Source organism: Arenimonas sp. MALMAid1274 (assembly GCF_049195245.1).
Lineage (GTDB): Bacteria > Pseudomonadota > Gammaproteobacteria > Xanthomonadales > Xanthomonadaceae > Arenimonas.
In genome coordinates this window covers 1-226,942 of the sequence record NZ_JBMIRR010000026.1, presented here as the reverse complement: position 1 = coordinate 226,942, position 226,942 = coordinate 1, and the positions used below count along the sequence as shown (strand labels likewise).

199 protein-coding genes, 1 tRNA gene and 5 pseudogenes (1 of these 205 cut by a window edge) are annotated in these 226,942 nt (G+C 69.9%); 118 read left to right on the top strand and 87 right to left on the bottom strand.

Features of this window, described 5'->3' with window-relative positions:
• Window positions 1–818, bottom strand: partial view of a DcaP family trimeric outer membrane transporter gene (locus tag ACOQFR_RS07405; protein ID WP_421380218.1) — the 5' portion only. The gene continues 523 nt to the left of window position 1, outside the view; 818 of the gene's 1,341 nt are visible here — the first part of the coding sequence; the start codon lies at window positions 816–818; its stop codon lies off the left edge, out of view.
• Window positions 819–1,008: 190 nt separating this feature from the next.
• On the opposite strand from ACOQFR_RS07405, the gene acs reads away from it, so the two are divergent.
• Both acs and ACOQFR_RS07395 read left to right on the top strand, forming a co-directional pair.
• A complete protein-coding gene (gene acs, locus ACOQFR_RS07400; RefSeq protein WP_421380216.1) occupies window positions 1,009–2,970 on the top strand; it encodes an acetate--CoA ligase in 1,962 nt (653 codons plus the stop codon).
• A gap of 2 nt (window positions 2,971–2,972) precedes the next feature.
• The gene (locus tag ACOQFR_RS07395; RefSeq protein ID WP_421380214.1) at window positions 2,973–3,641 is read left to right on the top strand and encodes a response regulator transcription factor; all 669 of its coding nucleotides are present in this window, start codon (window positions 2,973–2,975) and stop codon (window positions 3,639–3,641) included.
• Between the two features lie 31 nt (window positions 3,642–3,672).
• Here ACOQFR_RS07395 and ACOQFR_RS07390 read toward each other — a convergent pair whose 3' ends face one another.
• The 4 genes from ACOQFR_RS07390 to ACOQFR_RS07375 form a co-directional block, all read right to left on the bottom strand.
• The gene (locus tag ACOQFR_RS07390; RefSeq protein ID WP_421380212.1) at window positions 3,673–4,332 is read right to left on the bottom strand and encodes a glutathione S-transferase family protein; all 660 of its coding nucleotides are present in this window, start codon (window positions 4,330–4,332) and stop codon (window positions 3,673–3,675) included.
• A gap of 98 nt (window positions 4,333–4,430) precedes the next feature.
• Window positions 4,431–7,886, bottom strand: a complete 3,456-nt coding sequence (locus ACOQFR_RS07385; protein ID WP_421380210.1) for a NahK/ErcS family hybrid sensor histidine kinase/response regulator — start codon at window positions 7,884–7,886, stop codon at window positions 4,431–4,433.
• Window positions 7,887–7,970: 84 nt separating this feature from the next.
• Window positions 7,971–9,041, bottom strand: coding sequence for a DNA topoisomerase IB (locus ACOQFR_RS07380; RefSeq protein ID WP_421380208.1), 1,071 nt, complete (start codon window positions 9,039–9,041; stop codon window positions 7,971–7,973).
• A 101-nt stretch (window positions 9,042–9,142) separates the two neighbouring features.
• Window positions 9,143–9,601 (bottom strand): hemerythrin domain-containing protein, encoded by a 459-nt coding sequence (locus tag ACOQFR_RS07375; protein WP_421380205.1) that lies wholly within the window; start codon window positions 9,599–9,601, stop codon window positions 9,143–9,145.
• Window positions 9,602–9,797: 196 nt separating this feature from the next.
• On the opposite strand from ACOQFR_RS07375, the gene ACOQFR_RS07370 reads away from it, so the two are divergent.
• Both ACOQFR_RS07370 and ACOQFR_RS07365 read left to right on the top strand, forming a co-directional pair.
• Window positions 9,798–12,581, top strand: coding sequence for a hypothetical protein (locus ACOQFR_RS07370; RefSeq protein ID WP_421380203.1), 2,784 nt, complete (start codon window positions 9,798–9,800; stop codon window positions 12,579–12,581).
• Window positions 12,582–12,591: 10 nt separating this feature from the next.
• Window positions 12,592–14,349 carry a hypothetical protein gene (locus tag ACOQFR_RS07365; RefSeq protein WP_421380201.1) on the top strand — a complete coding sequence of 586 codons (1,758 nt, stop codon included), beginning with the start codon at window positions 12,592–12,594 and terminating at the stop codon, window positions 14,347–14,349.
• Here ACOQFR_RS07365 and ACOQFR_RS07360 read toward each other — a convergent pair.
• Window positions 14,346–15,167, bottom strand: coding sequence for a lytic transglycosylase domain-containing protein (locus ACOQFR_RS07360; RefSeq protein WP_421380199.1), 822 nt, complete (start codon window positions 15,165–15,167; stop codon window positions 14,346–14,348). The genes ACOQFR_RS07365 and ACOQFR_RS07360 overlap by 4 nt on opposite strands.
• Before the next feature lie 71 nt (window positions 15,168–15,238).
• Here ACOQFR_RS07360 and ACOQFR_RS07355 point away from each other — a divergent pair, with 71 nt between their 5' ends.
• From ACOQFR_RS07355 to ACOQFR_RS07340, 4 genes are all read left to right on the top strand, one after another.
• On the top strand, window positions 15,239–15,712 hold the full coding sequence (locus ACOQFR_RS07355) for an SRPBCC family protein (protein ID WP_421380197.1): 474 nt from the start codon (window positions 15,239–15,241) through the stop codon (window positions 15,710–15,712).
• Window positions 15,712–16,584: a sterol desaturase family protein gene (locus tag ACOQFR_RS07350; RefSeq protein WP_421380195.1), complete on the top strand. Its 873-nt coding sequence runs from the start codon at window positions 15,712–15,714 to the stop codon at window positions 16,582–16,584. Before ACOQFR_RS07355 ends, ACOQFR_RS07350 begins: the two co-directional genes overlap by 1 nt.
• Before the next feature lie 55 nt (window positions 16,585–16,639).
• Window positions 16,640–17,539 carry a hypothetical protein gene (locus tag ACOQFR_RS07345; protein WP_421380192.1) on the top strand — a complete coding sequence of 300 codons (900 nt, stop codon included), beginning with the start codon at window positions 16,640–16,642 and terminating at the stop codon, window positions 17,537–17,539.
• A gap of 188 nt (window positions 17,540–17,727) precedes the next feature.
• Window positions 17,728–18,984, top strand: coding sequence for a phospholipase D-like domain-containing protein (locus tag ACOQFR_RS07340; RefSeq protein ID WP_421380190.1), 1,257 nt, complete (start codon window positions 17,728–17,730; stop codon window positions 18,982–18,984).
• Between the two features lie 66 nt (window positions 18,985–19,050).
• On the opposite strand, the gene rpmG is transcribed toward ACOQFR_RS07340, so the two are convergent.
• From rpmG to ACOQFR_RS07295, 9 genes are all read right to left on the bottom strand, one after another.
• Complete coding sequence (gene rpmG, locus ACOQFR_RS07335) at window positions 19,051–19,215, bottom strand: 50S ribosomal protein L33 (RefSeq protein ID WP_290779721.1); 165 nt, start codon at window positions 19,213–19,215, stop codon at window positions 19,051–19,053.
• A gap of 13 nt (window positions 19,216–19,228) precedes the next feature.
• Window positions 19,229–19,465: a 50S ribosomal protein L28 gene (rpmB, locus tag ACOQFR_RS07330; protein WP_421380187.1), complete on the bottom strand. Its 237-nt coding sequence runs from the start codon at window positions 19,463–19,465 to the stop codon at window positions 19,229–19,231.
• Between the two features lie 324 nt (window positions 19,466–19,789).
• Window positions 19,790–20,116, bottom strand: coding sequence for a lipid-A-disaccharide synthase N-terminal domain-containing protein (locus ACOQFR_RS07325; protein ID WP_421380184.1), 327 nt, complete (start codon window positions 20,114–20,116; stop codon window positions 19,790–19,792).
• Window positions 20,117–20,120: 4 nt separating this feature from the next.
• Window positions 20,121–20,846, bottom strand: coding sequence for a glycosyltransferase family 2 protein (locus ACOQFR_RS07320; RefSeq protein ID WP_421380182.1), 726 nt, complete (start codon window positions 20,844–20,846; stop codon window positions 20,121–20,123).
• A 4-nt stretch (window positions 20,847–20,850) separates the two neighbouring features.
• Window positions 20,851–21,759, bottom strand: coding sequence for a ParB/RepB/Spo0J family partition protein (locus tag ACOQFR_RS07315; protein WP_421380180.1), 909 nt, complete (start codon window positions 21,757–21,759; stop codon window positions 20,851–20,853).
• A complete protein-coding gene (locus tag ACOQFR_RS07310) occupies window positions 21,756–22,535 on the bottom strand; it encodes a ParA family protein (protein ID WP_421380178.1) in 780 nt (259 codons plus the stop codon). The genes ACOQFR_RS07315 and ACOQFR_RS07310 overlap by 4 nt, the downstream gene beginning before the upstream one ends.
• Window positions 22,536–22,615: 80 nt before the next feature.
• Window positions 22,616–23,263, bottom strand: coding sequence for a 16S rRNA (guanine(527)-N(7))-methyltransferase RsmG (rsmG, locus tag ACOQFR_RS07305; RefSeq protein WP_421380176.1), 648 nt, complete (start codon window positions 23,261–23,263; stop codon window positions 22,616–22,618).
• A 139-nt stretch (window positions 23,264–23,402) separates the two neighbouring features.
• Complete coding sequence (locus ACOQFR_RS07300; RefSeq protein ID WP_421380174.1) at window positions 23,403–23,852, bottom strand: hypothetical protein; 450 nt, start codon at window positions 23,850–23,852, stop codon at window positions 23,403–23,405.
• A gap of 85 nt (window positions 23,853–23,937) precedes the next feature.
• Window positions 23,938–26,430 (bottom strand): glycoside hydrolase family 3 N-terminal domain-containing protein, encoded by a 2,493-nt coding sequence (locus ACOQFR_RS07295; protein ID WP_421380172.1) that lies wholly within the window; start codon window positions 26,428–26,430, stop codon window positions 23,938–23,940.
• A 380-nt stretch (window positions 26,431–26,810) separates the two neighbouring features.
• Between ACOQFR_RS07295 and ACOQFR_RS07290 the strand changes: the two genes are divergently transcribed.
• From ACOQFR_RS07290 to ACOQFR_RS07270, 5 genes are all read left to right on the top strand, one after another.
• Window positions 26,811–29,777 carry a TonB-dependent receptor gene (locus tag ACOQFR_RS07290; RefSeq protein WP_421380170.1) on the top strand — a complete coding sequence of 989 codons (2,967 nt, stop codon included), beginning with the start codon at window positions 26,811–26,813 and terminating at the stop codon, window positions 29,775–29,777.
• 71 nt (window positions 29,778–29,848) lie between these two features.
• Entirely contained in the window at window positions 29,849–31,429 is a 1,581-nt protein-coding gene (locus tag ACOQFR_RS07285) for a tryptophan halogenase family protein (protein WP_421380168.1), read from the top strand.
• Between the two features lie 31 nt (window positions 31,430–31,460).
• Entirely contained in the window at window positions 31,461–32,876 is a 1,416-nt protein-coding gene (locus ACOQFR_RS07280) for a tryptophan 7-halogenase (RefSeq protein ID WP_421380166.1), read from the top strand.
• Entirely contained in the window at window positions 32,873–34,384 is a 1,512-nt protein-coding gene (locus ACOQFR_RS07275; RefSeq protein WP_421380164.1) for a tryptophan halogenase family protein, read from the top strand. The genes ACOQFR_RS07280 and ACOQFR_RS07275 overlap by 4 nt, the downstream gene beginning before the upstream one ends.
• 73 nt (window positions 34,385–34,457) lie before the next feature.
• Entirely contained in the window at window positions 34,458–35,576 is a 1,119-nt protein-coding gene (locus ACOQFR_RS07270; RefSeq protein WP_421380162.1) for a glycoside hydrolase family 5 protein, read from the top strand.
• A 101-nt stretch (window positions 35,577–35,677) separates the two neighbouring features.
• Here ACOQFR_RS07270 and ACOQFR_RS07265 read toward each other — a convergent pair whose 3' ends face one another.
• Entirely contained in the window at window positions 35,678–36,979 is a 1,302-nt protein-coding gene (locus ACOQFR_RS07265; protein ID WP_421380160.1) for a sugar MFS transporter, read from the bottom strand.
• Between the two features lie 140 nt (window positions 36,980–37,119).
• Between ACOQFR_RS07265 and ACOQFR_RS07260 the strand changes: the two genes are divergently transcribed.
• Genes ACOQFR_RS07260 through ACOQFR_RS07250 form a run of 3 tightly spaced genes read left to right on the top strand, consistent with a single transcriptional unit; the run spans window position 37,120 to window position 40,229 of the window.
• Window positions 37,120–38,127, top strand: a complete 1,008-nt coding sequence (locus tag ACOQFR_RS07260; protein WP_421380158.1) for a LacI family DNA-binding transcriptional regulator — start codon at window positions 37,120–37,122, stop codon at window positions 38,125–38,127.
• Window positions 38,124–39,233, top strand: a complete 1,110-nt coding sequence (locus ACOQFR_RS07255) for a LacI family DNA-binding transcriptional regulator (RefSeq protein WP_421380156.1) — start codon at window positions 38,124–38,126, stop codon at window positions 39,231–39,233. The genes ACOQFR_RS07260 and ACOQFR_RS07255 overlap by 4 nt, the downstream gene beginning before the upstream one ends.
• Before the next feature lie 3 nt (window positions 39,234–39,236).
• Window positions 39,237–40,229, top strand: coding sequence for an NAD-dependent epimerase/dehydratase family protein (locus ACOQFR_RS07250; protein ID WP_421380153.1), 993 nt, complete (start codon window positions 39,237–39,239; stop codon window positions 40,227–40,229).
• Here the strand turns inward: ACOQFR_RS07250 and ACOQFR_RS07245 are convergent.
• From ACOQFR_RS07245 to ACOQFR_RS07235, 3 genes are read right to left on the bottom strand one after another with little or no spacing between them, the layout of a single operon-like run.
• Complete coding sequence (locus tag ACOQFR_RS07245; RefSeq protein WP_421380151.1) at window positions 40,208–42,826, bottom strand: EAL domain-containing protein; 2,619 nt, start codon at window positions 42,824–42,826, stop codon at window positions 40,208–40,210. The genes ACOQFR_RS07250 and ACOQFR_RS07245 overlap by 22 nt on opposite strands.
• 43 nt (window positions 42,827–42,869) lie before the next feature.
• On the bottom strand, window positions 42,870–44,384 hold the full coding sequence (locus tag ACOQFR_RS07240; protein WP_421380149.1) for an ATP-binding cassette domain-containing protein: 1,515 nt from the start codon (window positions 44,382–44,384) through the stop codon (window positions 42,870–42,872).
• Window positions 44,381–45,208 (bottom strand): ABC transporter permease, encoded by an 828-nt coding sequence (locus ACOQFR_RS07235; protein ID WP_421380147.1) that lies wholly within the window; start codon window positions 45,206–45,208, stop codon window positions 44,381–44,383. Before ACOQFR_RS07235 ends, ACOQFR_RS07240 begins: the two co-directional genes overlap by 4 nt.
• An 81-nt stretch (window positions 45,209–45,289) precedes the next feature.
• On the opposite strand from ACOQFR_RS07235, the gene hemB reads away from it, so the two are divergent.
• The 5 genes from hemB to ACOQFR_RS07210 are packed head-to-tail and all read left to right on the top strand — an operon-like array spanning window position 45,290 to window position 48,443.
• The gene (hemB, locus tag ACOQFR_RS07230; RefSeq protein WP_421380145.1) at window positions 45,290–46,279 is read left to right on the top strand and encodes a porphobilinogen synthase; all 990 of its coding nucleotides are present in this window, start codon (window positions 45,290–45,292) and stop codon (window positions 46,277–46,279) included.
• 1 nt (window position 46,280) lies between these two features.
• Entirely contained in the window at window positions 46,281–47,123 is an 843-nt protein-coding gene (gene aroE, locus ACOQFR_RS07225; protein WP_421380143.1) for a shikimate dehydrogenase, read from the top strand.
• Window positions 47,123–47,404, top strand: a complete 282-nt coding sequence (locus ACOQFR_RS07220; protein WP_421380141.1) for a YkgJ family cysteine cluster protein — start codon at window positions 47,123–47,125, stop codon at window positions 47,402–47,404. The genes aroE and ACOQFR_RS07220 overlap by 1 nt, the downstream gene beginning before the upstream one ends.
• Window positions 47,401–47,631 (top strand): hypothetical protein, encoded by a 231-nt coding sequence (locus tag ACOQFR_RS07215; RefSeq protein ID WP_421380139.1) that lies wholly within the window; start codon window positions 47,401–47,403, stop codon window positions 47,629–47,631. Before ACOQFR_RS07220 ends, ACOQFR_RS07215 begins: the two co-directional genes overlap by 4 nt.
• A complete protein-coding gene (locus tag ACOQFR_RS07210) occupies window positions 47,628–48,443 on the top strand; it encodes a hypothetical protein (RefSeq protein ID WP_421380137.1) in 816 nt (271 codons plus the stop codon). The genes ACOQFR_RS07215 and ACOQFR_RS07210 overlap by 4 nt, the downstream gene beginning before the upstream one ends.
• Before the next feature lie 6 nt (window positions 48,444–48,449).
• On the opposite strand, the gene ACOQFR_RS07205 is transcribed toward ACOQFR_RS07210, so the two are convergent.
• Window positions 48,450–48,983, bottom strand: a complete 534-nt coding sequence (locus tag ACOQFR_RS07205) for a gamma carbonic anhydrase family protein (protein ID WP_421380135.1) — start codon at window positions 48,981–48,983, stop codon at window positions 48,450–48,452.
• Window positions 48,984–49,032: 49 nt separating this feature from the next.
• Between ACOQFR_RS07205 and ACOQFR_RS07200 the strand changes: the two genes are divergently transcribed.
• The 3 genes from ACOQFR_RS07200 to ACOQFR_RS07190 all read left to right on the top strand — a co-directional run bounded on the left by ACOQFR_RS07200 (window position 49,033) and on the right by ACOQFR_RS07190 (window position 54,237).
• Window positions 49,033–50,451 (top strand): coniferyl aldehyde dehydrogenase, encoded by a 1,419-nt coding sequence (locus ACOQFR_RS07200; protein ID WP_421380133.1) that lies wholly within the window; start codon window positions 49,033–49,035, stop codon window positions 50,449–50,451.
• Window positions 50,452–50,572: 121 nt separating this feature from the next.
• Window positions 50,573–52,618, top strand: a complete 2,046-nt coding sequence (locus ACOQFR_RS07195; RefSeq protein WP_421380131.1) for a M3 family metallopeptidase — start codon at window positions 50,573–50,575, stop codon at window positions 52,616–52,618.
• A gap of 188 nt (window positions 52,619–52,806) precedes the next feature.
• Entirely contained in the window at window positions 52,807–54,237 is a 1,431-nt protein-coding gene (locus ACOQFR_RS07190; protein WP_421380129.1) for a DHA2 family efflux MFS transporter permease subunit, read from the top strand.
• 102 nt (window positions 54,238–54,339) lie between these two features.
• Here the strand turns inward: ACOQFR_RS07190 and ltaE are convergent, their stop codons facing one another.
• Both ltaE and ACOQFR_RS07180 read right to left on the bottom strand, forming a co-directional pair.
• Window positions 54,340–55,356 (bottom strand): low-specificity L-threonine aldolase, encoded by a 1,017-nt coding sequence (gene ltaE / locus ACOQFR_RS07185; RefSeq protein WP_421380127.1) that lies wholly within the window; start codon window positions 55,354–55,356, stop codon window positions 54,340–54,342.
• A complete protein-coding gene (locus ACOQFR_RS07180; RefSeq protein ID WP_421380125.1) occupies window positions 55,353–57,086 on the bottom strand; it encodes a hypothetical protein in 1,734 nt (577 codons plus the stop codon). The genes ltaE and ACOQFR_RS07180 overlap by 4 nt, the downstream gene beginning before the upstream one ends.
• Before the next feature lie 291 nt (window positions 57,087–57,377).
• On the opposite strand from ACOQFR_RS07180, the gene ACOQFR_RS07175 reads away from it, so the two are divergent.
• Genes ACOQFR_RS07175 through iadA form a run of 3 tightly spaced genes read left to right on the top strand, consistent with a single transcriptional unit; the run spans window position 57,378 to window position 62,746 of the window.
• Window positions 57,378–60,164 carry a TonB-dependent receptor gene (locus tag ACOQFR_RS07175; protein ID WP_421380123.1) on the top strand — a complete coding sequence of 929 codons (2,787 nt, stop codon included), beginning with the start codon at window positions 57,378–57,380 and terminating at the stop codon, window positions 60,162–60,164.
• A 4-nt stretch (window positions 60,165–60,168) separates the two neighbouring features.
• Window positions 60,169–61,605 carry a putative basic amino acid antiporter YfcC gene (yfcC, locus tag ACOQFR_RS07170; RefSeq protein ID WP_421380121.1) on the top strand — a complete coding sequence of 479 codons (1,437 nt, stop codon included), beginning with the start codon at window positions 60,169–60,171 and terminating at the stop codon, window positions 61,603–61,605.
• Window positions 61,598–62,746 carry a beta-aspartyl-peptidase gene (iadA, locus tag ACOQFR_RS07165; RefSeq protein WP_421380119.1) on the top strand — a complete coding sequence of 383 codons (1,149 nt, stop codon included), beginning with the start codon at window positions 61,598–61,600 and terminating at the stop codon, window positions 62,744–62,746. The genes yfcC and iadA overlap by 8 nt, the downstream gene beginning before the upstream one ends.
• 4 nt (window positions 62,747–62,750) lie before the next feature.
• On the opposite strand, the gene ACOQFR_RS07160 is transcribed toward iadA, so the two are convergent.
• Entirely contained in the window at window positions 62,751–63,293 is a 543-nt protein-coding gene (locus ACOQFR_RS07160) for a cytochrome b (protein ID WP_421380117.1), read from the bottom strand.
• 126 nt (window positions 63,294–63,419) lie between these two features.
• On the opposite strand from ACOQFR_RS07160, the gene xth reads away from it, so the two are divergent.
• Window positions 63,420–64,208 (top strand): exodeoxyribonuclease III, encoded by a 789-nt coding sequence (gene xth / locus ACOQFR_RS07155; protein WP_421380115.1) that lies wholly within the window; start codon window positions 63,420–63,422, stop codon window positions 64,206–64,208.
• A 100-nt stretch (window positions 64,209–64,308) separates the two neighbouring features.
• Here the strand turns inward: xth and ACOQFR_RS07150 are convergent, their stop codons facing one another.
• Both ACOQFR_RS07150 and ACOQFR_RS07145 read right to left on the bottom strand, forming a co-directional pair.
• Window positions 64,309–66,528, bottom strand: a complete 2,220-nt coding sequence (locus ACOQFR_RS07150; protein ID WP_421380113.1) for a DPP IV N-terminal domain-containing protein — start codon at window positions 66,526–66,528, stop codon at window positions 64,309–64,311.
• Between the two features lie 10 nt (window positions 66,529–66,538).
• Window positions 66,539–67,300, bottom strand: a complete 762-nt coding sequence (locus ACOQFR_RS07145; protein ID WP_421380111.1) for a glucose 1-dehydrogenase — start codon at window positions 67,298–67,300, stop codon at window positions 66,539–66,541.
• A gap of 113 nt (window positions 67,301–67,413) precedes the next feature.
• Here ACOQFR_RS07145 and ACOQFR_RS07140 point away from each other — a divergent pair, with 113 nt between their 5' ends.
• From ACOQFR_RS07140 to ACOQFR_RS07105, 8 genes are all read left to right on the top strand, one after another.
• The gene (locus ACOQFR_RS07140) at window positions 67,414–68,211 is read left to right on the top strand and encodes an SDR family NAD(P)-dependent oxidoreductase (RefSeq protein WP_421380109.1); all 798 of its coding nucleotides are present in this window, start codon (window positions 67,414–67,416) and stop codon (window positions 68,209–68,211) included.
• The gene (locus ACOQFR_RS07135; RefSeq protein WP_421380106.1) at window positions 68,211–69,266 is read left to right on the top strand and encodes a saccharopine dehydrogenase family protein; all 1,056 of its coding nucleotides are present in this window, start codon (window positions 68,211–68,213) and stop codon (window positions 69,264–69,266) included. Before ACOQFR_RS07140 ends, ACOQFR_RS07135 begins: the two co-directional genes overlap by 1 nt.
• A gap of 86 nt (window positions 69,267–69,352) precedes the next feature.
• Entirely contained in the window at window positions 69,353–69,571 is a 219-nt protein-coding gene (locus tag ACOQFR_RS07130; RefSeq protein WP_421380104.1) for a hypothetical protein, read from the top strand.
• Window positions 69,572–69,655: 84 nt separating this feature from the next.
• Window positions 69,656–70,282, top strand: coding sequence for a TIGR00645 family protein (locus tag ACOQFR_RS07125; protein WP_421380652.1), 627 nt, complete (start codon window positions 69,656–69,658; stop codon window positions 70,280–70,282).
• Window positions 70,283–70,503: 221 nt separating this feature from the next.
• A complete protein-coding gene (locus ACOQFR_RS07120; protein ID WP_421380102.1) occupies window positions 70,504–73,518 on the top strand; it encodes a bifunctional diguanylate cyclase/phosphodiesterase in 3,015 nt (1,004 codons plus the stop codon).
• 28 nt (window positions 73,519–73,546) lie between these two features.
• Window positions 73,547–75,721 (top strand): DNA helicase II, encoded by a 2,175-nt coding sequence (gene uvrD / locus ACOQFR_RS07115; protein ID WP_421380099.1) that lies wholly within the window; start codon window positions 73,547–73,549, stop codon window positions 75,719–75,721.
• A 41-nt stretch (window positions 75,722–75,762) separates the two neighbouring features.
• Window positions 75,763–76,860, top strand: coding sequence for a TRAP transporter substrate-binding protein (locus tag ACOQFR_RS07110; RefSeq protein WP_421380097.1), 1,098 nt, complete (start codon window positions 75,763–75,765; stop codon window positions 76,858–76,860).
• A 123-nt stretch (window positions 76,861–76,983) separates the two neighbouring features.
• A complete protein-coding gene (locus ACOQFR_RS07105) occupies window positions 76,984–77,886 on the top strand; it encodes a c-type cytochrome (RefSeq protein ID WP_421380095.1) in 903 nt (300 codons plus the stop codon).
• Between the two features lie 9 nt (window positions 77,887–77,895).
• Here the strand turns inward: ACOQFR_RS07105 and ACOQFR_RS07100 are convergent, their stop codons facing one another.
• Both ACOQFR_RS07100 and ACOQFR_RS07095 read right to left on the bottom strand, forming a co-directional pair.
• Entirely contained in the window at window positions 77,896–78,327 is a 432-nt protein-coding gene (locus ACOQFR_RS07100; protein ID WP_421380093.1) for a GNAT family N-acetyltransferase, read from the bottom strand.
• Complete coding sequence (locus tag ACOQFR_RS07095; protein WP_421380090.1) at window positions 78,318–78,641, bottom strand: DUF2782 domain-containing protein; 324 nt, start codon at window positions 78,639–78,641, stop codon at window positions 78,318–78,320. Before ACOQFR_RS07095 ends, ACOQFR_RS07100 begins: the two co-directional genes overlap by 10 nt.
• Before the next feature lie 101 nt (window positions 78,642–78,742).
• Here ACOQFR_RS07095 and polA point away from each other — a divergent pair, with 101 nt between their 5' ends.
• The gene (gene polA / locus ACOQFR_RS07090; RefSeq protein WP_421380088.1) at window positions 78,743–81,478 is read left to right on the top strand and encodes a DNA polymerase I; all 2,736 of its coding nucleotides are present in this window, start codon (window positions 78,743–78,745) and stop codon (window positions 81,476–81,478) included.
• A 375-nt stretch (window positions 81,479–81,853) separates the two neighbouring features.
• On the opposite strand, the gene hemF is transcribed toward polA, so the two are convergent.
• Window positions 81,854–82,789 carry an oxygen-dependent coproporphyrinogen oxidase gene (gene hemF, locus ACOQFR_RS07085; protein ID WP_421380085.1) on the bottom strand — a complete coding sequence of 312 codons (936 nt, stop codon included), beginning with the start codon at window positions 82,787–82,789 and terminating at the stop codon, window positions 81,854–81,856.
• A 68-nt stretch (window positions 82,790–82,857) separates the two neighbouring features.
• Between hemF and ACOQFR_RS07080 the strand changes: the two genes are divergently transcribed.
• Entirely contained in the window at window positions 82,858–83,811 is a 954-nt protein-coding gene (locus ACOQFR_RS07080) for a pteridine-dependent deoxygenase (RefSeq protein WP_421380083.1), read from the top strand.
• Between the two features lie 23 nt (window positions 83,812–83,834).
• On the opposite strand, the gene ACOQFR_RS07075 is transcribed toward ACOQFR_RS07080, so the two are convergent.
• Window positions 83,835–86,183 carry a prolyl oligopeptidase family serine peptidase gene (locus ACOQFR_RS07075; protein ID WP_421380081.1) on the bottom strand — a complete coding sequence of 783 codons (2,349 nt, stop codon included), beginning with the start codon at window positions 86,181–86,183 and terminating at the stop codon, window positions 83,835–83,837.
• 121 nt (window positions 86,184–86,304) lie between these two features.
• On the opposite strand from ACOQFR_RS07075, the gene ACOQFR_RS07070 reads away from it, so the two are divergent.
• Together ACOQFR_RS07070 and ACOQFR_RS07065 are read left to right on the top strand one after the other, a co-directional pair.
• A complete protein-coding gene (locus ACOQFR_RS07070) occupies window positions 86,305–86,559 on the top strand; it encodes a YcgL domain-containing protein (protein ID WP_421380079.1) in 255 nt (84 codons plus the stop codon).
• On the top strand, window positions 86,552–89,851 hold the full coding sequence (locus ACOQFR_RS07065) for an ankyrin repeat domain-containing protein (protein ID WP_421380077.1): 3,300 nt from the start codon (window positions 86,552–86,554) through the stop codon (window positions 89,849–89,851). Before ACOQFR_RS07070 ends, ACOQFR_RS07065 begins: the two co-directional genes overlap by 8 nt.
• A gap of 95 nt (window positions 89,852–89,946) precedes the next feature.
• On the opposite strand, the gene ACOQFR_RS07060 is transcribed toward ACOQFR_RS07065, so the two are convergent.
• The gene (locus ACOQFR_RS07060) at window positions 89,947–91,800 is read right to left on the bottom strand and encodes a monovalent cation:proton antiporter-2 (CPA2) family protein (RefSeq protein ID WP_421380649.1); all 1,854 of its coding nucleotides are present in this window, start codon (window positions 91,798–91,800) and stop codon (window positions 89,947–89,949) included.
• Between the two features lie 82 nt (window positions 91,801–91,882).
• On the opposite strand from ACOQFR_RS07060, the gene ACOQFR_RS07055 reads away from it, so the two are divergent.
• Window positions 91,883–92,710: a hypothetical protein gene (locus ACOQFR_RS07055; protein ID WP_421380074.1), complete on the top strand. Its 828-nt coding sequence runs from the start codon at window positions 91,883–91,885 to the stop codon at window positions 92,708–92,710.
• Between the two features lie 73 nt (window positions 92,711–92,783).
• Here the strand turns inward: ACOQFR_RS07055 and rho are convergent, their stop codons facing one another.
• Both rho and trxA read right to left on the bottom strand, forming a co-directional pair.
• The gene (rho, locus tag ACOQFR_RS07050) at window positions 92,784–94,559 is read right to left on the bottom strand and encodes a transcription termination factor Rho (RefSeq protein ID WP_421380072.1); all 1,776 of its coding nucleotides are present in this window, start codon (window positions 94,557–94,559) and stop codon (window positions 92,784–92,786) included.
• 158 nt (window positions 94,560–94,717) lie between these two features.
• Window positions 94,718–95,044: a thioredoxin TrxA gene (trxA, locus tag ACOQFR_RS07045; protein ID WP_421380069.1), complete on the bottom strand. Its 327-nt coding sequence runs from the start codon at window positions 95,042–95,044 to the stop codon at window positions 94,718–94,720.
• A 27-nt stretch (window positions 95,045–95,071) separates the two neighbouring features.
• Here trxA and rhlB point away from each other — a divergent pair, with 27 nt between their 5' ends.
• The 6 genes from rhlB to rpoH all read left to right on the top strand — a co-directional run bounded on the left by rhlB (window position 95,072) and on the right by rpoH (window position 101,335).
• Window positions 95,072–96,928 (top strand): ATP-dependent RNA helicase RhlB, encoded by a 1,857-nt coding sequence (rhlB, locus tag ACOQFR_RS07040; RefSeq protein WP_421380066.1) that lies wholly within the window; start codon window positions 95,072–95,074, stop codon window positions 96,926–96,928.
• Between the two features lie 87 nt (window positions 96,929–97,015).
• Window positions 97,016–97,702, top strand: a complete 687-nt coding sequence (gene ftsE, locus ACOQFR_RS07035) for a cell division ATP-binding protein FtsE (protein ID WP_421380064.1) — start codon at window positions 97,016–97,018, stop codon at window positions 97,700–97,702.
• Window positions 97,699–98,676, top strand: coding sequence for a permease-like cell division protein FtsX (gene ftsX, locus ACOQFR_RS07030; RefSeq protein WP_421380061.1), 978 nt, complete (start codon window positions 97,699–97,701; stop codon window positions 98,674–98,676). The genes ftsE and ftsX overlap by 4 nt, the downstream gene beginning before the upstream one ends.
• A gap of 1 nt (window position 98,677) precedes the next feature.
• A complete protein-coding gene (locus tag ACOQFR_RS07025) occupies window positions 98,678–99,526 on the top strand; it encodes a response regulator (protein ID WP_421380058.1) in 849 nt (282 codons plus the stop codon).
• Window positions 99,527–99,529: 3 nt separating this feature from the next.
• A complete protein-coding gene (gene ung / locus ACOQFR_RS07020; RefSeq protein WP_421380055.1) occupies window positions 99,530–100,291 on the top strand; it encodes a uracil-DNA glycosylase in 762 nt (253 codons plus the stop codon).
• Window positions 100,292–100,462: 171 nt separating this feature from the next.
• Window positions 100,463–101,335 (top strand): RNA polymerase sigma factor RpoH, encoded by an 873-nt coding sequence (rpoH, locus tag ACOQFR_RS07015; RefSeq protein ID WP_421380052.1) that lies wholly within the window; start codon window positions 100,463–100,465, stop codon window positions 101,333–101,335.
• Between the two features lie 58 nt (window positions 101,336–101,393).
• On the opposite strand, the gene ACOQFR_RS07010 is transcribed toward rpoH, so the two are convergent.
• Window positions 101,394–102,659 carry an NAD(P)/FAD-dependent oxidoreductase gene (locus ACOQFR_RS07010; RefSeq protein ID WP_421380050.1) on the bottom strand — a complete coding sequence of 422 codons (1,266 nt, stop codon included), beginning with the start codon at window positions 102,657–102,659 and terminating at the stop codon, window positions 101,394–101,396.
• A gap of 22 nt (window positions 102,660–102,681) precedes the next feature.
• On the bottom strand, window positions 102,682–104,874 hold the full coding sequence (locus tag ACOQFR_RS07005; protein WP_421380048.1) for a primosomal protein N': 2,193 nt from the start codon (window positions 104,872–104,874) through the stop codon (window positions 102,682–102,684).
• A gap of 434 nt (window positions 104,875–105,308) precedes the next feature.
• On the opposite strand from ACOQFR_RS07005, the gene ACOQFR_RS07000 reads away from it, so the two are divergent.
• Both ACOQFR_RS07000 and ACOQFR_RS06995 read left to right on the top strand, forming a co-directional pair.
• Window positions 105,309–106,271: a sigma factor-like helix-turn-helix DNA-binding protein gene (locus ACOQFR_RS07000; protein WP_421380045.1), complete on the top strand. Its 963-nt coding sequence runs from the start codon at window positions 105,309–105,311 to the stop codon at window positions 106,269–106,271.
• Entirely contained in the window at window positions 106,261–106,920 is a 660-nt protein-coding gene (locus tag ACOQFR_RS06995) for a DUF3106 domain-containing protein (protein ID WP_421380042.1), read from the top strand. The genes ACOQFR_RS07000 and ACOQFR_RS06995 overlap by 11 nt, the downstream gene beginning before the upstream one ends.
• 43 nt (window positions 106,921–106,963) lie before the next feature.
• Here the strand turns inward: ACOQFR_RS06995 and ACOQFR_RS06990 are convergent, their stop codons facing one another.
• Window positions 106,964–107,275, bottom strand: a complete 312-nt coding sequence (locus ACOQFR_RS06990; RefSeq protein ID WP_421380040.1) for a DUF4286 family protein — start codon at window positions 107,273–107,275, stop codon at window positions 106,964–106,966.
• Window positions 107,272–108,471, bottom strand: a complete 1,200-nt coding sequence (locus ACOQFR_RS06985) for a DUF3667 domain-containing protein (RefSeq protein ID WP_421380037.1) — start codon at window positions 108,469–108,471, stop codon at window positions 107,272–107,274. The genes ACOQFR_RS06990 and ACOQFR_RS06985 overlap by 4 nt, the downstream gene beginning before the upstream one ends.
• A 58-nt stretch (window positions 108,472–108,529) precedes the next feature.
• On the opposite strand from ACOQFR_RS06985, the gene ACOQFR_RS06980 reads away from it, so the two are divergent.
• Complete coding sequence (locus ACOQFR_RS06980) at window positions 108,530–109,888, top strand: MATE family efflux transporter (RefSeq protein WP_421380035.1); 1,359 nt, start codon at window positions 108,530–108,532, stop codon at window positions 109,886–109,888.
• 69 nt (window positions 109,889–109,957) lie between these two features.
• Complete coding sequence (sppA, locus tag ACOQFR_RS06975) at window positions 109,958–111,820, top strand: signal peptide peptidase SppA (RefSeq protein ID WP_421380032.1); 1,863 nt, start codon at window positions 109,958–109,960, stop codon at window positions 111,818–111,820.
• Window positions 111,821–111,827: 7 nt separating this feature from the next.
• On the opposite strand, the gene ACOQFR_RS06970 is transcribed toward sppA, so the two are convergent.
• Window positions 111,828–112,052 (bottom strand): hypothetical protein, encoded by a 225-nt coding sequence (locus tag ACOQFR_RS06970; RefSeq protein WP_421380030.1) that lies wholly within the window; start codon window positions 112,050–112,052, stop codon window positions 111,828–111,830.
• A gap of 60 nt (window positions 112,053–112,112) precedes the next feature.
• On the opposite strand from ACOQFR_RS06970, the gene ACOQFR_RS06965 reads away from it, so the two are divergent.
• Complete coding sequence (locus ACOQFR_RS06965) at window positions 112,113–112,889, top strand: SDR family oxidoreductase (protein ID WP_421380028.1); 777 nt, start codon at window positions 112,113–112,115, stop codon at window positions 112,887–112,889.
• Window positions 112,890–112,896: 7 nt separating this feature from the next.
• Here the strand turns inward: ACOQFR_RS06965 and ACOQFR_RS06960 are convergent, their stop codons facing one another.
• Entirely contained in the window at window positions 112,897–113,556 is a 660-nt protein-coding gene (locus tag ACOQFR_RS06960) for a DUF4124 domain-containing protein (protein WP_421380026.1), read from the bottom strand.
• Here ACOQFR_RS06960 and ACOQFR_RS06955 point away from each other — a divergent pair.
• Window positions 113,537–115,114 (top strand): amidohydrolase family protein, encoded by a 1,578-nt coding sequence (locus ACOQFR_RS06955; protein ID WP_421380023.1) that lies wholly within the window; start codon window positions 113,537–113,539, stop codon window positions 115,112–115,114. The genes ACOQFR_RS06960 and ACOQFR_RS06955 overlap by 20 nt on opposite strands.
• Before the next feature lie 33 nt (window positions 115,115–115,147).
• Here the strand turns inward: ACOQFR_RS06955 and ACOQFR_RS06950 are convergent, their stop codons facing one another.
• The 6 genes from ACOQFR_RS06950 to ACOQFR_RS06925 form a co-directional block, all read right to left on the bottom strand.
• Window positions 115,148–116,881, bottom strand: a complete 1,734-nt coding sequence (locus ACOQFR_RS06950) for a trypsin-like serine peptidase (RefSeq protein WP_421380021.1) — start codon at window positions 116,879–116,881, stop codon at window positions 115,148–115,150.
• Window positions 116,882–116,960: 79 nt separating this feature from the next.
• Entirely contained in the window at window positions 116,961–119,492 is a 2,532-nt protein-coding gene (locus ACOQFR_RS06945; protein WP_421380019.1) for a DNA topoisomerase I, read from the bottom strand.
• A 172-nt stretch (window positions 119,493–119,664) separates the two neighbouring features.
• Window positions 119,665–120,345 carry a pilin gene (locus ACOQFR_RS06940; protein ID WP_421380016.1) on the bottom strand — a complete coding sequence of 227 codons (681 nt, stop codon included), beginning with the start codon at window positions 120,343–120,345 and terminating at the stop codon, window positions 119,665–119,667.
• Between the two features lie 86 nt (window positions 120,346–120,431).
• Entirely contained in the window at window positions 120,432–120,905 is a 474-nt protein-coding gene (locus ACOQFR_RS06935; RefSeq protein WP_421380013.1) for a DUF494 family protein, read from the bottom strand.
• A 35-nt stretch (window positions 120,906–120,940) separates the two neighbouring features.
• The gene (dprA, locus tag ACOQFR_RS06930; RefSeq protein WP_421380010.1) at window positions 120,941–122,065 is read right to left on the bottom strand and encodes a DNA-processing protein DprA; all 1,125 of its coding nucleotides are present in this window, start codon (window positions 122,063–122,065) and stop codon (window positions 120,941–120,943) included.
• 40 nt (window positions 122,066–122,105) lie between these two features.
• Entirely contained in the window at window positions 122,106–123,212 is a 1,107-nt protein-coding gene (locus ACOQFR_RS06925; protein ID WP_421380008.1) for a LysM peptidoglycan-binding domain-containing protein, read from the bottom strand.
• 138 nt (window positions 123,213–123,350) lie between these two features.
• On the opposite strand from ACOQFR_RS06925, the gene def reads away from it, so the two are divergent.
• From def to ACOQFR_RS06890, 7 genes are all read left to right on the top strand, one after another.
• The gene (gene def, locus ACOQFR_RS06920; protein ID WP_421380006.1) at window positions 123,351–123,863 is read left to right on the top strand and encodes a peptide deformylase; all 513 of its coding nucleotides are present in this window, start codon (window positions 123,351–123,353) and stop codon (window positions 123,861–123,863) included.
• Window positions 123,864–123,870: 7 nt separating this feature from the next.
• Window positions 123,871–124,791, top strand: coding sequence for a methionyl-tRNA formyltransferase (gene fmt / locus ACOQFR_RS06915; protein WP_421380646.1), 921 nt, complete (start codon window positions 123,871–123,873; stop codon window positions 124,789–124,791).
• Complete coding sequence (gene rsmB, locus ACOQFR_RS06910) at window positions 124,788–126,101, top strand: 16S rRNA (cytosine(967)-C(5))-methyltransferase RsmB (protein ID WP_421380004.1); 1,314 nt, start codon at window positions 124,788–124,790, stop codon at window positions 126,099–126,101. Before fmt ends, rsmB begins: the two co-directional genes overlap by 4 nt.
• A 126-nt stretch (window positions 126,102–126,227) precedes the next feature.
• On the top strand, window positions 126,228–127,907 hold the full coding sequence (locus ACOQFR_RS06905) for an ArnT family glycosyltransferase (protein ID WP_421380002.1): 1,680 nt from the start codon (window positions 126,228–126,230) through the stop codon (window positions 127,905–127,907).
• Window positions 127,908–127,992: 85 nt separating this feature from the next.
• Window positions 127,993–129,753, top strand: coding sequence for an ArnT family glycosyltransferase (locus tag ACOQFR_RS06900; RefSeq protein WP_421380000.1), 1,761 nt, complete (start codon window positions 127,993–127,995; stop codon window positions 129,751–129,753).
• A gap of 92 nt (window positions 129,754–129,845) precedes the next feature.
• A complete protein-coding gene (trkA, locus tag ACOQFR_RS06895; RefSeq protein WP_421379997.1) occupies window positions 129,846–131,225 on the top strand; it encodes a Trk system potassium transporter TrkA in 1,380 nt (459 codons plus the stop codon).
• Complete coding sequence (locus tag ACOQFR_RS06890; RefSeq protein ID WP_421379995.1) at window positions 131,222–132,679, top strand: potassium transporter TrkG; 1,458 nt, start codon at window positions 131,222–131,224, stop codon at window positions 132,677–132,679. Before trkA ends, ACOQFR_RS06890 begins: the two co-directional genes overlap by 4 nt.
• Here ACOQFR_RS06890 and ACOQFR_RS06885 read toward each other — a convergent pair.
• The 3 genes from ACOQFR_RS06885 to ACOQFR_RS06875 are packed head-to-tail and all read right to left on the bottom strand — an operon-like array spanning window position 132,654 to window position 135,598.
• Complete coding sequence (locus ACOQFR_RS06885; RefSeq protein ID WP_421379992.1) at window positions 132,654–134,162, bottom strand: PH domain-containing protein; 1,509 nt, start codon at window positions 134,160–134,162, stop codon at window positions 132,654–132,656. The genes ACOQFR_RS06890 and ACOQFR_RS06885 overlap by 26 nt on opposite strands.
• Window positions 134,146–134,676, bottom strand: coding sequence for a PH domain-containing protein (locus ACOQFR_RS06880; protein WP_421379990.1), 531 nt, complete (start codon window positions 134,674–134,676; stop codon window positions 134,146–134,148). Before ACOQFR_RS06880 ends, ACOQFR_RS06885 begins: the two co-directional genes overlap by 17 nt.
• 10 nt (window positions 134,677–134,686) lie before the next feature.
• A complete protein-coding gene (locus tag ACOQFR_RS06875) occupies window positions 134,687–135,598 on the bottom strand; it encodes a lipid A biosynthesis lauroyl acyltransferase (protein WP_421379988.1) in 912 nt (303 codons plus the stop codon).
• A gap of 51 nt (window positions 135,599–135,649) precedes the next feature.
• On the opposite strand from ACOQFR_RS06875, the gene dtd reads away from it, so the two are divergent.
• The 5 genes from dtd to ACOQFR_RS06850 all read left to right on the top strand — a co-directional run bounded on the left by dtd (window position 135,650) and on the right by ACOQFR_RS06850 (window position 141,769).
• Window positions 135,650–136,087 (top strand): D-aminoacyl-tRNA deacylase, encoded by a 438-nt coding sequence (gene dtd / locus ACOQFR_RS06870; protein ID WP_421379987.1) that lies wholly within the window; start codon window positions 135,650–135,652, stop codon window positions 136,085–136,087.
• A 110-nt stretch (window positions 136,088–136,197) separates the two neighbouring features.
• Complete coding sequence (rpoD, locus tag ACOQFR_RS06865) at window positions 136,198–138,042, top strand: RNA polymerase sigma factor RpoD (protein WP_421379985.1); 1,845 nt, start codon at window positions 136,198–136,200, stop codon at window positions 138,040–138,042.
• 151 nt (window positions 138,043–138,193) lie between these two features.
• Window positions 138,194–139,681, top strand: a complete 1,488-nt coding sequence (locus ACOQFR_RS06860) for a glucan biosynthesis protein (protein ID WP_421379983.1) — start codon at window positions 138,194–138,196, stop codon at window positions 139,679–139,681.
• Window positions 139,678–141,636: a glucans biosynthesis glucosyltransferase MdoH gene (mdoH, locus tag ACOQFR_RS06855; RefSeq protein ID WP_421379981.1), complete on the top strand. Its 1,959-nt coding sequence runs from the start codon at window positions 139,678–139,680 to the stop codon at window positions 141,634–141,636. The genes ACOQFR_RS06860 and mdoH overlap by 4 nt, the downstream gene beginning before the upstream one ends.
• A 57-nt stretch (window positions 141,637–141,693) precedes the next feature.
• Window positions 141,694–141,769: transfer RNA gene (locus tag ACOQFR_RS06850), tRNA-Ile, on the top strand.
• 92 nt (window positions 141,770–141,861) lie between these two features.
• Here the strand turns inward: ACOQFR_RS06850 and ACOQFR_RS06845 are convergent.
• A complete protein-coding gene (locus ACOQFR_RS06845; protein ID WP_421380643.1) occupies window positions 141,862–142,134 on the bottom strand; it encodes a Rap1a/Tai family immunity protein in 273 nt (90 codons plus the stop codon).
• Window positions 142,135–142,165: 31 nt separating this feature from the next.
• Here ACOQFR_RS06845 and ACOQFR_RS06840 point away from each other — a divergent pair, with 31 nt between their 5' ends.
• The 10 genes from ACOQFR_RS06840 to hemC all read left to right on the top strand — a co-directional run bounded on the left by ACOQFR_RS06840 (window position 142,166) and on the right by hemC (window position 152,000).
• Entirely contained in the window at window positions 142,166–144,070 is a 1,905-nt protein-coding gene (locus ACOQFR_RS06840; protein WP_421379979.1) for an RHS repeat domain-containing protein, read from the top strand.
• Window positions 144,071–145,339: 1,269 nt separating this feature from the next.
• Window positions 145,340–146,350 carry an energy transducer TonB gene (locus tag ACOQFR_RS06835; RefSeq protein WP_421379977.1) on the top strand — a complete coding sequence of 337 codons (1,011 nt, stop codon included), beginning with the start codon at window positions 145,340–145,342 and terminating at the stop codon, window positions 146,348–146,350.
• Window positions 146,351–146,467: 117 nt separating this feature from the next.
• On the top strand, window positions 146,468–146,677 hold the full coding sequence (gene hemP / locus ACOQFR_RS06830) for a hemin uptake protein HemP (RefSeq protein ID WP_421379975.1): 210 nt from the start codon (window positions 146,468–146,470) through the stop codon (window positions 146,675–146,677).
• Window positions 146,678–146,750: 73 nt separating this feature from the next.
• Entirely contained in the window at window positions 146,751–147,251 is a 501-nt protein-coding gene (locus ACOQFR_RS06825; RefSeq protein ID WP_421379973.1) for a Hemin transport protein, read from the top strand.
• Between the two features lie 30 nt (window positions 147,252–147,281).
• Window positions 147,282–148,148 (top strand): ATP-binding cassette domain-containing protein, encoded by an 867-nt coding sequence (locus ACOQFR_RS06820; protein WP_421379971.1) that lies wholly within the window; start codon window positions 147,282–147,284, stop codon window positions 148,146–148,148.
• Window positions 148,141–148,944 (top strand): hypothetical protein, encoded by an 804-nt coding sequence (locus tag ACOQFR_RS06815; RefSeq protein WP_421379969.1) that lies wholly within the window; start codon window positions 148,141–148,143, stop codon window positions 148,942–148,944. The genes ACOQFR_RS06820 and ACOQFR_RS06815 overlap by 8 nt, the downstream gene beginning before the upstream one ends.
• The gene (locus ACOQFR_RS06810; protein ID WP_421379967.1) at window positions 148,944–149,648 is read left to right on the top strand and encodes a hypothetical protein; all 705 of its coding nucleotides are present in this window, start codon (window positions 148,944–148,946) and stop codon (window positions 149,646–149,648) included. The genes ACOQFR_RS06815 and ACOQFR_RS06810 overlap by 1 nt, the downstream gene beginning before the upstream one ends.
• Window positions 149,645–150,316: an alpha/beta hydrolase gene (locus ACOQFR_RS06805; protein WP_421379965.1), complete on the top strand. Its 672-nt coding sequence runs from the start codon at window positions 149,645–149,647 to the stop codon at window positions 150,314–150,316. The genes ACOQFR_RS06810 and ACOQFR_RS06805 overlap by 4 nt, the downstream gene beginning before the upstream one ends.
• A gap of 27 nt (window positions 150,317–150,343) precedes the next feature.
• Window positions 150,344–151,078 carry a LytR/AlgR family response regulator transcription factor gene (locus ACOQFR_RS06800; protein ID WP_421379963.1) on the top strand — a complete coding sequence of 245 codons (735 nt, stop codon included), beginning with the start codon at window positions 150,344–150,346 and terminating at the stop codon, window positions 151,076–151,078.
• Between the two features lie 13 nt (window positions 151,079–151,091).
• Window positions 151,092–152,000 carry a hydroxymethylbilane synthase gene (gene hemC / locus ACOQFR_RS06795; RefSeq protein ID WP_421379961.1) on the top strand — a complete coding sequence of 303 codons (909 nt, stop codon included), beginning with the start codon at window positions 151,092–151,094 and terminating at the stop codon, window positions 151,998–152,000.
• A 6-nt stretch (window positions 152,001–152,006) separates the two neighbouring features.
• On the opposite strand, the gene ACOQFR_RS06790 is transcribed toward hemC, so the two are convergent.
• Genes ACOQFR_RS06790 through ACOQFR_RS06775 form a run of 4 tightly spaced genes read right to left on the bottom strand, consistent with a single transcriptional unit; the run spans window position 152,007 to window position 157,211 of the window.
• Window positions 152,007–152,939, bottom strand: coding sequence for a dimethyl sulfoxide reductase anchor subunit family protein (locus tag ACOQFR_RS06790; protein ID WP_421379959.1), 933 nt, complete (start codon window positions 152,937–152,939; stop codon window positions 152,007–152,009).
• A 1-nt stretch (window position 152,940) separates the two neighbouring features.
• Window positions 152,941–153,699, bottom strand: coding sequence for a 4Fe-4S dicluster domain-containing protein (locus ACOQFR_RS06785; protein WP_421379957.1), 759 nt, complete (start codon window positions 153,697–153,699; stop codon window positions 152,941–152,943).
• A 16-nt stretch (window positions 153,700–153,715) separates the two neighbouring features.
• Complete coding sequence (locus ACOQFR_RS06780) at window positions 153,716–156,586, bottom strand: molybdopterin oxidoreductase family protein (RefSeq protein WP_421379955.1); 2,871 nt, start codon at window positions 156,584–156,586, stop codon at window positions 153,716–153,718.
• A gap of 43 nt (window positions 156,587–156,629) precedes the next feature.
• Window positions 156,630–157,211 carry a hypothetical protein gene (locus ACOQFR_RS06775; RefSeq protein WP_421379953.1) on the bottom strand — a complete coding sequence of 194 codons (582 nt, stop codon included), beginning with the start codon at window positions 157,209–157,211 and terminating at the stop codon, window positions 156,630–156,632.
• Between the two features lie 81 nt (window positions 157,212–157,292).
• Between ACOQFR_RS06775 and ACOQFR_RS06770 the strand changes: the two genes are divergently transcribed.
• Entirely contained in the window at window positions 157,293–158,261 is a 969-nt protein-coding gene (locus ACOQFR_RS06770) for a helix-turn-helix transcriptional regulator (RefSeq protein ID WP_421379951.1), read from the top strand.
• A gap of 9 nt (window positions 158,262–158,270) precedes the next feature.
• Here the strand turns inward: ACOQFR_RS06770 and ACOQFR_RS06765 are convergent, their stop codons facing one another.
• Window positions 158,271–158,837, bottom strand: a complete 567-nt coding sequence (locus tag ACOQFR_RS06765; RefSeq protein WP_421379949.1) for a lipocalin family protein — start codon at window positions 158,835–158,837, stop codon at window positions 158,271–158,273.
• Window positions 158,838–158,967: 130 nt separating this feature from the next.
• Window positions 158,968–159,165, bottom strand: coding sequence for a hypothetical protein (locus ACOQFR_RS06760; RefSeq protein ID WP_421379948.1), 198 nt, complete (start codon window positions 159,163–159,165; stop codon window positions 158,968–158,970).
• Between the two features lie 206 nt (window positions 159,166–159,371).
• Between ACOQFR_RS06760 and ACOQFR_RS06755 the strand changes: the two genes are divergently transcribed.
• From ACOQFR_RS06755 to ACOQFR_RS06745, 3 genes are all read left to right on the top strand, one after another.
• Window positions 159,372–159,719, top strand: coding sequence for a hypothetical protein (locus ACOQFR_RS06755; RefSeq protein WP_421379945.1), 348 nt, complete (start codon window positions 159,372–159,374; stop codon window positions 159,717–159,719).
• An 89-nt stretch (window positions 159,720–159,808) separates the two neighbouring features.
• Window positions 159,809–161,932, top strand: coding sequence for a prolyl oligopeptidase family serine peptidase (locus ACOQFR_RS06750; protein ID WP_421379943.1), 2,124 nt, complete (start codon window positions 159,809–159,811; stop codon window positions 161,930–161,932).
• Window positions 161,933–162,048: 116 nt separating this feature from the next.
• Window positions 162,049–164,088, top strand: coding sequence for a S9 family peptidase (locus tag ACOQFR_RS06745; RefSeq protein ID WP_421380640.1), 2,040 nt, complete (start codon window positions 162,049–162,051; stop codon window positions 164,086–164,088).
• Between the two features lie 102 nt (window positions 164,089–164,190).
• Here ACOQFR_RS06745 and ACOQFR_RS06740 read toward each other — a convergent pair whose 3' ends face one another.
• Complete coding sequence (locus ACOQFR_RS06740; protein WP_421379941.1) at window positions 164,191–164,814, bottom strand: hypothetical protein; 624 nt, start codon at window positions 164,812–164,814, stop codon at window positions 164,191–164,193.
• A gap of 68 nt (window positions 164,815–164,882) precedes the next feature.
• On the opposite strand from ACOQFR_RS06740, the gene lptM reads away from it, so the two are divergent.
• The 18 genes from lptM to ACOQFR_RS06650 all read left to right on the top strand — a co-directional run bounded on the left by lptM (window position 164,883) and on the right by ACOQFR_RS06650 (window position 181,462).
• Window positions 164,883–165,005, top strand: coding sequence for an LPS translocon maturation chaperone LptM (gene lptM, locus ACOQFR_RS06735; protein ID WP_421379939.1), 123 nt, complete (start codon window positions 164,883–164,885; stop codon window positions 165,003–165,005).
• A complete protein-coding gene (dapF, locus tag ACOQFR_RS06730) occupies window positions 165,002–165,841 on the top strand; it encodes a diaminopimelate epimerase (protein WP_421379937.1) in 840 nt (279 codons plus the stop codon). Before lptM ends, dapF begins: the two co-directional genes overlap by 4 nt.
• Window positions 165,842–165,890: 49 nt before the next feature.
• Entirely contained in the window at window positions 165,891–166,568 is a 678-nt protein-coding gene (locus ACOQFR_RS06725; RefSeq protein WP_421379935.1) for a DUF484 family protein, read from the top strand.
• A 4-nt stretch (window positions 166,569–166,572) separates the two neighbouring features.
• The gene (xerC, locus tag ACOQFR_RS06720) at window positions 166,573–167,526 is read left to right on the top strand and encodes a tyrosine recombinase XerC (RefSeq protein ID WP_421379933.1); all 954 of its coding nucleotides are present in this window, start codon (window positions 166,573–166,575) and stop codon (window positions 167,524–167,526) included.
• A 62-nt stretch (window positions 167,527–167,588) separates the two neighbouring features.
• Window positions 167,589–168,869 carry an amidohydrolase family protein gene (locus ACOQFR_RS06715; protein WP_421379931.1) on the top strand — a complete coding sequence of 427 codons (1,281 nt, stop codon included), beginning with the start codon at window positions 167,589–167,591 and terminating at the stop codon, window positions 168,867–168,869.
• A gap of 92 nt (window positions 168,870–168,961) precedes the next feature.
• A complete protein-coding gene (gene hslV / locus ACOQFR_RS06710; protein ID WP_421379929.1) occupies window positions 168,962–169,501 on the top strand; it encodes an ATP-dependent protease subunit HslV in 540 nt (179 codons plus the stop codon).
• Entirely contained in the window at window positions 169,501–170,835 is a 1,335-nt protein-coding gene (gene hslU, locus ACOQFR_RS06705) for an ATP-dependent protease ATPase subunit HslU (protein WP_421379927.1), read from the top strand. The genes hslV and hslU overlap by 1 nt, the downstream gene beginning before the upstream one ends.
• Window positions 170,836–170,976: 141 nt before the next feature.
• Complete coding sequence (locus ACOQFR_RS06700; protein ID WP_421379925.1) at window positions 170,977–171,495, top strand: RNA polymerase sigma factor; 519 nt, start codon at window positions 170,977–170,979, stop codon at window positions 171,493–171,495.
• On the top strand, window positions 171,492–172,082 hold the full coding sequence (locus ACOQFR_RS06695; protein ID WP_421379923.1) for a hypothetical protein: 591 nt from the start codon (window positions 171,492–171,494) through the stop codon (window positions 172,080–172,082). The genes ACOQFR_RS06700 and ACOQFR_RS06695 overlap by 4 nt, the downstream gene beginning before the upstream one ends.
• A gap of 9 nt (window positions 172,083–172,091) precedes the next feature.
• The gene (locus tag ACOQFR_RS06690; RefSeq protein ID WP_421379921.1) at window positions 172,092–172,445 is read left to right on the top strand and encodes a gamma-butyrobetaine hydroxylase-like domain-containing protein; all 354 of its coding nucleotides are present in this window, start codon (window positions 172,092–172,094) and stop codon (window positions 172,443–172,445) included.
• Between the two features lie 134 nt (window positions 172,446–172,579).
• Entirely contained in the window at window positions 172,580–173,338 is a 759-nt protein-coding gene (gene ubiE, locus ACOQFR_RS06685; RefSeq protein ID WP_421379919.1) for a bifunctional demethylmenaquinone methyltransferase/2-methoxy-6-polyprenyl-1,4-benzoquinol methylase UbiE, read from the top strand.
• A gap of 67 nt (window positions 173,339–173,405) precedes the next feature.
• Window positions 173,406–175,277, top strand: a complete 1,872-nt coding sequence (locus ACOQFR_RS06680; RefSeq protein WP_421379917.1) for a M1 family metallopeptidase — start codon at window positions 173,406–173,408, stop codon at window positions 175,275–175,277.
• A 1-nt stretch (window position 175,278) separates the two neighbouring features.
• On the top strand, window positions 175,279–176,244 hold the full coding sequence (locus tag ACOQFR_RS06675; RefSeq protein ID WP_421379915.1) for an alpha/beta fold hydrolase: 966 nt from the start codon (window positions 175,279–175,281) through the stop codon (window positions 176,242–176,244).
• Between the two features lie 97 nt (window positions 176,245–176,341).
• Window positions 176,342–176,851: a DUF1993 domain-containing protein gene (locus ACOQFR_RS06670; RefSeq protein ID WP_421379913.1), complete on the top strand. Its 510-nt coding sequence runs from the start codon at window positions 176,342–176,344 to the stop codon at window positions 176,849–176,851.
• Between the two features lie 4 nt (window positions 176,852–176,855).
• Window positions 176,856–177,455, top strand: a complete 600-nt coding sequence (locus ACOQFR_RS06665) for an aspartyl/asparaginyl beta-hydroxylase domain-containing protein (protein WP_421379911.1) — start codon at window positions 176,856–176,858, stop codon at window positions 177,453–177,455.
• Between the two features lie 3 nt (window positions 177,456–177,458).
• On the top strand, window positions 177,459–178,616 hold the full coding sequence (locus ACOQFR_RS06660; protein ID WP_421379909.1) for a hypothetical protein: 1,158 nt from the start codon (window positions 177,459–177,461) through the stop codon (window positions 178,614–178,616).
• A gap of 7 nt (window positions 178,617–178,623) precedes the next feature.
• Window positions 178,624–179,838: an MFS transporter gene (locus ACOQFR_RS06655; protein WP_421379908.1), complete on the top strand. Its 1,215-nt coding sequence runs from the start codon at window positions 178,624–178,626 to the stop codon at window positions 179,836–179,838.
• A 109-nt stretch (window positions 179,839–179,947) separates the two neighbouring features.
• Window positions 179,948–181,462 (top strand): alpha/beta hydrolase, encoded by a 1,515-nt coding sequence (locus tag ACOQFR_RS06650; RefSeq protein ID WP_421379906.1) that lies wholly within the window; start codon window positions 179,948–179,950, stop codon window positions 181,460–181,462.
• Between the two features lie 42 nt (window positions 181,463–181,504).
• Here ACOQFR_RS06650 and ACOQFR_RS06645 read toward each other — a convergent pair whose 3' ends face one another.
• Together ACOQFR_RS06645 and ACOQFR_RS06640 are read right to left on the bottom strand one after the other, a co-directional pair.
• Entirely contained in the window at window positions 181,505–183,226 is a 1,722-nt protein-coding gene (locus tag ACOQFR_RS06645) for a M28 family metallopeptidase (protein WP_421379904.1), read from the bottom strand.
• Window positions 183,227–183,337: 111 nt separating this feature from the next.
• Window positions 183,338–184,057 (bottom strand): hypothetical protein, encoded by a 720-nt coding sequence (locus ACOQFR_RS06640; RefSeq protein ID WP_421379902.1) that lies wholly within the window; start codon window positions 184,055–184,057, stop codon window positions 183,338–183,340.
• Between the two features lie 133 nt (window positions 184,058–184,190).
• Between ACOQFR_RS06640 and gpmI the strand changes: the two genes are divergently transcribed.
• From gpmI to ACOQFR_RS06625, 3 genes and pseudogenes are all read left to right on the top strand, one after another.
• Window positions 184,191–185,726 (top strand): 2,3-bisphosphoglycerate-independent phosphoglycerate mutase, encoded by a 1,536-nt coding sequence (gpmI, locus tag ACOQFR_RS06635; protein ID WP_421379900.1) that lies wholly within the window; start codon window positions 184,191–184,193, stop codon window positions 185,724–185,726.
• Complete coding sequence (locus ACOQFR_RS06630) at window positions 185,723–186,883, top strand: murein hydrolase activator EnvC family protein (RefSeq protein WP_421379898.1); 1,161 nt, start codon at window positions 185,723–185,725, stop codon at window positions 186,881–186,883. The genes gpmI and ACOQFR_RS06630 overlap by 4 nt, the downstream gene beginning before the upstream one ends.
• 39 nt (window positions 186,884–186,922) lie before the next feature.
• Window positions 186,923–188,388 (top strand): annotated as a pseudogene (locus ACOQFR_RS06625) (S41 family peptidase); the annotation flags it as partial.
• Here the strand turns inward: ACOQFR_RS06625 and ACOQFR_RS06620 are convergent.
• The 16 genes and pseudogenes from ACOQFR_RS06620 to ACOQFR_RS06545 form a co-directional block, all read right to left on the bottom strand.
• Window positions 188,315–188,665 (bottom strand): annotated as a pseudogene (locus ACOQFR_RS06620) (DUF4262 domain-containing protein); the annotation flags it as partial. The pseudogenes ACOQFR_RS06625 and ACOQFR_RS06620 sit on opposite strands and share 74 nt — an antisense overlap.
• 9 nt (window positions 188,666–188,674) lie before the next feature.
• Complete coding sequence (locus ACOQFR_RS06615; protein ID WP_421379896.1) at window positions 188,675–189,004, bottom strand: hypothetical protein; 330 nt, start codon at window positions 189,002–189,004, stop codon at window positions 188,675–188,677.
• A complete protein-coding gene (locus ACOQFR_RS06610; protein ID WP_421379893.1) occupies window positions 189,004–189,396 on the bottom strand; it encodes a nuclear transport factor 2 family protein in 393 nt (130 codons plus the stop codon). The genes ACOQFR_RS06615 and ACOQFR_RS06610 overlap by 1 nt, the downstream gene beginning before the upstream one ends.
• 24 nt (window positions 189,397–189,420) lie before the next feature.
• Window positions 189,421–189,975 carry a DUF4256 domain-containing protein gene (locus tag ACOQFR_RS06605; protein ID WP_421379891.1) on the bottom strand — a complete coding sequence of 185 codons (555 nt, stop codon included), beginning with the start codon at window positions 189,973–189,975 and terminating at the stop codon, window positions 189,421–189,423.
• A 1-nt stretch (window position 189,976) separates the two neighbouring features.
• Window positions 189,977–190,180, bottom strand: coding sequence for a zinc ribbon domain-containing protein (locus ACOQFR_RS06600; protein WP_421379889.1), 204 nt, complete (start codon window positions 190,178–190,180; stop codon window positions 189,977–189,979).
• A gap of 47 nt (window positions 190,181–190,227) precedes the next feature.
• Entirely contained in the window at window positions 190,228–190,632 is a 405-nt protein-coding gene (locus tag ACOQFR_RS06595) for a hypothetical protein (RefSeq protein ID WP_421379887.1), read from the bottom strand.
• Between the two features lie 19 nt (window positions 190,633–190,651).
• Window positions 190,652–191,038, bottom strand: a complete 387-nt coding sequence (locus ACOQFR_RS06590; RefSeq protein ID WP_421379885.1) for a hypothetical protein — start codon at window positions 191,036–191,038, stop codon at window positions 190,652–190,654.
• A gap of 163 nt (window positions 191,039–191,201) precedes the next feature.
• Window positions 191,202–191,612, bottom strand: coding sequence for a low affinity iron permease family protein (locus tag ACOQFR_RS06585; RefSeq protein WP_421379883.1), 411 nt, complete (start codon window positions 191,610–191,612; stop codon window positions 191,202–191,204).
• Window positions 191,613–191,773: 161 nt separating this feature from the next.
• Window positions 191,774–192,289: a hypothetical protein gene (locus ACOQFR_RS06580; protein WP_421379881.1), complete on the bottom strand. Its 516-nt coding sequence runs from the start codon at window positions 192,287–192,289 to the stop codon at window positions 191,774–191,776.
• Between the two features lie 45 nt (window positions 192,290–192,334).
• Window positions 192,335–192,660: pseudogene (locus ACOQFR_RS06575) on the bottom strand (DUF6404 family protein).
• A 155-nt stretch (window positions 192,661–192,815) separates the two neighbouring features.
• Window positions 192,816–193,232, bottom strand: a complete 417-nt coding sequence (locus ACOQFR_RS06570) for a hypothetical protein (protein WP_421379879.1) — start codon at window positions 193,230–193,232, stop codon at window positions 192,816–192,818.
• Between the two features lie 145 nt (window positions 193,233–193,377).
• Window positions 193,378–193,809: a hypothetical protein gene (locus ACOQFR_RS06565; protein ID WP_421379877.1), complete on the bottom strand. Its 432-nt coding sequence runs from the start codon at window positions 193,807–193,809 to the stop codon at window positions 193,378–193,380.
• Between the two features lie 56 nt (window positions 193,810–193,865).
• A pseudogene (locus ACOQFR_RS06560) lies at window positions 193,866–194,249 on the bottom strand (PH domain-containing protein).
• Window positions 194,250–194,353: 104 nt separating this feature from the next.
• On the bottom strand, window positions 194,354–194,689 hold the full coding sequence (locus ACOQFR_RS06555) for a low molecular weight protein tyrosine phosphatase family protein (RefSeq protein WP_421379875.1): 336 nt from the start codon (window positions 194,687–194,689) through the stop codon (window positions 194,354–194,356).
• A gap of 34 nt (window positions 194,690–194,723) precedes the next feature.
• Entirely contained in the window at window positions 194,724–195,119 is a 396-nt protein-coding gene (locus tag ACOQFR_RS06550) for a hypothetical protein (RefSeq protein ID WP_421379873.1), read from the bottom strand.
• A 519-nt stretch (window positions 195,120–195,638) separates the two neighbouring features.
• A complete protein-coding gene (locus tag ACOQFR_RS06545; RefSeq protein ID WP_421379871.1) occupies window positions 195,639–195,998 on the bottom strand; it encodes a hypothetical protein in 360 nt (119 codons plus the stop codon).
• A gap of 185 nt (window positions 195,999–196,183) precedes the next feature.
• On the opposite strand from ACOQFR_RS06545, the pseudogene ACOQFR_RS06540 reads away from it, so the two are divergent.
• A pseudogene (locus ACOQFR_RS06540) lies at window positions 196,184–196,489 on the top strand (tyrosine-type recombinase/integrase); the annotation flags it as partial.
• Between the two features lie 42 nt (window positions 196,490–196,531).
• On the top strand, window positions 196,532–196,978 hold the full coding sequence (locus ACOQFR_RS06535; RefSeq protein ID WP_421379869.1) for a hypothetical protein: 447 nt from the start codon (window positions 196,532–196,534) through the stop codon (window positions 196,976–196,978).
• Here the strand turns inward: ACOQFR_RS06535 and ACOQFR_RS06530 are convergent.
• The 5 genes from ACOQFR_RS06530 to ACOQFR_RS06510 form a co-directional block, all read right to left on the bottom strand.
• On the bottom strand, window positions 196,975–198,804 hold the full coding sequence (locus ACOQFR_RS06530) for a tetratricopeptide repeat protein (protein ID WP_421379867.1): 1,830 nt from the start codon (window positions 198,802–198,804) through the stop codon (window positions 196,975–196,977). The two genes, ACOQFR_RS06535 and ACOQFR_RS06530, sit on opposite strands and share 4 nt — an antisense overlap.
• Window positions 198,805–198,816: 12 nt before the next feature.
• Complete coding sequence (locus ACOQFR_RS06525) at window positions 198,817–199,140, bottom strand: DUF1820 family protein (RefSeq protein ID WP_421379864.1); 324 nt, start codon at window positions 199,138–199,140, stop codon at window positions 198,817–198,819.
• A gap of 111 nt (window positions 199,141–199,251) precedes the next feature.
• Window positions 199,252–199,929, bottom strand: coding sequence for a rhomboid family intramembrane serine protease (locus ACOQFR_RS06520; RefSeq protein WP_421379861.1), 678 nt, complete (start codon window positions 199,927–199,929; stop codon window positions 199,252–199,254).
• An 8-nt stretch (window positions 199,930–199,937) separates the two neighbouring features.
• Complete coding sequence (locus ACOQFR_RS06515; protein WP_421379859.1) at window positions 199,938–200,198, bottom strand: general secretion pathway protein GspB; 261 nt, start codon at window positions 200,196–200,198, stop codon at window positions 199,938–199,940.
• Between the two features lie 530 nt (window positions 200,199–200,728).
• Window positions 200,729–202,333 carry an AAA family ATPase gene (locus tag ACOQFR_RS06510; protein ID WP_421379857.1) on the bottom strand — a complete coding sequence of 535 codons (1,605 nt, stop codon included), beginning with the start codon at window positions 202,331–202,333 and terminating at the stop codon, window positions 200,729–200,731.
• A 153-nt stretch (window positions 202,334–202,486) separates the two neighbouring features.
• Here ACOQFR_RS06510 and ACOQFR_RS06505 point away from each other — a divergent pair, with 153 nt between their 5' ends.
• A complete protein-coding gene (locus tag ACOQFR_RS06505) occupies window positions 202,487–203,377 on the top strand; it encodes a hypothetical protein (protein ID WP_421379855.1) in 891 nt (296 codons plus the stop codon).
• A gap of 24 nt (window positions 203,378–203,401) precedes the next feature.
• On the opposite strand, the gene ACOQFR_RS06500 is transcribed toward ACOQFR_RS06505, so the two are convergent.
• Both ACOQFR_RS06500 and putA read right to left on the bottom strand, forming a co-directional pair.
• Entirely contained in the window at window positions 203,402–204,091 is a 690-nt protein-coding gene (locus tag ACOQFR_RS06500; protein WP_421379853.1) for a transposase, read from the bottom strand.
• 176 nt (window positions 204,092–204,267) lie between these two features.
• Window positions 204,268–207,423 (bottom strand): bifunctional proline dehydrogenase/L-glutamate gamma-semialdehyde dehydrogenase PutA, encoded by a 3,156-nt coding sequence (gene putA, locus ACOQFR_RS06495; protein WP_421379851.1) that lies wholly within the window; start codon window positions 207,421–207,423, stop codon window positions 204,268–204,270.
• 346 nt (window positions 207,424–207,769) lie between these two features.
• On the opposite strand from putA, the gene coxB reads away from it, so the two are divergent.
• The 5 genes from coxB to ACOQFR_RS06470 are packed head-to-tail and all read left to right on the top strand — an operon-like array spanning window position 207,770 to window position 211,994.
• Window positions 207,770–208,651 (top strand): cytochrome c oxidase subunit II, encoded by an 882-nt coding sequence (coxB, locus tag ACOQFR_RS06490; RefSeq protein WP_421379849.1) that lies wholly within the window; start codon window positions 207,770–207,772, stop codon window positions 208,649–208,651.
• A gap of 23 nt (window positions 208,652–208,674) precedes the next feature.
• Window positions 208,675–210,330 (top strand): cytochrome c oxidase subunit I, encoded by a 1,656-nt coding sequence (ctaD, locus tag ACOQFR_RS06485; protein ID WP_421379847.1) that lies wholly within the window; start codon window positions 208,675–208,677, stop codon window positions 210,328–210,330.
• A gap of 37 nt (window positions 210,331–210,367) precedes the next feature.
• On the top strand, window positions 210,368–210,499 hold the full coding sequence (locus tag ACOQFR_RS06480) for a hypothetical protein (RefSeq protein WP_421379844.1): 132 nt from the start codon (window positions 210,368–210,370) through the stop codon (window positions 210,497–210,499).
• Window positions 210,496–211,086, top strand: coding sequence for a cytochrome c oxidase assembly protein (locus ACOQFR_RS06475; protein WP_421379841.1), 591 nt, complete (start codon window positions 210,496–210,498; stop codon window positions 211,084–211,086). The genes ACOQFR_RS06480 and ACOQFR_RS06475 overlap by 4 nt, the downstream gene beginning before the upstream one ends.
• 32 nt (window positions 211,087–211,118) lie before the next feature.
• Window positions 211,119–211,994: a cytochrome c oxidase subunit 3 gene (locus ACOQFR_RS06470; protein WP_421379839.1), complete on the top strand. Its 876-nt coding sequence runs from the start codon at window positions 211,119–211,121 to the stop codon at window positions 211,992–211,994.
• Between the two features lie 53 nt (window positions 211,995–212,047).
• Here the strand turns inward: ACOQFR_RS06470 and ACOQFR_RS06465 are convergent, their stop codons facing one another.
• The gene (locus ACOQFR_RS06465; protein WP_421379837.1) at window positions 212,048–212,254 is read right to left on the bottom strand and encodes a twin transmembrane helix small protein; all 207 of its coding nucleotides are present in this window, start codon (window positions 212,252–212,254) and stop codon (window positions 212,048–212,050) included.
• Between the two features lie 57 nt (window positions 212,255–212,311).
• Between ACOQFR_RS06465 and ACOQFR_RS06460 the strand changes: the two genes are divergently transcribed.
• The 6 genes from ACOQFR_RS06460 to ACOQFR_RS06435 all read left to right on the top strand — a co-directional run bounded on the left by ACOQFR_RS06460 (window position 212,312) and on the right by ACOQFR_RS06435 (window position 217,867).
• Window positions 212,312–213,022, top strand: coding sequence for an SURF1 family protein (locus tag ACOQFR_RS06460; protein ID WP_421379835.1), 711 nt, complete (start codon window positions 212,312–212,314; stop codon window positions 213,020–213,022).
• A complete protein-coding gene (locus ACOQFR_RS06455) occupies window positions 213,019–213,570 on the top strand; it encodes a hypothetical protein (RefSeq protein ID WP_421379833.1) in 552 nt (183 codons plus the stop codon). The genes ACOQFR_RS06460 and ACOQFR_RS06455 overlap by 4 nt, the downstream gene beginning before the upstream one ends.
• Before the next feature lie 7 nt (window positions 213,571–213,577).
• The gene (locus tag ACOQFR_RS06450; RefSeq protein WP_421379830.1) at window positions 213,578–214,741 is read left to right on the top strand and encodes a COX15/CtaA family protein; all 1,164 of its coding nucleotides are present in this window, start codon (window positions 213,578–213,580) and stop codon (window positions 214,739–214,741) included.
• Complete coding sequence (gene cyoE / locus ACOQFR_RS06445; protein WP_421379828.1) at window positions 214,738–215,694, top strand: heme o synthase; 957 nt, start codon at window positions 214,738–214,740, stop codon at window positions 215,692–215,694. The genes ACOQFR_RS06450 and cyoE overlap by 4 nt, the downstream gene beginning before the upstream one ends.
• An 84-nt stretch (window positions 215,695–215,778) precedes the next feature.
• Window positions 215,779–216,156: a BlaI/MecI/CopY family transcriptional regulator gene (locus ACOQFR_RS06440; RefSeq protein ID WP_421379826.1), complete on the top strand. Its 378-nt coding sequence runs from the start codon at window positions 215,779–215,781 to the stop codon at window positions 216,154–216,156.
• Window positions 216,146–217,867, top strand: coding sequence for a TonB family protein (locus ACOQFR_RS06435; protein ID WP_421379824.1), 1,722 nt, complete (start codon window positions 216,146–216,148; stop codon window positions 217,865–217,867). Before ACOQFR_RS06440 ends, ACOQFR_RS06435 begins: the two co-directional genes overlap by 11 nt.
• Window positions 217,868–217,909: 42 nt before the next feature.
• Here the strand turns inward: ACOQFR_RS06435 and ACOQFR_RS06430 are convergent, their stop codons facing one another.
• From ACOQFR_RS06430 to rpsU, 5 genes are all read right to left on the bottom strand, one after another.
• Window positions 217,910–219,862, bottom strand: coding sequence for a prolyl oligopeptidase family serine peptidase (locus ACOQFR_RS06430; protein WP_421379822.1), 1,953 nt, complete (start codon window positions 219,860–219,862; stop codon window positions 217,910–217,912).
• 136 nt (window positions 219,863–219,998) lie between these two features.
• Window positions 219,999–221,732 (bottom strand): DNA primase, encoded by a 1,734-nt coding sequence (dnaG, locus tag ACOQFR_RS06425; RefSeq protein WP_421379820.1) that lies wholly within the window; start codon window positions 221,730–221,732, stop codon window positions 219,999–220,001.
• Window positions 221,733–221,734: 2 nt separating this feature from the next.
• Window positions 221,735–222,499 carry a class I SAM-dependent DNA methyltransferase gene (locus ACOQFR_RS06420; RefSeq protein WP_421379818.1) on the bottom strand — a complete coding sequence of 255 codons (765 nt, stop codon included), beginning with the start codon at window positions 222,497–222,499 and terminating at the stop codon, window positions 221,735–221,737.
• A 65-nt stretch (window positions 222,500–222,564) separates the two neighbouring features.
• A complete protein-coding gene (locus tag ACOQFR_RS06415) occupies window positions 222,565–223,011 on the bottom strand; it encodes a GatB/YqeY domain-containing protein (protein ID WP_421379816.1) in 447 nt (148 codons plus the stop codon).
• Window positions 223,012–223,157: 146 nt separating this feature from the next.
• Window positions 223,158–223,373: a 30S ribosomal protein S21 gene (gene rpsU / locus ACOQFR_RS06410; RefSeq protein ID WP_002808376.1), complete on the bottom strand. Its 216-nt coding sequence runs from the start codon at window positions 223,371–223,373 to the stop codon at window positions 223,158–223,160.
• A gap of 137 nt (window positions 223,374–223,510) precedes the next feature.
• Between rpsU and tsaD the strand changes: the two genes are divergently transcribed.
• From tsaD to ACOQFR_RS06390, 4 genes are all read left to right on the top strand, one after another.
• A complete protein-coding gene (gene tsaD, locus ACOQFR_RS06405; RefSeq protein ID WP_421379813.1) occupies window positions 223,511–224,524 on the top strand; it encodes a tRNA (adenosine(37)-N6)-threonylcarbamoyltransferase complex transferase subunit TsaD in 1,014 nt (337 codons plus the stop codon).
• A gap of 12 nt (window positions 224,525–224,536) precedes the next feature.
• A complete protein-coding gene (gene folB, locus ACOQFR_RS06400) occupies window positions 224,537–224,893 on the top strand; it encodes a dihydroneopterin aldolase (RefSeq protein WP_421379811.1) in 357 nt (118 codons plus the stop codon).
• The gene (folK, locus tag ACOQFR_RS06395; RefSeq protein WP_421379810.1) at window positions 224,890–225,381 is read left to right on the top strand and encodes a 2-amino-4-hydroxy-6-hydroxymethyldihydropteridine diphosphokinase; all 492 of its coding nucleotides are present in this window, start codon (window positions 224,890–224,892) and stop codon (window positions 225,379–225,381) included. The genes folB and folK overlap by 4 nt, the downstream gene beginning before the upstream one ends.
• Before the next feature lie 65 nt (window positions 225,382–225,446).
• On the top strand, window positions 225,447–226,280 hold the full coding sequence (locus ACOQFR_RS06390; protein ID WP_421379808.1) for a DUF6159 family protein: 834 nt from the start codon (window positions 225,447–225,449) through the stop codon (window positions 226,278–226,280).
• Window positions 226,281–226,302: 22 nt separating this feature from the next.
• On the opposite strand, the gene ACOQFR_RS06385 is transcribed toward ACOQFR_RS06390, so the two are convergent.
• On the bottom strand, window positions 226,303–226,942 hold a 640-nt coding region (locus tag ACOQFR_RS06385), incomplete at its 5' end, for a L,D-transpeptidase family protein (protein ID WP_421379806.1).

The following is a 226,942-nucleotide window of genomic DNA, read 5'->3' as shown; positions in this document are numbered from 1 at the left end:
AGGGTGGCGTCGGGCACGCTGTTGTCGTCGCTGCTGATGCGCGCGCCCGCCAGGAAGGGCGACACGGTGGTCTCGGGGTTCTCCAGCGACACCGACCACGGACCGTTCGTGTAGCGCAGCTGGGCCTGGCGCACGAAGATGGTGCCTTCGGTCGGGCCCACGAAGTCCACCGCATCGGGCAGCGCGGCCACGTCCTGGAAGTTGGACCAGGTCTGGCCGGCCAGCCACTTGTCCCAGCTCACGTAGGCATGCCGGATGGTCAGGCCGTAGGTGTTGGTGGACTGCTCGTTGCCGTTGGCGTTGCCGAACAGGTCGGCCTCGATATAGCCCTTCACCTTCTTGCCATTGACCTCGGTGTCGGCGCTGAACCAGAAGCGCGAGAACTGCGCGTGCATGTCCAGGTCCGCACTGTCCTCGTCGGCGCCGCCGACCGGCGTGGCGCTGGGCAGGTAGAACAGGCGGCCCGCGCTGCCGTCGGCGATCTCGCCGTCGCTGGTGTCGGTGACCATGGCGTCGAGCTTGATGAAGCCGCCGTAGCTGAACTTCGTGCCCGGGTTCGCCGCCGGACTGATCGTGCTGGCCTGGATCGGCTGGGTGCCGGCCGGCAGCGGTGCCGGCGCCGGCGGCTGCGCGGCCATCGCCGCCTTCTGCGCCTCCAGTTCCGACTTCAGGCCCTGCACCAGCTGCTCGAGCTGGGCGATGCGGGCTTCCATGGATTGCGGGCTGGCGTCCTGCGCCAGGGCGAGCCCGGGCGCCGCAAGGGCAATCACCAGGGCCAAGCTCAGCCGTTTGCGGGCTGTGTGCGTCTGTCGGTTCATCCTTCCCCTCCCGGAATTCGGAACGTTGCCACGATGGCCGCTGGAGTCTGTGGCGCGACGACGGCGTCCACCATTCGCCATTGGTCGTTAGACGATGGTCTAAGCCGCGCAGGCCGCCGCCGGCGCCAGCCGCACGCGCAATCCGGTTACTCTTGCGGCAGGCGCGTGAACCATGCCCGCAGGAGCTCCCATGTCCGAACGTATCCTTCCCGTCCCCGCCGATTTCGAGGCCGCCGCCGCGATCCGGCGCGCCGACTACGATCGCCTGTACGCCGCGGCGCTGGCCGATCCAGAGCGCTTCTGGGGCGACGTGGGACGACGCCTGGCGTGGTCGCGGCCCTACACCCAGGTCAAGGACACCTGCTTCGACGCCGATGACTTCCGTGTGCGCTGGTACGCCGACGGCCAGCTCAACGTCAGCGTGAACTGTCTTGATCGTCACCTCGCCGAGCGCGGCGACAAGACCGCCATCGTCTGGGAAGCCGACGATCCGGCCACGCCCTCGCGGCGCATCAGCTACCGCGAGCTGCACGCCATGGTCTGCCGCCTGGCCAACGCCCTCACCGCGCTGGGCGTGGTCAAGGGCGACCGCATCACGCTGTACCTGCCGATGATTCCGGAGGCCGCGGTGGCGATGCTGGCCTGTGCGCGCATCGGCGCGATCCACTCGGTGGTGTTCGGCGGCTTCTCGCCCGACTCCATCGCCAACCGCATCGCCGACTGCGCCAGCAAGCTGGTCATCACCGCCGATGAAGGCCTGCGCGGCGGCAAGACCATCCCGCTGAAGGCCAATGTGGACGAAGCCCTGCGCCGGCCCGGCACGAATTCGGTTGAAACCGTGCTGGTGGTGCGCCACACCGGTGCCGGCGTGCCGATGCAGATGCCGCGCGACCGCTGGTACGACGCCGTGGTGGATCCGCAGCCGGCCACGCACGAAGCGGCCGCCATGGACGCCGAAGACCCGCTGTTCATCCTCTACACCTCCGGCAGCACCGGCAAGCCCAAGGGCGTGCTGCACACCAGCGGCGGCTACCTCACCTGGGCTTCGTACACGCACGAGTGCGTGTTCGACCTCAAGCCCGACGACGTGTTCTGGTGCACCGCCGACGTGGGCTGGGTCACGGGGCACAGCTACGTGGTGTACGGGCCGCTGGCCAACGGCGCCACCACGGTGATGTTCGAGGGCATCCCCAGCTACCCTGACACCGGGCGCTTCTGGGACGCCGTGGACAAGCATCAGGTCACCATCTTCTACACCGCGCCCACCGCCATCCGCGCGCTGATGCGCGAGGGCGACGCGCCGGTGCAGCGCAGCGCGCGCAAGAGCCTGCGCCTGCTGGGCACGGTCGGCGAGCCGATCAACCCAGAGGCCTGGGAGTGGTACCACCGCGTGGTCGGCGACGGCCGCGTGCCGATCGTGGATACCTGGTGGCAGACCGAAACCGGCGGCATCCTGATCTCGCCGCTGCCCGGTGCCATCCCGATGAAGCCGGGCTCGGCCTCGGTGCCCTTCTTCGGCGTGCAGCCGGCGCTGGTGGATGCGGAAGGCCGCACGCTCGAAGGCGCCACCGAAGGCAACCTGGTGCTGCTCGACTCCTGGCCGGGCCAGATGCGCACCGTCTACGGCGACCACCAGCGCTTCATCGACACCTATTTCAGGACCTATCCGGGCAAGTACTTCACCGGCGACGGCTGCCGCCGCGATGCCGACGGCTACTACTGGATCACCGGCCGCGTGGACGACGTCATCAACGTCTCGGGCCACCGCATGGGCACGGCCGAAGTGGAGAGCGCGCTGGTCGGGCACCCGGCGGTGGCCGAGGCCGCCGTGGTTGGCGCGCCGCACGACATCAAGGGACAGGGCATCTACGCCTACGTGACGCTCAAGGCCGGCATCGAGCCCACCGAGCAGCTACGCAAGGACCTGGTGGCGCACGTGCGCAAGGACATCGGCCCGATCGCCGCGCCCGACTGGCTGCAGTGGGCACCGGGCCTGCCCAAGACCCGCAGCGGCAAGATCATGCGCCGCATCCTGCGCAAGATCGCCGAAGCGGGCCCCGAAGGCGTGGACCGCGCCGGTCTCGGCGATACCTCGACCCTGGCCGACCCGGGCGTGGTGGACAGCCTGGTGCGCGAGCGGCAGGCGCGCTGAGCATGAACGCCGGGGCGCCGACCATCCTGGTGGCCGACGACCACCCGCTGTTCCGCGAAGCGCTGAAGGGGGCGGTGGAGAAGCTGCTGCCGCAGGCGCGGCTGGTCGAATCCGAAAACGCCGACTCGCTGTTCGCCAGCGCCGAGGCGCACCCGGAAGCCGACCTGCTGTTGCTCGACCTCAACATGCCCGGCGCGCACGGCTTCAGCGCGCTGGTGCACCTGCGCGCCGCGCAGCCGCAGCTGCCCGTCATCGTGGTGTCGGCGCGCGAAGAAGCGGGCGTGGTCCGGCGCGCCCTGGAGCATGGTGCCGCCGGCTTCATTCCCAAGTCCTCCGACCCCGCCACCATCCGCGCCGCCATCGCGGCGGTGCTGGACGGCGGCCACTGGTCGCCGCCGCAGGCCGAGCACGGCGAAGGGCTGGCCCCCGAGGAAGCGCACATCGCCGCGCGCATCCGCGAACTCACCCCGCAGCAGTTCCGCGTGCTGGGCATGCTGGGCAGCGGCCTGCTCAACAAGCAGATCGCGCACGCGCTGGGCGTGTCCGAGGCCACGGTGAAAGCGCACATGACCGCGATCCTGCGCAAGCTGGGCGCCAACAACCGCACCCAGGCCGTGCTGCTGGCGGGCCGGCTGGCGCTGGATCCCGACGCCGCGATCGCGGCCGACTGATCCGCCCGGCCGGCGCAGCAGGCCGCTGCCCTCAATCCCGGTCCGGCGCACCCAGCGGGAAGTAGGGCCGGAAGTAGCGCGCATCGTCCACCGCTTTCGCGAACGAGGGCCGCGCCAGCAGGCGGGCCCGATACGCGCGCAGCGCCGGGTACTGGTCCGGGATGCGATGCACCCAGTCGGCGTAGAACAGGGAGGGCGAGGCCGCGCAGTCGGCCAGCGTGTAGTCCTCGCCCGCGGCCCAGGTACGGCCGGCCAGCGCGGTTTCCAGCCCGGCGTAGGCGCGGTCGAGTTTTTCCACCGACTTCGCCAGGCCGTCGCGCTGCTTCACGGGGTCACCGGTCAGCGCGCCGTCCACCGCATGCTGCGCCGCATCCATCACGTGCAGGTCGAAGAACCGGTCGAGGAAGCGGACCTCGAGCGCCGCCATGGGATCCGGGGGAATCAGCCGCACCGGCCCGGGGTGCGCGAGCTGCAGGTACTCGATGATGATCGTGGTCTCGACCACCTGGCGGTCGCCGTCGACCAGCAGCGGGAACTTGCGCAGGGGCCAGCGGCGCAGCCACTCGTCCGTGATCCCGGGCGTGTCCGGGAAGACCGAATGGAACTGGAACGGCGTTGCGTTCTCATAGAGCGCGACCAGCACCTTCTGGGTGTAGGAGGAAAACAGATGGCCGTAGACGGTGAGCGGCATGGCGATCGGAGGGCAGTTGCGGGGGCCCCATCGTCCCACATTGCCGCCGACCCTGGCCGCGGGTCGTCGCCCTGTCCGGCGATGCGCGGACCCCGGGGCTAGGCGCCCACGCCCACCCGCCGCTGCTGTGCGGCCAGGAAGGCGCGCAGGCTGGCCGGCTTGACCGGCTTGGTCAGCACCGGGATGCCCAGGTCGCGGGCCACGCGCTTGAGCGTGTCGCTGCCATCGGCCGTCACCAGCACCGCCGGCGTATGCGCACCGCAGGCCTGGCGCAAGGCGACGAGCGCCTCCAGGCCGTTGAATTCATCGTGAAGGTGGTAGTCGGCCAGGATCACGTCGGGACGTTCGCGTTGCGCCAGGTCCAGCGCCGCGGCGACGGTTTCGGCGACGCGCACGGCCACGCCCCAGCGCGACAGCAGCGCGTCCATGCCGTCCAGGATCTCGCGGTCGTTGTCCAGGCAAAGCACCTTGAGCCCGTCGAGGGTGCGATGCGCCATCGGCGCCCGCGGGGGCTTGGCCAGCACCGGCGTGCTGGCGATCGGCACGCGGATGCTGAACACGCTGCCCTGGCCGGGCCACGAGCGCACGCCGATGGGATGTTCCAGCATGCGCGACACGCGCTGGCAGATGGACAGGCCCAGGCCCAGGCCGCGTTCACCCCAGGGCGAGGGCTGGTCGAAGCGGCGGAACTCTTCGAAGATCTGCGCCAGGTGGTGCGGCGGAATGCCGGGTCCGCTGTCCCAGACTTCGATCTCGACGGCGCCCTGGCGGCGGCGCGTGCCGACGATCACGCGCCCGTGCTTGGTGTAGCGCAGGGCGTTGGCAACGAAATTCTGCAGCGCGCGCCGCAGCAGCCGGCGGTCGCTGTGCACCGACAGCCGGCTGGCGTGCACGTGGAACTTCAGGCCGCGGCCTGCGGCCAGCGGCGCATACTGGGCCGCGACGCTGGCCAGCAGTTCATCCAGCCGGAACACCGACAGCTCGGGCTGCAGCGATCCGGCGTCGAGCCGCGAGATGTCCAGCAGCCCGTCCAGCAGTTCCTCGGCATCCCGCAGCGACGCGTCCACGCGCTCGGCCAGGCGGTGCTGCTCGGGGCCTTCCTCGCTGTCGCGCAGCGCCGACGTGAACAGGCGCGCGGCATTGATCGGCTGCAGCACGTCGTGGCTGATCGCCGCCAGGAAACGCGTCTTGGACTGGTTGGCCTCGGCGGCCTCGCGGGTGCGCAGCTCCACGCGCATCTCCAGGGTCTCGTTGGAATCGCGCAGTGCCTGCTCCACTTGCTTGTAGTCGGTGACGTCGCTGTAGGTGGTGACGTAGCCGCCGCCGGGCAGCGGCTGGCCGCGCATCTCTATCACCTGGCCGTTGGCGCGCACCCGCTCGAACACGTGCGGCGACCCCTGGCGCAGGTAGGACACCCGCTTGCCCACCTGGGCCTCGATGTCGCCCGCGCCCAGCTCGCCGCGCTCGGCGTTGTAGCGGATCAGGTCGGCCACGGGGCGCCCGACGTACAGCATGCCGTCGGGGTACTCGAACATTTCCTGATAGCGCCGGTTCCAGGCGACCAGGCGCAGGTCACGGTCCACCACGCTGACCGCCTGCGACAGGTTCTCCAGGGTGGCCGAGAGGATTTCGCGATTGAAGCGCAGCTCGTGGCTGGCCTCGTCCAGCAGCGACATCACTTCGCCCAGCTCCATGCCCGAGCCGCGCAGCGCCGTGGTGAGCGTGAGACGCGCCGAGGCCGCGCCGATCGATGCCGCCAGCAGGCGCTCGGTGAACTGGATCATCGCGCGGTCGGCCAGCGCGGTTGCGGCCAGCTCGCGGCCCTGCGCGGCCGAGTGTTCGGCGAAGGCGCGGCGCGCATGGCGCTCGCCGACGATGCGCGAGGCCAAGGCCAGCAGGTCGCCGGCGCTCAGGCTGCCCTGCCAGCCGCCGGTGGCCAGGCTGGGCCGCTGCGCATACGGATCCAGGAAGGGCGTGGCGCGCAGGCGTTCGTCCAGGCTGGGCCGGAAGCGCGCCGACACCACCAGCAGCGCGCCGATGTTGACCAGCAGCGACCAGAAGGTGCCGTGCGTGATCGCATCCCAGCCCTGCAGCCCGAATAGGCTTTCCGGCCGCAGCCAGGCGATGCCCAGCGGACCCATCGCCAGCCAGGCGGTGTCCAGCCAGCCCGCGCGGCTCAGCGTCGGCAGCAGCAGTGTGTAGGTCCACAGCGCGAAACCCGCCACCAGGCCGGCCATCACGCCGCGCCGGCTGGCGCCGCGCCAGTACAGTCCGCCGATCAGCGCGGGCGCGAACTGCCCCACCGCCGCGAAGGCCAGCAGGCCGAACGCCGCCAGGCTGCCGCCTTCGCCGGCGCCGCGGTAATACGCGTAGGCCAGCAGCGCGATTGCGACGATGGCGATGCGGCGCACCCACAGCACGCGCTTGCCCAGGTGATGGCGCTGGTCGGGGTCGGTGAGGCTGCCGCGCCAGATCAGCGGCATCACCAGGTCGTTGCTGACCATCGTGGCCAGGGCCACCGAGGCCACGATGACCATGCCGGTGGCGGCGGAGAAGCCGCCCACGTAGGCCGCCAGCGCCAGCGCCGTGTTGTCCATCGCCAGCGGCAGCGCCAGCACGTAGGCATCCGGCGAGGCACCGGTGCCCGCCAGCACGAACTGCCCGGCCGCAGTGATCGGCAGTACCAGCACGCAGATGATCACCAGGTAGCCGGTGAACAGCCAGCGCGCGCTGCGCACGTCGGCCACGTCGCCGCATTCGACCACCGCCACGTGGAACTGCCGCGGCAGGCAGACAATGGCCGCGAACGCCAGCAGCGTCTGCGCGACGAAACCCTGCGGGATACCGGGCGCGACGAAGTCGCTGGCCGCGGCGCGGAAGCGCGTCAGAAGGTCCTCGCTGCCGGGCAGGTGGCCCAGCGCGAACACGCCCACCGCCACGAAGGCCACCAGCTTCACCAGCGACTCCAGCGCCACCGCCAGGATCATGCCGTGGTGGTGTTCGGTGGCGTCGATCTCGCGGGTGCCGAACAGGATCGCGAACAGCGCCAGCAGCAGCGCCACGTACAGCGCCGGATCGGCCCAGGGCGCGCGCTGCAGGTCCAGCGGCACGCCCGACATCACGTCGATGCTCATCGCCACCGCCTTGAACTGCAGCGCGATGTAGGGGATGGCCGCGATCACCGCGATCAGCGTGACCATGGCCGCGATGTTCTGCGCGCGGCCGTAGCGCGCGGCCAGGAAGTCGGCGATGGAGACCGTGCTCTGCTCGCGCGCCACCAGCACCAGCCGCTCGAGGATGCGCCAGCCGAACAGGAACAGCAGGATCGGCCCGAGGTAGATCGGCAGGAAGCCCGGGCCGGACTTCGCCGCGGTGCCCACCGCGCCGTAGAAGGTCCACGACGAGCAGTAGACCGCCAGGGCCAGCGCATAGACCACGGGCCGCAGCCAGTCGCGCCCCGGATACAGCGGCTTGCGGTCGCCCAGCCAGGCCACGCCGAACAGCAGCCCGACGTAACCGACCGAAACCAGCAGCAGGATCCAGCCAGGTATCACGCATCCCGCCCCGGGCAATTACAGTGGAGGGCAGTGTAGCGCCGGCGCGCCGGGCCGCCCTTCGACCAAAGTCGTAGGTGCGGCTCAGCCCTTGCGTGTACGTGCGGGCCGGCCCAGCAGCTTCAGCAGGGCCTGTTCCCACTGGCGCGCGCCGCGGGCGCCGGCGGCGGCGCGCTGCAGCCGCCCGTCCTGCCAGGCCTCGAACACGCGCGGGTCGATGTAGGACTTGCGGCAGACGGCGGGCGTGTTGCCCAGCAGCTGGGCGACCTCGGCGACGACGCCATTGCGTGCGGTGGCCAGTGCGCGTTCCGATGGCTGTCCACTGCGGCCGGGCTCGGGCAGGGCGGTGTCCGAGAGCAGCCGGAACGCCAGCAGGGTGGCGCCCCAGGTGCGGAAGTCCTTGGCGGTGAAACCCTCGCCCATGACGGCGGCCAGGTACTCGTTGACGTCCTGCGAGTCCACCGGTCGCAGCGTGCCCGCGTCGTCGTGGTACTGGAACAGGGCCTGGCCCGGCAGTTCCTGGCAGCCGCGCACCAGCTTGGCCAGGCGTGTGTCGTCGAGTGCGATCTCGTGTTCCAGCCCGCCCTTGCCGCGGAAGCGCAGCCGCGCGCGGCCGCCGCGCAGGAAGTCCACGTGCCGGTTGCGCAGCGTGGTCAGGCCGTAGGATCGGTTGCTGCGCGCGTATTCGTCGTTGCCCACGCGCACCAGGGTCTGCGCCATCACCGCCACCACCAGGGCCATCACCTTGGCGCGCGGATAGCCCGGTGCGCGCAGGTCCTCGGCGAGCCGGCGGCGCAGCCGCGGCAGCGCGCGACCGAATTCCACCAGCCGCTCGAACTTGCCGTCGCCGCGCGTGGCCTGCCACTGCACGTGGTAGCGGTACTGCTTGCGCCGCCGCGCATCGCGGCCGGTGGCCTGCAGATGACCGAGCGCACTGCGGCAGATCCACACCTCGGTGTAGGCGGGCGGGATGGCCAGCTTGCGGATGCGCGCCAGCGTGGCCTCGTCGCGCACGGGCGCACCGGCCGGATCGCGATAGCTGAAGCCCTTGCCGGCGCGCCGGCGGGCGATGCCGGGCTCGCTGTCGAGCACGTAGCGCAAGCCGGCGAGGTTGGCGTCGGCTTGCGGGGTTCCTGGTTCGATCGGAGTGGCCATGGCGCGACAGTGGTGAGCCGTGCGTCAAGGCCGCGACAATTCCGGGTCGGGCAGCGACTCCGGTTCAGCCGGCGTTGCGTCGAAACGCCGGCGACCCGCGATCAGCCCTCGCGCAGCACCTTCTGCATGCGCGCGTAATCCTTGCGGTACTTCTTCGCGGCGCTGGCCTTCTCCCGCGTGCCCAGGATCTTGCCCGACACCTGGAAGAACTTCTTCTCCTCCTCGCGCAGGTGGTGGTGCACCTTGTGCGACAGCGCCTTGGCGGTGGCCATCCAGCCGCGGTCGCCGGGCTCGCCGTCCTGCAGCTTCTCCACCAGTTCGTCGAGCTGGTGGTGTTCGTGCAGCGCGTGCCGCGAAACATCCAGGCCGGCGTCGTCCATCAGGATCGGGGCGTACAGGAAACGTTCTTCGGCGGCGGCATGGGACGCCAGCTCGATCCGGAGTTCGCGGAACAGCTCCGCGCGACGGGGATCGCCGGCCTTGCTGCGCAGCAGCTTGCGGCACAGCGAACGCTGGGTTTCATGGCTTTCGCGCAGGGCGTCGTAGATGGTCTCGGTCATGCGGGGTCTCCGGTCAAGCGGCAGCGGGTGTAGTCCGATAGTGCGCCGCGTGAAGAGATTCGGCCAGAGGTCGCGTGGCCGGCGCGTGAGCCGAGCCGCGTTGATGGAAGTGAGCAAGGCGCAAACCGTGCCGGCTCCGACCCCTCCCCCCGACGCCGCGCGGTCAGCGGCGTAACCGCCGTGACCCGAGGCCCCCATGCCCTACCAGCTGTTCGATCCCTCGCAGGCGTGCAACGCCCTGCTGCCCCTCAACCCTGTCCAGAACAAGCTCAGCTTCTACAAGGTGCTGGTGTTCGAAGTGTCCCTGTCCGAGGTCGCCGACGCCGCCGAGCTGCCGATCTCGTTCGACCGCCACGCCCCGTCGGGCGGCGTCGGGTCCGCGCGCTTCCGCCTGGGCCTGCCGATCGTGAAGCTGTTCCCCGAGCTGCAGGTGAAGTACCAGGAAGTGCGCACGCCGGCGGTGCCGGGCAAGCGACTGTCGGTGCAGATGAGCACCGAAGGCAGCTTCCTGCCGCTCGATCCCGCCAGGCCGCGGGCGCCGCTGCTGGACGAGCACATCGTGTCCGCCGCCGACGTCGCCAAGGGTCGCGTGAAGATCGGCAAGCAGACCTTGAAACTGGATCCGCGCGACCAGCTCCGACTGGCCGGTCAGTCCAGTGCCCTGGTGAAGCTGGGCGCGCGCACGGTGCGCATCACGCTGGCGCCCGACCCGCCGCCGGTGGTGAAAACGCGCAAGGCGAAGGCCATCACGCTGTCGTCGTCGGGTCCTCGGGTGAGCCCGAGTGATCTGGTCGGCTACGCGCCGGCCGAATTCCCCGACGCGGTTTACGAAGACGTGGTGATGGCGCTGCTGGCCGACCGCCGCAACGCAAACCCCGCCTTCGAGGCCAGCGTGGACATGGCACGCGTCGTGGCTTCGCTGCCGGACCACATCTATCGCGGCGTGGTGAAGAGCTTCAGCGCCGACCCGCGGTTTGCCGCCCTGATGCTGCGCCTGCGCCGCCGCCCGGCCGGGCTGCAGCACTCGCGCCCCAAACTGCCGCGCTACGACATCGGCCTGTTCACCTCCTTCGAGCAGACCTGGACCCTGCAGGGCTACTCGCGCGGCTCGCTGCTCAACAGCCTCACCCTGGCGCCGGAAGAGGAGATGACCATCGAAGTCTTCACCTTCGACCGCCGCAAGGTGGAGGAAGAAAAGACGCAGGGCTCGGAGTTCGAGCGCAACACCGAGCTCAGCGTGATGGCCAGCGTCACCAGCACCATCGCCCGCGAGCTGTCCGAGTCCAGCCAGGTCAGCGGCGACATCGGCCTGGGACTGCCGCTGCCCGCCGGCGGGGTGCCGGTCAACATCGACGTCGGCGCCTCGGCCAGCAGCGAGGTCAAGGCCGACATCCAGGCTTCGCTGGACCAGGTGTCCGAGGTGACATCGCGGGTCTCGGAACGCGTCAAGTCGACCCGGCAGGTGAAGGTGGTGGAGTCGCGCGAAACCGGCCGCGAGGACCGCGTCACCCGCAAGCTGCGCAACGCCAACCAGGGCCATGCGCTTACGCTGAACTGCTACGAGGTGCTGGAGACCTTCCAGGTCGAAACCCAGCTCAAGGACGTCAAGCAGTTCTGCCTGCTGGTCGAACCGCCCGACCTGGGTGCGATCGACATTCCCTTCGTGCTGGCCTACCAGGACCGGCTGCAGCGCGCCCTGCTGAGCAAGACCTACCAGTCCGGGTTCGATGCGGCGCGCTCGCTGTACGCGCAGGGCTGGTTCGACCACGCCTCGATCCAGAAGGCGGAGCTGGAGGAAGCCGCGCAGCAGAGCGTGGCGGCCACGCCCGCACCGACGCCGCAGAAGCCGGTGGTGGTGGTGGCCAGGCAGCTGCGCGACGCGCTGGTGAAGATCTTCGACGCCGACCTGCTGGAGGCGGCCGGCGTGCTGGCCGAGTACTACAATCCCTTCGACGGCAAGGACGTCAGCGAGCGCGACCGCGCCGCGGCCGAGTCGGCGCTGGGCCTGTTCAACTACGCCTTCAAGCTCAAGACCGTGTCGCCGGGCGCCGAGGACCGCGCCCGCGTGTTCATCGATGCGATGCGCGAGGATGATTCCGAAGCGGCGGTGGTCGCCGCGCTGGGCGCGCTGCTGGCCGGCACCGACGACGAGTGGATGACCAACCTCAAGATGATCGCCGCGTCGCTGGTCTCGGCGCAGCTGGCCTCGCTGCTGCTGATTCCTTTCCCGGTGCTGGTGCCGGTGTTCATCTCGCTGGCGGTGATCGAAAACAACGCCGGCTATCCCGGCCTGTGCGGCAAGGCCAAGCAGGAGCTCAAGGCCTACGAGACCGCCGCCTCCGTGGTGCCGCCCGGCGCGGACGCCAGCACCTCGGCCGACCTCAAGACCCGCGAGCCGCCGCCGCAGCTGTTTTCGCTGCAGGACCTGGCGATGGCGCGCGCCGACTTCGATGCGCTGCGCCTGCACCTGGAGGCCAACCGCACCTACTACATGAACCAGGTCTGGAGTTCGGAGGATCCCAACGCACGCTACGAACGCTTCCGCGCGATGGGCATCGACGCCTACGTCGAGAACCGGCTGGTGGGATTCGTCGGCGCGCGGGCGATCCACCCGCTGCGGCTGTCGGCGCTGGATCCGCTGGTGCGGCGCACGCTGCTCGACAAGCTGACCGCCTTCGATCCGGTCGCCTCGGAAACGGTCGGCTCCGGCGCCTCGGCGCGCACGCTGGGCCCGATCCAGACCGCGGCGCAGACGGTGTCGCTGCCGACCTCGGCGGTGTTCATGGATGGCGGGCTGGGCCAGTGCGAACTGCTGGAGCCCTACCTCAAGCAGCGTCGCGAGATCGAGCGGCGCATCGCGCAGGCAGATGCCGACCTGGCCGAGCTGCGCGTGCAGGATGCGCGCAACCGCCTGGCGGCCACCACACCGGCGCCGCTGCCCGCCCCCGCGCCGACGCCGCTGCCGGCGCCGGGCCCCTGAGGCGCCCGTCATGTCCGGTTCGTTCCCTGGCGCGCTGTCGCGCCCCGCGCTGATCGCCGTGCCGCCTGCGCTGTCACCGGCGCGGCTGGGCCCCGACCTGCTGCCCGCGATCGCCGAGGCCACGCCCGAAGCCAGCTTCGAATCGATGCTCGACGGGCAGGCGGTGCTGGTTTCCGAGCTGGCCGCCCACAACGCCGCGCCGCTCGCCCCGTCGCCGGCATCGGTGGCCGCGCTGCTGTCGAAGCTGGACGCCACGCGCTCGCTGGCGCTGCTGCTGCGCAGGACCGATGTCCGCGACGGCCGCCTGTTCCAGCTGGATGCGACCGAACGGCCGCCGCGCGACGGGGTGTTCTTCACCCTGCGCGAGCGCATCCCGTTCGACCCGCGGCAGGAAGAGCGCGACGCCGAGGCCGCGCGCGCGGCGCAGGCGCAGGCCGAGGCCCGACAGCTGGCGACGATCCTGGCCGAAGGCGATGCCGAGGCCATCGACGAATTCCTCGAGTTCCTGGTGCTGGATCGCCAGAACGACCTCGACCGGCTGCGCCGGCTGGTGGACGTGCATCGCGACAGCGTCCAGAACGCGGTGGACATCGTGCAGACCAAGCGCATCGACTTCCTGGAATCGCCGCAGGAGATGGGCCTGGCCGGCTCGGCCATGGCCTTCGTGGTCACCAACCTGCTGGCCGGCGTGATCACCTCGGCCCTGGGCGGCGTGCTGCAGCTGATCCTCACCGGCGCCTTCGCGATCACCGGCGGCGGCTTCCAGCGCAAGCGGCAGGCCAGCCTGACGCAGTTCTTCGCCGAGCGGCGCAGTTCGCTGACCACGCTGGCCGGCCAGCTGAAGGGATCGCAGAAGCAGCTGGCGCGATTCGACCGGGGCCGGCGCAAGTCGGGCAAGGTGCTCAACGAGGGGCTGGCCAAGCGCGCCAAGGCCTTCCAGGATTTCAAGCCTCCGGTGCTGGAAAAGCAGCTGGCCCTGGGCAGCATCGGCGACGATGCCATCAGCCGCGCCGCGGCGCTGACCAAGCGTCTGTCCACCCTGAAGACCAATCCCGACGGCACGCCCGATCTGGTGAGCAAGGCCGGCAGCGTCGCCTTGGCCAAGCCCGTGGAATCGATTGCCCGCATGATGGACACCGCCGCCAAGTCCAAGCCCGACGCCGGCAACGCGCTGGCGGTGCCGGTGGACGTGGCGATGAAGATGGAAGTGCAGGATTACTTCGAGCCGTGGCTGCAGGCGGCCGAATCCTCGATCGCCTTCCTGCGGCTGACGCGGCAGGTGCTGCGCAGCACGGGCGACCTGCCCCAGCCTGTGCTGCAGGAGCTGTTCGAGTCGCTGGGCGGCAACGAGGCGCTGCAGGGCTTCAGCGACGAGGTGGAGTCCCTGACCCTGGACATGCCGGCGCTGCGCGCCAGCCTGACCTCGCATTACGAACTGCTGCTGTGGCTGACGCTGTATCACCAGACCATTGGCAAGGCGCGCAGGATCCAGGCGGCCACCGGCCCCGGCAGTTCGCGCGAGGTGATCGCCATCCCGGCCGCGCCGGCCACGCGCAACCTGCTGCGCTATCTCGCCTTCCGCCACTTCGACCTGGGCACCCTGAAGCCTTCCGGCGAAGTGGAGTTCACGGATGACGAACTGCGCGGCTGCCTGGTCGGGCTGGAGCAGATGTCGCAACCGCTGTTTGCCGCGTCCGCCACCACGGTCGCCTTGCCGCAGGGAGGCACGGTGCCGGCGGTGCAGGTGGTGTCCGTCCGCTACGACTAGTCGGCGCGCGAGCCCTTCGCCAGCGCCTCGAGGTAGCGCTGGTGCAGCGCCATCACATTGGCCACGTACTCCTGGGTCTCGGCCCACGGCGGAATGCCGCCGTATTTCTGCACGTTGCCGGCGCCGGCGTTGTAGGCTGCGGCCACCAGCGACAGGTCGCCGCGGTACGCATCCTGCAGCTGGCGCAGTTCGCGCGCGCCGGCCTGGATGGACTGGTTGGGATCGAAGGGATCGGTGACCTGCCAGGCCGCGGCGGTGTCCGGCATCAGCTGCATCAGGCCCTGCGCGCCCTTGGGCGAAACCGCCGCCGGGTCGAAGCCACTTTCGATGTGCGCGATCGCACGCAGCCAGGCCTCGTCCACGCGCCACTGGCGCGCGGCACTGCGGAAGGCCTCGCGGTAGACGTCCAGGCGGGGCGGGCCGAGCCGGCCCAGGCCGCGATGCGCAGGCGAGTCCGGCGGCGCCGGCACCGAGAACGCCAGCACACGGGTGGAGCCGGGCAGGTTGCGGGTGCTGTAGACCGTGCGGCCGTCCTGCTGGCGCTGGTAGAGCACGCCGCGCTGCGCGCCGGGCACCTGCCACAGGTCGGGCAGCTTGGGACTGTTGGCGTCGTAGGTGATGGCGGTGCATCGCGAGCCCGGCTCGGGCGCGGTGGCCAGGCTGATGCTGCCGTCGCGGCTGCAGCGATACACGGTGCGCGTGGCACCGGCCGTAACCGCGGTGTCGCCGGACGCGCGGGGCGTGGCCGGGGCCACCGCGGCAAAGGCGGGCAGGGCCATCGACAGCAGGCAGGCAAGCGGGACGGTACGCAGGCGCATGGCGGCAGTGTAGGCCCGGGGACGTTGCGCCGGCGTGGACAGCGGCCGGTGACAGCGGCCAAAATTCAGCCATGCACCTCACCGTCTCCGCCGAACGCAGCCTGCCCTGCACGCCCGACGTGGCCTTCGCGCTGTCCACGGATCCGGACCGATTTCCGGGTTTCTTCACCGGCTTTGGTCCCATTCCCGCGCTCAGCGGCATCCGCCTGCATGCGCCGCTGGCCGTAGGCAGCACGCGCCGCGTGCACAGCAAGGACGGCACCGTGCTCACCGAGCGCGTGACCGAGCTCGACCCGCCGGTGCGCCACGCCTACACGCTCACCGGCTTCCGCCCGCCGATGGCCTGGATGGTGAGCAAGGGCGAGGCGATCTGGACCTTCGCCGGCCATGAGTTCGGCTCGCGCGTGCGCTGGGACTACGAGTTCACGGTGGCCAAGCGCTGGCTGTCGCCGGTGGCGGCCGTGGTGCTGCACGTGTTCATGCGCCGGGCGATGCACCGCTGCCTCAAGAACATGTCGCGCGCGCTTTCGCACGGCGGGGCTTGATGGGCGAGTGGCTCCTGCTGGCGATGGCCCCGGTGTTCCTGGGCGTCGTGCTGTGGGAAGCGTGGTACTGGCGCCGCCGCAGCGCCACCGACGGCAACACCCACTACAGCCTGCGCGACACGGTGTCGAACGCCACCCTGGCCTTGATGCACCAGGCCGCGGATGCGCTGACCTGGCTGGTGGTGATCGGCGTGTACTGGTGGGTGTACCAGTACCGCCTGTTCGACATCCCCACCACCTGGTGGACCATCGCGCTGCTGTTCCTGGCGCAGGATTTCGTCTACTACTTCTTCCACCGCGCGCACCACCGCGTGCGCTGGATGTGGGCCTCGCACGTGGTGCACCACTCGTCCGAGCGGCTCAACTTCTCCACCGCGTTCCGGCAGTCGGTCACCTATCCGCTGTCGGGCATGTGGCTGTTCTGGCTGCCGCTGGCCTGGCTGGGCTTCTCGCCGCCGCACATCGTGGTGGTGGTGGCGATCAACCTGGGCTTCCAGTTCTTCGTGCATACGCAGGCCGTGGGTCGGCTGGGCTGGCTGGAGAAGGTGTTCAACACGCCCTCGCACCATCGCGTGCACCACGCGCGCAATGCGAAGTACATCGACCGCAACTACGGCGGCGTGCTGATCATCTGGGACAAGCTGTTCGGCAGCTTCGTCGAGGAAGATCCCGCGGTCCCCTGCGAGTACGGCATCGTCAAGCCGGTGCGCACGCACAATCCGATCACCCTGAGTTTCCACGAATGGGGCGACATGTTCCGCGATGCGGCCCGGCCGCAATCATGGCGGTCGCGGCTGGGGCAGCTGTTCGGCCCGCCGGAGCGGGCGCATTCGCAAATGGCGGCGGGTCGGACGGAGGTGGACCATGCATGAGGCAGGCAGGCAGGTGCGCGGCGGGTGGCGCCTTGGTCATGTACTGACTTTGGCGGTGATCTGGCTGGCCGGGTGCGCGCTGCCCCCGGTACCGCCGGACGAGCTGCGCGACACCTCGGTGCTGGAGGTGCCGGTGCTCGTGTCGGCACCCTCGGGCGAGCATCTGGTGCTGTTGGCCGAGCAGTCGCTGCAGCGCACCGAAGTCAGTCATCGCACCTCGATGGGATTCACCCGGCGACTGGAAAGCACGCACAGCGTGATTCGCGACGAACTGTGGTCCTTCGACCCTGTCACGCTGGAACTGCAGTGGCGGCGCACCCTGCGCGAATACCGGCCGACCGGCCGGACGCGGCCAGCGCGGCTGCTGGCGGCGCGCGACGGCGTGGTCTGGTGGCATGCGGCGGCCGCGGCCGCCGAGCCCGCGGCCGGCGTGGACGCGATGCCGGAGCGGGAGGGTGCGATTGCCGTTGGCGACGGGGCGGATGCCGCGGCCGCCGGCTTGCCGCCTTCCGGCCTGGCTTGGCCGCGCGCCGCAGGCGCGGTGTGGCAGCTCCACGATGGCCCGCCCAACGGCGAGGGCGGCGCGCTGCGTCTGCCCGGCAGCGAGGCCGTGCTCCGCGCGCAAGATCCCGCGGGTTATTTCCACCTGCACGTCACCGGCGGGGGCGACCAGGCCGGCGCGAGGCTGCGCGTGGAGCGGCGCGCCGACGATGGCCGCACGCCGTGGACGCGCGAACTGCCCTTCGCCCGACTGCATGCCCTGGCCGCCAATGCGACCACGCTCGTATTCCACGGAAGCACCGACGGCGGCAAGGTTCCCGGCACCGGGCACGACGCGCCCGGCCGGACGGCGCTCTACGCGATCGACCGGGCGACCGGTGAGGGTCGCGTGCGCTTTCTCGATGAGATCGGCCTGGCCCCGCCTGCATCGGTGGTCGGCGCCGACGCGGAGTAGCGGCCGGCCGCTGCGTCGCAGCCATGGCGCACGCCGCGCGGAATGCACGGCCCGGCCGGGTGATCTGCACGCTCGCTTCGTCGTGCAGGAAAAGGTAACGATACCTGGCTCGCCGCGTGGCACACTCGCCACCTGCAGCCCCCATCCGGTCGTTCGCCATGCCCATTCCCCGCAAACGCGCCTATTGGATGCTCGCCCTCACCGTGCTGGCCACGGTGGTCGTGGTGCTGTTCTCCTTCAATTTCACCCGATCCGAGAAGGCGCTGGACCGCAGCGTCGAGCACGAGTACGCGATCAACGACCCGCAGTTCCGGCGCGAGATGGGCGTGCTGCTGGGTCCCGGCATCACCGCCGGCAACACGGTGCAGGCCCTGGACAACGGCGACGAGATCTTCCCGTCCATGCTGGCCGCGATCCGGGCCGCCGAGCGCACGGTCAACTTCGAGACCTACATCTACTGGTCGGGCGACGTGGGCAAGCAGTTCTCGGAGGCCCTGGCCGAACGCGCGCGCGCCGGCGTCAAGGTCAACGTGGTGATCGACTGGGTGGGTGGCCTGAAGATGGAGTCGGCCCTGGTGACGCGCATGCGCGCCGCGGGCGTGCGCGTGGAGTACTACCGGCCGCTGCGCTGGTACAACTTCTCGCGCCTCAACAAGCGCACGCACCGCAAGCTGCTGATCGTGGACGGCCGCGTCGGCTACACCGGCGGCGTCGGCATCGCCGACCAGTGGTCGGGCCACGCCGAAGACCCCGACCACTGGCGCGACATGCACTTCCGGGTCGAGGGCCCGGTGGTGGCGCAGATGCAGGCGGCCTTCATCGACAACTGGATCAAGACCACGGGGCGCGTGCTCAACGGCGAGGAATATTTCCCGCCGCTGGCGCCGGCCGGCGACATGGACGCGCACCTGTTCATCAGTTCGCCCGAAGGCGGCAGCGAAAGCATGCACCTGATGTACCTGATGGCGATCGCGGCGTCCAAGCGCACGCTGGACGTGCACGCCTCGTATTTCGTGCCCGACGAGCTGGCGGTGCGGGCGCTGCGCATGGCACTCAAGCGCGGCGTGCGGGTGCGGGTGCTGGTGCCGGGCGAGCACATCGACTCGGAGACGGTGAAGGTGGCCTCGCGCGCGATCTGGGGCGACCTGCTGCAGGCCGGTGCGGAAATCCACGTCTACCAGCCGACGATGATGCACGTGAAGTCGCTGATCGCCGACGGCTTCCTGGTCTCGGTGGGCTCGACCAACTTCGACGTCCGCAGCTTCCAGCTCAACGACGAGGCCAGCCTCAACGTCTACGACGCCGCCTTCGCCGCGCACATGACCGCCGTGTTCGAGCGCGACCTGCAGCAGGCCAAGCCCTACACCTACGAGCAGTGGCAGGCCCGCCCCTGGCACGAGCGGCTGACCGAGACCCTGGTGCTGCCGTTCAAGTCCCAGCTCTGAGCGCGGCCAACAAAAAACCCGCCACGGGGGCGGGTTTTCCGGAAGCGAGGCAAGCAGCCGCGGGGCTTACTTGATCTTGCCTTCCTTGTACATCACGTGCTTGCGGACGACGGGATCGTACTTCTTAATCTCCATCTTGGCCGGGGTGGTCTTCTTGTTCTTGTCGGTCGTGTAGAAATGACCGGTGCCGGCAGAAGACGTCAGGCGGATCTTGTCGCGCTTGGATGCCATGGTGGAGTCCTCCTCAGATCTTTTCGCCGCGGGCGCGGAGATCGGCCAGCACGGCATCGATGCCGTTCTTGTCGATGGTGCGCATCGCGTTCGCGGAAACACGCAGCTTCACCCAACGGTTTTCCGAGGCTACCCAGAAGCGGCGCTCGTGCAGGTTGGGAAGGAAACGGCGGCGGGTCTTGTTGTTGGCGTGGGAGACGTTGTTACCCGTCATCACTTTCTTGCCGGTCACCTGGCAAACTCGACTCATGGTTCAACTCCTGGGTCAGGACTGGCCACCCATAGCCCGGGTGGCGACGGCCCCTCGCGGCTGGCCAAAAGGCCGGCAGGCGCATGCGATGCGGGATGGATCAGACGCTCCGCCAAGGGCCGGAATCGCACTTCCGGGGCCGGGGCCGGTGGGCAGGGTGCGGAGCGAGCCGGCAATTATGCCCACCTTCCCCTTTCCAGGCAATCACTTAGGGCGGTTTGGCCACGGATTTACGCGGATGCACACGGATAGGGCAAAAGCTAATCCAATGATTTCAATGCTTTATCCGCGTTCATCCGCGTAAATCCGTGGCCAAAGAGGCCCTTAGTGCCCCGCGCGGTCGCGGTGCCAGCCGCGGTGTTTGATGTCCAGGTACAGGCTGTAGGCCGCGGTGAAGCTGGGGAAGAGGTTCTGCAGCACGCCCACCGAGTCCTGCTTGGCGGAGAACAGGAAGTAGCTCAGGGTCATGAAGCTGCCGAGCAGGCTCATGTACCAGAACACCCGCGGGATCACCGGCTTGCCGGCGCGCTTGGAGGCGATGAACTGCACCAGCCAGCGGCCGCCGAACATCAGGGCGCCGGTGTAGCCGATCAGCTTCCACGCGGTGACGTGCAGGCCGGTCCAGGCCAGCCAGGCGATTTCTTCGTTCATCGGGTCACTCCAGTTCGCGGACGGCGGTGAGCTTGCTGCGCTTGATCAGCCAGGCCACGCCCATCAGGTCGCGCACGCCGACGAGGGCGCGGCCGAGGTTGGTGTATTTCGAGGCGCCGGCGCCGCGCGGCCGGTGGTTCACCGGCACGCTCACCGTCTGCCAGCCGGCGCGCTGCATCAGCGCGGGCAGGTAGCGGTGCATGTGGTCGAACCAGGGCAGGTCCAGGAAGGCCGCGCGCTCGAACAGCTTGGTGCCGCAGCCGGTGTCGGGGGTGGCGTCGCGCAGCAGGCGCGAGCGGATGCCGTTGGCCCACTTCGAGGCCCACTTCTTGCTGCCGGTGTCCTGGCGGTTCACGCGCCAGCCGGCGTAGAGCTTCACGTTGGCGGCGCCGGCGTCGCGCGCGGCCAGCAGCTTGGGCAGGTCGGCCGGGTCGTTCTGGCCGTCGCCGTCGAGCGTGGCGATCCAGGTGCCGCGCGCGGCCTTGACCCCGGTGCGGATCGCGGTGCTCTGGCCGCTCTGCGATTCATGCGTGAGCACGCGCAGCTCGGGCGTGGCGGCCTTGGCCGACTGCAGTGCGGCCAGGGTGCCGTCGCGGCTGCGGTCGTCCACGAAGACCACCTCGAAGGCGGTGACGCCGCGCAGGGCCGCCAGGATCTCGGCCAGCAGCGGCAACACGTTGCCTTCCTCGTTGAAGACCGGGACGACGACGGACAGGTGGGGCTGGTTCACGCGATCAGGCTCCGCGCAGGCGCTCGAGGATGCCGTCGAGCGTGTCCAGGCCGTGGTAGCTGATCACCAGCTTGCCGCGGCCGCCGCGGCCGTGCTGCACGGCCACCTTGGCGCTGAGCTTTTCCGACAGCTCGCGCTCGAGCGCGGCGATGTCGGCGTCCACCTTCTTGCCGTTGGGCTTGGCCGGCTTCTTGCCCGGGATCTGGCCCTTGCCCAGCAGCTGGGCGCGGCGCTCGACCTCGCGCACCGACCAGCCCTCGGCCACGGCTTCCTTCGCCAGCGCCAGCGCGGCGGCCGGGGCCAGCGTCAGCAGCGCGCGCGCGTGGCCCATTTCCAGGCCCTTGTCCTCAAGCAGCTTGCGGATGCCGTCGGGCAGCTCCAGCAGGCGCAGCAGGTTGGACACCGCGGCGCGCGAGCGGCCCACGGCCTCGGCGGCCTGCTGGTGGGTGAGCGAAAATTCGTCGATCAGGCGGCTCAGCGCCTGCGCTTCCTCCAGCGGGTTGAGGTCCTCGCGCTGGATGTTCTCGATCAGGGCCATCGCGATGACGGCGCGGTCATCCACCTCGCGCAGCACCACCGGCACGTCGCTCAGGCCGGCCTGGGTGGCGGCGCGCCAGCGGCGTTCGCCGGCGATGATCTCGTAGCGGGGCTGGCCGTCCTTGCCGCGGGCGATCTCGCGCACCACGATCGGCTGGATCAGGCCCTGGGCCTTGATGGACTCGGCCAGCTCGGTGAGCTTGGCCGGGTCCATGCCGGTGCGCGGCTGGTACTTGCCGGGCTGCATGGCGGTGATCGGCAGCGAGCGCATGCCCTCGCCGGCGTCGGCCGCTTCGGCCGGCGGCGCCGCGCCCTTGTTGCCCGTGCCCAGCAGGGCATCCAGGCCCCGGCCCAGGCCGCGTTTCTTGGTGCTCATGCCAGCTCCTTCAATTTCTTCTCGCGCCGCACGATCTCGCCGGCCAGTCCCAGGTAGGCGATGCCGCCACGCGACGCCCGGTCGTAGCCCACGATGCTCTGGCCGTGGCTGGGGGCCTCGGCCAGGCGAACGTTGCGCGGGATGATCGAGCGGAACACCTTGTCGCCGAAATGTTTGGTCAGTTCGCCCGAGACCGCGTTGGCCAGGTTGTTGCGCACGTCGAACATGGTGCGCACGATGCCGTCGATTTCCAGCGCGGGGTTGAGCTTGCCCTTGAGCGCGTTGATGGTGTCCACCAGCGAGCTCAGGCCCTCGAGTGCGAAATATTCACACTGCATCGGCACGATCACGCCGTCGGCCACCGCCAGCGCGTTGAGCGTCAGCAGCGACAGCGAGGGCGGGCAGTCGATGATGATGTAGTCGTAGTTGCCGCGGATGGGCTCGAGCGCGTTCTTCAGGCGCCGCTCGCGCTCGCTTTCGTCCATCAGGCGGATTTCGGCCGCGGTGAGGTCGATGTTGCCGGGCAGCAGGTCGTACTTCTCGGCCGTGGGCACGATGGCGGCGCTGGCGGGGCATTCGGCCAGCAGCACTTCGCAGGTCGAATTCTCCAGCTCGCGCTTGTCGATGCCCGAGGCCATGGTGGCGTTGCCCTGCGGGTCCATGTCCACCAGCAGCACGCGGCGCGGCACGGCGGCCAGCGCGGCGGCCAGGTTCACGGCCGTGGTGGTTTTGCCCACGCCGCCCTTCTGGTTGGCGATGGCGATGATGCGACCCATGCAGTCTCCTGGCGCCGGCCTGGCGAGGCCGGTGGTTGGTGTTGGATCGGGTGTCGGCGTAGCGTCGGCCCGGACGGGGATTATGCCGCCTGCGGCGGGTCGCGGGTGACGGTGACCAGATGGCGGTCGCCTTCCAGGCCGGGCACGGCCAGGTCCTGGATCGATTCGACCCGCCAGCCCGCAGGCAGGGCCGCGATCTCGGCGTCGGGACGCTGGCCCTTCATCGCCAGCAGCCGGCCGCCCGGGGCCAGCAGGTGGCCGCCGACGGCGAGGATGCCGGCCAGGGTGTCCATGGCGCGGGCGGTGACCTGGTCGTAGGCACCGGGCTCGTCCACCGCCTCGGCGCGCGAATCGAGCACGCGCACGTTGTCCAGGCCGAGCTGGCGCACCACTTCGCGCAGGAAGCGGGTCTTCTTGCTGATGCTCTCGACCAGGGTGACCTGCAGGCCCGGGATGGCCATCGCCAGCGGAATGCCGGGCAGGCCCGGGCCGGTGCCCAGGTCGGCCAGCTTGCCGGCGTGCACGTGCGGCCACATCGACAGCGAGTCGAGCAGGTGCTTGCCCAGCATCTCGCGCGGGTCGCGAACGGCGGTGAGGTTGTAGGTCCGGTTCCAGCGATCAAGCAGCGCCAGGTAGTCGAGCAGGCGCGCGCCCAGCGGCTGCGCCGGCAGCCCCAGCGCAACCAGGCCCGCCTCAAGCTCGGGCAACAATGGCGTCAACGGATTCATACCCCCATTGTCGCCAAAAATCCGGGGTCAGAGTCGCTTCAGGAAACCGCCGCAGAAAATCCGGGGTCAGAGTCGCTTCAGCAAGACGGCCAGAAGCGCGCCGTTTTGCTGAAGCGACTCTGACCCCGGAGTTCGGATTTCAGGCGGTGTGGAGGGAGCAGCGGATGACGCGCAGGCCAAGGCGGCCGACGCGGCGGTTGAGCTCTGTCTTGAGGGTGTCGGCGAGCGGGCGGGTGGCGTCGGCCAGGCTGGGCAGCGAGGCCAGGGCGTCGCGGGCCTGGTCGGTGACCAGGGCGTCGACGCGGTCCAGGGCTGCGCCGGCCTGGGCCGGATCCAGGATCTGGTAGTAGAGCTCGGCGTGGGCGCCGGTGGCGTCGGGCACGTCCAGGTGGTGGCCGATCAGGCAGACGGGTTGGCCGAGCCTGTCCAGGACCGGCAGGGTCCAGTGCCAGCCGGCACCCAGGGCGCGGATGTAGCGCCCGGAGCGGTTCACGGTGACCACGCAGTTGTCGGGCACCCGGCAGATGCCGGCCGCCCGGGCCAGGACGGCCAGCGGCGCGGGCAGGGGCAGTGCGTTCAGATTAGTCATTTGCACCAGACACTTATTCCCGGTTACTAAAGCATAATCTAGTAACGGGAACAAATTCTTAATGCGGCCAAACCACGGGCTTTGACTACTTCTGCGGGCAGGGCAACACCACCCGGGCCTCCTGCCCCAGCCCGATGCTGGCCACCCTAATCTTCGCGCCGCGGTGCCCGTGCAGCACGAAGGGCGCGTCGACCTGGCCCAGCATGGCGCCGTCCGCGCGGAAGCACTTGAGCATGGTCCCCACGTGCAACCACTGCTTGCGCGGCAGGCTGTCGAGCGGGACGCTGTGCGGGCATGCGGCGCCGCAGCCCAGGGCCAGTTCACCCGCGGCTTCCCCTTCGATGTTCAGCCAAAGCTCCAGCCGCACGTCGCCATTGGCCTCGCGCTCCAGGTTGAGCGGCGTGCCCGCGGTGAGTGCAATGGCGCCTGCTTCCGGAAAACTGAACTCGCGCGCATCTTCCTGGGCCAGGTGATCCACCGCCCGTGCCGCCGGGGCGACGCTGCCCGCCGGTGCCTGCCAGGAAAAGCCGTCGCTGGTCGCACCCTTGGAGAACCACATGCGCTGGGCGGCGGCCGCGACCACCCCGGGATCTTCCGGCAGCGGCTGCCAGGGCCGGGGCTGGGCGTAAGTCAGGCCGAAGCCCAGCGGGAACAGCGGTTCATAGTCCGGATGATGGCGATTCAGACGCGCCTGGTCGGCGCGCTTGGGCCACGAGAACGACAGCCTGCCCTTGAAGTCATGGGCCACGCTGCCGTCGTCGGCCGCCAGCAGCACGTCGGCCACGCCGCCGCCTTCGGAGCCGGGCAGCCACACGGCCACGAAGGCATCGGCCACGTTCAACTCGCGGTTCACCCACAGCGGCCGGCCCGAGATGAACACCGCGACCACGGGAATGCCCGCGTCCGCCAGGCGCTTCATCAGCGCAAGGTCGGCATCGTCGCCGGGGCTGTAGCGCAGGTCGGCAATGTCCCCCTGGAATTCGGCGTACGGGTCCTCGCCGAACACCACCACCGCCACATCGGGCTTGTCCGTGAACTCGCCTTCGGCCGACAGCGCCGCGCGCCCGCCGGCCGCCTGGATGCGCTCCACCAGCGCCCCGCCGATCGACTGCCCGTTCGGGAAGTCGGCATTGGTGGTGCCGGTGCCCTGCCAGCTCAGCGTCCAGCCGCCCGACTGCTTGGCGATGCTGTCGGCGCCGTCGCCGGCAATCAGCACATGCGCGGTCGGCCGGATCGGCAGCACGCCGTCGTTCTTCAGCAGCACCAGCGACTCGCGAACCGCCTGCCTCGCCACCGCGCGATGTTCGGCGCTGCCCAGCAGCGCGTAATCGCCGGCAAGTTCGCGCGAGGACGGCAGCGAAGCGTCCAGCACGCCGGCGCGCGCCTTCACCAGCAGGACCCGGCGCGCCGCGTCATCGATGGTCGCGATCGGCAGCTCGCCGCTGCGCGCGGCGGCCAGCAGCGAGGTGTAGATGCCCTTCCACGAATCGGGCGCCATGTACATGTCCAGGCCAGCCTCGACCGCGGCGGTGCATTTTTCGTTGGTGCAGCCGGGAATCTGCCCGTGTGCGTTCCAGTCGCCGACGATGAACCCGTCGAACTGCCAGCGCTGCTTGATCACGCCGGTCAGCAGGCTGCGGTTGCCGTGGTGCTTGACGCCGTTCCAGCCGGAGAACGAAGCCATCACGGTCTGCACGCCGGCCCGCATGGCCTCGACGTAACCGGGCGCGTGGATGTCGCGCAGCTCGGCCTCGCTGATCTGCGCGTCGCCCTGGTCGCGTCCTTCGAAGGTGCCGCCGTCGCCCACAAAATGTTTGGCCGAGGCCACGACGCGCCGGGGCCCTAGGAAGTCGGCCGCGCCCACCTTGCCCTGGATGCCTTCCACCACGGCCGCGGCGAAGGAGGCGACGATGGCGGGATCCTCGGAATAGCCCTCGTAGGTGCGACCCCAGCGGTCGTCCTGCGGAACGGCGAGCGTGGGCGCGAAGGTCCAGTCAAAGCCGGTCACGCGGGCTTCCACGGCCGTGACTTCGGCGATGCGCCGCACCAGGTCCGGATTGCGGGTAGCGCCCAGGCCGATGTTGTGCGGAAACACGGTGGCGCCGACCACGTTGTTCTGGCCATGCACCGCATCGATGCCGAACAGCACCGGCACGCCGGGACGGTTCTGGTGCGGCGCCAGCGAGGCGCGATGGTAGGCATCGGCCAGGGCCAGCCACTCTGCCGGGCTGGCGTTGTAGCGGCCGCCGGGATCGGAGTTGCCGCCGGCCAGGATGGATCCGAGCGGATAACGCTCCAGGTCGGCCGGCTGCATGCTGCCGATATCGCCCTGCACCAGCTGTCCCACCTTCTGCTCCAGCGACAGGCTGGCCAGCAGGGCGTCGACGCGGCGGATCAGCGCGGGATCGTCCTGCACCGGCGGGGTGATCGCGGGCCACTGCGAAGGGTCGGCCACGCCTTTCGACGACGGCGCCTCGGAGGCGGCGGCAATGCCGGCCCCCAGCAGGCTCGCGAACAGGAAAACACGGGCCATTTCGTGGCACAGGCCAGCGCGACTCGAGCGGGACGTGGCGGGCATCGGTCTCTCCGGTGGGCGGCAGCCCCATTGGGCTCCCCGGGCGGACATTTGCCCAGCCTGACAGCGTTGTCAAGCGCGTCCGGCCGGCTTCGCCCGGGACGGAAGTCCCCAAGCCCGGCAAGGCCTTCCGGCGGCGCTGGCTGAAAATGTCCTGCGCTGTCGGAAAGCTGTTGACAGCGTTGTCATGCAGGTTTACAAATGCCTGCACGAACCGTCGGAAGGGTCGTTCTCATCGACTTGCGGAGGGTCGTGGAGCCAATCGCACAGGGGCGTACTGACGGGGACGGGGAAGCGGGACCGCACTCACCGAACGGGCGGGTGGCCGGCAGAAGCCAGGAAAAAACACAACAACACGGTCTAACTCTGGGAGGGGTAACACCATGTCCATCGATTCGAAGCGTCGTCGTCAAGGCGGCCTTGCGGGACGCTCGCGCAGCCGTCGTGCCTTGCTTGCGCTGTGCATCAGCGCGGCCTTGCACGCCCCGGTGTGGGCGCAGGAGACCACGGCGGAGGCCGAGGCTGAAAAGGCCAAGGAAGCCGAGAGCGAGGAGGTCACCACCCTCGACGCGATCGAAGTCACCGGCATCCGCGCCTCGCTGATCCGCGCGCAGGACATGAAGCGCGACGCCGATACCCACATCGACGCGATCTCCGCCGTCGACATCAGCGCGCTGCCCGACGTGAGCGTGCTCGAGGCGCTGCAGCGCATCCCCGGCATCTCGATCGAACGCTTCGCGGCCAAGGACGACCCGGACCACTTCTCCACCGAAGGCAGCGGCGTGACCCTGCGCGGCCTGCCCAACACCCGTAGCGAATTCAACGGCCGGGACACCTTCTCCGCCAACAGCGGCCGCGGCCTGTCGTTCCAGGACGTGCCGCCGGAGCTGATCGGCAGCGTCGAGGTGTTCAAGAACCAGACCGCCGACATGGTGGAAGGTGGCATCTCCGGCACCATCAACCTCAATACCCGCAAGCCGCTGGACTCGGGCTCGCGGCTGCTGCAGTTCACCGGGCAAGCCAACTACGGCGACCTGGCCAGCGAAGTGACCCCGAGCTTCTCTGGACTTTTCAGCAACGTCTGGGACGTGGGCGGCGGCCGCTTCGGCCTGCTGGCCAGCCTGTCGCACTCGGACCTGGACTTCCGCTCCGACGGCGCGCAGTTCGGCGCGCACGTCGAGCAGGGGCAGGGCAGCGGACTGTACGCGCCCATCAACGCCGGTATCCGCACCACGTCGACCAACCGCAAGCGCGACGGCGCGTCGCTGGCACTGCAGTACCAGAATGCCGACCGCACCTTCGACATCACGGGCGAGTACGTTCGTTCGGACAGCGATTCGAAGTGGGTGGAATACGCCTTCTTCTCCGATGATGCCGGCGGTACGCCGGGGCCGGGCTCGGTGTACGACAGCCAGGGCCGGTTCGTAAGCGGCACGCTGCAGGGCGTCGCCTCGGGCCTGGGTCCGCAGACGCGCGGCTCGGACGGCAACACCCTGCTCGAGGACTACTCTGTCACGATGAACTTCCGGCCGACCGACCGGCTGACCCTCAAGGCCGAGTTGCAGTACGTCGAGTCCACCACCGACATCGTCGACCTGTCGGTGTTCGGCGCGCTGGCCAACCAGGCCGGCGGTCCCAGCGGCGTGAACATCGATCTTGTGCGCCGCGGCGGCGCACCGCGGATCGACTTCCGGGCGCCGACCGGCTCGTCGCAGACCGACGCCGCCTACTTCACCGATCCCAACAACTACTTCTGGCGCGCCGCGATGGACCACATCGAGGAGTCGGAGGGTGATGCACTGGCCTTCCGCTTCGATGCCGACTATGCGCTGGACGGTGACTTCTTCCGCGGCGTGGAGACCGGCTTCCGCACGTCCGAGCGCGACCAGACCACCCGCTGGTCCACCTACAACTGGGGCAACCTGTCGGAAGCCTGGACCGGCAACGGCCTGGCCAGCTTCGCCGGCGGGCCCACGTCCACCGGCTTCAGCCTCAACCAGGCCGGCCCCTTCGGCTTCCGCAGCTTCCACAACGGCAACGTGGGCGGCCTGCCCGGCGGTATCGGCCTGTTCCCGAACCCGGGGCTGGTGACCAACTACAACACCTTCCGCCAGAGCTTCGATGTTCCCGGCGTGCTGCGCGGTTCGCTCAGCGGCCGCCCCGGCGCCGACGGCTTCTACCTGCCCGCGGAAATCAACGGCACCAACGAGCAGAACGACGCGCTGTACGTGCGCCTGAACTTCGAGAACGACGCCGAGCGCCGCTTCGGCGGCAACATCGGCCTGCGCTACGTCCGGCTCGACACGCGGGTGGATGGCGGCATCACGTTCCCGACCCTGAACCTGCCTCCGAACGTGCTGGCCACCCTGCCTCCCGACGTGGTGGCCTTCGCCAATGGCGCCAGCAGCAGCGAAGCCGCACGGTCGAGCTACGACACCTTCCTGCCCAGCCTGAACCTGAAGTACGAGCTGGCGCCCGACATGCTGCTGCGCTTCGGCGCGTCCAAGGCGGTGGCGCTGCCCGACCTGGGCAACCTGCGCTACAACTACAACATCTCGGCCGACATCACCACGGTGAACGACGTCGCCACGCTCAACCGCTTCTTCCAGAGCAGCGGAAACCCGTTCCTGAAGCCGATGGAGTCGAACAACTTCGATCTGTCGCTCGAGTACTACTTCGACGAATCGGACTTCGTGGCGCTCGGCTTCTTCTACAAGGACATCAAGAACTTCTTCTCCAACAACACCGTGGAAACGCCGGTCACCAACAACGGCGTGACCCAGATTGTGGACATCGACCAGCCGATCAACATCGGCGAGGCCTCCATCAGCGGGTTCGAGTTCTCCTACCAGCAGTTCTTCGACGAGCTGCCGGGCATCTGGGGCGGGCTGGGCGTGCAGTTCAACTACACCTACCTCAACCCCAGCGACGTGCCGCAGCAGAACCTGCGTCCGGTGCAGTCGGGCAGCCAGGACGATGCGAACCGGGCCGCCATCCCGTTCGACAACCTGCCGCTGCAGGGCTTGTCCAAGAACCAGTTCAACCTGGTCGGCATCTTCCAGAACGACAAGTGGGAAGCCCGACTGGCCTACAACTGGCGCGACGACTACCTGCTCACCATCCGCGAGGTGAACATCGGCCTGCCCACGTTCGCGAAGGACTACGGCCAGCTGGATGGTTCGCTGTTCTACCGGATCAACGACACCTGGCAGCTCGGCCTGCAGGGCTCCAACCTGCTGCAGGATGAAGTGATCACCGAGAACCAGGTCAATCCGGACGGCCTGCGCGTGTTCCGCAGCTCCTTCATCTTCGACACGCGCTACACCTTCGTGATCCGCGGCACCTTCTAGCGGACATTGACCCGAGCCGCCGCCTCTGGGCAACCTGAGGCGGCTCTTCAAGGCAGGCAAGGCCGGGATGGATGGACGCGACGGAAGCGGGTGACGGCGGGCCGGTAACACACGTGGTGATTGCGGGCGGCGGCAGCGCCGGCTGGATGACCGCCGCCGCACTGTGCAGCGTGCTGGCCGGCCGGGGTGTGCGCGTCACCCTGATCGAATCCGAGCAGATCGGCACGGTCGGCGTGGGCGAGGCGACCTTGCCGCACCTGCGTTATTTCAACCAGCGCCTGGGCATAGACGAGCCGGAGTTCATGCGTGCCACCGGCGCGACCTACAAGCTGGGCATCGAGTTCGCGCACTGGGGCCGGCGCGGCGATGCGTACATCCACCCCTTCGGCGAGTTCGGCAGCGACGTGGACGGGGTAGGCTTCCACCACGCCTTCCTTCGCGCGCAGGCCGCCGGCAGTCCGCATGCGCTGGGCGAGTACTCGCTGCCGGTTTTCATGGCCGCCGCCGGCCGCTTCGCGTTCCCGGCGGCCGACCCGACGGATCTTGCCGCCACCTATTCCTATGCCTACCACGTCGACTCGGCGCTGTACGCGCGCTACCTGCGCGGCTTCTCCGAAGCGCGCGGGGTGCAGCGGCAGGAAGGCCGCATCGTTGGCGTCGATCAGGCGCCCGAGAGTGGTTTCATCCGGGCCGTCACGCTGGAGTCGGGACATCGCATCGAAGGTGACCTGTTCATCGATTGCTCCGGATTCCGCGGCCTGCTGATCGAGCAGACCCTGCACGCGGGCTATGAACACTGGAAACACTGGCTGCCCTGCGACCGGGCCATCGCCATCCCGTGCGAGGGCGTGCCGGATCCGCCGCCCTACACCCAGGCCCGCGCCGAGCGCGCCGGCTGGCGCTGGCGCATTCCGCTGCAGCACCGGATCGGCAACGGCCACGTCTACGCCAGTGATTTCTGCAGCGATGACGAGGCGCTGGACGTGCTGCGCGCGGCCCTGCCGGGACGGGCCATGGCCGAACCCAACCTGCTGCGTTTCCAGACCGGACGCCGGCGCCTGAGCTGGTCGCACAACTGCGTGGCGATCGGGCTGTCGGCGGGCTTCCTGGAACCGCTCGAATCCACCGGCCTGCACCTGATACAGCTGGCCATCATGAAGCTGGTGGAGCTGTTCCCCGGCCGCGCGATGGAGCCCCGCCTGCGCGACGAGTTCAACCGCGTGATGCAGATGGAAGTGGAGCGGGTGAAGGATTTCCTGATCACGCACTACCACGTCACCGAGCGCGACGACAGCCCGTTCTGGGACCACTGCCGCACGCTGGCCCTGCCCGATTCGCTGCAGCACAAGCTCGAGACCTTCCGCGAAACCGGGCACGTGGTGCGCTACCGCGAAGGGCTGTTCCTCGAGCCCAGCTGGATTGCCGTGTTGTTGGGACAGCGCTTGCTGCCGCGCCGCATCGACCCGCGCATCCAGCGTTATCCGCTGGCATCGCTGCAGGCGGGGCTGGAGGCGCTGCGGGTCCGCATCCGAGACTGTGCCGAGGCCATGCCGCGCCACCAGCAGGCGCTCGACCGCGTCGGCGATCCCGGCGACCAGGGTTGGCGCAGCGCGTCCATGAGCCTCTACGGCGTCCGCGAGGCCGTGCATTAACGCCGTCGAACCGCCGCTGCGCAGCCTGCTGGTGATCGGCGATGCCGTGCACGCCTGGATGGTCGCCGCGCGGCTCGCGCGAGACTTGCGCCGCCACGAGGTGCGCATCGTGCTGCTGGAGGACGCCCCCGGCCCGGGTCCTGGCATCCTGTGCCTGGATCCCGACATCCATGCGTTCCACCGCAGCCTGGGCGTCGGGCTGGAAGACCTGCTGCGCCACCTTCGCGCGGGGCTGCGTTACGGCACCCAGTTCGTGGACTGGGCTGGTGCAGGCCGGAGCGGCTTCGCACCCTTCGGCGATGCCGGGCAGATGATCGAGCGCGTGCCTTTCCAGCATTACGTCACCGCCCTGCGCGCAGTGCGCGGCGACGCCCGGCTGGCCGACTTCGCGCCCGCCGCGCTGGCGGCCCGGGCGGGCCGGTTCGGCACGGGTGGCCGTGGCCCGCTGGCCGGGCTGGAGGCCGGACTGAGCGTGGAGCGTTCGGACTACCTCGCCTTCCTGCGTGCGCTGGGCACCGATCTGGGCGTGCAGCACGTGCCCGGCGTCGTGCAGCAGGTCCAGTACGACGCCGACGGACACGCCCAGGCAGTGTTGCTGGAAGACGGGCAGACACTGTCGGCCGACGGTTTCTTCGACTGCAGCCAGAACGCGAGGCTGGCCAGCGTGGGAGGTTCGACCGCGCGCCATGCGTTTCCCGCGCGCGTCGGCGTGACGCGGCGCGAGTTCCGGCGCGCGCGGCTCGACGGCCCGGCGCCGCTGGTGGACCAGGTCGTCCGGCGCGACGACGGCTGGGAGCGGTTCCGCTGCGTGGCCGACAGCGTGGAGGCCGAGCGCGTGTGGACCGCCGGTCCTGACGACGACGCCAGCGCGCCAGGCGCACACGGATGGCTGCGCGCGCCGTGGCAGGGCCGCTGCGTGGCGTTGGGCCCGGCGCTGGGCGAACCGGAAGACCTGGTGGTCGACCGCTGGCGGCTGACGCGCCGGGCCATCGCCCATTGGCTGCGGCTGCTGCCGGGGCGGGAACCGTGTCCCAAGTTGCGTGACGAATTCAACCGGGTGGTGGTGGCCGAGGCACGGCGTCTGGCCGATGCCCAGGGCCTGCCCTTGCTGTGCGCGGCCGACCGCACGCCGGACGCGGCGGCCCGCGTGCGCATCGACGAGGCGGCGGCCGCCGATCTGCGCTACCGGATGATGCTTTACCGCGCCGGAGGCCGGCTGGCTTTCCACGAAGAGGACCCGCTCGACGCACCGCGCTGGATGATGCTGCTCGAGGCGATGCATGTCCTGGCCGGGGCGGCGGACCGGCTGCTGCCGGCCATGGCGCCCGAAGAGTTGGCGCGGCGCATGGAGCGGGTAGGCGCGTCGCTGGCGCAGGCAGTGGCCGGATTGCCGGCGCACGCGCAGGCGCTGGCCCGGCTTCGCCAAGCGGAAGGCGCGGTTCCATGAGCCGGGCGCTGCGCAGCATCGTCATCGTCGGCGGCGGCACCGCGGGCTGGATGACCGCCGCGGCGCTTTCCAAGGTGCTGGCGAAGTCGGACTGCCGCATCACCCTGGTCGAGTCCGAACAGATCGGCACGGTGGGCGTGGGCGAAGCCACGATTCCGCAAATCCTCACGTTCAACCGGCTGCTGGGCATCGACGAGGATGATTTCGTCCGCAGCACCCAGGCCACGTTCAAGCTCGGCATCCGCTTCGATGACTGGGCCGCGATCGGCGACCGCTACCTGCATCCCTTCGGCGTGTTCGGGCTGCCGATGGAGGCGATCCCGTTCCACCACTACTACCTCAAGCTGCGCGCACTCGGGCGCCTGGGGCGCATCGACGAGTTCTCGCTGGCGTGCATGGCGGCCGCGCAGAACCGCTTCACCCGGCCGCAGGACATTCCCAATTCGCCGCTGGCGCAGATTGCCTACGCCTTCCAGTTCGATGCCAGCCTGTATGCGCTCTACCTGCGCCGCTATGCCGAGGCGCGTCGCGTGCAGCGCGTCGAGGGCCGTATCAGCCAGGTGAAGCTGCGCTCGGAGGACGGCTTCGTGGAAGCCGTGCAGCTCGAGGATGGCCGGCTCATCGAAGGGGAGCTGTTCATCGACTGCTCCGGATTCCGCGGCCTGCTGATCGGCGACGCGCTGGGCGTTCCCTACCACGCCTGGAACCATTGGCTGCCCTGCGACCGCGCGCTGGCCGTGCCCTGCCAGCGCCCGGGCCCGCCCGAGCCCTACACCCGCGCGACCGCGCGCGCGGCCGGCTGGCAATGGCGCATCCCGCTGCAGCACCGCAACGGCAACGGCTATGTCTACAGCAGCGGCTTCATGGTGGAAGCCGAGGCCGAGGCCATCCTGCTGGGCAGCCTCGATGGACCCACCCTCGGCCCGGTCAACCGGCTGCGCTTCACGCCGGGACGCCGCGAGCGTTTCTGGGAGCGCAACGTGGTGGCCATCGGCCTGTCCAGCGGCTTCCTGGAGCCGCTGGAATCCACCAGCATCCACCTGATCCAGTCCGGCATCGCCAAGCTGATCGGCATGTTCCCCAGCCGCGACTTCCCGCGCGTGGACACCGACAAGTACAACCAGCAATCCATCAACGAGATCGAGCGGATCCGCGACTTCGTGATCCTGCATTACAAGGCCACCGAGCGCGACGACTCGCCGTTCTGGCGCTACTGCCGCACGATGTCCATCCCCGACAGCCTGGCCGAGAAGATTGCGATCTTCCGCGCCAACGGGCGGCTGTACCGGGAGCACGATGAACTTTTCTCCGAGACCAGCTGGCTGGCGGTGATGCTGGGCCAGCGCATCGTTCCGGACGGCTACCACCCGCTGGTGGACGGCTATCCGGTCGAGCCGCTGTTCAATTACCTCGACCATGCCCGGCAGGTGATCCGGCGCGCCGCGGGCGTGATGCCGAGCCACGAGGATTTCATCCGCCAGCATTGCCAGGCGCCCTCCCAACGCTAGGCAAGCTGACCCTGGCCGGTGCACGGCCCGCCTGGCACTCCCACCCGACGTCCCCCTGAAGGAAACCAGCGCAATGAACCGTCTGCTGCCCTCGCTCACGCACGGCCTGCTGGCCGTCCTGCTGCTCCTGGCCGCCCCGGCCGCATACGCGCAGGCGGAGGCCCCGGTGATCGCCGATCCGGCGGTCTATCCGAACATCGGCCGCTTCGATGCCCGCCAGCTCGCGCGCGAACAGGATGTCATCCGCATCCAGGGCAACCGCTTCATCGACGAGGCGGGCAAGACCTTCACCTTCCGCGGCGTGAGCATTGCCGACCCGGACAAGCTGGCGACGGAGGGCCAGTGGAAGCAGAGCCTGTTCCAGGAGGTCAAGGACTGGGGCGCCAACACCATCCGGCTGCCGGTTCACCCGCGCGCCTGGCGCAGCCGCGGCCAGGCGGAATACTTCCGTCTGCTCGACCAGGCCGTGGTCTGGGCCAACGCGCTGGACCTGTACCTGATCATCGACTGGCACTCCATCGGCGCCCTGGCCAGCGGCAACTACCAGCACCCCATGTATGTCACCGACCGGCAGGAGACCCTGCGGTTCTGGCACGACATCGCCTTCCGCTACCAGGACGTGCCCACCACGGCGCTGTATGAACTCTTCAACGAGCCGACCACACTGAAGGATCCGTGGGGCGAGCGCGAATGGGACCAGTGGAAGGCGCTCAACGAGCAGATCATCGACGTCATCCGCGCGGTGGACGATGACGCGATTGCCGTCGTCGCCGGCTTCGACTGGGCGTACGACCTGACGCCCTTGCGCCGTGCCCCGGTCGATCGCGCCGGGATCGCCTACGCCTGCCATCCCTACCCGCAGAAGGAGCAGCCGGACCCGGCGACCGAGGAACGGTACTTCGCGCTCTGGGAAGAAAAATGGGGCTTTGCCAGCAAGACCTATCCGCTGGTCTGCACCGAGCTGGGCTGGGTGCAGCCCGGCGGCTACGGCGCGCATGTGCCGGTGAAGGACGACGGCCGCTACGGCCCCCGCATCGTCGAGTTCATGGAAAGCCGCGGCATTTCCTGGACCGCCTGGGCGTTTGATCCGCAGTGGTCGCCCACGCTGATCAACAACTGGAACTTCGAGCCGTCCGAACAGGGCGCGTTCTTCAAGCGCGTGATGCAGCAGAAGGCGGCGGCCCCGGAGTGAGGACCCCGCGCGTGCGCGGGGCTGAGCCTTGGCGCGGCGGGCCTGGCACCGCCCCGCAGCGCAGCGCGCGCGGGGCGAGGCGGGGGAGGCAACCCGTCCGCTCAGGGCCGGGCCGGATCGCCCAGGAAAACGCGCGCGTAGCGCAGCCCGAAGTACAGGATGAAGCCGTAGCACAGCATCGGCACGACGAAGGAAGGCTGCAGGCCCACGTTGTCGGCCAGGTAGCCCTGCGCAAACGGCACCACGGCGCCGCCGACGATGGCCATGCACAGCACGCCGGACCCCTGGCCGGTGCGGGCCCCCAGCCCGTGCAGGGCGATGCTGAAGATGGTCGGGAACATGATCGAATTGAACAGGCCGACCGCCAGGATGGCCCACATCACCGCGCGCCCGCTGCCCAGCAGGGTGAACAGGATCAGCAGGATCGCGCCGCCCGCGCTTATCCCCAGCACCAGGCCGGGGCTGACCTTGCGCATCACCGCAAAGCCCAGGAAGCGGCCCACCATGGCCAGCCCCCAGTAGTAGGCGACGTAGTTGGCCGCGGTGGCGTGATCCAGGCCGGCCACGTCGGGTTCCGAGAGGAAGCTGACCAGGAAACTGCCGATGCTGACCTCGGCACCGACGTAGAGGAAGATCGCAACGGCGCCCAGCACCAGGTTGCGTCGGCTCAGCAGGGACGGGCCGCTGTCGGGTCCGCTCGCTGCGGCGGCGTGCTCGACGCGCGGCAGCCGGGCGAAGGCGAACACCACCGCCAGCAGCAACAGCGCACCGGCCAGCATCAGGTACGGGGTCTGGACGGTGGCAACTTCGGCCGCGCGATGGGCCGCGCGCTCGACCTCGGTCATGGCGGCCAGTTCGGCCTCGCTGACCAGGGCCACGCCGCCCAGGATCAGCAGGCCGCCGAACAGCGGCCCGACCGTGGTGCCCAGCGAGTTGAAGGCCTGGGTGAGGTTGAGGCGGCTGGAGGCCGTGCGCGGGTCCCCGATCAGGGTGACGAAAGGATTGGCCGCCACCTGCAGGATGGTGATGCCCGAGGCCAGCACGAACAGGGCCAGCAGGAACAGGCCATAGCCGCTGCTGGCCGCCGGATAGAACAGCGCGCAGCCGGTGGACGCGATCACCAGGCCGGCGACAGCGCCTCTCTGGTAGCCGATCCGGCGCACCAGTCCACCGGCCGGCAGCGAGACCACGAAGTAGGCGCCGAAGAAGCAGAACTGCACCAGCATCGCCTGCACGTAGGTCAGCGTGTAGACCGATTTCAGGTGCGGAATCAGCACGTCGTTGAGGGACGTCAGCATTCCCCACATGAAGAAAAGAATGGTAATGATCACCAGGGCGCGGACGTTCGACCCGCCTTGGGCCGTCGCCGTCGCCGGCATGCTGTGGACTGGACTGTGGCTCATGCGCGAACCCCTCCCCGGGCTCCGTCCGTTGCGGACGTGTCGCGGCATTGTGACCCCGTCCGGGGGCTGATGACAACGCTGTCAGCCGACCGGGTTTCGCTTATAGTTGAGCCTGGTTCCGAAGACCCGGAGAGGGGTGTATGGCGCGGGCGCGAATCGAGGACGTGGCCACGGCGGCGAGCGTTTCCATCAAGACGGTATCCCGGGTGCTTAACCGGGAAGCGAACGTGCGCCCGGAGACGCGCGAACGCGTGATGCAGGCGGTCAAGGCCCTGCGTTACACGCCGGACGCCTCCGCCCGGAGCCTGGCCGGCAACCGCTCGTTCAACATCGCGCTGCTCTACAACAACCCCTCCGACAACTACATGATGGGCGTGATCTCGGGCGTGCTCGAGGCCTGCGCCCAGGAGCAGTACCACCTGCTGCTGTGTCCGGCGGCGCTGGACGAAGCCGGCCTGCTCGAGGAAGTCGACAAGCTGGTCGCACGTTCGCGGCCCGACGGGCTGCTGCTCACGCCGCCGCTCACCGATTCCCCGGCCCTGCTCGCGCACCTCGCCGAACTGGCCATCCCGTTTGCCAGCATCTCCCCGCGCCGGCCGGAAGGCTGCGTGGGCGTGACCATGAACGAGCCGGCCGCCGCCGAGCAGATGGTCCGGCATCTGGTGTCGCTCGGACACCGCCGCATCGCGCACATCATCGGCCATCCGGCGCACGGCGCCAGCGGCTGGCGCCTGGACGGCTACCGCCGCGGCCTGGCCGCGGGCGGCTTGGCGATCGCCCCCGAACTGGAAGTGCCGGGCGAGTTCTCCTTCGAATCCGGCGTGGCCGCAGCCAGGCAGCTGCTCGATCTGCCCCAGCCTCCGACGGCGGTCTTCGCCGCGAACGACGACATGGCCGCCGGCGTCATCCACCTGGCGCACGAGCGCAACATCCGGATTCCGGCCGACCTCTCGGTCTGCGGCTTCGACGACACGCCGATCTCGCGCCAGCTCTTTCCCTCGCTCACCACCATCCATCAGCCCACCGACGAGATGGGGCGCATCGCCACGCATGCCCTGCTGGGTTTCGTCCGCAGCGGCGAACACACCGGGCTGCAGCACGTGACCCATACGCTGAAGGTCCGGAGCTCGACCGGACCGGCGCCGTGAGCCTGCCGGAGGCAAGCACCCGCACCGTCACGCCCCGCGACAGCGCGCGGCGGCAGGGCCTGCCGGGCAGTGGCGCGCAGTACACCTCGCTCGACATCGCGCTGCTGGCGGGCGTCTCGCAGTCGACCGTGTCGCGTGCGCTGAACGGCAACACCTGCGTCGGTGCCGCGACGCGACAGCGGATCAAGGAAATCGCCGCGGGCCTGGACTACCAGGTCGACCTGCGCGCCAGGCAGCTGCGCACGCGCAAGACCGGCGCCATGACCCTGCTGATGTTCGCCGGGCAGGACGCCGGCCATGCCGAACTCAACCCGTTCTATCTCGCGATGCTCGCGGGCCTCACGCTGGCGGCGCACCGCCGCGGCTACGACCTCATGGTGTCCCTGCAGCAACTGTCCGCGGACTGGCATGCGGATTACCTGCGCAGCCGGAAGTCGGACGGCCTCATCGTGCTCGGTTACGGCGACTTCCGGAGCCTGGAGCGGACGCTGCGGCACCTGGTGGCGCAGCAGACCCGCTTTGTCCGCTGGGGCAGCCTGCGCCGCGGACAGTGCGGGCTGTCGGTGGGCTGCGACAATGTCGCGGGCGCAGCCGCGGCGACGCGCCACCTGGTGGCCAACGGCCGGCGCGCCGTCGCCTTCCTCGGCGAGGTGTCCGCCAGCAGTCCCGAGTGCCGCGAACGACATCGCGGCTACACCCTGGCATTGCGCGAAGCGGGCCTGCCCGCCCACCCGGACCTGCGCGTCGACGCCGCGCTGGGCCACCCGCACGCGGGGGCCGAAGCCGTCAGCCAACTGCTCGCGCAGGGTCGGCGCTTCGATGCCATCGTCGGGGCCAGCGACCAGATCGCCATTTCCGCCGTCAGCGAACTGCACCGCCGCGGCCTGCGGGTTCCCGACGATGTCGCGGTGATCGGCTTCGACGACATTCCGCTGTCCGCACTCACCACGCCCGCCTTGAGCACCGTGCGCCAAGATCCGGTGCAGGCCGGCGAGCACCTGGTGGACCTGCTGGCGGCCACCATCGAAGGCCGCCCCGCCGAGAGCGTGGTGCTGGCGCCGCAGCTGGTGGTGCGCGAATCCTGCGGTGGTCTCCGGAGCTCCTGACCCATGCCCACCGTCCTGGTCACCGGCGCCACCGGCTTCCTCGGCCAGCACCTGCTGCGCGAACTGGTGGCCACCGGAGCCAGCGTGCGCGCGCTGTCGCGCTCGCCGGCGGGCGATGCGGCGGTGGCGGCGCTGGGCGCCTTGCCGGTGCGCGGCGACCTGGCCGACGCGGACGCACTGCGTACCGCCACGGCCGGCGTCGCCGCGGTGTTCCACACGGCCGCGGACACCAACAACTGGGGCCCGGGCGATGCGGCGCAGACGCGCACCAACGTGGGCGGCACGGCGCGGGTGCTGGAGGCGGCGCGCGCGGCCGGCGTGGCCACCTTCGTGCACACCTCCAGCGTCTCGGCCTATTCGCACCTGGTGCATGAAACCCTGCGCGAGGACGTCCCCCAGCGCGGCGCCGAATCCTGGATCAACTACGAGCGCACCAAGTACGCAGCCGAACGCCTGGTGCGCGAATCGGGCCTGCCCTTCCTGATCTTCCAGCCCTCGCACATCCTCGGCCCCGGCGATCGCAACAACTGGTCGCAGCTGATCCGCCTGGTCGATGCCGGCAGGCTGCCGGGCGTGCCGCCGGGCTCGGGCGCCTTTGCCGACGTGCGCGAGATCGCCCGCGCCCAGGTGCGCGCCTGGCAACAGCCGGCGCGCGACGAGGCCTGGCTGCTGGGCGGCGAACACGCCAGCTTCCTGGCCCTGATCGCCGAAGTGGGGCGCCAGCTGGGCAAGCCGGTACCGGCGCGGGCGATGCCCGCGGCCGCGCTGCGCGTCTACGCCCGCACGCTGGACCTGGTCTCGCGCCTCACGCGCCGCGCGCCCGCACTGACGCCGGTGGCGGCGACCTTCACCAGCCATCACCTGAAAGTGGATTCGTCGAAGGCCGAACGCGAACTGGGTTACCGCGGCACGCCGCTGCCCGGGCTGCTGGCCGACACCATTGCGTGGCTGCGCGAGGACGGCCTGCTGCCGCCTCAGGCTCCGTCCAGCCCGTAGCGCCGCAGGATCTCGGCGGCCGATGCGGGCCGCGAGAACAGATAGCCCTGGCCCAGGCTCAGGCCCAGCAGCCGCAGCTGGTAGCGCTGCTCTTCGGTCTCGATGCCTTCGGCGATCACTTCCAGCCCCAGCGAATCGGCCAGCAGCCGGATCGCGCGCACGATGGCCGTGCTGCCGCCGCTCTCGCCGCTGCGCAGCTCGGCCACGAAGCTCCGGTCGATCTTCAGCCCGTGCAGCGGGAAGCGGTGCAGGTAGGACAGCGACGAATAGCCCGTGCCGAAATCGTCCAGCAGGGTCAGCACGCCGGCGTCGCGCAGGCGGCCCAGGCAGGACTTCACTTCTTCGGGCTGCTCCAGCAGGGCGCCCTCGGTCACTTCCAGCCGCAGCGACGCCGGCAGCACGTCATTGCGCGCCATCATCTCCAGCAGGCGCTGGTCGAAGTCGGGCGCACGCAGGTGCCGCGGCGACACGTTGAGCGTGGTGTAGGCCTTGTTGGCCGACAGCCGCTTGATGTCGCGGCAGACCAGCTCGTAGATCTGCCAGTCCATCGGCTCCAGGCTGCCGGTTTCCTCGGCGATGCCGATGAAGTCGCCCGGCACGCTGAGCCCGCGCACCGGATGGTGCCAGCGCATCAGCGCCTCGAAGCCGACCAGGCCCCCGTCGGCCAGGCTGATGATGGGCTGGTAGTAGGGCTCGAACTCCTGGCGCTGCAGCGCGCGCCGAAGGTCGCCCTCCAGCTCCAGCAGCTTCAGCGCGGCCTCGTGCAGGTGTTCGTCGAACAGCGCATAACGCTGCCGGCCGGTGGCCTTGGCGCGGTACATGGCCACGTCGGCGTCGCGCAGCAGCTCTTCCGGGCTGCGGTAGCGGCCGTCCACCAGCGCGATGCCGATGCTGGCCGAGGTGTACAGCTCCTTTCCGGCGATGCGCATGGGCTCGGCCAGCGACTTGATCACGCGTTCGGCCACCGCCACCGCGTCCTCGGCGGTGTGGATGAAGTCGAGCACGATCGCGAACTCGTCGCCGCCCAGGCGCGCCACCATGTCCGGGTCGCGCACGCAGCGGCCGATGCGGCGCGCGGCTTCCTTCAGCAGCTCGTCGCCCACCAAGTGGCCGACCGAATCGTTGACCACCTTGAAGCGGTCCAGGTCCAGGAACAGCACCGCGAACAGCTGGGTGGGGTCGTAGCGGAAGCGCGACAGCGCCATGCCCATGCGCCCCAGCAGGTGGCTGCGGTTGGGCAGGCCGGTCAGCGTGTCGTGCATGGCCTCGTGCTTGAGCTTGTGCTCCATGCGCTCGCGCACCGAGATCTGGTCCAGCAGCTCGCGGTTGGCGTCGGCCAGCTCGCTGGTGCGCGAGGCCACGCGCTGCTCCAGTTCGGCATAGGCCTGGCGCAGGGAGTCGTGCGCCTGTCGGCGCTCCAGCGCCTGGCAGATGTGGAAGGACACGAAGCTGAGCAGCTCCTGGTCGCGTCGCGAGTACAGGTAATCGGGCGTGTAGCTCTGCACGGCCAGCACGCCGATCGAGCGCCCGCCCATCTGCAGCGGCACGCCCAGCCAGCACACCGAGGGCGTGCCGAAGCTCTGCACCACGCCCTGCGCCACCAGGTCGTGGATGCCGTCGCGGTCGGCCAGCAGCGGCTGGCCCGAGGCCAGCACGTATTCGGTCAGGCCCTTGGCCAGGCGGCGGCGCGGACGCTTCTGGTCGCGTTCGTCCACCGAGTAGGGGAACACCAGCTCCTGCCCGTCGTCGGTGAGCAGGGCGATGAAGAAATTGCGCGCGTCCAGCAGGTCGCTGACGATGCCGTGCACCTCGGCGTAGAACACCTCGATGCTCTCGCTGCGGCCGGCCTGCTCGGCGATGCGGAACAGCGCCGCCTGCAGGCGTTCGCTGCGCTCGCGCTCGGTCACCTGCTCGCGCAGTTCGCGCGTGCGCTCGTCCACGCGCCTCTCCAGTTCCTCCTGGGCGTCGCGGCGGGCCAGCGCGGTGAGGATGTGCTGGGCCACGTAGCCCAGCAGCACGCGGTCGTCCTCGGTGTAGCGCCATTCCGGGTCGTAGCTCTGCACCACCACGGCGCCGCGCACGATGCCCTCGTCCAGCATCGGCACGCCCATCCAGTCCTCGCTGTCCGGGCCCAGGGTTTCGTCGCGGGACACGCCCAGCTCGCGCCGCACCTGGTCGGACGGGCCCAGCACCGGCCGGCCGCGGCGGATCAGGGCCAGCGTGAGGCTGTTGCCCATCTCCGAGGCCGGCAGCTCCTCGCGCGGGTCGGGCGACACCGGGTCCAGGCTGTCGGCGAAATAGATGAAGCGCATCGTGTCGCTCTCGGGCGAGTAGCGCACGATGTAGAAGTTCTCGGCGTACATCAGCCGGCCCACGATCTCGTGCAGGCCGTGCAGCACGGTGGCGGTGTCCAGGTCGGAGCTGGCCAGGTCGGAGATCGCGAACAGCGCGCGCTGCAGGCGCTCGGCCTTGCCCAGCCGCTCCACGTCCACGCGCAGGCGCTGCACCTCGGCCGCCAGGCTGGCGGCATCGTCCGGGCGCGGCGCGGCGGGCCCGGTTGGCGATGGCTGTCCTGACGATAGCGTGCGTTGCGACATGGCGATTCCGAACTCCCCCTTCCCCGGGGACGGGCCGAGTGTATCAGCCGACCCGGGCCTCTCCGGGCAGCACCTCGCCGGTGGGGCCGCAGGCCACGATGCGGCCCCCGGCAATCACCGCGGTCCGTTCAGCCAGCGCGCGCGCCGCCGCGAAGTCGTGGGTGATGAACAGCAGGGCCAGCCCGCGCTCGCGCTTGAGCCGGGCCAGCAGGGCCAGGATGCCGGCGCGATGGTGCGCGTCCAGCGCCGACACCGCCTCATCGCAGACCAGCAGGTCGGGCTCGGTGGCCAGGGCGCGGGCGATGGCCACGCGCTGGCGCTGTCCGCCGGACAACTGGTGCGGGTTGCGCGCCACGAAGTCCGGGTCCAGGCCCACGGCTTCGAGCAGCGCGGCCGCGCGCGTGCGCCGCTGCGCCGCATCGCCCAGGCCGTGGATGCGCAGCGGCTCGCCCACCAGGTCGCCCACGCGCATGCGCGGATCCAGCGAGGCGTAGGGGTCCTGGAAAACCACGCCGATGCGTCGCCGCAGCTGGCGCAGGCGTCCGGGTCCGGCCTGCAGCAGGTCTTCGCCATCGAGCAGGATGCGTCCGCGTGCGCCACGCCCGGCCAGCCGCAGCAGTGCGCGGCCCAGCGTGCTCTTGCCGCTGCCGCTTTCGCCCACCAGGGCCAGGCATTCGCCGCGATGCAGTTCGAGCGAAGCCTCCTGCAGGGACGGCGCCGGCGCGCGCGGGTAGTGCACGCCCAGCGATTCGATCCGCAGCAGGCGCGGGCCCGGGGTCATCGGCGCGGGCGCGGGCAGGTGTTCGGCGGCCAGCAGCTCGCGCGTGTAGGCGTGGCGCGGCTGGGCGAAGACGGCGGCGGCTTCGCCATGCTCCACCAGGGCGCCGCGCTGAAGGATGGCCACGTGCTGCGCGTACGCCGCCACCAGCGGCAGGTCGTGGCTGACCAGCAGCACGGCCAGGCCCAGCTCGCGGCGCAGGCGGTCGATCATATCCAGCGACTCGCGCGCCAGCCGCGGATCCAGCGCCGAGGTGGGTTCATCGGCCAGCAGCAGCTTCGGTGCCCCGGCCAGGGCCAGGGCCAGCAGCACGCGCTGGCGCTGGCCGCCCGACAGCTGGTGCGGATGGCGATCGAGCAGCTGCGGCGGATCGGGCAGCTGCAGCGTTTCGAACAGCGCGATCGCTTCCCGGCGCGCGCCCGCGGCATCCAGCCCGCGCAGCGCGCGCAGGCTCTCGATCAGCTGGCCGCCGACGGTGCGCAGCGGATGCAGGCTGGCCTGCGGATCCTGCGGCATCCAGGCGATCGCGCGGCCGCGCAGCGCCCGGTGCTCGCGCGAGCCCAGCGCCATCGTGCGGCCGTCGAAATGCAGCTGGCCCTGCGCCCTCAGCCCGGGCGGCAGCAGGCCCAGCAGCGACAGCACCGTCAGGCTCTTGCCGCTGCCGCTTTCGCCCACCAGGCCCAGGCACTGGCCGGGCTGCAGGGAAAGGTCCAGTGGTCCCAGCAGCGGCTTGCCGGCGGCGTGAACCTGCAGGCCCTGCAGCTGCATCGGCGCGCTCATGCGCTGGCCCCGCGCACGTCCAGCCAGTCGCGCAGGCCATCGCCGAGGAACTGGAACGCGGCCAGCGTGGCCACCAGGAATCCGGCGGGGAACAGCAGGGTCCACGGCGCGGTGTCGAGTTCCTGGCTGCCCTCCTGCAGCAGGCTGCCCCAGCTGGCCGAGGGTTCGTCCACGCCCAGGCCCAGGAAGCCGAGGAAACTCTCGACCAGGATCGCCTGCGGCAGGATCAGGCCCAGGTACACCACCGCCAGCGGCATCAGGTTGGGCAGCAGGTGCCAGCGCAGCACCTGGTCGAAGCGTGCACCGGCCGCGCGCGCCGCCAGCACGAAGGGTGCTTCGCGCAGCCGTGCCGCTTCCGAGCGCACCACGCGCGCCAGGTCGATCCACACGTAGCCGCCGATCGCGGCCAGCAGCAGCCACAGCGAGCGGCCGAACAGGCTCAGCAGCAGGATCACGATCAGCAGGAAGGGCAGGGCCGACATCACGTCGAGCACGCGCACCATCGCGCGCTCGAGCCGACCGCCGGCGTAACCCGCCACCGCGCCGTAGACCAGGCCGATCACCAGCGCCACCAGCGTGGCCAGCGCGCCGATAGTCAGCGACAGGCGGCCGCCGGCCAGGGTGCGCGCCAGGATGTCGCGGCCGATCGCGTCGGTGCCGAACCAGTGGCCGCCGGCCAGGCTGGGCGCGGCCGACAGCGCGGTCCAGTCCGGCCGGTGCGGGTCGTGGCCAGGCAGCAGCAGGCCCAGCCAGCAGGCGGCCGCCAGCCCGGCAATCAGGGCCAGGCAGACGCGGGCGGAGCGGGGCAGCGGACGCGGGGACATGGCCGCATCTTAGCCGCCGCGTGCCGGCGCATCACGGCCACGGGCGTATCATGGCGGCTGGTCAACGATGGGCTTCCCGGCATGGCTTTTCCCTACACCCGCCCCCGGCGCATGCGGCGCGACGACTTCTCGCGGCGGCTGATGCGCGAGCATCGCCTGAGCGCCGACGACCTGATCCTGCCGGTGTTCATACATGAACTTTCCGGCCGCGCCGCCGTGGCCTCGATGCCGGGCGTGGAGCGCCTGTCCATCGACGAGCTGCTGCGCACGGCCGAGCAGGCGGTGTCGCTGAAGATCCCGGCGATCGTACTGTTCCCCGTCACCGCGCCCGAGGCGAAGTCGCTGGATGCGGCCGCGGCCTGGGACAGCGACGGCCTGGCGCAGCGGGCGATCCGCGCGCTCAAGCAGCGCTTCCCCGAGCTGGGCGTGATCACCGACGTCGCGCTCGATCCCTACACCACCCACGGCCAGGACGGCCTGGTGGACGACAGCGGCTACGTGGTGAACGACGAGACCGTGGACGCGCTGGTGCAGCAGGCGCTGTCGCATGCCGAGGCCGGCGCCGACGTGGTGGCGCCCAGCGACATGATGGACGGCCGCATCGGCGCGGTGCGCGAGGCGCTGGAGGAATCCGGCTTCCTCAACACCCGCATCCTGGCCTATTCGGCCAAGTACGCGTCCAGCTTCTACGGCCCGTTCCGCGACGCCGTCGGCAGCGCCGGCGCGCTGGGCAAGGGCAACAAGTACACCTACCAGATGGACCCGGCCAATTCCGACGAGGCCCTGCGCGAAGTGGGCCTGGACCTGGAGGAAGGCGCGGACATGGTGATGATCAAGCCGGGCCTGCCCTACCTGGACATCGTGCGGCGGGTGAAGGACCACTACGGCGCGCCCACGTTCGTTTACCAGGTCAGCGGCGAGTACGCGATGCTCAAGGCCGCCGCGCTCAACGGCTGGCTGGACGAGCGCGCCTGCGCGCTCGAGGCGCTGACCTCGATCAAGCGTGCCGGCGCCGACGGCGTGCTGACCTACTTCGCGCTCGACGCGGCGCGCTGGCTGAAGGAAGACTGACATGGGCGCCCGCTACGCCGTGTTCGGACACCCGGTGGCGCATTCGCTGTCGCCGCGCATCCACGCGGAGTTCGCGCGGCAGGTGGGCATTGCCATGGAGTACGTGGCCATCGATGCCACCGCCGAGGATTTCGCCGCGGCAATCAGCTCCTTCGCGGCCGTGGGTGGCCTGGGCGCCAACGTCACGCTGCCGCACAAGGAGCGCGCGCTGGCGCTGTGCGCGCACGCCAGCGAGCGCGCGCGCCGCGCCGGTGCCGCCAACACGCTGATCCGCGAAGGCAATGAATGGATCGGCGACAACACCGACGGCATCGGCCTGGTGCACGACCTGACCGAACGGCGACGGCTGGACCTGCGCGGCCGCCGCGTGCTGCTGCTCGGCGCCGGCGGCGCGGCGCGCGGCGTGGCGCCGGCGCTGCTGGATGCCGGCATCGCCGAGCTGTGGATCGTCAACCGCACGGCGGACAAGGCCGACGCGCTGTCGGATGCCCTGGGCGAGCCCGACCGCGTGCACACCCGCTACCCCGCCGACCTGCCCGACATCGGCGCCTTCGACATGATCATCAACGCCACGTCGGCGGGTCGCGACAGCGGCGGCCTGGCGCTGCCGTTTTCGCTGGCGGGCACGCGTTGCCTGGCGGTGGACCTGAGCTACGGCGAGGCGGCGATTTCCTTCCTGGCCTGGGCCGGCGCCGCGGGCTGCGAACACCGCTTCGATGGCCTGGGCATGCTGGTGGAGCAGGCCGCCGAAAGCTTCGCGCGCTGGCACGGCCAGCGGCCCGACACCGACCCGGTATTCGCGATGCTGAGCGCGAAGGCCGACGCGCTGCAGACCGCCGACTGATGGACTGCCGCGCCGGCTGCGGGGCCTGCTGCATCGCGCCCTCGATCAGCTCGCCGATTCCCGGCATGCCCTACGGCAAGCCGGCGGGCATGCCCTGCGTGCAGCTGGACGAACACTACGGCTGCCGGATCTTCGGCCAGCCCACGCGGCCGGCCGTTTGCGCCTCGCTGCGGCCTTCGGACACCATGTGCGGCACGCACCGCGACCACGCGATGGCCTACCTGGCGCGCCTGGAACACCTCACCAGCACGCCGGCGCCGCCGGCCCGGAGCCCCGCATGACCTCGGATTTCCTGATCGCCACCTTCTTCAACCTCGGCGTCAACATCGTGCAGACCCTGGTCGCGCTGGTGGTGGCGGTGCTGGGCCTGCAGTTCATCGACCGCAAGCTGCTCAAGCACATCGACATCGAGCAGGAGCTGCAGAAGGGCAACCTGGCCGTGTCCATCTTCGCCTCGACGATATTGCTGTTCGTCGCGGTGGTCACGGTGTTCGGCCTGCGCGGGTGAACCGCTCGCGCGGCATTTCGCCGCTGCTGTGGATGGGGCTGCTGGCCATGCTGTTCCTGGGCCTGCGCGCCTGCGGCGGCCCCGCCGTGGTGGATGCCGATGGCCAGCCGGTGGACCTGGGCGCGGTGGCGCCCGGCGAGCCAGGCGCGGATTTCGCGGCCCCGCCGCAGACGCGCCGCATCGCGCTGGAAAACGGCATGCAGATCCACGAAGGCCACGTCGCCGATGCGCTGCGCGCGGCCGGCCAGCACGAGCAGTGGTCGGCGTTCTCGTGGCTGTTCAACGACGTCACGGTCACCACCGTCGCGCCTGGCCTCGACCGCCGGCACCATTTCGCCAACGCCTACCTGGTCGGCTACGTGCCCTATGAAAAGGTGGACGCGTGGGTACCGCTGTACGCGCTGTCGCGCAGCAAGACCTACCAGTTCGACCACGACCAGTACCCGGGCGCGCCCGAACTCTGGCAGACCTCGCGCGAGGCCTTCTTCTATCCCAACGGCGACTGCGAGGACCACGCGATCGCGCTGGCCGACTGGCTGATCGGCCTGGGCCACGACGCACGCGTGGTGATCGGCAAGGTGAAAGGCGAGGGCCACGCCTGGGTGGTGATCCACGACGGCGCGCGCACCTACCTGCTGGAGGCCACCGACAAGCGGCCCGGCCAGGCGCTGCCGCTGGCGATGAATCATCCCGAGTACCAGCCCGAGGCGATGTTCAATCGCGAGACGTATTGGGTGAATGCGGGGAGCGTGCTGACCACGGATTACCGGGGGGCGCAGTGGCAGGTGCGGTCGCGCTTCAGGCGGGGCTGAAAGCGCTCAGCCGCCGAGGTATTCGTCCTTGAGCCGTACGTAGTGCTTCGCGCTGTAGTAAAGCTGCTCGATCTCGCGATCCGACAGCATTCGCGACAACTTCGCCGGATTGCCCAGCCAAAGCTCTCCACTGCGCACCGTCTTCCCGGGCGGCACCACCGCCCCGGCACCGACAAACGCATTATTCTCGACCACCGCGCCATCCAGCACTGTCGCGCCCATGCCGATCAGGCAGGCATCCCCGATCGTGCAGGCATGGATGATCGCGCCGTGGCCAATCGTCACGTCGTCGCCGATCAGCGTCGGCCAGCCATTGGGGCGCGTGTAGGGCCCCTCGTGGGTGACGTGGATGATGCTGCCGTCCTGGATGTTGGTCCGGGCACCGATGCGGATGTGGTTCACGTCGCCGCGGACCACGGTGAAGGGCCAGATAGAGCTGTCTTCGCCCAGGTGCACGTCGCCGATGACGCAGGCGGCCGGATCGACATAGGCCCGGGGGCCGAGGGTGGGCAGGGTGCCGCGGAAGGGTCGGATAGTCATGGGGCCATTCTAGACTGGCGCCTGACGCCGTTGGCCTTACACTCGGGCCATGGATACCCCCGCCCACCCCGATACCGACCTGCGCCCGTTGCTGGACCAGGTCCGCGCCGCCCACCGCAAGCAGGTGCCCGACGCCCGCCAGCGCCTGGCCGATCTCGACAAGCTGGCCGAGGCCGTGCGCCGGCACCGCGACGAGCTGACCAAGGCCGTTTCCGCCGACTTCGGCCGCCGCTCGCGCCACGAAACCCTGGCCGCCGACGTGATGACCACGCTGGACGAGATCAAGTACCTGCGCCGGCACCTGAAATCCTGGATGCGGCCCCAGCGCCGCGGCCTGAACTGGGCCTTCCTGCCCGCCCGCGGCGAGATCCGCCAGCAGCCGCTGGGCGTGGTCGGTATCGTGGCGCCCTGGAACTATCCGATCCAGCTGGCCCTGATCCCGCTGGCCGACGCCATCGCGGCCGGCAACCACGTGATGCTGAAGCCATCCGAGCACACGCCGCGCACGTCGGAACTGCTGGCGCGCCTGGTCGGCGAGGCCTTCCCGCCCGAGCGCGTCACCGTGGTGCAGGGTGATGCCGCGGTCGGCGCGGCCTTCACACGGCTGCCCTTCGACCACCTGGTGTTCACCGGCTCGACCGTGGTGGGCCGCGCGGTGATGGCCGCCGCCGCGCCCAACCTGACGCCGCTGACGCTGGAACTGGGCGGCAAGTCGCCTGCGCTGATCGCGCCGGGCTATCCCATCGAACACGCCGCCGACCGCATTGCCGCCGGCAAGTGCTTCAACGCTGGCCAGACCTGCGTGGCGCCCGACTACGTGCTGGTGCCGCGCGCGCAGCGCGACGAGTTCGTGCGCGCCTACCTGGCCAGCGTGCGCAGGCGCTACCCCACGCTGGCCAGCAATCCCGACTACACCGCCGTGGTGAACCACCGCCAGGCCAGCCGCCTGCGCGAGTGGCTGGACGACGCGCGCGACCGCGGCGTCACCGTGATGCAGTACCGCCCCGACAGCGAAACCCCGCCCCCGGGCGTGGAAGTGATCCCGCCGACGGTGCTGCTGGATCCGCCCGACGAGGCCAAGGTGATGCAGGAGGAGATCTTCGGCCCGCTGCTGCCGGTGAAGAGCTACGACAGCCACGACGCCGCCATCGCCTACATCAACGGCCGCGACCGGCCACTGGCCTTTTATCCCTTCGACCGCGACCGCGGCCGGCTGCAGCGCACGCTGGATGCGGTGGTGGCCGGCGGCGTCTGCGTGAACGACTGCCTGATCCAGTTCGGCCAGCACGAGCTGCCGGTCGGTGGCGTGGGCCCCAGCGGCATGGGCCAGTACCACGGGCGCGACGGCTTCATGGCCTTCAGCAAGCCGATGCCGGTGCTGTACCAGGCGCGCGTGAACAGCATGTGGGTGCTCGACCCGCCGTACGGGAAAGTCGCCAGTTTCGTCGTGAAGCTGCTTACCCGCTGAGCCCTCGCGCTGCCGGAGGGTCTTCACGCCCGGGGCTTCCCACGCGGAAGCCTCCCGGCGGGAGCCCCGTCTGCGCAGGCCAGGTGTTGAATGTCCCCGAATCGATCGCCATCTTGAAGCCATGACCCAGCCCAACAACCCGCTGCTCGGCGACGCCGAACTGCCGCCCTTCTCCGCGATCACGCCGGAGCACGTGAACCCGGCCATCGATGCCGTGCTTGCCGACTTCCGCGCGGCCGTCGATCGCCTCACGGCCGACCCGACCGAGCGCGACTTCGCCACGCTGATGGCACCGCTGGAGCGCTGGGAGGAACGCCTGGGCCGCACCTTCGCGCCGGTGTCGCACCTGCACGGCGTCAAGGATTCGCCCGAGCTGCGCGAGGCCTACTCGGCGGCCCTGGAAAAACTGACCGAGCACGGCACCGAGCTGGGCCAGAACCGCGCGCTGTACGAAGCCGTGAAGGCCGTGCGCGAAGCGCCTGGCTTTGAAGCGCTGGATCTCGCGCGCCGCACGGTCGTCGAGGACAGCCTGCGCGGCTTCCGGCTTTCCGGCGTCGCGCTGGAAGAGCCCGCGCGCTCGCGCTTCAAGGACATCCAGAGCCTGCTGAGCAAGACCGAAACCGAATTCGAGGAAGCGGTGCTGGACGCCACCGATGCGTGGACCCGGCCGCTGACCGACGAGGAGCTGGCCGGCCTGCCCGAGTCCGCGCGCGCGATGCTGCGCACGATGGCGCAGGAGAAATCGCTCGACGGCCACTTGGCCACGCTGAAGGGCCCGGTGGTGCAGGCCATCCTCACCTTCGCCGACAGCCGCGCGCTGCGCGCCGAGATCTACGCCGCCTACAACACCCGCGCCTCCGACCAGGGGCCGCAGGCCGGCACCCACGACAACAGCCAGCGCATCGAATCGATCCTGGCGCTGCGGCACGAGGCCGCGCAGCTGCTCGACTTCCCGTCCAATGCGCACCTGTCGCTGGCCGACAAGATGGCCGGCACGCCGGAGCGGGTGCTTGGTTTCCTGCGCGAGCTTGCCGCGAAGGCCAGGCCCGTCGCGCTGCGTGAACTCACCGCGCTGCGCGCCTTCGCCTCGTCGGAGCTGGGCCTGGAATCGCTCGAGCCCTGGGACGTGGCCTACGCCTCGGAGAAGTTGCGCGAGAAGCTCTTTGATTTCAGCGAAGAGGACATCAAGCCCTACTTCCCGCTGCCGGCGGTGATGCAGGGCTTGTTCACCGTGGCCGAGCGCGTGTTCGGCGTGCGGCTGGTGGAGCGCGCGGACGTGGACACTTGGCATCCCGACGTGCATTTCTTCGACGTGGTGGATTGCGATGGCGCGGTGCGCGCCGGCGTCTATCTCGATCACTACGCCCGCTCGGGCAAGCGCGGCGGCGCCTGGATGGACGTGTGTCGCTCGCGCATGAACGATGGTGAATCACTGTTCAAGCCGGTGGCTTACCTGACGTGCAATTTTGCGCCGCCAAGCGACGGCAAGCCCGCGCTTCTGACGCACGACGACGTGATCACGCTCTTCCACGAATTCGGCCACGGCATCCACCACCTGCTCACCGAGGTGGACTGGCCCAGCATCGGCGGCATCAGCGGCGTCGAGTGGGACGCGGTGGAGCTGCCCAGCCAGTTCATGGAGAACTTCGCCTGGGAGCGTGAGGCTCTGGACGTGTTCGCCCGCCACCACGAAACCGGCGAACGCCTGCCCGAGGCGCTGTACCAGAAGATGCTGCAGGCTCGGCATTTCCACGCCGGCCTGTTCCTGGTGCGGCAGCTGGAGTTCGCGCTGTTCGATTTCCGCCTGCACCTGGAGTTCGACCCGGCGCAGGGGGCGCGCGCGCTGCAGATCCTCGACGAGGTGCGCGCGGAAGTGGCCGTGCTGCCGCCGCCGTCGTGGCACCGCGGGCCGCACGCCTTCACGCACATCTTCTCCGGCGGCTACGCGGCCGGCTACTACAGCTACCTCTGGGCCGAAGTGCTCAGCGCCGATGCCTTCAGCGCGTTCGAGGAAGCCGGCGTCTTCGACTCAGCCACCGGTGCGCGCTATCGCAGGGAAATCCTGGCCGTCGGCGGCTCCCGTCCGGCACTGGAAAGCTTCATCGCCTTCCGTGGCCGCGAACCGCAGCCTGATGCCTTGCTTCGCTCGTATGGTCTGGCGGCTTGATTTTTTGGCCGCGGATTTTCGCGGGTGAACGCGGATAAGAGCAGATAAGCGCGAGAAGGAGGCGTGGGCTCGCGGCGGCGCAGAGGGGCGCGCACGCTAGACTATCCAGACCTATCCGCCCTTATCCGCGTCCATCCGCGTAAATCCGTGGCAAAAACTCCCTCACCCTCACACCGCGCGCCACCCCGATGAACCCAGGCCGACGGCTCGCGCTGATCGTTGCTTGCGCGTTGTTCATCGAGAACATGGACTCCACGGCGATCGCGACCTCGCTGCCGGCGATTGCGGCCGACCTGGGCACCGAGCCGATTGCGCTGAAGCTGGCGCTCACCGCTTACCTGCTGTCGCTGGCGGTGTTCATCCCGGTGAGTGGCTGGGTGGCGGACCGGTTCGGCGCGCGGCCCACGTTCATGGCGGCCATTGCCGTGTTCCTGCTGGGGTCGCTGGCCTGCGCGGCCAGCAGCACGCTCGAGCAGATGGTGGCCGCGCGCTTCCTGCAGGGCATGGGTGGTGCGCTGATGGTGCCGGTGGGCCGGCTGGTGCTGCTGCGTACGGTGCCCAAGAGTGAACTGGTGCAGGCGCTGAGCTGGCTGACGATTCCGGCGCTGGTGGCGCCGATGATCGGGCCGCCGCTGGGTGGACTGATCTCGACCTATGGCGACTGGCGCTGGATCTTCCTGATCAACATCCCGATGGGACTGCTGGGCATCGTGCTGGCGCGCAAGTACATCCCCGACATCCGCGAGCCGGTGGCGCCGCTGGACTGGCTGGGCTTCGTGCTGTCGGGGCTGGGACTGGCGCTGGCGCTGTTCGGGTTCTCGACGCTGGGGCGGCATCTGGTGTCGACGCCGGTGGCCGCGGCCAGCCTGGTCGCGGGGCTGCTGGCGATGGCCGCCTACGTGTGGCATTCGAACCGGCATCCGCATCCGCTGATCGACCTCAGGCTGTTCCGGCACGCCACCTTCCGCGCCGGCGTGCTGGGCGGCGCGCTGTTCCGCATCGGCATCGGCGCCACGCCCTTCCTGCTGCCGCTGATGCTGCAGCTGGGTTTTGGCCTGACCGCGCTGCAGTCGGGCCTGCTCACCTTCGCCTCGGCGATGGGCGCGATGTTCATGAAGACGATCGCGGCCAGCGTGCTGCGGCGCTTCGGTTTCCGCCGCGTGCTGTGGACGAATGCATTGCTGGCGTCGGCGATGCTGGCGGGCTTCGGGCTGTTCACGGCCGAGACGCCGCACCTGCTGATCATCGCGGTGCTGGTGGTGTCGGGCTGCTTCCGATCGCTGCAGTTCACCAGCCTCAACGCGATCAGCTACGCCGAGGTCGAGGCGCCGAAGATGGGGCAGGCCAGCAGCCTGTCGGGCATGGCGCAGCAGTTTTCGCTGGCGCTGGGCGTGGCGATCGGCGGCTACGGGCTGCAGATCGCGGGCGAGCTGACCGGCCGCAGCTATACCGATGCGTCGAACTTCCTCTGGGCCTTCCTGACGGTGGGCGCGATTTCCGCCAGTTCGGCCTGGATCATGTATCGCCTGCCGCCCGATGCCGGCGCCGAGATGTCGGGCCGCGCGAAGGACGGGCAGGAAGTGATCGAGCCCAAGGCCGCCCAGCGGCCCGCGACCTGAAGGAGCGAGAGGGAAAACATACCAGGTATGTTTTTATGCGGCTTCCGGTGTTCGCCGGTCGTCCAACAAAAACATACCTGGTATGTTTTCCCTCCCGCTCCTTCAGGCGAAGAAGTCGGCGAAGACGTCGACGGTCCGCGCCACGCCTTCGTCGTCGATGTCCAGGTGGGTGACCAGGCGCAGCCGTGGGCCGCGGCCGGCGATGCGGATGTCGTTGCGCGCCAGGCGCTCGGCCAGGGCGTCGCCGGTGCCGTCGGGGATGGTCACGAACACCAGGTTGGTCTCGGGCGTTTCGACCCGCAGCGACGGGATCGCGCGCAGGCCGTCGGCCAGGGCGCGCGCGCGGCGGTGATCGTCGGCCAGCCGCGCCACGTGGTGGTCAAGCGCGTGATTCGCCATCGCCGCCATCAGGCCGGCCTGGCGCCAGCCACCGCCCAGCACCTTGCGCCAGCGCCGCGCTTCGCCCACCAGCGCCTGCGTGCCCAGCAGCACCGAGCCCACCGGCGCCCCCAGCCCCTTGGACAGGCACACCGACACGCTGTCGAAATGCCGCGCGATCTCCCGCGCCGTGACGCCACCGGCCACTGCGGCGTTGAACAGGCGCGCGCCATCGAGGTGGTAGGCCAGGCCGTGCTCGCGCGCGAGCGCACCGGCCTGCGCCAGATAGGGCAGGGGCAGCGGATGCCCATGCCAGGTGTTCTCCAGCGCCAGCAGCCGCGTACGCGCGAAATGCGGATCACCCACGGGCTTGATCGCGCCGCGCACCTTGTCCAGCGGCAGCGTGCCGTCATCGGCCTGCACGATCGGCTGCGGCTGGATCGAACCCAGCACCGCCGCGCCGCCGCCTTCGTACTTGTAGGTGTGCGCATCCATGCCCACCAGGTATTCGTCGCCGCGCTGGCAGTGCGCCATCAGCGCCAGCAGGTTGCCCTGCGTGCCACTGGGCACGAACAGGCCCGCCTCGAAGCCCAGGTCGTCCGCCAGTCGATCTTGCAGCGCATTCACGCTGGGGTCGTCGCCGAACACGTCGTCGCCCACCGGTGCGCGCAGGCCCGCCTCGCGCATGGCGTCGGTGGGGCGGGTGACGGTGTCGCTGCGCAGGTCCACCCAGTCGGTCATGGCGTCGTTGTTCCTGGTTCGTAGCGGAAATCGAAGTTGAGGATGCCCAGCCGTTCCGCCAGCAGCGAAGGCTGCGCAGAATGGGACCAGGCCACCGTGGCCGGCGTGCAGGCCAGTGTGACGCGTCCGGCCCCGGCGCGCAGCGTGCGCGCCGCGTTGCCATCCGGACACCCCGACAGGGAGCGGGATGCGCTACGCAGCGCGCGATCGGCCAGGGCGTCTTCCGCTTCCGGGCCGAAGTGCAGCACGATGTCGGTCGAGGGCAGCGGTGCCATTGGCTCGAGCCCGCCGGGCGTGAGCTCCAACACCGCCCCCGGCACGAGGTAGTGCGCCCGCGCGGACAGGCTGCCGTCGGCGCCCCGCTGTCCGCGCTCGAACACCCACGCCCCCCGGGCGCCGATCGCCTCCAGCCGTGTCCTCCCGCCCAGCCGGCTGACGTGCACCGCCGTGGTCTCGTCCACGCCCATCGCCAGGTCCGCCTGGGCCGCATGCATCAGCACCAGCAGCCGCAGTTCGCGAGCGCGTTCGGAAAAATGCGTGTCCACGCTCCAGCCCGGCAGCAGGCCGAGGCCGCCGGCGGGCCAATAGGTCAGCGTGTCCTCCGACAGCCCGTCCGCGCACCGCCGCGCGCGCCCGCAGCCGGGCTGCATCGGCGCCCGCGCCCGCGCGCCGTCAACCAGTGCCTGCGCGCTGTCGCCATTGCTCAACATCGCGGCGCCGCCCTGTACCGCCGTACCGGCACTGGTGCCGCCGACCACCAGGTCGCCGCGTGCGTGCGCCTCGCGCAGCGCCAGCAGCCAGGCATTGGGCCGGTCGTCGCGGTCGAAGAAAGCCTGCCGGTGCAGCCACTGGTCGCCACCGGCGAAGAAGATGCCGTGCACCTCGCGCGGCAGGTTCTGCGTGGCGGCGGCATCGCGGCAGGCCTGCTGCTGCTGCCGGGCCAGATCGGGATAGACGCGGTCCCGCGCGGCGATCCGCAGCGTCCCGCGCCGCAGCGCCTCCAGCCCGTCGCACTCGCCGCCCTGGAATACCGCGGCATTCAGCGCCGCATCCACCGGCCACCACCGGGCATCGGCGCCGAGCTGGCGGAAGGTGTCGAGGTAAAAATCCACCGCCTCGAACGGGTCCTGCGAGGAGGCGGTGACGATGGCGATGCGCGGTGGCGCCGCGCCGCTGCGCTTGGCGGCCGCCGCGATGAAGGCGCGCAGCACGTCGACGCCGGCGCCCTCGATGCTGTCGCCGGGACGCGCGCGTTCGCGCAGGCGCTGGCCATCGTGCATCTGCGGAATCTCCAGCGCCGACAGCAGCGCCGCGCGTTCGTCGTCGAGCAGCCGTCGCCACGGCCGCGCGGCAGGATCCCGCCGGCAGGCGCGCTGCGCGCAATGCGCATCCATCGCGTCCTCGATGGCGTCGCGGTCCCAGGCGGCGTTGCGACGCAGCGCGCGCAGCAGCGCCGCCAGTTCCGCGCGCGCCGGCGCCTCCGTCCGGTCCTTCCAGAGCAGCGGATCCAGCGCCCGCGCCGTGCCCTCCGCATCCACGCGGTACTGCGGCGGCGTGCGCATCACGCCACCCCTGGCCGGCGTGCGGCAGGCCCCGGGCGCCAGGTCCGAGCAGGTGCGCAGCGAACCCCCCGCCAGGAAGAGTTCGGATGGCAGCACGGTCCGCACGGGCGGTGCCGCCAGCGCGCCGGAGGCGGCCGCCAGCATCAGCAGAATCAAGGTCTTGGGCATGGCGTGACCGTAGTGGGTGGGCATCGCGGCGGCAAGTGCACTTGACGCCGGGCGGACGCCGGGAGTATCACTTGCCCGCACAACGAATGGTCGCCATGTCCAAACCCCGCAACCACATTCGTCATATCGGCCGCACCTACTACCTCAGCGAGTGGTGGGACGAGTAGGGCCATCCCCGGGCCCGACGCCGACCGCAGGTCGGTGAATCGCCGTCGTCGACGGCGCCAAATCCAAGACAACGCCGCCATCCGCGCCTCCGGGCGTCTTCGCGGCCGTTCCGGGGGACAACCGATGAAATCCTTGCTCAATCCGCTGGCCTTCGCCGTGGCGATGGCCCTGGCCGCGCCGGCCGTGCTGGCCCAGTCCGAACCGCCGTCCACCGACGCGCCCGAAGAAGCCGAAGCCGTGACCCTGGACGAGGTCACGGTCACCGGCAGCAACCTGCGCGGCATCGACCTGCAGGAAGCGCAGCCGATCACCATCCTGGACGCGGAGGCGATCCGTCAGTTCGGCGCCAACACCGTCGGCGACCTGCTCAAGCAGGTGACCGAAACCGGCGGCGGCACGGGCAACTTCAGCACCGCCAACTCCGGCGCGCTGCAGGCCGATGCGCCGGCCGGCACCGCGGGTGCCTCGCTGCGCGGACTGGGCACCTCGTCCACGCTGACCCTGGTCAATGGCCGGCGCGTGGCCGCATCGTCCTTTGCCAACGGCTCCGAGAACTTCGTGGACATCAACGCGATCCCGATGGCGGCGATCGACCGCATCGAGATCCTTACGACCGGCGCCTCGGCCATCTATGGCGCCGATGCCGTGGCCGGCGTGATCAACCTGGTGCTGCGCCGCGACTTCGAAGGCCTGCGCCTGTCCGGCAGCTACGGCGACTCCAGCCGCGGCACCGACGAGGGCCGCTACAACGCCAACCTGGTCGCCGGCTTCGCGCGCGACCGCGTGCGCGGCATGCTGATCGTGGATGCCTACCGTCGCAACGCGCTGTACGACCGCGACCGCGACATTTCCGCGGTCGAGCCGCGCCCGTCGCAGCAGGGCATCTTCCCCAGCTTCAACGACCTGGACTTCGCGCAGGACGACATCGTCGAGGCGGCCTGTCCGCCGGACCAGTTCGGCATCGGCCGCTTCGGCGAATACTGCGGAGTGAACCGCAATGCCTACACCGCCACCGACCCGCAGCTGGAAACCCTGGGCGCCTACGGCACGCTGTCGGTCGATTTCGCGGACGGGCTGGAATACTTCGCCGAGGTGGCGCTGCAGCGCAACCAGTCCCGCGCCGACTCCGCACCCGCGCCGTGGACGGAAGAACTGGTGGACTTCGCGCATCCGGGCATGCCCGCCGAGCTGCGCCAGCGCTTCCTGGCGCTGGGCTTCGACACCGGTGCGCTTGTGGGCATCGGCCGGTTCCCCGATGCGCGCACGCTGGAAGTGACCACGCGCAACTGGCGCCTGCTCAACGGCCTGCGCGGCAGCGCCGGCCGCTGGGACTGGGAGACCGCGCTGTCGGCGGCGCGCAGTGAGTCGCGCCAGGAAGCCGTGGCCGGCATCTACAACGTCGAACGCATCCGCGCCGGCCTGCTCGGCGAACTCTGCGCCAGCGGCGCCACCAACTGCAGCCCCGGCAGCGGCGGCCTGTGGTACGACCCCTTCAACGGCCAGGCCGGCAACTCCGCCCAGGTGCTGGACCTGGTGCGCGAGCAGGTGCCGCGCGACGGCACGTCCACGCTCTACAGCTGGGACGGCAAACTGACCGGCAGCCTGGGCACGCTGGGCGACCGCGACATCGCCTGGGCCTTCGGCGCCGAACTGCGCCGCGAGGAAATCACCGACGAACCCTCGCCGCTGGCCACCATCGACCGCAGCACCGGCGAAGTGCCGGTCTATGGCTTCGGCTCGACCGCGGTGGACGCCGCGCGCACGCAGTGGGCGCTGTTCGCGGAAACCAACCTGCCGGTGACCGACACCTTCGACGTGCGGCTGGCCGCGCGCTACGACCACTACGACGATTTCGGCGGCGACGTGAATCCGTCGCTGGGCCTGCGCTGGCGCGCCAGCGACAGCGTGCTGCTGCGCGGCGGCTGGAACACCTCCTTCCGCGCGCCCTCGCTGGCGCAGGTGGGCGCCGGCACCTCGCTCAGTTCCGGCGCCTTGCCCTGTTCGACCGGCAGCGAGTTCTTCACCAGCTTCTGCGGCGGCTTCGCCGGCGACGATGCCTATCTGTCCGAGATCTACGGCAACCCGGACCTGGACGCGGAAACGTCCACCGCCTGGTACCTGGGCACGGTGTTCAACCTCGGCGACCGCACCACGCTGACCCTGGACTACTGGAACTTCGACCAGCGCGACCTGGTGGACATCGATCCGCTGGAGCTGTTCCGGCAGGCGCTGGCCGATCCCAGCCTGGTCTACAACGCGCGGCCGCGCGCCGGCGACCCCAATCAGCGCGTGCTGCTGCCGGGCGTGATCGGCATCGCCACCCGCGGCGGCGACATCGGCGACCCGGTGGACGACGTGCAGCTGCAGCTGATCAACATCGGCCAGCAGAAGACCGACGGCATCGACATCGGGCTGGAGCACCAGTTCAACGAGGGCGACTGGGGCCGTTTCAAGGGCTACGTGGATGCGACCTGGACCCGGTCCTTCCAGCGCAGCGAATCGTGTTCGCCCAACGACACCAGCACCCGCCGCGGCGCCGGCGCCTGTGTCGACGGCCAGCGCCTGTTCGAGCGGGTGGGCGAGTTCCGCTACCCCGAATGGCTGGTCAACGCGGGCCTGGCCTGGTCGCGCGGCGACTGGAGCGCGCGCTTCTGGGTCAACCACGTGGATGGGTTCTATGATGACGACGAACTGTCCAACGTCCCCGCCGGCCGCCGCGTGTCCTCGTGGACCACGCTCAACGCCAGCATCAACTGGGACCTGGACGAGCGCCAGTCGCTGGGCTTGAACATCCGCAACCTGGCCGACCGCGATCCGCCGCTGGCCCTGGGTTCGGCCAACAACTTCGATGACTACAACCACAACTCGCTCGGGCGCTACCTGACCCTGAGCTACGTCTACAGGCACTGAGGCTTTGACCACCACCGCTCCCGCGTCGCCCCCCAAGGGCGTCGACACGCTCCTGGTGCTGCTGGCGCTTGCCGCGCTGGCGGCCCTGGTCGTGCCGTGGATACCGGCGGGGCTGTTCGAGCCCGGGGCGCCCGTGGCGCTGGAGCGGTTCTTGTGGGTCCCCGACGCGCCCACCTCGACTCTATTCGGGACCGGGGATGGGCGCGGCTTTTTGAATTTCCTGTTCGAGGGCCTGACCTCGGGCAACCGCAACGGCGCGGCCGTCGGCGTGATCGCGCTGGTGCTGATCGTAGGCGGCTCGTTCGCGGTGGTGAACGCCACCGGCGCGGTCGACCGCGGCCTGATGGCGCTGGTGGCGCGCACCGGCGACCGTCCGGCGTGGCTGCTGTCCGGGCTGTTCCTGGCGTTTTCGCTGGGCGGCGCGGTGTTCGGCATGGGCGAGGAAACCATCGCCTTCATCGTGCTGCTGCTGCCGCTGGTGGACCGTCTGGGCCTGCCGCGCGAGAGTGCGGTGATGGCGACCTACCTGGCCAGCCAGGTCGGCTTCGCCACGTCGTGGATGAATCCCTTCAGCGTGCTGGTGGCGCAGGGCATCGCCGGGCTGCCGCCGCTGTCGGGCGCACCGTTCCGGGTGGTGATGTGGGCGGTGTTCACCGCGGTCGGCATGGCCTTCACCGTGATGTACGCCAAGCGGCACCGGCGCGCGCCGCACGCGGCGGCAACGGCGGACGCGGCGGACGCGGCGGACGCGGCGCCCGTCGCCACGCCGATGAACTGGGCCGACCGCGCGATCCTGCTCGGTCTGCTGGGCACCGTGGTCTGGATCGTGTGGGGCGTGACCGAGCGCCAGTACTACCTGCCCGAACTCTCGGCGCAGTTCTTCGGGCTGGGGCTGTTCGCGGCCCTGGTTGCCTGGCTGGACCGGCGCCTGAGCGCCAACCGCCTGGCGGAAACCTTCACCGAGGGCGTGCGCCAGCTGGTGCCGGTGGCGCTGGTGATCGCGGCCGCCAAGGGCATGCTGTGGCTGCTGGGCGGATCCGACCCGCACCAGCCTTCCGTGCTCAACACGCTGTTGTACGGCATGGGCCTGGCGCTGGACGGCTGGCCGACCTGGGCGGCGGCGCAGGGCATGCTGCTGTTCCAGTCGATCTTCAATTTCTTCGTCACTTCCGGCTCGGCGCAGGCCGCCATCACCATGCCGCTGATGGCCGGGCTGGGCGACCTGCTGCAGGTCTCGCGCCAGGTGTCGGTGCTGGCCTTCCAGCTCGGCGATGGTCTGACCAACCTGGTCGTTCCCACCTCGGCGGTGCTGATGGGCGCCATCGGCGTGGCCGGCATCGGCTGGGGCCAGTGGCTGCGCATGGTCTGGAAACTGGTGCTGGTGTTCATGCTGATGGCTTCGGCCGCCGTCGCGCTGGCCGTGGCCATCGGCTATGTCTGAAACGATGCTGCTGGTGCGCGACGCCGAGGTGTACGACCCGGCGCCGATCGGCCGCCGCGACCTGCTGCTGGCCGGTGGCCGCATCGTCGCGATGGCGCCGCGGATCACGCCGGGCACCGCGTGGCCGCTGCGCGTCATCGAGGCCCAGGGACGTCTCGCGGTGCCGGGCCTGGTGGATTCGCTGGTGCACGTCAGCGGCGGCGGCGGCGAAGGCGGATTCGCCACCCGCACGCCGGCGCTGGATGCGCGCGATGCGGTGGCCTCCGGCGTCACCACCTACATCGGCGCGCTCGGCACCGACGAGGTGACGCGTGGCCACGGCGACCTGCTGGCCTGCTGCCGCGCCCTGGGCAGCCATGGGTTGAGCGCCTACGCGCTGACGGGCAGCTACCGCGTCCCGGTCGCCACGATCACCGGCCACGTGCGCGATGACCTGGTGCTGATCAGCGACGTGATCGGCGTGGGCGAGATCGCCATTGCCGACCACCGCGGCTCGCAGCCCGGCGTCGAGGAGCTCGCGCGCATCGGCGCCGATGCCCGCGTCGGCGGCATGCTGGCCGGCAAGGCCGGCACCGTGCTCGTGCACGTGGGCGATGCCGAGGAAGGCCTGGCCCTGCTGCATGCGGTGAGCGACCGCTTTCCGCTGCCAGCGTCGCAGTGGCATCCCACCCATCTCAACCGTAATGCACGCCTCCTTGAGCAGGCGCCAGACTGGATTGCCCGCGGGGGCAGCGTCGACCTCACCACCAGCACCAGTGTGGCGCTGCTGCAGGCCGGCGAGGTGGCGGCGGCAGATGCGCTGGCGCGGCTGCTGCGGGCGGGCGTGCCCGCGTCGAAGGTGAGCCTGAGTTCGGACGGGCAGGCCAGCCTGCCGCATTTCGACGATGGCGGCCGGCTGCTGGGCATGGAGGTGGCGTCGGTGGGCAGCCTGCTGCAGACGCTGGTGCAGGCCGTGCGCGAGTGCGGGCTGGAGCTTGCGGCGGCGCTGCCGTCGGCGACCAGCGCGCCCGCGGGGATCTGGGGTCTTGCCCGCAAGGGACGGCTGGCCGTGGGCGCGGATGCGGACCTTCTGCTGCTGGCGCCGGGAACGCTGGACCTGGAGCTGGTGATCGCCGCGGGCGAAGTGCGCTGGGGCGGGTGAGGCTTCAGCGCATCCGGCGCAGCGTGTCGTCGCCGCGGATCGCATGGTGGTACAGCGACGCCAGCACGTGCAGCCCGATGACCCAGTAGAACGCGCTGCCCAGGCTGCCGTGCAGGTCTTCCAGTCGCGCGGCCCAGGCCGGGTCCGGAGCGACGAGTGCCGGCACCACCCGGGCGGTGAACGGGACCAGCACGGACTTGCCGTCGGTCCACGCGGTCAGCAGGCCCAGCAGCGGCTGTGCCAGCAGGAAGGCATAAAGCGCCCCATGCACCGCACGCGAGGGCCAGGCCTGCCAGGCCGGCAGCGGCGGCGTGATCGGCGGCGCGCCGCGGCGCAGGCGCAGCAGCAGGCGGGGCAGCGCCAGCGCCAGCACGGCCAGGCCGATCCAGTAATGCGACTGCACCACGGTGGCCCGTGGCCAGGAGCCGCGCTCGAAACTCCCGCGAAGTTCGATGCACAGGTAGGCCAGGGCCACCAGCAGGAACATCAGCCAGTGCAGCCGGCGCTGGGCGGCGGAGTAGCGCGGGGCCGCGTTCAGCGGGGGCATGGGGAGGGCGCCTTGTGTGGGGTCAGGCCGGAACTTCGCCTGCCGCCAGTCTAGGCCTTGCGGGCGCTGCGGGCTTGACCGGCGTCCAGGGATGGCCGCGCGGGCCGGAACGGGTAGCATTCGCGCATGGACAAGCCCACCACCATCGCCACCTGGAACGTCAACTCGCTCAACGTGCGCCTGCCGCACCTGGTCGACTGGCTCAAGCTGCGACAGCCCGACATCGTCGCGCTGCAGGAGACCAAGCTCGAGGACGCGCGCTTCCCCGATTCGGCCTTGGCGGAACTGGGCTATCGCAGCGTGTTCTGCGGCCAGAAGACGTACAACGGCGTGGCCATCCTGTCGCGTTCGCCGATCGACGAGGCGTCCTGCGTGATGGCCATCCCGGGCTTTGCCGACGAGCAGCGGCGCGTGCTGGCGGCCACCATCGGCGACCTGCGCATCGTCAACCTGTACGTGGTGAACGGCCAGGACGTGGGCACCGAGAAGTACGCCTACAAGCTGCGCTGGCTGGACGCGCTGCACGACTGGCTGGCGCAGGAGCTGCAGGCGCATCCGCGCATGGTGGTGCTGGGCGACTTCAACATCGCGCCCGACGACCGCGACGTGCACGATCCGGCCGTGTGGAACGACGCCAGCATCCTCACCTCCACCGCCGAGCGTGCGGCGCTCAGGCGCCTGCTCGACCTGGGCCTGCACGACAGCTATCGCCTGCACCACGACGAAGGCGGCGTCTTCAGCTGGTGGGATTACCGCGCCGCCGGCTTCCGCCGCAACCTCGGCCTGCGGATCGACCTGTGCCTGGTCAGCGACGCGCTGAAGTCCGCGTGCGTCGGCGCCAGCATCGACCGCGACCCCCGCGAATGGGACCGCCCCAGCGACCACGCCCCCGCCCTCGTCAACCTCGCCCCCTGAAAAAATCCGGGGTCAGAGTAAATTCATCTTGCCCGACAGCCGGCGGACCACGCGGCTGTCGGGCAAGATGAATTTACTCTGACCCCGGACTTGATTTTGGTTAGTTGAGGCAGCGGGCGAGGAAGGATTCGGCCAGGCGGTAGCGGTGCAGCAGGTCGGCGCCCTGCAGGCCGTGCTTGGCGCCGGGGTAGGTCATCAGCTCGAAGGGCGTGCCGCGCTTCTGCAGTTCCGACATCAACTTGGTGGAGTTGGTGAACAGCACGTTGTCGTCGGCCATGCCGTGCACCAGCAGCAGCTTCGAGCGCAGCCCGTCGAGGTGGGTGAACACCGACGAGCTGGCGTAGCCGTCCGCATTGCGCGCCGGATGGTCCATGTAGCGCTCGGTGTAGTGCGTGTCATAAAGCGCCCAGTCGGTGACCGGCGCACCGGCGATGCCGCAGGCATAGTGGTCGCTGGCCTGGGCCAGCAGCATCAGGCTCATGTAGCCGCCGTTGGACCAGCCGTGCACGCCGATGCGCGCGCCGTCCACGTAGGGCAGCCCGCGCAGGAAGGCCACGCCCGCCTTCTGGTCCTGCACCTCCACGCCGCCCTGGCGCCCGTACAGCGCACCACCGAACTTCGCGCCGCGCCGCGGCGTGCCGCGGTTGTCCAGCGAGAACACCAGATAGCCGTTCTGCGCCAGGTACTGGTTGAAGAAGGCATCGGCCCGGCCCGGCCAGCCGCGCAGCACGGTCTGCGCCGCGGGCCCGCCGTAGACGAACACCACCACCGGATACTTCTTCGCCGGATCAAAGCCCGTGGGTTTGACCAGGCTGTAGTGCAGCGTCTCGCCGCTGGCGGCGGTGAGCGTGCCGAACTCGACCGGACGGTGCGCGGCGCGGTACGAAGCGTAGGGATGGCCCGGCTGCGTGGGATCGTTCGCCACCAGCGTGGCCAGCCGGGTGCCGTCGGCGCGGAAGAGCTCGGTCTGCGGCGGCGTTTCGGTATTCGACCACAGGTCCACGAACACCGCGGCATTCGCACTGAAGCTGGCCTCGTGCAGCCCGGGCTCAGCGCTCAGACGCCGCGGCTCGCCGCCCGCCAGCGGCACCGCGTACACATGCTTCTCGATCGGCGAATCCCGCGTTCCCGCAACGTAGGCCATGCCCGCGGCTTCATCCACCGCCAGCAGCGCATCCACCACCCACTCGCCGGACGTCAGCGCGCGCACCGGCTTGCCGTCGGCGTCATGCAGGTACAGATGCTCGTAGCCGCTGCGCTCGGACAGCCACAGGAAGCGGCCGTCGGCCAGGAAACGCAGGCCATGGTGCAGCGGCACCCAGGTCTGGCTGGTCTCGGTCAGCAGCAGGCGCTGCCTGCCGGTCGCCAGCTCGGCTTCCACCAGGTCCAAGCGGCGCTGGTCGCGCGACTGGCGCTGGAAGGTGAGGTGGGTCGGCCCGCGCCAGTTCACGCGCGCCAGGTAGATGTCGCGCTCCGGCCCCAGGTCCACGTCGGTGATGACCGGCGCGGTGCCGCCCAGTTTCGCCACGTGCAGCGAAATCAGCACGTTGGCCTCGCCGGCCGCGGGATAGCGCTGCTCCACCACGTCGGTGCGGTCGGGGTAGACCTCGTAGCGCTTCTGCACCGGCACCGGCGATTCGTCGATGCGGGCGAAGGCGATCGCCGAATCATCCGGCGCCCACCAGTAGCCGGTGTGGCGGTCCATCTCCTCGTCGGCCACAAACTCGGCCACGCCGTTGGCCACGGTGTCGCTGGCATCGGTGGTGATGCGCTGCTCGGCGCCGCCCGCGGCCGGGATCACCCACAGTTCGCGATCGCGCACGAAGCTGACGTAGCGCCCGCCCGGCGACACCTTGGGATCGGTGGCGAAGCCCGTGCCCCGGGTCAGCTTCTTCAGCGGCGAGGCCGCGCCCGGGCGCAGGTCGTAGAGGAACAGCTGGCCGCCCAGCGGGAACAGCAGCGACTGGCCATCCGGCGCCCACTGGTATTCGACGATGCCGCTGAAGGCGGCGATGCGCTGGCGCTCGCGGCGCGCCTTCTCCTCGTCCGAGAGTTCCTCCGCGCCGCCGGTCACCACCGCCGAGTCCACCAGCAGCCGCTTCTGGCCCGCGGCGATGTCGTATTCCCACAGGTCGAGCTGGAAGCGGTTGCTGTCCTTGCCCTGCAGGAAGCTCACGCGCTTGCCGTCGGGCGAGATCGCCGGCTTCATCAGGCTGGGGCCCGACAGCGGGGCGCCGCCGGTGATGGCTTCCAGCGTCAGTTTTTCGGCGTGGGCGGCGGGGGCGAGGGTCATGGCGGCGATCAGCAGCAGGCTCTTCATCGGCAGGGGCTCAGGCGAGGTAGCCGCCGTCGACCGGCAGGGCGGTGCCCGTGAGGTAGGACGAGGCGGGGGAGGCCAGGAACAGCACCGCCGGCGCGATCTCGCCCGGCTGCGCCACGCGCGCCATCGGGATCAGGCGCAGCATCATGTCCAGGATCTTGGGATTGCCGGTCAGCGCCGAGGCGAACTTGGTGTCGGTCAGGCCGGGCAGCACCGCGTTCACGCGCACGCCCATCGGCGCCAGTTCCTTGGCGAAGCCTTCGGTCATGTTGACGATGCCGGCCTTGGTCATCGAATACACCAGCTGACCCGGCGCCGCGCGCTGCGCATTCACCGAGGCGATGTTGACGATGGCGCCGCCGCGGTCCTTCATGCGCCGCGCCGCCTGCACCGTGGTCCAGAAGTAGCCGCGCAGGTTCACCTCCACCGTCTTCTCGTACGCGTCCAGCGTCATGTCCACGGCGGGCCCGAAGTAGGGATTGGCGGCGGCGTTGTTGACCAGGATGTCCACGTGGCGGCCGGCCGCGTCCAGCGCCGTGAACAGGCCTTCGATCGCAGCCGGGTCGCCCACGTGCACCGCATGCGCTTCGGCCGATCCGCCGGCGTCGCGGATGGCGGAGGCCACGGCCTCGCAGCCTTCAAGCTTGCGGCTGGTGCAGATCACGTGGGCGCCGTGCGCCGCCAGCAGCTGGGCGATGGCCTGGCCGATGCCGCGCGAGGCGCCGCTGACCAGGGCGGTCTTGCCGGAGAGGTCGAAAAGGGGGTCGGACACGGTGGGACTCCGCAGGGAAAGACGGGGGCGATGCACGGCCGGGCCGTACGGCTTGGTATGCTCCCGAGCCTAGCACAGGCCCCTGCGCGGCCTGGCTCTTCCGGGGATGGCACATGGCACAGCGGCGGGTACTGATCACGGGTGCGGGCAGCGGACTGGGCCAGGCCCTGGCGCAACGGTATGCCAAGACCGGCGACCGCGTCGCCTGCGTCGACCTCGACGCCACCCGCGCCGAACTCACGCGCGCCGCGCTGCCGGGCAGCGGCCATCTCGCCATGAGCGCCAACGTCGCCAGCGACGACGCGATGGAGCAGGTGCACGAACGCATCGCCGGGGAGTGGGGCGGCCTGGACGTGCTGGTGAACAACGCCGGCATCGCCACCGGCGGTTCGATGGTGGAAAGCACCATGCCCGAGTGGCGCAACGTGCTCGAGATCAACCTGCTGGGCGTGGTGCGCGGCTGCCGCCTGTTCCTGCCCGGCATGATCGCCGCCGGCCGCGGCCAGGTGATCAACACCGCCAGCTTCGCGGGCCTGGCCGGCGCGCCCAGCATCATGAGCTACGGCGTCAGCAAGGCCGCGGTGGTGGCGCTGTCCGAGCAGCTGCGCGCCGAGGTGCACGCCAAGGGCATCAAGGTCAGCGTGCTGTGCCCGGCCTTCTTCCGCACCAACCTGCTCGAGAGCTGGCAGGGCAATCCCCGGCTCAAGAGCTTCGCCGACAAGATGATGGAGACCTCGCCCGATACGCTCGACAGCGTTTCCGACGCCGTGTTCGCGGCGGTGGAGCGCGGCGAATTCCTGGTGCTGCCCACGAAGCGCGAGCCGATGCGCTGGCGCCTGAAGCGTTGGCTGCCGGAGTTCTACTTCGGCCAGGTGCTCAAGCTGGTGAAGGGTCGCGAGGCCGGCCACTGATGTCCGCGCCGCAGGCCTGGATGATCTATGGCGCCAACGGCTACACCGGCAAGCTGGTGGTCGAGGAGGCGGTGCGGCGCGGACTGCGCCCGGTGCTGGCGGGCCGCAATGCCGCGCAGCTGCAGGCGCTGGCGGCGCCGCACGGCCTGCCGGTGCGCGCCTTCCCGCTGGACGACGCGGCCTCGCTGCGCAGTGCGCTGGACGGCATCGGTTTGGTGCTGCACTGCGCCGGCCCGTTTTCGGCCACCTGCGCGCCGATGCTGGAAGCCTGCCTGGAGGTCGGCGCGCACTACCTGGACATCACCGGCGAGATCGACGTGTTCGCGCACTGCCACGCCCAGGACGCACGTGCGAAGGACAAGGGCATCGTGGTGCTGCCGGGCTCGGGTTTCGACGTGGTGCCCACCGACTGCCTGGCCGCGCAGCTGAAGCTGGCGCTGCCCACCGCCGACGCGCTGGTGCTGGCCTTCGAGGCCGGCGGCGGTCCCAGCCCCGGCACCGCCAAGACCAGCGTGGAAGGCCTGGGCAAGGGCGGGCGCGCGCGCATCGACGGCAAGCTCACGCGCGTACCGCTGGCCTGGAAGACGCGCAGCTTCGAGCGCGACGGCCAGTCGCGGTTCGCGATGACCATTCCCTGGGGTGACGTCTACACCGCCTACGTCTCCACCGGCATCCCCAACATCGAGGTCTACATGGGCGTGCCGCCGTCCACGGCCAAGCGGTTGCGCCGGCTGCGCCTGCTCGGCCCGCTGCTGGACCTGGGCCCGGTGCAGTCCTGGCTCAAGGCGCAGGTGCAGAAGAAGGTGCGCGGTCCGTCGGAAGGCACCCGCGGCAAGACCGGCTGCGTGGTCTGGGGCGAGGCCCGCGATCCGCAGGGCAACGAAGTCAAGCGGCGCCTGCGCACGCCCAACGGCTACGAGATCACCGTCACGGCAGCCCTGGGCATCGTGGCGCGCCTGCTCGAGGGGGAACGTCCTCCGGGCGGTTACTACACGCCCTCGCGGCTGATGGGCGCCAACTACGTGCTGGGCCTGCCGGGCGTGAGCCTGGACTGAACCCGCATGCCGCGGCGCTTGGCAGGCGCAGGCGAAGCCTCTACCCTTCGCGTGCCCACCTTCGGGCCAGTCCCTGGAGTAGAACCATGCGCACGCCTGCCCTGATCATCGGCGTCATCCTGCTCATCGTCGGTGGCCTCATCACCGCCGGGGTCTTCAAGTTCGAATCCACCGAGAAGGTCGCCGACATCGGCCCGATCGAAATCAGCAAGACCGACACCAAGACTCCGCCGATCAACCTGGGCTGGGTGCTGATCGGCGTCGGCGCCGTGGCCGTGGTGATCGGCGCGGTCAGCAAGAAGTAATCCAGGCACAGACAGCGGAAGACGAAGACGATGAGCGACCCCCACCAGCCCGACTCCGTGCGCGACCCCGACGCGATCCCCGTGATGGGCGGGCGCCAGAAGATCGGGCCGCTTTCGAGCCTGATCTTCGCCTCGCGCTGGCTGCAGCTGCCGCTCTACCTGGGCCTGATCCTGGCCCAGTGCGTCTACGTCTACCTGTTCATGAAGGAGCTGCTGCACCTCATCACCGACGCCAACATCCTCACCGAGCAGGGCATCATGCTGCTGGTGCTGGGCCTGATCGACGTGGTGATGATCTCCAACCTGCTGGTGATGGTGATCGTCGGCGGCTACGAGACCTTCGTGTCGCGGCTCAACCTGCAGGGCCACCCGGACCAGCCCGAGTGGCTGAGCCACGTCAACGCCTCGGTGCTGAAGGTGAAGCTGGCGATGGCCATCATCGGCATCTCGTCCATCCACCTGCTCAAGACCTTCATCGAGGCCGGTGCCCTGGGCGGCGTTCCGCTGTGCAGCAGCCAGGCCGGCGTGGAGGCCATGCGCCTGATGGTCGAAATCGGCTCCAAGGAAAAGGGCTGCACCAATGTCACCGCCGGCGGCGTGATGTGGCAGACCATCATCCACACCATCTTCATCCTGTCGGCCGTGGGCATCGCCTGGACCGACCGCCTGATGTCGCACGCGGCGGCGCCCAAGGCGGCCCGCGCCCACTGAGGGTCGCGGCCCGCCTGCCTGGGCGGGGTGAGGGCAGACACGGCGCCCCGGCCGGGGCGGCTGCCGGCTGTCGGCTGTCGGTCCAGCCGGGCCCCTGTGGCGCGACGCGGGCCGCATCGGGGTAGGCTGGGCTCGCTGGCCTGATGCTGCGGCCGGTGACGTTGGCATTTCAGACAGGCCCCGCCGATGGCTTCCGCGCGGGGCCCCTCCGAGGGTCCGAAGTGACGCCCAGACGCGCCGCCGCCGCCGCCCGCCTCACGCATCCCGCCAGCCTGCAGGGTCTGCTGGCGTACGGGTTCGCGCTGAGCCTGCTGCTGGCCTCGGCCCTGGGCTTCGTGCTGTGGCGGGACTACCAGGGCAAGCTCGAGGCCGCCGAGAAGCAGTCGGCGGCCCTGTCGCAGGGCACGGCCGCCCTGATCGGCTTCCAGCTGCGCAACCTGGACCGGGCCATGCGTGGCATCGCCGCTGACGTGAGCCATGTCGCCGCCACTGCACCCGGGGCCGGGCCGGAGGTGGTGCAGGCCCTCGTGCAGGGCGTGGACGATCGGCACGACGAGCTGGTCGACGTGGTGCTGCTTGATGACCAGGGCCGCGCCCTGACCCGCGGCCCGGGCCTGGCCGGTCAGACCGGCTGGTTCCAGGATCCTTCGCGCCAGGTGGGCAGTGACGGCCTGCGGCTGGGCCCCCCGCACCGGGTGGCCGGGGAATGGCGCCTGCCGCTGCTGCGCCCGCTGCCGCCGGAGGCGGGCGGTGGCTGGGTGATGGCCGAGCTGCGACTGTCGGCCCTGCAATCGCTGATGGAATCGCTGGAGGTAGGGCCGGCCGGCGTGGCCGTGCTGATCCAGCACGACGGCACCGTGCTGGCCCGCAGTCGCGACGCGGACCGCTACGTCGGCCAGCGTTACCCCGAGCACCCCTTGCTGCGCGAGGCGCTGGCCCCCGGCTCGCATGGCGTGTCCGAGGAAACCAGCGTGCTCGACGGCGTGCACCGCATCCGCTCCTTCCGTGCGCTGGGTGACTATCCGATGGTGCTGGCGGTGGGCCTGGCGCGCGACGACGTGCTGGCCTCGTGGCGGCCCTTCGTCGCGGTGGCGGTGCTGGCCTGCGCCATGTACGTGCTGGGCTGGCTGTACCTGGTGCGCACGCTCAGCGCCGCCAACCAGCGCCAGCGCGCGCTGCTGGAAGACAACGCGCGCAGCGCCGCCCAGCTGCACGAGGCCCAGCGCATCGCCAGCGTCGGCTCGTGGTCGCTGGACCGGGAGCGGCTGCGGGTCGAGTACTCGCCCGAGGCCAAGCGCATCCACGGCTTCCCCGACGACGGCCAGCCGGTGTCGATGGACGCCGGCTTCAAGGCGGTGCATCCCGACGACCTGGCCAAGGTCGAAGCCTGGCTCGCCAGATTCCGCGAAGACGCGCTGGAGCCGGTGGAAAGCGAGTTCCGGCTGGTGCATCCCGATGGCAAGGTTCGGGTGGTGCGGGCCCGGGGCACCCGCGTGCGCGACGAGGACGGGCGCGTGCGCGACGCCGGCACCGTGCTCGACATCACCGAGCGGGCGCGGGCCGAGCAGGCGCAGGCGGCCGCGGAGCGCCAGTACCGCTTCATGTTCGACCGCAACCCGCTGCCGTTCTGGGTGTACCGCCGCGACACCATGCAGTTCGTGGCGGTGAACGATGCCGCGGTGGAGAACTACGGGTACAGCCGCGAGGAATTCCTGGGCATGACCCTGCTCGACATCCGCCCGGAAGCGGACGCCGAGGCGCTCAAGCATGCCGTGCGCAATCCGGCCAGCGACCCCGGCGGGCAGCTCTGGCGCCACCTGCGCAAGGACGGCAGCCTGATCGACGTGCGCATCTACGCTGCCGACATCGACTTCCAGGGCCATGCCTGCCGGCTGGTGCTGGCCGAGGACGTGACCGACCGCCTGCGCGTGCAGCAGCAGATCGCCCACCGCGCCAACCACGACGGCCTGACCGACCTGCCCAACCGCAGCGCCATGCTGGCGCGGCTGGACACGCTGCTGCGCGAGGCCGCCGACCAGCAGCAGCCGGTGCACGTGATCTACATCGACCTGCACCAGTTCAAGCTGATCAACGACAGCCTGGGCCATGGCGTCGGCGACGAGGTGCTCAAGGTCGTGGCCTTGCGCCTGCAGGCACTGGGCCCCGGCATCGAGGCGGCGCGGCTGGGTGGCGATGAATTCGCGCTGGCCTGGCGGCAGGACGCGGGCCAGCCGACGGCCGACGAGGTGGCGGCACGCGTGCAGGCGACGCTGAGCGAGCCGGTGGACGTGCTCGACACGCTGCACTACCTCAGCCCCAGCGTGGGCATCGCCAGTTTCCCGGCGGACGGCGCCGACGCCGAACGGCTGCTGCGCAACGCCGGCCTGGCCAACCACGAGGCCAAGCGCCGGGGGCCGGCGCACCCGGTGCATTTCGTCGCGGCCTTCGAGCGCGCCGTCAACGAACGCCTGCAGCTGGTGTCGCGCCTGCACGAGGCGATCGAGCGCGGTGAGTTCGAGCTGCACTTCCAGGCGCAGTATTTCGCCTCGGGCCGCGAACCGGTCGGGCTGGAGGCGCTGGTGCGCTGGCGCCATCCCGAGCGCGGCCTGGTGCCGCCCAACGAATTCATCCCGGTCTGCGAAGACAGCGGCCTGATCGTGCCGCTGGGCCGCTGGGTTCTGCGCGAGGCAGCGCGCCACCACCGGCTGCTGGCCGACGCCGGCTGGTCGGGCCTCACCATCGCCGTGAACGTGTCGGCGGTGCAGTTCCAGAGCGGCGAGCTGGTGTCGGACGTGGAAGCGCTGATGCAGGAGTTCCAGCTGCCGCCGGGCGTGCTGGAGCTGGAGCTGACCGAAAGCATCGTGATGGACAGCCCCGAGGCCGCGATCGAGGTGCTGGAGCAGCTGCGCCAGTTCGGCGTGCTGCTGTCGATCGATGATTTCGGCACAGGTTATTCGAGCATGGCCTACCTGCACCGGCTGCCGGTGGACAAGCTCAAGATCGACCGCAGCTTCATCACCGACGTGGAGAACGACAGCCACAACGCGGCGATCTGCGAATCGGTGCTGGCCCTGGCCCGCAGCTTCGGCCTGAAGGTGATCGCCGAGGGCGTGGAAACCCAGTCCCAGCTGGACTGGCTGCGGCAGCGTGGCTGCGACGAGATCCAGGGCTTCCTGCTGGCGCGGCCCCTGCCTTTTGCACAGGTGCTGGAAAACCTGCGCCGGCCCCAGCGATAGCGGTGCGCGGCGCCGGTACAATGGCGCCATGGATGTGTCCCACCTGCTAGACGAACTCAATCCCGCCCAGCGCGACGTCGTGTCTTCCTCGCCCGGCCATGCGCTGGTGCTGGCCGGCGCGGGCTCGGGCAAGACCCGTGTGCTCACGCACCGCATCGGCTGGCTCAACGAAGTGGTGGGCGTGCCGGCGCACGGCATCCTGGCCGTCACCTTCACCAACAAGGCCGCCGCCGAGATGCGCGGCCGGGTCGAGGCGCTGCTGCGCGGGGGCTCGCGCGGCATGTGGGTCGGCACCTTCCACGGCCTGGCGCACCGCCTGCTGCGCCTGCACTGGCAGGAGGCCGGCCTGCCCGAGTCCTTCCAGGTGCTGGACCAGGACGACCAGGTGCGGCTGCTCAAGCGCATCTCGGCCGACCTGGAGCTGGACGAGGGCCGCTTCCCGCCGCGGCAGATGGCGTGGTGGATCAACGCCCAGAAGGACGAAGGCCGCCGCCCGAAACACATCCAGCCGCCTGCCGGCGACCTTTACGGCTCGACCATGCTGCGCGTGTACGAGGCCTACCAGGAACGCTGCCAGCGCGCGGGCCTGGTGGACTTCGCCGAGCTGCTGCTGCGTGCGCACGAGCTCTGGCTCGAACATCCGGTGCTGCTGCACCACTACCAGCAGCGCTTCCGCCATCTGCTGGTGGACGAGTTCCAGGACACCAACGCCATCCAGTACGCCTTCATCCGCGTGCTGGCCGGCGATACCGGCGAAGTGTTCGTGGTCGGCGACGACGACCAGGCCATCTACGGCTGGCGCGGCGCCAAGGTCGAGAACGTGCAGCGCTTCCTGCGCGACTACCCGGGCGCGCGCACCTTCAAGCTCGAACAGAACTACCGGTCCACCGGCACCATCCTGGCCGCGGCCAATGCCGTCATCACCCACAACCCCGACCGCCTGGGCAAGCAGCTGTGGACCTCGGACGGCGAGGGCGAGCCGATCGACCTGTTCGCCGCCTACAACGAGGTGGACGAGGCGCGCTTCGTCATCGAGCGCATCCAGGCCCAGATCCGCGACGGCGGCAGCGCCGGCGACAATGCCGTGCTGTACCGGTCCAATGCCCAGTCGCGCGCGATCGAAGAGCAGCTGGTGCTGGCCGGCCTGCCCTACCGCGTGTACGGCGGCCAGCGCTTCTTCGAGCGCATGGAAATCAAGGACGCCCTGGCCTACCTGCGCCTGATCGCCAACCGCGCCGACGACGCCGCCTTCGAGCGCGCGGTGAACACGCCGCCGCGCGGCATCGGCGGCAAGACCCTGGACGAGGTGCGCCGCCACGCGCGCGAACACGCCGTGCCGCTGTGGGATGCCGCGGTGGCGCTGTCGGGCGGCGGCAGCCTGCCCGGCCGCGCGCGCAATGCGCTCAAGGCCTTCGCCGAACTGGTGGAAGGACTGCAGTCGGGCACCGAACATTCGCCGCTGCACGAGCAGTTCGACCATGTGATCGCCAACTCGGGCCTGCGCGCGCACTACGCCGCCGAGTCCAAGGGCGCGCTGGATTCGCGCACCGACAACCTGGACGAGCTGGTGTCGGTGGCCAGCCGCTTCGAGCGCCGCGACGAGGAAGGCAGTGCGGAAATGAGCGAGCTGGTGGCCTTCCTCAGCTATGCCTCGCTTGAGGCCGGCGAAGGCCAGGCCGAGGCCGGCGAGGACGGCGTGCAGCTGATGACCCTGCACAGCGCCAAGGGCCTGGAGTTTCCGCAGGTGTTCCTGGTGGGCATGGAGGAAGGGCTGTTCCCCAGCGGCAAGTCGCTGGACGAAAGCGGCCGGCTGGAGGAGGAGCGCCGGCTGGCGTATGTCGGCCTGACCCGCGCCCGGCAGAAGCTGGTGCTGACCTATGCCGAGTCGCGCCGCCTGCACGGCATGGAGATGTACGGCCTGCCGTCGCGCTTCCTGCGCGAGATCCCGCCCGCGCTGGTGCGCGAAGTGCGGCCCAAGGTCAGTGTGAACCGGCCGGCCTCGTACGGCGCACCGCGCGCCGCGGCCCTGGAAACCGGCGGCAGCGCGCTGCGCCTGGGCCAGCGCGTCACCCACCCCAGCTTCGGCGAAGGCGTGGTGATGGACGCCGAGGGCAGCGGCGCGCATGCGCGCGTGCAGGTGAACTTCGAGCGCGGCGGCGCCAAGTGGCTGGTGCTGGGCTACGCCAACCTGCAGCCGGCCTGAGCGATGACCGCATACTGGCCCCGTCCCAGCGAGGAGAAGGCATGAAACGTCGCGATCTGCTGCGTGGCGCCGGCGTGGCGGCCGTGGCCACGGGACTGGCGGCCTGCGGCGCGGCACCCGAGGGCCGGAAGGACCGCGCCGCCCGCGAGGCGCCGCGCGAATGGAAGATGGTGACCTCCTGGCCGACCAACTTCCCGGGCCTGGGCACGGGCGCGGCCGAGCTGGCCGCGATGATCACCCGCGCCAGCGGCGGCCGCCTGCGCGTCACCGTGCACGGCGCCGGCGAGCTGGTGCCCGCCTTCGAGGTGTTCGACGCGGTGAGCCGCGGCACGGCCGAACTCGGCCATTCCTTCAGCTACTACTGGAAGGCCAAGGCCGCGGCCGCGCCCTTTTTCTGCTCGGTGCCCTTCGGCCTGACCGCGCGCGAAATGAACGCCTGGCTGCACCAGGGCGGCGGACTGGCGCTGTGGCGCGAGCTGTATGCGCCTTTCGGCATCGTCCCGTTCCCGGCCGGCAACACGGGTGTGCAGCTGGCGGGCTGGTTCCGCAAGCCGCTGGAATCGGTGGCGGACCTGAAGGGCCTGAAGATGCGCATTCCCGGCCTGGGTGCCGACGTGATGGCGCGCGTGGGCGCGACGCCGGTCAACCTGCCGGGCGCGGACATCTTCGAAGCGCTGGACGAAGGGGTGATCGATGCGGCGGAGTGGATGGGGCCGTACAACGACCTCGCGTTCGGCCTGCATCGCGCAACGCGGTTCTGCCACTACCCGGGCTGGCAGGAGCCGGGCCCCGCCATCGAGTGCCTGGTGAACCAGAAGGCCTACGAAGACCTGCCCAAGGACCTTCAGGAAGTCGTGGCGAGCTGCTGCGGCGCGATGGCCGAGCGCGTGCTGGCGGAGTTCGATGCGCGCAACCAGCAGGCGCTGGATGCGCTGGTGCGCGAACATGACGTCGAACTGCGGCAACTGCCCGACGACGTGCTGCTGGTGCTGCGTCGTGCCGCCGAGAAGGTGCTGGACGAACTGGCGGCGTCGGACCCGATGGCGCGCCGCGCGCTCGATTCGATGCGTGCCTTCCAGGCCCAGGCGCGGGCCTGGAGCGCCGTCTCCGAAGAGTCCTACCACGCCATCCGCGGCTGAGCCGCGACCCCTGCCGCAAGTCATGGCAGGGCAGCCGTAGCGAAATCGCCACTGAACGCGGCGCGGCCGGTGTCGTCCCTGTTGCCCGTGTTGCACGGTCATCGAAACAGCGGATGAAGCGGAATGGGCAAGGGATTACGGCGCGCGGCCTGGACGGTCGCGGCCCTGGCGGGTGCGGTGGGCGTGCTGTTCGGCGCGGCCTGGTTCTACAGCGAGCAGGCGATGCAGACGCGCTACGTGCTCTCGGATCCGCCGCTGCGCGGCACCGGCGATGCCGCCGAGGCGGCGCGCGGCGCGCACCTGTACCAGGTGCTGGGCTGCGTGGATTGCCATGCGGCCGGTGGCGTCGGCAAGGAAGTCTTCGATGCGGGACCGGTGGCGCGCGTGGTGGCGCCCAACCTCACGCCGACCGCGCTGGCCGGACGCTACGACGCCGACCAGCTGGCGGCCGCGATACGGCACGGCGTGGGCCCGGACGGCCGCCCGCTGCGCTTCATGCCCTCGGCCGACTACCACGAGCTCTCCGACGCCGATACGGCCGCACTGGTGCGGCACCTGCAGTCGTTGCCGGACTCCGGCAATGATCCCGGCGCGTTCGAGCTGCGGCCGCTGGGTCGCGTTCTCTTCATGCTGGGGCAGTTCGAACTGCTGCCGGCACGGCACCTGGACCACGCGCCGCGCGTGCGCACCTCGCCGGCGCCGGGCCCGACCGCGGAGTACGGCGGCTACCTGGCCCAGACCTGCACCGGCTGCCATGGCAAGGACCACGGCGGACAGCATGTGCCGGGCACGCCGGCCGACTTCCCCGATGCCGCCAACCTCACGCCGCATGCGAACGGCCTGGCCGGCTGGACGGAGGCCGACTTCGTGCGCGTGATCCGCGAGGGTCGCCGGCCCGATGGCCGCGAACTGCATCCGCTGATGCCCTGGCGCACCTACGCCGCGATGACGGATGACGAGCTGCGCGCGATCTGGCGCTATCTCTCGGCGCTGCCGCCGCGGGAACGCAAGGCCGCGAAAGGCTGAGGCCGTGCCTCAGCCGAGGTAGGCGTCGGGCCGGTAGCGCTCCATGAAGCGGTCCGGCCGGGCCACCGCGGTGAAGCCGTACTGCGCGTACAGCCCGTGCGCATCGCTGGTGGCCAGCAGGAAACGCCGCAGCTTCTGCAGATCCGGATGCGCCATCACGGCGTCCATCAGCGCGCGCGAGATGCCCTGGCCGCGGTGCGGCGGCAGGACGAAGACGTCGGCCAGGTAGCCGAAGGTGGCGCCATCGGTCACCACGCGCGCGAAGCCCACCTGTCGGCCGTCGAGCAGCGCGCTGAAGCACAGTGAGTTCGCCGCAGCGCGCTCGACCGTTTCGCGTGGGATGCCGGGGCACCAGTAGGCCTCGCGGCTGAGGAAGCCGTGCACGACCTCGAAGTCGACGTCGGCGCGGTCGGCGCTGATGCGCAGTCCGCTCAATCCCATTCGTACAGGGTCCAGTGCACGGGCTGCACGCGTGGATCGCGGTCGTCGCGGTTGAGGCGGCCGTTGCCGTCGGTGTCCATCAGGTAATAGGCCGGACCGCGTTCGGGCGTGACCTTGACCATGTAGATCTTGCCGTTCTGGCTGTATTCCTCGACCCGGTCGCCGTTCTCGCGGGTGCGGATGGCCACGGTGGGCGGGTCTTCCGCCGGCGCCTCGGCCTGGACCTTGGGCGGGATGGGCACTTCTTCGCGCGGGGCGGGCGCGGCGGCGTCCTGGGCGGCGAGGGCGAACAGCAGGGGGATGATCAGGGTCATGGCGGGGAACTCCCGGCGGGACTTCGAGAATGGCCCATGGCCTGCCCACGCTCAAGGCCCGGGGGGACTAAAATCGGGGCTTCATTCAGCCAGGCCCCGCCATGTCCCGCCTCGTCCTGATCGACGGCTCGTCCTATCTCTACCGCGCCTTCCACGCGTTGCCGCCGCTGACGGCCGCCGACGGCACGCCCACGGGCGCGCTGTTCGGCATCGTCAACATGCTGCGCGCCACGCTGAAGGAGAATCCCGACTACACCGCCTTCGTGGTGGACGCCTCGGGCCCGACCTTCCGCGACGCGCTGTATCCGCAGTACAAGGCCAACCGCCCGCCGATGCCCGACGAGCTGCGCGCCCAGGTCGAGCCGATGATGAAGATCGTGCAGGCGCTGGGCTTTCCCATCCTGCGCGAACCGGGCGTGGAGGCCGACGACGTGATCGGCACGCTGGCACTGCAGGCGCATGCGGCCGGCATCCCGGTCACCATCTCCACCGGCGACAAGGACTTCGCCCAGCTGGTGCGGCCCGGCATCACGCTGACCAACACCATGACCGGCAGCGTGCTCGACGACGCGGGGGTGTTCGAGAAGTTCGGCGTGCGGCCCGACCAGGTGGTGGACCTGCTGGCGCTGATGGGCGACACCGTGGACAACGTGCCGGGCGTGGACAAGTGCGGGCCCAAGACCGCGGCCAAGTGGCTGGGCGAGTACGGCACGCTGGAGGCCGTGATCGCCGGCGCCGACCGCATCGGCGGCAAGATCGGCGAAAACCTGCGCGCGGCGCTGGGGCGGCTGCCGCTGAACCAGCAGCTGGTGACCATCAAGACCGACGTGGCGCTGGCGCAGGCGCCGCAGGACCTCAAGCTCAAGCCGCGAGACGTCGAGGCCCTGCGCGCACTGTACGCCCAGTACGGTTTCGGGGCCGCGCTGCGCGAGCTCGACGGCGGCGCCGCCGCCCCCGCCGCGCGCCAGGCCGGCACGGCGCCGGTGCCGCCCGTGGCCGAGGAAGCGCCGGACCCGGCGCTGTCGGCGCCGGGTCGCTACGAGTGCATCACCGACGAGGCGGCGCTGCAGGAATGGGTCGCCCGCCTGGCCGCCGCCGACGTGGTGTCCTTCGACACCGAGACCGATTCGCTGGATCCGATGCGCGCCAACCTGGTCGGCCTGAGCTTCGCGGTCGAGCCGGGGCACGCCTGCTACATCCCCGTCGGCCACGAGTATCCGGGCGCGCCTGCGCAGCTTGATTGCGCGAAGGTGCTCGACACGCTGCGGCCGCTGCTGGAAGACCCCGGCAAGACCAAGCTGGGCCAGCACGGCAAGTACGACCTGCACGTGCTGCGCCGGCACGGCGTGCACGTGCGCGGCTACGGCGAGGACACGATGCTCGAGAGCTTCGTCTGGAACGCCGGCGGCCAGCGCCACGACATGGACACGCTGGCGCAGAAGTACCTGGGCTACACCACCATCAAGTACGAGCAGGTGGCCGGGAAGGGCGCCAAGCAGATCCTGTTCTCGCAGGTGGCGCTGGACGACGCCACCCGCTACGCCGCCGAGGACGCCGACGTCACCCTGCGCCTGCACCGCGTGCTGTCGGCGCGACTGGCCAGCGCGCCTTCGCTGGCTTCGGTCTACCGCGACATCGAAATGCCGCTGGTGCCCGTGCTCGAACGCATCGAATCCAATGGCGTGCTGGTGGACGTGGCGGAGCTGCGCCGCCAGAGCGCCGACCTGTCCACCCGCATGCTGGCCGCGCAGCAGCGTGCGCACGACATCGCGGGCCGCGCCTTCAACCTGGATTCGCCCAAGCAGCTGGGCCAGCTGCTGTTCGAGGAGCTGAAGCTGCCGGCGCTGGTCAAGACGCCCACCGGCGCGCCGTCCACCAACGAGGAGGCGCTGGAGGCGATCGCCGACCAGCACGAGCTGCCGCGCCTGATCCTGGACTACCGCGGCCTGGCCAAGCTGCGCAACACCTACACCGACAAGCTGCCGGACATGGTCAACCCCGACACCGGCCGCGTGCACACCAGCTACCACCAGGCGGGCGCGGCTACCGGGCGGCTGAGCTCGAACGATCCCAACCTGCAGAACATCCCGATCCGCACCGAAGACGGCCGGCGCATCCGCACCGCCTTCATCGCGCCGCCCGGGCGGCGGATCGTGGCCTGCGACTACTCGCAGATCGAGCTGCGCATCATGGCCCACCTGTCGGGCGACCCCGGTTTGCTGGGCGCCTTCGAAGGCGGGCTGGACGTGCACCGCGCGACCGCGGGCGAGGTGTTCGGCGTGCCAGTGGCCGACGTCAGCGGTGACCAGCGGCGCGCGGCCAAGGCCATCAACTTCGGGCTGATGTACGGCATGAGCGCCTTCGGCCTTGCCAAGCAGCTGGGCATTGGCCGCGGCGAGGCGCAGGACTACATCGCGCTCTACTTCAACCGCTACCCGGGCGTGCGCGACTACATGGAGCGCGTGCGGCAACAGGCGCGCGACCAGGGCTACGTCGAGACCGTGTTCGGGCGGCGCCTGCAGCTCAACGAAATCCACTCCCGCAACCAGGCCCAGCGCGCGGGTGCGGAGCGCGCGGCGATCAATGCGCCGATGCAGGGCACGGCCGCCGACATCATCAAGCGGGCGATGGTGTCGGTGCAGGCCTGGCTGGACCTGCACCCGGGCCGCGCGCTGATGCTGATGCAGGTCCACGACGAACTGGTGTTCGAGGTGGATGCCGATTTCGTCGACACGCTGGTGCCGGAAGTGCGCCGCCGGATGGCCGAGGCCGCGAGCCTGAAGGTGGCGCTGGTGGTGGACGTGGGCAGTGGTGAAAACTGGGACCAGGCGCACTGATTTTTGGCCCGGAATTAGCCTTGACAATCAATCGGTTGGAAAGGAATGAACGCGTCCTGAATCCAACATTTATTTAACGTCATTGTTCACGAACTTCTCATGGTCCGGGTGGTCAACTACGTGCGTCGGATGCAAGGTCCGGCGCAGGATCACTCCCTCCCCTGAGTGGATCCAACCGGAGCCGGGCTCTCCCCAGCCTTAGGCTCCACCTGACCCCGCGGGCTTCCCCTGGCCCGCGGGGTTTTTATTTGCCCCCACCCAAAACAGCGAAAACATACCAGGTATGTTTTCCCGGGACCGATGGCAATCACTGAGGCCCTCAAGAAAACATACCTGGTATGTTTTTGCTGTTTTCGGGGGGACGCGCGGGGTGGATCAACCCGCCAGTTCGGTCAGCCAGTCGCGGGGCCTGAGGTAGTCGCCGAGGCGGGCTTCCGGGCTGGCGGGCTCGGGCGTGTAGGCGTATTCGAAGCGCACCAGCGGCGGCAGGCTCATCAGGATGCTTTCGGTGCGGCCGCCGCTCTGCAGGCCGAACAGCGTGCCGCGGTCCCAGACCAGGTTGAACTCCACGTACCGGCCGCGGCGGTAGAGCTGGAACTCGCGCTCCCGCTCGCCATACGGCGTGTCCTTCCGCCGCTGCACGATCGGCAGGTAGGCATCGAGGAAGGCGTCGCCGACCGCGCGGGTATAGGCGAAGCTGCGTTCAAAGCCGTCCTCGTGCAGGTCGTCGTAGAACAGGCCGCCGATGCCGCGCGCTTCATCCCGGTGCTTGAGGAAGAAATAGCGGTCGCACCAGGCCTTGTGTGCGGCGTAGCGATCGGCACCGAAGGGCGCGCACAGGTCGTGGGCGACGCGGTGCCAGTGCCGCACGTCCTCGTCCAGCGGATAGAAGGGCGTGAGGTCGAATCCGCCGCCGAACCACCAGATCGGTTCGCGGCCTTCGGGTCGCGCTTCGAAATAGCGGACGTTCGCATGCGAGGTTGGCACGTGCGGGTTGCGCGGATGGATCACCAGCGACACGCCAACCGCGCGCCAGGGCGCGCCGGCCAGCTCGGGCCGGTGCGCCGTGGCCGAGGGCGGCAGGCTGGCGCCGGAGACGTCGGAGAAGCCGACGCCCGCCTGTTCGAACACCGCGCCCTGCTTGAGCACGCGCGAACGCCCGCCACCGCCCAGGCCCGGGCCGGCACCGGCGTCGGCCGGACGGGTCCAGGCGTCCTCGAGGAAGCGGCCCCCGTCCACGCCTTCCAGCCCTGCGCAGATTCGGTCCTGCAGCGACTGCAGGTAGGCGTGCACGGCGGCGAAATCGGTCATGTCGGCGGCAGGGACGAAGGGACCCGCATGATAGCCGCCCGCGCCGGCCGGTATAATCGCGCCCAGCAATGACTTCCCAGACCCCCACCCCCGCGCGCCTGTGCATCGTGCCCGAGCCGCGCGACGACGCCCTGATCAGCTTCGCCTTCCGGCCCGACGCGGATTCCCCGCTGGCCGTGGACTGCGCGCGGCTGGCGGGTCCCGGCACCGAAAGCTGGCTGGCCGGCGCCATCGGCGAGTCGGCCGACACCCGCGGCGCCGCCTGGGCGCACGGCGAGCACTACGCCATGGTGGCCCTGGTGGTGGACGAGGCCGCCGGCGACATCGAGGCCGCAGCCGCGGAAGCCTACGAACGCCTGCTGGTCGCGGTGCGGCCCTCGGCGCATCCCTACCTGCTGCGCCTCTGGAACTATTTCGCCGCGATCAACGAAGGCGAGGGCGACGCCGAGCGCTACCGCCGCTTCTGCGTCGGCCGTGCGCGCGCGGTGGACGGCATGTTCAACGATCCCCCGCCGGCGGCCACCGCGATCGGCACCGACGGCGTGCCCGGCCGCCTGCAGGTGGTCGCGCTGTGCGCCCGCGGTCCCGCGATGGCGCTGGAGAACCCGCGCCAGACGCCGGCCTGGCGCTATCCGCGTGAACACGGCCCGGTATCGCCGGGCTTCTCCCGCGGCGCCGTGCTCGACGCCGACGGCGACACGCCGCGCCTGATTGCGTCCGGCACCGCCAGCATCGTCGGCCACCTGTCCCAGCACCCGGGCGACACCGCCGAGCAGCTTCGCGAAAGCCTGCGCAACCTGGCCGCCCTGATGGCGGAGGGCAGCAAGAAATCAGGGCGCGACTTCCAGCCTGCCGGCTGCGAGGCCCTTCGCATCTACCTGCGCCACGCCCACGACCTGGGCACGGCGCAATCGGTGATGGCCGCCAGCGGCATCCCGGCCGAACGCATCACCTACCTGCGCGGCGACATCTGCCGCCGCGAACTCGACGTCGAACTCGAAGGCGTCTTCGCGGCGGACTAGAGCTCTTTGCCGCGGCCAAATCTTCAGGGTTTCAGGGCCCGCTCGAAGAGTTGGAGGATGCGGCGGTACTGGTCGTACCAGCTTTCGGGGTGCTGGTAGGCGTGGCGTTCCAGCGGGTAGCTGGCCAGTTCCCAGTGGTCCTTCTTCAGCTCGATCAGGCGCTGCGAGAGGCGCACCGAGTCCTGGTAGAAGACGTTGTCGTCGATCATGCCGTGGCTGATCAGCAGGTGGCCGCGCAGGTTCTGTGCGTACTCGATCGGCGAGGACTTGCGGTAGGCCTCCGGGTCGAGTTCGGGCGTGTTGAGGATGTTGGACGTGTACTCGTGGTTGTACGAGGTCCAGTCCGTCACCGGACGAAGCGCCGCGCCGGCCTTGAACGCACCGGGCTCGCGGAACAGCGCCATGAAGCTCATGAAGCCGCCGTAGCTGCCGCCGTAGATGCCGACGTTGTCGCGGTCGCCCTGGTGCTGGCCCACCATGTACTCGATGCCGTCCAGGTAGTCCTCGAGCTCGGGATGGCCCATCTGGCGGTAGATCGCCGTGCGCCAGTCGCGGCCGTAGCCTTCCGAGGCGCGGAAGTCCATGTCCAGCACCACGTAGCCGCGCTCGACCAGCAGCTGGTGGAACATCTGCTCGCGGAAATAGTTCGGGTAGCGGTCGCTGACGTTCTGCAGGTAGCCGGCGCCGTGCACGAACATCACCACCGGGTACTTGCGGCCGGCCTCGAGCTGCGCGGGACGGTAGAGCTTGGCCCACACTTCGCCCGCGCCGTGTTTCGACGGCACGCGCACCATCTGCGGTGCCAGCCAGGTGCGCGACTTGAAGTCCTCGCTGCGCGTATCGGTCAGCTTCGTCGCTTCCCCGCCGGACACCGCCTGCACCGCCAGCTGCGGCGGCGTGTGGTGCGCCGACCAGCGCAGCAGCAGCTTCGAGCCGTCCGGCGACAGCGTGAAGTCCTCGACACCGTCGAGCGCGGTCACTTCGCGGATCTCGCCCTGGCGCGGCACTGCGCACACCTCGTAATCACCGGGCCGCGCGCGGTTGCACACCACGTAGGCGGTGGCGCCATCGGCCGACCACTGCGGCGACGACGCTTCCCAGCGGCCTCGGGTCAGCGCCACCGGCTTACCGCCGGGCGCCAGCGTGTACAGGTGCGACCAGCCGCTTTCCTCGGACAGGTACCAGAGCGTGCGGTTGTCGGGCAGCCAGCCGAAGTCGTTGAAGTTCCAGTTGATCCAGGCCGGGTCGGTGAGCCGGTGCGCGGGCTGCAGCGTCCCGGCGTCCAGGTCCACGGTGCTGATCCAGCGGTCCTTGTTGTCCACTGCACGCGTCATCACCGCCACGCGGCTGCCGTCGTCGCTCCAGCTGATCGCGGCCACGCGCACCGGGCGCTCGCCCTTGAGCGGCTCCAGCCCGGCGGCCTTGCGCAGGTCGGCCAGCGGATCGGCCGTGATGCCGGGCAGCGCGGCCAGCGCCAGGTCGCGCACGCGGTTGTCGCGCAGGTCCACCAGCTTCAGCTGCTGGCCCTGGGGCGGGTTGTGGCCGACGCGCACGCGCACGTCCTCCACTTCCTCGTAGCCCGACTCGGTGACGTACTTGGGCATCTTGCCCGCGCGTCCGGCCTCGGCGCCCTTGGCGTCGGTGACCACCAGCAGCCAGCGGCCGTCGGGCGACAGCGCGGTGTTGGCGATCTCGATCTTGTCGCCGAGCCAGGTCTGCGCGGCCGCGCGGGTGGGGTCGGTGCGGCGGTTGGCCTCGGCTTCCTCGCGCAGGGCCTCGCGCTGCGCCTTTTCGCGCGCCAGCGCCGCGCTCAGCCGAAGCTGGTGGTCGCGCATGGGATCGGCCTCGGGTGCCGCAGCCGGATCCTTTTCCGCCCGCGGCAGCGCCACGGTCTGCACCAGGCGTGCGTCGGCATGCCAGCGGAACCAGTCGTTGCCGACGCGCCAGATCACGCCGCGGCCGTCGGCCGTGAAGCGCGGCTCGCCCTCGGCCTCGGCGCTGCGCGTGAGCTGGGTCAGCCCGCCGCCGATCTCGCGCAGGAACACATCGCCATTGCGGATGAACACCGCGCGCCGGCGCGTGCGGTCGAACTGCGGCTGCGCGGCGTCGAGGTCGGCCTGCGCGGCGCCTTCGACGCGCTGCGCCGCGCCACCGGCCACCGGCATCGTCCAGGTGTCGCGCACCGGCGAATCCTTGCGCTTGAGCGTGTAGTGGGCGCGCTGGCCATCCAGCGACCACCAGGCCGATTCCACCGGCGGACCGATCCAGTCCGGATGCGCCATGGCCTGGTCCAGCGTCAGCGGCACGTCGGCCGCGAAGGCCGGCGCCGCGGCGGCGGCGGACAGGGCAAGGGCAAGCAGGCAGTGGCGCATGGTGGCTCCGGAACGGCTTGAAGGGGTCCGCAAGCCTAACAAAGCCGCGGCGGCCGCCGCCCGTGCTGCTTTTCCCATGGGGCGTTTGCGGCGACAATCGACCGAATCCTGCGGCGGGCCCATGCAAGCCTTCATCTACAAATCCCTGCGCAAGCCCGATACCTACGTCTACCTGCGCAAGCGGGACGATTTCGCCGTGCTTCCCGAACCCGTGCGCGCGCCGCTGGGCGAACTGCAGTTCGTGATGGAGCTGGCGCTTACGCCGGAACGCAAACTGGCCCGCAGCGACGCCGCGGTGGTCCGCGGCAACCTGCAGTCGCACGGCTATTTCCTGCAGTTCCCGCCCACCCAGCTCGATCCCCTGGTCGATGGCTGAGCCGCGGCGTCCCTGGATGGCCTGGGCCTGGCTGGCTGCCGGCCTGCTGCTTTCACTGGCCCCGCTGTGGCCGCATCCCGCCAGCCTGGCCGGCCTGTGGCTGGCGCAGCCCGCGCTGGCCCTGGGCCTGGGCGCGCTGCGCGGCCTGCGGCCGCTGCCTGGCCTGGACGGCCTGGCCCGGCGCGACGCGCTGGCCCTGGCCGCGGTCTGGGGCCTGGGCTGGGCTGGCGTGGCGCTGGCCATCGGCTGGCCGCTGTCCACCCTGCGCGACACCGGCTCGCTCGCGTCCGCGCTGGCGCTGAGCGGCATGGCCGGCGCGGTGCTGCTGTGCCTGTGGCGCGCCTGGCCGGCGTTCGGCCTGGCCGAGCGCGGCGGTGGCGGCATTCCGGCGCTGGCCGCGGCCGTGGGCTCGGCCGGTCCGTCCGATGCGGGCCGCGGGTTCGTGGTGGCGGTGATCGTGGCGCTGATGCTGGGCCTGGGCCTGGTGCTGGTGTGGCCCGGCCTGGTCCCCGACCCTTATCGCCTGGTTGCGGTGCCGGGCGCGCTGCTGCTGTCGGTGGCGGGCCACCTGCTGCTGCAGCGGCTGGGCACGCCGCCGTCGGTACCGATGCTGGGATCGCTGCCGGTATACGGCGATGACGAGGACGAGCCCGATGCGTCTGCGTCGGCCGCACCGGAGGAGAACGACGATCCGGATGCGCAGCTCTATGCGGCCACCCGGGCCGGACGGATCGAGGCCGCCATGGCCGCACTTGAAGCCGGCGCCGATCCCTCGGCCCTGCCCGAGGCCGCCGATCGCGACCAGCGCACCCTGCCGATGCTGGCCGCATTGCTGGGCGACCTGCGCCTGCTGCGCGAGTTGATCGGCCGCGGCGTCGATCTCAATGCCGACCACGCCGGCCTGACGCCGCTGCTGGCGGCCACGCGCGACAGCTGGCACGGCCGCCCCGAAGCGGTGATGACCCTGCTGGCCAACGGCGCCGATGCGCGTCGCGCGGATGCCGAAGGCAATACGCCGCTGCACCACGCCGCACGCAGCACCGATGCCGCAGTGGCGGCCCTGCTGCTCGACGCCGGTGCGCTGATCGAGGCGCTCAATGCCGAAGGCTTCAGCCCGCTGGGCATCGCCTGCGCCGCCGGCAACTGGCGCCTGGCGCGCTTTCTGATCGAACGCGGCGCCAAGCCCGAGCCCAAGGACGGTCAACCCGCGCTGCTGGCGGCGGTGCTGGGCGACGACGACATCGCCGGCGTGCAGCTGCTGCTGCGGCACAAGGCGCGCGTGGATGCGCGCGGCGCGCGCCAGCGGACCGCGCTGCTGCTGGCTTGTGCCACCGGAAATGCCGAGATCGTGGGCGAACTGCTCGACGCCGGCGCCGACCGCAATGCCCGCGATGCCGACGAGATGACGCCGCTGCTGGAAACCGCGCGCAGCGGCCAGGCCGGCGTGCTGGCCCGCCTGGCGCAGGCGCGACCGGACGTGACGGCCGTGGATGCGCGCGGCCGCAATGCGCTGGTGCTGGCGTCCGAGGCCGGCGTGGGCCCGGAGTTCCTGCGCCACCTGATCGCACTGGGCGTGAATCCCGAGCAGCGCGACCAGGACGGCCGTCGCGCGCTGGAACATGCGCTGGGCGCCGGCCGCTGGCCGCTGGTGGCCGTGCTCGATCCGTCCTATCCGCTGCCGGCCAGCGTGGCCGAGGGCCTGTCGGAAGGCCATTTCGAGAAGACCCCGCGTGAACTCATGCGCGAGGCCCTGCTGGCCGGGCGCCGCGAATCAGCCGAGGCGATGCTGCGCCTGGGCGCCGGCCCCGACGGCAATGGCCTGGCCTCGCTGCTGCTGGAATTCGCGGGCGAAGGCGATGGCCAGAACTTCGACTGGCTGCTGCGCCACGGGGCCAGCGCCGATTACCTGGTGGATGGCGAGGACAGCGTGCTGTTCCACCTGCTCGGACGCGGCGGACACGCCAGCGCCGCGCTCCTGCGCCTGCTCGAACGCGGCCAGCCGGTTGGAGGCCGCGGCGGACTCTCGCGCTGGCTGCAGGCCTGCCTGGCCGGCGAACACACCACGCGCGGCCACGAACAGCTGGCGATCAGCCTGCTCGAGCGCGGCGCCGATGCCTTCGGTGGCGCACCGTCCGATCCGCCGCTGGGGCTGGCGATCCGCCTGGGCTGGCTGCGCCTGGCCGAAGCGCTGCTGGCGGCAGGCGCCGATCCCAACGCGCGGGATGGCCGCGGCCACACGGCGCTGCACTGCGCCGCCACCCTGGGTCGCGAAGGCGCGCTGCGCGTGCTGATCCGTCACGGCGCCTCGCCCGCACTGGCCGCGCCCGACGGGCAGACGCCGCTGGGCCTGGCCCTGGCCGCGGACCGCCGCGAACTGTCGCACTGGCTCGAGTGGCGGCAGTGGCAGCTGCCGGGCCGCGCGCTGCAGCCCGCCGACCTGCCATCGGCGGCGATGTCCGGCGATGCCGAAGCGGTGCTGCGCCTGCTCGAGCTGGGCCTGGCCGTGGACGGCGTGGATGCGCAGGGCTGCAGCGCGCTGCTTCGCGCCGCGGGCGGTGGCCACGACGTGGTCGTGGCCCTGCTTCTGGAACGCGGCGCGGACACCGCGCTGGCCGCCCGCACCGGCGCCACGCCGCTGTCGGCGGCGATCAGCATGCGTCACGTCGGCGTGGTGGACCAGCTGCTGCGCGCCGGGGCACAGCCCGACCTCGCGCTGCCCGGCGAGGTGACACCGCTGATGCTGGCCGCCGCGCTGGGCCAGCCCGAACTCATTTCGCGCCTGCTTGCCCACGGCGCCAACGCCCAGGCGCGCGATGCCCAGGGCCTGGGCGCGCTGCACTGCGCCGCGCTGCATGCGTTCTCCTCGCGCGACCGCCAGCGCGTGCTGGCCCTGGTGGACACGCTGCTGCTGGCCGACATTGCGCCGGACGACGCCAATGCCCTGGGACAGACCCCGTTGCTGCTGCTGCTCGGTGCGCGCGCCGAACCCGGCACCGCCTGCGACGAGGACGTGCTGCTGGCCGCACTGGAGCGGCTGCTGGCCGAAGACGTCAGCCTGGAATCGCAGGACCAGCGCGGCTTCACGCCGCTGCACCTGGCCGCCCTGCACGGCCTGCCGCGCGTCGTGCAGCGCCTGCTGCGCGAAGGCGCCAACCGCCTTGCCCGCGACGGGCTGGGGCGCACGCCGCATGACATCGCCGTGCTGCGCGGATTCGTCGACGTCGCCTCGGAGTTCGAGCCCGCGCGCAGCGCGCCGTCGCTGGCTCGGTTCCTGAGGGAACCCAGGAACTAGGAACTAGGAACTAGGAACTAGTAGAGGCTTGGGCGGGGAGGCTCGGGCATCACTAGTTCCTAGTTCCTAATTTCTAGTTCCTGGTTCCTGGCCCTTCACAGCCTCGCCGGCGGAACCCGCGACGCCTGCTCCTCCGCAGCCATCGCCGCCGCCGCGTCAACGTCGGCCACCTCCGGCGCGTCGGCTTCGAACAGGGATTCGAGCTCGCGCTGCGCTTCGCGCGCGGAGGCCACCAGCGCCGCTTCGTCGTCGTAGACCAGGTGTTGCTGGCGCAGCAGGGCTTCGTCGTGCTCGCGGAAGCTCTCGGCGTTGCGCGCGGCCTCTTCCGGCGGCACGCCCAGCGCTTCCATCACGCGGCGGCCCATCACCAGGCTCGAATGGAAGGTTTCGCGCGTCACCTGCACGTCCATGTCCATCAGCTTGAAGGCGTGCTGGCGGTTGCGGGCGCGGGCGAACACCTTCAGGTGCGGGAACAGGCGCTTGACCACGCGCGCGGTGCGGATGTTCGCGTCCGGGTCGTCGGTGGTGATGACGAAGACCTCGGCATGCGCCGCGTTGGCGGCGCGCAGCAGCTCGGGCCGGGCCGGGTCGCCAAAATAGATCTTGTTGCCGAAGCGGCGCAGGAATTCCACCTGTTCGGCGCTGGTCTCGAGCGCGGTGAAGGCGATCTTGCGGTCGCGCAGCATGCGGCCGACGATCTGGCCCATGCGGCCGAAGCCGGCGATGATCACGCGCGGATGGCCATTGTCGATGGTGTCCGGCGCACGTGCCGTGGTCGCCGGCGCCGCATGCCGCAGCCAGCGCGACACCGCCAGCAGCACCAGCGGCGTGGCCGCCATGGACAGCGCGATGATGACGAACAGCTGGTCGCGCAGTGCTTCGCTGATCAGGCCTGCCTTGAGCGCTTCCGCGAACACCACGAAGCCGAACTCGCCGCCCATCGCCAGCACCGCGCCCAGCATCAGCGAGCCGCGCAGCGGCAGTCCGCCCATGGTGCGGCCGACCACCAGCAGCACGCCGGTCTTCACCGCCAGCAGCAACAGCACGCCCGAGGCGATCAGGGCCGGTTCGTTGCGGATCAGGTCCACGTCGATGCTCATGCCCACCGCGATGAAGAACAGGCCCAGGAACAGCCCCTTGAACGGCTCGATGTGCGACTCGAGTTCGTGCCGGAACTCCGAATCGGCCAGCAGCACGCCGGCCAGGAAGGCGCCCAGGCCCATCGACAGCCCCGCCCACTGCATCAGCCACGCGCTGGCCACCACCACCAGCAGCGCGGTGGCGGTGAACACTTCCACCGAATTGGCGCGCGCCACCATGCGCAGCAGGTAACGCAGCAGGAACCGTCCCAGCACCACCAGCGCCAGAATCGCGGCCACGGCCACCAGCACCGATTCCAGCGGCGGCGCCGAGCGCGCCAGCGCCTTGGCCTGGCCCAGCAGCGGGATGGCGGCCAGCAGCGGGATCGCCACCAGGTCCTGGAACAGCAGGATCGCGAACGCCACCCGTCCGTGTTCGGCGGTCAGTTCCTTGCGTTCGGCCAGCAGCTGCAGGCCGACCGCGGTGGACGACAGCGCCAGGCCCATGCCGACCACGAACGGCGCCTTCCATCCCGACAGGAACAGCCCGGCGAAGAACGCCACCGCCAGCGCCGACACCAGCACCTGCAGGCCGCCGGTGCCGAACACCTGCCGCCGCATCACCCATAGCCGCGGCGGGCTCAGCTCCAGGCCGATGATGAAGAGCAGCATCACCACGCCGAACTCGGACGCGGCCAGCACGTCCTCGGGATCCGGCACCAGCTTGAGCCCGTCGGGCCCGATCGCGACGCCGGCCACCAGGTAACCCAGGATCGCGCCCAGGCCCAGGCGCCGGAACAGCGGCACCGCGATCACCGTGGCGATCAGGAAGACCAGGATGATGCCGAGGTAGCCGTCGTTTCCGTGCATGGCGCGATTATGGGGTCCGGGCGTGAAGCTTGTAACGGCCGGGGCGGCGATGCTGTACTTGCCGCCTGCCAGGAGTCCGCCCATGAAGAAGCTGCTGTTCACCCTGCTGTTGGCCGCTGCACCCGCGCTGGCCGCCCCGTCCGACCTTCAGCTGTTCACGGCCTATGCGCGGGGCACGCTCGTGATCGGTCCCGATGGCGGCGTCACCGAAGTGGACCTGACGAGTGAAGGCGACCTGGGCAAGGGCGTGCTGGAAGGATTCGAGCAGCGCATCCTGGCCTGGCGCTTCGAGCCCATCACCGAGCAGGGCCGGCCGGTGAATGCCCGTGCGCACCTGTCGCTGGCGCTGGTGGCGGCCCGCAAGCGCGGGGTGGAGACCACGACGATGGGCATTCGCGAAGTGAACTTCCTGGATCCGCCGTCGCAGGAAGGCGTCGCGGCGCCCGCGCTGGCCGATCGCGCCATGCCGGTGTTCCCGAAGCTGGGCATCGAGTACGGCGTGGGCGCGGACATGGGGCTGGTGCTGAAGCTGGACGGACAGGGCCGCGTGGAGCAGGTCGCGGTCGAGCGCCTGGCGCTGCTGCGCGTCGGCGCACGCCAGCCGCAGCTGGCGCGCATCGCCCAGCAGTTCAGGTCATCGGCGGAAACGGCGGCGCGGCGCTGGACGCTGCCGGGGTACGAGCCCGGTGCGGTGGTGCGGATGCCGCTGCGCTACACGCCGCCGCAGATGAACCCGGGCTGGGTGCAGGCGTCGGTGCAGCCGGTGGAGCTGCCGGCCTGGGCGGTCGCCGGCCTGGCGGGCGAACGTGTCGTCGCGCTGGACGCCTCGGGCGCCGCCGCCTCCCGGCGCGTCAAGCTGCTCACCCCGCTGGACGAGGTGCCGCCTGCGACCGGGAGCCGCGGCCCCTGACCCCGCCGCGCCACCGGTCCGGCATGAAAAAGCCCCGCATTCGCGGGGCTTTTTCTTGCAGCGGCGCCAGGCCTCAGCGCTTCATCGAAGAGAAGAACTCGTCGTTGGACTTGGTGTTCTTCATCTTCTCGAGCAGGAACTCCATCGCGGCCAGCTCGTCCATCGGGTGCAGCAGCTTGCGCAGGATCCAGATCTTCTGAAGCATGTCCGGTTCGATCAGCAGCTCTTCGCGGCGGGTGCCGGAGCGGTTGATGTTGATGGCCGGGTAGACGCGCTTCTCGGCGATGCGGCGGTCCAGGTGCACTTCCGAGTTACCGGTGCCCTTGAACTCTTCGTAGATCACCTCGTCCATCTTCGAGCCCGTCTCGACCAGCGCGGTGGCGATGATGGTCAGGCTGCCGCCTTCCTCGACGTTGCGGGCCGCGCCGAAGAAACGCTTCGGGCGGTGCAGCGCGTTGGCGTCGACGCCGCCGGTCAGCACCTTGCCCGAGCTGGGCACCACGGTGTTGTAGGCGCGGGCCAGGCGGGTGATCGAGTCGAGCATGATCACCACGTCCTTCTTGTGCTCGACCAGGCGCTTGGCGCGCTCGATCACCATCTCGGCCACCTGCACGTGGCGCGCGGCCGGCTCGTCGAAGGTGGACGAGATCACTTCGCCGCGCACGGTGCGCTGCATCTCGGTCACTTCCTCGGGCCGCTCGTCGATCAGCAGCACGATCAGGTGCACGTCCGGGTGGTTGTGGATGATGGCCTGGGCCAGGTTCTGCATCAGCACCGTCTTGCCGGCCTTGGGCGGCGAGACGATCAGGGCACGCTGGCCCTTGCCCAGGGGCGACATCAGGTCCATCACGCGGCCGGTGATGTCCTCGGACGAGCCGTTGCCGCGCTCGAGGCGGAAGCGCTCGCGCGGGAACAGCGGCGTCAGGTTCTCGAACAGCACCTTGCCCTTGGAGGCTTCGGGCGGCTCGCCGTTGATGGTGTCGACGATGTTGAGCGCGACGTAGCGCTCGCCGTCCTTCGGGCTGCGGATGCGGCCGGCAATGTAGTCGCCGGTGCGCAGGTTGAAGCGGCGGATCTGGCTGGGCGAGATGTAGACGTCGTCCGGCCCGGCCAGGTAGCTGGCGTCGTCCGAGCGCAGGAAGCCGTAGCCGTCGGGCAGGATTTCCAGCACGCCGTCGCCGGCCACGCCGGCGGGGTGGCGGGTCAGCACCTTGAGCAGGGCGAAGTTGACGTCCTGCTTGCGCATGCGGGCCACGCCCTCATGCAGGTTCAGCTTCTCGGCGATCTCGAGCAGCTTGTGCGCAGGCATGCGCTTGAGGTCGTTGAGGCTGTAGGTCGGGAAGTCGGGCGGAAGCTGCGGCATAGGGCGGTCATTGCGTTCTCCGCCGCCGTTGTTGCCGTTGCCGCCGCCTTCCTCGCCACCGCCGCCCTCGCCGTCGCGCGGACGGTCGCGGAAGCGGTCGCGCTTGTCGCGAAAGCGGTCGCGGCGGTTGCGGTTGCGGTTCTGGAAGCCGCCTTCGTCGCCACCGCCCTGGCCACCACCGCCGGGCTGGCCTTCGCCGCCCTGGTTCTGACCACTCTGGTTCTGACCACCCTGGCCCTGGCCGCCCTGGTTCTGGCCGCCACCGGAGTGACCGCCGTCGCCGCGCGCCTGCGCATCCCCGCCGGACGGGCCACCGGACGCGCCATCGACACCCGACGCCTGGGGCGGGGCAGGGGCACGCTCGGGTGCGGGGGTGGAGGCAGCCGCGGGGGTTTCAGCCGCGGGGGTGTTGCCTGGGTTGGCCGCGCGCGGTTTGCGCGGGCGCTTCTCGGCGCTGGCGCCGGATTCGTTTTCGGTATCTGACACGGATATCACCTCGCGAAAGCGAGCGTGGGGGAGGAAGGGGGTTGTTGCAGAAGGATCGGCGCCAGGGGCACCTGATGGCGGCTACGCTAACACCGCCGGGCCGGCCGCGACAAGCCGCGGCGACGGCCATGCCCCGGCCTGGGCCGGGGCGATGCGCTTCAGAGCGCCTTGTCCATGAACTGCGCGAGCTGCGCCTTGCCGACGGCACCGACCTGGGTCGAGTGCACCTTGCCGTCCTTGAACAGCATCAGGGTCGGGATGCCACGCACGGCGTACTGGCGCGGCGTCTGCGGATTGTGGTCGATGTTGATCTTGACCACCTTGACCTTGCCCGCGTACGTGCCGGCCAGTTCATCGACCATCGGGCCGATCATCTTGCAGGGGCCGCACCACTCGGCCCAGAAATCCACCAGCACCGGGGTATCGGACTTGAGCACCTGGGCATCGAAGTCGGTGTCACCCACATGGAGCACCTGGTCGCTCATGCTTCAAACTCCTGATTTTCTTGGGGGATGCGGCCGGTTGCGGCCGCCATTGGGTTAAACTGGGGCGTTGCAGACGACTATTCAACCGCCAGCGGCAAACCCCGGACGCACCCAGTTTGCGACCCCCCGGGCCGGCCGCGCAAGCGCAGAGACGCGCACCCAGAGAGACCCATGTCCGATAAACCCCTGACTGATATCGCTTTTTCCAGCTTCGAGCTGCATCCCGCGCTGCACGCCGGGCTCGACGCCGCCGGATTCACCCGCTGCACGCCGATCCAGGCCCTGACCCTGCCGCTGGCGCTCGCCGGCCGCGACGTCGCCGGCCAGGCCCAGACCGGCACCGGCAAGACCCTGGCCTTCCTGGTCGCCCTGATCAACCGGCTGCTCACCCGCCCGGCCCTGGCCGACCGCAAGCCCGAGGACCCGCGCGCCCTGATCCTGGCGCCCACCCGCGAGCTTGCCATCCAGATCCACAAGGACGCCGTGAAGTTCGGCTCCGACCTGGGCCTGCGTTTCGCCCTGGTGTACGGCGGCGTGGACTACGACAAGCAGCGCGAGCTGCTGCAGCAGGGCGTGGACGTCATCATCGCCACCCCCGGCCGCCTGATCGACTACGTCAAGCAGAGCAAGGTCGTGTCCCTGCACGCCTGCGAGGTCTGCGTGCTGGACGAAGCCGACCGCATGTTCGACCTGGGCTTCATCAAGGACATCCGCTTCCTGCTGCGGCGCATGCCGATCCGCACCGAGCGCCAGACCCTGCTGTTCTCGGCCACGCTCAGCCACCGCGTGCTGGAGCTGGCCTACGAGCACATGAACGAGCCGGAGAAGCTGGTCGTCGAGACCGAGTTCATCACCGCGGCCAAGGTGCGCCAGCTGGTGTATTTCCCGGCCGACGAGGAAAAGATCCCGCTGCTGATCGGCCTGCTGACCCGCAGCGAGGGCCATCGCACGATGGTCTTCGTCAACACCAAGGTCTGGGTCGAGCGCGTGGCGCGCGGCCTGGAGCGCGCCGGCTTCCGCGTCGGCGTGCTGTCGGGCGACGTGCCGCAGAAGAAGCGCGAGACGCTGCTGGCGCGCTTCCAGAAGGGCCAGCTGGACATCCTGGTGGCCACCGACGTGGCCGCCCGCGGCCTGCACATCGACGGCGTGTCGCACGTCTACAACTACGACCTGCCGTTCGACGCCGAGGACTACGTGCACCGCATCGGCCGCACCGCGCGCCTGGGCGCCGAGGGCGACGCGATCAGCTTCGCCTGCGAGCGCTATGCCATGTCGCTGCCCGACATCGAGGCCTACATCGAGCAGAAGCTGCCGGTGGCCCAGGTCGAGAAGGAGCTGCTGGTGCCGGTGCCGCGCGCCCCGCGCGAGCGGGTGGAAGGCGAGGAGGAAGGCGAGAGCGTCAGCGCCATCTTCCGCGAGGTGCGCGAGGCCAAGGCGGCCGAGGACGAGCGCCGCGGTGGACGCGGCGGTCGCAGCGGCGGCGGTTCGCCGGGCGGCGGTCGTGGCGGTCCGGGCGGGGGTTCGCGCGATCGCAGCGGTCCGCGCCCCGGCGCGCATCGCGAGCGCAAGCCGGCTCCCGCGGCCGAGGCGCTGCCGCCGGCGGTCGAGGCCCCGGTGGATCCGACCCGGCCTGCGCAGCGTCCGGCACCGTCCTCGCCGATGCAGGTGGATCCGAACGCGCCGGCGCGCAAGCGCCGCCGCCGTCGTGGCGGTCGCCCGGTGGGCGACGGTGCCGCGCCGGAAACCGGCGGCAAGCCGCGCACGTCCGAATCGCCCTCGACGACCGCACCCGCGGCCGCCGGTGGCGACAAGCCCTCGCTGCTCGGCCGCATCAAGGCCAGCCTGCGCTCGCTGGTGAAGCGCAACCCGCCGACGGGCCACTGAGCCCGATCCGCAGGCGGGCCCCCGGGCCCTCCTGCTTTTCCGGAGGGGTCTGCTAGATTGATGCGGCCCCCTGTCCAGCCGAGCCGCATGGCCCTTCTCCGTTTCGACAATGTGTCCAAGGCCTATCCGGGCAGCGCGCCGGCGCTGAGCGAGGTCAGCTTCGCGGTGGAGGAAGGCGAGATGCTGTTCGTCACCGGCCATTCCGGCGCCGGCAAGTCGACCCTGCTGCGCCTGGTGCACCTGTCCGAGCGGCCCAGCCGCGGCACCGTGCTGGTGAACGAACGCAACCTGGCCAAGGTCCGCGGCCGCAAGGTGCCGCTGCACCGGCGCCAGGTGGGCGTGGTGTTCCAGGACCATCGCCTGCTCACCGACCGCAGCGTGTTCGACAACGTGGCCTTGCCGCTGTTGATCGCCGGCACGCCTGGCGCCGAGGTCGGCAAGCGCGTGCGCGCGGTGCTGGACAAAGTCGGCCTGGGCGACCGCGAGCGCTCGCTGCCGATGCAGCTGTCCACCGGCGAGCAGCAGCGCGTGGGCATCGCCCGGGCCATCGTCGCCCAGCCGCAGCTGCTCGTGGCCGACGAACCCACCGGCAATCTCGATCCGCAGCTGGCCGCCGAAATCATGCAGCTGTTCGCCTCGCTGCCGGCGCTGGGCACCACCGTGATCGTGGCCAGCCACGACCTGGCGTTGGTGAAGCGCATGCGGCGCCGCGTGCTGGTGCTCGACCACGGCAAGCTGCTCGACGACATCTCGCCCGAGGACCTGGCGGCATGAGCGCCAAGCCCGAGGCCCGCGCCAAACCCGCCGCCGCGGAACGCGTCAAGCCGGGCGGCATCGGCAGCCGGCTGCGCGCCTGGCGCGAGCAGCATCTGTATTCCCTGGTGTCCAGCCTAGGCCGCCTGGCCAAGCGGCCCTTCGCCACCGGCCTAACGGTCGGCGTGATGGCGATCGCGCTGGCCCTGCCGCTGGGCCTGGGCCTGGCCCTGGGCAACATCGAGCGCTTCTCGGGCTCGGTCAGCGAATCGCGCGAGATCGGTGTGTTCCTGAAGGCCGATGTGGACGTGGCGGCAGCGCAGGCGCTGGCCACACGCCTGGGCGATCGCCCCGACGTGGCCGCGGTCACCGTGCGCACGCCGGACGAAGGCCTGGCCGAGTTCCGCGCCATGAGCGACCTGGCCGGCGCCCTGGACGTGCTGGAGGACAACCCGCTGCCGACGGTGCTGATCGTGCAGCCCACCGGCGATGGCGACGCGCTGGCGGCCGACCTGCGGGCCCTGCCCGAGGCCGACATCGTGCAGCACGACGCGGTCTGGCGGCAGCGGCTGTCGGCCTGGCTGGCCTTCGGCGACCGCGTGGTGCACGTGGTGGCCGCCCTGCTGGGCCTGGGTGTGCTGCTGGTGGTGGGCAATACCGTGCGCCTGGACATCGGCGCGCGCAGCGAGGAGATCGGCGTGCTGCAGCACCTGGGCGCCACCGACGCCTTCGTGCGCCGCCCCTTCCTGTACCTGGGCGCCTGGTACGGCCTGGCCGCGGGCCTGCTGGCGGGGCTGGTGCTCTGGGTCGCGGGCCTGATGCTGCAGGGCCGCCTGTCGGCGCTGGTGGCCAGCTACGGCTCGGAATTCGCGCTGGCCGGCCCGGGCTGGCGCGGCAGCCTGGCCCTGCTGGCCGGGGCCGCGGCGATGGGGTGGCTGGGCGCGTGGCTCGCAACCGGGCATCATCTACGTCGGACCCGTCCTGTGGACGTGTGACATGAACAGCCCCAGCCCCAGCTTCCGCAGCTTCGACACCACCAACCCGCGCATCATGGTCGTGGATGGTTCCAAGGTCGTGCGCAAGATGATCGAGGGCGTGCTGCGCCAGCAGCTGCCGGGCCTGGAGTTCGTCGGCTGCGAAACCGGCGAGGAAGCCAAGGCTGCGCTGCAGGCCGGCGCCGTCAACCTGGTCACCACCGCGCTGCGCCTGCCCGACATGGACGGCCTGGACCTGGCGCGCTACCTGCGCGAGCACACGCCGCAGGCCTACATCCCGATCATCGTGGTTTCGGGCGACGTGCAGGAGCGGCTGGAAAGCCGCTCGATCAGCGACGACGTGACCGACTATTTCGACAAGGCGCTGGGCTTCAACGCCCTGGCCGCCTTCATCAAGGGCTACGTGGCCCCCGAGTCCGAAGCCGGCGGCGAAGTGCTGTACGTCGAGGACAGCCGCGTCGTGGCCATGGCCACGCGGCGCATGCTGGAGAAGCACAACCTCACCGTCACCCACGCCACCGGCGTCGAGGACGCGATCGCGCACCTGGAAACCATGAAGGCCCAGGGCAAGGTGCCGGGCCCCGACATCGTGCTCACCGACGTGTATCTGAAGGGCGAACTGACCGGCAAGGACCTGCTGCACTCCATCCGGCACGACTTCGGCTACGCCAAGGGCCTGCTGCCGGTGCTGGTGATGACCGGCGACGCCAACCCGGCCAACCAGAGCGACCTGCTGCGCGAAGGCGCCAACGACCTGGTGCAGAAGCCGATCGAAGAGCGCCTGCTGATCACCAAGCTGCTGTTCCAGCTGCGCGTGGGCCGGATGCTGCGCGAGAAGCTCGGCAAGTAAGGCGTGGCTGCGGATCCCCGGGTCCGGCTCGAGCCTTCATGGAAGGCGCGCGTCGGCGACTATCTGTTGCGTCCGGACATGCAGGAACTCTCCCGCTTCCTGCGTGAGGAAAAGGCGCGCGGCAAGCGCATCTTTCCGCCCGGACCCGACATCTTCGCCGCGCTCGACGCCACGCCCTTCGACCAGGTGAAGGTGGTCGTGCTGGGCCAGGATCCCTACCACGGGGCCGGGCAGGCCCATGGCCTGTGCTTCTCGGTGCGGCCGGGCGTGCCGGTGCCGCCGTCGCTGCAGAACATCTACAAGGAACTCAAGGCCGACCTGGGCATCGCCCCGGCCGACCACGGCTGCCTGGTCTCGTGGGCGCGACAGGGCGTGCTGCTGCTCAATGCCGTGCTGACGGTGGAGGAGGGCCGCGCCGGCGCGCATCAGGGCAAAGGCTGGGAGGGCTTCACCGATGCCGTGGTGCAGGCCCTGGACCGCGAGCGCGAGGGCCTGGTCTTCATGCTCTGGGGCAGCTACGCCCAGGCCAAGGGCAAGCTGGTGGATGCCCGCCGGCACTGCATGCTGCGCGCGCCACACCCCTCGCCGCTGTCGGCGCACCGGGGTTTTCTGGGCTGCGGCCACTTCGGCAAGGCCAACCGCTGGCTGGAGGGCGCCCGGCAGGCGCCGATCCGGTGGGCGCTGCCGCCGCGGGCCGAGGTCGAGGCGATGCTGGCGTCCCGGCGGGTCCCCGACCCCGCGGCGCCGGGCGCTGTTTTGCCCTGAGCGCCCGTCCCGGCGCGGCTCCCCGGCCATCCCGGTTCCGGCCCTTGAAGCCGGTCAGGCCACCCCCAGATCAACCGGACTGCCGGGGAGCTGGCTGTTCCATGAATGGAACGGACAGGGAACTTATGGCCTATTTAGTACTCCAATGGTGCGAGTGCTAAACTCCGGCCCATGAAAGAGGACACGATGACCACTGCCCTGATCGCCAACAACCTGCCGATCCCGAGCGCGCTGGGTTCGCTGGACGCCTACATCTCCGCGGTCAACCGCGTGCCCGTGCTCACCGTCGAGGACGAGCAGGCCCTGGCGCGCAAGTTCCGCGACGAGGAAGACCTGGACGCCGCCAAGGCGCTCGTGGTCTCGCACCTTCGCTTCGTGGTGCACGTGGCCCGCGGCTACCAGGGCTACGGCCTGGGCATGGGCGACCTGATCCAGGAAGGCAACATCGGCCTGATGAAGGCGGTCAAGCGCTTCGACCCCGACCAGGGCGTGCGCCTGGTGTCGTTCGCCGTGCACTGGGTGCGCGCCGAGATGCACGAGTTCATCCTGCGCAACTGGCGCATCGTCAAGGTCGCCACCACCAAGGCGCAGCGCAAGCTGTTCTTCAACCTGCGCAAGTCCAAGAAGCGCCTGGGCTGGATGAACGACGCCGAAGTCACCGCGGTGGCCAAGGACCTCAACGTTTCCAAGCGCGAAGTGCTGGAGATGGAGTCGCGCCTGAGCGGCCGCGACGTCGGCTTCGACGCGCCGGACGAGGACAACGACAACGCCCCGCCGTCGCCGGTGGCCTACCTGCGCGACGCCAGCGACGACCCGGCGATGGCCTACGAGCGCGAAAGCCACGAGGACGACCAGCTCGAGCTGCTGCGTGACGGCCTGGCCGAACTCGACCAGCGTTCGCGCGACATCCTCAAGCGTCGTTTCCTGGGCGAGCCCAAGGCCACGCTGCAGGAGCTGGCCGACGAGTACGGCGTCAGCGCCGAGCGCATCCGCCAGATCGAGGCCAATGCGCTCAAGAAGATGCGGGCGCTCTTCGCGGCCTGATCCGCCCGCGTCGCCGAGATCGAAAGGCCCCGCATCGCGGGGCCTTTTCGTTGGCGGATCAGTCGCCCGGCGGCGCGCGCCCGACGATGATCCGCGCGTGCCGCTGGTAGGTCCAGTACGACCAGCCCCAGTTCACCAGCACGATGATGCGGTTGCGGAATCCGATCAGGAGGAACAGGTGGGCCACCAGCCAGAACCACCAGGCCACCACGCCTGAAAAGCGCAGCCTGCCGAAATCCACCACCGCCGCCATGCGGCCGATCGTGGCCAGGTTGCCGAAGTCGCGGTAGCGGAACGGCTTGGGCGTTGCGCCGCGCAGGCGCGCGCGGATCGCGCCGGCGACGTGCGCGCCCATCTGCTTGGCGGCAGGCGCCACGCCCGGCACCGGCTTGCCGTCCTGCACCACGCTGGCCAGGTCGCCCAGCACGAACACCTCGGGATGGCCGGGCAGCGAGAGGTCGGGGGCCACCGGCACGCGCCCCGCGCGATCGGTCGCCACGCCCAGCTGCCGTCCCAGGGGCGAGGCCGCGACGCCGGCCGCCCACAGCACGGTGCGGCTGCGGATGCGGGCCGGACCCATCGTGACGCCTTCGGCATCGATGGCGGTCACCGGCTGGCCGGTATGCACCTCCACGCCCAGCTTCTGCAGCTGGACGCGGGTTTTTTCCGACAGCTCCGGCGGCATCGCAGCCAGCACGCGCGGGCCAGCCTCGACCAGGTGCACGCGCGCGCCGCGCACATCGGCGCGGCGGAACTCGCGCGGCAGCGTATGGCGTGCGATCTCGGCCAGCGTGCCCGCCATTTCCACACCGGTCGGCCCCCCGCCGATCACCACGAACTCCAGCCAGGCCTGGCGCAGGTCGGGATCTTCTTCGCGCTCGGCGGCCTCGAACGCCGACAGCACGCGGCTTCGGATCGCCAGCGCATCGTCCAGCGTCTTGAGCCCCGGCGCGTGTTCGGCCCAGGCGTCGTTGCCGAAGTAGGCGTGCGTGGCGCCGGTGGCGACCAGCAGGGTGTCGTAGTCGAGCGTGCCGCCCGCGAGGGTCACGCGCCGCGCGGCAAGGTCGATGGACAGCGCCTCGTCCATGCGGACCGTGACATTGGTCTGCTTGCGCAGTATGTGCCGCAGCGGCGCTGCGATGTCGGGCGCCGACAGGCCCGCGGTAGCCACCTGGTAGAGCAGGGGCTGGAACAGGTGGTGGTTGGTGCGGTCCACCAGGGTGATGCGCACCGGCGCGGAAGCCAGCGCGCGGGTGGCCCAGAGGCCGCCGAAGCCGCCGCCGAGCACCAGAACGTGGGGAAGGGAAGGGTTCGGAGTCGCCATGACGAAGGTCCGCAAAAAGTAGTCAGTAAAGATCGGTGGGATCGACGTCGAGCGACCAGCGCACCTTGCGCGCCGATTTCAGCGCGGCAATCCGCGGCAGCCAGTGTTGCAGCGCGGCGTGCAGGGGCGCGCGCTGGCGGGCGTCCAGCAGCACCTGGCCGCGCGCCTTGCCGGCACGGCGCGCCATCGGTGCGGGCATCGGGCCGTTGAGCTGCACGCCGGGCGGATCGCCGAATTCATCGCGGGCCTCGCGCAGGAAGCCCTGCACGTCGGCCTCGGTCGGCGCCTCGGCGCGCAGCAGGGCCAGGTGCGCATACGGCGGGAACTGGGCCGCCTCGCGTTCGGCCAGCTGCAGCGCCGCCACCGCCGGATAGCCGCCCGCCAGCAGCGTGTTGAGCAGCGGATGGTCGGGGTGATGGGTCTGCAGCACCACTTCGCCGGGCAGGCTGGCGCGACCCGCGCGGCCCGCGACCTGGATCAGCAGCTGCGCCAGTTTCTCGCCGGCGCGGAAGTCGGCGCTGAACAGTCCTTCGTCCACGCCGACCACGGCCACCAGGGTCAGGCGCGGCAGGTCGTGGCCCTTCGCCAGCATCTGGGTGCCGACCAGGATGCCGGAGCGGTCGCCGAACGCCTCGAGATGCTTTTCGATCGCGTCGCGCCGGCGGGTGGTCTCGCGGTCCACGCGGATCATCAGCGCATCGGGAAAGCGTTCGGCCAGGGTTTCCTCGATGCGTTCGGTGCCGGCGCCCTGCGGCTGCAGCGCCAGGCTGGCGCAGTCGGGGCAGGCATTGGGTGGCGTCGCGCGCGCGCCGCAGTGGTGGCAGATCAGCCGCCGGCCGCCGGCGTGCACGGTCATCGCCGCGTCGCAGCGTTTGCAGTGCGCGCTCCAGCCGCAGTCGTGGCACAGCAGCACGGGTGCGTAGCCGCGCCTGTTCTTGAACACCAGCGCCTGTTCACCGCGCGCCAGGCAGCGGCCCACTGCGTCGAGCAGGTCTTCCGACAGGCCATTGACCAGCCGCCGCTTGCGCAGGTCCAGAACGCGCGCCGTGGGCGGTCGCGCATCGCCTGCGCGCTGCGCCAGGCGCAGGTGCCGGTAGCGTCCGGCCAGCGCGTTGTGCAGCGATTCCAGCGACGGCGTGGCGCTGCCCAGCAGCACCGGCACGCCGAGATTGCGCGCGCGGACCAGGGCCAGGTCGCGCGCGTGGTAGCGGATGCCGTCCTGCTGTTTGTACGAGCCGTCGTGCTCTTCGTCCACCACGATCAGGCCGGCCTCGGGCAACGGACAGAAGATGGCCGAGCGCGTGCCCACCATCACCCGTGCCTCGCCGCGCGCCATCGCCGCCCACGCGCGCGCACGCTCGCCGTCGGCCAGGCCCGAATGCTGGGCCAGCACCGGCACGCCCAGGCGGCTGCGGAAGCGCGACAGCGCCTGCGGGGTCAGGCCGATCTCGGGCACCAGTACCAGGGCCTGCCGGCCGGCGGCGAGGCAGTCACTGATCGCCTGCAGGTAGACCTCGGTCTTGCCGCTGCCGGTGACACCTTCCAGCAGGTAGGCGCCGAAGCCCTCGCCGGTGCGGATGGCGGCGATGGCGTCCGCCTGGGCCGGCATCAGGGTCGGACCGGGTGCGGCCGCGGCCGGCTCGGTGCGTCCCGCGAGCGCGATGCGTTCGGCCAGTCCACGCTCGGCCAGCGCGCGCGCGGCCGGACGCCAGTCCGGATGCTGCTGGTCCAGCAGGTCTTCACCCAGGGCCCGGTCAGCCAGTGCCTGCAGCAGGCGGCGCGGCTTGCCCTCCCGCCCGGGGGCGGCCAGCGACGCCAGGCCATCCCCGGTGGCGCGCCAGCCGTGCCTTGCGGTTTCCGGCAGCGGCTGACCGCTGCGCAGCGGGCCCGGCAGGGCGGTGGCCACGACCTCGCCCAGCGGGGCGTGGTAGTAGGCCGCGACCCAGCGCAGGCTTTCGAACAATTCGCCGACGAGCAAGGCTTCGGAATCAAGGCGGGCATGGACGGGCTTGGCCTCCGGCGCGTCCGGATCCGGCCTGCCGACCTCGACCACCACCCCGACCTGCTCGCCATCGCCCCGGCCGAAGGGCACCCGGACGCGGCAGCCGACCCAGTCCGGCCCGGCCGTCTGGCCGGCGGGCGGGCGGTAGTCGAACAGGCGCGGCAGCGGCACCGGCAGGGCGACGCGAAGCACGGTTTCCGGGGCGGCGGGCATGCCGCCAGTCTAGCCTGCGAGGCCCCGCACGGGCCTCTCCGGGCAAACCGGGCGACTTGCGCGCCATTGCTGCTAACACCATCAGGAATGATGCCTAAGCTACTGTTCATCAAAACGAATCACCCTTATCCACACGCTTTGTGGATAAGTCTGTGGAAGAGGCTGGCCGCAGGGGTGCGCACCCCCACCGTACAAGGCCCCTCAGCCGGGTTGGTGATTTTTTAACCAAGCCGTCATAGTTCTTTTAATTCAACAACTTGCGGATATCACAATTCAGTCACGGGGCTCTTCACGGCCTTTCCGGCCGGTCTTCACGTGCGCGCCCTGGCGCTGTGCACAACGTTTCACGCCGGAAGCCGCGCCGCGCTTGGCTGAGCAGGAATTTTCCTACTGTCAACCGCGCTGATGCCTGAGCGGCTTGGCTAGAATGGGGAGTGACTTCCGTTCTCCCGCCGCCTGTCGCGGCCCCCGTTTCCCCGGCCCTGTCCGCCTTCCTGCGCGGGATCGAGCGGCGTGCCTTCGTTTTCGCCCAGCTGCAGTGCGGCAGTGAGCGTGAGGCCGAAGCCGCCCTGGGACGCGCCTTGCGCGCGTTTGCCGACCTGTCCGCGCACACCCCGCTGTCGGGCTGGCCGGCGAGCTTCTGGGCCCTCCTGCTGGCCCAGGCCGAGCTTTCCGACGGGGGCAGCGATGTTCCCGAGCTGGCGTCGCTGAGCAGCGGACCACGTGCGGCCCTGCTGCTGCGGATCGTCGCAGGCCTGGACTTCGCCCATGCGGCCGGCGTGCTGGGCGTCGGGGAACAGACGTACCGGTTCGCCCTGCAGCGTGCGCTGCAGCAGCTCGGCGACGCCGGCATCAGCTACGCCGCGCTGGGCGCCCTGCGCGAGCGCCTGCACCGGCAGGTCAAGACCTTGCCCGAGACGCGCACCGCGGCCTTGGCCGAATTGCGCGCGAGTGTGCTGCAGGGCGCGCCCGAGCCCCGGCCCGCGCCGCCGGTGCCGCGCTCGCCCTGGCTGCGTCGCGCCCTGTGGACGGCGCTGGCGCTGCTGGCGCTGGGCTTCGCCGCCACTTTCTGGTCGCCGCAGCCTGGACTTCCGGCCGGTGGCACCGAGGGTCTGCCGCCCGAAACGACCCCGCCCGCCGCGGCACAGGACAGCGATTCGGACCTGGTCACGCATCCTGACTATGCCCAGCTGGCCGCGCCGGCCGATGATGCGCTGGCGCAGGACCTGGCCCTTCTGAGCTGGTTGGCCTCGGGCGAAGTCGAATTGCCTGCGCCCGAGGCGGTGCCCGATGCGGGCATTGCTCCCCCGGCCGCAGGGACAAGGGCCGGCGCCGGAGATCCGGACGCCACCGCCACGCCGCCTGCGCCGGCATCGGAGGCCAACGATGCGGACTGAGCGCGCCTGGCTGGCGATCGCACTGCTCACGCTGGCACCCGCGTTGGCCCTGGCCTTCCAGAACCTGCCCCAGCCCCAACGCGCCCTTCTGGCGCCGCTGGCGGCCGCGTGGCCTGGCCTGGACGCGCCAACCCGTCAGCGCCTGCAGGCCAACGCCACGCACTGGCTTTCGCTCGACGACGCCGGCCGCGCCGAACTACGTCGCCGCGCGGCCGAGTGGAAACAGTTGCCGCCGGCCGAATGGGCCCGACGGCGCGGTCCCTTCGCCGCCTGGCAGGCGCTGTCGCTGGCCGAGCGCGAGCAGGTGCGCGTCGCCGCCGCGCGGCTGGCCGCGCTGTCGCCGGCCCAGCAGCAGGCCGTGCGCGACGCATTCGAGAAGCTCCCGCCGGACCGCCGGCAGGACTGGTGGCTCGGACCCGAAATCGGTGCGGGCTTCGCGCAGCTCCGGCCGCTGTTTGCCTTCGTGCCGGAAGCCGAGCGCGGTTCCCTGCTCGACCTGCTGCGCGCCCTGACGCCGCAGGCCCGCGCCGACCTGGCGCTGCTGGCGCGCCGCCTGCCGGCCAACGAGCGCGAGAGCCTGCGACGTGAATTGGTCGCGGCGCCTCCGCAGGAACGCGAAGCGCTGATCCGGCAACGGCTGGATCGCTAGGGTCGGGCCGGCTCCGTGCCGATCCGGCACTACGCGTCGCCCGTCAGGTCACTGGCGCCAGGATGCGGCGCTGTGCACTGAATCGATCGCCGAAGCGCTGCTTCCCGTCGGCGCGCATGCGCGGCGCGTGTTCGGCCAGGTAGGCGGCCAGCGCGGCCGCGTCGCTCAGGGTGTAGTGGCAGCAATACTGCACGCGGCCGTCTTGCGCCCGGGGTTCGTCTACCTGCCAGATCCGCGCTTGCACGAAACCGGGCAAGGCCAGCATTTCCGCCACGTGGTCCTGCAGCCAGTGCAGGTAGTCGGCGGCGATGTCGGCATCCACCGACAGCGTGACCTCGTACAGCACCTGGCTCACATCACCACCAGGCTGACCAGCAGGCTGCCCGCCGCGCCGAAGCTGAGCAGCATGAAGTAGCAGGTGCCCAGCACGCAGTACTTGAACAGCGTCATCAGCCAGCCCTGCGCATACACCCGCTTCTGCATCAGCAGCAGGTACACCGGCATCCACACCAGCAGTGCAGTCTCGGCCCAGCCCAGCGGCAGCGACAGCCAGGGCAGGGCGGCGGTCCAGGTGGCCAGCGCGTCCAGCACCAGCACCACCAGCAGGCTGCCGCAGAGGAAGGCGTGGCTGTGCAGGGCCACGATCAGGTGTTCCATGTACAGGCGGCGCTTGAACACGTATGCGATCTTGAGCAGCAGCGCGAACAGCGGCAGCAGCACGAACAGCGTGGTCGGCACGGTCGACAGGAAGGCATCCTTGAGCAGGTTGGGGTCCTGCTGGATGCGCTTCATGTTGGCCTGGGCATCGCCGGCCGAATCGTTGATCTTCTTGTTGACGGCGTCGGGCAGCCACGCGACGTTCACCGGGTTGTCCTCGGCGTGCCAGGGCGTGCCGTTGAACGAAATGGTGCCGTCGTTCTCCTGCACCACCGGCAGCGGTTCGCCGGTGGCTTCGGAATGGCGGATGGCCTTGATGCGGCGCTCGGCCTCGTTGATCACGCCCTGGCGCGCCACGTCCATGCCGATGCCGGCACCGGGGACGTTGGCGGTTTCCTTGCGCGCTTCCCCCAGCGCCGCCAGCGCTTCGTCGCGGATGCGTTCGACTTCTTCCACCGTGGTGGCATTGCGCAGGCCGCGGTTGCGCGACTCGTCCACGTCCACCACCGCCAGGCCTTCGCCCTGGACGTCCACGCCCTCACGGTCGATGTCGAAGCTAAGGCGCGAGGCGAAGAAGGCGAACAGGCTCAGGAACACGAACAGCCGCACCGGGCTGACGTAGCGCACTCGGCGGCCGGCGAAGTATTCCAGCGTCAGGTAGCCCGGCTTGAACAGCAGCGGCCCGAGCGTGCGCAGGATGCGCGAGTCGAGCTCGAACACCGAATCCATGAAGTCGCCGATGATGCTGCTGAAGTGCCGCACCAGCCCCTTGGTGGGCTGGCCGCAGGCATAGCAGTGCTCGCCCAGCAGCACTTCGCCGCAGTTCTGGCAGCGGCGCACCGGTGCGGCCTCGGGCACGGGCGCAGGGGCGGGCGGGCTCGTTTCGATGGACATGCGGGGCTCCGGGGCGAGTGCCGCTAATATAGCTTTCCTGACGCCGGTCCCCACACCGATGAGCCCTCCTGAAACCCGCGCCGCACGACTCGGGCGCGAGATGCGCACCAGCCTGGCCCTCGCCCTGCCGCTGGTGCTGGCCCAGGTGTCGTCGATGGCGATGAACATCGTGGACACCGTGCTGGCCGGCCGCCATGGTCCGGTGACCCTGGCCGCGGTCGGCGTCGGCAGCGCAGTGTGGTCGGTGGTGATCCTGGTCAGCATCGGCGTGTTGATGGCCGTGCCGCCGACCGTGTCGCAACTCAACGGCGCCGGCCGCCGCGGCGAGATCGGCCCGGTGTTCCGGCAGGCGCTGTGGCTGGCGCTGGCGCTGGGCGTGGGCCTGGTGTTCGTGGTGCGCGCCGGTGCCTGGGCGCTGGCGCCGATGGGGATCACCGCCGAGGCCCGGCCCGAGGCGGTGGCCTTCCTGCACGCCATCAGCTGGGGCGCGCCGGGCCTGGCGCTGTACTTCTGCCTGCGCAACCTCAGCGACGGCACTGCGTGGACCCTGCCGGCGATGGTGTTCGGTATCGCCGGCCTGGTGCTGCTGGCGCCGCTGGGCTACGCGCTGATGTTCGGGATGGACCTGGGCGCCGCGGGCCTCGGCTACGCAGTGGCGATAACGTTGTACTGCCAGGCGGGTGCGCTGGCCCTTTACCTGTGGCGCTCCCCGCGTTTCGCCGACCTGGGCCTGTTCACGCGCTTCGATCCGCCGCGCTGGGCGCCGATCCGCGCGCTGCTCGCGCTGGGCCTGCCGATGGGCGTGTCGGTGTTCATGGAAGGCAGCCTGTTCGTCGCTACCGCCCTGCTGATCGGCAAGCTCGGCACCACCCAGATCGCTGCGCACCAGATCGCTATCCTCATGGCCAGCCTGTGTTTCATGGTGCCGCTGGGCGTGGCCATGGCCACCACCGTGCGCGTCGGCCACGCGGTGGGCGCCGGCGATCCGTCCGCGGTGCGCTGGTCGGCGGCGGGCGGGTATGGACTGGCGATGCTGGCGCAGACCCTCTCGGCGGTGCTCCTGGTGTTCGGCGCCACCTGGCTGGCCAGCCTGTTCACGCGCGATCCGGCGGTGATCGCCCTGGCCAGCCTGCTGATGGCCTATGCCGCGGTGTTCCAGTACCCGGACGGTCTGCAGGCATTGTCGGCCGGCGCACTGCGGGGCCTGAAGGACACCCGCGTGCCGATGTTCATCACCGTGCTCGCCTACTGGGGCCTGGGCCTGCCGCTGGGCTACTGGCTGGGCCTGTCGCGCGGCCAAGGCGCGCCGGGCCTGTGGACGGGCCTGATCCTGGGCCTGAGCGTGGCGGCGACGCTGCTGGGCTGGCGCTTCTGGCGGCTGGCGCGGCGGCCCCTGTCGCCGGTGCGGGTGACCTAAGGCGCATGCGGCCTTCACCCCGGCTGGGTATGCTGGCCCCATCACTGGTCAAACCTGCTGGAGTTTTCCATGTCTGAGTCGCAGCCCGGTCCCATCCGGCGTGTCCTGGTCGGGATCTGGAACACGGTCAATTTCACCCGGATGCTGGTGTTCAACCTGATCTTCCTGTTCATCCTGGTGCTCGTGCTCGCGGCCATCGTCGCCAGCCCCGGCGTGCAGCCGCTGAATGCCAAGAGCGCGCTGGTGCTCAACCTCGAGGGCGTGCTGGTCGAACAGTTCAGCTCCTCGCCGGCCGACCGCGTGATCAACCAGGCCACCGGCCAGGCCCAGCCCGAGATCCAGCTGCGCGACCTGATGCGCGCCATCGAGTCCGCGAAGAAGGACGACCGCATCGACCGCATCGTGCTGCTCACCGATGGCTTCAGCGCGCCGGGTTTCGCGGCGCTGCGCGACTTCGCCGGCGCCCTGCGCGAGTTCCGTGCCAGCGGCAAGCAGGTCGTCGCCTTCGCCACCAACATGGACCAGAAGCAGTACTACCTGGCTGCGCAGGCCGACGAGATCTACCTCGACCCGCAGGGCGGCATCCTGCTCGAGGGCCTGGGCCGCTACCGCATGTACTACCGCGAAGGCCTGCAGGAAAAGCTGGGCGTGGACGTGCACCTGTTCAAGGTCGGCGAATACAAGTCCGCCGCCGAGCCCTACGTGCTCGACGGCATGTCGCCGGAAGCGCGCGAGGCCGACCTGTACTGGATGGGCGACATCTGGCAGCGCTTCGTGGCCGACATCGCCACCGCGCGCAAGCTCGATCCCGCGGCGGTGCAGGCGATGATCGCCGACCTGCCCGCGCGCGTGGTTGCCGCCGGCGGCGACCTGGGCAAGCTGGCCCTGCAGGAAAAGCTGGTGGACGGCCTCAAGACCAGCCAGGAAATGGAAGCCCTGCTGATCGAGCGCGGCGAAGAAGACGCCGAGAACAAGACCTTCCGGCAGATCGACCTGGCCGGCTACCTGATGCACTCGGGCATGCCCAACCTGGTGGACAGCCGTCCGCAGGTGGCCGTGGTGGTGGCGCAGGGCGAGATCACCGATGGCGACCAGCCGCCGGGCACCGTGGGTGGCGAGTCCACCGCCGCGCTGCTGCGCCAGGCGCGCGAGGACGACAACGTCAAGGCTGTGCTGCTGCGCGTGGACTCCCCGGGCGGCGGCGTGTTCCCGTCCGAGCAGATCCGCCGCGAGGTGGAGCTGGTGAAGGCGGCGGGCAAGCCGGTGGTGGTGTCGATGGGCAACGTCGCGGCGTCCGGTGGCTACTGGATCTCGATGAACGCCGACCGCATCTACGCTGACGAATCCACCATCACCGGTTCGATCGGCATCTTCGGCCTGTGGATGACTGCGCCGCGCGTGCTCGACAAGCTGGGTGTGACCACCGACGGCGTCGGCACCACGCCGCTGGCCGGTGCCTTCGATCCCACGCGGCCGCTGGATCCCAACGTGGGCCTGATCATCCAGTCGGTGATCGACAAGGGTTACGCCGACTTCACCGGCAAGGTCGCCGAGGCGCGCGACAGCACGCCGGCGCAGATCGACGTGCACGCCCGTGGCCGGGTCTGGAGCGGCGCACAGGCCAAGGACCGCGATCTGGTGGACGAGCTGGGCGGTTTCCAGGCGGCGCTGGCCGAGGCGGCCAGGCTGGCCAAGCTCGAGCCCGATGCCTACGGCGTGAGCTACATCGAGAAGCCGCTGACGCCGTTTGAGCAGTTCGTGGTCAACCTGGGCAAGAGCAGCCGCACCGAAGGCCTGCTGCGCGTGCTGGCGCCGACGCCGCTGCTGATCGACCGGCAGACGCTGGCCAAGGTGGAGCGCGAGCTGGCCTGGCTGGACCGCAATGGCCGCGCGCCCTACCGGGCCGTGGCGCATTGCCTCTGCGCCTACTGAGGTAGGCTCAGCCGCCGGCGTCCTGCAGGGCCTTCTGCCGCTCTGCTTCGTCGGCGGCCTGGGTGGCCTCGACGGCCTTGGCCTTGTCGATCGGTTCCTGGATGGCGTCGCGAAGCTGGGTGGCGTCCGTGCTGGCGGCGGCCTGCGGCGCCGGCGGGTCATCGGGAAGCGGAGCGGGGTCGCGGCATGCGGCGAGCGCCAGGCTGGCGGCCAGTACAAGGATGAGGCGCATGGGCTGCTCCTGGCAGGGGTGACCCCGCTATCCTACGCCCGGGACTTCCGGAGATCGCAGATGGGCGCACACCGCTGGCGGCTGGACGGACAAGTGGCCCTGGTGACCGGCGCGAGCGTTGGCATCGGTCGCGCGATCGCTGCCGAGCTGCTGGGCCTCGGGGCCGACGTGATGCTGGTCGCGCGCGACGAGGCGCAGCTGGAGGCCAGCTGCGGCGAACTGGAGGAACAGTTTCCCGAGGCGCAGGTGCGCGGTTTCGCGGCCGACGTGGCCGACGCCGAGCAGCGGCGCGAAATCTTCGACTGGGTCGAGGACCTGGGCAATGGCCTGCAGATCCTGGTCAACAACGCCGGCGCCAACGACCGCAAGCCGTCCATGGACTACGCCGACGCCGAATGGCGCGCGATCTTCGAAGCCAACCTGTTCTCGGCCTTCGAGCTCAGCCGCTTCGCCTTCCCGCTGCTGAGCCAGCACGCCGCGTCCGCCATAGTGAACGTGGGCTCGGTCTCGGGGCTGACCCACGTGCGCACCGGGTCGCCCTACGGCATGAGCAAGGCGGCCCTGCACCAGATGACGCGCAACCTGGCCTGCGAATGGGCCGAGGACGGCGTGCGGGTGAATTCGGTGGCGCCGTGGTACATCCGCACGCGCCGCACCTCGGCGGCGCTGGCCGACGCCGATTACCTGGACGAAGTGATTGATCGCACGCCGATGGGCCGCGTCGGCGAACCGGAAGAAGTGGCCGCGGCCGTCGCCTTCCTGTGCTTGCCCGCGTCCAGCTACGTCACCGGCGAATGCATCGCGGTGGACGGCGGCTTCCTGCGCTACGGGTTCTGAGCCGCGCTTACGGGCAGCTGTCGCGGATGATGCGCTCCAGGCGCGTCACTTCCGATTTCCGGAACGCCGCCGTGTCGCTGAAGGCATGCAGGGCGTTGGACCGCGCCACCTCCAGCCGCGCCTTGAACTGCCGGCAGGCGGAGGCATCGTCGAGCTGCAGGCAGGACTCGGAAACCCAGCGGCAGGTGGCGGCGCCCTGCGCGGAGCCGCGCACGTCGTAGCCCAGCACCGACAGCGGCACGCAGCGGCGGTTGGGGTCGTAGTCTTCGGAGTAGCGCACGTCGCCGTCGTAGTCGGTGCACTGGAACAGCGGCGGCGGCGCGAACAGCGGGCCGGCGGGCGGGGGCGGCAGCGCAGGGGCAGCCTCCGGCGGTTCATCGTCCGCGGGCGCCGGCGGTGGGGCGGAAGCACGCGCCGGCGGATCCTGCGGCCGGGTCATGCTGCGCTGGCTGCCGGTCTGGCCGGCCGGGCAGGGTTCATCCTGCAGGCTGACCACGCCCTTGGCGTCCACGCAGCGGTAGACCGTGATCTCGCTGGCGCCGGGCGCGCCGACGGCGAGCAGCAATATCGCTAAGCTGGACCACCGAAGCGTTCGCATGCGGCGATTGTCCGCCCGCGACGCCGCCACTTCCAGCCCGGACGCCGCCATGATGCGACTGCTGTTCATGCTTGCCCTGCTGATGCCGGCGGCCGCCGGTGCCGCCATTCCCGCCGCGCCCGCGCGTACCGAAGGCGAGGGTCCCTACCCGCAGCTGATCCTGCGCGGCGCCACGGTGATCACCGGCACCGGCGCACCGGCCTACGGTCCGGTGGACATCGTGATCGAGGGCGACCGCATCACCGAGGTGCGCATCGTCGGCAGCGCGCGCTCTCGCATTGATCCCGCCAAACGTCCGGCGCTGAAGCCGGGCGGGCGCGAGATCGACCTCGCCGGGCAGTTCGTGATGCCGGGCCTGGTGGACCTGCATGGCCACATCGGCGGCGAAGAGCAGGGCGTCACCGCCGAATACGTCTACAAGCTCTGGCTGGCGCACGGCATCACCACCGTGCGCGACCCGGGCTGCGGCAACGGCCTGGACTGGTGCGTGTCGGAAAGCCGTCGCAGCGCCGCCCAGGCCATCACTGCGCCGCGCATCTTCCCGTACGCTTTCTTCGGACTGGGCCGCGACACGCCGATCGCCACCCCGGAGCAGGCGCGGCAGTGGGTGCGCGAGGTCAAGGCCAAGGGCGGCCTGGGCATGAAGTGCTTCGGCTACCGCCCCGACATCCTGGAGGCGGCCTTCGACGAGCTGCGCAAGCAGGGCCTGCGCAGCGCCTGCCACCATGCGCAGCTCGACGTGTCGCGCGTGAACGTGCTCACCACCGCGCGCTGGGGGCTGACCACCATGGAGCACTGGTACGGCCTGCCAGAAGCGCTGTTCGAGGGCCAGACCGTGCAGCAGTATCCGGCCGACTACAACTTCATGGACGAACAGCACCGCTTCGGCCAGGCCGGCCGGCTTTGGGCGCAGGCCAGCGAAAAGGGCAGCTCGCGCTACGAGGCGGTGATCACCGAACTGCTGGCGCTGGACTTCACGCTCGACCCCACCTTCACCATCTACCAGGCGACGCGCGACCTGATGCGCGCGCGCACGGCGGACTGGCACGAGGCCTACACGCATCCCGCGCTGTGGGACTTCTTCACGCCCAACCGCGACAACCACGGCAGCTTCTTCTTCGACTGGGGCAGCGAGGAAGAGGCGGCGTGGAAGGACAACTACCGGCGCTGGATGGCCTTCGTGCAGGACTACAAGAACCGCGGCGGCCGCGTCACCGTCGGCAGCGATTCGGGCTACATCTACAAGACCTACGGCTTCGGCACCATCGAGGAACTCGAGCTGCTGCGCGAGGCCGGCTTCCATCCGCTGGAGGTGATCCGCGCGGCCACGCTGTCGGGCGCCGAAGCGCTGGGCGCGGCGGACCGGCTGGGTTCGGTCGAAGCGGGCAAATACGCCGACCTGGTGGTGCTGGCCGAGAATCCGCTGGCCAACCTGAAGGTGCTCTACGGCACCGGCCATCTGCGGCTGGGCGATGACGGCCAGCTGCAGCGCGTGGGCGGCGTGCGCTACACGATCAAGGGGGGCTTGGTGTTCGATGCGCCGGCGCTGCTGGGCGACGTGCGCCGCATCGTGGCCGACGAGAAGGCGCGCCGCGGTATCACGCGACTGCCGCAGCCGGGCGGATGAGCCGCCCGGCTGCGCCATGCCGGTACCGCAGGATCAGCTGCCGATCTTGGACAGCGTGACGGTGCGGGTGACGCCGTCCACCGTGTAGGTCAGCGTGGCGGCGGTGGCCGAGGTGAAGTTGATGGTGGCCGTGCCGACATTGGTAAAGGCGACCTGGGCGGGATTGAAGCTGGTGCTCCAGGCCGGGCCGGTGTAGCGGCGCACCGGGCCGGAGTTGATGTCGGTGCCGGTCCACTGCCCGTCGAGCTGGTACCAGACCGGCTGGCCGGCCGAGTTGAACGCATACCAGGTGACGAACAGCACGTTGTTGCCGCCCGAGAACTGGAACGCGGTGATGCCCCAGCCCGCTTCCGAAGGCACGTACCAGAGGCCGCCGTTGTTGCGGGTCGGGCCGTTGGACGTGGTGGTGGGGGCCAGCCACTGCTGGATCGACGGGTACACCACGTCCAGGCGCGAGTAGTAGTCGCGATTGGCGGCCGTGGCGATGTTGCCGCTGTTGGCGCACGAAGCACTTCCGCCGAACAGGCCACCGCGCAGCTCGTAGCCGCCCGAGCCCAGCGTGAACAGGCCCGAGCCGCTGCTGCCGCCCTCGGTGGTGCCGCTGGTCCAGCCGGCGTGGATCATCTCCGCGTCCTGCGTCACCTTCTTGCCCAGCGAGCTCATCTTCAGGTCGCCGGCCGGGTGGTGGATGGCCAGCACGTCGGCGTTGTCGGCGATCTGCGTGGCGTTCCAGCCGCTGAAGAAGGCGCCGGCCGGCGGCGCGTTGCCCAGGCGCAGCAGCAGCGCATCGGTGTTGGCGTCGGAGTACAGCAGGGTGGCGCCGCCGGTGAGCTGGGTGTTCGCCGCGGCCACCAGGCCGTTGCAGGTGGTGGCCTCGAAGCCCCAGAAGGTGTTGAGCGTGGAGGCCACGGTCTGGCTGCTGATGCAGTGGTCAGCCGAATAGAAGTACGGCACCTGGGTGGCGGCGACCGTGTCGTTGAGCAGGGTGCCGGTGCAGGTGTAGCTGGAGCCGCCGTCCACGAAGGTCATGCGCGCGACGGCATTCTTCGCATTGACGAAGTTCTGGCCGAGCGCGGCAACGCGGCAGACGGTGTCCACGTTGCAGGCGCCGGAATCGCCGATGGCCTTGCCCAGCGAGAACAGCTCGCGGCTGTTGGCCAGCAGGTGCGAGATCTGCGGCACCTGCGGCTTGATGCGCGCGGTGTCCATGCCCTTGGGCGCGAAGATCTCGATCACCTGGAACTCGCCGTCGGTCATCGGCGTCCAGTAGATGTCCTGCGAGGAGAGCTTGCGCGCCTCGGCGCCGCTGACCAGCAGCACGCGCGCCAGATCGTCCGAACCGGCGAAGCGCAGTTCGGCGCCCTCGGGCAGGCCGTTGAGCTGCAGGCCCAGGCGCATGCCGGGCGCGTCGGGCGAGCCGACTTCGATGCGGGCGACCTTGCCGCCGGCGACATCCTGCCAGCGCAGCGCCGGCAGACCGGCCGGTGCTTCCGACGCGGTGTCGCGGGCGATGCCGATCTGGGTGGCAATGCCTTCGCGGCTGTTGCGTTTCTGCACGTCGGCGATGCGCGTGACCGGCAGTTCGGACAGCAGCATGCGCGAAGTGCCGGCGGCGGAGGCGTTGGGCAGGCGCCAGGTCGGCGCGGCTTCGGCCTTGGTGGTGCGGGCGGGTTCGCCGGAGACGCGGTCCACCGCGGCGGCGTGCACGGCGGGCGCCGCGAGCGCGATCGCGATCGCCAGCGAGCAAAGGGTTCGACGGGTGGACATGGCGGGACTCCGCAGGGGCGTGGGAACCCCTAGTGTAGCCACAGCCCGCCCCGGGATTTGTGAAAAATCCCGAAGCCGTTCAGGCGGTCTTGCGCGTCGCCGCCTTGGCGGGCGCCGCCTTGCGCGCGGGCGTCTTGCTCGCCTTCTTGGTGGCCTTCTTCGCCGTTTTCTTTGCGGCCTTCTTCGCGGCTTTCCTGGCGGGTGCCTTCTTCACCGCGGCCTTCTTGCCTGGCGCGGGGGCCGATGCGTCCGCGGCTGCCGCCGCCTTGCGTTTTGCAGGCACCTTCTTCGCCGCGACCTTCTTGCCGAAGCGGCCGCCCTTGCGCACCGGCTTGCCGGCCAGCAGCAGTTCTTCGCATTCGGCCTGGGTCAGGCTGGCCGGGTCACGGTCCTTGGGAATCTTGCCGTTCTTCTCGCCGTCGGTGATGTAGGGACCGTAGCGGCCGTTGAGGACCTGGATCTCGGTGCCCGGGAAGACCTTGATGGTGCGGTTGGCGATCATCTCGATCTTGGCGCGCACGAGTTCGACCGCGGCCTCGAAGCTGATCGTGTACGGGTCGTCGGTCTTGCCCAGCGACGCGTAGGTGTCGCCCAGCTTCACGAACGGCCCGAAGCGGCCGATGGCCACCGTGACGTCCTTGCCCTCGTGCTGGCCCAGGCTGCGCGGCAGGTTGAACAGCGGCAGCGCCTCCTCCAGCGTGATGGTGTGCATGCTGGTGCCCGGCCGCAGCGAGGCGAACTTGGGCTTGTCCTCGTCCTCGGCGGTGCCGATCTGCGCGAAGGGCCCGTAGCGGCCCAGCCGCACCGACACCGGCTTGCCCGACTTCGGGTCCACGCCCAGCACGCGCGAGCCGGTGGCCTCGGAGCGGTCGACCGATTCGCTCTTCTCGTCGATGGTGGCCTTGAACGGCTTCCAGAACCGCTCCAGCAGCGGGATCCACGCCGCCTCGCCGGCCGCGACCGAGTCCAGCTCGTCCTCGAGCTTGGCGGTGAAGTCGTAGTCCACGTACTGCATGAAGTGGCCGGTGAGGAAGTTGGCCACCGCGCGGCCGACGTCGCTGGGACGGAAGCGGCGGTTGTCCAGGTACACGTATTCGCGGTTCTGCAGCACCTGGATGATGCTGGCGTATGTCGAAGGCCGGCCGATGCCGTATTCCTCCAGCGTCTTCACCAGCGAGGCTTCCGAGAAGCGCGGCGGCGGCTCGGTGAAATGCTGGTCGGTGTGGATGCTGCCCAGGGGCACGGTCTGGCCGGTCTTCATCGGCGGCAGCTTGCGGCCCTCGTCCTCGTCCTCGGAGGTCTTGGCGTCCTTGCCCTCTTCGTACACGGCCAGGAAGCCCGGGTCGATCACGGTGGTGCCGCTGGCGCGGAAGCTGTGCTCGCTGCCGGCGGCCAGCTCGACCGAGACGGTGTTCATCGTGGCCGGCACCATCTGCGAGGCGACGGTGCGCTTCCAGACCAGTTCGTACAGCCGGCGCGCGTCATCGTCGAGGTACTTCGCTACCGAAGCCGGCGTGCGCAGCGCGGACGTGGGCCGGATGGCCTCGTGCGCTTCCTGGGCGTTCTTGGACTTGGACTTGTACTCGTTGGGCTTGTCGGGCACCGCGCCGGTGCCGAAGTCGCGCGCGATCACGTCGCGGATCTCGGCGACGGCCTCGGCCGAGAGGTTGACGGAGTCGGTACGCATGTAGCTGATCAGGCCGACCGCGCCCTCCTCGCCGATGGCCACGCCCTCGTACAGCTTCTGCGCCACCCGCATCGTGCGCGAGGTGGTGAAGCCGAGCTTGCGCGCGGCCTCCTGCTGCAGCGTGGAGGTGATGAAGGGCGGCGAGGGCCGGCGCTTGCGCTCCTTGCTGACCACGTCGGTGACGCGCAGGGCGTCGCCGGCGGCCTTGACCAGCCGCGCGCGCGCGGCCTCCGCGGCCTTGGAGTCGGTGATCGTGAACTGCTCGAACTTCTGGCCGTCCAGCTTGACCAGGCGCGCCGTGAAGGCCTGCTGCGGATGGTTGAGCTCGGCCTCCATGGACCAGTACTCGCGCGGCACGAAGGCTTCGATCTCCTCCTCGCGCTCGACGATCATGCGCAGCGCCGGCGACTGCACGCGGCCGGCGGACAGGCCGCGCTGCACCTTGCGCCACAGCACCGGCGAGAGGTTGAAGCCGACGAGGTAGTCCAGGGCGCGGCGCGCCTGCTGGGCGTCCACCAGGTCGCCGGCCACCTGGCGGGGGTTGTCCACCGCGGCCTTGATCGCCCGCGGGGTGATTTCCGTGAACACCACCCGGTGCAGGGCCTTGCCCTTGAGCAGGCCGCGCTCCTTCAGGATCTCGGAGATGTGCCAGCTGATGGCCTCGCCTTCGCGGTCCGGGTCGGTGGCCAGGTAGATGGCCTCGGCCGACTTGGCGGCCTTGGCGATGGCCTCGACGTGCTTCTCGTTCTTTTCGATCAGCTCGTAGCGCATGGCGAAGTCGTTCGCCGGATCGACCGCGCCCTCCTTGGGCACCAGGTCGCGGACATGGCCGTACGAGGCCAGGACGTGGAAATCCTTGCCCAGGTACTTGTTGATCGTCTTGGCCTTGGCGGGCGATTCGACGATGAGGAGGTTCTTGGCCATGGCCGGGGGTGTGCTCGCTGAATCCGTTGAAAGGGGCGCCCAGACGGCGCGGCCCGCGGGAGCGCGGGCCGGGTGTTCTTTTTCATTAAGGCACCAGCCCGGCCGGCACTGTCAAGCAAGGCCGGCGCGGGCAGGGGTCGGAAACCGCCCCGACCCCCGGGGATGCGGTGTCCTAGCGGCAGTCGGCCGGCAGGCGTTCCCGGTTGGCCAGGTCGCTGGTGCAGTACCACTCGCCGGCGTTGTCCCGGCTCAGGCGGATGCGCCCTTCGGCCAGGTCGGGAGCGCCCTCGACCGCCTTGAGCTCGAGCTCGATCATGCACATGCCGGTGTTGGCCTCGCCCACCACCAGGCGCTCGATCGCCTCGGAGGACGGGGCCGACAGGCCCAGCTCGGCCGCGTCGCGGGGGCAGCGGTCGGTGTTGGCGACAAAGGCTTCCACCTGCGCCTGCGCGGCCCGGGCCTCGATCACCGCGGTGGCCACCTTGGTGCGCACGATATACGTCTGGTAGGCGGGCAGGGCGATGGCCGCCGCGATGCCCAGCAGCACGATCAGGAACAGCCCGACGCCGACTAGGACGATCGCCACGATCCCGCAGCCGCTTTTCTTCTCCGGCGCCGCGACCGGGCTGGCGGCGTAGGCGGGAGCGGGAGGCGGGACCGGGGGCATCGGGGCCGCGGCGCCCAGGCCCAGCTCGTCACGGAACTGGCCGAGCGGCGCCCACTGGCCCAGCCCTTCCCGCCAGGCCAGGCTGGCGTCGTCCACCTCGCCGCGGGCATGGGCCTGCACCAGCACGCTGGCGTCCACCGGACCCTGGCGGGTCTGGCTGCGATCCACGTAGTACCACGTCGTCATCGTCCTGCTCCCCGAACCGGCGCGTGCGCGCCTTCCCCCAAAAACAGCGCCCGGCCGGAGCCGGGCGCCAGGTCATCCGCGCCGGGTCAGTGCACCGGCTCGGGCTCGTCCTCGAACATCTGGCTTTCCATCCAGGCATAGGCCGCTTCCGAGCCCGGCTGGTTGAACAGCACCATCAGCACCACCCACTTGAGGTCATCCACGTCCACTTCGTCCTGGTCCAGCGCCATGACGCGGTCGAGCACCAGCTCGCGCTGGTCGGCGTCGATCACGCCGCTGTGCTCCAGGAACATCAGAAAGCCGCGGCACTCCAGGTCCAGGCGGTCCAGCTCGGGCTCCGCGTAGACCCGCACCGGGGTGTCGAGCCGGGGCGCGGACGACAGCGGGCGCTGGCGCGCGAGTTCGTCGAGCCAGTCGAAGGCCTTGTTGATTTCCGCGGGGCTGAAGCCGGCCTGGATCAGGCCGTTCTGGAGCGAATCACGGTCCCGGACGGCGTCGGGGTCGTCGTAGAAGTAGTGTTCAAACAGGTAAAGCAGTACGTCCAGTATGGTCTCTTTCATTACCCTCAGCCTGCGCCCTGGGCGCGATGGGAAGGTCAGGACCGGCGGGCGTAGCGACCGTGGTCGGCTATCACGCGCCCTTCCAGCTCCATGATCAGCAGCATGGAGGACAGGGCGGCCACCGTCAATCCTGTGCGCTCGGCCAGCGCATCCATGCCGGTAGGGTCGTGGCCCAGGGCCGACCACAGCCGGTTGTGGTCGGTGTCCGGTTCCGGCTGTCCGCCGGCTGAGTGCACTGGCGACTCGGTCGACGGGATTTCGAGCCGGTTGCGAACGGCCGTGGCCAGACTGTCCGCGACCGGACCCAGGGTCGCCAGGACCTCGTCAGGGGCTTCGACGAGGGCGGCGCCCTGTCGGATGAGGGCATGGCAGCCGCGCGAGGTGGGATTGTCGACCGAGCCGGGCAGGGCGAAGACCTCGCGCCCGGCTTCGGCCGCCAGCCGGGCGCTGACCAGGGCGCCCGAGCGCAAGGCCGCCTCGACCACCACGGTGCCCAGGGCCAGGCCCACCAGGATGCGGTTGCGGCTTGGAAAGTGGCTGGGCAGCGGCTCGGTCCCGGGCGGGTGCTCGCTGACCAGCAGTCCCTCGCCGACGATCCGGTCGCGCAGGGCGGCGTTGGTCGACGGGTAGGCAATGTCGGGCCCGGTACCCACCACGGCGATGGTGCGCCCGGTGGCCAGCGCCCCCTCGTGCGCGGAGGTATCGATGCCTTCGGCCATGCCGCTGGTGATCACCCAGCCGCGGGCCGCCAGCGCCCGCGCGAACTGCCGCGCGCGGTCGCGGCCGCCGGCACTGGGCTTGCGGCTGCCAACGATGGCCACCTGCGGATGCCACAGCAGGCTGGCGTCGCCGGCCAGGAACAGCAGCGGCGGCGGCGAGGGGCATTGACGGAGCAGGGCGGGATAGTCCGGGTCGCGCCAGCCCAGCAGGGCGTGACCGGGCTGCTGCAGCCAGGCCAGGTCGGCATCGATGCGCGCCGCATCGGGTCGGCGCAGGGCCTCGCGCGTGCCAGGCGTCAGCGGCAGGCCGGCGCCTCCGCGCGCCACGTCCAGGGCCACGCAGGGGTCGGGATGGGCGGCCAGCAGCACCCGCAGCAGGGCATCGGGAGTGCGGGCTCGGGCGAGGATCAGGAGGGCGCGGTCGGAATTCACGGCCCCCATAGCATCACGGCGCCCGAGGGCGCCGTGATGTAGGAGAAAGTCACTCGGTGGCGTCGGGATGTTTCAGCAGGTCACCCTGCCGCACCGGCCGGATGCCATCCATCACCAGCGCGTAGCTCACCTTGTCGAAGGTGCGGAACACCATCAGGTGGCCCAGGAACGAATCGGGCATGTCGAGCTTGTCGCCGTTGGCCGACGTCTTGTTGCGATGTCCGACGATGTCCGGACGACGCGCGCCGTCATGCCAGATCGAGAAGACATGACCGTTGCGGATGCCATCGCGGGCACCCACCGAGAGCGCCACGACGATGCGCGGGCCGGCCTGCAGTCCATCGGCAACCGCCAGGACCTTGGCGTTGTCGGGGATGCTGTCGGCCGCACGCGGCAGGAACTGCAGGTCGTAGGGCTGGGCCTCGGCCGGCAGCACGCGGTCGCCGAGACGGATCTCGCGGCCTTCCTCGCGCAGCACCACCGTGGCCACCTCGCCCTGCACCTGCGTCACTTCGCCGGTGGCATGGATCTGCAGCTCGTGGCCCAGGAACTCGCCCGAGGCTTCGCCGAAGCCCGGCGGGTTGCCCCAGTGGCTGTGGTCGCGATTGCCGCGGAAGTCGAGGTCGGAACGGCCGGGCTTTTCCTTGCCCTTGCCGCCGCCGAACACGTAGACCGGACGGGCGATGTCGACCACCATGCCGGGCTGGGCGCCGTCGAGGCCGCGCACGAACACGGACTGACCGGCGGTGCTGAGCAGGCGATCCTCTTCCAGGCCCACCACGTAGGGCAGGGACTTGACGTCCTCGACCACGGTGAAGTGCTTCAGGAAGGGCTCGATATCGGCCAGCGGGATCGTGTTGACCGCTTCGCCCACCTGCGGGCCGGCGGACGTGACCCGCGGCTGGCCGTCGATGTAGACCAGGCTCAGCACGTCACCCGGATAGATGAGGTGCGGATTCTTGACCTGCGGATTGGCCTGCCAGATCTCGGGCCACAGCCAGGGCTTCTTGAGGAAGCGGCCGGCAATGTCCCAAAGGGTGTCGCCCTTTTTGACCGTGTAGGTAGTCGGATGATCGCCAGCAAGCTCCGCCGCGACGGCGGCAGTGGCGACGGTGAGCAACATGGCAGCACTAACTGCAAGAAGCCGTTTAAGCATGGCGGCTATCCACCTGATTTTCCCCGGACAGGTTGGGCGACTATAGCCCAAATCCCGACCCGGAATGCAAGCCCGCCGGGGGTATAATGATGTGCCGGCCCCTTGAGGTCCGGTCCCGACTTCCCCAAATCTCCGTCCATGGCCAAGCTCCCCATCCTGGAATTCCCCGATCCGCGCCTGCGGACCGTCGCCAAACCGGTCGAGCAGGTGGACGACGCCCTGCGCCGCCTGATCGACGACATGTTCGAGACCATGTACGACGCCCCCGGCATCGGACTGGCCGCGACCCAGGTCGACGTGCACCTGCGCCTGCTGGTATTGGACGTAAGCGAGGACAAGAGCCGGCCACTGGTGTTCATCAACCCGGAAGTGCTGGAGTCCGAAGGCAGCCAGGTCTACCAGGAAGGCTGCCTGTCCGTGCCCGGCATCTACGCCGACGTGAAGCGCGCCGACCGCGTGCTGGTGCGCGCGCTGGACCGCGACGGCAAGGCCTTCGAGGTCGACGCCGACGGCCTGCTGGCGGTCTGCATCCAGCACGAGATGGACCACCTGGCCGGCAAGGTCTTCGTCGACTACCTCTCGCCGCTCAAGCGCGAGCAGGTCCGCAAGAAACTCGCCAAGCAGCAGCGCGATTCCGACGCGGCCGCCTGACGTGGCCCTGCGCATCGTCTTCGCGGGCACGCCTGCCTTCGCGGTGCCCTGCCTGCGCGTCGCCGCCGCCCGCGGCGAAGTGGTTGCCGTCTACACCCAGCCCGACCGGCCCGCCGGCCGCGGACGCCAGCTGGCGCCGTCGCCGGTGAAGGTGGAAGCGCTGGCGCGCGGCCTGCCGGTGCAGCAGCCGCTGAACTTCAAGTCGGCGCAGGCACGCGACGCACTGCGTGCGCTGCAGCCCGACCTGATGATCGTGGTGGCTTACGGCCTGATCCTGCCGCAGTCGGTGCTCGACATCCCGCGCATGGGCTGCTGGAACGTGCACGCCTCCCTGCTGCCGCGCTGGCGCGGCGCCGCGCCGATCCAGCGCGCCATCGAGGCCGGCGACACCCGCAGCGGCGTCTGCCTGATGCAGATGGAAAAAGGCCTCGACACCGGCCCCGTGCTGCTGTCGCTGGAAACGCCGGTCACCGATGAGGACACCGGCGGCAGCCTGCATGACCGCCTGTCCACGCTGGGGGCCGAGGTGCTGGAAGACGGCCTGAAGCTGCTGCGCGCCGGCATGCGGCCGATGGCGCAACTCCAGCCCGAGGCCGGCGTGACCTACGCGCACAAGCTGGACAAGGCCGAAGCCCGGCTGGACTGGGGGCTGTCGGCCACTGCCCTGGCGCGCCGTGTCCGCGCTTTCAATCCCTGGCCCGTGGCCGAGGCCACCATCGACGGCGAGCGCCTGCGCGTGCATGCCGCCGTGGCGCTGCCGCAGGGGACCGATGCCGCGCCGGGCACGGTGCTGTCCGCCACGCGCGAAGGCTTGGACGTGGCCTGCGGCGAAGGCGTTCTGCGCCTGCTGCAGGTTCAGCGCGAAGGCGGCCGTCCGGTCGCCATCGCCGATTACCTCAACGCCCGGCCGGCGCGGCGCGGCGCATGAGCGCACCCGCCGGCGCCGCGCTGCGGGCGCGCGCCGCGCGCGTGCTGGTGTCGGTACTGGGCGAGGGCCGGTCGCTCAAGGCCATGCTGCGGCAGGCCCTGCCCGCGCTGCCGGATCCGCGCGACCGCGCCCTGCTCGAGGCCATCTGCTTCGGCGCACTGCGGCATCGCCGCCGCTACGAGTACGCGCTGTCGCAGTGGCTGGCCAAGCCCCTGGCCGCGCGCGACTACCCGGTGCATTGCCTGCTGCTTGTGGGCCTGGCGCAGCTCGATGCGCTGGGCCTGCCGGTGCATGCCGCCGTCGGCGCCACCGCCGAGGCCACCCGCGACCTGGGCCGCGAGCCCCTGGTGGGCCTGGTGAACGCCCTGCTGCGCCGCGCAAGCCGCGAACCGCTGCCCACCAGCGACGATCCGGCCGTGGCCAGCAGCCACCCGGACTGGCTGCTGGCGCGACTGCGGCGCGACTGGCCCGGCGACGTGCCCGCCATCCTGGCCGCCAACAATGTCTCGGCCCCGCTCTGGCTGCGACCCAACCCGATGCGCACCACGCCCGAAGACCTGCTGTCCGCGCTGCGCGAGGCGGGCCTGCCGGCGGAGCCTTCGCTGATCGCGCCAGGCGCGATCCGCCTTGACGACCCGGTGCCGGTCGAACGCCTGCCGGGCTGGTCGCGCGGCGAGCTGGGCGTGCAGGACGGCGCCGCGCAACTGGCGATCGAAGCGCTGGATCCGCGCGATGGCGAGCACGTGCTCGATGCCTGCGCCGCGCCGGGCGGCAAGACCGCCCAGATTGCCGAACGTCTGGGCTCCGGTTCACTGGTTGCCATCGACATCGAAGCGCGCCGGCTGGCCCAGGTCGGCCAGCAGCTCGAGCGCCTGGGCCTGGCCTCCGACCGCATCCAGTCGCACATCGCCGATGCCGCCGACACCGCCGCCTGGTGGGACGGCCGCGCCTTCGACGCCATCCTGCTCGATGCGCCGTGCTCGGCCACGGGCATCATCCGGCGCCAGCCCGACATCAAATGGCATCGCCGCGAAGCCGACGTCGCGCCGCTGGCCGCGTTGCAGGCGAAGCTGCTGGATGCGCTGTGGACCACGCTGAGGCCCGGCGGCCGCCTGCTCTATGCCACCTGTTCGGTGCTTCGCGAAGAGAACGAGCAGCAGGTGGCGGCCTTCCTGGCCCGCACGCCCGATGCCGCCGCCGTCCCGCTGGACGGCCGCTACGGACGCCGCAGCGGCGAGGGCCGCCAGCGCTTCCCCGGGGAAGACGGCATGGACGGCTTCTTCTACGCCCTGCTTCGCAAGGCCGGCTGAATCCGGGCCGGATCGTTAATGTAAAAATTAGATAGGGCCTGCCAGCATCCGGGCTGGCCACCACCCGCCGACGCAAGGATGCCTTCCATCGAGTCGACGTACGCCCCAGCCGCTGCCCGCGCTTCCATGACGGCCCCCGAACGACGCCAGGCCTGGATTTTTTTCGCAGTCGCGCTGGGCGTGATCGCGGTCGGCTTCGGCCTGCGCGAACCCTGGCCCGCGGACGAGCCGCGCTTCGTGCTGGTGGCCCGGCAGATGCTGCTCAGCGGCGAGTTCCTGTTCCCGCACCGCGGCATCGAGCTGTATCCCGACAAGCCGCCGCTGTATTTCTGGCTGCTGGCGATGGCGCACGGCGTGGTAGGCAGCTGGCGCTGGAGTTTCCTGCTGCCTTCGCTGCTGTCGGCAATGGGCACGCTGGTGCTGACCTGGGACCTGGCGCGCCGGCTGTGGACACCGCGCGCCGCCCTATGGGCGGCGGTGGCGGTGCTGGCCAGCTTCCAGTTCGTCTACCAGGCCAAGCGCGCGCAGATCGATCCGACCCTGGTGCTGTTCACCACGCTGGCGCTGTACGGGCTGTGCCGGCACCTGTTGCTGGGGCCGCACTGGCGCTGGTTCTGGCTGGGCTGTTTTTCCGCGGGCCTGGGCGTGATCAGCAAGGGCGTGGGTTTCCTGCCGCTGCTGGCGCTGCTGCCCTTTGCGCTGATGGCGCGGCGCGGCTGGGATGGCCTGGCGCCGCTGGGCGCGGGCAACCGTCTGCGATGGACGGGCGGCGCGGTGGCGTTCCTGGCCGCGATCTCGATCTGGCTCGGGCCGCTGCTGTGGGTGGCGCTGCGCAGTGGCAATCCCGAACACGCGGCCTACCTGGACAACATCCTGTTCAAGCAGACCGCGCAACGGTACGTGGATCCCTGGCACCACTACGAACCGGCCTGGTATTTCCTCGAAGTCGTCGCGCTTTACTGGCTGCCGTTCTCGCTGGCCTTGCCCTGGCTGCTCAAGCCCTGGGCACAGGCCTGGCGCGCCCGCGATGCCCGCACCTGGCTGCCGCTGGCCTGGGCGCTGATGGTCATCGCCTTCTTCAGCGCCAGCGCCGGCAAGCGCGACATGTACATCCTGCCGGCGCTGCCGGCGATGGCGCTGGCCGCCGCGCCCTATCTGGACGCAATCACGCAGCGCACCGGCTTCCGGCGACTGCTGCTGGCTTTCGTGGTGGTGCTGGCGGGCATCCTGCTGGTGGGGGGCGCCTGGGCGCTGTGGGGCTCGCCGCGTTTCGAAGTTCGGCTGGTGGACGAGCGCGGCCTGGGCAGCGAGGCCGCCTGGCTCTGGGGGATGCTGGCCACGGTCGGCGGCCTGGGCCTGGCCTGCGCGCTGTGGTGGCGTACCCGCGGCGCGCTGCAGGCCTGCGCGCTGCTGATGGTGCTGCTGTGGTCTGGATACGGCCTGGTGGTGCACCCGCTGCTGGATGACGAAAATTCCGCGGCGGGCGTGATGCAGCGTGCGCGCGCCGTCGCCGGACCGGACACCGGCATCGGCCTGGTCGGATGGCGAGAACAGAACCTGCTGCAGGCGGTGGGCCCGGTGACCGAGTTCGGATTCCGCGTGCCACCGGCGCAGCAGCTGGCGCGCGCGCTGGACTGGGCGCGCGCAGACGCGAGCCGACGCCTGCTGGTGCAGGACATGCGGGCCCTGGCTTGCCTGCGGCTGCAGGAAGGTCCCGACGCGGTCCGCATCGGCACCGCCAACCGCCGCCAGTGGTGGCTGGTGACGCCCGCCGCGGCGCGCGACTGCAAGCTTCCCATGCCCTGAGCACGGGGCAGCGCGGCCCGCCGCGCTTGGCGCTGGGGCCCGATGCCGGAATAATCGCGGCTCCCCCGCCGTCCGCCGCGCGCCCATGCCCAGTCTCCGCAACCTGCAGTCTCCCGGCGCGGCCCGCGACCTGGCCTGGCTTTTTTTTGTTGCCTTCGTGGTGATCGCCAGCGGCCTGGGCCTGCGTGATCCCTGGCCCACCGACGAGCCGCGTTTCGCGATGCTGTCCCAGCACATGGTGGACACCGGCCGCTGGTTGTTCCCCGAGCGCGGCGGTGAACTGTATTCGGACAAGCCGCCGGTCTTCATGTGGCTGCAGGCCATGGCCATCCAGCTCACCGGCGGCCTGCGCACGGGCTTCCTGCTGCCCTCGCTGCTGGCCAGCCTGGGCAGCCTGGCGCTGGTGTACGACCTGGGCCGCCGGCTGTGGACGCGCCGCGTCGGTCTGTACGCGGCCTGGCTGCTGCTGTTCGCGCTGCAGTTCACCTTCCAGGCCAAGCGCGCGCAGATTGATCCGGTGGTGGTGTTCCTGATCACGCTGGCCAACTACGGCCTGATCCGGCACCTGCTGCGCGGGCCGGACTGGCGCATGTGGTGCCTGGGCTGGTTCGCCGCGGGCCTGGGCACGGTGACCAAGGGCGTGGGTGCGCTGGCGCTGCTGATGCTGCTGCCCGCGGCGATCGTGGCGGCCCTGCGCTGGCGCGGCATCGCCTTGGGCGGCTGGCGCGGCTGGCTGCTGGGTCCGCCGGCCTTCGTGCTGGCCACGGGCGTGTGGCTGGTGCCGATGCTGTGGGCCGTGGCCACGCGCGGTGATCCCGCGCTGCACGACTACGTGCGCACGATCCTGTTCCACCAGACGGTGAACCGGTACTCCGATTCCTGGGACCACTTCGAGCCGTGGTGGTACTACCTGGGCGTGATGCTGACCCTGTGGCTGCCGGCGGCGCTGGCGCTGCCCTGGGCATTGCCCGCCTGGTGGCGCCGGCTTCGCCGCCAGGACGCGCGCTACCTGCTGCCGCTGGCCTGGACCGTGTTGATCGTCGTGTTCTTCTCGATCCCGTCGGGCAAGCGCGACGTGTACATCATGCCGGCGCTGCCGATGGTGTGCCTGGCGCTGGCACCGCTGATGGCGGGCCTGCTGCGCCGGCGTGGGCCGCAGCGCCTGGCGCTGGCCTTCGTGGTGACGCTGGGCTCGCTGCTGCTGGTGGCCGGGCTGGCGGTGCTGCTCGGCGATCCGGGCTTCGAACGCAAGCTGATGCAGGAACGCGGCGCCACGGCGGGCGAGATGGCCCGCCTGGCGTGGATGCTGGTGGTCGTGGGCGCCTGGGCCTGGGCCTGCGTGGCCTGGTTCCGGCGCGCGCGCGCACCGCTGGCCGTGGCCTGGATGCTGGGCGGCCTGTGGGTGGCCTACAGCTTCATGGCCTACCCGGTGCTGGATCGCCACAGCTCGCCGCGGCAGCTGATGGCCGACGTCGCCGCGCGCATCGGACCCCAGGCCGAACTGGGCCTGGTGGCCTGGCGCGAGCAGATGGTGCTGGTGGCCGGCCGTCCGGTGCAGACCTTCGGCTTCGGCAAGCAGGCCTCGTGGGGCCGGCCCTGGTACCAGCAGTGGAACGACGCCGCCGACTGGCAGCGCGAACAGCCCGCGCAGCGCTGGGTGCTGTCGCTGGAGCTGGCCATGCCCGACTGCGTGGACCGCGACCAGGCCGTACTGGCCGGTATCGCCAACCGCCGCCGCTGGTGGCTGGTGCCCGCCGCGGCGGTGCCGGCCGGCTGCGAGGCCCCGGTGGTGACGCGGCCCACGTATGCCGGCACCGACGATGCCGGCGCCGACGACGACGAATGAGGTCCGGCCGGCAAGCCCGGCCGCCGCACCGTCGGGCTTCCCGCTAGACTAGCGGCGTCGCGCAGGCTGCGCGCGCAAGGGCATCTGGTCACATGAAGATCCTCATCCTCGGCGCGGGGCAGGTCGGCACCTCGGTGGCGTCGGCGCTGGCGTCGGAGAACAACGACATCACCGTCGTGGACACCGACCACAACCGCCTGCGCGAACTGGCCGAGAAGCTCGACATCCGCACCGTGGTCGGCCACGCCTCCCTGCCCAGCGTGCTGGCCCAGGCCGGCGCGGAAGAGGCCGAGCTGCTGGTGGCCGTGACCTCCAGCGACGAAGTGAACCTGATCGCCTGCCAGGTCGCCCAGCACCAGTTCCGCACGCCCACGCGCGTGGCCCGGCTGCGCGAGGCGCAGTACCTGGAAGTGGCCTCGCTGGCCGACCCCGCGCACTCCGCGGTCAGCGCCGCGATCAGCCCGGAACAGCTGGTCTGCCGCCACGTCGAGCGGCTGATCGAATACCCCGGCGCACTGCAGGTGCTCGACTTCGCCGACGGCCGCGCCCAGCTGGTGGCGGTGCGCGCGGTGCCGGGCGGCGCCCTGGTCGGCCACGAGATCCGCGACCTGCGCGACCACCTCCCCGCCGGCGTGGACGCCCGTGTGGCCGCGATCTTCCGCAAGGGCAAGCCGGTCAAGCCCGAGGGCAACACCGTGATCGAAGTGGACGACGAGGTGTTTTTCCTCGCCGACCGAAAGAACATCCTGACCGTGATGGGCGAGCTGCGCCGGCTCGACCCTCGCCCCGTGCGCCGCCTGCTGATCGCCGGCGGCGGCAATATCGGCCGCAACCTGGCCCGCAGCCTGGAAAGCCGCTATTCGGTGAAGGTGCTCGAGCGCTCGCGCGAGCGCGCCCGCGGCATCGCCGAGGACCTGCTGAACTCGATCGTGCTGGTCGGCGACTGCGCCGACGAGGACCTGCTGCGCGAGGAGAACATCGACCAGACCGACGTCTACTGCGCGATGACCAACGACGACGAGGCCAACATCCTCTCGGCGATGCTGGCCAAGCGCATGGGCTGCCCGCGCGTGGTCGCGCTGATCAACCGGCCCTCGTATGCCGAGCTGGTGGAGGGCGGCACCATCGACATCGCGGTCAGCCCGCAGCTGGTGACTCTGGGCGCGCTGCTGGCGCATATCCGCGAAGGCGCGCCGGCGCGCGTGTACTCGCTGCGCCGCGGCGCCGCCGAAGCCATCGAGGCCGTGGTGCGCGGCGACCGCCGCACGTCGCAGGTGGTGGGCCGCGCTCTGGACGAACTGGAGCTGCCGCCGGCCACCACCATCGGCGGCATCGTGCGCGGCGACAAGCTGCTGATCGCCCACCACGACGTGGTGATCGAGCCCGGCGACCACGTCATCCTGTTCGTGATGGACAAGCGCGAGATGGCCAAGGTGAGCGCGCTGTTCCAGACCGGGGCCACCTGGCTGTGAGCCTTCGCTTCCGCGCCATCCAGCGCATCCTGGGCGTCATCATCGTGCTCTCGTCGCTGACCAAGCTGCCGCCGGCGCTGCTGGCCATGGCCTGGGGCGAGGAGGGCACGGTGCACGTGTTCACCGGCAGCTTCCTGGTCAGCTTCCTGATCGGCGTGGCGCTGTGGGTGCCGGTGCGGCACGTGAACTACGAGATGCGCCTGCGGGACGGCTTCCTGATCGTCACCATGACCTGGGTGTTCGCCAGCCTGGTGTCGGCGCTGCCCTTCGTGCACGGCCCGCCCTACCTGAGCTACACCGACGCGATCTTCGAGGCCACCTCGGGGCTGACCACCACCGGCGCCACCGTCATCAACGGGCTGGATGACCTGCCGCGCAGCGTGCTGTTCTACCGCCAGCTGCTGCAGTTCCTGGGCGGCATGGGCATCGTGATCCTGGCGGTGGCGATCCTGCCGATGCTCAAGATCGGCGGCACCCAGCTGTTCCGCGCGGAAAGCACCGGGCCGACCAAGGACACCAAGCTCACGCCGCGCATCGCCGAGACGGCGAAAGCGCTATGGGCGGTCTACTTCGGACTGACGCTGATGTGCGCGGCCTCGTTCTGGGTCGGCGGCATGAGCCTGTTCGACGCGATCGGCCACGCGATGTCCACGGTCAGCACCGGCGGCTTCTCGACCTACGACGCGGGCTTCGGCCGCTGGAACAGCCCGGTGCTGGAGTGGATCGCGATCGTCTTCATGATGCTGGGCGGCATCAACTTCGGCCTGCACTACATCGCCTGGCGACGGGCCTCGATGCAGGTCTACGGCTCGGATTCCGAGCTGCGCGCCTTCCTGCGCATCGTCGCCGGCGCCAGCCTGATCGTCGCGGCCACCCTGTGGCTGGGCGGCGACTACGCGGGCATGGGCGACGCGCTGCGCAACGCCACCTTCCAGGTCGTGTCCAACATCACCACCACCGGCTTCGTGGTGTCCGGGTTCGACCAGTGGACCGGGCCGGCGCCGTTCCTGGTGGTCACCATCGCCATCATCGGCGGCTGCGCCGGCTCCACCGTCGGCGGACTCAAGGTGGCGCGCGTGGTGATGGTGGTGCGGCAGGGCTACCGCGAGATCAAGCAGCTGGTGCATCCCAAGGCGCAGTTCCTGGTGAAGATGGGCGGCCGGCGCGTGTCCGAAAGCGTGGTGCTGTCGGTCAGCGGCTTCATCGCCATCTGGATGCTGTGCTTCGTGGTGCTGGTGATCGGCATGAGCGCGACCGGACTGGACCTTGAGAGTTCCTACGGTGCGGTGATGGCCACCCTGTCCAACTCCGGCCCGGGCCTGGGCGTGGTGGCCTACAGCTTCGCCTCGGTGAACGACGTGGCGACCTGGCTCGGCACCCTGGGCATGATCCTGGGCCGCCTGGAAGTGTTCTCGCTGCTGGTGCTGCTTACGCCGCAGTTCTGGCGGGAATAGGCGCGGCGTCCATGGCCGCCGCCAGGCGGTCGTGCAGGGCGCGGGCCTCGGCCTCGGGCAGGAAGCGGATGCGCAGCGGCGGATCGAAGGGGCTGGCGCCGGCGCTGTCCATCAACAGCGTGGCCATGCCGTAGCGGCGGTCGAAGGGCGACTGCGACAGCGTCAGCGACTGCAGCTTGCGCGTCTCGGCAAAGCGCCAGTGTTTGTCCAGCCAGCCTTCGCGCACCGCGATCAGGCCGCCTTCCTCGCTGTAGCCGGCATGCCGCGCCCAGATTCGCGCGCGCAGGTAGAATAGCGGCACCAGCGCCAGAGCGGCCAGGCCCCACGGGCCCTGGAACCAGGTCAGCGCCGCGGTCACCACCCCCGCCACCAGCGCCGGCAGCATGAACATGCGCCGCCACGCCAGCCGGTGCAGCCCGTGCCAGGCCTGCATCGGCCAGTGCGCGCGCGGCAGCAGGTGCCGTATCAGTGCGTCCAGCGCTTCGGGCGTGCCCACCGGACCCAGGTCGCGCACCGAACGCTGGTCGTTCACCGCTTCGATGGACGCGGTGTCCACGCGCAGGCTGCGGCGCCCGAACCAGCGGTGGGTGAGGCTTTCGCGCAGGCTCCAGGCCTGGATGCGCGAGCGCGGCATGCTGGCGCGCACGCGGGTCAGCAGGCCGCGCTGCGCGCTCAGCCGGGGCCCGTTCTCGGTCAGCGTGAAGCCGTGGTACTGCAGCAGTGCCCAGATCACCGACAGCACGCGCATCGCCACCAGTACCACCACCAGCACGGCCAGCAGGCCGACGATGCTGCCGACCACGCCCATGTGCAGCTCCTTGCCCCAGCCCAGCAGCCACTTGCCGGTGCCTTCGATGGCGTCGCCCAGCAGGTCCGAGCCGGTCTGGGCCAGCACGCCGAAGCCCGCCGCCACCAGCAGCATGCCGCGGTTGGAGATCAGGCCCAGCCGCACCACTTCGCTGGTGGGCAGGGACAGCAATTCATTGGTCGGCGATTCCACCGCCGGCTGGTCGCCCACCGGCGCGGCCTTGCCGTGGCTGCGCACCAGTTCCTCCAGCGCCTGCGCATCGGCCAGCGACAGCACGCGCATCTCGGCCTCGGGCCGCATGCCGCCCGCGGATTCCAGCCGAACCTCGGCCACCTTGAACACCCGGTGCAGCAGCGACTGGTGCAGGGCCACGTTGTGGATGCGCTGGAAGGGGATGTTGCGCAGGCTCTTCTGGAACACGCCGCTGCGGATGACGATGCCGTCGCCCTCGATGCGGAAGCGGTAGGTGAAGTACTGGGCCAGCGACAGCAGCACCAGCACGCCGGCGCCCACCAGGCCCCACAGCTCCCAGCTGTTGCCGCGGCCGGTGAACAGCAGCACCAGCAGTGGCAGCGCGAAGCTCTTGATCTGCAGGATCAGCACGAACAGCCACGACAGCGGGTGCAGCCGCCGCTCGTCGCCGCCCTCGACGATGGACTCAGAGGGGGTCGTCATGGCGCGCGGCCTCGGGCAGCAGGGCGTCGCGCAGGGCGACGGCGTCGGCGTCCACGAAGCCCGACTGCCGCAGCGCGTGCATGCGCGTACCGGCAGTGTGGGCCACCAGGGTCGCCAGCCCGAAGCGGCGCTCGATCGGGCCGCGCTCCAGGTCCAGGTGCTGCACGCGGGTGCGCGGCACCAGGGTTTCGCTCTGCCAGACCAGGCCGCGGCGCACCTGCAGTCCGCGCTCGTCCAGGCGCCAGCGGGTGCGGCGCCAGCGCGCGCGACCCCAGGCGGTGCCGATCAGTGCCAGCACCGCCAGCCACAGCAGGGCCAGGCCGATGCGCGCGGGCCAGCCATCCACCACCAGCGGCAGCAGGAAGGCAGCGCCGCCGCCCATCACCACCGCGCTGATCGCGCCGACGATGCCGGATACCGTGCGCGCCGCGTCGGGCAGCGGCTGCCATTCCGCGGGCAGGGTCACCGGAGGCTCGGGCGCCGGCAGCGGGGTGGACAGGTCGGGTTCGGTCATGGGCGCAGGCTCACCGGCAGTCGGGATGGTAGGGATTGGTTTCGCCGGAGCCCGGCGGACGCAGCGTGTACCGTTTGTAGGTCCACTGGTACTGCCGCAGGTCACGTGACGCAATCTCCTGCACCGCCGCGTTCATCGCCGCGGTGGCCACGGCCAGGTCGGGCGAGGCGATCTCGGGCGGGGCTGGGGCGTAGTGCAGGTCGAAGCCGCCGCCCTCGCGCCGCTCGGCGTAGGCGAACATCACCGTGGCGCCACTGCGTTCGGCCAGCCGCGGGATCAGGCTCAGCGTCAGCGCGGGTTTGCCGAAGAAGGGCGCGAACTCGCCGCTGCCCAGCTTGGGCTGCTGGTCGGGCGTGATGCCGACGATGCCGCCCTCGCGCAGCGCCTTCCACAGCGGCCGCATCGCGTTGGCCTCGGCCGGCACCAGGGTGATGTTGTCGCCGCCGCGCGCCAGCCGCAGGAACACGTCGCCGGCGCGGCTGTCGGGCACGCGGTACACCAGCGCGAATGGCGCCCGCGCCGCCATCACCTCGACCACCAGCTCCAGGTTGCCGTAGTGGGGTGCCGCGATAATCACGCCGCGCCCGGCCGCGATCGCCGCGTCCAGCAAGTGCCGGCCGTGCACCGCGTGCACCAGGGCCAGGTTGTCGGCGCGCGGGCGGGTCCAGATGCGCAGGGTCTCGACCGCGTTGCGGCCGGTCTGGCGCAGCACCTCGCGCACGGCCTGCTCGCGGGCGGCGCCGTCCTGGCCCGGCATCACGAGCTCGAAATTGCGGCGGGCCACCTTGGCCTCGCGCGTGTTGCGGCGGTAGGCCAGGCGTCCGAGGGCGTCGCCCAGGCGCAGCTGCCAGGCCAGCGGCAGGCGGCCCAGGCACCAGGCGGCGGCGAACATCAGGCGGCCGAGGGGGCGGGCAAGGCTCATGCCGCGAGTGTAAGGGAAGGCATGCGGCGTCCGTCCGCATACACTTCACGCATGATCGCCCTCATCCAGCGCGTCACCCAGGCCCAGGTCACCGTCGGCGACGACTGCGTCGGCCGGATCGGCCCCGGCCTGCTGGCCCTGGTGGCGGTGGAGCCGGGCGACGACGAGCCGCGGATCGCGCGCATGGCGCAGCGGCTGCTGGGCTATCGCGTGTTCGCCGATGCCGAGGGCCGCATGAACCGGTCCCTGGCCGACACCGGCGGCGGCCTGCTGCTGGTCAGCCAGTTCACCCTGGCGGCCGACACCGGGCGGGGCATGCGCCCCAGCTTCACCACCGCGGCCGCGCCCGAGGCCGCCCTGCAGGGCTTCGAGCGCCTGGTGGCCCTGTGCCGGCAGGCCCATCCCCGGGTTGAAACGGGCCGGTTCGGCGCCCACATGGTGGTGAGCCTGGCCAACGACGGCCCGGTCACCTTCCGCCTGCAGTCATGAGCGCGCCCCGAGCGGCGTCGTTTTCCCCCGGTTAATCAAATAGATATCCACGGGTAGGGCGCTCCTGTATACTGCGCGGTTCCATTTTCCCTGTTGCGGGATGCGTCTTCATGGCAACCGATCGTCCGGCCCAGTCCGAAATCAAGCAGCTGATCAGCAAGGGCCTGGAGCAGGGTTACCTGACCTATGCCGAGGTCAACGACCACCTGCCCGACGACATCGTCGATCCGGAACAGATCGAAGACATCATCGGCATGATCAACGGCATGGGCATCGAGGTGCACGAGGTTGCGCCCGACGCCGAGACCCTGCTGCTGTCGGACACGTCCAGCAGCCGCGAGTCCGACGAGACCGCCGCCGAGGAAGCCGCCGCCGCGCTGACCGCGCTGGACACCGAAGGCGGCCGCACCACCGACCCCGTGCGCATGTACATGCGCGAGATGGGCTCGGTCGAACTGCTCACCCGCGAAGGCGAGATCGCCATCGCCAAGCGCATCGAGGAAGGCCTCAACCAGGTCCACTCCTCGCTGGCCAGCTTCCCGTGGTCTATCCAGCTGCTGCTGGAGGACTACGACCAGCACCTGGAAGGCAAGAAGCGCCTGAATGAGGTCGTCGTCGGCTTCCTCGACATCGAGGAGCCGGCCGAAGTGATCCCCGAGGCCGCGCTGGACGAAGACGCCGAGATCGAAGAAACCGACGTGGTCGAGGGCGAGGACGGCGAAGAGACCGTCGTCGACACCGGCCCGGATCCGGCCGAGGTCGGCCGCCGGATGGACGCGCTCAAGGGCCTGTACACCAAGTTCCAGAAGTCGCACGCCAAGTACGGCGCCACCGACAAGAAGACCATCAAGGTCCGCGAGGAAATGGCCGCCGAGTTCCTGCGCCTGAAGCTGCCGCTGGCGCTGATGGACGCGTTCGTGCGCAAGCTGCGCGAAGTGGTCAACTCGATCAAGGAACACGAGCGCCGCATCCTCGACATCTGCACCCGCAACGCCAAGATGCCGCGCAAGGACTTCCTGCGCGCCTGGCCGGGCAACGAAATCAACCTGGACTGGGCCGACGACGTCATCCGTCGCAAGCAGAAGTGGTCCTCGGGCATGCGCGAGTTCAAGGACCTGATCATCGCCGAGCAGCACAAGCTGGTCGGCATCGAGCAGTCGCTGTGGCTGGGCCTGCCGGACATCAAGGAAATCAACCGCGCCATGGCCTACGGCGAGGCCAAGGCCCGCAAGGCCAAGAAGGAAATGGTCGAGGCCAACCTGCGCCTGGTCATCTCCATCGCCAAGAAGTACACCAACCGCGGCCTGCAGTTCCTCGACCTGATCCAGGAAGGCAACATCGGCCTGATGAAGGCCGTGGACAAGTTCGAGTACCGCCGCGGTTACAAGTTCTCCACGTATGCCACCTGGTGGATCCGCCAGGCCATCACCCGCTCGATCGCCGACCAGGCGCGCACCATCCGCATCCCGGTGCACATGATCGAGACGATCAACAAGCTCAACCGCATCTCGCGCCAGATGCTGCAGGAAATGGGCCGCGAGCCCACGCCCGAAGAGCTGGCCAAGAAGATGGAGATGCCGGAAGACAAGATCCGCAAGGTGCTCAAGATCGCCAAGGAGCCCATCTCGATGGAGACTCCGATCGGCGACGACGAAGACAGCCACCTGGGCGACTTCATCGAAGACACCAGCATCGAGTCGCCGATCGAGGCCACCACCAACCTGGGCCTGATGGAAACCGTGCGCGACGTGCTGGCCGGCCTGACGCCGCGCGAAGCCAAGGTGCTGCGCATGCGCTTCGGCATCGACATGAACACCGATCACACGCTGGAAGAAGTCGGCAAGCAGTTCGACGTCACCCGCGAGCGCATCCGCCAGATCGAAGCCAAGGCGCTGCGCAAGCTGCGTCATCCGACGCGTTCGGAACAGCTGCGTTCCTTCCTCGACCTCGAGTAAGGCGTCACGGCCGCGTGAAAGGGTGCCTGCCGCAAGGGCGGCACCCGGGCCTGCGCTGAACGGACACCCACTGTAGCGCAACGGCACTAAGGCGTTGCTCATCCGCGCCTTTCTAGACTCTCGCCACCGAGTCTCCCCCAAGGCGTCCTGCTTGCACCGTCGTGACCTGCTGAAGTTTGCGTCCCTGTTCCCCCTGCTTGCCGCCTCGGGCGTGAGCGGGGCGGCGGAGCCGTTCGACGCGCAGGCCGTGGTGGCCAAGGCCCGGGCGCTGGCGGCCTCGCCCTTCCGCGCGCCCGAAGGCCAGCTGCCGGCCTCGCTGCGCGGCATCGGCTACGACCAGTACCGCGACATCCGCTTCCGCCCGGCCAAGGCCCTGTGGCGCGGGCAGGGCCTGCCCTTCCAGGCGCAGTTCTTCCACCGCGGCTACCTGTTCATGGACCGCGTGGATCTGTCGGTGGTGCAGGGCGGCCAGGCCTGGCCGATCGCCTACGACCCGGCCCTGTTCGAGTTCGGTCCGCAGCCGGTGCCCTCGGGCGACCTGGGCTTCGCCGGCTTCCGGCTGCATGCGCCCATCAACGTGGCCGGCCGCTTCGACGAGGTCTGCGCCTTCCTGGGCGCCAGCTATTTCCGCGCGGTGGGCCGCGACCAGCGCTACGGCCTGTCCGCGCGCGGGCTGGCCCTGGCCTCGGGCGAACAGCACCCGGAGGAATTCCCGGTGTTCCGCGCCTTCTGGATCGAGCAGCCGGCGGCCGGCGCGACCGCGCTGGTGGTGCACGCGCTGATGGACGGCCCCAGCGCCGCGGCGGCGTTCCGCTTCGAGATCCATCCGGGCGCGGACACCCGCTTCGACACCCGCATGCACCTGTTCCCGCGCGTGGACCTGGATCGCGCCGGCATCGCGCCGCTGACCAGCATGTTCCACTTCACCGACGGCGACGGCCAGCACGTGGACGACTTCCGTCCCGCAGCGCATGACTCCGACGGCCTGGCCCTGCACACCGGCCGCGGCGAACAGGCCTGGCGCCCGCTGCGCAACCCGCCGCGGGTGCGCCTGAGCCACTTCCAGGATACGTCGCCGCGCGGTTTCGGCCTGATGCAGCGCAAGCGCGATTTCGCCGATTTCGCCGACCTCGAAGCCGGCTACGAACATCGCCCCAGCCTGTGGGTCGAGCCGGTCGGCGACTGGGGACCGGGCGCGGTGGTGCTGGTGGAGATCCCGACCGGCCACGAATACCAGGACAACATCGTCGCGTTCTGGCGGCCGGCGCAGCCGCTGGCGGCGGGCCGCGAGCACAGCTTCGAATACCGGCTGCACTGGGGCCCGCCCAAGGCCTGGCAGGACCGCCTGGCCACGGTGGCCGACACCCGCGTCGGCGCCGGCACGCAGCCGGGCCTGCGCCGCTTCGTCGTGGACTTCCAGGGCGCGGCGCTGGACGGCGCGGACAAGCTGCAGGCGCTGGTGGAAACCAGCCGCGGCCAGGTGCTGCGCCCGCAGGCGCAGGCCAACCCCGAAACCGGCGGCTGGCGCATCAGCTTCGAATTCGCGCCCGAAGCCGGCGCCGACGCCGAGCTGCGCGCGCTGCTGCGCGACGGCCGCGAAACCCGTTCCGAAACCTGGCTTTACCGGTGGGCCGCATGAACCTCCCGCACTCCCCGTCTCCCACCTTCCCCGCGGGCGCCGACTGGCTGCCGCCGGAGTCGCCGCTGGCCATGCCGGTGCAGGCGCTGGACCAGCCGGGTGAAACCGATGTGCCCCTGCCCAGCGCACCGCGGCACATGGCGGCGCGCCGGCTGTTCGTGCTCGGCGGCGGCATCGCGCTGACCCTGGCCGCGGCGGTGCCGGTGCTGTCCACCCTGCGTCGCGACGGGCTGGTGCTGCTTGAACTGCTGACGCTGCTCATGTTCCTGGTGCTGTTTGCCTGGATCGCGGTGTCCTTCCTCAGCGCGGTGGCGGGCTTCGTGCTGGTGCTGTCGCGCGGCGACCGCCGGCTGGGCATCGATGCGCCGGCGCTGCCGGTGCTGGCCACGCGCACCGCGCTGCTGGTGCCCACCTACAACGAAGACCCCGCGCGCCTGCTGGCCGGCGTACAGGCCATCGCCGAATCCCTGCACCACACCGGCCAGGCCGCGGCCTTCGACCTTTATGTGCTCAGCGACACCACGCGCCCCGCGATCGCGCAGGACGAGGCCCGCGAGTTCCGCGCGCTGTGCGCGCGCCTGGACGGCGTGGCCAACGTCTACTACCGCCGCCGCGAGCGCAACGTCGGCCGCAAGGCCGGCAACATCGCCGAGTGGGTGCGCCGCTTCGGCGCCGCCTATCCGCAGATGCTGATCCTGGACGCCGACAGCCTGATGTCCGGCGACACCGTGGTGCGGCTGGCGGGTGCGATGGAGCGGCATCCCGACGTCGCGCTGATCCAGACGCTGCCCAGCATCGTCAACGGCCGCACCCTGTTCGCGCGCATGCAGCAGTTCGCCTCGCGCGTGTACGGACCGGTGCAGGCGCACGGCATCGCCTGGTGGCAGGGCGCGGAAAGCAACTACTGGGGCCACAACGCCATCATCCGCACCGAGGCCTTTGCCGCGCATGCGGGCCTGCCCGAACTCACCGGGCCCACGCCTTTCGCCGGCGCGGTGCTGAGCCACGACTTCGTCGAAGCCGCGCTGCTGCGCCGCGGCGGCTGGGCCCTGCACATGGTGCCGGGGCTGGGCGGCAGCTACGAAGAAGGCCCGCCGTCGCTGGGCGACATGCTGATCCGCGACCGCCGCTGGTGCCAGGGCAACCTGCAGCACGGCGGCGTGCTGGGCGCGCGCGGCCTGCACTGGGTCAGCCGCGTGCATCTGGCCATGGGCATCGTGCAGTACCTGGTGTCGCCGCTGTGGGCCATGCTGATGATCGCCGGCCTGGCGATCCCGCTGCTGCAGGGCCTGTTCGGCACCTCGCAGATCAACCTGGATGCCTGGGCCACGCAGCTGTCGTGGCTGGGCAACCGCGACGCGCTGCTGCAGGTGTTCCTGCTGACCATGGCAATGCTGCTGGTGCCCAAGCTGCTGGGCCTGGCTGCCACGATGCGCGACGCCCGCACCCGCCGCGACTGTGGCGGCGTGCTGCGCGCCTCGGCCGGCGTGCTGATCGAATCCCTGCTCACCGCGCTGATCGCGCCGGTGACCATGTACATGCATTCGCGCGCCGTGGCCGAAGTGCTGGCCGGCCAGGACTCGGGCTGGAACCCGCAGCGCCGCGACGACGGCAGCGTGCCCTGGTCCGACCTGGTGCGCGACTACGGCGGCCTGAGCGTGTTCGGCGCCCTGATCGGCGCGATGGCCTACGCCGCCTCGCCGGCGCTGGCGGCGTGGATGCTGCCGGTGATCATCGGCATGGTGCTGGCCATTCCGGTGGCCAAGCTGACTTCGTCGTTGCGCGTGGGCGGCTGGCTGCGCCGCCACCGGCTGCTGATGACGCCGGAGGAGCGCCGGCCGCCGGCGGTGCTGGCGCGGGCGATGCAGTTGCGGCGGCAGCAGCCTGCGGAGGAATTCGCGACCGGGTTGGGCGTGGACGCGACACAAGAGCCCGTCGCCGAACTGGTGTCCTGACGCACGCCGAGGCGGACGGGCCGGGTTGGCGCCCTGATAAGCTATGGCCGCCGTGCAGGGCCTATAGCTCAATGGTTAGAGCAGGGGACTCATAATCCCTTGGTTCCAGGTTCGAGTCCTGGTGGGCCCACCACATGGAAGGTCGGGGTTCGCGCGTCGCTTCGGGCGCTGGCTCGCTTACTGAGGGAGCGGGCGCGGTATTTCGGATAGCGCCCGGCTGGCTGTCTATTTGTCGGGGCAGGGGTAGGCTGCCGATAGAGCGCTTAGTAGGTCCGAGGCGGCATCTTCATGCCCCTTCGCCGGGTTCTCGGCTGCCCACTTGAGAAACACTCTGGCCAACTGAACGTTGTCAGCCTTGTCTGGCCAACATACGGCCTCAAACGGGAGGGCCCAAGCGTTCATGTTGTAACCAGAGCGAAATCCTGCAACGTAAGCCGCGCAAGACAGTTGTGAGCTCGTTTGCGCCGACCCGGAAAGGCCCGAACAGAATTCTTCCAGCTATGACGCCCGCAGCCGCCTCACCGACCTGATGTTCCCCGATGGCAATGGCAACCAGCTCTGGACCTACACGCCCGATGGCCTGCCGGCGACCGTCAACACCTGGAACAACGGCGGCACCACGGTGCTGACCAACAGCTACGTCTACAACAACCGTCGCCTGCTGACGGGCGAGTCCATCGCCCAGCCGGGCTGGTACACCTGGGGCCTGGGCTACGGCTATGACGCCAATGGCACCTTGGCCTCGCAGAGCTACCCGACCGGCCTGATCATCGCCTACGCCCCCAACGCCTTGGGCCAGGCCACCCAAGCCGGCCCCTACGCTACCGGCGTGCAATACCACCCCAACGGCGCGATCAAGCAGTTCACCTACGGCAACGGCCTGGTGCACACGATGGTGCAGAACGCCCGCCAGCTGCCCTACAGCAGCACGGACAGCGGCGGCGCGCTCAGTCAGCAGTACAACTACGACGCCAATGGCAATGTCGAGGCCATTCTCGACAGCCTCGATGGCGCGCGTAACCGCTGGATGGGCTATGACGAGCTTGATCGTCTGACCATGGCCGCCTCGGCCAGCTTCGGCGGCTCCGACCACACGCACCGGTTTACTTACGACGCTCTTGACAACCTGCGCTCTTGGAAACACCCGGGCGTGAAGGACTTCGCGAACTACGACTATGACGTCAACCAACGCCTGACCGGCCTCCGCAACACGGGCGGCACTGCCCTTCACACGATGGCCTACGACGTACAGGGCAACGTCACGTCCAAAGACAGCCAGGGCTTCACGTTCGACTATGGCAACCGCCTGCGGGCCACGACCGGCACGGGCGCGGAGAGCTACCGCTACGACGCCTACGGCCGCCGGGTGCAGACGACCCAGACCGCGAGTGGTGCCCGCACACTGTGGCAGTACGCCCAGAACGGTCAGCTAATGTTCTCGTCTAAGCTGCCGGTGGGCGGCGGCCAAACGACGCATGAGAACGTTTACTTGGGCGGCAGCCTGGTAGCGATCATTGATCACGACTGGCCGAGCAACGCGATTACGGGATTGAAGTACCAGCACACCGACGCCCTGGGCAGCCCGGTGGCGGAGACGAACGCGTCTGGCGTGGTGACGAACCGGATCAAGTACGACCCCTATGGAGGGTCGATCGGCACGGCGGTAAATGGCATGGGCTACACCGGCCATGTGATGGACGCGGGGACTGGGCTCACGTACATGCAGCAGCGCTACTACGATCCCCAGATTGGGCGATTCCTATCGATAGATCCGATCATGTCGGATATCCAAAGTGGATGGAATTTCAACCGGTACAATTACGCAGCCAATAACCCTTACGCGTTCACTGATCCGGATGGACGTCAGATATGTAGACGCACAATAGGGGAGAACTGTTATGTGCCGCCGCCTATGCCGGCACATTGGGGGGGAGGCGGATCTGGTGACTTTCAGCTTGGCGGGTCGGCAAAACCGAGTGCGCGAAACGAATCGAAAGCAAAGAAGGCGTCCGCATACGATGTCGGTGAGTCCGCTGATGGCTGCGGCGGTTTGGACGATTATTGTGGGCCGCAATGGCGTGATGGCAGCAATTTAAGGGAAGCACTACTTTGGTCAGCTGGAGGCGGGGTCGCCGCCGAAGCACAGCTCATCTACAGAACTGGAAAGCAAGGTCTAAAAGCTGGTACCGGCGCTGCGGCAGCCACATGGAAGAACATCAGCTTCGACGGCCCCAACGGTGGTGGAAAACATCTCAATGGAAGGCTTTTTGGCGCGCGATGGAAAGGTGGTGTTTATGGAGTGCGCCTTGATCTTCACGAGATCAGAAAATATGGACCCCGGCCGGTTCTGCATATAAACTACGGCCCATCAAATTTGCCGGAAAGCAAGCAAGGGCACCTGATACTCTTCGATTTTAATAAGCTGCCTTGGTAGACGCGCGTTATGGACGAAGTCAGCAACCAGTTACGGCATATCGGCGAGTCCTTGGCTCGGCTGGTCGCGAGTGAGCCTACTGACAAGCGAACGCTTGAGGAATGGATGACCCGATCACGTCTGCTGGCAGACGATGCGGATCGGCTGGTGCGTCAAGGAGTAGGCATGCCCGAGCTTTTCTATCACTATCTGTTTGATGCTGACATACGCCTAAAGGACAAGCGCTATTCGCACATTCAGATGCCAAGAGTAATTCGGTTGGCAAAAATGTTGAGCTCGGGGAGTTTGGACGGAGTCGACGACATTTAATTGTCGTCATCGTTTTAGCTCTCTTTCGGAGAGCCCTGACATCGTGGAATCTAAGATTCCCTGAGCTGACTCATTGCCCCTTCCCCGTGACGTGCACCAAAAGACCTCACCTCAACCTCACGGGGGTATTCGGCGGGTCCGATGATCGTCGCAATCGAAGCCCACTTAAGTTGGAGCCGAAGCGAGACCGAACCGGAAATACTTTGGGAGCATGCGGGCGCCGCAGAAGGCGAAGGATTCCGCGTGTAGAGCCTTTCAGCCGATCTATGTGACGGCTGGTGGGACCTATACCTCGCCCCAGGGATTTCCACCCGGCCCAGCGTGCCTGCCGGAACGCGACAACGAGGCGGATGAAGCGTCCAGAAGTGTTGAGGGCGAAACACTGACGCTCGCCTGCCTCCTGCTCGGGGCGTGAGGGTTGGGCGCCCCCCTTACACAGGCCGGGCTTGTAACGGCCGAAGCGCTGGCCAACCCAAATGTGTCGTGCTCGATCGGTGGTCGGGTATCCTCACCAATCAGCCTTCGCTGCCCAACGATTTGCGGGTACCTGAGCGGGTACGGGAGCCCCGGGGCTGCAGAGAACATCAAGCCCGTCCCGTTCCCGGCAATCGTCTCGAAAGTGAGTAAGAATGCGAGTAACAAGGCAAGTCTCCGCAAGAATAGTTCCGAAAGATCAATAGCCTACAATGGATATGCGGTTGCTGGTGGGCCCACCAAGTTCATGCGCAGCGGTCTGCTGTCGGATCGAGCGAACAGCCTAAGCCGTGTGAGTTGTTCTTCCGATTTTCTTGATCGCTCTTACGGGACAATGCGGAAAACCCTCAGCCCCACGTCGCCCCCACTTGTCCCGTTAGCAACGCCCTACAGCTTTTGCGACACACGTCGCATCCCGCCCGCGCCGCCGCAGTATTCCCGTAACCGACGCCCCCCATGCTGTCGGGCTGTAACCGGGGATACACCATGCACCGCCACCACCCACGCCACGCCTTGGCCCTCGCCCTGATGCTCGCGGTCGCCGCCGGCTGTTCGCAGGAAGCGCCGACGCCTGCGGCATCGTCCACTACGCCCCCGGCGCAGGCCCCCGCTGCGCCGACGCCGCCGGCCATCACCGACGAGGCCGGCCTGCGCGCCGCCGCTGCCAAGGCGCTGGCCGAACAGCGCATCTACACCCCCGCCGGCGACAACGCGATCGAGCACTACCTCGCGCTGCGGTCGCTCAAGCCGGACGACGGCGCACTGGCCATCGCCCTGCTCGAGCTGCTGCCCTACGCGCTGATCGGCAGCGAACAGGCCCTGGCCCGCGGCGACCTGGGCGAAGCGCGTCGCCTGCTCGACATCGTCGAGCGGGCCGACCCGCAGGCACCCGCGTTGACGCGCCTGCGCGACAGCCTGGTCGCCGCCGAAGCCGCGGCGGTGCAGCGTGCGGAGGCCGAAGCGCAGGCCCTGGCCGCCCGTGAAGCGCAGGCTCTGGCTGATGCCGAGGCCGCGCGGACCGCAGCGGCCACGCAAGCCGCCGCACCTCCACCGACCGCGCCCACGGCCACTCAACCTGCGCAGGCCACCACGACGGCGTCGCCCGCGATCACGACACCCGCGCCCGCCACCGCCGGGCCCGCGCCCGCCGCGGCCCCACCCACACCACCGCCGGCACCGCAGACCGCGGCCGCCGCACCGGCACCCGCGCCCACCGCATCCGCCCCCGCCGCACGCGCCGCCATTCCCCGCCTGCTCAGCGCCCCCAGCCCGCGCTACCCGCTGATGGCGCAGCGCCGCAAGCTCGAAGGCGACGTCACCGTAGAGTTCACCATCCAGCCCGACGGCAGCGTCGCGGCGCCGCGCGTGGTCTCGACCACCTCGCCCGGCCAGTTCGAGGAAGCCGCGCTGGTCGCCGCCTCGCGCTGGCGCTTCGAAACCGGCCCCGCGCCGGTCAAGACCACGCGCGTCGTCCAGTTCCGTCTGCCCCGCAGCTGATCGCGCGCGAGTCGCAATGCCCCTGGCCCCGCAACTGATCAGAGGAAGGGCAGGGCGGCCGCTTGACATGCAAATGCGAATCATTATCATCAAAGCCGTCCACCCCAGGAGGCTGCCATGGCCATGATCCGTCCCCGCGATCCCCAGCCCGTCGTGCCGCCGCAGCCGCAGGCCGCGCCCGCGCCCGCGACGCAGACTCCCGCCGACCAGGCGCAGTTCGACAGCCGCGAGCTGATGCGGGGCGCCCGCGAGGTGCTGATCCGCCACGCCGGCCAGGTCTACCGCCTGCGCCACACGCGCAACGACAAGCTGATCCTGGTCAAGTAAGTCCCTCTCTCTCCCCGGTCGCCCGCCCCAGATCGCTGGACGCCAGCCCCGCCGGCCCACCCGGGAACATCCCATGGTGCCGATCCTTTCGCGCGACCCGATCACCGCGCCTGCCGCGCCCGGCCTGTCGGCCTGCACGCCCGAAGCGCTGTCGGCGCTGGGCCCCTTGCTGTGCCTGCACGATGCCGCCGACCCGCACCTGCTGTCGGGCTGGACCCGCGCCGTGCGCGTACACGCCGCCATCCGCCTCGACAGCGACGGCCCCTGCGAATCGCTGCACTTCTACGATGCCTGCGGCCAGGCCTGCTGGCGCCTGCACCTGCTGCCCGACAGCGACTGCCACGCTTGGGAACACCTGCTGGCCCGCCTGCCGGTGCACACCGACGGCGACGCCGCGCCCCGCACGGGCCTGTTCGGCAGGAAGCACGCCGCAGCCCCGCGCTGGCGCGCCTGCGCGCTGCGCCTGCACGCGCTGCCCGAAGAGCGCAGCCCGCTGCGCCTGGCGGCCACCGATGTGCGCCTCTCGCCCCTCGGCCGTGGCTGCGCGCAGCGCCTGATCCGCCAAGCCGGCTAGAATCGCCCGAGCACACCGCCCGGGGCAGACGTGATCCAGATCGACGGCATTTCTTTCGGCTACCGCAGGAACCGGCTCTACCAGGATTTTTCGCTGCAGCTGGCCGAGCCGGGCGTGTACGGCGTGTTCGGCCGCAACGGCAGCGGCAAGTCCACCCTGCTCAAGATGCTGGCCGGCCTGCTTTTCCCGCAGCGCGGCCGCATCCGCGCGCTGGGCCACGAACCCCGGCGCCGGCATCCGGACTACCTGGCCCAGGTCTACCTGGTGCCGGAAGAATTCCACCTGCCCAACCTCAGCGCCCGCGCGCTGGCGCGCACGCATGCCGGCTTCTACCCGCGCTTCTCGGCCGCCGCCTTCGCCGACTACCTGCGCGTGTTCGAACTGGCCGACGACCACGCCTTCGGTGAAATGAGCCTGGGCCAGAAGAAGAAGGCCGCGATGGCTTTCGCGCTGGCCACCTTCACTCCGCTGCTGCTGCTCGACGAGCCCACCAACGGCCTGGACATCCTGGGCCGCGACCAGTTCAAGGACATCGTGGCGCGGCCCGAGCAGCGCCAGCGCACCGTGCTGATCAGCACGCACCAGGCGCACGACCTGGAGCGCATCATGAGCCACATCCTGTTCATCGATACGGCAGCGCTGGCGCTGTCGGCCACGATGGCCCAGCTGTCGCAGGCGCTGACCATGGGCGTGGCCCCGGATGCTGCGGCCCTGGCGGCCATGCCCGAGCCGATCTACAGCGAGCCCATGGGCGACCAGCGCGCCTACGTGGCCGCCAACCCGGGCCAGGCCGCGGGCACCGTGCACCTGGAGCTGCTGTGCAAGGCGCTGAGCCGCAACAAGGACGGCGTGCTGGCCGCCCTGCGCGCCGCGCAGCGGGAGCCGGGCCATGTTTGACCTGCGCCGCTTCCTCCGCCTGGCCGCCGCGCAGTGGGCGGAGTACCGCAAGACCTACGCCTGGTTCCTGGGCATCGGCATCATCGTGCACTTCGTGCTGGTGCTGGCGCTGCTGTCCGGCGACGGTTTCCGCATGCTCAACACCGACGGGCAGGGTGCGATCTATTTCGCCGGCCTGTACCTGACCGCGCCGATCTTCGCGGCGCGCTATTTCCAGGCCATGTCGCGGCCCGAGTCGGCGCTGGTGGCGCTGATGCGGCCCGCCTCGGCCTTCGAGAAGTGGCTGCTGGCGCTGATCGTGGTGGCGGTGGCGTATCCGGTGGCGTACACGCTGGCCTATTACGTGTGCAACGTCCCCGCGTCTTGGCTGGCCGCCACGGCGGCGTCCGAAGAATTGGCGCGGCAGGCGGGGGCCGCCGGTACCTATCCGGTCGACAGCCTGCAGCCGGCCAGGTTCCGGCTGTTCCATGTCTGGAACGAGTTGGAAGGCGCGCTGGACTGGACGCCGGTGCTGCTCAGCCTCACCGCGGTGCAGGCCTTCGGCGTGCTGGGCAGCCTGTACTTCCGCAGCATGCCCTTCATCAAGACCATACTCGCGGGCTTCGTGCTGCTGTTGTTGAGCATCCTGGTGTCGGCGGTGCTGCAGGGCCGGCCGGAGACGTTCTTCGGATTCTGGCGCGACAACGCCGTGATCGGCGGCTGGCAGGCGGTGTACGTGCCGCTGGTGTGGTTCGGGGTGCCGGCGCTGCTGTGGCTGGGCTGCCTGTTCGCCCTGCGGGAAAGGGAGCTGGCCTGATGAAATTCACCACCGCCAGTTTCCTCGCCGCTGCGGCCTTGTTCCTGGGCGCGATGGCGCTGCCGCGCTTCGAGGAGCCGCCGCCGGAATCCCGCTCGCTGGATTTCAGCGGCGTCGACACCCTGCGGGTGGATTCGACGCTGCAGGCCAACGTCGTGTTTTCCCGCGGCGCGCCGCAGGTCAGCCTGCCGATGACCGAGGACGCCACGCTCACCGTACAGCGCGAGGGACGCGTGCTGGTCATCAAGGCCACCGGCAGGCCCTATCACGACCTGCAGATCACCGCGCCGATCGACCTGGCCCGGGTCGAGGGCGGCAATCTCTCGCTCACCGCGAAGGTCCCCATGCAGTCGCTGGCCGTGGCCAGCACGGACCAGGTGGACTGGGAAGGTGACATCGCCGAGCTCCAGGTGCGTGCCGCGCGCCCGGCCAGCCGCTGCCCCCACCGGGATTGCTACGGTGGCGTCAACATCGAGGATGGCCGTATCGGCCAGCTGGACGTGTCCATCACGGCAGGCGTGGTGATCCTCGGCGCGCCCGACGACGTGGGCACCGCGCGCCTGCGGCTGGGTCCGAAGGCCCGCTTCACGCTGTCCAACGCCACGCGCCTGGCCGATGTGCAGCTGCTGCCCTACGACGCCGCCGAAACGCCACCCGCCCCGGCCCCCGAAACACCAGCCGCCCCCACGAAGATCGCCGAATGAGCCTGCTCGAATCCGTCGAACACCAGACCGGCCCCGAGCCGCGCTTCACCATCCTGTGGCTGCACGGCCTGGGCGCCGACGGCCATGACTTCGCGCCGATCGTGCCCGAACTGCTGCGCGTGGGCTGGCCCGAGCTGCGCTTCGTGTTCCCGCACGCGCCCGTGCGCGCGGTGACCATCAACAACGGCGCGCGCATGCGCGCCTGGTACGACATCCGCAACTTCGATCTCGACCAGCGCGCCGACGAGACCGGCGTGCGCGAGTCGATCGCCCAGGTCGAGGCCCTGATCGCGCGCGAAGGCGAACGCGGCGTGCCGCCGGACCGCATTATCCTGGCCGGCTTCTCGCAGGGCGGCGCGATCGCGCTGGCCGCGGGCGTGCGGCGCGAGGCGGCGCTGGGCGGCATCCTGGCGCTGTCCACCTACCTGCCGATGGCCTCGACCACCGCCGCCGAGGCCACGCGCGCCGGGCTTTCCACGCCGGTATTCATGGCGCACGGCCAGCTGGACCCGGTGGTGCCCGAAAGCCTGGGCCAGCGCAGCCGCGACGCGCTGCTGGCGCTGGGCATGCAGATCGACTGGCGCAGCTACGCCATGCCGCACAGCGTCTGCGCCGAGGAAGTGCGCGACGTCGGCGACTGGCTGCAGCAGCGTTTCCTGGCGGCCTGAGCGCGCAGCCTGGGGCATACTTCGCCGATGAAACTGCTCCTGGTCGACGACGAACCCTTGGCCCGCCAGCGCCTGGCCGGCCTGCTGGCCGAGATCGGCGGCCACGAGATCGCCGGTGAGGCCGGCAATGGCCGCGAAGCGGTCGAGCGCGCGGAAACCCTGGGCGTGGACGTGGTCTTCCTGGACGTGGCGATGCCGGTGATGGACGGCCTGGAGGCCGCGCGCCACCTCGCCGGCCTGGCCTCGCCGCCGGCGCTGGTGTTCTGCACCGCCTTCGACCAGCACGCGCTGGCCGCGTTCGAAGCCGCCGCGGTGGACTACCTGGTCAAGCCGGTGCGCGCCGAGCGCGTGGCCGAGGCCCTGGAGCGGGCCCGCCGCCAGCGCGCCGCGCAGCAGCTGCCGGCGCTGCCGCCGGCCAGCCGCGAGCGCCGCCGCAGCCACCTCAGCGCGCGCCTGCGCGGCAGCCTGCGCCTGATTCCGGTGGACGACATCCACTACCTGCAGGCCGAGGAAAAATACGTCGTGGTGCACCACGGCCGCGGCGAGGACCTGATCGAGGAATCGCTCAAGTCGCTGGAGCTGGAATTCGCCGACCGCTTCCTGCGCATCCACCGCAACTGCCTGGTGGCCAGCGACGAATTCGCCGAGCTGCGGCGTTCCACCGATGGCCAGGTGCATGCCATCCTTCGCCACGGCAAGGCGCCGCTGGAAGTCAGCCGCCGCTGCCTGCCGCTGCTGCGCGAGCGGCTCAAGCATCTCTGAGGGGAGAGGACCGATGCAGAAGATCCGATTGGCCACGCGCGAGAGTGCGCTCGCGCTCTGGCAGACCAACGACGTGGCCCAGCGCCTGCGCGCCGCGCACCCGGGCCTGGAGGTCGAGCTGGTGCCGATGACCACGCGCGGCGACCAGGCCATCGACCAGCCGCTGGTGGAGATCGGCGGCAAGGGCCTGTTCCTGAAGGAACTCGAGATCGCCATGCTGGAAGGGCGCGCCGATGCCGCCGTGCATTCGCTCAAGGACGTGCCGATGGAGCTGGACGGGCCGTTCGAGCTGGCCGCCGTGCTCGAGCGCGCCAATCCCTTCGATGCCTTCGTGTCGGTGAAGTACGAAGCCTTCGAGGAGTTGCCCTACGGCGCGCGCGTGGGCACCTCGTCGCTGCGCCGCCAGGCCCTGCTGCGCGCGCATCGCCCCGACCTGGTGCTGGTGGACCTGCGCGGCAACGTCAACACGCGCCTGGCCAAGCTCGACGCCGGCGACTACGACGCCATCGTGCTGGCCTGCGCCGGCCTGGAGCGCCTGGGCCTGGGCGAACGCATCCGCGAACGCCTCGGCGCGCCGCGCTTCATCCCGGCCGCCGCGCAGGGCGCGGTGACGGTCGAATGCAAGCAGGGCGACGCGGCCGTGATCGAACTGATGTCGGTGCTGGAACACGGCCCCACGCGCGCCTGCGTGCGCGCCGAGCGCACCATGACCCGCCTGCTCGGCGGCAGCTGCCGCGTGCCGATCGCGGCCTTCGCCAGCATCAACAAGGACCGCATGTCGCTGGAAGGGCTGGTCGGCAACGCCGCCGATGGCACCACGGTGCGCGGCTACGCCAGCGGCCCGGTGTCCGAGCCCGACAAGCTGGGCGAACAGGTGGCCGACATGCTGGTGGCGCGCGGCGCCGATGCCCTGCTGCCCTGAGCGGGCTCAGTAGTACAGCATCACCAGGTGCCGCGCCTCGGCGAAGAACAGCCAGCGCTCCACCATCGCCCCCAACAGCGCCGCCACGGCCGCCAGCGCCAGCAGCGGCGCGGCCAGCGGCGGCAGCACCAGGCAGACGATGCAGGCCGCGGCCGGCACGCCGGCGAACAGCAGCAGCGCCAGTCGCCGCAGCCGGCGCGAATGCTTGCGTGCCAGCACGTAGCCCATCTCGGTGGTGAGGTAGTTGGCTTCGGTATGCGGCCGCTCGAACACGGTGGCCGTGCGGTCGGACGGAAGTCCCAGGGCCGAGGCGCGCGTCACCGGTGACGGGCCGCGATCGATGTCGCGCCAGTAGCGCCGCTTCAGCACCGCCAGCACCACGGCCAGCACCAGCAGCACCAGCGCCGAAAGTTCCTGCAGGGGCGCGAACGCGGACTGCACCGCCACCGTCGCCAGGCCGCCGGTGAGCAGCGCAAACAGCAGGTAGCCCGGCAGCACCGCGCGGTGGTGCCAGGCCGGGATCGGCGTGAGCGAGGCATAGATCATCGCCGTGCAGGCCACCGTGGCCAGCGACAGCAGCACCAGCGCGCCACCCAGCCACGGCGACCACGCCGCGAAATCCCCGCGCCCGCCCCACAGCATCGCCATCAGCCCCAGCCACGGCAGGAAGCTCGCGATCGCCAGCACCCCCTCGCGCGACAGCCAGCTGGTGCGCCACTGGCTGAAGGCGCGCCAGGCCCGCAGCGGCTTGCCCAGGTGCAGGGTGGAGCTGAGCAGTCCGATCGCCACCGGCAGCACCGCCAGCGTCAGCAGCCACGACAGCGGCAGCAGCGAGGGCAGGGAGCGCGGCGCCAGCAGGCCGCCGGCGGCCCAGATCCAGATGCCGTAGCCCAGGCCCGACAGCGTGGTGAAGAAGATGACGGAGAAGGCCGGATGCATGTCAGCGGCTCAGGGCGCGGTCGAGCCAGCGCAGCAGCGGGTTGAGCTGCGTGCTGTCCAGGGTTTCGGCGGCTGGGCTGGGCGCAGCGGTGACTTCGTCGGCGGGGCCGGCGCGGCGAGGTCGCTGCGGCAGGTAGCGGTTCACCGGTGCATAGCCCAGCTCGGGCATCAGGGCCACGCCGCCGCGCTGCTGCACCAGCTGCGACACCGCCGAGTCCGGATCGCCCAGGTCGCCGAAGTGCCGCGCCTTGGTCGGGCAGGCCTGCACGCAGGCGGGCTGGCGCGATTCTTCGGGGATCGATTCGTTGTAGATGCGGTCCACGCACAGGGTGCACTTTTTCATCACGCCCTCGACCGCGCTGTACTCGCGCGCGCCGTAGGGGCAGGCCCAGCTGCACAGCTTGCAGCCGATGCACTTGTCCTCGTCCACCAGCACGATGCCGTCCTCGGCGCGCTTGTAGCTGGCGCCGGTGGGGCAGACGGTGACGCAGGCCGGCGTTTCGCAGTGCAGGCAGCTGCGCGGGAAGTGCAGGGTGCTGGCCGGCTGCTGCGGCGTGGCCGCCAGCTCGTAGCTGTGCACGCGGTTGAACCAGACGCCGGTGGGGTCCTTGCCGTACGCGTTCTCGTCAGTGAGCGGACCCGCAATGCCGCCCGCGTTCCACTCCTTGCACGACACCGCGCAGGCGTGGCAACCCACGCAGGTGTCGAGATCGATCACCAGGCCCAGCTTCTTTTTCGCCGGTGGCGGCAGCGTGGTCATCGGCGCGGAGTCGTGGTCATGGGCGGGCCTTGCGGAAGCCGGCGCCGTAGCGCAGCGGGGCATTGTTTTCGGGGCCGTCGCCCACGGGCGCGAACTGCGGCAGCGTGTCTTCGCCGGCGTCGGCGCGGTGCAGCGACACGCGCAGGTCGAACCACGCCGCCTGTCCGGTCACCGGGTCGGCATTGGCGTAGTCGCTGTCGGGCAGCACGTCGGAAATCAGGTGGTTGAGCAGGAAGCCCTTCTTCGACTCGGGCGCATCCTTGGCCAGCTTCCACGCACCGCGGCGCTTGCCGATCGCGTTCCAGGTCCACACCGTGTCGGGCTGCACGTTGGCCACCGCGCGGCACTGCACGGTGATGCGGCCGTGGTGCGAATCCACGTGCACCCAGTCGTCGTCGGCCAGGCCGTGGCGGGCGGCGGTGTCCGGGTGCAGGTAGAGGTAGTTGCGCGCGGTGATCTGCCGCAGCCAGGCGTTTTGCGAGCCCCAGGCGTGGTACATGAAGGGCGGCCGCTGCGTCACGGCGCTTAGCGGGAAGCGCGTGGGTTCGAGCTGCGCGCCTTCGAAGGGTTCGTACCAGATCGGCAGCGGGTCGAAATACTGCGCCACGCGGGCGCGCTCGCGCTCCGGCGGCTGCACCGGCCCGTGGCCCTGCGCGGCCAGGCGGAACTTCTGCAGCGTCTCCGAATACAGCTGCAGCACCACCGGCTCGGCCTTGGCGATGAAGCCCATGCCCTGCGACCACTGCAGGTAATCGCGGTTGGCCATCTTGAAGTAGCGGCCCGAGGCCGGCACCTCGGCCTGCCAGAAGCCGCCGTGCTCGCGATAGCGGTCCAGCTGCCGCGGGTTGGGCGGGCCCTTGCCATGCTGGCTGCCGTCGCCGCGCCAGCCGGCCAGCAGGCCCACGCCGGGCGCACGTTCGTGGTTGACGATGTAGTCGGCGTAGTCGGCATAGCGCGGCGTGCCGTCGTCCCTGAGCAGCGCCGGCAGCCCGATGCGCGCGCCCAGGTCCAGCAGCACCGACTGGAAGCCGCGCACGTCGCGCGTTCCGCCGGTGCTGCCGAGGGCGCCGGCGCCGTGGCTGCGGCCCTGGTCGGCGGCGTCCAGCACCGGGTGCCGGATCGCATCGGCGGCGCGGTCGGCATCCGAGATCGGCCGGTCCAGCAGCGAGATCGCGTCGAAGCGTTCCAGGTACGTGGTGTCGGGCAGCACCAGGTCGGCGTAGGCGACCATCTCGCTTGAATAGGCGTCGGAGTAGATGATCTTCGGGATGCGGTATTCGCCGTCGGGGCGCTTGTCGGTGAGCCAGCGCATGGTCTCGCCGGTGTTCATCGCCGAGTTCCAGCTCATGTTGGCCATGAACAGGAACAGCACGTCCACTTCCTGCGGATCGCCGGCCCAGGCGTTGCGGATCACGGTGTGCAGCATGCCGTGCACGGCCAGCGGGTAGCGCCAGGAATAGGCGTGGTCCAGTCGCCGCGGCTGGCCCTGCGCATCCACCAGCAGGTCTTCGGGGCCGTGGATGAAGCCCAGCGGCGGCGCATCCAGTGCGCCGTTGGCCAGTCGCGTGCGGCCCGGCCGGTTGGCCGGCGGGATCGGCCGCGGGAAGGGCGGCTGGTAGCGGAAGCTGCCCGGCGTATCCACCGCGCCCAGCAGCAGCTGCAGCAAATGCAGCGCGCGGCAGGTGTGGAAGCCGTTGCTGTGCGCGCTGATACCGCGCATGGCGTGGAAGGCGACCGGGCGGCCGACCATGGTCTTGTGTTCGCGGCCGTGCGTGTCCGTCCACGCGATCGGCAGTTCCACCGGTGCATTGAACGCGGCCGCCGCCAGCTCACCGGCAATGCGGCGGATGGTGGCCGCCGGCACGCCGCAGCGTTCGGCCACCGCGTCCGGCGCGTACTGCGGATCCAGGTAACGCTGCGCCATCAGCTGGAACACCGGCACCGCGCGACGGCCGTCCGCCAGCGTGTGCTCGCCGACGATCGCCGGCGACAGGTCGGTGCCTTCGGCGCTGGCGAGGGCCTGCGCGGTGCGGTCCCAGCACAGCGCGCGGCCCTCGGCATCGCGCGCGAACAGGCCATCGTCGGCGGCGCCCGGGTCGTGCACCACCAGCCAGTGTGCGTTGGTGTAGCGCACCAGGTAGTCCAGGTCGACCTTGTCGGCCTTGAGCAGTTCATGGATCAGCGCAAACGCAAACAGGCCGTCGGTACCGGGCCGGATGCCGATCCACTCGTCCGCGATGGCGCCGTAGCCGGTGCGCACGGGGTTCACCGCCACCACTTTCGCGCCGCGGCCCTTCATGTGGCCCAGGCCCAGCTTGATCGGGTTGGAGTCGTGGTCTTCGGCCACGCCCCAGAGCATCAGGTATTTCGCATGCTCCCAGTCCGGCTCGCCGAACTCCCAGAAGCTGCCGCCCAGCGTGTACAGGCCGCCTGCCGCCATGTTCACCGAGCAGAAGCCGCCATGCGCGGCGTAGTTGACGGTGCCGTACTGCTGCGCCCACCAGCCGGTGAGCGCCTGCGACTGGTCGCGGCCGGTGAAGAAGGCCAGGCGGTCCGGGTCGCGCGCGCGCGTTTCCGACAGCCAGCCGGCGGCCAGGGCCAGGGCCTGGTCCCATTCGATCTCGCGGAACTTGCCTTCGCCACGCTCGCCCACGCGCAGCAGCGGCTTGTCCAGCCGCGCCGGCGAGTAGTGCTGCATGATGCCGGCCGAACCCTTGGCGCAGAGCACGCCGCGGTTCACCGGATGGGCCGGGTTGCCCTCGATGTAGCGGATGCGGCCCCCGCTCAGGTGCACGTTGATGCCGCAGCGGCAGGCGCACATATAGCAGGTTGTCTGCTTGACCTCGTCGCCGACGGGCTTCTGCAGGTTCAGGACGGGCTCGCGCATGGGCGGCATTGTGCCCCGCGCGGCCCGATCCCGCGAGCGCGGGCTAGTTCGGCGCGGTGATCCTGATGGCCGGATCGTTGAAGTCGCGGTAGCGGATCTGGTACCGGAACGCCGACGTGCCGTCGGACCGGGTCTGGATCTGGATCGGCAGCCCGCTGGCCTTCGACACCCAGGTCAGGGTTTCCACGGGCTTGCCGTCGACCTGGGACGTGAAGTGGTAAACCCGCGCGGGCTCACCGGCGTCGCTGGCGTCGGTCCGCTGGGTGACCGCGATGCCCTTGGCGAGTTCGTCCAGCGCCCGTTGGTTGCGGTAGCGGCTGGGATCGGCCTGCTCGGGCAACGGCACGGCCATCACCCGGCCGCCGATGTCCAGGTGCATCGTGCGGCCGATGATGACCTGCCGCACGCCACCCTGCGGCGTCACCGCGTAGCGGTCCGGGGCCACGAACTCGAGTTCGGTCATCACCTTGCCCGTGGCCAGGTCGGTCATGCTGGCGCGGAAACTGGTGGCCTGGATGAACTTGCCATAGGCAGCCTTGAGGTCGGCCGCGGCATCGGCGCGCGCGGGGCCGGAAGCGGCGAGCGTGCCCACGAGCAGGGCGAGGCTGGCGAACAGGGTTTTCATGGGGGATCTCCGGCGCTTGGAGGGAAGGCGCGCCGATGCCATGCTAATCGTATCTCCGCCGCCCTTCCGGACAATCACGCCATGGACCGCTACGAGCGCATCCTCGCCCTGCACCGCAGCCTGAAGTCGGCGCGCTATCCGGTGCCGATCAAGGGCCTGATGGAAGAGTTGGCCTGTTCGCGCGCCACGCTGTACCGCGACATCGCCTTCCTGCGCGACGCCCTGGGCGCGCCGATCGAGAGCGAAGGCGAGGGCAGCATCCGCTACGACGAGAAGGAAGCCGAGCGCTTCGAGCTGCCGGGCCTGTGGCTCAATTCCGACGAACTGCACGCGCTGCTGGCCGCGCACCAGCTGCTCGACCGCACCGGCCAGGGCGTGCTGTCCAGCGCGCTGGCGCCGCTGAAGGGCCGCATCGAGTCGCTGCTGGCGCAGCAGGCCGGCGGCAAGCGCTGGCCGGTCGAGCGCGTGCGCGTGATCGCCAGCGGCGTGCGCCGCCGCGACGAGCTGGCCTTCCGGCTGGTGGCCAGCGCGGTGCTCGAACGCCGCCAGCTCGAGTTCGACTACCTGGCCCGGTCCACCAACGAGCGCACGCACCGCAAGGTGGCGCCGCAGCGGCTGACGCACTACAAGGACAACTGGTACCTGGACGCCTGGGACGAGGAGCGCGAGGGCCTGCGCAGCTTCTCGGTGGACCGCGTGCAGCATGCCAGGCTGCTGGACGCGCCCGCGCGCGACCTGCCCGACAGCGAACTCAACCAGCACCTGGCTTCCAGCTACGGCATTTTTTCGGGCACGCCGAAGGGGATCGCCACGATTGTGTTCTCGGCCAAGGCGGCACGCTGGGTCGCGGACGAACACTGGCATTCCAAGCAGGAAGGCCGCTTCCTGCCCGACGGCCGCTACGAGCTCAAGCTGCCCTACAGCCACGCCAAGGAACTGCTGATGGACGTGCTGCGCTACGGCGCCGACGCCGAAGTGACCGAGCCCGAATCCTTGCGCCAGCAGGCGCGCACCCTGCTGCAGCTGGCGCTCAACGCTTACGAGCGCTGAGCCGCGCGCTTATTGGAAGCCGGGCTGGCCGACCTGGTCGGCGCTCTGCGGCACGCGCTGCAGCTTGGCCGGGTCATAGCCCCAGGCGGTGAATTTCGCACGCAGTTCCTGGTACTTGGCGTCGTCCATCTGCGGCTCGCGCGAGAACACCCAGGCCAGGTTGCGCTTGGGGTGGCCGATGAGGGCCCAGGAATAGTCGGGCGCCACTTCGAGCACCAGGTAGTCGGCGCGCACCAGCCCGCCGAAGAAGGCGATCTTCCACTGCGCATTGTTGGTGCCGGGCACCACGGTGGCCACGCCGTTCATCGTCTTCTCGGGCTTGTCGAAGCCCTTGCGGTAGGCGTAGACGTTGCCGATGCGGCCGTCCTCGCGCAGCGTGTAGATGTCGGCGGTGGCGACCTTGCCCTTCTCGGCGAAGTAAGGAATGTTCGCGATCACCCACCAGCGGCCCATGTAGCGGTCCAGGTCGACGACGGCGGTGGATTCGAGCGGGGGCATGGCCTTCTCTCCGGTGCTGGCGCAGGCGGCGAGCAGCATCAGGCCGGGGAGGAGCAGGGCGAGGGCGGCGCGGCGCATGGCGGGCATCCAATGCAGGGAAGGCCAGTGTCGGCGTGCGGGTTTGAACGTGGCGTCAAGACGCGTGGGAAGTGTTCAGCAAACGACAGGGCGCGAGGCTCGCGCCCTGTCGCGGGGAGGGCGCTGCCGCTCAGGGTTCGATCGGATCTTCCGAGGTGGTGAGCGGAATGCAGTTGGTGCCGCCCGGCGAGCAGAAGTACAGGTTGCCGGAGCTGTCGACATAGATCGGGCCGGTGCCGACCTGGACCAGCGGGCCATCGGCCAGCGCCGGAGCGGCGCAGCAGGCCAGCACGAGGGCAATCAGGGCAGTGCGGGTGAACTTCTTCATGGACAGTTCCTTGCAAGGGTCACGGAGCGTGACGTCCCGACTATGGCGGCTGGCGCACACGCGGAAGGCCGGCGGGCAAGACTTGTCCGCTTGCAGTCACCCCGTGAGCGATGCCGTCTGCGTCTTCACGCGCGCCCCGGTTCCGTGTCTCGGGCCGTGAGACGGGCCTTGGCCACGATGGCTCCACCCGCCACGGAGAGCCCGCCATGCCAAGCCTGCCTGTTGCCCTGATCCGCGCCGCCGACCTGCCCGACCCCCGCCTGGCCCGCACCCTCTGGCAATGGCTGGCGCTGGGGCTGGCAACGCTGGCGCTGCTGCCCGCGGCCCGGGGCAGCACCCTGCTGCTGGGCTACGCCCCGTTCTGGCTGTTCGCGCCCGCCCTGGCCCTGCTGCTGGTCCACCGCCATGCCCTGGTGGCGGCGTGGCGTGCGCGCCTCGTCCGCGCCACGCCACGCCGTCGCCGGCGCAGCCTGGACGTCCAGGCCCGCCGGTCCCGCAAGCCCGCCCGCCCGGGCCTGGCAGTGATGCCGCTGCGGGGCATGCCCGGGCGCTGAGGCCCGGCTACCATGACTTTGTACCTACGGCCACGCTGCGGGAGGGCATGCTAGCGTCAGCGGCTTATACCGCCCGACAGGGGATTCCCATGCGTCGCACCACTCTGGCCTGGCTCGTCGCCGGCGCCCTCACCGCTTCTTTCGCCGCCTACGCCCAGACTCCGACCATGCATACCGCCGTCACCGACGATCCCAACCTCTGGCTCGAGGACGTCGAGGGCGACCGCGCCCTGGACTGGGTCCGCGCCCGCAACGCGGTGTCGGAGCAGCAACTGGCCAAGGCGCCGGGCTTCGAAGCGCTGCGCAGCGACCTGCTGGCCATCCTCGATTCGAATGCGCGCATCCCCTACGTGGGCAAGATGGGCGACTACTACTACAACTTCTGGCGCGACAAGCAGAACCCGCAGGGCGTCTGGCGCCGCACCACCCTGGCCGAGTTCCGCAAGGACGCGCCCAAGTGGGAGGTGCTGCTCGACATCGATGCCCTGGGTAAGGCCGAAGGCACCAACTGGGTCTGGGGCGGCGCCGAGTGCCTGCGTCCCGAGTACGACCGCTGCCTGGTCAACCTGTCCCGCGGCGGCGCCGACGCCACCGTGACGCGCGAGTTCGACGTGTCCGAGCGGGCCTTCGTCAAGGGCGGCTTCGAGCGTCCGGAGGCCAAGGGCGACCTGGGCTGGATCGACATCGACACCGTGTACGTCAGCACCGACTTCGGCCCCGGCTCGATGACCAGCTCGGGCTATGCGCGCATCGCCAAGGAATGGAAGCGCGGCACGCCGATGGCAGAGGCCAAGCTGGTGTTCGAGGGCCAGGACAGCGACATCTCCGTGGGCGCCTTCCACGACGACACGCCCGGCTTCGAGCGTGATTTCGTCTACCGCGGCCTCACCTTCTACACCAACGAACTCTACCTGCGTGGCGACGACGGCAAGCTGAGCAAGTTCGACCTGCCCGATGGCGCCCAGAAGGGCGTGTTCCGCGAGTGGCTCAGCGTCGAGCTGCGCCAGCCCTGGAGCATCGGCGGCAAGGACTATGCCGCCGGCTCGCTGCTGGCGATCAGGCTGGACGCCTTCATGGCCGGCAAGCGCGATTTCGACGTGCTGTTCGAGCCCAGCGCCAACACCTCGCTGGCCAGCAGCGGCGCCACCAAGGACTACTACTTCATCAACGTGCTCGAGGACGTCAAGAACCGCATCTACGTGCTCAAGCCCGGCGCCGATGGCTGGAGCCGCGAGCCGCTGGTGGGTGCGCCGGCCTTCGGCACGGTCAGCATCAGCGCGGTCGATGCCGAGGAGTCCAACGACTACTTCATGACCGTCACCGATTACCTCACCCCGACCTCGCTGCTGATGGGCACCATCGGCACCGCGCCGGAGACGCTCAAGCAGCTGCCGGCGTTCTTCGACGCGGCGCCGTACGAGATCAAGCAGCACTTCGCCACCAGCAAGGACGGCACCCGCGTGCCGTACTTCATGGTCTCGCGCAAGGACCTGGCCCTGGACAGCGACAACCCGACCCTGCTGTACGGCTACGGCGGCTTCGAGGTGTCCTTGACGCCGGGCTACTCGGCGGGCGTGGGCAAGGCCTGGCTGGCCGACGGCGGCGTGTACGTGGTCGCCAACATCCGCGGCGGCGGCGAGTATGGCCCGCGCTGGCACCAGGCGGCGCTGCGCGAAAACCGCAACAAGGCCTACGAGGACTTCGCGGCCGTGGCCGAGGACCTGATCAAGCGCAAGGTGACCAAGCCGGCGCGCCTGGGCATCCAGGGCGGCAGCAACGGCGGCCTGCTGATGGGCAACATGACCGTGATGTACCCGCAGCTGTTCGGCGCCGTGGTCTGCCAGGTGCCGCTGCTGGACATGAAGCGCTACGACAAGCTGCTGGCCGGCGCCTCGTGGGTGGCCGAGTACGGTGACCCGGACGTGCCGGGCGACTGGGACTTCCTGCAGAAGTTCTCGCCCTACCAGAACGTGGCCAAGGACGTGGACTATCCGCCGGTGCTGTTCACCACCTCCACCCGCGACGACCGCGTGCACCCGGGCCATGCCCGCAAGATGATGGCGCGCATGATGGAGCAGGGCCACGACGTCACCTACTACGAGAACATCGAGGGCGGCCACGGTGGCGCCGCCAACAATGCCCAGTCGGCCTACATGAGCGCGCTGGCCTATACCTTCCTGAAGCAGAAACTTTTCGCGGGGAAATCCGAATGAGCCTTCGCCTCCTGCCTTTCACCAGCACCCTGCTCGCGGTTGCCCTCGCGGGCGCCGCGCCGGCCTCGGCCAAGGACGCGGCCGCGCCTGCCCTGGGCGACCTGCCCGCGCCGCCGATGGCGGCCAGGAAGCCCTACGAGGTCAAGGCGCCGCACGGCGCCGCGCGCCAGGACGAGTACTACTGGCTGCGCGACGACAAGCGCGAAAACCCCGAGATGCTGGCCTACCTCAACGCCGAGAACACCTACACCGACACCGTGCTCAAGCCGCTGGAGTCGCTGGAGGAAACGCTCTACACCGAGCTGGTCGGCCGCGTGAAGCAGGACGACGCCAGCGTGCCCTACCTCGAGGACGGCTACTGGTACTACACGCGCTTCGAGACCGGCAAGGAATACCCGATCTACGCGCGCCGCAAGGGCAGCATGGAAGCGCCCGAGCAGGTGCTGTTCGAGGTCAACCAGCTGGCCGAAGGCAAGAGCTTCTACCAGATCGGCACCTACGAGATCAGCCCCGACGACCAGTGGGTGGCCTACGCGGAAGACGCGGTGGGCCGCCGCCAGTACACGGTGCGGGTGAAGAACCTGGCCACCGGCGAGGTGCTGCCGGACGTGCTGACCGGCGTGTCGGCCAACCTGATGTGGGGCGACGACAGCCGCACGCTGTACTACGTCGAGAACGATCCCACCACCCTGCTCACCAAGCGCGTGAAGTCGCACGTCGTGGGCACGCCGGTGGCGCAGGACAAGCTGGTGTACGAGGAGAAGGACGACACCTTCTACATGGGCGTCACCCGCACGCGCTCGGATGAGTACCTCTGCATCGGCGTGGGCAGCACCGTGTCCTCGGAGCTGCGCTGCACGCCGGCCGCCAAGCCGGGCGAGTTCCAGGTGCTGGCGCCGCGCCAGCGCGACTTCGAGTACAACGCCGACCACCTCGACGGACGCTGGGTCATCCACACCAACTGGGACGCGAAGAACTTCCGCCTGATGACGCTGGCCGACGGCCAGCCCTGGGGTGACCGCGCTGGCTGGAAGGAGCTGGTGGCGCATTCGGACGACGTGCTGATCGCCGGCGTCGAGCTGTTCAAGGGCTTCATGGCCATCAACGAGCGCTCCGGCGGCCTGCAGCGCGTGCGCGTGCGCAAGGACGACGGCAGCGAGGAGTTCGTCAAGGCCGAGGAATCGGCCTACGCGATGAGCACGTCGGTGAACGCCGAGCCGGGCACCGACTGGCTGCGCTACACCTACACCTCGCTCACCACCCCGGCCAGCACCTTCGAAGTGAACGTGCGTACCGGCGAGCGCAAGCTGCTCAAGGAGCAGCCGGTGCTGGGCGGCTTCGACAAGGCCAACTACGTCACCGAGCGCCTGTGGGCCACGGCCCGCGACGGCACCCGCGTGCCGGTGTCGGTGCTGTACCGCAAGGGCTTCGTCAAGGACGGCAAGACCCCGCTGTACCAGTACTCCTACGGTTCCTACGGCAGCAGCAGTGACCCGGGCTTCAACGCCAACGCGCTCAGCCTGGTGGACCGCGGCGCGGTGTACGCGGTGGCGCACATCCGCGGCGGCCAGGAGATGGGCCGCAGCTGGTACGAGGACGGCAAGCTGCTCAAGAAGGCCAACACCTTCACCGACTTCATCGACGTCACCGACTTCCTGGTGAAGGAGAAGTTCGCGGCGCCCGACCGCGTGGCCGCGATGGGCGGCAGCGCCGGCGGCCTGCTGATGGGCGCCATCGCCAACCTGGCGCCGGAGAAGTACCGCGTCATCGTCGCGCACGTGCCCTTCGTGGACGTGGTGACCACGATGCTGGACGAGTCGATCCCGCTGACCACCAACGAGTTCGACGAGTGGGGCAACCCCAAGGATCCGAAGTACTACGACTACATGCTGTCGTACTCGCCCTACGACCAGGTCGAGGCCAAGGCCTATCCGTCCATGCTGGTCACCACCGGCCTGTGGGATTCGCAGGTGCAGTACTTCGAACCCGCCAAGTGGGTCGCCCGGCTGCGCGCCAAGAAGACCGACGCCAACCCGCTGCTGCTGCGCACCAACATGGAAGCCGGTCACGGCGGCAAGTCCGGCCGCTTCCAGCGCTACCGCGAGCGCGCCGAAGAATACGCCTTCGTCATGGAACGCCTCGGCATGACCCCCTGACGAAGCGAACGTACCAGGTACAAATATGAGCGGGCCCGGATATCAGCCAGCAAGCTGACATCCGGGCCCGTTCATATTTGTACCTGGTACGAAATCTTTCCCTCACCACCCCGCCTGATCCAACAACGCCTCCGTAGCCGCATCCGCCGGCCGAGCGACCAATCCCCCCCGCGGACTCACGTAAACCTGATACCGCGCCCCATCCAGCATCGGCAAATACGCCGCACTACCCCAGCGCGCATCCACGATCGGCAGGTCCGCCAGCCAGCGCTCGCGGAAGGCCCAGAAATCCCAGTCCTGCCGCAGGTCATGCACGCTGCGCTGCGCCGAAAGCTCCTGCTTGGGATCGCCGTACCGGCCCGACAGCCGCTCGAAGTGGTACACGGGCGGAATGCCGGCCAGCTGGCCCGGCAGCGTCCAGCGGATCACCCGCGCATCCAGCTGCCATTCGTCGCCCAGCAGGGTGAACACACGCGGCTCGCCGCCCTCGGCCTGCAGCGTGGCCTCGAACCGCTGCGGCCCCAGCTGGCGCAGGGAAATCGTCGCGGCCGGTACGTCCTCCAGCAGCCAGGCGTAGTTGCGCAGCAGCACCCCGGCCCCGCCCAGCACCAGCGCCAGGCCCAGCAGGCCCACGCCCAGCACGCGCGACACCACCCGGCCACCGCCCCTGGACCGCCGCAGCAGCGCCCACAGCGCCAGCACCAGCGCCACCGCCGCGGATATCATCAACCAGCTCGAAAGCGCCATTCGCCACCTCAGGGCCCATTGCACATGCCCCGGACTATACTCGCGCCATGAAGACGACCCGACTCGCCCTGCTGCTCCTGAGCCTCGTCCTGGTCGCCGCCTGCGGCACCAAGGGCGACCTCGTGCAACCTGCAAAGCCCGACAAGACCGAGCCCGCCGCCGGCCCATGACCTCCGTGCGATCCCTGCGGTTCGACAAGATGCACGGCGCAGGCAACGACTTCGTGGTGCTGGACCTGCGCGGCGGCCAGCCCGCGCCGTCGCCCGAGCGAGTGCGCGAGATGGGCAACCGCCACACCGGCATCGGTTTCGACCAGTTGCTGACCATCGAGGACAGCAGCCGCCACGACGTGGTCGCGCGCTACCGCATCTGGAACGTGGACGGCTCGCCGGCCCAGCAGTGCGGCAACGGCGCCCGCTGCGTCGCCGCCTGGCTGCAGCGCGACGGCGCCGCCACCGGCCGGCACTTCCTGCTCGACAGCCCGGCCGGCACGATCGAAGTGCAGCGGCTCGACGACGGCCGCTACAGCCTGGCCATGGGCCGCCCGGAATTCGCGCCCGCGCGCATCCCGCTGCGCGCCGACGCCGAGGCCACGCACTACGCCCTGTCCGTGCCCGGCGGCGAAGTGCATTTCGGCGCGGTGTCGCTGGGCAACCCGCACGCGGTGCTGGAAGTGGGCTCGGTGGACGACACCGACGTGCACCTGCTGGGCCCGATGGTGCAGGCGCGCGAGGAATTCCCCGAAGGCGTCAACGTCGGTTTCGCCGAAATCCTGGCGCCCGACCACATCCGCCTGCGCGTCTACGAGCGCGGCGTCGGCGAAACCCTGGCCTGCGGCAGCGGTGCCTGCGCCGCGGTGGCAGTGCTGGTGCGCCAGGGCCGCGTGGGCCGGCACGTGCGCGTCGACCTGCCCGGCGGCACCCTCGAAATCCAGTGGCCCGACGACGATGCGCCGATCGTGCTGACCGGCCCCACCGCCTTCGTCTTCGAAGGCGATTACGGTTGAACCCCTTGCGCCGGATCTCCGGCCCGACCCCGCTCCAGGAGCCCCGAGAATGATCGAAGAAAAGAACGAGCGCCTGGGCGCCCACGAAGTGGCGACCTTCCTGCGCCGGCACCCGAAATTCCTGGCCCAGTTCCCCGACTTGGCGCTGTCGCTGGTGGTGCCCAAGGAAGAAGGGCAGGCCGCATCGCTGGCCAGCTACCAGCTCGACGTGCTGCGCGACAAGAACCGCGAGCTGACCCGTCGCCTGCACGAGCTGTTCGCCAATGCGCAGGAAAACGAACGCCTGGCCGTGCGCACCCACCAGCTGAGCCTGGCGCTGATGCGCGCCGACAGCGCCGCCGGCACCCTGCAGGCGATGGTGGCGGTGCTGGGTGAGGACTTCGACGGCGAGATCGTGCGCGTGCTGCTGTTCAAGCCGGTGGACGGGCTGGCGGCCGAGTGGCTGCAGGTGGTGCCCGAGGCCGATGCCACGCTGGCGCCGTTCCGCGATTTCATGGTGGGCAACGAGCCGCTGTGCGGTCGCCTCAACCAGGACAAGCTGGCGGTGCTCTACGGCGACGCGCAGGCGCGCGCGGCCTCCGCGGTGCTGCTGCCGCTGCCTGGCGTGGGCCTGCTCAGCGTCGGCAGCTCGGACGCGAACCGGTTTTTCCCCGGCATGGGCACGCTGTTCCTGCGCATGATGGCCGAGTCCCTGGTGACGGCGCTGGCCCGCTTCCCGCGCGCCTGAGCCCATGACGCCGCGCCGCGCCGCCGTCGCGCCCGCCGCTGCCGACTCAGGCGACGCGCCCGCGGTGCCGCCGGCGCTTCAGCCGGGCCTGGATGCCTTCCTGGCCTACCTGCAGGTCGAGCGCCGGCTGTCGGCCAACACGCTGGATGCCTACCGTCGCGACCTGGCCGATCTTGCGACCTGGATGGGCGGGCAGGGCATCACGCAATGGCGCGGCCTGCGCCAGGAAGCGCTGCGCAGCTACGTCGCCGGTGCCCACCGCGGCGGACTGTCGGGGAAGAGCCTGCAGCGCCGGCTCTCGGCCGTGCGCAGCTTCTACCGCCACCTCAACCGCAGCGAGGGCAGCGAACTCAATCCGGCCATGGGCCTGCGCGCACCGAAGGCCGCGCGCCGCCTGCCGCAGGTGCTCGACCCGGACGAAATGACCCGCCTGGTGGAAGTGCCCACCGACGGCGCGCTTGGCCTGCGCGACCGCGCGATGCTGGAGCTGTTTTATTCCTCGGGCCTGCGACTGTCCGAATTGTGCGGCTTGCGCTGGGGCGCGCTGGACCTCGCCGACGGCCTGGTCACGGTGACCGGCAAGGGCAACAAGTCGCGCATCGTGCCGGTCGGCAGCCACGCGCGCACGGCGCTGCAGGCCTGGCGCGACAGCCAGCCCGCCGCCGCGGAGGCGCCCGTGTTTCCGGGCCGCACCGGCGCGCCGATCCATCCGCGCACGGTGCAGCTGCGGCTGCGGGCGCTGGCCCAGCAGCAGGGCCTGTTCAAGCGCGTGCATCCGCACCTGCTGCGCCACAGCTTCGCCAGCCACGTGCTCGAGTCCTCGGGCGACCTGCGCGGCGTGCAGGAACTGCTGGGCCACGCCGACATCGCCACCACCCAGATCTACACCCACCTGGACTTCCAGCACCTGGCCAAGGTCTACGACGCCGCGCATCCGCGGGCCCGCCGCAAGCCCTGAAACGTCTTGCCAGGCGAAAGCACGCCGCAAGCAACGCCCGCCCTTTCTCGAGATCCCTGCCCATGCCCGCCCGCACTCTTTCCCTTCGAACCACCGCCCTTGTCGTGCTTGCCCTGGTTCCGGCGTGCGCCGCCGCGCAGGACCTGGCCGTGGTCGGCGCGCGCGTCTATCCCTCGCCCGACGCCGCGCCGCTGGACGACGCCACCGTGTGGATCCGCGACGGCCGCATCGCCGCCGTCGGCCCGCGCGCCGAGGTCAGGCTGCCCGAGGGCGTGCGCATCATCGACGGCCGCGGCACCAGCGTCACCGCCGGTTTCTGGAACAGCCACGTGCACCTGATCAAGCCGCCCTTCCTGTCGCCCGGTCAGCAGCCCGTCGCCGCGCTGGACCAGGCCCTGCGCGAACGCTTCACCCGGTGGGGCTTCACCACGGTGTTCGACATCGCGTCCCTGCCGGGTGACGCGCGCCGCCTGCGCCAGCGCATCGAGCGCGGCGATGTGGTGGGCCCGCAGCTGCTGACGGTGGACATGCCCTTTTTCCCCGAACACGGCACGCCGATCTACGTGCGCGAGCTGTGGGCCCAGACCGGGTCCCCGAGCGCTGAAGTCGCCACGCCTGAGCAGGCCGCGACTCGCGCCACCGCGCAGCTGCGCGACGGCGCCGATGGCGTGAAGCTGTTCACCGGCGCCATCACTGGCGGCCCGGGTGCCGTGGTCCCGATGTCCCCCGATATCGCCCGCGCCGCCGTGGAGGCGGCGCACGCGCAGGGCAAGCCCGCGTTCGCGCATCCCACCGACGTGGCCGGCCTGCAGGCCGCGCTGGACAGCGGCGTGGACGTGCTGGTGCATGCCGCCCCCGAGGCCGGCGAGTGGACGCCCGAGTTCGTGGCGCGGCTCAAGGCGGACGACGTGGCCTTCGTGCCCACGCTCACCCTGTTCGACGCGGAGCTGCGCCGCGAAGGCGCACCGCCCGCGGTGGTCGACAAGGTCGTCGGCATCGCACAGCAGCAGCTCGGCGCGCTGGCCCGCGCGGGCGGCCAGGTCCTGTTCGGCACCGACGCGGGCTATACGGATGTGTACGACACTCGTCTCGAATACCGGCTGATGCATGCCGCGGGCCTGGACTGGCGCCAGATCCTGGCCAGCCTCACCACCGCGCCCGCCCAGCGCTTCGGCCAAGGCGCGGACCGTGGCCGGATCCAGCCCGGGCAAGCCGGCGACCTGGTGGTCCTGGGGTCCGACCCCAAGGCCGACGTCGAGGCCTTCGCCGACGTCCGCCTCACTATCCGCCATGGCGAAGTGATCCACGACGCGACCCAGGCCGGGCCTGCGCCGGCCGAATGACGGCCCCTCGGGCGGGATGACCGGGGCGACCGGGGTGGCTTGCAAGCCTCCCACCCCGGCCCCAGAAAGGGGGTTCACGACCAGGAATGCCCATGGACCCTACCGTTTTCCACGCCACCACCATCCTCTCGGTCCGCCGCGGCGACCGCGTCGTCGTTGCCGGCGACGGCCAGGTGACGCTGGGCCACACCGTGATGAAATCCAACGCCCGCAAGGTGCGGCGCCTGGCCAACGGCAAGGTGCTGGCGGGTTTCGCCGGTGCGGCGGCGGATGCGTTCACGCTGTTCGAAGTGTTCGAGGCCAAGCTCGACAAGCACGGCGGCCAGCTGCTGCGCGCCGCGGTCGAGATGGCCAAGGAATGGCGCACCGACCGCCGCCTGGGCAAGCTCGAGGCGCTGCTGGCGGTGGCCGACAGGGACAGCTCGCTGATCATCTCCGGCAACGGCGACGTGATCGAACCCGAGGATGGCCTGGTCGCCATCGGCTCGGGCGGTCCCTACGCGCTGGCCGCCGCGCGCGCGCTGCTGCAGCACACCGAGCTTGATGCCCGCGCGATCGCCGAAGCCTCGCTCAACGTGGCGGGCGACATCTGCATCTACACCAACCGCAATCTCGTGATCGAGGAACTGTGATGTCCGAACTGACCCCGCGCGAGATCGTCGGCGAACTCGACCGCTACATCATCGGCCAGAACGACGCCAAGCGCGCCGTCGCCATCGCCCTGCGCAACCGCTGGCGGCGCATGCAGCTCGATCCGGCCATGCGCGACGAGGTGATGCCCAAGAACATCCTGATGATCGGCCCCACCGGCGTGGGCAAGACCGAGATCGCGCGCCGCCTGGCGGCGCTGGCCAATGCGCCCTTCGTCAAGGTCGAGGCCACGCGCTTCACCGAAGTGGGCTATGTCGGCAAGGATGTCGAGCAGATCATCCGCGACCTCGCCGACGGCGCGGTGAAGATGTTCCGCGAGCAGGCCAAGGTCCGCGTGCGCACCCAGGCCGAGGAAAACGCCGAGGACCGCATTCTGGACGTGCTGCTGCCCAAGCGCCGCGGTCCCGGCTTCGCCATCGAAGTGGGCGAGGGCGAGAACGACACGCGCTCGAAGCTGCGCCGCCAGCTGCGCAGCGGCGAGCTCGACGATCGCGAGATCGAGCTCGAGCTCAGCCAGGCGCCGGGTGGCATGGACATCATGACCCCGCCGGGCATGGAGGAAATGGGCCAGCAGCTGCGCGCGATGTTCCAGAACCTGGGCGCCGGCAAGGCGCAGAAGCGCACGCTGACCGTCAAGGCCGCGCGCCCGGTGCTGGTGGAAGAGGAAGCCGCCAAGCTGGTCAACGAGGACGACGTGCGCGTGCAGGCCATCCAGGCCTGCGAGCAGAACGGCATCGTCTTCATCGACGAGATCGACAAGGTGGCCAAGCGCAAGGACAGCATCGGCGGCGGCGACGTCAGCCGCGAAGGCGTGCAGCGCGACCTGCTGCCGCTGGTGGAAGGCAGCACCGTCAGCACCAAGTACGGCGTGGTGCGCACTGACCACATCCTTTTCATCGCCAGCGGCGCCTTCCACCTGGCCAAGCCCTCGGACCTGATCCCGGAGCTGCAGGGCCGCTTCCCGATCCGGGTCGAGCTGGGCGCGCTGAGCCAGGCCGACTTCCGCCGCATCCTTACCGAGCCGAAGAACGCGCTGGTGCGCCAGTACATGGCCCTGCTGGCGACCGAAGGCGTCAACATCGGCTTCGACGACAGCGCCATCGACCGTCTGGCCGAGATTGCCTTCCTGATCAACGAGCGCCAGGAGAACATCGGCGCGCGTCGCCTGCACACCGTGCTGGAAAAGCTGCTGGAGAAGCTCAGCTACGAGGCCCCCGACCGCAACGGCCTGTCGCTGATGGTGGACCGGGCCATGGTGGACGCCCAGCTGGGCGACGCCGTGCAGGATCCGGACCTGAGCCGCTACATCCTCTGAGCCACGGCGCGATGGCTGTCAGGTTTTTCCCGCGGGGCCGGTCAATGCAGGCAAGCCCCGATGGAAACCACCATGCCCGCGCTTGTGTCCCTGGCCCTGCCGCCCGCCGTCCCTCGGCCGCCGCGACCGCGGGTACCTGAGGTGACGCCCGGTCCCGCGCTCACGGCCCCGGCCGTGGACATCGAACAGGTGCTGCGCGAGCACGGGCCCATGCTGGCCCGCATCGCCGGCAGTTACGAATCCGATCCGGCACGCCGGGACGACCTGTTGCAGGAGATCAGCGTGGCGGTCTGGCGGGCGCTGCCCAGCTGGCGTGGCGATGCCTCGCTGCGTACCTTCGCCGCGCGCGTGGCGCACAACCGCGCCATCGACCATCTCTCGCGCGAGAAGCGCGCCCAGGGCGACGAGCTGCACGACGAGCACGCCGATCCCGACGCCAGCCCGCTGCAGCACGCCGAAGCGCACCAGCGACGCACCGACCTGCTGGCGGCGGTGCGTGGCCTCCCGCTGGGCCAGCGCCAGGTGGTGGTGCTGGCGCTGGAGGGTTTTTCGCAGCGCGAGATCGGCCAGGCCCTGAGCCTGGAGGAAAACACGGTGACCCAGCGGCTCAGCCGCGCGCGGCGCCAGCTGCAGTCGGTGCTGGGAGGGCAGGGCGCATGAGCCTGGAAAACGAGTGGACCCAGCTTGCGGAAACCTGGCGCAGCCAGCCGGCGCCGGGCATCGACCTGGACGCGGTGCGGCGGGAGGCGCGGCAGCGCGGGCGGTCGCTGCGGCTCAAGTTCTGGTCCGAGATCGCCGTCTCGGTGCTGTTCACGGTGGGCTGCGCCTACATGGTGCTGCGCGCCGAAAGCGACCTGTTCGAGCGGCTGCTGTTCGGCGGCATGGGCGGGTTCCTGCTGTGCTACAAGGCCTTCATGCTGTGGCTGCGGCGCGGCGAACTGTCCGAGGCCGGGCTGGACGTGCAGTCGCTGGTGGACCTGGAGCTGCGCAGGGCTCAGTCCACCCTGAGTTACTGGCGCGCGGGCATGTGGAGCGCCATGGCGGTGTGGGGCGTGCTGTATGTCGTGATGATGGTGGGCCTGGGCAACGACTGGCCACGCCAGCACGTGGCCGGGCTGGCCGGCGGGCTGATCGCCAACATCCTGCTGCTGCCCGGCCTGGGTGCGTTCGGGCTGTGGCGCTGCCGGCAGGAGCGGGCGCGCATCCAGCGTTACCGCGACCTGCAGGAGCAGCTGCGCGCGCCGTAGAATGCGCGCATGAGCAGCCCGCGCCCCACCGACCTGATCCTGCACCAGGCCTCGCACGTGTTGGAGGTCGCCTTCGACGACGGCCAGCGCTTCCGCCTGCCCTGCGAATACCTGCGGGTGGAGTCGCCCAGCGCCGAAGTGCAGGGCCACGGTCCCGGCCAGAAGGTGCTGGTGGCCGGCAAGCGCAACGTCAACATCAAGGCCATCGAACCGATGGGCAACTACGGCGTGCTGCTGCGCTTCGACGACGGCCACGACACCGGCATCTTCAGCTGGACCCTGCTGCACCAGCTGGGCCGTGAGTACGACCTGCGCTGGTCCGCCTACACCGCCGCCCTGGCCCAGGCCGGCACCCCCCGCTAGAACCCAGGGAAAACATACCAGGTATGTTTTCCCTGACCCCTGGGTGTTCACCGGAAGTCCCACGAAAACATACCTGGTATGTTTTCCCTGGGTTTTTGCTGTTTCCGGTGGGGGATCCCTGCGATAATCGGGGCATGGACAAGACGCCCGAATCCGGCACCACCCACTTCGGTTTCCGCGACGTGCCGGTGGCCGACAAGAAGAAGCTGGTCGGCCAGGTATTCAGCTCGGTCGCGCAGCAGTACGACCTGATGAACGACCTGATGTCCCTGGGCATCCACCGCCTGTGGAAGCGCTACTTCGTCGGCACCTCGGGCGTGCAGAAGGGCGACCGCGTGCTCGACCTGGCCGGCGGCACCGGCGACATCGCCGCCCTGCTGCATGAACGCGTCGGCGAGGCCGGCAGCGTGGTGCTGGGCGACATCAACGCCGCGATGCTCGGCGTCGGCCGCGACCGCCTCACCGACCGCGGCCTGGTGCGCGGCCTGGAGTACGTGCAGCTCAACGCCGAAGCCCTGCCGTTCCCGGATGCCAGCTTCGACCTGGTCACCATCGCCTTCGGCCTGCGCAACGTCACCGAAAAACAGAACGCACTGAAGGAAATGCACCGCGTGCTCAAGGTCGGCGGCCGCGCGCTGGTGCTGGAGTTCTCGCAGGTCAAGCCCGAATGGTTCCGCCCGGTGTACGACTTCCACTCGTTCAAGGTGCTGCCGCGCCTGGGCAAGCTGTTCGCCAACGACGCCGACAGCTACCAGTACCTGGCCGAGTCCATCCGCAAGCACCCGCCGCAGGACGAGCTCAAGGCCATGATGGCTGCGGCCGGCTTCGAGCGCACCGACTACCGGAATTTGAGTGCAGGCATCGTGGCCATCCATTCCGGCTACCGGGTTTGAGGGCCACCCCTGCCCCCCACCGCCCGCGCTAGAATCCGGCAGTCCAACCGTCCGCCCGGAACCGCCCATGCGCCGCTTCGCCCTGCTGCTGACCCTCCTGATCGCCACCCTGCCGGCCCTGGCCCAGGACCGCCGCAGCGACGAACACTCCTACGCCGAGCCCGACAAGGTCCGCATCGCCGACCTGGCCCTGGACCTGAGCCTGGATTTCGCCAAGCGCGAACTGGGCGGCACCGCCACCCTCACCCTGGCCTGGCAGGACAAGGACCACCGCCGCCTGGTGCTGGACACCCGCGACCTGGCCATCGCCGCGGTCGAGGCCCGCAACGGCCAGCGCCGCTGGCGCAAGATGGAATACGCCCTGGCCGCCCCGGACGCGCGCTTCGGCAGCCGCCTCACCGTCACCCTGCCGCGCCAGTACGAACAGGTCCGCATCACCTACCGCACCTCGCCCCAGGCCTCGGGCCTGCAGTGGCTGTCCCCGGCCATGACCGCCGGCGGCCGCCTGCCCTTCATGTTCAGCCAGTCGCAGGCCATCCACGCCCGCAGCTGGGTGCCGCTGCAGGACACGCCCTCGGTCCGATTCACCTACAGCGCCCGCATCCGCACCCTGAAGGACGTGATGGTGCTGATGAGCGCCGACAACGACCCGCAGGCCGTGCGCGACGGCGACTACAGCTTCCGCATGCCGCAGGCCATCCCGTCCTACCTGATGGCCATCGCCGCCGGCGAGCTGGTGTTCAAGCCCATCTCCGCCCGCGCCGGCGTGTGGGCCGAGCCGGCCACCGTGGACCGGGCGGTGAAGGAGTTCGAGGACACCGAGAAGATGATCGCGGTCACCGAGAAGCTCTACGGCCCCTACCGCTGGGAGCGCTACGACCTGCTGATCCTGCCGCCCTCGTTCCCGTTCGGCGGCATGGAGAACCCGCGCCTGAGCTTCATCACGCCCACCGTGATCGCCGGCGACAAGTCGCTGGTGTCGCTGATCGCGCACGAGCTGGCGCACTCCTGGTCCGGCAACCTGGTCACCAATGCCAGCTGGAAGGACATGTGGCTCAACGAAGGCTTCACCAGCTACGTCGAGAACCGCATCGTCGAGGAGCTCTACGGCAAGGAGCGCGCCGACATGGAGTTCGTCAACAGCCGCAACGGCCTGGTGGCCGAACTGGCCGACGTGCCGGTGGACCAGCAGGTGCTGGTGCTGCCCATGCGCGGCGGCAGCGACCCCGAGGACGCGCTGGGCGCGGTGGCCTACGACAAGGGCGCGTGGTTCCTCCAGTTCCTGGAACAGCGCTTCGGCCGCGAGATCTTCGATCCGTTCCTGCGCAGCTGGTTCGACGGCCACGCCTTCCAGAGCGTGGACAGCGACCAGTTCCTGGCCTTCGTGAAGTCCGACCTGCTGCCGAAGAAGCCCGGCGCGGTCACCGACGCCGAGCTGAGCACCTGGCTCACGGCCCCGGGCATCCCGGAGTTCGCACCCAAGACCGTCTCGCCGCGCTTCGAGGCCGTGGACGCCACCCGCGAAGCCTGGCTCAAGCGCCGCACCGCCGCCCGCGAGCTCAAGACCGCGCAGTGGACCACGCAGGAGTGGGTCTATTTCCTCGAGGGCCTGCCCAAGCAGCTGGCGCCCGAACGGCTGGTCGAGCTCGACCAGGCGTTCCGCTTCACCGGCACCGCCAACGGCGAGATCGCCCAGCGCTGGTATCCGCTCAGCGTGCGCAGCGAATACTTCGAGGCGCGGCCCGCGATCTCGCTGTTCCTGCGCAAGATCGGCCGGCGCAAGCTGATCATGCCGACCTACGAGGCCCTGGTGCAGACCGAAGACGGCCTGGCGTTTGCCACCCAGGTGTTCGCGATGGCCAAGCCCGGCTACCACCCGATCACCAGCGCCTCGGTCGAGGCCGTGCTGGCCAAGGCCAAGGCCGCGCCGGCGCAGTAAGGTGAGCGAAACCCGGCGCGCGGGCCGCCCGCGCAAGCTGCTGCTGGCCACCTCGCTGGGCCTGGCCCTGGGCGCGGTCGGCCTGGCCGCCAGCGCGCCCGAGCGCGTGCTCAATGCCGAGTTCGCCCGCCTGCGCTGGCTGGCCGGCGCCGAGGCCGTCAGCTTTCCCGACGTGGCCGGCCACCGCTGGGCCGCGCTGCAGGCCGGCAAGGGCGCCGACAAGCCGCTGATCGTGCTGGTGCACGGCTTCACCGGCAGCAAGGAAAACTGGCTGCCGCTGATGCGCGAACTGGCCCGCACCCACCGCGTGCTGGCCTTGGATCTGCCGGGCTGGGGCGAAAGCCAGCGCCTGCCCGAAGCCGACTACGGCCCGGTCGCGCAGGCCGGGCGCCTGGCCGCCTTCCTGCAGGCGCTGCCGGAAAAACCGGCGATGCTGGTAGGCCACTCCATGGGCGGGCAGATCGTGGGCCTGGTGGCCGCCCGCCATCCGGGCCTGGTGGACCGCATTTCGCTGATGTCCTCCGCCGGCGTGCGCTACCAGGAAAACGCCTTCGCCAATGCGGTGCTGGCCGGCGAGAACCCGTTCCAGGTCACCAACCGCGCCGAGCTCAAGCGCTACCTGGGCATCGTGTTCACCGATCCGCCCTTCGTGCCCTGGCCGGCGAACGAGGCCCTGGTGCGGCGTCGCCGCGCCGACGCCGGCTTCGAGCAGCGCGTGCTCGACGGCATCGGCCGCGGCCCCGAGGCCTTCGCGCTCGAGGCCGAGCTGCCCGCCATCGCCGCACCGACCCTGCTGCTGTGGTGTCGCGACGACCGGGTGATCGACGTCAGCGCCGCCGAGATCTTCGGCCGCGGCCTGCCGCGCAGCGCCACCGTGATCCTGTCGGGCTGCGGGCACATGCCGATGATGGCCCAGCCGCGCCAGGTGGCGCAGGCCGTCACCGGCTTCCTGTCGGTGGAAATGTAGGGGGCGGGAAGGCCGCAACTGACCGTTTCACGGCCCGTCGCCGTGAGGGCCGGCGGCCGGCGTACCATCGCGGCTTCTCCCCGCATCGAGCCCTGCCATGACCCTGTCCCTGCACGCCGCCTCCGTCCCCGTGTTCACCCAGCTGCTGCACGCCCTGTCCGGGGTGCTGGCCAAGGCCGAGGCCCACGCGACCGAGCGCAAGATCGAGCCCGACGCCTTCCTGCAGTCCCGCCTCTACCCCGACATGTTCCCGCTGGTGCGCCAGGTGCAGATCGCCGCCGATTTCGCCAAGTCGGTGTCGGCGCGCCTGGCCGGCGCCGAGGTGCCGTCGTGGGAAGACAGCGAGACCACGTTCGCGCAGCTGCAGGCGCGCATCACCCGCACGCTGGACTTCATCGCCGCGCTGGACCCGGCCGCGTTCGAGGGCGCGCAATCGCGCGAGATCGTGCTGCGCCCCGGCACGCCCAAGGAAAAGAAGCTCAGCGGCCAGGCCTACCTGCTCAACTACGGCCTGCCGCAGTTCTTCTTCCACGTCACCACCACGTATGCGCTGCTGCGCCACGGCGGCGTCGAGATCGGCAAGCGCGACTTCATGGGCCAGTTCTGACCGCATGATCCCCTTCGCCCGCATCGATGGCCCGCTGGACCTGGCCCCGCTGCGGGCGGAGCTGTCGCGGCTGCTGCAGGCGCCCTGGTACGACCACGTGAACCAGCGCGACTACCGCGGCGGCTGGGACGTACTGCCGCTGCGCTGCCAGCGCGAACATCTTAGCCAGCATCCAATCCTGCAGAGCTTCGCGATCGGCTGGGGTGATGACTGGGCCGACCTGCCCGTGCTGCAGACCCTGCCGGCCCTGCGTGCGGTGCTCGACCGCGTGCACGCGCCCCTGCAGGCCGCGCGACTGATGCGGCTCAAGGCCGGCGCCGAGATCAGGCCGCACCGCGACGCCGGGCTGGGCATCGACCACGGCCTGGCCCGCCTGCACCTGCCGCTGCAGACCAGCGAGCACGTGCAGTTCATCGTTGGCGGCCAGGTGGTGCCGATGGCGCCGGGCGAGCTGTGGTACTTCGACGCCGACCAGGTGCACGAGGTGCACAACCGCGGCGACCAGGACCGCATCCACCTGGTGATCGACTGCACCGCCAACGACTGGCTGCGCGAACGCGTGCACGGCGGCGTCGTGCCGTCGCAGGCGTCGGCAGGGTCGTAGCGCATGGACCTGCGGCCGGCGTACCGCGCGCTCGTGGCCTCGCCGGCCGACCTGGCGCGCTGCCGGAACGCGGACGGCATCGCCCCGATGCTGCAATTGCTGAGGCAGCTGTGGCACTGCGGCTCGCTGGATGACAACGCGCTGATCGGTGCACTGGAACAGGCCAATGCGGAAACCCTGGACCTGCCGCCGGACGCGCTGGCCGGGCAGTGGCTGCCCAGCGCCTACCGCGCCTCCGACCGCAGCCTTCAGTGGTGCCTGCCGCTGGGTCCACCGACCCGGCCTTTCCTCGAGGACTACCTTGGCGATTGCCGCCAGCGTGATCCGGTCAATGCCTTGATCCGCCCGCGCACCGCGATGGCGCCCCTGCTCGCCGCCGCGCCGCGGCAGGGGCCCTGCGCCGCCGGCTTCATTTTCCACCTCTCGCGCTGCGGCTCGACCCTGGTGTCGGGCGCGCTGTCCGAGCTCGACCGCAGCTGCGTGCTGTCGGAATCGCCGCTGCTCACGGCGGTGTTGCTCGATGCCGGCCTGACCGATGCCGAGAAGCGCGCGCTGCTGCCGCAGCTGGTGCAGCTGCAGGGCGCCGCCTTCCCCGGCCGCAATGCGGTGATCGTGAAATGGAATGCCTGGGACCTGGCCTGCTGGCCGCTGATCCTGCAGGCCTGCCCGGACGTGCCGCGCGTCTGCCTGTTCCGCGAACCCGCGGAAATCCTGGCCTCGCACGCCGTGTCGGCGGGAAGGCACATGGCCGGAGATCCTTCGATGCGCTCGCTGGCGCCGATGTTCGCGCCGCCGGCGGCCGACGAGGACCTGCTGTCCCTGCGCATCCGCGTGCTGCAGGGGCTGATGGCCGCGATGGCCGCGCTGTCCGCACAGGAAGGCGGCACCACGCTCGACTACGCGCAGCTGAATGCCGACGCCATCCTGGCGCTGGCCCCCCGCTTCGGACTGTCCGCGGATGCAGCGGGGCAGGTGTGCCTGCGGGCACGCCTGCAGCGTCACTCCAAGCAGCCCGAGGCCCGCTTCGTGCCTGATGCCGCGCGCAAGCGCGAGCACTTCGCGGCCGACGAACGCCAGCGCATCGACCGGGCGCTGGCGCCCTGGCACCGCGCGCTGCAGGCCCACGCCAGCGCGACATCACCGACGCACGCTCCCGCCTAGGCCCGCCATGTTCAAGGTACTGCGCACCCGCGAGATCCTGATCACCACGCTGGCCGCCGCGGGCATCCTGGCGGTAACCATGGGCGCGCGGCAGTCGCTGGGCCTGTTCATCGTGCCGATGGACGCCAGCACCGGGCTGGGCATCGCCACGCTCAGCCTGGCGCTGGCGATCGGGCAGTTCAGCTGGGGCGCGGTGCAGCCCCTGGCCGGCGCCGCGGCCGACCGCTACGGCCCGCGCATCGTGCTGGTCGCGGGTCTGCTGGTGCTGGCCCTGGGCTGCGCGCTGACGCCCTTCGTGGACACCGGCTTCGGATTCTTCGTGACGCTGGGCCTGCTGTCGGCGATCGGCTCGGGCGCGGGCAGTTTTTCCGTGCTGATCGGCGCCGCCTCGCAGCGGCTGCCGCCCGAGGCGCGCGGCGCGGCCTCGGGCGTGATCAATGCCGGGGGTTCCTTCGGCCAGTTCGTGTTCGCGCCCGTGCTGCAGAAACTGATCCAGCTCACCGGCTGGATGGGCGCGATGTGGGCGATGGCGCTGATGACGCTGGCCGCGCTGCCGCTGGTCGGCCGCCTCACGCGCGAGCCGGTGCCGCGCCCGCCTGCGGCGGCCGGCGACACCGGCGTGCTCAACGCCATCGGCGGTGCGATGACGGACCGCAGCTACCTGCTGCTGCATGCGGGCTTCTTCACCTGCGGTTTCCACATCGCCTTCCTGGTGACGCATTTGCCGGGCGAGGTGAACCTGTGCGGCCTGCCGCCCAGCGTGGCCAGTTGGTCGCTGGCCATCATCGGCCTGGCCAACATCGTCGGCAGCCTGTTCGCGGGCGGATGGGTGTCGCGCTACCGCAGCAAGCACGTGCTGTTCTGGATGTACGCCTCGCGCGTGCTGCTGATCGCGCTGTACCTGGCGATGCCGCGCACCGAGCTCAATTTCTACCTGTTTGCCGCGGGCCTGGGCTTCACCTGGCTGGCCACGGTGCCGCCGACCGCCACGCTGGTGGGCAAGCTGTTCGGCCTGCGCTACCTGGGCACCCTGTTTGGCCTGACGCTGTTCTCGCACCAGGTCGGCGGCTTCCTCGGCGCTTGGCTCGGCGGCCTGTCCTTCACCCGCTTCGGCGACTTCACCTGGATGTGGTACGCCGACATGGCCCTGGCCGGCCTGGCCGCGGTGCTGAACCTGCCCATCCGCGAGGCACGCATGCCGCGCGCGGCAGCGCCGGCCTAAGCCGGCCCACGCCCACACCGACCCGGCGCCGCGACGTCCCCACCGGCCGCGCGCCGCACGCCCGCCGCTGGGGCAAACTGGCCGCCTGATCCCGGCCCGCGAGCTGACCATGCCAGTTCCCTACCACGTCCAAGCACCGGCCCCTTGGCGTCGCTGGCTGTGGCGGTCAGGCACGCGGCTGGCCTGGACGGTGGCCATCGTGGCGCTGCTGCTGCTGGCGGTGGTGCTGGCCACCGCCTTCGCCGCGCGCTCGCTGCCGCCGCTGCAGGCCTGGCACCGGATCGAGCTGCCCGAGCCCGACGCCGCCGCGCTGCGCACCATGGACTGGGACGCGTACCTGCGCGCCGAGCAGGCGCTGTTCGAGCGCAAGGCGCGCGAAATGGCGGCCACCGCGCGGCCGGGCCGCTACCGCTACGACCTCGGCAGCGCGCTGGGCGCGCCGCCCGGCACGCGCGACTGGAACCGGTCCTACGCCAGTACGCCCCGCGAGCCCCGCGGCGGCGTGCTGCTGCTGCACGGCCTGAGCGATTCGCCCTACAGCCTGCACCACCTGGTGGCGCTGTATGAAGCGCAGGGCTATGCCGTGGTGCTGCCGCGCATGCCCGGCCACGGCACCGTGCCCTCGGGCCTGCGCCACGCGCAGTGGATGGACTGGCTGGCCGCCACCGAACTGGGCGCGCGCGAGCTGCGCCGCCGCATCGGCGACGAGCGCCCGCTGCACATCGTGGGCTATTCCAACGGCGGCGCGCTGGCGCTGAAGTACACGATGGACCGCCTCGACCTGGGCGGCCAGGATCCCGCGCTGCCGATGCCCGACCGGCTGGTGCTGGTGTCGCCGATGATCGGCGTCGGCCGCATGGCGGCGTTCTCGCGGCTGATGCCGGTGCTGGGCTGGATTCCCTACTTCGAGAAATCGCGCTGGCTCGACGTGCAGCCCGAGTTCAATCCCTTCAAGTACAACTCGTTCCCGGTGAACGCGGTGCAGCAGTCGTGGCTGCTGACCGGCGCGGTGAAGAGCCAGCTGCTGGCGCTGCAGGCCTCGGGCCGCAGCCAGCGCATGCCGCCGGTGCTGAGCTTCCAGTCGGTGCTCGACAGCACGGTGAGCACGCCCGACGTGGTGCGCGCGCTGTACGACCGCCTGCCCGCCAACGGCAGCGAGCTGGTGCTGTTCGACATCAACCGCCAGAGCCTGCTGGCGCCGATGTTCACCGCCGGCGCCAATGAGCTGCTGGGCACGCTCGAACCCGGCGACGCGCACGACTACCGCCTGACCGTGCTGCGCAACCGCGACGCCGGCACCCTGTCCCTCGCCGAATCGCGCCTGGAGCCCGGCGCCACCGCGCCGAGCTCGCGGCCGCTGGACCTGGCCTGGCCCGCCGACGTGTATTCGCTGTCGCACGTGGCCCTGCCGTTTCCCACCGACGACCCGCTTTACGGCCTGCAGCCGCGCGCCGTGCCCGACTACGGCATCCGGCTGGGCACGCTGTCGCTGCACGGCGAGCGCGGCGCGCTGTCGGTGAGCGCGGAGCAGTGGCAGCGGATCGGCAGCAATCCGTTTTTTTCCTACCTGGAGGGGAGGGTGGGGGAGGTGGTGGTGGCGGATGCGCAACGGGCTCCCAAATGAAAACGGCGCCTTGCGGCGCCGTTTCCAAGCAGCTTCAAACCCTCACTGCGCTGCGCGCGAAGCGTCCCGCGCCGCCTTGAAGGCATTGCCTTCCACGTAGTTCGGCCAGGCGTCATTGCCAGCGAGCGTCGCGCCCACGCCGTACAGCGCCTGCAGGTCCTGCACCACGCCGCGCAGGTCCCAGGACGGATCGAACTCGTCGGCGGGCTTGTGGTACAGCGCGGTGGTGTAGTTGGCCTGGATGCCGCGGCCGAACTCCACGCCCTTCTCGACGTGGTCGATGCCGCCCTTGGCGTACAGCGCCGGCACGCCGAACTTGGCGAAGCTGAAGTGGTCGGAGCGGAAGAAGAAGCCCTTCTCGACGCCATCCTCTTCCACCAGCACGCGGCCCTGTTTCTCGGCGATGGGGCGCAGCACTTCATCCAGCTCGGAGTTGCCCAGGCCGATCACCACGAAGTCCTTGGTCGGACCGACCACCGACATCGCGTCCAGGTTCACCACCGCCACCGTGTCCTTGAGCGGGATCACCGGGTTGGCCGCGTAGTACTTCGAACCCAGCAGGCCCGACTCCTCCAGCGTCACCAGCAGGAAGACCACCGAACGCGCCGGCTTGGGGTCCTGCACCGTGAAGGCCTCGGCGATCTCCAGCACGCCGGCCACGCCGGTGGCGTTGTCGATGGCGCCGTTGTAGATGTGGTCCTCGCCCTGGCCCGCGGCTTCGGCGCCGTGCGCCGCGCCGTGGTCACCCAGGTGGTCCCAGTGCGCCGTGTAGACGATGGCTTCGTCCGGACGCTCGCTGCCGGGCAGCTTGGCCAGGATGTTGCGCGAGCTCGATTCCTTGATCGTGCTCTTGAGCGTCGCGCTGAAGGTGGCATCGCCCAGGTCCACGGCGGTGAAGCCGGGGTTGTTGGCGGCGGCGCGCTGCTCGTCCAGGTTCAGGCCCGCGTCGGCGAACAGCTTGGCGGCGGTCTCGCCGGTGATCCAGCCCTGCATCGGCAGGCGCGGCTCCGGGTCGGCGCTGGCGGGCAGGTCGTACTGCGCGCCCGACCAGCTGTTCTTGACCACGTCCCAGCCGTAACCGGCGCCGGCGTCGTCGTGGATGATCAGCGCGGCGGCGGCGCCCTGGCGCGCGGCCTCTTCGAACTTGTAGGTCCAGCGGCCGTAGTAGGTCATCTTCTTGCCGCTGAAGAGCTCGGTGCTGCCCGAATGGAAGCCCGGGTCGTTGACCAGGATCACCACCGTCTTGCCCTTAACGTCCACGCCGGCGTAGTCGTTCCAGTTGGCTTCCGGCGCATTCACGCCGTAGCCCACGAACACCATCTCGCTGGCGTCCACCTTCACTTCCGGCTGCGCGGTGCGCGTGCCCATCGCCATCTGCGTGCCGAAGGCCAGCGGCTGCGCGGTGCCGCCCAGCGTGATCGCGGCGGTGGACGTGGCTTCGTCGGCCGTTGTCTCGACCATCGGCACGTCCTGGAACCAGCTGTCGCCGTTGCCGGGCTGCAGGCCCAGGCGCTTGAACTGCGCCACCAGGTAGTCGGCGGTCTTCTGCTCGCCCTCGCTGCCCGGCGCGCGGCCGCCGAACTCGTCCGAGGACAGGGCCTTCACGTGCACGGCGAAGTCTTCGGCCGAGATCTCGGGACCGAAGCCGTGTTCGACCGGGGGCGGGGTGGCCGCGACCGGCGCCGGGGCTTCCGGGGCCGGGCTCGGCTGGCAGGCGGCCAGCGCGACGGTCGCGATGGCGGCAAAGAGGAGCGTGTGCTTCATTCCAGGGGTTCTCCGGAGGAGGTTGAACCCCGATTCTAGCCCCGATGCCCTGGCCGCGCTTCCGGGCCCCGGGCGCGGGCCCCGCGGCCCGGAGGCGGCGGGGACGGTGCTTCAGTCGCGGGCCGGCAGTCGGTCGGTGTAGGACTGCGCGGTGGCGCCCGTAACCGGGCCGATCTTGGCGCTGGCGTGTACGAACAGCTCCACCTCGCGCTCGAACACCAGCGACCCCTGCACCACCGAGCCCGGGCCGACTACGATGCGCGGCTTGCGCTGCTTGCCCGAATTGAACCAGGTCGAATTCGGCTTCTCGACCCGGATGCCGCCGGCCACCGTGGTCGACTCGAGCAGGATGTCGCCATTGGTGGTGACCAGGTCGCCGCCGATCTCGCCGCCGGTGAAGTCGAGCTTGCCGTTGACCGTGGACGCATCGCCGCGCACGCGCGCGCCCTTCTCGCCGCGGATGCCGCCGTTGACGGTCTCCACGTTCTGTTCCACCAGCGAGCCGGCGCCCAGGTCGATGCCGCCATTCACGGTCTCCAGCGAGCGCGCGCTGGCCACGTCGCCCAGCTCGATGCCGCCGTTGACGGTCTCGGCGCTGCCCAGGCGGGCGCGGTTGTGGATGTGGATGCCGCCATTGACGGTTTCGGCCTGGCGCACCTGGGCGCCTTCGCGCACCGTGATGCCGCCGTTGACCGTCTCCAGGCTGCCGTATTCCTTGCCGGCTTCGGCGGTGATGCCGCCGAACACCTTGTCGACGTTTTCCTGGGCCAGGACCGGGCCGGACAGCAGCAGGGACAGGGCGATGAGGGATGCCAGCTTGCGGGTGCGCATGGGGTTGCTCCTTGGGGATTCCCGGATGGGATGCCGCCCGCGTGCACAGGGTTTAAATCCCCGGCGCGGCGGCGGGCCCAGACTGGCCCGGCGGGGCTACAATTTCGATATGCCGTTCGTCCCGGAGCCGACCTTGTCCACTGCCCGCCCCAAGCCCCTGCTGCTGCTGATCCTGGACGGCTGGGGCCACCGCGACGACCCCGCCGACAACGCCCTGGCCCTGGCCAGGCTGCCCAACTGGAAGCGCCTGCTGGCCGAGTGCCCGCACACCCTGGTGCACACCGAGGGCAAACACGTGGGCCTGCCCGACGGGCAGATGGGCAATTCCGAAGTCGGCCACATGAACATCGGTGCCGGCCGCATCGTCTACCAGGACCTGACCCGGGTGGACGCCGCCATCGAGGACGGCAGCTTCTTCGCCAACCCCGAGCTGGTGGCCGCCTGCCGTGCGGCCCGGGAGAACGGCGGCAGCCTGCACCTGTTCGGCCTGCTGTCGCCCGGGGGCGTGCACAGCCACGAAGACCACCTGTTCGCGATGATCGAGCTGGCCCGCCGCGAGGGCGTGGGCGAAATCGCCGTGCACGCCTTCCTCGACGGCCGCGACACCCCGCCGCGCTCGGCCGAGCCCAGCCTGCAGAAGCTGGCGGCCATCTGCGCCCAGGGTGGCGATGCGCACATCGCCACGATCAGCGGCCGCTACTGGGCCATGGACCGCGACAACCGCTGGGACCGGGTCGAGCGCGCCTACCGCGCCATCGCCGAGGCGGAGGCCGACGACACCGCCTCGGACGCGATCACCGCCCTGCATGCCGCCTACGGCCGCGACGAGAACGACGAGTTCGTGCAGCCCACCGTGATCTCCGGCGCACGCGGCCTGCGCGATGGCGACGCGGTGGTCTTCATGAACTTCCGCGCCGACCGCGCGCGCCAGCTGACCAGCGTGTTCGTATCGCCTGATTTCGCCGGTTTCGCAAAGCCGCGTCCCATCCGGCTGTCGCGCTTCACCTGCCTCACCGAGTACGACGCGAACCTGCCCGCGCCGGTCGCCTTCGGGCCCGAGGACCTGCGCAACACCCTGGGCGACGTGCTGGCCGCGAACGGACTCACCCAGCTGCGCATCGCCGAGACGGAAAAGTACGCGCACGTGACCTTCTTCATGAGCGGCGGCCGCGAAGCCCAGCTCGCCGGCGAGGAGCGCGCGCTGATTCCCTCGCCCAAGGTCGCCACCTACGATCTGCAGCCCGAGATGAACCTGCCCCAGCTCACCGCGCGCCTCACCGACGACATCCGCGCGCGCCGGCACGACGTGATCCTGTGCAACATCGCCAATCCCGACATGGTCGGCCACAGCGGCATCCTGGCCGCGGCGGTGAAGGCGGCCGAGGCCGTGGACGATGCGCTGGGCGCGATCCGCGCCGCGCTGGCCAGCGTCGGCGGCGAGATGATCGTCACCGCCGACCACGGCAACCTGGAAATGATGCGCGACCCCGACACCGGCCAGCCGCACACCTCGCACACGGTCGGCCCGGTGCCGCTGGTGTACGTGGGCCGGAAGGCCAGCCTGCGCGCCGGCGGCGCCCTGCGCGACATCGCACCGACGATGCTGCAGCTGCTGGGCCTGCCGCAGCCGCCGGAAATGACCGGCCGCTCGCTGGTGAACCTGGCTTGAGCCTGCGCGCCGCGGCCCTGGCGCTGGCGCTGCTGCTGGTGGCGCCCTGCGCGCTGGCGCAGGGCGCGCCCGAACGCGCGAAGAAGGAAGCCGCTGCGCAGCAGCGGCTGGACACGCTGCGCAGCCAGATCAAGGCCATCACCGCCGAGCAGCGCGCCTTCGAGGGCGAACGCAGCCAGGCCACGCGCGCACTGCGCGAAGCCGACGCCCAGGTCAGCAACGCCGTGCGCGCCCTGCGCAGCACCGAGGCCGGCATCGCCACGCAAGAGCTGGAGCTGCAGAAGCTCGAGGCGCGCAAGCTGACGCTGGAGGCCGGCCTGGTCGAACAGCGCGAGGCCCTGGCCACCCTGGTGCGCTCGGCCTACGCACTGGGTCGGCACGAACAGCTCAAGCTGCTGCTGGCCCAGGACCGCATGAGCGACCTGGCGCGGGTGCTGGCCTACCACCGCTATTTCCAGAACGACCGCCAGCAGCGCATCACCGGCCTGCTGGCCGAGCTGCAGCAGCTGGCCACCGTCGGCCAGCAGATCGTCGACCAGCGCCAGGTGCTGGAGGCCGCGCGCCTGCAGCAGCAATCCGAACTGACGGCGCTGGAGGGCCAGCGCACCGAACGCGCGGCGGTGCTGGCCACGCTGGAAACCACGTTCAAGGACCGCGCCGCGCGCCTGGCCGCGCTGGGGCGCGACGAGAAATCGGTGGTCAAGCTGCTCGAGCAGCTGCGCGACGCCGTGGCCGACATCCCGCGCCAGGTGGACGACAACCGGCCCTTTGCCAGCCGACGCGGCCAGCTGGGCCGGCCGCTGGCCGGGGCTGCGCTGGCGGGCTTCGGCGGCCGCCTGCCCGATGGCCGCACCAGCGACGGCCTGCTGATCGCCGGCACCGCCGGTGCCGAAGTGCGCGCCGCCGCGCCGGGCCGCGTGGCCTATTCGGACTGGCTCAAGGGCTATGGCCTGCTGGTGATCATCGACCACGGCGATGGCTGGATGAGCCTGTATGCCTTCAACGACGCCCTGCTCAAGGACGTGGGCGACTGGGTCCGGGCCGGCGAACCGCTGGCCACGGTGGGCAGCTCGGGCGGGCAGGGCCGGCCGGCGCTGTATTTCGAGCTGCGCCGCAACGGCCAGCCGCAGGATCCCAAGCCCTGGCTGCGGCCCTGAATGCACGCGGCGGCGACGCCACGGGGGCATAATCGCGTCATGCGCCCGATCCTGCCCCTGCTGCTTGCCCTGGCCCTGCCGGCCGCGGCCCAGACCGTGTCCTCGCCGATCGATCCCGAGGCGCCCGAAAGCGTGCCGCGCTCGGTGCCGCTGGCCGAGATCCAGCGCTACGTCGCCGTCTACCGCGCCATCCAGGACGCCTACGTCGAGCCGCTGGACGACCAGGCCCTGATGAAGGCCGCGCTGCGCGGCCTGCTGTCGGACCTGGACCCGCACAGCGCGTACCTGGAAAAGGACGAGGCCGAAGCCCTGCAGGAGCAGACCGAGGGCGAATACTCCGGCATCGGCGTCGAGATCGAACAGCGCCCCGACAAGACCCTGATGGTGGTCTCGCCCATCGACGGCACGCCCGCGCAGCGGGCCGGCCTGATGGCGGGCGACATCATCATCGCCGTCAACGGCCAGGCCCTGGACGCCGACGGGGCCGACGCCGCCAGCCGCGAGCTGCGCGGCGAGCCCGGCTCCAAGGTCACGCTCACCTACCTGCGCTCGGGCGACAGCATGCCGCGCGAGCTGGTGATCACGCGCGAGACCATCCGCGTGGTCAGCGTCAGCAGCCGCCTGCTCGAGCCGGGCTACGGCTACCTGCGCATCAGCACCTTCCAGGCCGACACGGGTCCGCAGGTGGGTCGCCAGCTGGCGGATCTGGCGAAGAAAAACGCCGCGCCGCTGTCGGGCGTGGTGCTGGACCTGCGCAGCAATCCGGGCGGCCTGCTCAATGCCGCGGTCGAGGCGGCCGACGCCTTCCTCGACAAGGGCCTGATCGTCAGCACCAAGGGCCGGCTGCCGTACTCCAACGCCAGCTTCCATGCCAAGGCCGGCGACCTGAGCCAGGGCGCGCGCGTGGTGGTGCTGGTGGACGCGGGCACCGCCAGCGCGGCCGAAGTGCTGGCCGGCGCGCTGCGCGACCATCGCCGCGCGACGCTGATGGGCAGCCGCACCTTCGGCAAGGGCTCGGTGCAGACCGTGGTGCCGCTGGAAAACGGCGACTCGGTGAAGCTGACCACGGCGCGTTATTACACGCCCAGCGGCAAGTCCATCCAGGCCCGCGGCATCCGGCCCGATGTGCTGCTGCGCGGCGAAGCCACCCGCGGCCTGCGCGAACAGGACCTGCCCGGCCATCTGCGTGGCGCCGACGAAGCCGGTGACGGCTATGCGCGCGGCGAAGTGATCCAGGGCGATGCCGCGATCGCACAGGCGCTGGCGCGGCTCAAGAAGCCGGCCCCCGCCACGGTGGCGCGGGCCCGCACCGGCGGCTGAGCGCCGGCCTCAGGCCGACAGCAGCGGCTGGTTGCGACGCAGCCAGTCGTTGGCCGACCGGTCCCAGGGCCAGATGCCTTCGACCGTGGGGTAGACCAGCTGCAGCATCGGGAAGTCGAAGCCGCCGTCGTGCAGCCAGCGGTTCCATTCGAACAGCGCGGCCTTGTGCCGCTCGCCGACGGCGCGCAGCTCGCAGTCCTGGCCCTTCAGGAAACCCGAGACCCGCTGGCCGGCCTCGAAGCGCTGGCCTTCGCGCACCAGCCGGTTGTAGTGGTGCAGCAGGCGGTGCGCGTCGGGATGCGGCTGCCCGAACACCACCAGGTCGGCGGCGTCCGAAGTACGGGCGATGCCCACGGTGTAGGTGTAGGACGGCTCGTCGTCGCTGGCCTGTACGTGGATGGCGTGGCAGCCGTACTTGCGGATGTCGTCCAGCACGCGCTGCTGGTCCGGGGTGTAGTCCATCGAGGGGTCTCAGGCGCGGGGATCGGAGATCTCGATGGTAGCGTATTGCTCGCGGGCGCCGCGCGCGATGCGGCAGTGCACGCCGATGTCAGCGCCTTCGACCCGCAGTTTTCCCTCCACGTGCAGCACGTTGCCGCGGTCGTGGTAGGACGATGTCCACTGGTAGGTGGTTTCGCCGCGGCCGACGAAGTGGGCCTCGGCTTCGGCCTTGCACCAGGGCACCAGTTCGCTGGCGCGCTGGAAGACGCGGTCGTGCTCGTGCACGTCGTCATGCGGCACCCCCTGCGCGCCCACCGGCAAGGCGGCGGCCAGCGCAAACATCAGGATCCGTCGGTTCATCAGTGTTCTCCTTTGGCGAGCAGGGCGCCCATGCGCCGGTGGATCAGCTCGATGGCCTTGAGCGGGCGGATCATCACCTTGAAATCCACGATCTGGCCCTCGGCGTTCCAGCGGATCAGGTCGACGCCGTTGACCAGGATGCCGTCGATCTCGGTTTCGAACTCCAGCATCGCGTCCTGTGGACCGACAATTTCGCGCACGTACCGGAAACCGGGGCTGAAGAACACCTCGAACGCCGCCGCCAGGTAGCCGGTGACGAGGCGGCGGCCCCGCTGCGGCGTGTGCACCACCGGCGAGTGGAAGACGGCGTCCTCGGCCAGCAGGGCGGGCAGGCCGCGCGCATCGCGGGTGCGGACCAGGTGGTGCCAGGTTTCGATCGGGTGGGCGGTCATGGGCAACTCCGGGAGGCGGTGGGCTCAGACCCGCAACTGGCCGCGGAAGCCGCGGGCCGCGTAATAGGACTGCACGCCGTTGTGGTAGGTGAACACCTGGCCATAGCGCCGGTCGCAGAACAGCGCGCCGCCGCGCTGGCGGATGGCCGGCGGGGTCAGGATCCAGCTCGAGGTCTTGAGGTCGAATTCGCCCAGGGTCTGCAGGTGGCGGTAGGCGGCTTCGTCCAGCAGGGTGATGCCCATGTCGGCCGCCGATTGCACGGCGCTGCCCGCGGGCTTGTTCTCCTTGCGCGCGTCCAGGGCCTGCTTGTCGTAGCACAGGCTGCGGCGGCCGGCGGGAGTTTCGGTTGCGCAGTCGAAGAACAGCACCTCGCCGGTGCCGGCGTCGTGGCCCACCACGTCGGGCTCGCCGCCGGTGTCTTCCATCGCCTTCAGGGCGTCGAGGGCGGCGGCATGCGCGTCGAGGCGGGCCTGGACCTGGGCCCAGGTGAGCTTGCGGTGCCGCGCGGGGTGGGCCTGGAAGCGGGCTTCCAGCGTTGCGACCAGGGCGGACTTTTCCTTGGGCTTCATGGTGGCCATCTCACGAAACCAGGAAATCCAGCAGCTTCGATCCCGCGCCCGCATTGGTTCGATAGAGTTCGGTGTAGCCGCAGTTCTCGCAGCTCACCGCGGTGAACCGGTTGGTGGCGACATCGAATGCCGCCGACAGCAGGCCGCCTTCGGCGCGCATCTCCTTGCGGCTGTATTCGGTGCCATTGCATTTGGTGCAGACGAATGACGTCATTTTCCTTCCATCCTTCAGGGGGGGCGCCGGATCGGCCGCAAGTTGTGTCAGTTCTGCTTGCTGCGGGATTGCGTGATGAAGATGGCTCCGAAAAACAGCATGAAGACCAGATCGTTGGCGCCATAGATGCTGAAGAAAACACCCGCAAACGGATCTTCGGCATAGAGCTTCGCGAGACTGTTGTCGGACAGCCACCTGATCCACACGACCACGTAAACGAGCTTTTCCAACGCGAACGCCGCGGCCAGCCACCTGATGTTGGAAGTGACGGCAGCCGCACCCAGATAAGCCAGGCCCCATACCATGATCATCAGCAGGCCGAAGTTCGACATCACCACGGGGTCGGCTTCGTTGATGGCCGTGTTGGTGAATGCACGCGAGAACACCAGGACGCCGCCGATACTCATGAGGCCGGCGGCGACAAGCCCGTTGCGGATGAGCGCTCTGTTCATGCGAAGCCCTCCGGCGGCATCAGCCCAGGAATCCTGGCGATGCCAGGGCCGCGACGATGGCGGCAAGCAAGGCTGCCGAGACGAAAAAAACCAGGCAGCCAGCGAAGATGGCCAGGGCCTTGCCGAGCCATCGCCACCAGTGGGATGTCCGGCGGTAGCGGGCCAGGTAGAAAGGCACGGCAAGGTAGCCGAAGACCACCAGGCACACGCGCTGCGCCGCGCCCAGTTTCTGGCCGGAGGCCCGCGCATCCAGGCTGGCCCAGCAGAACAGCACGCCGGTGGCGAGCACGAACTGCAAAGCCTGCAGCGCCAGGTCGGCTTCGCTGTGGTGCATGAACACCACCAGGGCCACGCCGAAGCAGGCGTGCAGGCCCCACAGCAGGAAACCGGCGTGCCAGGCCCTCATCCGGGGCTGCTGGCCAGGAACAAGGAAGGCAGCAGAATCCAAGCGAACTTCATGGTCGGCCGATGCCTGGTCTGGGATGCGCCCCGATGGTTGAAGTGAACACCGTGGCCCGCGCCGGCGTCAATCGAGCCGGTCCGCGGGCGAGCCGGCTTTGCGGCGGCCGTCAGGGCTCGGGCGTACCCGTGTCCTGGCGGCCCTGGTTGAGCTCGGCCCGTGCCGAAGCGGCGAGCGCGCGGTAGCGCTGGCGGAACGCGTCGAGGCTCTGCTCCTCGATGTCCTCCAGGTCCAGCAATGCGTTGTGCGCGCCCTGGGTGGCGCGGATCAGCTCGTCGAGCTTGATCTGTATCGCCTCGGTATCGCGGTTCTGCGTGTTCTGGATCAGGAACACCATCAGGAAGGTGATGATGGTGGTGCCGGTGTTGATCACCAGTTGCCAGGTGTCGCTGAACCCGAACAGCGGACCCGTGACCAGCCAGGCCACGATCAGCAGCACCGCGAACGTGAACACGCGCGGGCGGCCGCAGAAGCGGGAGGCTGACTTGGCGAAGCGGGCGTACAGGGAGGCGTTCTTCATGGCGCTTGACCTTCAGGGGAATCGGGGCGTTCCTGGCCAACCCACAGGCGGTTCCAGCATCAGCTGGCAGTCGCCGCAGCGCAACCGGGCCCAGCCCCACGGGTCGGGGAGCGGGAAGGGGTGGGCACAGCCGGCCGGAAGGCAGTTGCCGGGTTGGCGCCTCAGATGTTTCCGTACCTGAATCTGTAGATGCCTCTCCTGATCCCGGAGCTGCCGAGTATCAGCACCGCGCCAATGACGAGCTCGAACGCCGTCGCCGCCATCGAGGCGATCTGGTCCGGTTGCCAGACGTGATCGTACTGCTGCGCCCGGACGACGTAGTTGGTCCGGACCAGCAACGTCAGCCAGTAGAGTAAATCCATCAGCCCTTGCGCCAGGAACCAGACGCCCAGCAAGGTAAGGCCCAGCGACATGCCAACGGAGGCGTCGATGGTGGCTTCCGATCTCGGCTCCTTCATGACGGGAAGCAGCTTTCGGGCGATCGTCAGCGGGAAGAACCACAGGAAGGCGCACAGGGCAACCGTAAGGCTCAAGACCGAGGCATGCGCCCACGCCCAGTCCATGCTGTCACCTTGGACAAGCACCTGCACGGAAGCCGGTATGGCCAGCAGCGTCTTGATACCGACGAAGACCGCGAACAGCCGTACGCCGATGGCAACGTAGTCTTCCCTGCTCATGGAAACGTCCCGTTCTCTATTGGCATCGACGTCGTGAGCTTACCCCTACCCAGGCGGCGCCGAGTACGTGGCCCAGGATCCCAGGCCATGCTTGCGGGAAATGTGGCGGTAGTACGCGGCCATGAACAGCCCGAAGAGCACACCACTGATCAGCGCCACCCACAGCGCGCCGCTGGCGGGCATCTCCCGCAGGCCGCGATTACCCAGCAGCCACACGCCCAGGCCGAACAGTGAGCCGAAAAGACAGCCGACGGTGACCGTCAGCGACACGAAACCCAGGAAGGGCGGGGTGGAAGCTCCGCCCCTAGCGACCAGAGCACCTGCCACGCGGGCGGGAACGCGGTGGTGCGGCCGATGCCCTTGGATTCCATGTGGCGCTTGTAGGCTTCGAGCTTGCCGGACGGTGTCATGCGCAACGGTGCCTCAGGGGGCGCGCGGCGGCGCTGCTTGAACGATGCTCGGGCCAGCAGGGTGTGGAGTCAAGCCGGTCCGGGCAGCCACGTCCCCTCGAACGAATCGCGCGCGCTTAACCGGGCGGGCCTTGCCACCACTTCAGCTCGCGTACCTTGCTTGTTCCCACCATCCTGGAAATCTCGGCCTCAAACTGGGTCATCCGATCAAGGTCCTCGATGTTGATGGTCGATTCCCCTTTCCTCTGCAGGTAGATGATCCGCGGTCCCTTCGGCCTGCGATCAACGGCCATTGCCTGAATTGACGCAACGGGGACCTCATACATGCCCCCCGGGTCGATGAAACGCAATGTCTCTGGCGACACTTCGATCGCCATCCTGGGCAGCCGTTCCGCGGCCAGCCGGCTCCGCTTGAGGTCCCGGTAAAACAGGTGCGCGAACGCAAGCGCTCCAAGCAGGAAGCTGAGGGCCGGGGGCATGGGCTTGATGAAGCCCCATGGGGCGGCGAGCAACACCAGCAGCAATGCGAACACGAGTGGGCCAAGTACGCCGGGGCGGCTCTTCCTGTGGATGTAGGACTCGCTAAAACGATACTTAGTCGGCTGCATTGGTTGCTGATCCCCTGGGTGCGCCGGGTCTATGCCTGGCCATTCTCGTGGGAATGCAAGAGCTTCATCTTCAAAGCGCATCGATCAAATGCTGACACCACTTGTCAGATCTGACTGCGTCATAGGAGATACGCACCTTGTCTGTCGGATCATCCGTAAACCTGTAGACCAATGCATTGTCCCTGCGCTCGGTGTAGATCCCGCATAGCTTCTGGCCGATCGGCATGACCGCGGAATGACTGGTCTTCACTACGGTCTCGCACAGGGTGTTTCCACTGATTTCATAGGTCATTTGTAGCGCGAATTCCGGCCCGTTGGGCACGCGTCCGCAAGCATCCGATCTGCCGTCTGCATAAAGCTCCCCGTAACCGAAGCACGTCTTGCCTCCGTCCATCGAGCTGCACGAAACCCGAAGAAGCTCTGTCGGCGAAAGCTCGATAACGGTACTCGATGCGCAGCCCACGACGGCCATCAGTGGAAGCAATCTGCTGAAAATTGTCATGGGTTGCCTGGCGCCTTGAGCAAAGCCGCGCCCAGGGCGTCGGCTTGAATGATTCGTTAGGCCGGCTGTGAGCCAAGAACCGCCTCGGAAATAATCTTGTCAAGTCGCCGAACGTCCAGGCCCTTATTGAGGTTTACCTTTATGTGACCGGCCTTGGTCCATAGCTCGATCTCTGAGTTGACGTTGAAAATGCCATGTCCGTTCTCAGAAGACCACATGAAGATGGACGAGTAGGGAAGCGAATAAATCTCGACCTTCTTGCCCGTGAAGCCCTGAGCGTCTCTCACAATCAGACGCTAGTTGGTAAATATCGCGGCGTCCCTAAACGTCTTGTACGCGGCAATCGGCGTCTCGCCCGTTACGAGCAAGTTGGTTACGTCCGCCGGTATAGGACATTCAGAAACCAACGTCCACGCCAGTATTCCACTCGTCTCTGCCATTGGAACTCCGCTGTGAGTGCTGCACATTTTTGGGCCTAACGCCTAAGTTAAGGCGCGCCAACGGCGTGGGCGTGAATGATGATTCAGGCCGCACCGTAGGGCAGCTACTGGCGCGGCGGCAAGTACTTGGGAACCTTGGCCAGGAGAAGCTCCACCAGGCTGGGCTGCATGTATTCATAGTTGTCCGGGATGTCGAGGCTGGCCACGCGCTTGCCGCGAAGGCTGGCGCCGAACTGTGCGGTCAGCTTGGTGCGGTGCGACGACTCCATGACAAGAACCGTATCTGCCCAAGCCAGTAGCTCAGGTGTCACCGGAGAATCGGCATCGCGGTTGACGCCGGCGGAAGATGTCTCTAGGCCCTCCCAGTCGGCGAAGACATGCTCAGCGGTCGGGCTGCGCAGTCGATTCTTACCGCATATAAACAAGACACGGTGCGTCAATGCTTCACCTGCGGCCTAGCGCCTGAATGAACTGTTAGACCGCATCGCCGAACTCACGGACATGCGGCACGTACGCTGAGAGTGCCGAAACACAGAGAGACTCGGAGACTATGAGCCATTCCTGCATAGTTTCTAGCGATGAGGTTACATGCAGGAAGTCACCTGAGACGCGGTCCAGCCAGCCGCCCGAGATGACCTTGTAGACCACATGGCCCGTAGTGAGCGGGCTTTGCCAGTACTCAAGCATGTCCCCCTCGTCCATGGCCTGGAACGCCCGAACGAAGGGAAAGTGGACCTCAAGGTAGCGATCAACTCCCTCCGGCGCTGCCACGACAATCCGCAAGCCAGAACTGGTGTTGGTGATCTCGGTAACGTCTGAGCCGCCACGCCAGTGAATCTCGGGACCTACAGGTTCTAGCAGTGTGTGCATGCGGCCTAACGCCTAAGTTAAGCCGCGCCGAAGGCGTCGGCTTGACTGATTATTTAGGGCCCGCCGACGGCGACCCCGGCTGATCGAGCTAGCACCCAGCCAGACAGGCCATAGCTTGACTCGATTTGGAACCCTTGCACACCCGACGTTTGAGCGAAGTGCGTGGCACTGGCCAACGAAGCGGCCCATGGACCGGGCCAGCCCACCGCTTTGAATCCATGCTCGATAGCCGGCCAGTGTGCAGTGATGATTGACTCAGATGAGACCGGAATGACCTCCAACAAAATTGCTGGAAGCAATGGAGCCTCGAAGCAGTGCGCGACGAGGCCTGCGAAGACCACCGTGAATGGCGCAGGTGCCGAGCCGTGGTGTGGCTGCAGCGAAAACACGAGCTCTTGGGTCTCAGCATTGACCGAATAGCCGACGAGAAGACTGTCGTGGACTCCTGAAAACATTCGATGTGGGCCCTAACGCCTGAGTTAAGCCGACCCACGCCGTGGGTTCGGCGTGAATGATTGGTTAGGCAACAGGCCGGTCCTCAGGCAGACGCCCCACTTGGGACAACTCTGCCAATGCACACCGAGCGGCCGCAACGAAGGATTGCCACAACGGAATTTGCCGAAGTTCGGCGAGGGCCGGCATGGGATTGGACGTTCCCTCGGCCAGGGCCACCCACATGGCATCGAACGCGTAGACGGCTGCCAGTTCATCCGGGGTGAGACTGGATATGGGCGGCGGTCCGAGCGCCGCGCCACGCCAGTCTTCCCACAAGTTAACGACCCCGTCAGGTCCGAACGCGTCTTGCTTGGACTCGTCTGCAGCGATCTCAAGGCAGTCGATCACTCGATTGCGAATTCGCTGTGACATGACCGGATTCATGGGAGACGAGTGCTCTTTACGATGCCTAACGCCTATTAGGCCTCAAATATGAGGCATAGGACCGTATGGTTCTCCCATTTCGTGGGCCTGGTCAAGAATTTTCCTACGACGCAACAAAGCTTTAGCCGATCCCGTGAACGCACGTGCCCCATCAATATCCAACGTTATGGAGTGCAAACAAGCCCTACCTGTTCGCCTCCGACCGCCGGTCGGTGGACCCGCGCGACGGCGTCGAGCGCCGGCACCATCTCGACGACCAGGTATTGTCGCGCGGCCTCAAGCTGGCCACCCGTCGCACCGGACTGGCCAAGGCCGTGGGCGCACATACGCTGCGGCACAGCTTCGCCACCCATCTGCTTGAGGCCGGCTACGACATCCGCACGATCCAGGAGTTGCTTGGCCACAAGGACGTGGCCACCACCCAGATCTACACGCATGTGCTCAACCGCGGCGGCGGTGGCGTGCTCAGTCCGCTGGACCGTCCGACATGACCGGCGCTTGCCCTGGCCAGCGCGATCACCGACAGTCGCGCCATGGATCTTTACCGCTATGGCTGGGTGGCCTGGCTCTGGCGCGCGTTCGCGGGTGCGGGCGTGCTGGCGGGGCTGGGACTGATGGTCCTCGCCTGGCGCCAGGGTGCGTGGTCGCTGGCAGCCATCGGCGGCGTCCTCGCGCTGCCCGGTATCGTGCTTGGGCCGATGGTGGCCGTGCGCATCCGCCGGCTCGATTCGAGCCACATCGAGGTCCGCACGCTGGCGTTCTGGCAGCGTCGCATCGCGATCGCCCACCTCGGTCCGGCCCGCCTGCGAACCCATGCGCAGGGCACCGTGCAGGCGGTGCATGCCCCGCGCCTGTGGGTGCCGGTACAGGGTGGCCTGCCGATCCATATCGATTTGCTGGGCCAGATCCCGGACCGCGAAGCCTTCCGGGCGCTGCTCTCATTGCCTGCGGCCTGGGTGCCGCGCGGCGATTCGGGTTAATTCCCGAACGCGTTGGCAGGCAAACCCCACGGTGCAGGCGCATCCAGCGCGATCAGCTCGCGCCGGCCAGCCAGCCGTTGCGCATGCATGGCGCGGAACAGCCGCTCAAGGTCACGCGCGAATCCGACCGGATCGAACAGCCCGCAGTCCGCGTGGCCGTCGCGAAGGCGACGTCGCAGCGCCTCCCGCGCGGCCTCGTCCTGCCCCAGCGCGATGGCCCTGGCGACCAGGGCCGCCCGGTCAGGCAATACGCAGTCCGGCAAGCCGACGGCGTGCAGCAGGCTGGCCGCCATGCGGCTCACGAAGCTTTCGCCCAGCGTGGCCAGCAGCGGCACGCCCTGGCGCAGGGCGTCGCTGGCGGTAGTGCCCGAGTTGTAAGGCGTGGTGTCCAGGGCCAGGTCGGCCAGCGGCAGCCGCGCCAGGTGCCCGGCGCGCGACTGCTGCCGGGCCACCACGATGCGTTCGCCCCCCACGCCGCGCGCTTCGGCCTCGCGCCGCAGCCGTGTGGCGGCCGTGGGGTCGCGCGGCGCCGCCACCCACAGCACGCTGCCGGGCACGTCGCGCAGGATGGCGCACCAGTCGTCCCACAGCGGCGGGTTGAACTTGTAGGTCTGGTTGAAGCTGCAGTAGACCGTGCCCGTTTCTGGCAGTCCTTCCTCGGCGCGCGTGGGCGCAGGGTCTGGCGCGAACGGGCGTCCGTTGGGCTGGTAGCAGCGCGGCATCAGCGCCAGGGCTTCGCTGAAGTGCGGCGCTGTCTCGGGCGGCGTCGCGATGGCGTCGCCGATCACGTAGTCGGCCAGCCGCGGTTCACCCAGCGTCCCGATGTAGCCGATCCACTGCGCAATGACGGGCGCCGGGCGCCGCGCGGTGATGCCCAGGCGGGCGTGGCCGGTGTAGCCGGTCAGGTCCACCAGCACGTCCACGCCGTCGGCATGGATGCGCGCGGCCGCGGTGGCATCGTCCATCGCGTCCAGGTCCACGAATACGTCGGCGGCGTCCACCGCGCGTTGCCGCCACGGATCGCCCGGCGCGGCGGCGCGATAGGCATAAACGAACACCTGCACCTGCTGGCGGTCGTGCGCGGCGATCACTTCATTGACCAGGTACGACACCGCGTGCTCGCAGAAATCCGCCGACAGATAACCCACGCGCATGCGGCCCTCGATCACGCGGGCCTGCGGCGCCAGCGGCGGCGCGGCCAGCACGGGTCCCCACTGCGACTGCGCGAACTTCAGCGCCGCCTCGCGTCGCGCCATCGGTCCCGCCTCGGGCAGCGACAGCAGCAGGCCAGGCGAAAAGTCGCTGCGACGGGCGCTGGCGAAGGCCGCCAGCAAACGCTCCGGCGACAGCACCTCGTCCGGCGCCCAGTCCGCCAGGTGCCGCCGCAGGTACAGGCCGTCGCCCAGGCTGCGCAGGTCGTTGGGGTCCAGCACCACGGCGCGGCGATAGCTGGCCAGCGCCTCCTCGCTTCGGCCTGCGGCCTCCTGCAGGCCCCCGAGTTTCTGCCAGGCCAGGGCCAGGCGCGGGTCGCGCCGCGCGGCCTCGGCATAGGCCTGTTCGGCCTCGGCCGTGCGGCCCTGGGCCTGGCGCGCGTAGCCCAGGTTCACCAGCACGCCGACCGGGGCGCCGACTTCCAGTGCGCGTTCGAAATAGCGGGCGGCGGCCTCGTAGTCGCGCCGCACGTGGCACACCATGCCGGCCAGGTTCCAGGCATCGGCGTGCCGCGGCTGCCGCCGTACCAGCGCATCGATCAGCTGCAGCGACTCAGGCAAACGCCCTTGCCGGAACGCCGCCTGGGCTTGGGCGAACAGCGGGTCGGTCGGCATCGACCGCGTCGCTCAGCGCGGCTTGGCCGGCAAGGGGAAGGGCGTCACCACCTTCTCGCCGGTGCCGGCATCGCGGATGCTCAGTTGGCCCTTGCGGTCCACTTCCTCCACCCGCACCACGCTCTGCATCGGCAGGTGCAGCACGCGCGTGTGCTCGAACTCGTCGCGCAGGCGCTCTTCCGTGGGGTCCACCACCACGCCTTCCTTGACGTCGAACACCAGGTCGGCCACTTCGGTGAAGCCCCACAGCGAGCTCGCAGTCACGCGTCGCGCGTACAGCTCGTAGATCTTGCCGGCGTTGTGGAAGGTGATCTTGTAGAGGATGCGCGTGCTCATGCCGGCCAGTATACGAGCCGCCCGGCGGGCCGTGCCAATGCATCCCGGCCCGTGCGGGGCGCGGTGGCTGCAGGCGTGCGCGACCTGCCCCGGCAGCCCCGCCGACCGGCCTCAGGCGCCGCGCGAGCGTCGGGACAGCATCGGCTTCAGCGCCAGCGCGTACAGCAGCCCCACCACGAAGCCGGCCAGGTGCGCCCACCACGCCACCGCGCCAAAGCTCGGGCCGACGAAGGTGAAGATCAGCTGCAGCATGGCCCACAGTCCGATCAGCAGTGCGGCCGGCACCTTGATGAATTCCAGCCACACGCCCAGCGGGACCACCACGCCCAGGCGCGCATTCGGGAACAGCGCCAGGTAGGCGCCGATCACCGCCGACACGCCGCCGCTGGCGCCGATGATCGCGCGCGCCGGTGTGCCCATCAGCAAGGCGGCGGCCAGGTTGGCCAGCGCGCCGCCCGCCAGGAACAGCAGCAGGAATCGCCACGGCCCCAGGCTGCGCTCGGCCGGCAGGCCGAAGATGAAGAGGAACAGCAGGTTGCCGATCAGGTGCACCGGGCCCAGGTGGATGAAGAGTGCGCTGACCAGGGTCAGCAGGCGCTCGTCATTCAGCGCCGCGCGCCACTCGGTGACGCTGCCCGACAGCGTGCCCCAGCGCAGCAGGGTCGCGCGCCAGGCCGCGTCGTCCGGCAGCAGGGCAATCCACACCAGCGCCGCCGTCATCAGCACGGCCAGCAGCGGCGTGGCCCATCGCCACTGCGGCTTGCGTCGGCTCGGCAGGTTCACGAACACCATCGCGATCAGGGCCTCGTCAGCAGCATGCGCTGGCCGTTGATGGACAGCACCAGGCCGTCGCGGCGGATTTCCTCCACCACCACGCCGGCGGTGGGCGCCGCGCCTTCGGCCAGGCGCTGGCCGTCCAGGATCACGAAACGCTGCGCGGGCGTGTCGCTGTACACATGCATGCTCAGCTTCAGCGGCGGCAGTTGCGCGCGGTCGGCCGCGGGCAGGCTGGCGACCGAGGGCAGGGGCGGGGCCGCGTCGACGGGTGCAGGGGTCACGCTTGCGCCCGGCGGCGGTGTGGTCGTGGTGGGCGCAAGCGGGGGAGACGCGGTTTCAACGGTGGGCGCGATGGGTGCCGTCGGTTCGACGGCGGGCGCGGTCATCGTATCGATCGTCGTAACGCGCGTTTCGGAGACCGGGGGCGGCGGGGTCAAGGCCTGTTCCATCGGCGCTGGCGTTGGCGCGGGCATGGTCGGCGGTGACTCGGTGGATGCAGGAACGGATTCCGCCGCGGCGATTGGCGCGGGCGTGGCCGTTGCAGGCATCGGCGGATTCCCCGGGACCTCGCCAGGCGTCGGTTGCGCAGGCGCCGGGGCCACGGACGTGGTTTCCGTGGCCGGCTGCGCGCCACGCCACAACGCCCATCCCAAGCCGCCCGCTACCACCGTGGCCACCAGCAGCCAAGGCCACAGCCTCAGCCCGCGACGCGTCCGCGTCCGCACCGGCGCCTGTTCGACGAACAGCCCCGGCGCGCGGCCACGCTGGCGTTCGGCCTCGGATTTGCGCAGGGCTTCCAGAATCAGGGACATCAGTCGAGCACCCGGCGCAGCCGCGGACCTTCGCTGTCGCGCGACGACAAGGCCAGCAGTGTTTCCGGACCCACCACGCCGTCGGCGACCAGGCCGTGCGCCGCCTGCACGCGGCGCACCGCAGCCACGCTGGCGGGATCGAGCACGGCCGGCCCGGCTTCGGGGACGTCCAGGCCCGCGCGATCGCGCAGACGGTCGTGGATCCAGTCCACGGCCGGACCGCTGTCGCCGGCCGCCGGTGTCGGTGCCAGGAAGGCCGGGCCACGCCAGATCATCAGGTAGTCGCCGCGCCAGCTGTCCTCCAGCGCCAGGCGGTCGGTATCAAAACGCCCACCGCCCAGCCACAGCCGCACATGCACCGCGTCTGCGCCCAGCAGCAGGGCCCAGGCCTCGCCCTCGGAGCTTTGCAGGCGCAGCAGGGCAGGGCGTCCCAGCGCGGAAAGCTTGTCCAGGCTGGCGCGACCGCGCAGGCAGAACAGTCCCGGCGCCAGCACCGGCGCGCAGGCGGAGGCATTGGCCACCTGCGTTTCGTTCGCGCGCACCGTCCACAGGCCGAGCAATTGTCGCCACGCCGGTTGCGCCGCATCGCCAGCCAAACGGATGCGCTGGTCCAGCGCCTCGCCCGGCAGGTAGGGCACCGGATCGCTCACCACGGGTGCGGGCGCCACCGCGGCGGGCGGGCTGGGCGGCGGCGACGGCTCGGGACGCCACAGCACAAAGGCCGCCAGCACCAGCGCCAGGCCCACCGCCACCAGGCTGGCCAGGCTGGGACGCGGCAGTCGCGACAGGCGCGGCGCCAGCGCTTCGCGCGCGGCCTGGTCCACCCAGCGTTCGCCGATCTGCGCCTCGTCGTGCGCATACCCGGCCAGCAGCGCGCGCTCGGCGATGATGTTGCTCAGGCGCGGCACGCCGCCGGAGTGGGCATGGATGCGCCGCACCGCCAGCTTGGTGAACGGAAAACGCTGGCCGCCTGCCACGGCGTAGCGGTGGCGCAGGTAGCTTTCGGTCTCGTCCGCGTCCAGCGGCGTGAGGTGGAAGCGCGCGGTGATGCGCTGGGCCAGCTGGCGCAGGTCTTCGCGCGCCAGCATGTCGCGCAGTTCCGGCTGGCCCAGCAGCAGGATCTGCAGCAGCTTCTGCGTCGGCGTTTCCAGGTTGGTCAGCAGGCGCACCTGCTCCATCGCCTCCACGCTCAGGTTCTGCGCCTCGTCAATGATCAGCACCACACGCAGGCCCTGGGCGTATGCGTCCAGCAGGTAGGTGTTGAGCGTGTCCACCAGCGCCTTGAGGCTGCCGCGCATGCCGGCCAGGTCCAGCCGCAGTTCCTCGCAGATGGTCTCGAGCAATTCGGCGGGATTCAGGCGCGGGTTGAGCACCAGCGCCACCCGCACGTTGTCGGGCAGCTGCTCCAGCAGCAGCCGGCACAGCGTGGTCTTGCCGGTACCCACTTCGCCGGTGAGCTGCACGAAGCCACCGCCACCGCCCTGGCCGATGCCAAACAGCAGGTGCGCCAAGGCATCCCGGTGGCGCTCGCTCAGGAACACGAAGCGCGGATCCGGGGTGATCGAGTACGGCGGCTCCTTCAGGCCGTAGTGCTCGAGGTACATGCCACCTCGCAACAAGTAGGGCCACTAGCCTGCCACAAAAAGAAAACATACCAGGTATGTTTTCATCCTCCGTGAGACGGGGTGGGCGCGCGGCTTGCCGCTTTCCCCGCGGCGGGCCGTTGTACTGGTCATCGCCCCGACGGAACCGATGCCATGACGCCTGCCACCCGCTGCACCCTTGCGGTCGCCCTCGGCCTGTTTGCTGGAAGCGCCGGCGCGGAGGTGGGCGGCCACTGCACCTATGACGGCCAGCGCGTGACATTCGTCGACGGCGCGGCCTGGCCCCTGCCGGCGGATGACGATGCCGGGTCCGGCCAGGACGACGAAGAGGGCGCGCCGCCGGCACCGGAATACATGCTGGCCTTCGTCACCTTCCAGCTCGACGCAGGCGCCCTGGCGCGTTCCGGGGACCGCGAGGATGCCCTGCGTGACCAGAGCTGGGAGCAGGACGAATCGGCCCGGCTGGAACTCACCCTGCAGGACGGGGTGGTAACGCAGCAGTACCTGTGGATCTCGCCGGGCACCAACCTCAGCTATTCGTCCGGCGAAGTGGGGACGTACACCGTGGGGAAGGCGGTTGCGAATCGACTTGCCGGGACCTATCGCTTCACGCCTGCGGACGGTCAGGACCTCACCTGCAGCATCGACTTCGACCTTCCGCTGCTGGGCGACGCGGCCAACGCGCCGCCACCTCCGGGCGTTGCCCTGCCCGCGGGCGGCGGCGACCCAGGCAAGGCCTATCTTGCGATGAACGCCGCAATGCGTGCCGGCGATGTCGACGCCCTGGCCGAACTCATGCCACCCGCGCAGGCCGCGCAGCTGGCCAAGGCACGCAACACCCCGGACTTCGCGGCGCAGCTGGCCCTGATGCAGGCGATGACCCCCGCGGACGTGCGTGTGCTCGGCGGCCGCCAGGACGGCGACCGCGCCTGGCTCGAGTTCAGCGCGACCGAAGCCGGCCAGCCCCGCCGCGGCACTGCCGAACTCAAGCGCGAATCCGGCCGCTGGATCACCGTCCGCGAATCCACCCGCGACCCCGACTGACCCGAAAACATACCAGGTATGTTTTCATCGTCGTTGAGACGGGCGGCCCCGCGGCACGACGGCCACGTTGCGCGACAACGTGCTGGCGATCCGCGACTGGAACTTCCGCCCGCCCCAGGCCCGGCCCTGCTGGGTGTGCGCGCGGATCTCCTCGATCTGCTTTGCCGGGACGCCTTCGGCGATCAGCGCGATGTAGGCCCGGCGCCTGGCATCCTCATCCAGACCCAGCGCCAGATAATTCGTATGCGGCGTGGCAACGATGTCCGGATCGCCCCAGGCGTGATGCCGATAGCTTGACCATCGCCAGCTCCCGGGCGTCGCCACCATCGCGGCGCGGACCGGATTGAGTTCGATGTAGCGCTGGCAGCGCAGGAAATAAGCGTCGGAGTCGACCAGGCAGGACCGGAAACGACCCTCCCACAGCGTGCCGGTGCGCTGCCGGAAGCTGTTGAAGTAACGCACATAGCGACGCCCGAGCTGCTGCATCATGCGGCTCGGCGACCCCGGTTCGGTACCGGTCACCAGCAGGTGCACATGGTTGTCCATCAACACGTACGCATGCACCGCGCACTGATGGCGCCGGCTCGCGATCTGCAGATCGTCCAGGTAGCGCCAGAAGTTCGACGCCTGCACGAAACAGGGCTGGCGATCCACGCCGCGCTGAACGATGTGCAGCGGAACACCGGGAACATCGATACGCGGGAACACGGGCATGTCGGCGGCTACCAGGACTCGGCCCCGTAGCCTGCCATTCCAGCGCAACGCGATGCCGACCTAAAACACCGCGACACCCCGTACGAAAACCCCTGTCTCACCAGCAAAGAAAACATACCAGGTATGTTTTCACCGCCGTCTCATCAGGAAAGAAAACATACCTGGTATGTTTTCACTCAGTCGTCGAGGGTGAGGAGGGAGGCGTTGCCGCCGGCGGCGGTGGTGTTGACGGTCAGGGTGCGTTCGGAGGCGAAGCGCAGAAGATAGTGCGGGCCGCCGGCTTTCGGGCCGGTGCCGGAGAGGCCTTCGCCGCCGAAGGGCTGCACGCCCACCACGGCGCCGATCTGGTTGCGGTTCACGTAGCAGTTGCCCACCTTCACCGTGCGCGAGATCTTGTCGATGGTCGAGTCGATGCGCGAGTGGATGCCCAGCGTCAGCCCGTAGCCGGTGGCGTTGATGTCGGCCAGCACCTGGTCGAGCTTGTCGCCGTCGAAACGCACCACGTGCAGCACCGGCCCGAACACCTCGCGCGTCAGCTGCGACAGCGACGACAGCTCGTAAGCATGCGGCGCGAAGTAGCTGCCATGCGCCGCCGACGCCGGCAGCGGCACCGCCTTGATCAACTTCGCTTCGCGGCCCATGCGCTCGGCATGCTCCACCAGGATCCGCCGCGCATCCTCGTCGATCACCGGCCCCACGTCGGTGGACAGCAGCGCCGGATCGCCCACCACCAGCTCGTCCATCGCGCCGGCCAGCATGTGGATCACCTTGTCGGCGATATCGGCCTGCACGAACAGCACCCGCGCCGCCGAACACCGCTGCCCGGCCGAATCGAAGGCCGAGGCCATCGCATCCTTCACCAGCTGCTCGGGCAGCGCCGAGGAATCCGCGATCAGCGCATTCTGCCCGCCGGTCTCGGCGATCAGCGCCGCGATCGAGGCATTGCGCGCCGCCAGCGACCGGTTGATCGCCCACGCGGTATCGGTCGAACCGGTGAAGCACACGCCGGCCACGCGCGGATCGCGCGTCAGCGCCGCGCCCACCGTGGCGCCGTCACCCGGCAGGAACTGCAGCACGTCCGCCGGCACGCCGGCCTCGTGCAGCAGCTGCGTGGCCACGAAGGCCGTCAGCGTGGTCTGCTCGGCCGGCTTGGCGATCACCGAGTTGCCGGCCGCCAGTGCCGCCGCCACCTGGCCCAGGTAAATGGCCAGCGGGAAATTCCACGGCGAGATGCACACGAACACACCGCGCCCGTGCAGCCACAGCTCGTTCGACTCGCCGGTCGGCCCCGGCAACTTCTCCGGCGCGCCGAACAGCTTGCGCGCCTGCATCGCGTAGTAGCGCAGGAAGTCCACCGCCTCGCGCACCTCGGCCACCGAGGCCGACAGCGACTTGCCCGCTTCCTTCACGCACAGCGCGATGAACTCGGGCATGCGCGCTTCCAGCTGGTCGGCCGCATGCTCCAGGATGCGCGCGCGGCTCGCCGCCGGCAGCCGGTCCCAGCCGTCCTGCGCCGCCACCGCATTGGCCAGCGCCTTCTCGACGGCGGCCGAATCCGCGCCCAGCCACTGCCCGATGCGCTCGCGCCGGTCGGCCGGATTGGTGACCGACACCGCGGCACCGGACACGGACGCGCCGGGCACCAGCGGCCGGGCCTCCCAGGTCTTCACCGCGGCATTGATCGAAGTGGCCAGCGCGGCCAGCGTGTCGTCGTTGGAAAGGTTGGCGCCCATGGAGTTGTTCCTTGCTTCGCCCGCGAACCGGAACAGGTCGACGGGCTGGGGGATGCGGGTGTGTGGCTTGCTGGCATAGGCCGAGACCATCGCCACCGGATCGGCGACCAGCTCGGCCGCCGGCAGCGACTCGTCGGTGATGCGGTTGACGAAGCTGGAGTTGGCGCCGTTCTCGAGCAGGCGCCGCACCAGGTAGGGCAAGAGGTCTTCGTGCGAACCCACCGGCGCATACACGCGGCAGGGCACGTTGAACCGGTCGGCCGGAATCACCTCGGCATAGAGGTCGTCGCCCATGCCGTGCAGCTTCTGGTACTCGTAGCGCTTGCCCTGCGCGTAGTGGCGGATGGCCGCGATGGTCTGCGCGTTGTGGGTGGCGAACATTGGGTAGACCGCATCCGACGCCGCCAGCATGCGCCGCGCGCAGGCCAGGTAGCTCACGTCGGTATTGGCCTTGCGGGTGAACACCGGGTAGCCGGCGTAGCCCTCGGCCTGGGCCTTCTTGATCTCGCTGTCCCAGTAGGCGCCCTTGACCAGGCGCATCGGCATGCGCCGGCCGGTCTTGCGGGCCAGGTCGGCCAGGTAGTCGATGACGTAGGGCGCGCGCTTCTGGTAGGCCTGCACGGCCAGGCCATAACCCTCCCAGCCGTCCAGGGCCGGGTTGGTGAAGGCGCCTGCGATCACGTCCAGGCTCAGCTCCAGCCGCTCGGACTCCTCGGCGTCGATGGTGAAACCGATGCCCTGGGCCTTGGCCAGCTTCGCCAGCTCCAGCACCCGCGGGGTCAGCTCGGCATGCACGCGGGCGCGCTTGGCCAGCTCGTAGCGCGGGTGCAGGGCCGACAGTTTCACCGAGATGGACGGCGCATTGAGCACGTCGGGGTAGGGGCCACCCGCGCCGATCGCGCCGATCGCGTCGCGGTAGGCCGCGAAATAGCGGTCCGCGTCGGCCTGGGTGAACGCCGCCTCGCCCAACATGTCGAACGAATACAGGTACTTGGCCTGTTCACCCTTGCGGCTGCGCTCCAGCGCCTCGGCAATGGTGCGGCCCATCACGAACTGGTGGCCCATGATCCGCATCGCCTGGCGCACGGCCAGGCGGATGGCCGGCTCGCCGGCCCGGCCCACCAGCCGGCGGAAGGCGCCGATGGCGTTGCGGCGGGTCTCGTCGGCCAGGTTGACCATGCGGCCGGTCAGCATCAGGCCCCAGGTGGAGGCATTGACCAGCACCGAATTGGACTGGCCCATGTGCCGGTCCCAATCGGCATCGCCCAGCTTGTCGCGGATCAGCTTGTCGGCGGTGGCGCGATCAGGAATGCGCAGCAGGGCCTCGGCCACGCACATCAGCAGCACGCCTTCCTCGCTGGACAGGTCGTACTGGCGCATGAAGGCCTCGACCATGCCCGGGTCGGCGGCGCGCACGCGGGTGCGTTCGACCAGGGCCACCGCGGCGGCCTGCACCTGGGCCTGTTCGGCCTCGGGCAGGCGGGCCTGGTCCAGCAGCTCGGCCAGGTGCCCGGCCTCGTCACGGTGGAAGGCGGCGGTGATCCGGGCGCGCAGCTCGGACGGCGCGCCGGGGAGTTCGGGACTCAGGATCGGGGTCACGGGGGTCCTGGTGGGGACGGCGCGGGGACGCGCGAGAACGCGGATTCTAGTGCCCCCGGCGAGGGCGGGAAAGCGCCCCGCCTTCACGAATCCCGCCGACGGCCCGGCGATTTGGCTTGCCGGCTCCTCGCACGGGCCGGTAAAATTCGGCAGTTATCGGGAAGCCGGACCGCGCCGCGTCGGCGCGACCCTTCCATCACGCCGGAACCGCCAGGCTGCAGACGCTCCCGCGTCCGCGGCCGGCGCGTCCCGGGACGCCAGGATTGCCGGCTTTGCATCCGCCCCCCGGGCGGCGCGGGGCGGGGACCAAGACCACACGTTGGGGTAAGTTCGGATGAATGCAGCGATGAAAGCAAACGCCATGGTCGCCAGGGTCGCCGCCGGCCTGCTGGCCGCGACGGCCAGCGCTTCGGCCTGGGCCGACAGCGAGCCGGTGCGCTGGCAGCTGAACATGCCCGAGGGCGTCACCCGCACCGCGGAAAACGCCTACGACATGCACATGCTGATGCTCTGGATCTGCGTGGCCATCGGCCTCGTGGTGTTCGGCGCCATGGGCTACTCGATGTACAAGTTCCGCCACTCCAAGGGCGCCAAGCCGGACGTGGACTTCACCCACTCCACCAAGCTCGAGATCATCTGGACCGTGGTGCCGGTGCTCATCCTGGTCATCATGGCCGTGCCGGCCACCGCCCGCCTGATGGAGCAGTACGACACCAAGGGCTCGGACATGACCGTCAAGGTCACCGGCTACCAGTGGATGTGGCGCTACGAGATCGTCGGCGAGGACGTGAACTTCATCAGCCGCCTCGACCGCGAGTCCGACCGCATCCGCCAGAGCGGCGAGACCCCCACCGCCGAGGCCAACCCGCACTACCTGCGTGACGTGGACCGCGTGCTGGTGCTGCCCACCGAGACCAAGATCCGCTTCGTCATCACCTCCGACGACGTCATCCACGCCTGGTGGGTTCCGGCCCTGGGCTGGAAGCAGGACGCGATCCCGGGCGTGATCAACGACGCCTGGACCGAGATCCGCACCCCGGGCACCTACCGCGGCGTCTGCGCCGAGCTGTGCGGCAAGGACCACGGCTTCATGCCGATCGTGGTCAAGGCCGTGCCGCGCGCCGAGTACGAAGCCTGGCTCACCGCCCAGAAGGCCGGCGACCTCGCCGAGGCCGACCGCATCGCCGCCACCTCCGTCGTTCCCGCGAAAGCGGGCGGCGAAGGCTGATCCGAATCCCAGAGGCTGACCTAATGGCTACCAACTACACGGCCCACGACGCCAACGGCACCGCCGCGGCGCACGACGACCACCACCACGAGCACAAGCAGGGCTTCTTCCAGCGTTGGTTCTACTCGACCAACCACAAGGACATCGGCACCCTGTACCTGGTGTTCTCGCTGGTGATGTTCTTCATCGGCGGCTCGATGGCCCTGGTCATCCGCGCCGAACTCTTCCAGCCCGGCCTGCAGCTGGTCGAGCCCGAGTTCTTCAACCAGATGACCACCATGCATGCGCTGGTGATGATCTTCGGCGCCGTCATGCCCGCGTTCGTGGGCCTGGCCAACTGGATGATCCCGCTGATGATCGGCGCGCCCGACATGGCGCTGCCGCGCATGAACAACTGGTCCTTCTGGATCATGCCGTTCGCCTTCACCCTGCTGCTGCTGCCGCTGGTCCTGTACTTCTTCGGCATCGGCGGCGGCGCGCCCGCCGGCGGCTGGACCCTGTACCCGCCGCTGTCGCTGCAGGGCGGCAACAGCACGGCCTTCACCATCTTCGCCATCCACCTGATGGGCATCAGCTCCATCATGGGCGCCATCAACATCATCGCCACCATCCTCAACATGCGCGCCCCGGGCGTGGACCTGCTGAAGATGCCGGTGTTCGTGTGGACCTGGCTGATCACCGCCTTCCTGCTGATCGCGGTGATGCCGGTGCTGGCGGGCGCGGTGACGATGCTGCTGACCGACAAGTTCTTCGCCACCAGCTTCTTCAACGCGGCCGGCGGCGGCGACCCGGTGATGTTCCAGCACATCTTCTGGTTCTTCGGTCACCCCGAGGTCTACATCATGATCCTGCCGGCCTTCGGCATCGTGTCGGAGATCATCCCGACCTTCGCCCGCAAGCCGCTGTTCGGTTACCAGGCCATGGTGTACGCCACCGCGTCCATCGCCTTCCTGTCCTTCATCGTCTGGGCCCACCACATGTTCACCGTGGGCATGCCGCTGGGTGGCGAGCTGTACTTCATGTACGCCACCATGCTCATCGCCATCCCCACCGGCGTGAAGGTGTTCAACTGGGCCACCACCATGTGGCGCGGCTCGATCAGCTTCGAGACCCCGATGCTGTTCGCCATCGGCTTCGTGATCATGTTCACCATCGGCGGCTTCTCGGGCCTGATGCTGGCCATCGTCCCGGCCGACTTCCAGTACCACGACACCTACTTCGTGGTGGCGCATTTCCACTACGTGCTGGTCACCGGCGCGGTCTACGGCATCATGGCCGGCGTGTACTACTGGCTGCCCAAGTGGACCGGCCACATGTACAACGAGACCCTGGGCAAGTGGCACTTCTGGCTGTCCACGATCTTCGTGAACCTGCTGTTCTTCCCGCAGCACTTCCTGGGCCTGGCCGGCATGCAGCGCCGCGTGCCCGACTACAACATGGCCTTCGCCGACTTCAACATGTGGTCCACCATCGGCGGCTTCGGCTTCGGCCTGAGCCAGCTGCTGTTCGCCTACATCGTCTGGTCCTGCGCCCGTGGCGGCGTCAAGGCCGCGGCGCGTTCGTGGGAAGGCGCCAAGGGCCTGGAGTGGACGGTGCCTTCGCCGGCCCCGCACCACACCTTCACCCTGCCGCCGGTGATCCGCGACGGCGACCTGGCCCACGGCGACATCACCCACTGAGGCCCGGCGACGGCGCCCGCGCCGTCGCGATCCCGACATGAAGCCTTCCGACGCCAAGCTGCCCACCCCCGACACCCGCCGCCGCGGCATCCGCCGCACGGCCTGGGGCATCGGGCTGGTTGCGGTGGGCGTCTACGTGGTGTTCCTGCTGTCGGTGATGCTGCCGTGACCGCCGCCAAGCCCTCGGTCAAGTCCAGCCTGCGCACCATCGTGGTGGTGTCGGTGATGTCCTTCGTGGGCACCTTCGCGCTGGTGCCGCTGTACTACATCGCCTGCGAGAAGGTGTTCGGCATCAAGCTCGAGGAAGGCCCGGCCGGCGAGCAGCACGTGGCCGGCCTGGTGGTGGACGAGTCGCGCGTGGTCACGGTGGAGTTCGACGGCACCGTGAACTCCAAGCTGCCGTGGGCCTTCAAGCCCCAGCAGCTGTCGATGAAGGTCACGCCGGGCCGCATGTACGAGGCCAACTACATCGCCCGCAACACCTCCGACCACGCCATCGTCGGCAACGCCGCGCCCTCGGTGGCGCCGTCCACCGCGTCCACCTTCTTCAACAAGACCGAGTGCTTCTGCTTCACCGAGCAGCTGCTGCTGTCGGGCGAGGAGCGGCTGATGCCGGTGCGCTTCATCGTCGATCCCGACCTGCCGGCGCACATCAGCACGATCACGCTGTCCTATACTTTCTTCAGCAACGACACGGCCACGGCCCGTATCGTGGCGGCCCCGGCCCCCGTGGCCACCGCCCGTTCCGCGCCCTGACCGCAGGCCTTCCAGGAATACCGGGGAACCCCATGGCACAGACCCACGACGATCCGAACGTTTATTACGTCCCGCACCACAGCCCCTGGCCCTTCGTCGGCTCGATCACGCTGTTCACCACCATGGTGGGCGTGTCCAACTGGCTCAACGGCAACGCCTGGGGCCAGCCGGTGTTCTACATCGGCCTGATTGCCACGCTGTCGGTGCTGTTCGGCTGGTTCGGCAACGTCATCTCCGAGTCCCTGGCCGGCAAGTACAACGAGAAGGTCGACACCTCGTTCCGCATGGGCATGATGTGGTTCATCTTCTCGGAAGTGATGTTCTTCGCGGCCTTCTTCGGCGCCCTGTTCTATGCCCGCCAGTTCGCGCTGCCGTGGCTGTCGGGCGAAGGCGACGGCGCGCTGACCAACCAGTACCTGTGGTCCGGCTACAGCGCCGGCTGGCCCACCAACGGCCCGTCCGAGATCGGTGGCAGCTTCCAGACCATCCCCGCCTGGGGCCTGCCGCTGATCAACACCCTGATCCTGCTGGCGTCGGGCGTCACCATCACCATCGCCCACCACGCGCTCAAGGCCGGCCACCGCCGTTCGCTGCTGGTGTGGCTGGGCGCCACCGTGCTGCTGGGTTCGGTCTTCCTGTTCTACCAGGCCGAGGAATACATCCACGCCTACCGCGACCTCAACCTCACGCTGGGTTCGGGCATCTACGGCTCCACCTTCTTCATGCTCACCGGCTTCCACGGCATGCACGTGTTCCTGGGCACGCTGATGCTGGCCATCATCTGGCTGCGCTGCCTGAAGGGGCATTTCAGCAAGGACCACCACTTCGCCTTCGAGGCCGTGGCCTGGTACTGGCACTTCGTGGACGTGGTCTGGCTGGGCCTGTTCCTGTTCGTCTACGTGCTCTGACCCCCGGCACGTGAGTCTCGGAAGGGCCGGCCTCGCGCCGGCCCTTCGTTTTCTCAGCCGCCGATGCCGTGCGGCTTGATCACGCCGGTGAAGATGCCGGCGATCACCAGCAGGATCAGGGCCACCGACAGGCCGATGCGCCAGCTCAGCGATTTCACCGTGCGGTCGGTCTTGCCCTTGTCCACCATCATGTAATACAGGCCGGCGCCCAGGTTCCACAGGATCAGGATCAGGAAAGCGATGATGAGCAGCTTCTGCACGGCGTCGGCCTGGCGTGATGGGGTGTCCCCATTATCCGCCTGTCGGAGGCCCGCGACATGAAGCGCCGCATCGTGCTCACCGTGCTTGCACTGTGCCTGGCGATCGGGTTTTCGCTGCTGGGCCGCTGGCAACTGGGCCGCGAGCAGCAGAAACGCGACCAGCTGGCCGAGGCGGCGGCCGCGCTGTCGGCGCCGCCGGTGGCGCTGTCGCAGGCCATCGCGCGCGGCCAGGGCAGGGCAGGCGGCATCGACCGGGTGCAGGCCAGCGGCCGTTTCCTGCCGTCTCCGCGCCTGTTGCTGGACAACCAGCGCCGCGGTGATCGCGTCGGCGTGCGCCTGTACTGCGTGTTCGCGTCCGAAGCGGGCGAGAGCCTGCTGGCCGACCTGGGCTGGCTGCCGCTGCCGGGCGATCGCGTATTGCCGGCGGCGCCATGCCCCTCCGGCCTGCAGTCGGTGTCGGGATTGCTGGTGCCGCCGCCTGCAGTGGGCCTGCGCCTGGGCCCGGCCCAGGTGGCGCAGGACGACGGCGAACGCTGGCTGGCCACGCGGGTCGAGCCGGTCGAACTGGCGACGGCCTGGCAGCGTCCGCTGGCCGGGCGCGTGCTGCGCCTGGATCCCGCGCTGCCGATCGGCCACGAACGCGACCTGGAACTGCTGTCGAACACCCTGCCGCCGGAAAAACACCGCGGCTACGCCATCCAGTGGTTCGGGCTCGCCCTCGCCACCCTCGTCATCACCCTTGTGCTCAACTTGCGCCGACGCCCATGACCGCTCCCAATCCCAACCGTTCCCGCCTGGTGCTGCTGCTGGTCGCCGTGATGTTCCTCGGCAGTTTCGGCGTCGCCGCCGCCCTGTTCTTCGGGGGCTGGAAGCCCAGCCATACCCGCAACATCGGCGAAATGCTCAGCCCCTACCCGGAGCTGCGCGCGCTGCCCCTGGTCCGCGCCGACGGCCAGCCCTGGACCTGGCAGCCCGCCTCGCGCCACTGGCACATCGTGGTGGCGCCGCCCGCGGACTGCGGCAAGCCCTGCGCCGAACTGCTCGAATCGCTGCAGCGCGTCTGGGTGTCCGAAGGCCGCCACGCCGACAAGCTCAAGGTGCTGTGGTTTGGTGAGCTGCCGTCCGGCGCCACGTCCTTCAGTGGCCTGGTGCCGATGCAGCCCAGCGAGGCGCTGCAGGCCAGACTTCCCGACCAGGCCCGGCCCGACGCGCTGCCGGTCTACCTGGCCGACGCCAATGGTTACCTCGTCCTGCGCTACCCGCCCGGCTTCAATCCTTCCGGACTGCGCAAGGACCTGGGACGTGTGTTGAAGTAGGACGCCCATGAACATCGCCCCTGCCAGTCCCCATCGCCACTTCCACCGCCTCGCCTGGGCCGCCGTGCTGCTGGCCCTGGCCGTCATCGTGTTCGGCGGCTTCGTGCGCCTGTCCAACGCCGGCCTGAGCTGCCCGGACTGGCCCACCTGCTACGGCAAGGCCGCCTGGCCGACCCAGGACCACGAAATCGCCGCGGCCAATGCCTCGTTCGAGCGCGAGGTGGAAGTCAGCAAGGCCTGGCGCGAACAGTTCCATCGCCACATCGCCGCCCTGCTTGGCCTGCTGGTGCTGTCGCTGGCCCTGCTGGCCGCGCGCCGCCGCGCCTTCGGCCCCGGCAGCGTGCTGCTGGCTTCGGGCCTGGTGGCGCTTTCCATTCCGCTCTACACCGGGGTGCAGGGTGTGCTGGCGTCCAACCACCAGGCGTCCATCGCCCTGGTGCTGCTGGGCGAACTGATCCTGCTGGTGCAGGCCCTGCGCTGGTCCAATGCCGACTCGGCGCGGCTGAGCGCAATCGTGCTGATGGTGATCGTGTTCCAGGCCGTGCTGGGCATGTGGACCGTGATCTGGCTGGTCAAGCCGGTGATCGTGATGGCGCACCTGCTCGGCGGCCTGCTGACGCTGTCGCTGCTGACCTGGCTGGCTTGGCGCACCACGCCCGGCCACGCCCTGGTGCAGGCCGAGGCGCCGCGCCTGCGCCGCCTGCTGTGGATCGGCCTGGGCCTGCTGGTGGTGCAGATCGCGCTGGGCGGCTGGACCAGCGCCAACTACGCGGCCCTGGCCTGCGGCACCGATTTCCCCAAGTGCCTGGGCCAGTGGTGGCCGGCGCATGATTTCCGCGAAGGCTTCGTGCTCTGGCGCGGCATCGGCGTGGACTACGAGGGCGGCGTGCTCGATGGTCCGGCGCGCGTGGCCATCCAGCTCAGCCATCGCCTGATGGCGGTGCTGGTCACCGGCCACCTGCTGGTGGTGGGCATCCGCATGCTGCGCACGCCGGGCCTGGTGTTCTGGGCCTGCGTGCTGCTGGCGCTGCTGGCCACGCAGGTGGCGCTGGGCATCAGCAACGTGGTGCTGGGCCTGCCGCTGTGGGTGGCGGTGGCGCACAACGCCGGCGCGGCGCTGCTGCTGTTCACCCTGGTGGGCCTGCTGGCGCGGCTGCGGGCGCCGGAATGAGCGTTCCGTTCGCGGCCTACTGGGAGCTGACCAAGCCGCGCGTGGTGGCGCTGATCGTGTTCACCGCGGTGATCGGCATGTTCCTGGCGATCGAGCCCGGGCAGGCCTGGCCGTGGGAGCGCATCGTGCTCGGCGCGCTCGGCATCTGGCTGGCGGCCGCGTCGGCCGCGGCCATCAACCACCTGCTCGACCAGCGCATCGACGTGCTGATGGCGCGCACCCAGCACCGGCCGCTGGCCACGGGCTCGCTGCGGCCCGGGCAGGTGCTCGCGTTTGCCGTGGTGCTGGGCGCGGTCTCCATGGTGCTGCTGGCCTGGCGCGTGAATGCGTTCACCGCCGCACTCACCTTCGCCTCGCTGATCGGCTACGCCATCATCTACACCGGGTATCTCAAGCGCGCCACGCCGCAGAACATCGTCATCGGCGGCCTGGCCGGCGCCGCGCCGCCGGGCCTGGGCTGGGCGGCGATCAAGGGCTGGCCCGCCGGCACCGCCGCGATGGACCTGGCCGGTGAGCCGCTCAACTACGGCTATGCGCTGCTGCTGGTGCTGATCATCTTCGTGTGGACGCCGCCGCATTTCTGGGCGCTGGCGATCTTCCGCCGCGACGACTATGCCAAGGCCATGATCCCGATGCTGCCGGTGGTCTACGGCGTCACCTATACCCGCTGGCAGATCCTGTTCTACACCGTGCTGCTGCTGCTGGTCTCGGTGCTGCCCTATGCCACCCACATGAGCGGCCCCTTCTACCTGGGCGGCGCGCTGGTGCTGGGCGGGGTGTTCCTCTACCACGCGGTGCGCCTGCTGGATCCGCCCAACGAGCTGTACGCGATGAAGGTCTTCAACTATTCCATCGTGTACCTGATGGCGCTGTTCGCCTTCCTGCTGGCCGACCACTGGCTGCTGCCCCCGCCGGTGCAGGCCGCAGGCATGCTCGAGTTCATCCCTGGCTGAACGGCGTCCCCGCGCCCGGCTTGACAGAAACAATTACGGGCGTAAAAGTAGCGGGCATCACGGCCTGAGCCCTGGAGCCCCCGCATGGCACGCCTCACCATCAGCGACGCGGAAAGCGTGGTCATGCAGGCCCTGTGGGCGGCCGGCGAGGCCACCGCCGAAGACCTCATCGCCGCCGTCGCCGCGCCCAATGCCTGGGCCGAAGCCACGGTGCGCACGCTGATCAACCGCCTGCTCACCAAAGGCGCCATCGAGGCCGAGCGCGAAGGCCGCCGCTACCGTTACCGCCCGCTGCTGGCCCGCAACGACTGGGTGGCCGAAGAAAGCGTGGGCATGGTCGACCGCGTGTTCGGTGGCCGGGTGGCGCCGCTGGTGGCGCACTTCAGCGAGCAGGGCCGCCTGAGCCAGGCCGACGTGGACGAACTGCGCAAGCTGATCGAGGACTTCGACCATGGCCGCTGAGCTGTTCGACTGGCTGCTGCGCTCCACTCTCGCGCTCAGCGTCGCCATTGCCCTGGTCATGGCCCTGCGTCCGCTGTGGCGTCGCTGGCTGGGCGCCGGCGGTGTGCTCTGGCTGTGGCTGCTGCTGCCGGCGGCGCTGCTGGCGACCAGCCTGCCGCGCCCGGTGCAGGTGGTCGAACAAGACATGCGCGGCGGCGTTGCCGCGAACGTGGCGGGTGATGCCGTGGCCTTCGCGGACCGCGCGGGGGTGAGCGAACGCGACATCTCCCAACGCCCGATCGCCGCGCCATCGATGGCGTCCGCATCGCTTGCCTCGCCGGTGGCGTCGTCTTCGTCGGGCCCTTGGCCCGGCTGGACCAGGGTGCTGGTCGGGCTGTGGTTCATTGGCGCGCTGGCCCTGCTCGAGCGCCTCGTGCACCAGCAGCGGCAGTTCCGCCAGCGCCTGGGGCGGCTGAGCCCGCGCGCCGACGGCAGCTGGCTGGCCAGCAGCGGCCGCATCGGCCCGGCCGTGGTGGGCGTGCTGCGCCCGCGCATCGTGCTGCCCGCCGATTTCGAACAGCGCTATGACGAGCAGCAGCGCCATCTGGTGCTGGCGCACGAGCGCGTGCACCTGCGCCGCGGCGACCTGCAGGTGAACCTGATGCTGTGCGCGCTGCGCTGCGTGTTCTGGTTCAACCCGCTGGTGCACGTGGCGGTGAACCGCCTGCGCGTGGACCAGGAGCTGGCCTGCGACGCCGAAGTGCTGCGCCACCATCCCAGGGCCGGCCGTGCCTACGCCACTGCCCTGCTCAACACCCAGCTGGCCGAACTGGGCCTGCCGGTGGGCTGCTACTGGCAGTCGGCGCATCCGCTGAAGTGGCGCATCGCGATGCTGCAGCGGCCGCGTCCGGCGGGTACGGTGCTGATGGCCGGGGCGGGCGTGGCCCTGCTGGCCAGCGTCGCCGCGGCGGCCGCCATGTGGCAGGTGCAGCCGGTGCAGACGCTGGTGTTGCCGGCGGCGCTGGCGCCCGCCCGCGCCGTGGTGCCGTCGCACTCGCTGCATGCTCCCGACGGCGTCACCGTGCAGGTGGTGTCCGATGTCTCGCTGGGGGAATTGAGCTTCGACGTGCCGCTGCGCGCGATGCCCGACCAGGCGGCCCCGCTGGCGTCCAGCGAGCCTGCGGCCGGGGCCTCGTCGGCGGCCACCGCGCCTGCCGCGATGACCGCGGGGGTAGGCACTTCGCCGTCTTCGGTCGTGACCGCGCCGGCCGCGCTGCCGTCTGCCCAGGTCTCGTCGGTCGCGGCCACGGACACGGCCGCAACCGCAACCGCAACCGCCGTCGAGCCATCCCGCTTCGAGCCGCCCCGTGTGACCCGGATGCACCTGGCCAATCCGCCGATGCGCGCCAAGGACCGCTTCTACGAGCGCGAGCAGGCGGGCAGGGTGGTGGTCGAAGTCCAGGTGGATGCCGAGGGTCGCCCCGGTCCCGCCGAAGTGGTGCACAACGACATCGGCGAGCGCTACGCCGTCAACGCGCTGCGCGCCGTGAAGCGCTGGAAGTTCGAACCGGCCCGCCGCGATGGCGTGGCCGTGGTCAGCACGGTGCAGGTGCCGGTGCTGTTCGACCTGCGCAAGCAGACCGTCGAGCAGTTCTGGATCGACGCGGTGGGCCCCCGGAACACGATGCCGGGGCCGTCGGTCAGCGCCTTGATGGCCGCCAACCGGCGCTGATGGGGCGGCGCCGGGCCGCCCGGGCCCGGCGCCGCGCCGGCCTCAGGGCCGGCCGTCCAGCAGGTGCTGCTGCCAGAACAGCATGCTGGCCGCACCGAAATAATCGGTGTTGGTCTTCTTGCGGAAGCCGTGGCCTTCGTCCTTGAACAGCAGGTACCAGACGTCGCCCTGGTTGGCGCGCACCGCCTTCACGATCTGCTCCGCCTCGGTCCAGGGCACGCGCGGATCGTTCAGGCCCTGGGCCACGAACAGCGGCTTGGTGATGCGGCCGGCGTTGTTGAGCGGCGCGATGCGGGCATGGAAGGCGGCCATTTCGGGCACGCGCTCGTCGCCGTATTCGGCCCGGCGCAGGTCGCGGCGGTAGCTCTCGGTGTTCTTCAGGAAGGTGCCGAAGTCGGAGATGCCCACCACGTCGATGCCGGCGCGGATGCGGTCGTTGTAGTGCACCATGCTGGCCAGCACCATGTAGCCGCCGTAGCTGCCGCCCATCACGCCCACGCGGTCCTTGTCGAGCTCGGGCTGCTTCGCGATCCAGTCCAGCAGTGCGCCGATGTCGCGCACCGAATCCTCGCGCAGCATGCCGTTGTCCAGCTGCAGGTAGTCCTTGCCGTAGCCCGACGAACCGCGCACGTTCGGCACCAGCACCGCCACCTTCAGCTCGTCGAGCATGAACTGCACGCTGGGATTGAAGGTCGGGAAGGACTGCGACTCCGGGCCGCCGTGGATGTTGATCACCACCGGGAACGGGCCCGCGCCCTCGGGCTTGTAGTAGAAGGCCGGGATGGTGCGCGGCTTTCCGTCCACCTGGTCGAAGGTTTCATAGCGCACCAGGGTGGGCGCGCGGAAACGGCTGGCGTCCAGGCCGCCCACTTCGCTGGCGGTCCAGCGGGTCAGCGTGGCCTTGGCCAGGTCCACCACGTACACGTCGCTGGGCGAGGTGGCGCCGTTGAGCGTGAGCGCCAGCTGGTTGCCGCCCGGCGAGAAGCCCAGGTTGCCGATCACGCCGATCGGCAGCGCCGGCAGCGGCACTTCGCGGTGGCCGTCCACGGTCACAACGCGCAGCTTGCTGATGCCGTCCTCGTTGCTGACGTAGGCCAGGTGCTTGCCGTCGGGCGAGAACTCCAGCGCATCCACGTCCCAGGGCACGTCCTTGCTGACCACCTGCGGCGCGCCGGCCGCAGGGTCGTGGCGACGCAGCATGCGGAACTGGCTCTGCTCGTCGGACACGTAGTACACGGACTTGCCGTCGGGCGCGTACTTGAAGGCCGAGAACGCCGCCTTGCCGCCATCCACCGGGAACATGCGCAGCTTGCCGGTCGCCAGGTCCACTTCGCCCGGATAGGCCTCGTTGATCGAGGCCACCTTCATCACCAGCAGGCGGCTGGCATCGGGCGAGAAGTCCATCGGCACCCACTGGCCGCCCTCGGTGACCACGGCGCGCGACTTGCCGTCGGGCGTGCGCACCCAGATGTCGTAGTCGGTGCCGTTGCGGGCGGTGCTGTTCCAGGCCAGCTGGCCGCCATCGCGCGACCACAGCGCGCGGCTGTTCTGGCTGCGCTTGCCGTCGGTGAGCAGGGTGGACGCGCGCGTCTCGAGGTCGAACCAGTAAAGCTGCCAGAACTCGTTGCCGCCCACGTCGCGGCCATAGACGAAGCCCGGCGCCGGCGCTTCCGGCGGCGCCACCACGGCGCCGGCCACCGGCTCGCGCTGGAAGGTCAGCTGCTCGCGCATGCCCATCGGCGCCATCACGCGGTGGATCTGGTTGGTCTCGCCAAAGCGCGTGCCGACCAGCAGGCCGCCCTCGGGCAGCCAGCCCACGAACGAGGCGCCGCGCGTGTTCTGGTAGCGTTCCAGGCGCTCCAGCAGTTCGGCCGGCACCGCCGGCACGTTCTCGCTGACACGGTTGCCGACTTCCTCGCGCACCACCGCGCCAGGCTCGGCCGCAAAAGCCGGCGCACACAGCGCCAGCGACAAGACCCACGAAACCCTGAGCATCATCCACCCCTCCCGGAAATCCGGGGTCAGAGTACCTTCAGGTATCGGCCCCCTGCCACTGCCGGCCGGAACGGGGCCCGCAGGCCGGCGAACCCTGGGCCTTCACACGCATCGGGTCGCCCGGCGCGAGGGTCCCTCAGCGCGGCGCCGCGTGCAGCTCGCGCAGCTCCAGCTTCTCGGCGTCGCTCAGGCCGGACATGCCGACTTCGTTGATGCGGGCCTGCAGCTCCTCGATACGCTGCTGGCGCGTCTGCCGGTCCAGCTGGGCCAGCGCATCCAGGAACTCGGCGCGCCAGGCCGCGGGCTCGCCGGGGAAGACCTGCGTGGCCAGCTTCTGCAGCGCCGCGCCTTCCTCGCGTTCCGCGAAGTGCTCCAGGATCGCACCGGTGCCGATGCCCGGCCGCTCGCGCGAGAGTTCGATCAGCTCCATCAGCAGCGGAATGCCGGGCTGGCGCAGGATGCCGAACAGATACGGCGGCTCGATCGCATGCGCCAGCTCGGGCTGCTGCAGCAGCAGCGAGATCGCCGCACGCACCAGGCTGATCTTGGGCGCGGGCGCACCGCCGCGCGCGCGCATCGACGGATTGGGCGCGGCCACCGGCGCCGCGGCCGCACGCTGGCCCACGCCGGTCAGCTCGGTCAGCCGCTGCTGCATCAGGTCGCGGAAGGCGCCGTCGGGGATGCCGCCCAGCAGCGGCTTGGCGCGTTCGGCCAGCCGCGCCTTGCCTTCCATGCCGGCCAGGTTCACGTCCTTGGACAGCTCGTTGTAGAAGAACTCCGACAGCGGCGTGGCCTGCGCCAGGCGTGCGTCGAAACCGCCCGAGCCTTCCTTGCGCACGATCGAATCCGGATCCTCGCCCTCGGGCAGGAACAGGAAAAACGCCTGGCGCCCGTCGCGCATGCGCGGCAGCACCGATTCCAGCGCCTTCCACGCCGCGCCGCGGCCGGCGCGGTCGCCATCGAAGCAGAAGTACACGTCGGCCGCATTGCGGAACAGCAGCTCGGCGTGGTCGGGCGTGGTCGCGGTGCCCAGCGTGGCCACTGCGGTGTTCACGCCGTACTGGAACAGCGCCACCACGTCCATGTACCCCTCGACCACGATCAGCCGCGGGATCTTCGAGTGCGCCTGCCGCACCTGCCACAGGCCGTAGAGTTCGCGGCCCTTGTGGAACAGGGCGGTCTCGGGCGAGTTGAGGTACTTGGGCCCGTCGTCCTTGTCCAGCACGCGGCCGCCGAAGGCGATCACGCGCCCGCGCCGGTCGTGGATGGGGAACATCACCCGGTCGCGGAACTTGTCGTACACGCGGCCGGCGTCGTTCTTCGACAGCATGCCGGTCTTGTCCAGCAGCGACAGCCGGCGCTCGTCGGTGCCCAGCGCATCCTTGAGCGCGTTGAAGCCGTCGGGCGCGTAGCCGATGCCGAACCGCGCGCGGTTTTCGGCGTCCACGCCGCGGCGGTCCAGGTACTCGCGCGCCTTGGCGCTGCCCTGAAGCTGCTGCTCGAAGAACTTCGACGCGGCCTCAAGCGCCAGGTACAGGTCGCGCGACTCGCCGCTCTGTTCGCGCTGGCGGGTGTCGCGCGGCACTTCCACGCCGCAGCGCTTGGCCAGCTCCTCGACCGCATCGAGGAATTCGAGCCGGTCGTAATTCATCAGGAAGCTGATGGCGGTGCCGTGCGCGCCGCAGCCGAAGCAGTGGTAGAACTGCTTGGTCGGCGACACCGTGAACGAAGGCGAGCGCTCGTCGTGGAAGGGACAGCGCGCCGAATACTCGCGGCCCTGGCGCTTGAGCGGCACCCGCGAGCCGACGATCTCGACGATGTCGGTGCGCGCCAGCAGGTCGTCGATGAAGGCGTCGGGCAGGCGCGCCATGCTCAGCCTTCCGCCGGCTTGCGGGCCAGGCAGGCCTGGATGAAGCCGCTGTCGCCGAAGCGGCGCTGCAGCCAGCCGATGCGCAGGCGTTCGATCAGGCCGGGCTCGGCGCTGTGGTTGTAGATTTCCCAGCCGCGGCGCTGGTCAACGATCTGCAGGCCGGCGCCCAGTATCGCCTCGCGCAGCAGGGCGGGCGGCAGCGGGGCTTCGTCCGGATCGGGCGCAGGCGCGCTGTAGTCGCGGCCGACGGCCAGCGAGCGGCGGTTCCAGGCGCGGATCGGATCGGGTTCGTGGATGTCGCCGTCGGCGACGGGTTCGGCCAGCAGCAGCCAGCCGCCGGGGCGCAGCGCATCACGAATCGCGGCGAGCGTGGCCGGAAGCCTGGCTTCGCCAAGATGGTGCAGCACGCCGACCGCGGTGATCAGGTCGGCCTGGCGCGGATGCGCCTGCAGGAAGGCGGGAATGTCCTGCTGCACGAACTCCGACTGCGCCAGTCCGGCGGCCGCGGCCTTCTCGCGCGCTATCGCCAGCATGCCCGCACTGTGGTCCACGCCGACCACGCGCTTCGCCAGCGCACCGGCGCGCAGCACCATGTGCCCGGTGCCGCAGCCCAGGTCGAACATCACGGGGAAAGGCGCGTGTGCGCCCAGCCTGCGCAGCGCCGGCGCGAACAGCCGATGCAGCGCGGCCTGGCGCGGCTCCACCACGACCCGGTCGTACTCGGGTGCGATGGAGTCGTGGTACTTGGCGTCCTTGTGGCTGTCCATGACGCGCATCAGGGGGCGGGCCGGGCCAGCATACCCGCAAGCGCGGGCGGGGCCGGCCGCGGGACTCAGCCGGCCAGCGCCTTCTTCACCAGCTGCGACACCAGGCCCATGTCGGCCTGGCCCGCCAGCTTGGGCTTGAGCACGGCCATCAGCTTGCCCATGTCGGCCGGACCGGCGGCGCCGGTTTCGGCGACCGCGGCATTGATCGCCGCCTGCACCGCGGCCTCGTCCATCTTCGCCGGCAGGTAGGTTTCCAGGATGCCCAGCTCGTAGCGCTCGATGGACGCGAGGTCGTCGCGGCCGGCGGCGTCGTACTGGCTGATCGAATCCTTGCGCTGCTTGACCATCTTCTCGATCACGGCCAGCACCAGCGGGTCGGTCATCTCGACGCGCTCGTCCACTTCCTTCTGCTTGATGCCGGCATTGATCAGCCGGATGACGCCCAGGCGATCCTTCTCGCCGGCCTTCATCGCGCTCTTCATGTCTTCGGTCAGCTTGGCTTTCAGGCTCATGGGGATCTCCGGGAGTGGGAACATCGGGTCAGGTCAGGTCAGGCCGGGCCGGGCCGGGCGCGCGGGCCGCAGTAAAACGCGGGAGCCCAGAAACACGAAAAGCCGGCTACGCGCGAGCGTGCCGGCTTTCCGGGAAACGCGGCGACTCAGTACAGGCGCTGGCGCTTGGTGACGTCGCGCGAGCTGCGGCGCAGCTGGCGCTTCACCGCGGCGGCGGCCTTGCGCTTGCGCTCCTGGGTCGGCTTCTCGTAGAACTCGCGCTTGCGGGTCTCGGCGAGGACGCCGGCCTTCTCGCAGGTGCGCTTGAAGCGACGCAGCGCAAACTCAAACGGCTCGTTTTCGCGGACTTTGACAGACGGCATGTGTAATTCCTGGATTACGTGGATTTCGCCCGGCACGGCCGGCGAGCCGCGTATGATACGCGGGGCCCGGGGGCGCAGGCAAGCCTGACCCCGGATTTTCCCTTGAATCCGGCCCGGCGGCCCATAAAAACAAGCACATGCGCGTCCTGGGCATCGAAACCAGCTGCGATGAGACCGGCGTGGCGGTGTACGACACCGACCGCGGCCTGCTGGCGCACGCCCTGTACACCCAGATCGCCCTGCACGCCGAATACGGCGGCGTGGTGCCCGAACTGGCCAGCCGCGACCACGTCCGCAAGCTGCTGCCCCTGGTGCGCCAGGTGCTGGCCGAGGCCGGCCTGCGCCAGGACCAGCTGGACGGCGTGGCCTACACCGCCGGCCCCGGCCTGGTCGGGGCCCTGATGGTCGGCGCCGCGGCCGGCCGGGCCCTGGCCTGGGCCCTGGACCTGCCGGCCATCGGCGTGCACCACATGGAAGGCCACCTGCTGGCGCCCCTGCTCGAGGACCCGGGCCTGGCGCCGCCCTTCGTGGCCCTGCTGGTCTCGGGTGGGCACACCCAGCTGGTGGAAGTGGCCGCGATCGGCGACTACCGCCTGCTGGGCGAAACCCTGGACGACGCCGCCGGCGAAGCCTTCGACAAGACCGCGAAGATGATGGGCCTGGCCTATCCGGGCGGCCCCGAGCTGGCACGCCTGGCCGAGGCCGGCCAGCCCGGCCGCTACACCTTCTCCCGGCCGATGACCGACCGTCCGGGCCTGGACTTCAGCTTCTCCGGGCTCAAGACCCAGGTGCTGCTGGCCTGGCAGGCGTCGGACCGGACGCCGGAAACCCGCGCCGACATCGCCCGCGGCTTCGAGGACGCGGTGGTCGAGACCCTGGCCATCAAATGCGGCCGCGCCCTGGACCAGACCGGTGCCCGCACCCTGGTGGTGGCCGGCGGCGTCGGCGCCAACGTGCGCCTGCGCGCGCGCCTGCAGGCGCTGGCGGCGAAGCGCGGCGGCCGCGCCTGTTTCCCGCGACCCGAGTTCTGCACCGACAACGGCGCCATGATCGCCTTCGCCGGCGCGCTGCGCCTGCAGGCCGGCCAGCAGGCCGACGCCGCCGTCACCGTGGCGCCACGCTGGGACATGGCAACATTGCCGGCGGTATGACACGGAGTTCGCATGGACAGGGTTTTCATCGAAGCGCTCGAGATCGAGTGCGTGATCGGCATCTACGACTGGGAGCGCAAGATCCGCCAGCCCGTGGTGCTCGACATCGAGATGGCGTTCGACAACACGGTGCCCGCCGCCACCGACGACATCCAGCACACGCTGGACTACAAGGCGGTCAGCAAGCGCCTGATCCAGTACGTGTCCGAGTCCGAGTTCGGCCTGGTCGAAACCCTGGCCGAGCGCTGCGCCGGCATCATCACCGGCGAGTTCGGCGTGCAGCACGTGCGCCTTAAGCTGAGCAAGCCCGGTGCGGTGCGTGGCTCGAAGGCCGTGGGCGTGATCATCGAGCGCACGCGCCCGGCATGAGCACCGCCTGGCTCAGCCTGGGCAGCAACCTGGATCCCGAGCGGCACCTGGCCGAAGCGGCCGTCGCCCTGCGCGCGCGCTTCGGCGAGGTGGTTTTCTCGCCGGTGTACCGCACGCCGGCCGTGGGCTTCGAAGGCCCGGACTTCCTCAACGCCGCCGCCCGCATCGACTGCGACCTGGACGTGCACGCGCTCGACGCCTGGCTGCACGCGCTCGAGGACCTGCACGGCCGCCAGCGCGGCGGGGCGCGCTATTCCAGCCGCACGCTGGACATCGACATCGTGCTGTTCGACGACCTGGTGCTGCAGGGGCCGGGCCACCTGCAGCTGCCGCGCCCGGAACTCGACCAGGCCTTCGTGCTCAAGCCGCTGGCCGACATCGCCCCCGACTTGCGCCTGCCCGGCGGCGGCGACACCCTGGCCCAGCGCTGGGCCCGCCATCGGGACGCCTCGTCGCCACCGGCTGTCGACAAGCTTCGCCTGGGGTGACTTCCGGCCTTGCGCGCCGGGGGCCTTGACCCATAATCGCGGCCATCTACACGGAGGGCACGACCATGTTCGACAGGATTTCGCGCAGCTGGACCCTGGTGAAAGCCAGCGCCGCGGTGCTTCGTTCGGACAAGGAGCTGCTGCTGCTGCCGATCATCTCCGCCTTCGCCACCCTGGTGGTGGGCGCCACCTTCCTGCTGCCGGTGCTGGGGCTGCGCCTGTTCGAGGGCGGCCAGATCGGCGTGGTCGGCGCGGTGGTGGGCTTCCTGTTCTACCTGTGCCAGTACTTCGTCATCTTCTTCTTCAATACCGCCCTGGTGGGCGCGGCGATGATCCGGCTCGACGGCGGCGACCCCACGGTGTCCGACGGCCTGCGCATCGCGCGCAGCAAGGCCGGCGCCATCCTGGGCTACGCCGCCATCGCCGCCACCGTAGGCTTGGTGCTGCAGATGATCAGCGAGCGCTCGGCGATGCTGGGCAAGATCGTCGCCAGCGTGGTCGGCATGGCCTGGACCCTGGCCAGCTTCCTGGTGGTGCCGATCCTGGTCTCGCGCGACATCGGGCCGGTGGATGCGGTGAAGGAAAGCATCGTGTTGCTCAAGCGCACCTGGGGCGAAAACGTGGCCGGCAACGTCGGCATCGGCCTGGTGTTCGGCTTGCTCACCACCCTGGTGGTGCTGGTGTCGGTGGGCCTGGTGGTGGCCGCGGCCCTCACCGGTGGCGCCACGCTGGCGATCATCGTCGCGGTGGTGGCCGCGATGGCCATTGCGCTGATGGCGGTGGTGCAGGCCGCGCTGACCGGCATCTACTCGGCGGCGGTCTATCGCTACGCGGTGGACGGCATCGCGCCGGGCGGCTTCGAGGCCGGTGCGCTGCAGACGGCTTTCCGCCCGAAGTGATCCTGGCCGCGCCGGTGCCGCTTCAGCGGGCCGGCGCGGGCATCTCGGCCACGGTGTAGCGGCGCTGGGCCACGCCGATGCGCGGCGGCCGGCCGCTGCGCTGGAACGCATCATGGCCTTCGCGCAGGTTGCGCCAGAAGTCCGCCCACGGCGTCGCATCCCAGGTGCTTTCGGCGCGCTGGTCGAAGCGGAACGGAAACGCATGCACTTCGGCCTGCGCCTGGCCGCCGGCCAGCGCCGCCGCCAGCAGCGTGTAGATCTCCTCGATGCCGGCATCGCCCATCGCATAACAGCCGATGGACACGCAGCTGCCGTGCACCATCAGGAAGTCGCCGGTGCGCCGGTGTGCGCGGTCGTAGGCATTGGGATAGCCCAGGTTGAAGGACAGGTGGTACTGGCTGCGCGGATTGAGCTGGCCGCGGCCGACGCGGTAGAAACCTTCCGGCGACTGGCCGTCACCCTGGCGCAGCTTCGGCCCCAGCGTGCCCGACCAGGTGCAGATCGGATACGTGCGGAACAGGCGGAAGCGGCGGCCGTCGTCCACCCAGACCTCCAGCTCCTTCTCTGCCTTGAAGATGCGCAGGAACACCGGCGCGCCGAAGCGCAGCGAGGCCGCCGCCAGGTCGCGCTCCAGCGCGGGCCGCACGCGCGCCGCGGCGGCC

Bases quoted from the DNA above. Each gene is read 5' to 3' on its own strand.
- acs (WP_421380216.1), top strand. From the start codon at position 1,009: ATGTCCGAACGTATCCTTCCCGTCCCCGCCGATTTCGAGGCCGCCGCC.
- ACOQFR_RS07395 (WP_421380214.1), top strand. From the start codon at position 2,973: ATGAACGCCGGGGCGCCGACCATCCTGGTGGCCGACGACCACCCGCTG.
- ACOQFR_RS07390 (WP_421380212.1), bottom strand. From the start codon at position 4,332: ATGCCGCTCACCGTCTACGGCCATCTGTTTTCCTCCTACACCCAGAAG.
- ACOQFR_RS07380 (WP_421380208.1), bottom strand. From the start codon at position 9,041: ATGGCCACTCCGATCGAACCAGGAACCCCGCAAGCCGACGCCAACCTC.
- ACOQFR_RS07375 (WP_421380205.1), bottom strand. From the start codon at position 9,601: ATGACCGAGACCATCTACGACGCCCTGCGCGAAAGCCATGAAACCCAG.
- ACOQFR_RS07370 (WP_421380203.1), top strand. From the start codon at position 9,798: ATGCCCTACCAGCTGTTCGATCCCTCGCAGGCGTGCAACGCCCTGCTG.
- ACOQFR_RS07365 (WP_421380201.1), top strand. From the start codon at position 12,592: ATGTCCGGTTCGTTCCCTGGCGCGCTGTCGCGCCCCGCGCTGATCGCC.
- ACOQFR_RS07360 (WP_421380199.1), bottom strand. From the start codon at position 15,167: ATGCGCCTGCGTACCGTCCCGCTTGCCTGCCTGCTGTCGATGGCCCTG.
- ACOQFR_RS07355 (WP_421380197.1), top strand. From the start codon at position 15,239: ATGCACCTCACCGTCTCCGCCGAACGCAGCCTGCCCTGCACGCCCGAC.
- ACOQFR_RS07350 (WP_421380195.1), top strand. From the start codon at position 15,712: ATGGGCGAGTGGCTCCTGCTGGCGATGGCCCCGGTGTTCCTGGGCGTC.
- ACOQFR_RS07340 (WP_421380190.1), top strand. From the start codon at position 17,728: ATGCTCGCCCTCACCGTGCTGGCCACGGTGGTCGTGGTGCTGTTCTCC.
- rpmG (WP_290779721.1), bottom strand. From the start codon at position 19,215: ATGGCATCCAAGCGCGACAAGATCCGCCTGACGTCTTCTGCCGGCACC.
- rpmB (WP_421380187.1), bottom strand. From the start codon at position 19,465: ATGAGTCGAGTTTGCCAGGTGACCGGCAAGAAAGTGATGACGGGTAAC.
- ACOQFR_RS07325 (WP_421380184.1), bottom strand. From the start codon at position 20,116: ATGAACGAAGAAATCGCCTGGCTGGCCTGGACCGGCCTGCACGTCACC.
- ACOQFR_RS07315 (WP_421380180.1), bottom strand. From the start codon at position 21,759: ATGAGCACCAAGAAACGCGGCCTGGGCCGGGGCCTGGATGCCCTGCTG.
- ACOQFR_RS07310 (WP_421380178.1), bottom strand. From the start codon at position 22,535: ATGGGTCGCATCATCGCCATCGCCAACCAGAAGGGCGGCGTGGGCAAA.
- rsmG (WP_421380176.1), bottom strand. From the start codon at position 23,263: ATGAATCCGTTGACGCCATTGTTGCCCGAGCTTGAGGCGGGCCTGGTT.
- ACOQFR_RS07300 (WP_421380174.1), bottom strand. From the start codon at position 23,852: ATGACTAATCTGAACGCACTGCCCCTGCCCGCGCCGCTGGCCGTCCTG.
- ACOQFR_RS07295 (WP_421380172.1), bottom strand. From the start codon at position 26,430: ATGCCCGCCACGTCCCGCTCGAGTCGCGCTGGCCTGTGCCACGAAATG.
- ACOQFR_RS07290 (WP_421380170.1), top strand. From the start codon at position 26,811: ATGTCCATCGATTCGAAGCGTCGTCGTCAAGGCGGCCTTGCGGGACGC.
- ACOQFR_RS07285 (WP_421380168.1), top strand. From the start codon at position 29,849: ATGGACGCGACGGAAGCGGGTGACGGCGGGCCGGTAACACACGTGGTG.
- ACOQFR_RS07275 (WP_421380164.1), top strand. From the start codon at position 32,873: ATGAGCCGGGCGCTGCGCAGCATCGTCATCGTCGGCGGCGGCACCGCG.
- ACOQFR_RS07270 (WP_421380162.1), top strand. From the start codon at position 34,458: ATGAACCGTCTGCTGCCCTCGCTCACGCACGGCCTGCTGGCCGTCCTG.
- ACOQFR_RS07265 (WP_421380160.1), bottom strand. From the start codon at position 36,979: ATGAGCCACAGTCCAGTCCACAGCATGCCGGCGACGGCGACGGCCCAA.
- ACOQFR_RS07260 (WP_421380158.1), top strand. From the start codon at position 37,120: ATGGCGCGGGCGCGAATCGAGGACGTGGCCACGGCGGCGAGCGTTTCC.
- ACOQFR_RS07250 (WP_421380153.1), top strand. From the start codon at position 39,237: ATGCCCACCGTCCTGGTCACCGGCGCCACCGGCTTCCTCGGCCAGCAC.
- ACOQFR_RS07245 (WP_421380151.1), bottom strand. From the start codon at position 42,826: ATGTCGCAACGCACGCTATCGTCAGGACAGCCATCGCCAACCGGGCCC.
- ACOQFR_RS07240 (WP_421380149.1), bottom strand. From the start codon at position 44,384: ATGAGCGCGCCGATGCAGCTGCAGGGCCTGCAGGTTCACGCCGCCGGC.
- ACOQFR_RS07235 (WP_421380147.1), bottom strand. From the start codon at position 45,208: ATGTCCCCGCGTCCGCTGCCCCGCTCCGCCCGCGTCTGCCTGGCCCTG.
- hemB (WP_421380145.1), top strand. From the start codon at position 45,290: ATGGCTTTTCCCTACACCCGCCCCCGGCGCATGCGGCGCGACGACTTC.
- aroE (WP_421380143.1), top strand. From the start codon at position 46,281: ATGGGCGCCCGCTACGCCGTGTTCGGACACCCGGTGGCGCATTCGCTG.
- ACOQFR_RS07220 (WP_421380141.1), top strand. From the start codon at position 47,123: ATGGACTGCCGCGCCGGCTGCGGGGCCTGCTGCATCGCGCCCTCGATC.
- ACOQFR_RS07215 (WP_421380139.1), top strand. From the start codon at position 47,401: ATGACCTCGGATTTCCTGATCGCCACCTTCTTCAACCTCGGCGTCAAC.
- ACOQFR_RS07205 (WP_421380135.1), bottom strand. From the start codon at position 48,983: ATGACTATCCGACCCTTCCGCGGCACCCTGCCCACCCTCGGCCCCCGG.
- ACOQFR_RS07200 (WP_421380133.1), top strand. From the start codon at position 49,033: ATGGATACCCCCGCCCACCCCGATACCGACCTGCGCCCGTTGCTGGAC.
- ACOQFR_RS07195 (WP_421380131.1), top strand. From the start codon at position 50,573: ATGACCCAGCCCAACAACCCGCTGCTCGGCGACGCCGAACTGCCGCCC.
- ACOQFR_RS07190 (WP_421380129.1), top strand. From the start codon at position 52,807: ATGAACCCAGGCCGACGGCTCGCGCTGATCGTTGCTTGCGCGTTGTTC.
- ltaE (WP_421380127.1), bottom strand. From the start codon at position 55,356: ATGACCGACTGGGTGGACCTGCGCAGCGACACCGTCACCCGCCCCACC.
- ACOQFR_RS07180 (WP_421380125.1), bottom strand. From the start codon at position 57,086: ATGCCCAAGACCTTGATTCTGCTGATGCTGGCGGCCGCCTCCGGCGCG.
- ACOQFR_RS07175 (WP_421380123.1), top strand. From the start codon at position 57,378: ATGAAATCCTTGCTCAATCCGCTGGCCTTCGCCGTGGCGATGGCCCTG.
- iadA (WP_421380119.1), top strand. From the start codon at position 61,598: ATGTCTGAAACGATGCTGCTGGTGCGCGACGCCGAGGTGTACGACCCG.
- ACOQFR_RS07160 (WP_421380117.1), bottom strand. From the start codon at position 63,293: ATGCCCCCGCTGAACGCGGCCCCGCGCTACTCCGCCGCCCAGCGCCGG.
- xth (WP_421380115.1), top strand. From the start codon at position 63,420: ATGGACAAGCCCACCACCATCGCCACCTGGAACGTCAACTCGCTCAAC.
- ACOQFR_RS07150 (WP_421380113.1), bottom strand. From the start codon at position 66,528: ATGAAGAGCCTGCTGCTGATCGCCGCCATGACCCTCGCCCCCGCCGCC.
- ACOQFR_RS07140 (WP_421380109.1), top strand. From the start codon at position 67,414: ATGGCACAGCGGCGGGTACTGATCACGGGTGCGGGCAGCGGACTGGGC.
- ACOQFR_RS07135 (WP_421380106.1), top strand. From the start codon at position 68,211: ATGTCCGCGCCGCAGGCCTGGATGATCTATGGCGCCAACGGCTACACC.
- ACOQFR_RS07130 (WP_421380104.1), top strand. From the start codon at position 69,353: ATGCGCACGCCTGCCCTGATCATCGGCGTCATCCTGCTCATCGTCGGT.
- ACOQFR_RS07125 (WP_421380652.1), top strand. From the start codon at position 69,656: ATGGGCGGGCGCCAGAAGATCGGGCCGCTTTCGAGCCTGATCTTCGCC.
- uvrD (WP_421380099.1), top strand. From the start codon at position 73,547: ATGGATGTGTCCCACCTGCTAGACGAACTCAATCCCGCCCAGCGCGAC.
- ACOQFR_RS07110 (WP_421380097.1), top strand. From the start codon at position 75,763: ATGAAACGTCGCGATCTGCTGCGTGGCGCCGGCGTGGCGGCCGTGGCC.
- ACOQFR_RS07105 (WP_421380095.1), top strand. From the start codon at position 76,984: ATGGGCAAGGGATTACGGCGCGCGGCCTGGACGGTCGCGGCCCTGGCG.
- ACOQFR_RS07100 (WP_421380093.1), bottom strand. From the start codon at position 78,327: ATGGGATTGAGCGGACTGCGCATCAGCGCCGACCGCGCCGACGTCGAC.
- ACOQFR_RS07095 (WP_421380090.1), bottom strand. From the start codon at position 78,641: ATGACCCTGATCATCCCCCTGCTGTTCGCCCTCGCCGCCCAGGACGCC.
- polA (WP_421380088.1), top strand. From the start codon at position 78,743: ATGTCCCGCCTCGTCCTGATCGACGGCTCGTCCTATCTCTACCGCGCC.
- hemF (WP_421380085.1), bottom strand. From the start codon at position 82,789: ATGACCGATTTCGCCGCCGTGCACGCCTACCTGCAGTCGCTGCAGGAC.
- ACOQFR_RS07080 (WP_421380083.1), top strand. From the start codon at position 82,858: ATGACTTCCCAGACCCCCACCCCCGCGCGCCTGTGCATCGTGCCCGAG.
- ACOQFR_RS07075 (WP_421380081.1), bottom strand. From the start codon at position 86,183: ATGCGCCACTGCCTGCTTGCCCTTGCCCTGTCCGCCGCCGCCGCGGCG.
- ACOQFR_RS07070 (WP_421380079.1), top strand. From the start codon at position 86,305: ATGCAAGCCTTCATCTACAAATCCCTGCGCAAGCCCGATACCTACGTC.
- ACOQFR_RS07065 (WP_421380077.1), top strand. From the start codon at position 86,552: ATGGCTGAGCCGCGGCGTCCCTGGATGGCCTGGGCCTGGCTGGCTGCC.
- ACOQFR_RS07060 (WP_421380649.1), bottom strand. From the start codon at position 91,800: ATGCACGGAAACGACGGCTACCTCGGCATCATCCTGGTCTTCCTGATC.
- ACOQFR_RS07055 (WP_421380074.1), top strand. From the start codon at position 91,883: ATGAAGAAGCTGCTGTTCACCCTGCTGTTGGCCGCTGCACCCGCGCTG.
- trxA (WP_421380069.1), bottom strand. From the start codon at position 95,044: ATGAGCGACCAGGTGCTCCATGTGGGTGACACCGACTTCGATGCCCAG.
- rhlB (WP_421380066.1), top strand. From the start codon at position 95,072: ATGCGGCCGGTTGCGGCCGCCATTGGGTTAAACTGGGGCGTTGCAGAC.
- ftsE (WP_421380064.1), top strand. From the start codon at position 97,016: ATGGCCCTTCTCCGTTTCGACAATGTGTCCAAGGCCTATCCGGGCAGC.
- ftsX (WP_421380061.1), top strand. From the start codon at position 97,699: ATGAGCGCCAAGCCCGAGGCCCGCGCCAAACCCGCCGCCGCGGAACGC.
- ACOQFR_RS07025 (WP_421380058.1), top strand. From the start codon at position 98,678: ATGAACAGCCCCAGCCCCAGCTTCCGCAGCTTCGACACCACCAACCCG.
- rpoH (WP_421380052.1), top strand. From the start codon at position 100,463: ATGAAAGAGGACACGATGACCACTGCCCTGATCGCCAACAACCTGCCG.
- ACOQFR_RS07010 (WP_421380050.1), bottom strand. From the start codon at position 102,659: ATGGCGACTCCGAACCCTTCCCTTCCCCACGTTCTGGTGCTCGGCGGC.
- ACOQFR_RS07005 (WP_421380048.1), bottom strand. From the start codon at position 104,874: ATGCCCGCCGCCCCGGAAACCGTGCTTCGCGTCGCCCTGCCGGTGCCG.
- ACOQFR_RS06995 (WP_421380042.1), top strand. From the start codon at position 106,261: ATGCGGACTGAGCGCGCCTGGCTGGCGATCGCACTGCTCACGCTGGCA.
- ACOQFR_RS06985 (WP_421380037.1), bottom strand. From the start codon at position 108,471: ATGTCCATCGAAACGAGCCCGCCCGCCCCTGCGCCCGTGCCCGAGGCC.
- ACOQFR_RS06980 (WP_421380035.1), top strand. From the start codon at position 108,530: ATGAGCCCTCCTGAAACCCGCGCCGCACGACTCGGGCGCGAGATGCGC.
- sppA (WP_421380032.1), top strand. From the start codon at position 109,958: ATGTCTGAGTCGCAGCCCGGTCCCATCCGGCGTGTCCTGGTCGGGATC.
- ACOQFR_RS06970 (WP_421380030.1), bottom strand. From the start codon at position 112,052: ATGCGCCTCATCCTTGTACTGGCCGCCAGCCTGGCGCTCGCCGCATGC.
- ACOQFR_RS06965 (WP_421380028.1), top strand. From the start codon at position 112,113: ATGGGCGCACACCGCTGGCGGCTGGACGGACAAGTGGCCCTGGTGACC.
- ACOQFR_RS06955 (WP_421380023.1), top strand. From the start codon at position 113,537: ATGATGCGACTGCTGTTCATGCTTGCCCTGCTGATGCCGGCGGCCGCC.
- ACOQFR_RS06960 (WP_421380026.1), bottom strand. From the start codon at position 113,556: ATGAACAGCAGTCGCATCATGGCGGCGTCCGGGCTGGAAGTGGCGGCG.
- ACOQFR_RS06950 (WP_421380021.1), bottom strand. From the start codon at position 116,881: ATGTCCACCCGTCGAACCCTTTGCTCGCTGGCGATCGCGATCGCGCTC.
- ACOQFR_RS06945 (WP_421380019.1), bottom strand. From the start codon at position 119,492: ATGGCCAAGAACCTCCTCATCGTCGAATCGCCCGCCAAGGCCAAGACG.
- ACOQFR_RS06940 (WP_421380016.1), bottom strand. From the start codon at position 120,345: ATGACGACGTGGTACTACGTGGATCGCAGCCAGACCCGCCAGGGTCCG.
- ACOQFR_RS06935 (WP_421380013.1), bottom strand. From the start codon at position 120,905: ATGAAAGAGACCATACTGGACGTACTGCTTTACCTGTTTGAACACTAC.
- dprA (WP_421380010.1), bottom strand. From the start codon at position 122,065: ATGGGGGCCGTGAATTCCGACCGCGCCCTCCTGATCCTCGCCCGAGCC.
- ACOQFR_RS06925 (WP_421380008.1), bottom strand. From the start codon at position 123,212: ATGCTTAAACGGCTTCTTGCAGTTAGTGCTGCCATGTTGCTCACCGTC.
- def (WP_421380006.1), top strand. From the start codon at position 123,351: ATGGCCAAGCTCCCCATCCTGGAATTCCCCGATCCGCGCCTGCGGACC.
- rsmB (WP_421380004.1), top strand. From the start codon at position 124,788: ATGAGCGCACCCGCCGGCGCCGCGCTGCGGGCGCGCGCCGCGCGCGTG.
- ACOQFR_RS06905 (WP_421380002.1), top strand. From the start codon at position 126,228: ATGACGGCCCCCGAACGACGCCAGGCCTGGATTTTTTTCGCAGTCGCG.
- ACOQFR_RS06900 (WP_421380000.1), top strand. From the start codon at position 127,993: ATGCCCAGTCTCCGCAACCTGCAGTCTCCCGGCGCGGCCCGCGACCTG.
- trkA (WP_421379997.1), top strand. From the start codon at position 129,846: ATGAAGATCCTCATCCTCGGCGCGGGGCAGGTCGGCACCTCGGTGGCG.
- ACOQFR_RS06885 (WP_421379992.1), bottom strand. From the start codon at position 134,162: ATGACGACCCCCTCTGAGTCCATCGTCGAGGGCGGCGACGAGCGGCGG.
- ACOQFR_RS06880 (WP_421379990.1), bottom strand. From the start codon at position 134,676: ATGACCGAACCCGACCTGTCCACCCCGCTGCCGGCGCCCGAGCCTCCG.
- ACOQFR_RS06875 (WP_421379988.1), bottom strand. From the start codon at position 135,598: ATGAGCCTTGCCCGCCCCCTCGGCCGCCTGATGTTCGCCGCCGCCTGG.
- dtd (WP_421379987.1), top strand. From the start codon at position 135,650: ATGATCGCCCTCATCCAGCGCGTCACCCAGGCCCAGGTCACCGTCGGC.
- rpoD (WP_421379985.1), top strand. From the start codon at position 136,198: ATGGCAACCGATCGTCCGGCCCAGTCCGAAATCAAGCAGCTGATCAGC.
- mdoH (WP_421379981.1), top strand. From the start codon at position 139,678: ATGAACCTCCCGCACTCCCCGTCTCCCACCTTCCCCGCGGGCGCCGAC.
- ACOQFR_RS06840 (WP_421379979.1), top strand. From the start codon at position 142,166: ATGTTCCCCGATGGCAATGGCAACCAGCTCTGGACCTACACGCCCGAT.
- ACOQFR_RS06835 (WP_421379977.1), top strand. From the start codon at position 145,340: ATGCACCGCCACCACCCACGCCACGCCTTGGCCCTCGCCCTGATGCTC.
- hemP (WP_421379975.1), top strand. From the start codon at position 146,468: ATGGCCATGATCCGTCCCCGCGATCCCCAGCCCGTCGTGCCGCCGCAG.
- ACOQFR_RS06825 (WP_421379973.1), top strand. From the start codon at position 146,751: ATGGTGCCGATCCTTTCGCGCGACCCGATCACCGCGCCTGCCGCGCCC.
- ACOQFR_RS06815 (WP_421379969.1), top strand. From the start codon at position 148,141: ATGTTTGACCTGCGCCGCTTCCTCCGCCTGGCCGCCGCGCAGTGGGCG.
- ACOQFR_RS06810 (WP_421379967.1), top strand. From the start codon at position 148,944: ATGAAATTCACCACCGCCAGTTTCCTCGCCGCTGCGGCCTTGTTCCTG.
- ACOQFR_RS06805 (WP_421379965.1), top strand. From the start codon at position 149,645: ATGAGCCTGCTCGAATCCGTCGAACACCAGACCGGCCCCGAGCCGCGC.
- ACOQFR_RS06800 (WP_421379963.1), top strand. From the start codon at position 150,344: ATGAAACTGCTCCTGGTCGACGACGAACCCTTGGCCCGCCAGCGCCTG.
- hemC (WP_421379961.1), top strand. From the start codon at position 151,092: ATGCAGAAGATCCGATTGGCCACGCGCGAGAGTGCGCTCGCGCTCTGG.
- ACOQFR_RS06790 (WP_421379959.1), bottom strand. From the start codon at position 152,939: ATGCATCCGGCCTTCTCCGTCATCTTCTTCACCACGCTGTCGGGCCTG.
- ACOQFR_RS06785 (WP_421379957.1), bottom strand. From the start codon at position 153,699: ATGACCACGCTGCCGCCACCGGCGAAAAAGAAGCTGGGCCTGGTGATC.
- ACOQFR_RS06780 (WP_421379955.1), bottom strand. From the start codon at position 156,586: ATGCGCGAGCCCGTCCTGAACCTGCAGAAGCCCGTCGGCGACGAGGTC.
- ACOQFR_RS06775 (WP_421379953.1), bottom strand. From the start codon at position 157,211: ATGAAAACCCTGTTCGCCAGCCTCGCCCTGCTCGTGGGCACGCTCGCC.
- ACOQFR_RS06770 (WP_421379951.1), top strand. From the start codon at position 157,293: ATGGACCGCTACGAGCGCATCCTCGCCCTGCACCGCAGCCTGAAGTCG.
- ACOQFR_RS06765 (WP_421379949.1), bottom strand. From the start codon at position 158,837: ATGCGCCGCGCCGCCCTCGCCCTGCTCCTCCCCGGCCTGATGCTGCTC.
- ACOQFR_RS06760 (WP_421379948.1), bottom strand. From the start codon at position 159,165: ATGAAGAAGTTCACCCGCACTGCCCTGATTGCCCTCGTGCTGGCCTGC.
- ACOQFR_RS06755 (WP_421379945.1), top strand. From the start codon at position 159,372: ATGCCAAGCCTGCCTGTTGCCCTGATCCGCGCCGCCGACCTGCCCGAC.
- ACOQFR_RS06750 (WP_421379943.1), top strand. From the start codon at position 159,809: ATGCGTCGCACCACTCTGGCCTGGCTCGTCGCCGGCGCCCTCACCGCT.
- ACOQFR_RS06745 (WP_421380640.1), top strand. From the start codon at position 162,049: ATGGCGGCCAGGAAGCCCTACGAGGTCAAGGCGCCGCACGGCGCCGCG.
- ACOQFR_RS06740 (WP_421379941.1), bottom strand. From the start codon at position 164,814: ATGATATCCGCGGCGGTGGCGCTGGTGCTGGCGCTGTGGGCGCTGCTG.
- lptM (WP_421379939.1), top strand. From the start codon at position 164,883: ATGAAGACGACCCGACTCGCCCTGCTGCTCCTGAGCCTCGTCCTGGTC.
- dapF (WP_421379937.1), top strand. From the start codon at position 165,002: ATGACCTCCGTGCGATCCCTGCGGTTCGACAAGATGCACGGCGCAGGC.
- ACOQFR_RS06725 (WP_421379935.1), top strand. From the start codon at position 165,891: ATGATCGAAGAAAAGAACGAGCGCCTGGGCGCCCACGAAGTGGCGACC.
- xerC (WP_421379933.1), top strand. From the start codon at position 166,573: ATGACGCCGCGCCGCGCCGCCGTCGCGCCCGCCGCTGCCGACTCAGGC.
- ACOQFR_RS06715 (WP_421379931.1), top strand. From the start codon at position 167,589: ATGCCCGCCCGCACTCTTTCCCTTCGAACCACCGCCCTTGTCGTGCTT.
- hslV (WP_421379929.1), top strand. From the start codon at position 168,962: ATGGACCCTACCGTTTTCCACGCCACCACCATCCTCTCGGTCCGCCGC.
- hslU (WP_421379927.1), top strand. From the start codon at position 169,501: ATGTCCGAACTGACCCCGCGCGAGATCGTCGGCGAACTCGACCGCTAC.
- ACOQFR_RS06695 (WP_421379923.1), top strand. From the start codon at position 171,492: ATGAGCCTGGAAAACGAGTGGACCCAGCTTGCGGAAACCTGGCGCAGC.
- ACOQFR_RS06690 (WP_421379921.1), top strand. From the start codon at position 172,092: ATGAGCAGCCCGCGCCCCACCGACCTGATCCTGCACCAGGCCTCGCAC.
- ubiE (WP_421379919.1), top strand. From the start codon at position 172,580: ATGGACAAGACGCCCGAATCCGGCACCACCCACTTCGGTTTCCGCGAC.
- ACOQFR_RS06680 (WP_421379917.1), top strand. From the start codon at position 173,406: ATGCGCCGCTTCGCCCTGCTGCTGACCCTCCTGATCGCCACCCTGCCG.
- ACOQFR_RS06670 (WP_421379913.1), top strand. From the start codon at position 176,342: ATGACCCTGTCCCTGCACGCCGCCTCCGTCCCCGTGTTCACCCAGCTG.
- ACOQFR_RS06665 (WP_421379911.1), top strand. From the start codon at position 176,856: ATGATCCCCTTCGCCCGCATCGATGGCCCGCTGGACCTGGCCCCGCTG.
- ACOQFR_RS06660 (WP_421379909.1), top strand. From the start codon at position 177,459: ATGGACCTGCGGCCGGCGTACCGCGCGCTCGTGGCCTCGCCGGCCGAC.
- ACOQFR_RS06655 (WP_421379908.1), top strand. From the start codon at position 178,624: ATGTTCAAGGTACTGCGCACCCGCGAGATCCTGATCACCACGCTGGCC.
- ACOQFR_RS06650 (WP_421379906.1), top strand. From the start codon at position 179,948: ATGCCAGTTCCCTACCACGTCCAAGCACCGGCCCCTTGGCGTCGCTGG.
- ACOQFR_RS06645 (WP_421379904.1), bottom strand. From the start codon at position 183,226: ATGAAGCACACGCTCCTCTTTGCCGCCATCGCGACCGTCGCGCTGGCC.
- ACOQFR_RS06640 (WP_421379902.1), bottom strand. From the start codon at position 184,057: ATGCGCACCCGCAAGCTGGCATCCCTCATCGCCCTGTCCCTGCTGCTG.
- ACOQFR_RS06615 (WP_421379896.1), bottom strand. From the start codon at position 189,004: ATGAACCGACGGATCCTGATGTTTGCGCTGGCCGCCGCCTTGCCGGTG.
- ACOQFR_RS06610 (WP_421379893.1), bottom strand. From the start codon at position 189,396: ATGACCGCCCACCCGATCGAAACCTGGCACCACCTGGTCCGCACCCGC.
- ACOQFR_RS06605 (WP_421379891.1), bottom strand. From the start codon at position 189,975: ATGGCCACCATGAAGCCCAAGGAAAAGTCCGCCCTGGTCGCAACGCTG.
- ACOQFR_RS06600 (WP_421379889.1), bottom strand. From the start codon at position 190,180: ATGACGTCATTCGTCTGCACCAAATGCAATGGCACCGAATACAGCCGC.
- ACOQFR_RS06595 (WP_421379887.1), bottom strand. From the start codon at position 190,632: ATGAACAGAGCGCTCATCCGCAACGGGCTTGTCGCCGCCGGCCTCATG.
- ACOQFR_RS06590 (WP_421379885.1), bottom strand. From the start codon at position 191,038: ATGAGGGCCTGGCACGCCGGTTTCCTGCTGTGGGGCCTGCACGCCTGC.
- ACOQFR_RS06585 (WP_421379883.1), bottom strand. From the start codon at position 191,612: ATGAAGAACGCCTCCCTGTACGCCCGCTTCGCCAAGTCAGCCTCCCGC.
- ACOQFR_RS06580 (WP_421379881.1), bottom strand. From the start codon at position 192,289: ATGAGCAGGGAAGACTACGTTGCCATCGGCGTACGGCTGTTCGCGGTC.
- ACOQFR_RS06565 (WP_421379877.1), bottom strand. From the start codon at position 193,809: ATGACAATTTTCAGCAGATTGCTTCCACTGATGGCCGTCGTGGGCTGC.
- ACOQFR_RS06550 (WP_421379873.1), bottom strand. From the start codon at position 195,119: ATGCACACACTGCTAGAACCTGTAGGTCCCGAGATTCACTGGCGTGGC.
- ACOQFR_RS06545 (WP_421379871.1), bottom strand. From the start codon at position 195,998: ATGAATCCGGTCATGTCACAGCGAATTCGCAATCGAGTGATCGACTGC.
- ACOQFR_RS06535 (WP_421379869.1), top strand. From the start codon at position 196,532: ATGGATCTTTACCGCTATGGCTGGGTGGCCTGGCTCTGGCGCGCGTTC.
- ACOQFR_RS06530 (WP_421379867.1), bottom strand. From the start codon at position 198,804: ATGCCGACCGACCCGCTGTTCGCCCAAGCCCAGGCGGCGTTCCGGCAA.
- ACOQFR_RS06525 (WP_421379864.1), bottom strand. From the start codon at position 199,140: ATGAGCACGCGCATCCTCTACAAGATCACCTTCCACAACGCCGGCAAG.
- ACOQFR_RS06510 (WP_421379857.1), bottom strand. From the start codon at position 202,333: ATGTACCTCGAGCACTACGGCCTGAAGGAGCCGCCGTACTCGATCACC.
- ACOQFR_RS06505 (WP_421379855.1), top strand. From the start codon at position 202,487: ATGACGCCTGCCACCCGCTGCACCCTTGCGGTCGCCCTCGGCCTGTTT.
- ACOQFR_RS06500 (WP_421379853.1), bottom strand. From the start codon at position 204,091: ATGCCCGTGTTCCCGCGTATCGATGTTCCCGGTGTTCCGCTGCACATC.
- coxB (WP_421379849.1), top strand. From the start codon at position 207,770: ATGAAAGCAAACGCCATGGTCGCCAGGGTCGCCGCCGGCCTGCTGGCC.
- ctaD (WP_421379847.1), top strand. From the start codon at position 208,675: ATGGCTACCAACTACACGGCCCACGACGCCAACGGCACCGCCGCGGCG.
- ACOQFR_RS06480 (WP_421379844.1), top strand. From the start codon at position 210,368: ATGAAGCCTTCCGACGCCAAGCTGCCCACCCCCGACACCCGCCGCCGC.
- ACOQFR_RS06470 (WP_421379839.1), top strand. From the start codon at position 211,119: ATGGCACAGACCCACGACGATCCGAACGTTTATTACGTCCCGCACCAC.
- ACOQFR_RS06460 (WP_421379835.1), top strand. From the start codon at position 212,312: ATGAAGCGCCGCATCGTGCTCACCGTGCTTGCACTGTGCCTGGCGATC.
- ACOQFR_RS06455 (WP_421379833.1), top strand. From the start codon at position 213,019: ATGACCGCTCCCAATCCCAACCGTTCCCGCCTGGTGCTGCTGCTGGTC.
- ACOQFR_RS06450 (WP_421379830.1), top strand. From the start codon at position 213,578: ATGAACATCGCCCCTGCCAGTCCCCATCGCCACTTCCACCGCCTCGCC.
- cyoE (WP_421379828.1), top strand. From the start codon at position 214,738: ATGAGCGTTCCGTTCGCGGCCTACTGGGAGCTGACCAAGCCGCGCGTG.
- ACOQFR_RS06440 (WP_421379826.1), top strand. From the start codon at position 215,779: ATGGCACGCCTCACCATCAGCGACGCGGAAAGCGTGGTCATGCAGGCC.
- ACOQFR_RS06435 (WP_421379824.1), top strand. From the start codon at position 216,146: ATGGCCGCTGAGCTGTTCGACTGGCTGCTGCGCTCCACTCTCGCGCTC.
- ACOQFR_RS06430 (WP_421379822.1), bottom strand. From the start codon at position 219,862: ATGCTCAGGGTTTCGTGGGTCTTGTCGCTGGCGCTGTGTGCGCCGGCT.
- dnaG (WP_421379820.1), bottom strand. From the start codon at position 221,732: ATGGCGCGCCTGCCCGACGCCTTCATCGACGACCTGCTGGCGCGCACC.
- ACOQFR_RS06420 (WP_421379818.1), bottom strand. From the start codon at position 222,499: ATGGACAGCCACAAGGACGCCAAGTACCACGACTCCATCGCACCCGAG.
- ACOQFR_RS06415 (WP_421379816.1), bottom strand. From the start codon at position 223,011: ATGAGCCTGAAAGCCAAGCTGACCGAAGACATGAAGAGCGCGATGAAG.
- rpsU (WP_002808376.1), bottom strand. From the start codon at position 223,373: ATGCCGTCTGTCAAAGTCCGCGAAAACGAGCCGTTTGAGTTTGCGCTG.
- tsaD (WP_421379813.1), top strand. From the start codon at position 223,511: ATGCGCGTCCTGGGCATCGAAACCAGCTGCGATGAGACCGGCGTGGCG.
- folB (WP_421379811.1), top strand. From the start codon at position 224,537: ATGGACAGGGTTTTCATCGAAGCGCTCGAGATCGAGTGCGTGATCGGC.
- folK (WP_421379810.1), top strand. From the start codon at position 224,890: ATGAGCACCGCCTGGCTCAGCCTGGGCAGCAACCTGGATCCCGAGCGG.
- ACOQFR_RS06390 (WP_421379808.1), top strand. From the start codon at position 225,447: ATGTTCGACAGGATTTCGCGCAGCTGGACCCTGGTGAAAGCCAGCGCC.